Source organism: Neobacillus sp. DHD-1R (assembly GCF_057747995.1).
This window is the reverse complement of the sequence record NZ_CM173232.1, coordinates 3,105,318-3,336,003: the sequence shown is the minus strand read 5'-3', so window position 1 is coordinate 3,336,003 and position 230,686 is coordinate 3,105,318. Positions and strand designations below refer to the sequence as shown.

230 protein-coding genes, 15 tRNA genes, 3 rRNA genes, 2 pseudogenes, 1 riboswitch and 2 other annotated features (2 of these 253 only partly in view) are annotated in these 230,686 nt (G+C 37.2%); of the genes and pseudogenes, 175 read left to right on the top strand and 75 right to left on the bottom strand.

The window, feature by feature from the left end; all coding sequences use genetic code 11:
• Both AC3ANL_RS16260 and AC3ANL_RS16255 read left to right on the top strand, forming a co-directional pair.
• A protein-coding gene (locus tag AC3ANL_RS16260; RefSeq protein ID WP_488325455.1) for a DMSO/selenate family reductase complex B subunit crosses the window boundary here: on the top strand, positions 1 to 128 show its 3' portion. It extends 460 nt beyond the left edge of the window; only the last 128 of its 588 coding nucleotides appear in the window; its start codon lies off the left edge, out of view; it ends in the stop codon at positions 126 to 128.
• Positions 129 to 151: 23 nt separating this feature from the next.
• Entirely contained in the window at positions 152 to 1,057 is a 906-nt protein-coding gene (locus AC3ANL_RS16255) for a 4Fe-4S dicluster domain-containing protein (protein WP_488325454.1), read from the top strand.
• Between the two features lie 132 nt (positions 1,058 to 1,189).
• Here the strand turns inward: AC3ANL_RS16255 and AC3ANL_RS16250 are convergent.
• The 3 genes from AC3ANL_RS16250 to bcbE form a co-directional block, all read right to left on the bottom strand.
• Positions 1,190 to 1,281: transfer RNA gene (locus AC3ANL_RS16250), tRNA-Ser, on the bottom strand.
• A gap of 8 nt (positions 1,282 to 1,289) precedes the next feature.
• Positions 1,290 to 1,363: transfer RNA gene (locus tag AC3ANL_RS16245), tRNA-Gly, on the bottom strand.
• 193 nt (positions 1,364 to 1,556) lie between these two features.
• On the bottom strand, positions 1,557 to 2,834 hold the full coding sequence (gene bcbE / locus AC3ANL_RS16240; protein WP_488325453.1) for a bacillibactin exporter BcbE: 1,278 nt from the start codon (positions 2,832 to 2,834) through the stop codon (positions 1,557 to 1,559).
• Positions 2,835 to 3,091: 257 nt separating this feature from the next.
• Positions 3,092 to 3,341: a binding site (T-box leader), on the top strand.
• Positions 3,342 to 3,378: 37 nt separating this feature from the next.
• Positions 3,379 to 3,629 (top strand) — a binding site (T-box leader).
• 60 nt (positions 3,630 to 3,689) lie between these two features.
• Between bcbE and trpE the strand changes: the two genes are divergently transcribed.
• The 9 genes from trpE to mnmH all read left to right on the top strand — a co-directional run bounded on the left by trpE (position 3,690) and on the right by mnmH (position 12,187).
• Entirely contained in the window at positions 3,690 to 5,078 is a 1,389-nt protein-coding gene (gene trpE, locus AC3ANL_RS16235) for an anthranilate synthase component I (RefSeq protein ID WP_488325452.1), read from the top strand.
• The gene (locus AC3ANL_RS16230) at positions 5,075 to 5,686 is read left to right on the top strand and encodes an anthranilate synthase component II (RefSeq protein ID WP_488325451.1); all 612 of its coding nucleotides are present in this window, start codon (positions 5,075 to 5,077) and stop codon (positions 5,684 to 5,686) included. Before trpE ends, AC3ANL_RS16230 begins: the two co-directional genes overlap by 4 nt.
• Positions 5,658 to 6,683, top strand: a complete 1,026-nt coding sequence (trpD, locus tag AC3ANL_RS16225; protein ID WP_488325450.1) for an anthranilate phosphoribosyltransferase — start codon at positions 5,658 to 5,660, stop codon at positions 6,681 to 6,683. The genes AC3ANL_RS16230 and trpD overlap by 29 nt, the downstream gene beginning before the upstream one ends.
• Entirely contained in the window at positions 6,684 to 7,475 is a 792-nt protein-coding gene (gene trpC / locus AC3ANL_RS16220; RefSeq protein WP_488325449.1) for an indole-3-glycerol phosphate synthase TrpC, read from the top strand.
• A complete protein-coding gene (locus AC3ANL_RS16215; protein WP_488325448.1) occupies positions 7,472 to 8,116 on the top strand; it encodes a phosphoribosylanthranilate isomerase in 645 nt (214 codons plus the stop codon). Before trpC ends, AC3ANL_RS16215 begins: the two co-directional genes overlap by 4 nt.
• The gene (gene trpB / locus AC3ANL_RS16210; RefSeq protein WP_488325447.1) at positions 8,091 to 9,290 is read left to right on the top strand and encodes a tryptophan synthase subunit beta; all 1,200 of its coding nucleotides are present in this window, start codon (positions 8,091 to 8,093) and stop codon (positions 9,288 to 9,290) included. Before AC3ANL_RS16215 ends, trpB begins: the two co-directional genes overlap by 26 nt.
• Before the next feature lies 1 nt (position 9,291).
• On the top strand, positions 9,292 to 10,077 hold the full coding sequence (gene trpA / locus AC3ANL_RS16205; protein WP_488325446.1) for a tryptophan synthase subunit alpha: 786 nt from the start codon (positions 9,292 to 9,294) through the stop codon (positions 10,075 to 10,077).
• Between the two features lie 235 nt (positions 10,078 to 10,312).
• A complete protein-coding gene (locus AC3ANL_RS16200) occupies positions 10,313 to 10,894 on the top strand; it encodes a hypothetical protein (protein WP_488325445.1) in 582 nt (193 codons plus the stop codon).
• A gap of 216 nt (positions 10,895 to 11,110) precedes the next feature.
• The gene (gene mnmH / locus AC3ANL_RS16195; protein ID WP_488325444.1) at positions 11,111 to 12,187 is read left to right on the top strand and encodes a tRNA 2-selenouridine(34) synthase MnmH; all 1,077 of its coding nucleotides are present in this window, start codon (positions 11,111 to 11,113) and stop codon (positions 12,185 to 12,187) included.
• A 105-nt stretch (positions 12,188 to 12,292) separates the two neighbouring features.
• Here mnmH and AC3ANL_RS16190 read toward each other — a convergent pair whose 3' ends face one another.
• Positions 12,293 to 12,421 carry a sporulation histidine kinase inhibitor Sda gene (locus AC3ANL_RS16190; protein WP_488329748.1) on the bottom strand — a complete coding sequence of 43 codons (129 nt, stop codon included), beginning with the start codon at positions 12,419 to 12,421 and terminating at the stop codon, positions 12,293 to 12,295.
• Positions 12,422 to 12,644: 223 nt separating this feature from the next.
• Here AC3ANL_RS16190 and AC3ANL_RS16185 point away from each other — a divergent pair, with 223 nt between their 5' ends.
• The 3 genes from AC3ANL_RS16185 to crcB (AC3ANL_RS16175) all read left to right on the top strand — a co-directional run bounded on the left by AC3ANL_RS16185 (position 12,645) and on the right by crcB (AC3ANL_RS16175) (position 13,667).
• Positions 12,645 to 12,848: a DUF6501 family protein gene (locus tag AC3ANL_RS16185; protein WP_488325443.1), complete on the top strand. Its 204-nt coding sequence runs from the start codon at positions 12,645 to 12,647 to the stop codon at positions 12,846 to 12,848.
• A 67-nt stretch (positions 12,849 to 12,915) separates the two neighbouring features.
• A complete protein-coding gene (gene crcB, locus AC3ANL_RS16180; RefSeq protein ID WP_488325442.1) occupies positions 12,916 to 13,311 on the top strand; it encodes a fluoride efflux transporter CrcB in 396 nt (131 codons plus the stop codon).
• The gene (gene crcB, locus AC3ANL_RS16175; protein WP_488325441.1) at positions 13,308 to 13,667 is read left to right on the top strand and encodes a fluoride efflux transporter CrcB; all 360 of its coding nucleotides are present in this window, start codon (positions 13,308 to 13,310) and stop codon (positions 13,665 to 13,667) included. The genes crcB (AC3ANL_RS16180) and crcB (AC3ANL_RS16175) overlap by 4 nt, the downstream gene beginning before the upstream one ends.
• A 39-nt stretch (positions 13,668 to 13,706) precedes the next feature.
• On the opposite strand, the gene yidC is transcribed toward crcB (AC3ANL_RS16175), so the two are convergent.
• The 6 genes from yidC to AC3ANL_RS16145 form a co-directional block, all read right to left on the bottom strand.
• Positions 13,707 to 14,498: a membrane protein insertase YidC gene (gene yidC / locus AC3ANL_RS16170; RefSeq protein WP_488325440.1), complete on the bottom strand. Its 792-nt coding sequence runs from the start codon at positions 14,496 to 14,498 to the stop codon at positions 13,707 to 13,709.
• Positions 14,499 to 14,529: 31 nt separating this feature from the next.
• On the bottom strand, positions 14,530 to 14,820 hold the full coding sequence (locus AC3ANL_RS16165; protein WP_488325439.1) for a hypothetical protein: 291 nt from the start codon (positions 14,818 to 14,820) through the stop codon (positions 14,530 to 14,532).
• A gap of 110 nt (positions 14,821 to 14,930) precedes the next feature.
• Positions 14,931 to 15,662, bottom strand: coding sequence for an urease accessory protein UreH domain-containing protein (locus AC3ANL_RS16160; RefSeq protein ID WP_488325438.1), 732 nt, complete (start codon positions 15,660 to 15,662; stop codon positions 14,931 to 14,933).
• A 129-nt stretch (positions 15,663 to 15,791) separates the two neighbouring features.
• Entirely contained in the window at positions 15,792 to 16,544 is a 753-nt protein-coding gene (gene pflA / locus AC3ANL_RS16155) for a pyruvate formate-lyase-activating protein (RefSeq protein ID WP_488329747.1), read from the bottom strand.
• Between the two features lie 85 nt (positions 16,545 to 16,629).
• Entirely contained in the window at positions 16,630 to 18,855 is a 2,226-nt protein-coding gene (pflB, locus tag AC3ANL_RS16150) for a formate C-acetyltransferase (RefSeq protein WP_488325437.1), read from the bottom strand.
• 325 nt (positions 18,856 to 19,180) lie between these two features.
• Positions 19,181 to 19,633, bottom strand: a complete 453-nt coding sequence (locus AC3ANL_RS16145) for a cupredoxin domain-containing protein (RefSeq protein ID WP_488325436.1) — start codon at positions 19,631 to 19,633, stop codon at positions 19,181 to 19,183.
• A 269-nt stretch (positions 19,634 to 19,902) separates the two neighbouring features.
• On the opposite strand from AC3ANL_RS16145, the gene mprF reads away from it, so the two are divergent.
• Together mprF and AC3ANL_RS16135 are read left to right on the top strand one after the other, a co-directional pair.
• Positions 19,903 to 22,431, top strand: coding sequence for a bifunctional lysylphosphatidylglycerol flippase/synthetase MprF (mprF, locus tag AC3ANL_RS16140; RefSeq protein ID WP_488325435.1), 2,529 nt, complete (start codon positions 19,903 to 19,905; stop codon positions 22,429 to 22,431).
• Between the two features lie 125 nt (positions 22,432 to 22,556).
• Positions 22,557 to 23,741 carry a D-alanyl-D-alanine carboxypeptidase family protein gene (locus AC3ANL_RS16135; protein WP_488325434.1) on the top strand — a complete coding sequence of 395 codons (1,185 nt, stop codon included), beginning with the start codon at positions 22,557 to 22,559 and terminating at the stop codon, positions 23,739 to 23,741.
• Positions 23,742 to 23,806: 65 nt separating this feature from the next.
• Here the strand turns inward: AC3ANL_RS16135 and modB are convergent, their stop codons facing one another.
• Complete coding sequence (gene modB / locus AC3ANL_RS16130) at positions 23,807 to 24,472, bottom strand: molybdate ABC transporter permease subunit (RefSeq protein ID WP_488325433.1); 666 nt, start codon at positions 24,470 to 24,472, stop codon at positions 23,807 to 23,809.
• 215 nt (positions 24,473 to 24,687) lie between these two features.
• On the opposite strand from modB, the gene AC3ANL_RS16125 reads away from it, so the two are divergent.
• On the top strand, positions 24,688 to 25,170 hold the full coding sequence (locus AC3ANL_RS16125) for an Hsp20/alpha crystallin family protein (RefSeq protein WP_488329746.1): 483 nt from the start codon (positions 24,688 to 24,690) through the stop codon (positions 25,168 to 25,170).
• A gap of 79 nt (positions 25,171 to 25,249) precedes the next feature.
• Here AC3ANL_RS16125 and AC3ANL_RS16120 read toward each other — a convergent pair whose 3' ends face one another.
• Positions 25,250 to 25,492, bottom strand: a complete 243-nt coding sequence (locus AC3ANL_RS16120; protein ID WP_488325432.1) for a YkuS family protein — start codon at positions 25,490 to 25,492, stop codon at positions 25,250 to 25,252.
• 101 nt (positions 25,493 to 25,593) lie between these two features.
• Here AC3ANL_RS16120 and AC3ANL_RS16115 point away from each other — a divergent pair, with 101 nt between their 5' ends.
• Complete coding sequence (locus tag AC3ANL_RS16115; RefSeq protein ID WP_488325431.1) at positions 25,594 to 25,734, top strand: YuzL family protein; 141 nt, start codon at positions 25,594 to 25,596, stop codon at positions 25,732 to 25,734.
• Between the two features lie 46 nt (positions 25,735 to 25,780).
• Here AC3ANL_RS16115 and AC3ANL_RS16110 read toward each other — a convergent pair whose 3' ends face one another.
• Positions 25,781 to 27,400: an ABC-F family ATP-binding cassette domain-containing protein gene (locus AC3ANL_RS16110; RefSeq protein ID WP_488325430.1), complete on the bottom strand. Its 1,620-nt coding sequence runs from the start codon at positions 27,398 to 27,400 to the stop codon at positions 25,781 to 25,783.
• A gap of 181 nt (positions 27,401 to 27,581) precedes the next feature.
• On the opposite strand from AC3ANL_RS16110, the gene AC3ANL_RS16105 reads away from it, so the two are divergent.
• Positions 27,582 to 27,713 carry a hypothetical protein gene (locus AC3ANL_RS16105; RefSeq protein WP_488325429.1) on the top strand — a complete coding sequence of 44 codons (132 nt, stop codon included), beginning with the start codon at positions 27,582 to 27,584 and terminating at the stop codon, positions 27,711 to 27,713.
• Between the two features lie 114 nt (positions 27,714 to 27,827).
• Here the strand turns inward: AC3ANL_RS16105 and AC3ANL_RS16100 are convergent, their stop codons facing one another.
• Positions 27,828 to 28,430, bottom strand: a complete 603-nt coding sequence (locus AC3ANL_RS16100) for an SCO family protein (protein ID WP_488325428.1) — start codon at positions 28,428 to 28,430, stop codon at positions 27,828 to 27,830.
• Positions 28,431 to 28,590: 160 nt separating this feature from the next.
• Here AC3ANL_RS16100 and AC3ANL_RS16095 point away from each other — a divergent pair, with 160 nt between their 5' ends.
• From AC3ANL_RS16095 to AC3ANL_RS16085, 3 genes are all read left to right on the top strand, one after another.
• Positions 28,591 to 28,818, top strand: coding sequence for a hypothetical protein (locus AC3ANL_RS16095; RefSeq protein ID WP_488329850.1), 228 nt, complete (start codon positions 28,591 to 28,593; stop codon positions 28,816 to 28,818).
• Positions 28,782 to 28,964: an LrgB family protein gene (locus AC3ANL_RS16090; protein WP_488325427.1), complete on the top strand. Its 183-nt coding sequence runs from the start codon at positions 28,782 to 28,784 to the stop codon at positions 28,962 to 28,964. Before AC3ANL_RS16095 ends, AC3ANL_RS16090 begins: the two co-directional genes overlap by 37 nt.
• 376 nt (positions 28,965 to 29,340) lie before the next feature.
• Positions 29,341 to 31,281 (top strand): endonuclease MutS2, encoded by a 1,941-nt coding sequence (locus tag AC3ANL_RS16085; protein ID WP_488325426.1) that lies wholly within the window; start codon positions 29,341 to 29,343, stop codon positions 31,279 to 31,281.
• 98 nt (positions 31,282 to 31,379) lie between these two features.
• Here the strand turns inward: AC3ANL_RS16085 and AC3ANL_RS16080 are convergent, their stop codons facing one another.
• Positions 31,380 to 31,511 (bottom strand): hypothetical protein, encoded by a 132-nt coding sequence (locus AC3ANL_RS16080; RefSeq protein ID WP_488325425.1) that lies wholly within the window; start codon positions 31,509 to 31,511, stop codon positions 31,380 to 31,382.
• Positions 31,512 to 31,601: 90 nt separating this feature from the next.
• On the opposite strand from AC3ANL_RS16080, the gene AC3ANL_RS16075 reads away from it, so the two are divergent.
• Positions 31,602 to 31,787: a cold-inducible protein YdjO-related protein gene (locus tag AC3ANL_RS16075; RefSeq protein WP_488329745.1), complete on the top strand. Its 186-nt coding sequence runs from the start codon at positions 31,602 to 31,604 to the stop codon at positions 31,785 to 31,787.
• A 41-nt stretch (positions 31,788 to 31,828) separates the two neighbouring features.
• On the opposite strand, the gene AC3ANL_RS16070 is transcribed toward AC3ANL_RS16075, so the two are convergent.
• The 3 genes from AC3ANL_RS16070 to yhfH all read right to left on the bottom strand — a co-directional run bounded on the left by AC3ANL_RS16070 (position 31,829) and on the right by yhfH (position 32,520).
• Positions 31,829 to 32,080, bottom strand: a complete 252-nt coding sequence (locus tag AC3ANL_RS16070) for a transcriptional regulator SplA domain-containing protein (RefSeq protein WP_488325424.1) — start codon at positions 32,078 to 32,080, stop codon at positions 31,829 to 31,831.
• Positions 32,081 to 32,094: 14 nt separating this feature from the next.
• Positions 32,095 to 32,280: a hypothetical protein gene (locus AC3ANL_RS16065; RefSeq protein WP_488325423.1), complete on the bottom strand. Its 186-nt coding sequence runs from the start codon at positions 32,278 to 32,280 to the stop codon at positions 32,095 to 32,097.
• Between the two features lie 105 nt (positions 32,281 to 32,385).
• Positions 32,386 to 32,520, bottom strand: coding sequence for a protein YhfH (gene yhfH / locus AC3ANL_RS16060; RefSeq protein WP_488325422.1), 135 nt, complete (start codon positions 32,518 to 32,520; stop codon positions 32,386 to 32,388).
• Between the two features lie 286 nt (positions 32,521 to 32,806).
• On the opposite strand from yhfH, the gene AC3ANL_RS16055 reads away from it, so the two are divergent.
• From AC3ANL_RS16055 to AC3ANL_RS16040, 4 genes and pseudogenes are all read left to right on the top strand, one after another.
• A complete protein-coding gene (locus AC3ANL_RS16055; RefSeq protein WP_488325421.1) occupies positions 32,807 to 34,957 on the top strand; it encodes a PAS domain S-box protein in 2,151 nt (716 codons plus the stop codon).
• 135 nt (positions 34,958 to 35,092) lie between these two features.
• On the top strand, positions 35,093 to 37,153 hold the full coding sequence (fdhF, locus tag AC3ANL_RS16050; RefSeq protein ID WP_488325420.1) for a formate dehydrogenase subunit alpha: 2,061 nt from the start codon (positions 35,093 to 35,095) through the stop codon (positions 37,151 to 37,153).
• Positions 37,154 to 37,383: 230 nt separating this feature from the next.
• Positions 37,384 to 38,214 (top strand): 3D domain-containing protein, encoded by an 831-nt coding sequence (locus AC3ANL_RS16045; protein WP_488325419.1) that lies wholly within the window; start codon positions 37,384 to 37,386, stop codon positions 38,212 to 38,214.
• Between the two features lie 362 nt (positions 38,215 to 38,576).
• A pseudogene (locus AC3ANL_RS16040) lies at positions 38,577 to 39,305 on the top strand (transposase); the annotation flags it as partial.
• Positions 39,306 to 39,582: 277 nt separating this feature from the next.
• Here the strand turns inward: AC3ANL_RS16040 and AC3ANL_RS16035 are convergent.
• Together AC3ANL_RS16035 and AC3ANL_RS16030 are read right to left on the bottom strand one after the other, a co-directional pair.
• Positions 39,583 to 40,884, bottom strand: a complete 1,302-nt coding sequence (locus AC3ANL_RS16035) for a NarK family nitrate/nitrite MFS transporter (protein ID WP_488325418.1) — start codon at positions 40,882 to 40,884, stop codon at positions 39,583 to 39,585.
• A gap of 200 nt (positions 40,885 to 41,084) precedes the next feature.
• Complete coding sequence (locus tag AC3ANL_RS16030; protein ID WP_488325417.1) at positions 41,085 to 42,617, bottom strand: MFS transporter; 1,533 nt, start codon at positions 42,615 to 42,617, stop codon at positions 41,085 to 41,087.
• A 273-nt stretch (positions 42,618 to 42,890) separates the two neighbouring features.
• On the opposite strand from AC3ANL_RS16030, the gene AC3ANL_RS16025 reads away from it, so the two are divergent.
• Entirely contained in the window at positions 42,891 to 44,228 is a 1,338-nt protein-coding gene (locus AC3ANL_RS16025) for a TrkH family potassium uptake protein (protein WP_488325416.1), read from the top strand.
• Positions 44,229 to 44,413: 185 nt separating this feature from the next.
• Positions 44,414 to 45,565 carry an acyl-CoA dehydrogenase family protein gene (locus AC3ANL_RS16020; RefSeq protein ID WP_488325415.1) on the top strand — a complete coding sequence of 384 codons (1,152 nt, stop codon included), beginning with the start codon at positions 44,414 to 44,416 and terminating at the stop codon, positions 45,563 to 45,565.
• Positions 45,566 to 45,676: 111 nt separating this feature from the next.
• Here the strand turns inward: AC3ANL_RS16020 and AC3ANL_RS16015 are convergent, their stop codons facing one another.
• Together AC3ANL_RS16015 and AC3ANL_RS16010 are read right to left on the bottom strand one after the other, a co-directional pair.
• Positions 45,677 to 45,856, bottom strand: a complete 180-nt coding sequence (locus AC3ANL_RS16015; protein ID WP_488325414.1) for a small, acid-soluble spore protein, H family — start codon at positions 45,854 to 45,856, stop codon at positions 45,677 to 45,679.
• A gap of 101 nt (positions 45,857 to 45,957) precedes the next feature.
• Entirely contained in the window at positions 45,958 to 46,143 is a 186-nt protein-coding gene (locus AC3ANL_RS16010; RefSeq protein ID WP_488325413.1) for a hypothetical protein, read from the bottom strand.
• A 487-nt stretch (positions 46,144 to 46,630) separates the two neighbouring features.
• Between AC3ANL_RS16010 and ltaS the strand changes: the two genes are divergently transcribed.
• Both ltaS and AC3ANL_RS16000 read left to right on the top strand, forming a co-directional pair.
• Entirely contained in the window at positions 46,631 to 48,586 is a 1,956-nt protein-coding gene (ltaS, locus tag AC3ANL_RS16005; protein ID WP_488325412.1) for a lipoteichoic acid synthase, read from the top strand.
• A gap of 297 nt (positions 48,587 to 48,883) precedes the next feature.
• A complete protein-coding gene (locus AC3ANL_RS16000; RefSeq protein ID WP_488325411.1) occupies positions 48,884 to 49,396 on the top strand; it encodes an HD domain-containing protein in 513 nt (170 codons plus the stop codon).
• A 41-nt stretch (positions 49,397 to 49,437) separates the two neighbouring features.
• Here the strand turns inward: AC3ANL_RS16000 and AC3ANL_RS15995 are convergent, their stop codons facing one another.
• Positions 49,438 to 49,914: a hypothetical protein gene (locus AC3ANL_RS15995; protein ID WP_488325410.1), complete on the bottom strand. Its 477-nt coding sequence runs from the start codon at positions 49,912 to 49,914 to the stop codon at positions 49,438 to 49,440.
• A gap of 336 nt (positions 49,915 to 50,250) precedes the next feature.
• Here AC3ANL_RS15995 and AC3ANL_RS15990 point away from each other — a divergent pair, with 336 nt between their 5' ends.
• From AC3ANL_RS15990 to AC3ANL_RS15955, 8 genes are all read left to right on the top strand, one after another.
• Positions 50,251 to 53,712, top strand: coding sequence for a hypothetical protein (locus AC3ANL_RS15990; RefSeq protein ID WP_488325409.1), 3,462 nt, complete (start codon positions 50,251 to 50,253; stop codon positions 53,710 to 53,712).
• Positions 53,713 to 53,958: 246 nt separating this feature from the next.
• The gene (locus AC3ANL_RS15985; RefSeq protein WP_488325408.1) at positions 53,959 to 55,119 is read left to right on the top strand and encodes a cation:proton antiporter; all 1,161 of its coding nucleotides are present in this window, start codon (positions 53,959 to 53,961) and stop codon (positions 55,117 to 55,119) included.
• A 168-nt stretch (positions 55,120 to 55,287) separates the two neighbouring features.
• Positions 55,288 to 55,416: a hypothetical protein gene (locus AC3ANL_RS15980; RefSeq protein ID WP_488325407.1), complete on the top strand. Its 129-nt coding sequence runs from the start codon at positions 55,288 to 55,290 to the stop codon at positions 55,414 to 55,416.
• A 299-nt stretch (positions 55,417 to 55,715) separates the two neighbouring features.
• The gene (locus AC3ANL_RS15975) at positions 55,716 to 56,714 is read left to right on the top strand and encodes an ABC transporter substrate-binding protein (RefSeq protein ID WP_488325406.1); all 999 of its coding nucleotides are present in this window, start codon (positions 55,716 to 55,718) and stop codon (positions 56,712 to 56,714) included.
• Positions 56,715 to 56,836: 122 nt separating this feature from the next.
• Positions 56,837 to 57,868, top strand: a complete 1,032-nt coding sequence (locus AC3ANL_RS15970; protein ID WP_488325405.1) for an ABC transporter permease — start codon at positions 56,837 to 56,839, stop codon at positions 57,866 to 57,868.
• Positions 57,843 to 58,637, top strand: a complete 795-nt coding sequence (locus tag AC3ANL_RS15965) for an ABC transporter ATP-binding protein (protein WP_488325404.1) — start codon at positions 57,843 to 57,845, stop codon at positions 58,635 to 58,637. The genes AC3ANL_RS15970 and AC3ANL_RS15965 overlap by 26 nt, the downstream gene beginning before the upstream one ends.
• A 183-nt stretch (positions 58,638 to 58,820) precedes the next feature.
• A complete protein-coding gene (locus tag AC3ANL_RS15960; RefSeq protein ID WP_488325403.1) occupies positions 58,821 to 59,435 on the top strand; it encodes an NUDIX hydrolase in 615 nt (204 codons plus the stop codon).
• Positions 59,436 to 59,674: 239 nt separating this feature from the next.
• Complete coding sequence (locus AC3ANL_RS15955; RefSeq protein WP_488325402.1) at positions 59,675 to 61,036, top strand: aspartate kinase; 1,362 nt, start codon at positions 59,675 to 59,677, stop codon at positions 61,034 to 61,036.
• Positions 61,037 to 61,055: 19 nt separating this feature from the next.
• Here the strand turns inward: AC3ANL_RS15955 and AC3ANL_RS15950 are convergent, their stop codons facing one another.
• Together AC3ANL_RS15950 and AC3ANL_RS15945 are read right to left on the bottom strand one after the other, a co-directional pair.
• Positions 61,056 to 61,652 carry a DUF2238 domain-containing protein gene (locus AC3ANL_RS15950; protein ID WP_488325401.1) on the bottom strand — a complete coding sequence of 199 codons (597 nt, stop codon included), beginning with the start codon at positions 61,650 to 61,652 and terminating at the stop codon, positions 61,056 to 61,058.
• 15 nt (positions 61,653 to 61,667) lie between these two features.
• On the bottom strand, positions 61,668 to 62,234 hold the full coding sequence (locus tag AC3ANL_RS15945) for a DUF2238 domain-containing protein (protein WP_488325400.1): 567 nt from the start codon (positions 62,232 to 62,234) through the stop codon (positions 61,668 to 61,670).
• Positions 62,235 to 62,391: 157 nt separating this feature from the next.
• On the opposite strand from AC3ANL_RS15945, the gene AC3ANL_RS15940 reads away from it, so the two are divergent.
• The gene (locus AC3ANL_RS15940) at positions 62,392 to 63,009 is read left to right on the top strand and encodes a GntR family transcriptional regulator (RefSeq protein ID WP_488325399.1); all 618 of its coding nucleotides are present in this window, start codon (positions 62,392 to 62,394) and stop codon (positions 63,007 to 63,009) included.
• Between the two features lie 65 nt (positions 63,010 to 63,074).
• On the opposite strand, the gene AC3ANL_RS15935 is transcribed toward AC3ANL_RS15940, so the two are convergent.
• A complete protein-coding gene (locus AC3ANL_RS15935) occupies positions 63,075 to 64,631 on the bottom strand; it encodes an ABC transporter permease/substrate-binding protein (RefSeq protein WP_488325398.1) in 1,557 nt (518 codons plus the stop codon).
• Positions 64,631 to 65,755, bottom strand: coding sequence for an ABC transporter ATP-binding protein (locus AC3ANL_RS15930; protein ID WP_488325397.1), 1,125 nt, complete (start codon positions 65,753 to 65,755; stop codon positions 64,631 to 64,633). The genes AC3ANL_RS15935 and AC3ANL_RS15930 overlap by 1 nt, the downstream gene beginning before the upstream one ends.
• Positions 65,756 to 65,959: 204 nt before the next feature.
• On the opposite strand from AC3ANL_RS15930, the gene AC3ANL_RS15925 reads away from it, so the two are divergent.
• Positions 65,960 to 66,643 (top strand): M50 family metallopeptidase, encoded by a 684-nt coding sequence (locus AC3ANL_RS15925; protein WP_488325396.1) that lies wholly within the window; start codon positions 65,960 to 65,962, stop codon positions 66,641 to 66,643.
• A gap of 53 nt (positions 66,644 to 66,696) precedes the next feature.
• A complete protein-coding gene (locus AC3ANL_RS15920) occupies positions 66,697 to 67,182 on the top strand; it encodes a nitroreductase family protein (protein WP_488325395.1) in 486 nt (161 codons plus the stop codon).
• Between the two features lie 39 nt (positions 67,183 to 67,221).
• On the opposite strand, the gene AC3ANL_RS15915 is transcribed toward AC3ANL_RS15920, so the two are convergent.
• Complete coding sequence (locus tag AC3ANL_RS15915) at positions 67,222 to 68,229, bottom strand: NAD(P)H-dependent flavin oxidoreductase (RefSeq protein ID WP_488325394.1); 1,008 nt, start codon at positions 68,227 to 68,229, stop codon at positions 67,222 to 67,224.
• A gap of 271 nt (positions 68,230 to 68,500) precedes the next feature.
• Between AC3ANL_RS15915 and AC3ANL_RS15910 the strand changes: the two genes are divergently transcribed.
• Together AC3ANL_RS15910 and AC3ANL_RS15905 are read left to right on the top strand one after the other, a co-directional pair.
• Positions 68,501 to 69,751: a DHH family phosphoesterase gene (locus tag AC3ANL_RS15910; protein WP_488329744.1), complete on the top strand. Its 1,251-nt coding sequence runs from the start codon at positions 68,501 to 68,503 to the stop codon at positions 69,749 to 69,751.
• 286 nt (positions 69,752 to 70,037) lie between these two features.
• On the top strand, positions 70,038 to 71,024 hold the full coding sequence (locus tag AC3ANL_RS15905) for an acyltransferase family protein (RefSeq protein ID WP_488325393.1): 987 nt from the start codon (positions 70,038 to 70,040) through the stop codon (positions 71,022 to 71,024).
• Between the two features lie 61 nt (positions 71,025 to 71,085).
• On the opposite strand, the gene AC3ANL_RS15900 is transcribed toward AC3ANL_RS15905, so the two are convergent.
• Together AC3ANL_RS15900 and AC3ANL_RS15895 are read right to left on the bottom strand one after the other, a co-directional pair.
• Positions 71,086 to 71,607, bottom strand: a complete 522-nt coding sequence (locus AC3ANL_RS15900) for a MerR family transcriptional regulator (RefSeq protein WP_488325392.1) — start codon at positions 71,605 to 71,607, stop codon at positions 71,086 to 71,088.
• Between the two features lie 113 nt (positions 71,608 to 71,720).
• Complete coding sequence (locus AC3ANL_RS15895) at positions 71,721 to 72,596, bottom strand: MerR family transcriptional regulator (RefSeq protein ID WP_488325391.1); 876 nt, start codon at positions 72,594 to 72,596, stop codon at positions 71,721 to 71,723.
• Positions 72,597 to 72,978: 382 nt separating this feature from the next.
• On the opposite strand from AC3ANL_RS15895, the gene queC reads away from it, so the two are divergent.
• The 7 genes from queC to AC3ANL_RS15860 all read left to right on the top strand — a co-directional run bounded on the left by queC (position 72,979) and on the right by AC3ANL_RS15860 (position 78,470).
• Positions 72,979 to 73,638, top strand: a complete 660-nt coding sequence (queC, locus tag AC3ANL_RS15890) for a 7-cyano-7-deazaguanine synthase QueC (RefSeq protein WP_488325390.1) — start codon at positions 72,979 to 72,981, stop codon at positions 73,636 to 73,638.
• A 4-nt stretch (positions 73,639 to 73,642) separates the two neighbouring features.
• Entirely contained in the window at positions 73,643 to 74,125 is a 483-nt protein-coding gene (gene queD, locus AC3ANL_RS15885; RefSeq protein WP_488325389.1) for a 6-carboxytetrahydropterin synthase QueD, read from the top strand.
• Positions 74,118 to 74,846, top strand: coding sequence for a 7-carboxy-7-deazaguanine synthase QueE (queE, locus tag AC3ANL_RS15880; protein WP_488325388.1), 729 nt, complete (start codon positions 74,118 to 74,120; stop codon positions 74,844 to 74,846). The genes queD and queE overlap by 8 nt, the downstream gene beginning before the upstream one ends.
• A gap of 103 nt (positions 74,847 to 74,949) precedes the next feature.
• Positions 74,950 to 75,684: a polysaccharide deacetylase family protein gene (locus tag AC3ANL_RS15875; RefSeq protein WP_488325387.1), complete on the top strand. Its 735-nt coding sequence runs from the start codon at positions 74,950 to 74,952 to the stop codon at positions 75,682 to 75,684.
• 188 nt (positions 75,685 to 75,872) lie between these two features.
• Positions 75,873 to 76,220, top strand: coding sequence for a hypothetical protein (locus tag AC3ANL_RS15870; protein ID WP_488325386.1), 348 nt, complete (start codon positions 75,873 to 75,875; stop codon positions 76,218 to 76,220).
• Between the two features lie 127 nt (positions 76,221 to 76,347).
• Positions 76,348 to 77,850: an aminotransferase class V-fold PLP-dependent enzyme gene (locus AC3ANL_RS15865; RefSeq protein ID WP_488325385.1), complete on the top strand. Its 1,503-nt coding sequence runs from the start codon at positions 76,348 to 76,350 to the stop codon at positions 77,848 to 77,850.
• 131 nt (positions 77,851 to 77,981) lie between these two features.
• On the top strand, positions 77,982 to 78,470 hold the full coding sequence (locus tag AC3ANL_RS15860; protein WP_488325384.1) for a L,D-transpeptidase family protein: 489 nt from the start codon (positions 77,982 to 77,984) through the stop codon (positions 78,468 to 78,470).
• A gap of 109 nt (positions 78,471 to 78,579) precedes the next feature.
• On the opposite strand, the gene AC3ANL_RS15855 is transcribed toward AC3ANL_RS15860, so the two are convergent.
• A complete protein-coding gene (locus AC3ANL_RS15855) occupies positions 78,580 to 79,113 on the bottom strand; it encodes a YceI family protein (RefSeq protein ID WP_488325383.1) in 534 nt (177 codons plus the stop codon).
• Positions 79,114 to 79,285: 172 nt separating this feature from the next.
• Here AC3ANL_RS15855 and AC3ANL_RS15850 point away from each other — a divergent pair, with 172 nt between their 5' ends.
• On the top strand, positions 79,286 to 80,131 hold the full coding sequence (locus tag AC3ANL_RS15850; protein WP_488325382.1) for a hypothetical protein: 846 nt from the start codon (positions 79,286 to 79,288) through the stop codon (positions 80,129 to 80,131).
• Between the two features lie 190 nt (positions 80,132 to 80,321).
• Positions 80,322 to 82,643: an RNA polymerase recycling motor HelD gene (helD, locus tag AC3ANL_RS15845; RefSeq protein WP_488325381.1), complete on the top strand. Its 2,322-nt coding sequence runs from the start codon at positions 80,322 to 80,324 to the stop codon at positions 82,641 to 82,643.
• 50 nt (positions 82,644 to 82,693) lie between these two features.
• On the opposite strand, the gene AC3ANL_RS15840 is transcribed toward helD, so the two are convergent.
• Positions 82,694 to 82,828, bottom strand: coding sequence for a BA3454 family stress response protein (locus AC3ANL_RS15840; protein ID WP_488325380.1), 135 nt, complete (start codon positions 82,826 to 82,828; stop codon positions 82,694 to 82,696).
• A gap of 193 nt (positions 82,829 to 83,021) precedes the next feature.
• Here AC3ANL_RS15840 and AC3ANL_RS15835 point away from each other — a divergent pair, with 193 nt between their 5' ends.
• The gene (locus AC3ANL_RS15835) at positions 83,022 to 83,483 is read left to right on the top strand and encodes a GNAT family N-acetyltransferase (protein ID WP_488325379.1); all 462 of its coding nucleotides are present in this window, start codon (positions 83,022 to 83,024) and stop codon (positions 83,481 to 83,483) included.
• A 20-nt stretch (positions 83,484 to 83,503) separates the two neighbouring features.
• Here AC3ANL_RS15835 and AC3ANL_RS15830 read toward each other — a convergent pair whose 3' ends face one another.
• On the bottom strand, positions 83,504 to 83,734 hold the full coding sequence (locus AC3ANL_RS15830) for a hypothetical protein (protein WP_488325378.1): 231 nt from the start codon (positions 83,732 to 83,734) through the stop codon (positions 83,504 to 83,506).
• Positions 83,735 to 84,044: 310 nt separating this feature from the next.
• Here AC3ANL_RS15830 and asnS point away from each other — a divergent pair, with 310 nt between their 5' ends.
• The gene (asnS, locus tag AC3ANL_RS15825; protein WP_488325377.1) at positions 84,045 to 85,436 is read left to right on the top strand and encodes an asparagine--tRNA ligase; all 1,392 of its coding nucleotides are present in this window, start codon (positions 84,045 to 84,047) and stop codon (positions 85,434 to 85,436) included.
• 63 nt (positions 85,437 to 85,499) lie between these two features.
• Here asnS and AC3ANL_RS15820 read toward each other — a convergent pair whose 3' ends face one another.
• On the bottom strand, positions 85,500 to 85,673 hold the full coding sequence (locus tag AC3ANL_RS15820) for a hypothetical protein (RefSeq protein ID WP_488325376.1): 174 nt from the start codon (positions 85,671 to 85,673) through the stop codon (positions 85,500 to 85,502).
• Between the two features lie 217 nt (positions 85,674 to 85,890).
• Here AC3ANL_RS15820 and AC3ANL_RS15815 point away from each other — a divergent pair, with 217 nt between their 5' ends.
• Positions 85,891 to 86,052: a helix-turn-helix domain-containing protein gene (locus AC3ANL_RS15815; RefSeq protein ID WP_488329743.1), complete on the top strand. Its 162-nt coding sequence runs from the start codon at positions 85,891 to 85,893 to the stop codon at positions 86,050 to 86,052.
• An 82-nt stretch (positions 86,053 to 86,134) separates the two neighbouring features.
• Here the strand turns inward: AC3ANL_RS15815 and AC3ANL_RS15810 are convergent, their stop codons facing one another.
• A complete protein-coding gene (locus AC3ANL_RS15810; protein ID WP_488325375.1) occupies positions 86,135 to 87,613 on the bottom strand; it encodes an amino acid permease in 1,479 nt (492 codons plus the stop codon).
• Positions 87,614 to 87,724: 111 nt separating this feature from the next.
• Positions 87,725 to 87,915, bottom strand: a riboswitch (Lysine riboswitch).
• Positions 87,916 to 88,137: 222 nt separating this feature from the next.
• Here AC3ANL_RS15810 and AC3ANL_RS15805 point away from each other — a divergent pair.
• Together AC3ANL_RS15805 and AC3ANL_RS15800 are read left to right on the top strand one after the other, a co-directional pair.
• Positions 88,138 to 88,953: a YitT family protein gene (locus tag AC3ANL_RS15805; RefSeq protein ID WP_488325374.1), complete on the top strand. Its 816-nt coding sequence runs from the start codon at positions 88,138 to 88,140 to the stop codon at positions 88,951 to 88,953.
• 167 nt (positions 88,954 to 89,120) lie between these two features.
• The gene (locus AC3ANL_RS15800) at positions 89,121 to 89,753 is read left to right on the top strand and encodes a nitroreductase family protein (protein WP_488325373.1); all 633 of its coding nucleotides are present in this window, start codon (positions 89,121 to 89,123) and stop codon (positions 89,751 to 89,753) included.
• Between the two features lie 93 nt (positions 89,754 to 89,846).
• Here the strand turns inward: AC3ANL_RS15800 and AC3ANL_RS15795 are convergent, their stop codons facing one another.
• Positions 89,847 to 90,461 carry a PH domain-containing protein gene (locus AC3ANL_RS15795; RefSeq protein WP_488325372.1) on the bottom strand — a complete coding sequence of 205 codons (615 nt, stop codon included), beginning with the start codon at positions 90,459 to 90,461 and terminating at the stop codon, positions 89,847 to 89,849.
• Positions 90,462 to 90,729: 268 nt separating this feature from the next.
• On the opposite strand from AC3ANL_RS15795, the gene AC3ANL_RS15790 reads away from it, so the two are divergent.
• The 4 genes from AC3ANL_RS15790 (at position 90,730) to AC3ANL_RS15775 (ending at position 93,267) form a co-directional block, all read left to right on the top strand.
• Positions 90,730 to 91,128 carry a hypothetical protein gene (locus AC3ANL_RS15790; protein ID WP_488325371.1) on the top strand — a complete coding sequence of 133 codons (399 nt, stop codon included), beginning with the start codon at positions 90,730 to 90,732 and terminating at the stop codon, positions 91,126 to 91,128.
• A gap of 12 nt (positions 91,129 to 91,140) precedes the next feature.
• Positions 91,141 to 91,953: an MFS transporter gene (locus tag AC3ANL_RS15785; RefSeq protein ID WP_488325370.1), complete on the top strand. Its 813-nt coding sequence runs from the start codon at positions 91,141 to 91,143 to the stop codon at positions 91,951 to 91,953.
• A 130-nt stretch (positions 91,954 to 92,083) separates the two neighbouring features.
• Positions 92,084 to 92,287, top strand: a complete 204-nt coding sequence (locus AC3ANL_RS15780; protein WP_488325369.1) for a DUF2164 domain-containing protein — start codon at positions 92,084 to 92,086, stop codon at positions 92,285 to 92,287.
• 17 nt (positions 92,288 to 92,304) lie between these two features.
• A complete protein-coding gene (locus AC3ANL_RS15775; RefSeq protein ID WP_488325368.1) occupies positions 92,305 to 93,267 on the top strand; it encodes a DMT family transporter in 963 nt (320 codons plus the stop codon).
• 46 nt (positions 93,268 to 93,313) lie between these two features.
• Here the strand turns inward: AC3ANL_RS15775 and AC3ANL_RS15770 are convergent, their stop codons facing one another.
• The 3 genes from AC3ANL_RS15770 to AC3ANL_RS15760 all read right to left on the bottom strand — a co-directional run bounded on the left by AC3ANL_RS15770 (position 93,314) and on the right by AC3ANL_RS15760 (position 94,678).
• Complete coding sequence (locus AC3ANL_RS15770) at positions 93,314 to 94,174, bottom strand: DUF421 domain-containing protein (protein ID WP_488325367.1); 861 nt, start codon at positions 94,172 to 94,174, stop codon at positions 93,314 to 93,316.
• Between the two features lie 19 nt (positions 94,175 to 94,193).
• Positions 94,194 to 94,400: a DUF1657 domain-containing protein gene (locus tag AC3ANL_RS15765; protein WP_488325366.1), complete on the bottom strand. Its 207-nt coding sequence runs from the start codon at positions 94,398 to 94,400 to the stop codon at positions 94,194 to 94,196.
• A gap of 74 nt (positions 94,401 to 94,474) precedes the next feature.
• Positions 94,475 to 94,678: a DUF1657 domain-containing protein gene (locus tag AC3ANL_RS15760; RefSeq protein ID WP_488325365.1), complete on the bottom strand. Its 204-nt coding sequence runs from the start codon at positions 94,676 to 94,678 to the stop codon at positions 94,475 to 94,477.
• A 181-nt stretch (positions 94,679 to 94,859) separates the two neighbouring features.
• Between AC3ANL_RS15760 and AC3ANL_RS15755 the strand changes: the two genes are divergently transcribed.
• Positions 94,860 to 95,198 (top strand): YmaF family protein, encoded by a 339-nt coding sequence (locus tag AC3ANL_RS15755; RefSeq protein WP_488329742.1) that lies wholly within the window; start codon positions 94,860 to 94,862, stop codon positions 95,196 to 95,198.
• A gap of 63 nt (positions 95,199 to 95,261) precedes the next feature.
• On the opposite strand, the gene AC3ANL_RS15750 is transcribed toward AC3ANL_RS15755, so the two are convergent.
• On the bottom strand, positions 95,262 to 96,044 hold the full coding sequence (locus AC3ANL_RS15750; RefSeq protein ID WP_488325364.1) for a GNAT family N-acetyltransferase: 783 nt from the start codon (positions 96,042 to 96,044) through the stop codon (positions 95,262 to 95,264).
• A gap of 835 nt (positions 96,045 to 96,879) precedes the next feature.
• Between AC3ANL_RS15750 and AC3ANL_RS15745 the strand changes: the two genes are divergently transcribed.
• Both AC3ANL_RS15745 and AC3ANL_RS15740 read left to right on the top strand, forming a co-directional pair.
• Positions 96,880 to 97,023: a hypothetical protein gene (locus AC3ANL_RS15745; protein WP_488329849.1), complete on the top strand. Its 144-nt coding sequence runs from the start codon at positions 96,880 to 96,882 to the stop codon at positions 97,021 to 97,023.
• A 135-nt stretch (positions 97,024 to 97,158) separates the two neighbouring features.
• Positions 97,159 to 98,076 (top strand): YitT family protein, encoded by a 918-nt coding sequence (locus AC3ANL_RS15740; protein WP_488325363.1) that lies wholly within the window; start codon positions 97,159 to 97,161, stop codon positions 98,074 to 98,076.
• A 199-nt stretch (positions 98,077 to 98,275) separates the two neighbouring features.
• Here AC3ANL_RS15740 and AC3ANL_RS15735 read toward each other — a convergent pair whose 3' ends face one another.
• Positions 98,276 to 98,527 carry a sigma-G-dependent sporulation-specific acid-soluble spore protein CsgA gene (locus AC3ANL_RS15735; RefSeq protein ID WP_488325362.1) on the bottom strand — a complete coding sequence of 84 codons (252 nt, stop codon included), beginning with the start codon at positions 98,525 to 98,527 and terminating at the stop codon, positions 98,276 to 98,278.
• Between the two features lie 219 nt (positions 98,528 to 98,746).
• Positions 98,747 to 99,457: a class I SAM-dependent methyltransferase gene (locus AC3ANL_RS15730; protein ID WP_488325361.1), complete on the bottom strand. Its 711-nt coding sequence runs from the start codon at positions 99,455 to 99,457 to the stop codon at positions 98,747 to 98,749.
• Positions 99,458 to 99,691: 234 nt separating this feature from the next.
• On the opposite strand from AC3ANL_RS15730, the gene AC3ANL_RS15725 reads away from it, so the two are divergent.
• Positions 99,692 to 99,976, top strand: a complete 285-nt coding sequence (locus tag AC3ANL_RS15725; protein WP_488325360.1) for a hypothetical protein — start codon at positions 99,692 to 99,694, stop codon at positions 99,974 to 99,976.
• 72 nt (positions 99,977 to 100,048) lie between these two features.
• Here AC3ANL_RS15725 and AC3ANL_RS15720 read toward each other — a convergent pair whose 3' ends face one another.
• Positions 100,049 to 100,927: a VanW family protein gene (locus tag AC3ANL_RS15720; RefSeq protein ID WP_488325359.1), complete on the bottom strand. Its 879-nt coding sequence runs from the start codon at positions 100,925 to 100,927 to the stop codon at positions 100,049 to 100,051.
• 184 nt (positions 100,928 to 101,111) lie between these two features.
• Here AC3ANL_RS15720 and AC3ANL_RS15715 point away from each other — a divergent pair, with 184 nt between their 5' ends.
• The 11 genes from AC3ANL_RS15715 (at position 101,112) to AC3ANL_RS15665 (ending at position 110,485) form a co-directional block, all read left to right on the top strand.
• A complete protein-coding gene (locus AC3ANL_RS15715; protein WP_488325358.1) occupies positions 101,112 to 101,687 on the top strand; it encodes a helix-turn-helix domain-containing protein in 576 nt (191 codons plus the stop codon).
• Positions 101,674 to 102,654, top strand: coding sequence for an alpha/beta hydrolase (locus AC3ANL_RS15710; protein ID WP_488325357.1), 981 nt, complete (start codon positions 101,674 to 101,676; stop codon positions 102,652 to 102,654). Before AC3ANL_RS15715 ends, AC3ANL_RS15710 begins: the two co-directional genes overlap by 14 nt.
• A gap of 148 nt (positions 102,655 to 102,802) precedes the next feature.
• Complete coding sequence (locus AC3ANL_RS15705; protein WP_488325356.1) at positions 102,803 to 102,997, top strand: hypothetical protein; 195 nt, start codon at positions 102,803 to 102,805, stop codon at positions 102,995 to 102,997.
• A gap of 211 nt (positions 102,998 to 103,208) precedes the next feature.
• Positions 103,209 to 103,775, top strand: a complete 567-nt coding sequence (locus AC3ANL_RS15700; protein ID WP_488325355.1) for a TetR/AcrR family transcriptional regulator — start codon at positions 103,209 to 103,211, stop codon at positions 103,773 to 103,775.
• Positions 103,776 to 104,056: 281 nt separating this feature from the next.
• A complete protein-coding gene (locus tag AC3ANL_RS15695) occupies positions 104,057 to 104,758 on the top strand; it encodes a winged helix-turn-helix domain-containing protein (RefSeq protein ID WP_488325354.1) in 702 nt (233 codons plus the stop codon).
• Entirely contained in the window at positions 104,730 to 106,163 is a 1,434-nt protein-coding gene (locus AC3ANL_RS15690; RefSeq protein WP_488329741.1) for an ATP-binding protein, read from the top strand. The genes AC3ANL_RS15695 and AC3ANL_RS15690 overlap by 29 nt, the downstream gene beginning before the upstream one ends.
• A gap of 406 nt (positions 106,164 to 106,569) precedes the next feature.
• Entirely contained in the window at positions 106,570 to 107,745 is a 1,176-nt protein-coding gene (locus tag AC3ANL_RS15685; RefSeq protein ID WP_488329740.1) for a S1C family serine protease, read from the top strand.
• Between the two features lie 19 nt (positions 107,746 to 107,764).
• Entirely contained in the window at positions 107,765 to 108,652 is an 888-nt protein-coding gene (locus tag AC3ANL_RS15680) for a peptidylprolyl isomerase (RefSeq protein ID WP_488325353.1), read from the top strand.
• 31 nt (positions 108,653 to 108,683) lie between these two features.
• Positions 108,684 to 109,097 carry a hypothetical protein gene (locus AC3ANL_RS15675; RefSeq protein ID WP_488325352.1) on the top strand — a complete coding sequence of 138 codons (414 nt, stop codon included), beginning with the start codon at positions 108,684 to 108,686 and terminating at the stop codon, positions 109,095 to 109,097.
• A 234-nt stretch (positions 109,098 to 109,331) separates the two neighbouring features.
• On the top strand, positions 109,332 to 109,916 hold the full coding sequence (locus AC3ANL_RS15670) for a YitT family protein (protein WP_488325351.1): 585 nt from the start codon (positions 109,332 to 109,334) through the stop codon (positions 109,914 to 109,916).
• 47 nt (positions 109,917 to 109,963) lie between these two features.
• Positions 109,964 to 110,485, top strand: a complete 522-nt coding sequence (locus AC3ANL_RS15665) for a mismatch-specific DNA-glycosylase (protein ID WP_488325350.1) — start codon at positions 109,964 to 109,966, stop codon at positions 110,483 to 110,485.
• 22 nt (positions 110,486 to 110,507) lie between these two features.
• Here AC3ANL_RS15665 and shc read toward each other — a convergent pair whose 3' ends face one another.
• On the bottom strand, positions 110,508 to 112,376 hold the full coding sequence (gene shc / locus AC3ANL_RS15660; protein ID WP_488325349.1) for a squalene--hopene cyclase: 1,869 nt from the start codon (positions 112,374 to 112,376) through the stop codon (positions 110,508 to 110,510).
• Positions 112,377 to 112,575: 199 nt separating this feature from the next.
• Here shc and AC3ANL_RS15655 point away from each other — a divergent pair, with 199 nt between their 5' ends.
• From AC3ANL_RS15655 to AC3ANL_RS15630, 6 genes are all read left to right on the top strand, one after another.
• Positions 112,576 to 113,580, top strand: a complete 1,005-nt coding sequence (locus AC3ANL_RS15655; protein ID WP_488325348.1) for a DUF2515 family protein — start codon at positions 112,576 to 112,578, stop codon at positions 113,578 to 113,580.
• Positions 113,513 to 113,965, top strand: coding sequence for a CBO0543 family protein (locus AC3ANL_RS15650; protein ID WP_488325347.1), 453 nt, complete (start codon positions 113,513 to 113,515; stop codon positions 113,963 to 113,965). Before AC3ANL_RS15655 ends, AC3ANL_RS15650 begins: the two co-directional genes overlap by 68 nt.
• A 239-nt stretch (positions 113,966 to 114,204) precedes the next feature.
• Complete coding sequence (locus AC3ANL_RS15645) at positions 114,205 to 114,645, top strand: peptidylprolyl isomerase (RefSeq protein ID WP_488325346.1); 441 nt, start codon at positions 114,205 to 114,207, stop codon at positions 114,643 to 114,645.
• Between the two features lie 152 nt (positions 114,646 to 114,797).
• Positions 114,798 to 115,583 carry a divergent polysaccharide deacetylase family protein gene (locus AC3ANL_RS15640; protein WP_488325345.1) on the top strand — a complete coding sequence of 262 codons (786 nt, stop codon included), beginning with the start codon at positions 114,798 to 114,800 and terminating at the stop codon, positions 115,581 to 115,583.
• 114 nt (positions 115,584 to 115,697) lie between these two features.
• Positions 115,698 to 116,450, top strand: coding sequence for an exodeoxyribonuclease III (locus tag AC3ANL_RS15635; protein ID WP_488325344.1), 753 nt, complete (start codon positions 115,698 to 115,700; stop codon positions 116,448 to 116,450).
• A 110-nt stretch (positions 116,451 to 116,560) separates the two neighbouring features.
• A complete protein-coding gene (locus AC3ANL_RS15630) occupies positions 116,561 to 117,334 on the top strand; it encodes a class I SAM-dependent methyltransferase (protein WP_488325343.1) in 774 nt (257 codons plus the stop codon).
• A 54-nt stretch (positions 117,335 to 117,388) separates the two neighbouring features.
• Here the strand turns inward: AC3ANL_RS15630 and AC3ANL_RS15625 are convergent, their stop codons facing one another.
• On the bottom strand, positions 117,389 to 117,526 hold the full coding sequence (locus tag AC3ANL_RS15625) for a hypothetical protein (RefSeq protein ID WP_488325342.1): 138 nt from the start codon (positions 117,524 to 117,526) through the stop codon (positions 117,389 to 117,391).
• Between the two features lie 430 nt (positions 117,527 to 117,956).
• Between AC3ANL_RS15625 and AC3ANL_RS15620 the strand changes: the two genes are divergently transcribed.
• The 17 genes from AC3ANL_RS15620 (at position 117,957) to AC3ANL_RS15540 (ending at position 124,931) form a co-directional block, all read left to right on the top strand.
• A 16S ribosomal RNA gene (locus tag AC3ANL_RS15620) occupies positions 117,957 to 119,506 on the top strand.
• Positions 119,507 to 119,696: 190 nt separating this feature from the next.
• Positions 119,697 to 122,635: ribosomal RNA gene (locus AC3ANL_RS15615) — 23S ribosomal RNA — on the top strand.
• A 201-nt stretch (positions 122,636 to 122,836) separates the two neighbouring features.
• Positions 122,837 to 122,953, top strand: a 5S ribosomal RNA gene (gene rrf, locus AC3ANL_RS15610).
• Together the 16S, 23S and 5S rRNA genes with 13 tRNA genes alongside form the textbook arrangement of a ribosomal RNA operon.
• Before the next feature lie 10 nt (positions 122,954 to 122,963).
• A tRNA-Val gene (locus tag AC3ANL_RS15605) sits at positions 122,964 to 123,039 on the top strand.
• Between the two features lie 21 nt (positions 123,040 to 123,060).
• Positions 123,061 to 123,136 (top strand) — tRNA-Thr (locus AC3ANL_RS15600).
• Between the two features lie 22 nt (positions 123,137 to 123,158).
• Positions 123,159 to 123,243 (top strand) — tRNA-Leu (locus AC3ANL_RS15595).
• A 9-nt stretch (positions 123,244 to 123,252) separates the two neighbouring features.
• Positions 123,253 to 123,327: transfer RNA gene (locus tag AC3ANL_RS15590), tRNA-Gly, on the top strand.
• A 5-nt stretch (positions 123,328 to 123,332) separates the two neighbouring features.
• Positions 123,333 to 123,421 (top strand) — tRNA-Leu (locus AC3ANL_RS15585).
• Positions 123,422 to 123,438: 17 nt separating this feature from the next.
• Positions 123,439 to 123,512 (top strand) — tRNA-Arg (locus tag AC3ANL_RS15580).
• A gap of 6 nt (positions 123,513 to 123,518) precedes the next feature.
• A tRNA-Pro gene (locus tag AC3ANL_RS15575) sits at positions 123,519 to 123,595 on the top strand.
• An 18-nt stretch (positions 123,596 to 123,613) separates the two neighbouring features.
• Positions 123,614 to 123,689: transfer RNA gene (locus AC3ANL_RS15570), tRNA-Ala, on the top strand.
• A gap of 22 nt (positions 123,690 to 123,711) precedes the next feature.
• A tRNA-Met gene (locus AC3ANL_RS15565) sits at positions 123,712 to 123,785 on the top strand.
• Positions 123,786 to 123,814: 29 nt separating this feature from the next.
• A tRNA-Ser gene (locus AC3ANL_RS15560) sits at positions 123,815 to 123,907 on the top strand.
• A 22-nt stretch (positions 123,908 to 123,929) separates the two neighbouring features.
• A tRNA-Tyr gene (locus AC3ANL_RS15555) sits at positions 123,930 to 124,014 on the top strand.
• Between the two features lie 5 nt (positions 124,015 to 124,019).
• Positions 124,020 to 124,093: transfer RNA gene (locus tag AC3ANL_RS15550), tRNA-Trp, on the top strand.
• Positions 124,094 to 124,146: 53 nt separating this feature from the next.
• Positions 124,147 to 124,228, top strand: a tRNA-Leu gene (locus tag AC3ANL_RS15545).
• A gap of 271 nt (positions 124,229 to 124,499) precedes the next feature.
• The gene (locus AC3ANL_RS15540; RefSeq protein ID WP_488325341.1) at positions 124,500 to 124,931 is read left to right on the top strand and encodes a general stress protein; all 432 of its coding nucleotides are present in this window, start codon (positions 124,500 to 124,502) and stop codon (positions 124,929 to 124,931) included.
• Positions 124,932 to 125,261: 330 nt separating this feature from the next.
• On the opposite strand, the gene AC3ANL_RS15535 is transcribed toward AC3ANL_RS15540, so the two are convergent.
• Positions 125,262 to 125,765 (bottom strand): hemerythrin domain-containing protein, encoded by a 504-nt coding sequence (locus AC3ANL_RS15535; protein WP_488325340.1) that lies wholly within the window; start codon positions 125,763 to 125,765, stop codon positions 125,262 to 125,264.
• Positions 125,766 to 126,068: 303 nt separating this feature from the next.
• On the opposite strand from AC3ANL_RS15535, the gene ccpN reads away from it, so the two are divergent.
• The 9 genes from ccpN to AC3ANL_RS15490 all read left to right on the top strand — a co-directional run bounded on the left by ccpN (position 126,069) and on the right by AC3ANL_RS15490 (position 137,477).
• Entirely contained in the window at positions 126,069 to 126,710 is a 642-nt protein-coding gene (gene ccpN / locus AC3ANL_RS15530) for a transcriptional regulator CcpN (protein ID WP_488325339.1), read from the top strand.
• Positions 126,711 to 126,727: 17 nt separating this feature from the next.
• Complete coding sequence (locus AC3ANL_RS15525) at positions 126,728 to 127,543, top strand: pyruvate, water dikinase regulatory protein (RefSeq protein ID WP_488325338.1); 816 nt, start codon at positions 126,728 to 126,730, stop codon at positions 127,541 to 127,543.
• Positions 127,544 to 127,546: 3 nt separating this feature from the next.
• The gene (gene ppdK / locus AC3ANL_RS15520; RefSeq protein ID WP_488325337.1) at positions 127,547 to 130,216 is read left to right on the top strand and encodes a pyruvate, phosphate dikinase; all 2,670 of its coding nucleotides are present in this window, start codon (positions 127,547 to 127,549) and stop codon (positions 130,214 to 130,216) included.
• A 207-nt stretch (positions 130,217 to 130,423) separates the two neighbouring features.
• Positions 130,424 to 130,615, top strand: a complete 192-nt coding sequence (locus AC3ANL_RS15515) for a YbxH family protein (RefSeq protein WP_488325336.1) — start codon at positions 130,424 to 130,426, stop codon at positions 130,613 to 130,615.
• A gap of 97 nt (positions 130,616 to 130,712) precedes the next feature.
• Entirely contained in the window at positions 130,713 to 130,802 is a 90-nt protein-coding gene (locus AC3ANL_RS15510; protein ID WP_488325335.1) for a putative holin-like toxin, read from the top strand.
• 194 nt (positions 130,803 to 130,996) lie between these two features.
• The gene (locus tag AC3ANL_RS15505; RefSeq protein ID WP_488325334.1) at positions 130,997 to 133,579 is read left to right on the top strand and encodes a DEAD/DEAH box helicase; all 2,583 of its coding nucleotides are present in this window, start codon (positions 130,997 to 130,999) and stop codon (positions 133,577 to 133,579) included.
• A gap of 209 nt (positions 133,580 to 133,788) precedes the next feature.
• Complete coding sequence (locus tag AC3ANL_RS15500; RefSeq protein ID WP_488325333.1) at positions 133,789 to 135,051, top strand: LysM peptidoglycan-binding domain-containing protein; 1,263 nt, start codon at positions 133,789 to 133,791, stop codon at positions 135,049 to 135,051.
• An 89-nt stretch (positions 135,052 to 135,140) separates the two neighbouring features.
• Entirely contained in the window at positions 135,141 to 136,610 is a 1,470-nt protein-coding gene (gene dacB / locus AC3ANL_RS15495; protein WP_488325332.1) for a D-alanyl-D-alanine carboxypeptidase/D-alanyl-D-alanine endopeptidase, read from the top strand.
• Between the two features lie 138 nt (positions 136,611 to 136,748).
• Complete coding sequence (locus AC3ANL_RS15490; RefSeq protein WP_488325331.1) at positions 136,749 to 137,477, top strand: CBS domain-containing protein; 729 nt, start codon at positions 136,749 to 136,751, stop codon at positions 137,475 to 137,477.
• Positions 137,478 to 137,597: 120 nt separating this feature from the next.
• Here the strand turns inward: AC3ANL_RS15490 and AC3ANL_RS15485 are convergent, their stop codons facing one another.
• Positions 137,598 to 138,320, bottom strand: coding sequence for a hypothetical protein (locus tag AC3ANL_RS15485; protein WP_488325330.1), 723 nt, complete (start codon positions 138,318 to 138,320; stop codon positions 137,598 to 137,600).
• Between the two features lie 148 nt (positions 138,321 to 138,468).
• On the opposite strand from AC3ANL_RS15485, the gene AC3ANL_RS15480 reads away from it, so the two are divergent.
• Positions 138,469 to 139,188 carry a DsbA family oxidoreductase gene (locus AC3ANL_RS15480; protein ID WP_488325329.1) on the top strand — a complete coding sequence of 240 codons (720 nt, stop codon included), beginning with the start codon at positions 138,469 to 138,471 and terminating at the stop codon, positions 139,186 to 139,188.
• A gap of 78 nt (positions 139,189 to 139,266) precedes the next feature.
• Here the strand turns inward: AC3ANL_RS15480 and AC3ANL_RS15475 are convergent, their stop codons facing one another.
• On the bottom strand, positions 139,267 to 139,671 hold the full coding sequence (locus tag AC3ANL_RS15475; RefSeq protein ID WP_488325328.1) for a CotG/ExsB N-terminal domain-containing protein: 405 nt from the start codon (positions 139,669 to 139,671) through the stop codon (positions 139,267 to 139,269).
• A gap of 196 nt (positions 139,672 to 139,867) precedes the next feature.
• On the opposite strand from AC3ANL_RS15475, the gene AC3ANL_RS15470 reads away from it, so the two are divergent.
• Positions 139,868 to 140,959 (top strand): CotH kinase family protein, encoded by a 1,092-nt coding sequence (locus AC3ANL_RS15470; protein ID WP_488325327.1) that lies wholly within the window; start codon positions 139,868 to 139,870, stop codon positions 140,957 to 140,959.
• Positions 140,960 to 141,077: 118 nt separating this feature from the next.
• Here the strand turns inward: AC3ANL_RS15470 and AC3ANL_RS15465 are convergent, their stop codons facing one another.
• The 3 genes and pseudogenes from AC3ANL_RS15465 to AC3ANL_RS15455 all read right to left on the bottom strand — a co-directional run bounded on the left by AC3ANL_RS15465 (position 141,078) and on the right by AC3ANL_RS15455 (position 142,910).
• Positions 141,078 to 141,422, bottom strand: a complete 345-nt coding sequence (locus AC3ANL_RS15465) for a pentapeptide repeat-containing protein (RefSeq protein WP_488329739.1) — start codon at positions 141,420 to 141,422, stop codon at positions 141,078 to 141,080.
• Between the two features lie 721 nt (positions 141,423 to 142,143).
• Positions 142,144 to 142,194, bottom strand: a pseudogene (locus AC3ANL_RS15460) (hypothetical protein); the annotation flags it as partial.
• A 389-nt stretch (positions 142,195 to 142,583) separates the two neighbouring features.
• Positions 142,584 to 142,910, bottom strand: coding sequence for a hypothetical protein (locus AC3ANL_RS15455; protein WP_488325326.1), 327 nt, complete (start codon positions 142,908 to 142,910; stop codon positions 142,584 to 142,586).
• A 150-nt stretch (positions 142,911 to 143,060) separates the two neighbouring features.
• Between AC3ANL_RS15455 and AC3ANL_RS15450 the strand changes: the two genes are divergently transcribed.
• On the top strand, positions 143,061 to 144,653 hold the full coding sequence (locus AC3ANL_RS15450; RefSeq protein ID WP_488325325.1) for a long-chain-fatty-acid--CoA ligase: 1,593 nt from the start codon (positions 143,061 to 143,063) through the stop codon (positions 144,651 to 144,653).
• An 80-nt stretch (positions 144,654 to 144,733) separates the two neighbouring features.
• On the opposite strand, the gene AC3ANL_RS15445 is transcribed toward AC3ANL_RS15450, so the two are convergent.
• Entirely contained in the window at positions 144,734 to 145,711 is a 978-nt protein-coding gene (locus AC3ANL_RS15445) for a ring-cleaving dioxygenase (protein ID WP_488325324.1), read from the bottom strand.
• A gap of 436 nt (positions 145,712 to 146,147) precedes the next feature.
• Here AC3ANL_RS15445 and AC3ANL_RS15440 point away from each other — a divergent pair, with 436 nt between their 5' ends.
• The 6 genes from AC3ANL_RS15440 to AC3ANL_RS15415 all read left to right on the top strand — a co-directional run bounded on the left by AC3ANL_RS15440 (position 146,148) and on the right by AC3ANL_RS15415 (position 150,946).
• Positions 146,148 to 147,341, top strand: a complete 1,194-nt coding sequence (locus tag AC3ANL_RS15440) for a glucose-1-phosphate adenylyltransferase (protein WP_488329738.1) — start codon at positions 146,148 to 146,150, stop codon at positions 147,339 to 147,341.
• Between the two features lie 151 nt (positions 147,342 to 147,492).
• Positions 147,493 to 148,281 (top strand): HAD family hydrolase, encoded by a 789-nt coding sequence (locus tag AC3ANL_RS15435; protein ID WP_488325323.1) that lies wholly within the window; start codon positions 147,493 to 147,495, stop codon positions 148,279 to 148,281.
• Between the two features lie 242 nt (positions 148,282 to 148,523).
• A complete protein-coding gene (locus tag AC3ANL_RS15430; RefSeq protein WP_488325322.1) occupies positions 148,524 to 149,402 on the top strand; it encodes a LysR family transcriptional regulator in 879 nt (292 codons plus the stop codon).
• A 153-nt stretch (positions 149,403 to 149,555) separates the two neighbouring features.
• Entirely contained in the window at positions 149,556 to 149,924 is a 369-nt protein-coding gene (locus AC3ANL_RS15425; protein ID WP_488325321.1) for a CidA/LrgA family protein, read from the top strand.
• Positions 149,924 to 150,622, top strand: coding sequence for an LrgB family protein (locus AC3ANL_RS15420; protein WP_488329737.1), 699 nt, complete (start codon positions 149,924 to 149,926; stop codon positions 150,620 to 150,622). Before AC3ANL_RS15425 ends, AC3ANL_RS15420 begins: the two co-directional genes overlap by 1 nt.
• Positions 150,623 to 150,778: 156 nt before the next feature.
• Positions 150,779 to 150,946, top strand: a complete 168-nt coding sequence (locus tag AC3ANL_RS15415) for a hypothetical protein (protein ID WP_488325320.1) — start codon at positions 150,779 to 150,781, stop codon at positions 150,944 to 150,946.
• A gap of 213 nt (positions 150,947 to 151,159) precedes the next feature.
• Here the strand turns inward: AC3ANL_RS15415 and AC3ANL_RS15410 are convergent, their stop codons facing one another.
• Complete coding sequence (locus tag AC3ANL_RS15410) at positions 151,160 to 151,609, bottom strand: S1 domain-containing RNA-binding protein (protein WP_488325319.1); 450 nt, start codon at positions 151,607 to 151,609, stop codon at positions 151,160 to 151,162.
• Between the two features lie 322 nt (positions 151,610 to 151,931).
• Between AC3ANL_RS15410 and AC3ANL_RS15405 the strand changes: the two genes are divergently transcribed.
• From AC3ANL_RS15405 to AC3ANL_RS15395, 3 genes are all read left to right on the top strand, one after another.
• Positions 151,932 to 152,066, top strand: coding sequence for a hypothetical protein (locus AC3ANL_RS15405; protein WP_488325318.1), 135 nt, complete (start codon positions 151,932 to 151,934; stop codon positions 152,064 to 152,066).
• A gap of 56 nt (positions 152,067 to 152,122) precedes the next feature.
• Positions 152,123 to 152,266: a hypothetical protein gene (locus AC3ANL_RS15400; protein WP_488325317.1), complete on the top strand. Its 144-nt coding sequence runs from the start codon at positions 152,123 to 152,125 to the stop codon at positions 152,264 to 152,266.
• A gap of 212 nt (positions 152,267 to 152,478) precedes the next feature.
• Entirely contained in the window at positions 152,479 to 153,480 is a 1,002-nt protein-coding gene (locus AC3ANL_RS15395) for an LLM class flavin-dependent oxidoreductase (RefSeq protein WP_488325316.1), read from the top strand.
• A gap of 119 nt (positions 153,481 to 153,599) precedes the next feature.
• On the opposite strand, the gene AC3ANL_RS15390 is transcribed toward AC3ANL_RS15395, so the two are convergent.
• Entirely contained in the window at positions 153,600 to 153,782 is a 183-nt protein-coding gene (locus tag AC3ANL_RS15390) for a hypothetical protein (protein ID WP_488325315.1), read from the bottom strand.
• A gap of 233 nt (positions 153,783 to 154,015) precedes the next feature.
• Positions 154,016 to 155,113 (bottom strand): 3-phosphoserine/phosphohydroxythreonine transaminase, encoded by a 1,098-nt coding sequence (gene serC, locus AC3ANL_RS15385; protein ID WP_488325314.1) that lies wholly within the window; start codon positions 155,111 to 155,113, stop codon positions 154,016 to 154,018.
• 259 nt (positions 155,114 to 155,372) lie between these two features.
• On the opposite strand from serC, the gene AC3ANL_RS15380 reads away from it, so the two are divergent.
• The 7 genes from AC3ANL_RS15380 (at position 155,373) to AC3ANL_RS15350 (ending at position 161,790) form a co-directional block, all read left to right on the top strand.
• On the top strand, positions 155,373 to 156,473 hold the full coding sequence (locus AC3ANL_RS15380; protein ID WP_488325313.1) for an iron-containing alcohol dehydrogenase family protein: 1,101 nt from the start codon (positions 155,373 to 155,375) through the stop codon (positions 156,471 to 156,473).
• Positions 156,474 to 156,493: 20 nt separating this feature from the next.
• Positions 156,494 to 157,483: an ABC transporter substrate-binding protein gene (locus tag AC3ANL_RS15375; RefSeq protein WP_488325312.1), complete on the top strand. Its 990-nt coding sequence runs from the start codon at positions 156,494 to 156,496 to the stop codon at positions 157,481 to 157,483.
• A gap of 151 nt (positions 157,484 to 157,634) precedes the next feature.
• Positions 157,635 to 158,432 (top strand): ABC transporter permease, encoded by a 798-nt coding sequence (locus AC3ANL_RS15370; protein WP_488325311.1) that lies wholly within the window; start codon positions 157,635 to 157,637, stop codon positions 158,430 to 158,432.
• Positions 158,408 to 159,271, top strand: a complete 864-nt coding sequence (locus AC3ANL_RS15365) for an ABC transporter ATP-binding protein (protein WP_488325310.1) — start codon at positions 158,408 to 158,410, stop codon at positions 159,269 to 159,271. The genes AC3ANL_RS15370 and AC3ANL_RS15365 overlap by 25 nt, the downstream gene beginning before the upstream one ends.
• A gap of 169 nt (positions 159,272 to 159,440) precedes the next feature.
• Complete coding sequence (locus tag AC3ANL_RS15360) at positions 159,441 to 160,643, top strand: aminotransferase-like domain-containing protein (protein ID WP_488325309.1); 1,203 nt, start codon at positions 159,441 to 159,443, stop codon at positions 160,641 to 160,643.
• A gap of 177 nt (positions 160,644 to 160,820) precedes the next feature.
• Positions 160,821 to 161,414, top strand: a complete 594-nt coding sequence (locus tag AC3ANL_RS15355) for a class I SAM-dependent methyltransferase (protein ID WP_488325308.1) — start codon at positions 160,821 to 160,823, stop codon at positions 161,412 to 161,414.
• Between the two features lie 148 nt (positions 161,415 to 161,562).
• Complete coding sequence (locus tag AC3ANL_RS15350; RefSeq protein WP_488325307.1) at positions 161,563 to 161,790, top strand: hypothetical protein; 228 nt, start codon at positions 161,563 to 161,565, stop codon at positions 161,788 to 161,790.
• Between the two features lie 40 nt (positions 161,791 to 161,830).
• On the opposite strand, the gene AC3ANL_RS15345 is transcribed toward AC3ANL_RS15350, so the two are convergent.
• The gene (locus tag AC3ANL_RS15345) at positions 161,831 to 162,586 is read right to left on the bottom strand and encodes a YoaK family protein (RefSeq protein ID WP_488325306.1); all 756 of its coding nucleotides are present in this window, start codon (positions 162,584 to 162,586) and stop codon (positions 161,831 to 161,833) included.
• Positions 162,587 to 162,783: 197 nt separating this feature from the next.
• Complete coding sequence (locus AC3ANL_RS15340) at positions 162,784 to 163,101, bottom strand: hypothetical protein (protein WP_488325305.1); 318 nt, start codon at positions 163,099 to 163,101, stop codon at positions 162,784 to 162,786.
• A gap of 402 nt (positions 163,102 to 163,503) precedes the next feature.
• On the opposite strand from AC3ANL_RS15340, the gene AC3ANL_RS15335 reads away from it, so the two are divergent.
• Complete coding sequence (locus AC3ANL_RS15335; protein WP_488325304.1) at positions 163,504 to 166,542, top strand: efflux RND transporter permease subunit; 3,039 nt, start codon at positions 163,504 to 163,506, stop codon at positions 166,540 to 166,542.
• A 123-nt stretch (positions 166,543 to 166,665) separates the two neighbouring features.
• Positions 166,666 to 167,187 (top strand): hypothetical protein, encoded by a 522-nt coding sequence (locus AC3ANL_RS15330; RefSeq protein WP_488325303.1) that lies wholly within the window; start codon positions 166,666 to 166,668, stop codon positions 167,185 to 167,187.
• 125 nt (positions 167,188 to 167,312) lie between these two features.
• Here AC3ANL_RS15330 and AC3ANL_RS15325 read toward each other — a convergent pair whose 3' ends face one another.
• On the bottom strand, positions 167,313 to 167,936 hold the full coding sequence (locus tag AC3ANL_RS15325; RefSeq protein ID WP_488325302.1) for a cell wall hydrolase: 624 nt from the start codon (positions 167,934 to 167,936) through the stop codon (positions 167,313 to 167,315).
• A 261-nt stretch (positions 167,937 to 168,197) separates the two neighbouring features.
• Between AC3ANL_RS15325 and AC3ANL_RS15320 the strand changes: the two genes are divergently transcribed.
• Entirely contained in the window at positions 168,198 to 169,070 is an 873-nt protein-coding gene (locus AC3ANL_RS15320) for a mechanosensitive ion channel family protein (RefSeq protein WP_488325301.1), read from the top strand.
• Positions 169,071 to 169,337: 267 nt separating this feature from the next.
• Entirely contained in the window at positions 169,338 to 173,681 is a 4,344-nt protein-coding gene (locus tag AC3ANL_RS15315; RefSeq protein ID WP_488325300.1) for an alpha-amylase family glycosyl hydrolase, read from the top strand.
• A 184-nt stretch (positions 173,682 to 173,865) separates the two neighbouring features.
• On the opposite strand, the gene AC3ANL_RS15310 is transcribed toward AC3ANL_RS15315, so the two are convergent.
• A complete protein-coding gene (locus tag AC3ANL_RS15310; RefSeq protein WP_488325299.1) occupies positions 173,866 to 174,576 on the bottom strand; it encodes a DUF421 domain-containing protein in 711 nt (236 codons plus the stop codon).
• 69 nt (positions 174,577 to 174,645) lie between these two features.
• Positions 174,646 to 174,933 carry a hypothetical protein gene (locus tag AC3ANL_RS15305; RefSeq protein WP_488325298.1) on the bottom strand — a complete coding sequence of 96 codons (288 nt, stop codon included), beginning with the start codon at positions 174,931 to 174,933 and terminating at the stop codon, positions 174,646 to 174,648.
• A 203-nt stretch (positions 174,934 to 175,136) separates the two neighbouring features.
• On the opposite strand from AC3ANL_RS15305, the gene AC3ANL_RS15300 reads away from it, so the two are divergent.
• Positions 175,137 to 176,186 carry an LLM class flavin-dependent oxidoreductase gene (locus AC3ANL_RS15300; protein ID WP_488325297.1) on the top strand — a complete coding sequence of 350 codons (1,050 nt, stop codon included), beginning with the start codon at positions 175,137 to 175,139 and terminating at the stop codon, positions 176,184 to 176,186.
• A gap of 100 nt (positions 176,187 to 176,286) precedes the next feature.
• Here the strand turns inward: AC3ANL_RS15300 and AC3ANL_RS15295 are convergent, their stop codons facing one another.
• Positions 176,287 to 177,069, bottom strand: coding sequence for a Cof-type HAD-IIB family hydrolase (locus AC3ANL_RS15295; protein WP_488325296.1), 783 nt, complete (start codon positions 177,067 to 177,069; stop codon positions 176,287 to 176,289).
• Positions 177,070 to 177,343: 274 nt separating this feature from the next.
• Here AC3ANL_RS15295 and AC3ANL_RS15290 point away from each other — a divergent pair, with 274 nt between their 5' ends.
• The 6 genes from AC3ANL_RS15290 (at position 177,344) to AC3ANL_RS15265 (ending at position 182,463) form a co-directional block, all read left to right on the top strand.
• Positions 177,344 to 178,636 (top strand): ABC transporter substrate-binding protein, encoded by a 1,293-nt coding sequence (locus AC3ANL_RS15290; RefSeq protein ID WP_488325295.1) that lies wholly within the window; start codon positions 177,344 to 177,346, stop codon positions 178,634 to 178,636.
• Between the two features lie 74 nt (positions 178,637 to 178,710).
• A complete protein-coding gene (locus AC3ANL_RS15285; RefSeq protein ID WP_488325294.1) occupies positions 178,711 to 179,685 on the top strand; it encodes a carbohydrate ABC transporter permease in 975 nt (324 codons plus the stop codon).
• Complete coding sequence (locus AC3ANL_RS15280; protein ID WP_488325293.1) at positions 179,682 to 180,545, top strand: carbohydrate ABC transporter permease; 864 nt, start codon at positions 179,682 to 179,684, stop codon at positions 180,543 to 180,545. Before AC3ANL_RS15285 ends, AC3ANL_RS15280 begins: the two co-directional genes overlap by 4 nt.
• A 62-nt stretch (positions 180,546 to 180,607) precedes the next feature.
• Entirely contained in the window at positions 180,608 to 180,793 is a 186-nt protein-coding gene (locus AC3ANL_RS15275) for a DUF2187 family protein (protein WP_488325292.1), read from the top strand.
• A 200-nt stretch (positions 180,794 to 180,993) separates the two neighbouring features.
• A complete protein-coding gene (locus tag AC3ANL_RS15270) occupies positions 180,994 to 181,299 on the top strand; it encodes a BC1872 family protein (protein WP_488325291.1) in 306 nt (101 codons plus the stop codon).
• Between the two features lie 48 nt (positions 181,300 to 181,347).
• Entirely contained in the window at positions 181,348 to 182,463 is a 1,116-nt protein-coding gene (locus AC3ANL_RS15265; protein ID WP_488325290.1) for a cysteine desulfurase family protein, read from the top strand.
• A 52-nt stretch (positions 182,464 to 182,515) separates the two neighbouring features.
• Here AC3ANL_RS15265 and AC3ANL_RS15260 read toward each other — a convergent pair whose 3' ends face one another.
• On the bottom strand, positions 182,516 to 183,115 hold the full coding sequence (locus tag AC3ANL_RS15260; RefSeq protein WP_488325289.1) for an NADPH-dependent FMN reductase: 600 nt from the start codon (positions 183,113 to 183,115) through the stop codon (positions 182,516 to 182,518).
• Positions 183,116 to 183,355: 240 nt separating this feature from the next.
• Here AC3ANL_RS15260 and AC3ANL_RS15255 point away from each other — a divergent pair, with 240 nt between their 5' ends.
• The 8 genes from AC3ANL_RS15255 to AC3ANL_RS15220 all read left to right on the top strand — a co-directional run bounded on the left by AC3ANL_RS15255 (position 183,356) and on the right by AC3ANL_RS15220 (position 190,802).
• On the top strand, positions 183,356 to 183,724 hold the full coding sequence (locus AC3ANL_RS15255) for an ArsR/SmtB family transcription factor (RefSeq protein WP_488325288.1): 369 nt from the start codon (positions 183,356 to 183,358) through the stop codon (positions 183,722 to 183,724).
• Complete coding sequence (locus AC3ANL_RS15250; protein WP_488325287.1) at positions 183,717 to 185,849, top strand: heavy metal translocating P-type ATPase; 2,133 nt, start codon at positions 183,717 to 183,719, stop codon at positions 185,847 to 185,849. Before AC3ANL_RS15255 ends, AC3ANL_RS15250 begins: the two co-directional genes overlap by 8 nt.
• Before the next feature lie 133 nt (positions 185,850 to 185,982).
• Positions 185,983 to 186,735: a GTP cyclohydrolase II gene (locus AC3ANL_RS15245; protein WP_488325286.1), complete on the top strand. Its 753-nt coding sequence runs from the start codon at positions 185,983 to 185,985 to the stop codon at positions 186,733 to 186,735.
• Between the two features lie 123 nt (positions 186,736 to 186,858).
• Positions 186,859 to 187,275 carry a BlaI/MecI/CopY family transcriptional regulator gene (locus AC3ANL_RS15240; RefSeq protein ID WP_488325285.1) on the top strand — a complete coding sequence of 139 codons (417 nt, stop codon included), beginning with the start codon at positions 186,859 to 186,861 and terminating at the stop codon, positions 187,273 to 187,275.
• A gap of 1 nt (position 187,276) precedes the next feature.
• The gene (locus tag AC3ANL_RS15235) at positions 187,277 to 188,134 is read left to right on the top strand and encodes a M56 family metallopeptidase (RefSeq protein ID WP_488325284.1); all 858 of its coding nucleotides are present in this window, start codon (positions 187,277 to 187,279) and stop codon (positions 188,132 to 188,134) included.
• A gap of 167 nt (positions 188,135 to 188,301) precedes the next feature.
• Positions 188,302 to 188,982, top strand: a complete 681-nt coding sequence (locus AC3ANL_RS15230) for a DsbA family protein (RefSeq protein WP_488325283.1) — start codon at positions 188,302 to 188,304, stop codon at positions 188,980 to 188,982.
• 184 nt (positions 188,983 to 189,166) lie between these two features.
• Positions 189,167 to 189,724, top strand: coding sequence for a copper resistance CopC family protein (locus AC3ANL_RS15225; protein WP_488325282.1), 558 nt, complete (start codon positions 189,167 to 189,169; stop codon positions 189,722 to 189,724).
• Between the two features lies 1 nt (position 189,725).
• A complete protein-coding gene (locus AC3ANL_RS15220) occupies positions 189,726 to 190,802 on the top strand; it encodes a copper resistance D family protein (protein WP_488325281.1) in 1,077 nt (358 codons plus the stop codon).
• Positions 190,803 to 190,868: 66 nt separating this feature from the next.
• On the opposite strand, the gene AC3ANL_RS15215 is transcribed toward AC3ANL_RS15220, so the two are convergent.
• The 3 genes from AC3ANL_RS15215 to AC3ANL_RS15205 all read right to left on the bottom strand — a co-directional run bounded on the left by AC3ANL_RS15215 (position 190,869) and on the right by AC3ANL_RS15205 (position 192,474).
• Positions 190,869 to 191,411, bottom strand: coding sequence for a GNAT family N-acetyltransferase (locus AC3ANL_RS15215; RefSeq protein ID WP_488325280.1), 543 nt, complete (start codon positions 191,409 to 191,411; stop codon positions 190,869 to 190,871).
• Positions 191,412 to 191,522: 111 nt separating this feature from the next.
• Positions 191,523 to 191,726 (bottom strand): hypothetical protein, encoded by a 204-nt coding sequence (locus tag AC3ANL_RS15210; RefSeq protein WP_488325279.1) that lies wholly within the window; start codon positions 191,724 to 191,726, stop codon positions 191,523 to 191,525.
• 547 nt (positions 191,727 to 192,273) lie between these two features.
• Entirely contained in the window at positions 192,274 to 192,474 is a 201-nt protein-coding gene (locus tag AC3ANL_RS15205; RefSeq protein ID WP_488325278.1) for a hypothetical protein, read from the bottom strand.
• A 447-nt stretch (positions 192,475 to 192,921) separates the two neighbouring features.
• Here AC3ANL_RS15205 and AC3ANL_RS15200 point away from each other — a divergent pair, with 447 nt between their 5' ends.
• From AC3ANL_RS15200 to AC3ANL_RS15150, 11 genes are all read left to right on the top strand, one after another.
• Positions 192,922 to 193,245 carry a BC1872 family protein gene (locus AC3ANL_RS15200; protein ID WP_488325277.1) on the top strand — a complete coding sequence of 108 codons (324 nt, stop codon included), beginning with the start codon at positions 192,922 to 192,924 and terminating at the stop codon, positions 193,243 to 193,245.
• A gap of 291 nt (positions 193,246 to 193,536) precedes the next feature.
• On the top strand, positions 193,537 to 194,316 hold the full coding sequence (locus tag AC3ANL_RS15195) for a Cof-type HAD-IIB family hydrolase (protein WP_488325276.1): 780 nt from the start codon (positions 193,537 to 193,539) through the stop codon (positions 194,314 to 194,316).
• A gap of 114 nt (positions 194,317 to 194,430) precedes the next feature.
• Positions 194,431 to 195,012, top strand: coding sequence for a GNAT family N-acetyltransferase (locus AC3ANL_RS15190; RefSeq protein WP_488325275.1), 582 nt, complete (start codon positions 194,431 to 194,433; stop codon positions 195,010 to 195,012).
• 65 nt (positions 195,013 to 195,077) lie between these two features.
• Positions 195,078 to 195,503, top strand: a complete 426-nt coding sequence (locus AC3ANL_RS15185) for a hotdog family protein (protein ID WP_488325274.1) — start codon at positions 195,078 to 195,080, stop codon at positions 195,501 to 195,503.
• Between the two features lie 9 nt (positions 195,504 to 195,512).
• Positions 195,513 to 196,850 carry a sigma-54 interaction domain-containing protein gene (locus AC3ANL_RS15180; RefSeq protein WP_488325273.1) on the top strand — a complete coding sequence of 446 codons (1,338 nt, stop codon included), beginning with the start codon at positions 195,513 to 195,515 and terminating at the stop codon, positions 196,848 to 196,850.
• Positions 196,851 to 197,163: 313 nt separating this feature from the next.
• Positions 197,164 to 198,318, top strand: coding sequence for an acyl-CoA dehydrogenase family protein (locus AC3ANL_RS15175; protein WP_488325272.1), 1,155 nt, complete (start codon positions 197,164 to 197,166; stop codon positions 198,316 to 198,318).
• A 191-nt stretch (positions 198,319 to 198,509) separates the two neighbouring features.
• Positions 198,510 to 199,307, top strand: coding sequence for a 1,4-dihydroxy-2-naphthoyl-CoA synthase (menB, locus tag AC3ANL_RS15170; protein ID WP_488325271.1), 798 nt, complete (start codon positions 198,510 to 198,512; stop codon positions 199,305 to 199,307).
• Between the two features lie 34 nt (positions 199,308 to 199,341).
• Positions 199,342 to 200,979, top strand: a complete 1,638-nt coding sequence (locus AC3ANL_RS15165) for an AMP-binding protein (protein ID WP_488325270.1) — start codon at positions 199,342 to 199,344, stop codon at positions 200,977 to 200,979.
• A gap of 37 nt (positions 200,980 to 201,016) precedes the next feature.
• Positions 201,017 to 201,763, top strand: coding sequence for an SDR family NAD(P)-dependent oxidoreductase (locus AC3ANL_RS15160; RefSeq protein WP_488325269.1), 747 nt, complete (start codon positions 201,017 to 201,019; stop codon positions 201,761 to 201,763).
• Between the two features lie 104 nt (positions 201,764 to 201,867).
• Positions 201,868 to 203,019: an acyl-CoA dehydrogenase family protein gene (locus tag AC3ANL_RS15155; RefSeq protein ID WP_488325268.1), complete on the top strand. Its 1,152-nt coding sequence runs from the start codon at positions 201,868 to 201,870 to the stop codon at positions 203,017 to 203,019.
• A gap of 69 nt (positions 203,020 to 203,088) precedes the next feature.
• A complete protein-coding gene (locus AC3ANL_RS15150) occupies positions 203,089 to 204,294 on the top strand; it encodes an acyl-CoA dehydrogenase family protein (RefSeq protein WP_488329736.1) in 1,206 nt (401 codons plus the stop codon).
• Between the two features lie 511 nt (positions 204,295 to 204,805).
• Here AC3ANL_RS15150 and AC3ANL_RS15145 read toward each other — a convergent pair.
• Entirely contained in the window at positions 204,806 to 206,239 is a 1,434-nt protein-coding gene (locus tag AC3ANL_RS15145; protein WP_488325267.1) for a Na+/H+ antiporter NhaC family protein, read from the bottom strand.
• 265 nt (positions 206,240 to 206,504) lie between these two features.
• Between AC3ANL_RS15145 and AC3ANL_RS15140 the strand changes: the two genes are divergently transcribed.
• Positions 206,505 to 207,611 (top strand): Gfo/Idh/MocA family protein, encoded by a 1,107-nt coding sequence (locus tag AC3ANL_RS15140; RefSeq protein WP_488325266.1) that lies wholly within the window; start codon positions 206,505 to 206,507, stop codon positions 207,609 to 207,611.
• A gap of 205 nt (positions 207,612 to 207,816) precedes the next feature.
• Here the strand turns inward: AC3ANL_RS15140 and AC3ANL_RS15135 are convergent, their stop codons facing one another.
• The 4 genes from AC3ANL_RS15135 to AC3ANL_RS15120 all read right to left on the bottom strand — a co-directional run bounded on the left by AC3ANL_RS15135 (position 207,817) and on the right by AC3ANL_RS15120 (position 209,598).
• Entirely contained in the window at positions 207,817 to 208,047 is a 231-nt protein-coding gene (locus AC3ANL_RS15135; protein ID WP_488325265.1) for an ABC transporter, read from the bottom strand.
• A 139-nt stretch (positions 208,048 to 208,186) separates the two neighbouring features.
• The gene (locus AC3ANL_RS15130) at positions 208,187 to 208,669 is read right to left on the bottom strand and encodes a DUF2231 domain-containing protein (RefSeq protein ID WP_488325264.1); all 483 of its coding nucleotides are present in this window, start codon (positions 208,667 to 208,669) and stop codon (positions 208,187 to 208,189) included.
• Positions 208,670 to 209,001: 332 nt separating this feature from the next.
• A complete protein-coding gene (locus AC3ANL_RS15125) occupies positions 209,002 to 209,226 on the bottom strand; it encodes a hypothetical protein (RefSeq protein ID WP_488325263.1) in 225 nt (74 codons plus the stop codon).
• A 63-nt stretch (positions 209,227 to 209,289) separates the two neighbouring features.
• On the bottom strand, positions 209,290 to 209,598 hold the full coding sequence (locus AC3ANL_RS15120; RefSeq protein WP_488325262.1) for a hypothetical protein: 309 nt from the start codon (positions 209,596 to 209,598) through the stop codon (positions 209,290 to 209,292).
• A gap of 209 nt (positions 209,599 to 209,807) precedes the next feature.
• On the opposite strand from AC3ANL_RS15120, the gene AC3ANL_RS15115 reads away from it, so the two are divergent.
• Positions 209,808 to 210,167 carry a hydrolase gene (locus tag AC3ANL_RS15115; RefSeq protein ID WP_488325261.1) on the top strand — a complete coding sequence of 120 codons (360 nt, stop codon included), beginning with the start codon at positions 209,808 to 209,810 and terminating at the stop codon, positions 210,165 to 210,167.
• A 124-nt stretch (positions 210,168 to 210,291) separates the two neighbouring features.
• Here AC3ANL_RS15115 and AC3ANL_RS15110 read toward each other — a convergent pair whose 3' ends face one another.
• Positions 210,292 to 211,062 (bottom strand): YqcI/YcgG family protein, encoded by a 771-nt coding sequence (locus AC3ANL_RS15110; protein WP_488325260.1) that lies wholly within the window; start codon positions 211,060 to 211,062, stop codon positions 210,292 to 210,294.
• A 272-nt stretch (positions 211,063 to 211,334) separates the two neighbouring features.
• Here AC3ANL_RS15110 and AC3ANL_RS15105 point away from each other — a divergent pair, with 272 nt between their 5' ends.
• The 6 genes from AC3ANL_RS15105 to AC3ANL_RS15080 all read left to right on the top strand — a co-directional run bounded on the left by AC3ANL_RS15105 (position 211,335) and on the right by AC3ANL_RS15080 (position 217,487).
• Entirely contained in the window at positions 211,335 to 212,255 is a 921-nt protein-coding gene (locus AC3ANL_RS15105) for a ribose-phosphate diphosphokinase (RefSeq protein ID WP_488329735.1), read from the top strand.
• Between the two features lie 313 nt (positions 212,256 to 212,568).
• The gene (locus AC3ANL_RS15100; RefSeq protein ID WP_488325259.1) at positions 212,569 to 214,131 is read left to right on the top strand and encodes an acetate--CoA ligase; all 1,563 of its coding nucleotides are present in this window, start codon (positions 212,569 to 212,571) and stop codon (positions 214,129 to 214,131) included.
• Positions 214,132 to 214,288: 157 nt separating this feature from the next.
• The gene (locus AC3ANL_RS15095; RefSeq protein WP_488329734.1) at positions 214,289 to 214,651 is read left to right on the top strand and encodes a group I truncated hemoglobin; all 363 of its coding nucleotides are present in this window, start codon (positions 214,289 to 214,291) and stop codon (positions 214,649 to 214,651) included.
• Positions 214,652 to 214,944: 293 nt separating this feature from the next.
• Positions 214,945 to 216,027, top strand: coding sequence for a sulfate permease (gene cysP / locus AC3ANL_RS15090; protein ID WP_488325258.1), 1,083 nt, complete (start codon positions 214,945 to 214,947; stop codon positions 216,025 to 216,027).
• A 90-nt stretch (positions 216,028 to 216,117) separates the two neighbouring features.
• The gene (locus AC3ANL_RS15085; protein ID WP_488325257.1) at positions 216,118 to 216,933 is read left to right on the top strand and encodes a ZIP family metal transporter; all 816 of its coding nucleotides are present in this window, start codon (positions 216,118 to 216,120) and stop codon (positions 216,931 to 216,933) included.
• A 164-nt stretch (positions 216,934 to 217,097) separates the two neighbouring features.
• The gene (locus AC3ANL_RS15080; protein WP_488325256.1) at positions 217,098 to 217,487 is read left to right on the top strand and encodes an iron chaperone; all 390 of its coding nucleotides are present in this window, start codon (positions 217,098 to 217,100) and stop codon (positions 217,485 to 217,487) included.
• 86 nt (positions 217,488 to 217,573) lie between these two features.
• Here AC3ANL_RS15080 and AC3ANL_RS15075 read toward each other — a convergent pair whose 3' ends face one another.
• Complete coding sequence (locus AC3ANL_RS15075) at positions 217,574 to 217,942, bottom strand: SET domain-containing protein (protein ID WP_488325255.1); 369 nt, start codon at positions 217,940 to 217,942, stop codon at positions 217,574 to 217,576.
• A 237-nt stretch (positions 217,943 to 218,179) separates the two neighbouring features.
• Between AC3ANL_RS15075 and AC3ANL_RS15070 the strand changes: the two genes are divergently transcribed.
• Entirely contained in the window at positions 218,180 to 218,671 is a 492-nt protein-coding gene (locus tag AC3ANL_RS15070; RefSeq protein ID WP_488325254.1) for a hypothetical protein, read from the top strand.
• A 186-nt stretch (positions 218,672 to 218,857) separates the two neighbouring features.
• Here AC3ANL_RS15070 and AC3ANL_RS15065 read toward each other — a convergent pair whose 3' ends face one another.
• Entirely contained in the window at positions 218,858 to 219,202 is a 345-nt protein-coding gene (locus tag AC3ANL_RS15065; RefSeq protein ID WP_488325253.1) for a c-type cytochrome, read from the bottom strand.
• 70 nt (positions 219,203 to 219,272) lie between these two features.
• Entirely contained in the window at positions 219,273 to 219,545 is a 273-nt protein-coding gene (locus AC3ANL_RS15060; protein ID WP_488325252.1) for a hypothetical protein, read from the bottom strand.
• Positions 219,546 to 220,093: 548 nt separating this feature from the next.
• Between AC3ANL_RS15060 and ilvA the strand changes: the two genes are divergently transcribed.
• The 6 genes from ilvA to AC3ANL_RS15030 all read left to right on the top strand — a co-directional run bounded on the left by ilvA (position 220,094) and on the right by AC3ANL_RS15030 (position 227,135).
• Positions 220,094 to 221,305, top strand: a complete 1,212-nt coding sequence (gene ilvA / locus AC3ANL_RS15055) for a threonine ammonia-lyase (RefSeq protein ID WP_488325251.1) — start codon at positions 220,094 to 220,096, stop codon at positions 221,303 to 221,305.
• A 263-nt stretch (positions 221,306 to 221,568) separates the two neighbouring features.
• Complete coding sequence (locus AC3ANL_RS15050) at positions 221,569 to 222,066, top strand: TRAP transporter small permease (protein WP_488325250.1); 498 nt, start codon at positions 221,569 to 221,571, stop codon at positions 222,064 to 222,066.
• Between the two features lies 1 nt (position 222,067).
• Positions 222,068 to 223,363, top strand: a complete 1,296-nt coding sequence (locus AC3ANL_RS15045; RefSeq protein WP_488325249.1) for a TRAP transporter large permease — start codon at positions 222,068 to 222,070, stop codon at positions 223,361 to 223,363.
• A gap of 50 nt (positions 223,364 to 223,413) precedes the next feature.
• Complete coding sequence (locus AC3ANL_RS15040; protein WP_488325248.1) at positions 223,414 to 224,442, top strand: TRAP transporter substrate-binding protein; 1,029 nt, start codon at positions 223,414 to 223,416, stop codon at positions 224,440 to 224,442.
• 94 nt (positions 224,443 to 224,536) lie between these two features.
• A complete protein-coding gene (locus AC3ANL_RS15035; protein ID WP_488325247.1) occupies positions 224,537 to 226,405 on the top strand; it encodes a sensor histidine kinase in 1,869 nt (622 codons plus the stop codon).
• Positions 226,377 to 227,135 carry a response regulator transcription factor gene (locus AC3ANL_RS15030; RefSeq protein ID WP_488325246.1) on the top strand — a complete coding sequence of 253 codons (759 nt, stop codon included), beginning with the start codon at positions 226,377 to 226,379 and terminating at the stop codon, positions 227,133 to 227,135. Before AC3ANL_RS15035 ends, AC3ANL_RS15030 begins: the two co-directional genes overlap by 29 nt.
• 269 nt (positions 227,136 to 227,404) lie before the next feature.
• Here AC3ANL_RS15030 and AC3ANL_RS15025 read toward each other — a convergent pair whose 3' ends face one another.
• The gene (locus AC3ANL_RS15025; protein ID WP_488325245.1) at positions 227,405 to 228,202 is read right to left on the bottom strand and encodes a Cof-type HAD-IIB family hydrolase; all 798 of its coding nucleotides are present in this window, start codon (positions 228,200 to 228,202) and stop codon (positions 227,405 to 227,407) included.
• Positions 228,203 to 228,490: 288 nt separating this feature from the next.
• Here AC3ANL_RS15025 and AC3ANL_RS15020 point away from each other — a divergent pair, with 288 nt between their 5' ends.
• Both AC3ANL_RS15020 and AC3ANL_RS15015 read left to right on the top strand, forming a co-directional pair.
• Positions 228,491 to 229,747 (top strand): MFS transporter, encoded by a 1,257-nt coding sequence (locus AC3ANL_RS15020; RefSeq protein ID WP_488325244.1) that lies wholly within the window; start codon positions 228,491 to 228,493, stop codon positions 229,745 to 229,747.
• A 20-nt stretch (positions 229,748 to 229,767) separates the two neighbouring features.
• A protein-coding gene (locus AC3ANL_RS15015; protein WP_488325243.1) for an NAD(P)/FAD-dependent oxidoreductase crosses the window boundary here: on the top strand, positions 229,768 to 230,686 show its 5' portion. The gene runs 197 nt beyond the window's last position; only the first 919 of its 1,116 coding nucleotides appear in the window; its start codon is at positions 229,768 to 229,770; the stop codon falls past the right edge of the window.

Genomic DNA, 230,686 nt, shown 5'->3' with positions numbered 1-230,686 from the left:
GTCCAGTTGAAGAGCTGCGAAAAAAATATGGTAGTGTAAGTCAAATAAAGGGGATGCCCAGTAATTCGATTACGCATCCAAACCTCGTGATAACACCGCATAGAGATGCGAGATTATCCAGCAGTTAACAAATTCTCTGTAGGTGATCGATATGTCACTAATTGTCAATTGGCTTGAAAGTATGCACGTGGATGTAAACATAACGGATGAATGTTCAAGAAAAAAATATCGTTGCTCAACCTGCACCATTTGTTCTGATGTTTGTAAGAATGGAGCACTTTCTATTACGGCTCAATCAATTGAATTAAATTTAGAGCGATGTACTTCCTGCGGGAATTGTATGGTTGCCTGTCCCGTTTCTGCTATCGAAGGAATTACTAGTTCAAGAGAATTTGATAAAGACAGTTTAATTTATAATGATCGGTATACTCCATCTATTAAGGAATTGTTAATTTATAAACAGAGAGGATTAAACTCTATTAAAACAGAGGCCTCTCCTCTTAATTCTGATTGGGAAATGACTCTTAAGGAAGCCAATAGAATATTACCTCTCCTGGGACAAGATTCAATAGAGGTTGTTCAAAAGAACAAAGAAGAGAATTTATCGAGGAGAGCATTTTTCTCCTCCTTACAAAAAGAAGGTAAGCAATTCGTAAAAAACATGACACCTGCTTCATGGAAAATGGAAGCAAATGAATGGATACTAACAAAACATTATCCTGATTATCAATTTTACACAGTTGAAATAAACAAAGGGGACTGTACATTATGTCAAATGTGTTTTACTTTTTGTTCGCAAAATGTATTTACGATAAAGGAAACCGTTTTACAAATTTCCAATGAAAATTGCGTTAACTGTTCAGATTGTATGGATATGTGTTCAGAGAACGCCATTCAAATTAGTCCTGAAATCAAGGAAAAAAGTAAATCTTATTATAATTTGCATACAAAAAAGTGTCAGGAATGCGGACAAACATTTTATACCTTTAAACCTGAAATAGTGAAATGCACTGTATGTAATGATCGGGATCCGGAATGGCTAAGTCCATATAAATAAAGAGTGAACGGAAAAAGAGAATCTCTCAGAAGGTTACCAAGCCTTTTTTGCGATTCTTTTTAGTTGGTTTCAAAAATGCAAAACAAAAAACACTATTGCTAGTGTTTTAATTTATGTAATAGGAAAGTTGTATGGAGGAGAAGATGAGATTCGAACTCACGCAACGGTCGCCCGTCCTAGCGCATTTCGAGTGCGCCCCCTTATAACCACTTGGGTACTTCTCCATCAATTATGGAGCGGGTGAGGGGAATCGAACCCCCGCCGTCAGCTTGGGAAGCTGAAATTCTACCATTAAACCACACCCGCATAATCAATAAGAACACAATATATTATAGCATAGTAATAATATTTTTGGTATAAAAATTTTAATAGACATAAATTAATGAAGCATTTTATTCAACCGTGACCAGGGCGCTGGAGCTGGACAATTCTCGAAGCCAAAACGAATAAATTCTGATATGACAATAAAGAGTGCTGAGGCTATCCCCCTCAGCACTCTTTATGCTTCTGATTTTGGCTTAATGGCAATCATCGCAACAATTGCTGCGATGATGCTAAGGCTGCTTAGCGTAATGAATATCCAATAACTGGAATATTTCATCAAAAGAGCAATCAATGGAGGTCCAACGGCAACACCGATAAAACGCATTGAACTGTAAATGGAGGTAATCGTTCCACGCTCTTTTTTTTCAATACCTTCGGTAATTAATGCATCTAAACACGGAAGACTTAATCCGATCCCTATCCCGCTAATAAGAAACATGGTAAGTAAATACCATAGTTTAATTGAAAACCAAAGTGCTGCAATGGAAAGAGCTGCTGCTGCAATTCCACTAAAGGTAATCCATTTCATTAAAACCTTATTTTTTTTAATCACCTTGCCGCTGATAAACGAAGATAAACAAAGTGCTCCTAATGGCAGTGCTAAAAAGAAGCCCTTTTTGACATCCTTTATGTGATATTCTTTTTCAAAAATCTCCGAAAGGTAAAACAATATTCCAAACAGGACTAGCATAAGGATCCCACCAATAAAAAAGATGGCATATAGCCAACGTCCTTTTTCAGTAAAGGTTTTTTTAACATTTATAAAAAAATCTTTGAATGGGATGGGTTTATCGGTATTTTTGGGACATTTGACGAGAAAAATCATCAATAAAACAGAAATGGCACAAAATACTGGAAATGAAAAAAATGGTAAAAACCAAATAAATCCAGCAAGAAAGGCCCCTAATATTGGACTTAATACTTTTCCAAATGTATTGGCCGTTTCAATTAGACCCAAGCAACTACTTACATCATCATCGCTTTTAAACATATCTCCAACAAGCGGCATAACAATGGGGGCTGCTCCTGCTGCACCAACTCCCTGAAAGGCTCGACCAATTAAAATAAGCCAATAAGCATCATCTAACTTCCATGCCGCCCATCCGGAAATAAGTCCGCCTATACCGGCAATGATAAGGCTGGGGATTATCACTTTTTTCCTGCCGATATGATCAGATAAGTAGCCAGCAACTGGAATTAAAAAGATTGCAACAATCGAATAAACGGTAATGACCATGCTTGTTTGGAAGGATGAAATTGATAATTTTTTTTCCATAGAAGGTAATACAGGAATCAACATTGAATTACCTAATGTCATCACTAAAGGAATGGAAGACAGCGAGACGATCGCCCATTTTTGTTTCGAAACCTCACTGGTCTTCTTCTGTCCTGTTGCCGAGTCTTTCTTGTTGGCAGCCATTTTCTTTTGTTTTAATTGCTCAATATGTTCCATGAATCTTCTATCCCGCCTTCATTAATACTCTCACCTCAGCGCAAAAGAGCGCTTTTTGTTTTTTATATGTTATTGTTAATATCCGCTTATTATCTTGAAATAAACAAATTTAAGAAATCCTTTAAATGGAAGTAGACAATAAATTAACGGTAAGTATTTGTTACTAAAAAGTATTTTACATTTTTTGAATTATATAAAAATAAGTACTTGACATAAATGATGAAGTTAGATAGGATAATAATCAATAAAGTAAATCGGAATTGGCTATGACGAAGAGTAGTAACTGGTACGGATTGTTTAGAGAGCTGATGGTTGGTGCAAATCAGTGAAAACGTAACAGTGAATGGACTTCCGAGCTCCAAACCGAACCCCCTATTGGGTGAGTAGGCTTTGGCGAAGATCTCATCGTTACCTGAGACAGGTATTCAAGCGTATTGCTTTGATACCAGTTAAGTGAGCTGATTTTTTAGCTAATGAAGGTGGCACCACGGGTCTTCCGTCCTTTTTGGATGGAGGGCTCTTTTTGTTTTTATAATAAATTATATGTAAATCGCTGAGCAAGAGGAGTACACACATTTGGTTCTTTTCAGAGAGTCGGGGTAGGTGAGAGCCCGATAAGAATGAATTTGTGGAATGGACTTGCGAGAGGTGTCTTGAACTATAGTAGAGATGCACGGAATTCCACCGTTAAAAGGATAGGATATCGAAACCACTTAGTTTCTGTATCCGAAAGAGGAAGCAAGTTTTTAATTGCTTCAAAAGGAGGTGGCACCACGATCTAGAATCGTCCTCTATACGCACAAGGTAATTGCGCGTATAGAGGACGATTTTTTTATTTTGGAAAGGAGTTGTAATATGACTAAAACAAGTGGATATATTTTACAGGAAATTAAGGGTGATACTTTAACCCCAATCTCCATTTTGCAAAAGATTAGTGGAGCCAAAAAATTCTTATTAGAAAGTTCTCATAAGTACAATGACTCAGGGCGATATTCATTTATTAGTGCTGATCCGGCTTTTGAACTCATCTCTAGAGGAGAACACAATGAAATCATCAATCGTGATGGTGAAAAGCGAGTATTGAAAGGTAACCCGCTAGTTATTTTGAAGGAGCTTTTGCCGCAAACAACCCTTGAGGTGTTGGAATTTCCCTTCGTGGGTGGAGCTGTTGGGTATGTTGGCTATGACATCATCAGGAGGTCCGAAATCATTGGCGAGGAGTTTTCTAATGGCTTAGATATGCCTGATGTTCACTTAATGTTCTATGAGGAAATAATCGTGTTTGATCATCTTGAGGAGAAAGTAATGATTTGTGGATTGCCGCTTTCAGAAACAAGCAACACGGTAGAAATTGAAAATCGCGTAAGGCAAAGGATAGAAGAACTAAAACAACCAGATTATTATCGTGAGGAAGAGCCTTTTCATTTTTCCGGTTTTGACTCAGAGACAACAAAAGAAGCATTTATAAAAAGTGTTGAAGTGGCAAAAGAACATATTTTGGCGGGTGATATTTTTCAAGTGGTTTTATCGAGACGGATGAAATCAGCATTTCATGGGACCCCTTTATCACTTTATCGGAGACATAGGAGTAATAATCCAACTCCTTATATGTTTTATATCGATTTTGATGGATATACCGTGATTGGTTCGTCCCCGGAAAGCTTAATTAAAACTAGGGGAGATATGGTGATTTCGAATCCAATAGCCGGTACAAAACGAAGAGGAAAAACAAAAGACGAAGATCAGCAGATTGAAAAGGAACTTCTAAACGATGAAAAGGAACTAGCTGAACACCGAATGCTTGTTGATCTTGGCAGAAACGATCTTGGCAAGATTTGCAATTTTGGTTCTGTTCAACTGGATAAATATATGGCAGTGGAAAAATACCGTCATGTCATGCATCTAGTTTCTGAAGTCAGCGGTCACCTACAACCAGGAAAAACGGCTATTGATGCGCTGGCAGCTTGTCTTCCAGCTGGAACGGTTTCAGGTGCTCCTAAAGTTAGAGCAATGGAAATTATCAACTCCTTAGAAAAATCAAAACGCGGCCTTTATTCGGGAGCAGTCGGGTATGTATCAGCAAGTGGCGATATGGATTTTGCACTAGCGATTCGGACGATGATTATAAAGGACGGTACAGCAATTATTCAAGCAGGTGCAGGAATTGTTTATGACTCGAATCCAGGGTCTGAATATGAAGAAACATTAAACAAATTAAAATCCTTTTTGGAGGGCGGGCAATGATTTTACTGATAGATAATTTTGATTCGTTTACGTTTAATCTTTACCAGTATCTAGGAGAATTAGGGGAGGAAGTAATGGTCTATCGAAACAATCAGCTAAATATCGAGCAGATTAAAATGCTAAATCCTAAAGCCATTATTTTATCCCCTGGACCTGGAAGACCAGAGGATGCGGGGATATGTATTGAATTGATTCAAACGTTTTATCAAAGTATTCCTATTTTAGGAATTTGTCTTGGCCATCAGGCTATTGGGGCTGCCTTTGGAAGTGAAGTAAGAAGAGCCCGCTATATAAAACATGGCAAAACATCAATGATCACACATCCAAGCAATGAATTATTTTCTCACTTGTCATCACCGCTAGAAGTGATGCGGTATCACTCCTTAGCAATAGAAAAAAGCAGCCTGCCATCACAACTAGAGTGTATTGCCATTTCCGATGATGATGGGGAAGTAATGGCGATTAAGCATCAAAACTATCAAATTTATGGCCTGCAATTTCATCCAGAGTCCATTGGAACCCCATCTGGGAAACAAATTCTGAAAAATTTTTTAATTGAAATAGAAGGGAAGAAACCAAATGAAGAATTATTTACTCCAATTAGCTGAGCAGCAATCTTTTTCTGAAAGTCAAATGAAAGAAGCATTTGGCTTTATCCTAGGTGAAGAAATTTCTGAATCAGAAATTGCTGCCTTTATTATGGGCTTAAAATCAAAAGGTGAGACAGTGGAAGAAATCACCGGTATTGTAGGTGCGATGAAAGAGAATACTCTCTCGTTTAATCGTAAATTTCCGAATGTTCTTGATAATTGTGGAACTGGGGGTGATGGAACATCTAGCTTTAATATTAGTACTACTTCAGCCTTCGTGATTGCTGGAGCAGGTATTCCAGTTGCCAAGCATGGAAATAGAAGCATCTCTAGTAAGACCGGAAGTGCAGATGTCCTTGAGTACCTGGGTGTAAATCTAAATTTATCGGCTGAAAGATTAGAAGAAATTCTCCAAGAAATTGGTATCGCCTTTTTATTCGCACCCCATGTACATCCAAAATTGAGGAAGATTACAGCAGTCCGTAAACAATTAAAAATCCCAACTGTATTTAATTACATTGGTCCGTTAACAAACCCGATTGATTTGGACTATCAATTACTAGGTATTAATCGAAGAGATTTATTGAATGTGTTTGCAGAAGTCTTGAAAAATCTCGGCCGTAAAAGAGCGGTCGTGATTAATGGAGCAGGATATATGGATGAAGCCTCACTTCAAGGAGAAAACCATTACACATTATTAGAAGATGGATTAATTACAAATTATACCTTCCGCCCCGAGGATGTAAATCTTCCGCAATACGACAATAGTTCTATAAAGGGAGGAGATTCCAAAGAGAATGGGGAAATCTTAATTAAAGTGTTAAAAGGAGAAAAAGGCCCACATCGGGATACTGTATTACTTAACTCAGGTATTGGCATTTATACAGCTGGGAAGGCCAACTCGATAAAGGCTGGGATCGAAATCGCAAAAGAAATTATTGATACAGGTGCAGCATACGAAAAATTAATGGCTCTCATTGAAAAATCACAGACTGGCCAGAGAGAGGCGATATAAATGGAAACAATCTTAGATCGAATTATTGAGCAAAAAAAGAAAGAGGTTTTACTCCTTCAAGCAGGGCATCAAATCATTTATGACACAAAGGCACCAAAAAGGTCATTTCTGCAAAAACTGCAAGATGCAAGTGAACTTTCTGTCATTGCAGAGTATAAACGTGCTTCACCGTCAAAAGGTTTAATTAACAGTGGTGTAACACCGGCTCACCAAGCATCGATTTACGAAAGTTCTGGTGCTGCAGCCCTTTCGGTTTTAACTGATACAACCTTTTTTAAAGGATCATTCGCAGATTTGAAGACCGTTCGTGAAACGGTAAATCTCCCGATTCTTTGCAAGGATTTTATTATTGATCCTTTACAAATTGATTTAGCGGCATCACATGGGGCTGATTTGATTTTATTAATTGTTGCTGCATTAGATGAAGCTCGGTTAAAAGAACTATTTCAATACGCAAAGTCATTAGGTTTAGAGGTACTGGTCGAGGTTCATAATCAAAGCGAATTAGACAAAGCTCTTAAAACGGGTGCCATGTTAATTGGTGTAAACAACCGCGATTTGAAAACCTTCCAAGTATCACTCGAGATAACTGAAAAATTGGCATCACAAGTTAAAAAATCAGGAGCTTATCTCATTAGTGAGAGTGGAATCCATACGATCGAGGATGCTGAACGGGTGAGAAATGCAGGAGCAAATGGAATATTAGTGGGAGAGGCATTAATGGTTAGCCAAGATGTAAAAAAATCCTTTTTAGACCTTCGGCTGCCGCTTCAAGAAGGTGCAAACAGGTGAAAGTAAAAATATGTGGAATAATGGATGCCCACACTGCACTTACTACTGTTAAATATGGTGCTGATGCTATTGGCCTTGTGTTTGCTGAAAGCAAACGGAAGATTTCAATTGAAAGAGCAAGTGAAATTGTATTATCTTTACCAGTCGAGGTACAAAAAATTGGCGTCTTTGTGAATGAGTCCAAGGATGAGATTGAAAGGATTGCATCTATAGTTGGATTAACCCATATCCAATTACATGGCGATGAATCAGCAGCCTTTAGTAAGTCGCTTACGCTGCCGGTAATTAAAGCTATTAGTTTTTCAAGTAATGAAGGTTTACTAAATTTAACTGAATTTCCCTGTGACTTTATACTGCTCGATGGACCAAAAGGTAAATTCCACGGTGGAAATGGTAAAACATTTAATTGGAGTGAAGTAAATACTAACTCCATTAAAAAAAAGGTAATCCTTGCGGGTGGTTTACATGTCGGCAATGTAGAAGAGGCTGTTTCACAAATGAAACCTTATATGGTCGACGTTAGCTCTGGGGTTGAAACAAATGGAGTAAAAGATTTGGTGAAAATAAAAGAATTTATTGACAAGGTTAAAACTTTACCTTTAGGAGGGCAACCGGATGAACACCTATACATTACCGAATGAGAAAGGTCATTTCGGCATTTTTGGAGGAAGATTTGTACCAGAAACGTTAATGAAAGCCGTTATTGAATTAAATGACGCGTATGAAGAAGCAAAAAAGGATCCTAGTTTTCAAGCTGAGATTGACAGATTATTAAAAGAGTATGTTGGTAGGGAGACACCATTATATTTGGCTGAAAATTTAACAAAACATGCAGGTGGAGCGAATATCTATCTAAAAAGAGAAGATTTGAATCATACGGGCGCTCATAAAATAAATAATGCTATTGGCCAGGCCTTGCTGGCAGTCAGAATGGGAAAGCGAAGAATTGTAGCTGAAACTGGGGCAGGTCAACATGGAGTAGCAACTGCAACCGTCTGTGCCTTGTTAAATCTCGATTGTATTATTTTTATGGGGGAAGAGGACATTAAACGGCAAGCCTTAAATGTCTTTCGCATGGAGTTGCTCGGTGCTAAAGTTATCGGTGTGACGTCCGGCAGTGCAACCTTAAAGGATGCAGTTAACGAAGCACTAAGATATTGGGTAGCGAATGTGGATGATACTCATTATCTTTTAGGGTCGGTAATGGGGCCGCACCCGTTTCCCGTTATGGTAAGAGACTTCCAAAGTGTAATTGGAAAGGAAACAAAGGAACAATTTTACGCAAGGAATGGCGCCCTTCCTGATGCTGTAGTGGCATGTATTGGCGGAGGGAGCAATTCAATGGGGATGTTTTATCCTTTTATAGAAGACGAGGGAGTACGTTTATTTGGTGTTGAGGCTGCAGGTGCCGGCGTTGAAACCGCCTTTCATGCTGCATCACTCACAAAAGGAAGACCAGGGGTTTTGCATGGAGCCTTAATGTATGTATTACAAACGGAGGAAGGCCAAATACAAGAAGCTCATTCCATTTCGGCGGGACTTGATTATCCAGGTGTGGGACCAGAACATAGTTTTTTAAAGGATAGCGGTCGAGTTAACTACTTTTCTATTACAGATCAAGAGGCACTTGCTGCGTTTCTACTTTTATCCAAGCTTGAAGGGATTATCCCGGCGCTTGAAAGTGCCCATGCTGTTGCCTACGCCGTTAAACTTGCTGCTGAAATGGACCAATCACAAAATATTGTTGTTTGTTTATCAGGACGTGGTGACAAGGATGTAGATACGGTTAAAGCAAGGCTTGAGGAGGGAAAATAAAATGAATCGAATTGAAAAATCGTTTACTTTATTAAAAGAGAATAATAGAAAAGCTTTTATTCCTTACATAATGGCAGGGGATGGGGGATTAGAAGGTCTAGTTGACAAGCTTTTATTACTTGAAAAATTTGGTGCTACTGCCATTGAGATTGGAGTTCCATTTTCTGACCCTGTTGCGGATGGACCAACGATTCAACGTGCCGGCCTTAGGGCATTGGAAAATGGAACAACACTTCGAGGGATTATTGCTGAGCTAGAAAAAGCTCGAGACGCAGTTTCGATTCCTCTGCTCCTCATGACTTATTTAAATCCTATTTATTCATATGGAATAGAAGGCTTTGTACGAGATATTCAGAAGGCTGGGGTGGATGGCTGTATCATTCCCGATCTTCCAGTTGAAGAAGAGGATATTATTGCTCCACTTCTTGAAGCGGAACAGGTGGAATTAATTCGCCTTGTAACCTTGACAACACCACTAAAACGGATTAAAACCATCTCGAGTAAAGGGAAGGGATTTTTGTATACTGTGACTGTCAAAGGAATTACAGGAGTACGAAATGAATATGATGCAGAATTAAATCAATTTTTACAGGCAGTAAAAGAGATCAGTCCCCTTCCTGTTATGGCTGGATTCGGTATTTCAAGTAAAGAGCAAATTACAGAAATTACGAAGTATTGTGATGGAGTCATCGTGGGAAGTAAAATTGTTGATTTATTTGAACAAAATCGTTTAAGCGAAATGGAAGAGTTAATGTCCGCGTTTAAACAGGAAACAAGCATAATTTAGTATACGGCATTGTTAGATGATATTGCTGAATCCGCTATTTTAGCGGTAACCATTAACAGAGCCTAATTAGATAAGAGGATGTTCCTTTTGCTTGGAAACATCCTCTTTTTCACTAAAAAGTGTGATTTGTTACTGCAGGTTGTGTTCAACTTTACTATAATTTGAATTGATCATGTAGTTATTTAGATAGTTGACCTCTTTACCATCAACTAAAATGTTAAAGTAAGGATGAGGAATGATGAGGGTTTACGAAACAATACTTTCTATTTTAGAAGAAAAAGGACCGTTGCCTATTCCAGACATTTGTCAAGAAGTAAATCAGGTTCTTACCATTAATCGTGAAAGTCCAATCCTTCCTTCACATATCAAATCGATTGTTTCAAGAAAAAAAGATTTATTCTGGATAAACGGAGAAAAAATTTCTATCCATCCTAATAAATATCCCTTCACTTTGCTGGCAACCCTTGAAGGAACAAAAGGGATCTCTTATCAAGTAAGAGTCAATTTTTTGAAAAATAGGTTTGCTTTTTTAGAATGGAGAAATCAAGGGAAGTATCCGGCCTTTACAGATCCTTTAACGGCTAAGCCTGGAAATGTAGAGGCATTTAAAAGAGAACTGTACTTGTTAAATATTTGGGAATGGGAACCATCCTATTGTAAAGAAGCTGGGATTATCCTTGAAGGAAATTATTGGTCGGTTAAACTTAAAACAAAAGGAATAGTATATGAAAGCACGGGTACCGAATGTTTTCCTGCTAATTGGGAAAGGTTTTGCAGGGCAGTGGAAAAGTTAACGGGAACTCCATTTCGTTTTTAAGGAAAACGTTAAATCCTGATAAGATTTTTCAATTTCTTGATAGCAGCGGTTATCTTCTTTATAATAGATATGTATTCGTGATGAGAAATATTTTGGCAAAATGTTTTTCATGTATGAAATAATTCGTTAGAAACTTCCAGTAGTGGAAGTTTTGTTTGTTTTATATAGATAATTTATCAATCGGATTATCATTATTATTATAGGAGCGTAACATAGATGAAAGAAATAACTGTTGAAGATCTTTTTAACTTAAAGGAACGGGTCATAATTGATATACGATCAGCGATTGAGTTTAACGATGGTGCTATTCCTGGAGCAATTAATGTTCCATTATTTTCAGATGAAGAACGTCAAGTAGTGGGTACCATTTATAAACAAGAAGGGCAAGCAGCGGCCAAGTGGAAAGCAATGGAGTTTGTCTCACCCAAACTTCCTGACCTTTTACAGACAATAAAATCGTATCATACGAACGGAGAATTGATTATACATTGTTGGCGTGGCGGAACGCGCAGTAAAGCAATAGTGACCTTTTTGGAGTTTGCTGGTATTTATGCATGGCGTTTACTAGGTGGATATAAAGAATACCGTCATTATATTCTTGAGAGAATACCTAGTGCTATTCCTGATAAAGCAGTTGTCATTCATGGAATGACAGGTGTGGGGAAAACGGAAGCTTTGAAAATCTTGGAGGGGTATGGCTATCCTATTCTTGACCTTGAAGGAATGGCTGGCCATCGAGGATCCATATTTGGAACCATTGGTCTAAGTGACGGTCACAACCAAAAAACTTTTGATTCCCTTTTATATAAAGGTTTGCAGGACCTTAAGGGGAGCGATTATTTTCTAGTCGAGGCCGAAAGCAAAAGAATCGGTAAGTCGGTTCAACCAGAGAAATTAATGGATGTAAAATTTAATGGTATAAATATTTATGTACATTCGTCCATTGAACAAAGGGTAAATCATCTTGTCTCTGAGTATGTGTTGCCGTATCAGCATGAAAGTTGGTTTTTTGAAAAAATATCGTTAGGTATTGAAAGGGTATTAAAACGCGTTAAAGATGTAGAGATTAGAAAAAGTCTTCTACAATTCCTAGCTGAAAAAAATTATCGCGATATGATTTTTATTTTGCTTGAACACTACTATGACCCGCGTTATAACCATGCTAAGCAAGAGTATATCGGAGAGTTTATTGACATCTATGCAGATAACCCGGTTGATGCAGCAGAAAAAATTGCAAAAAAATTGCATGAATTATCCTTTTCACCTGTTTTGGAAACCCAAAAACACCTGTAGTTCTCTAATTCCTAAAAGTACACAATAGAGATGCTTTCGCTCTGGTATGGTATATTCAATAAAAAACCGCTGAATGTAAATTCAGCGGTTTCCTTTATCAACCAATTATTTTTTTAATGGTCTTAATCCTCGGCGTTGGATCTCATCCTTTAAAATCTTTATCCATTCCTTTTCCTTTTCCTCTCCAGACTTTAATGCATCCCGATACAATCCAACCAACTGTTCGTTACTCATAATTTTCAATTAAGAATGCCCTCCTTGGAAAGTGGATTGAATATTCAGTTTTTACTATTGTAATGGCTTACATCCGATTTGAGAACCCTTATTGAGAAAAAGTTGAAAAAGGTTCACAATATATTTATTTTCTTATATTAAGTAGTTGAGGGATTTTGTTGCGAATCAGCTGGGGAATTGTTTATACTAGAACATGGACAAAGACCGAAAGGACGTGGCAACAATGATACATTTATCATGGAAAGATCGCGAAACTGTAAAAAAAGTAAAATGTATTCATACGGATGCAAAAAAATATCTTGTGAATAACGCTTTAACAACTGGAAAAGTCTATGATGTAAAAAACGAAACCGAAGAGTTTTATTACATCATTGACAATACTGGAAAAGTGGGCGGATTTTACAAGGAATATTTTCAAGATGCATAAATCAACAAGAATGTGAGGCTAATTCCTCCAGTTTTTTTTTGAACGAGAGAGGAGAAGAGGGTTCAAATTGATCTATTTATTTGTAGGACTGGGTGGTATTGCAGGGAGTTTACTCCGCTATTTTTTATCTTTTTTTTCCGGTTTAATCTGGAGGGGAGACTTTCCATTCGGTACGCTTTTCATCAATCTAATGGGATGCTTCGTCTTAGGCTGGATTACATACCGATGGGTGATCCCTAAAAAACTAAACCCCAACCTGTTAACAGCATTAACGACAGGTGTGATTGGCTCTTTTACGACCTTTTCCACTTATTGCTATGAAACGGTTCATTTGTTTGAACTAAAAGCATACTTTTTTTGCTTCTTATATATGTCTATCAGTTTGTTTGGTGGTATTTTTTTTGTAAGAGCAGGGAAGAAAATAGGCGGATATAGGGATAGGAAAGAGAGTGGAGTCATATGAATGACGTTCTATTTGTTGCAGTCGGCGGATTCTTTGGAGCAATCATGAGATTTGCCCTTAGTAAAAGCATACAGAATCGAAATAGGACAAGCTTTCCTGCAGGAACATTTATAGTAAACTTAGCGGGTGCCTTTTTACTAGGAATAATAATTGGTATGCAAATAAATGGACATCTGTACGCCTTATTAGGAATCGGGTTTATGGGGGCATTTACAACCTTTTCCACGTTGATGCTAGAGTCCGAACAGCTTAAAGAGGCTAAAAAAAACAAATTATTGTATGGCTATCTTGGAATTAGTTACTTATTCGGAATCGTGCTCGCTCTTGGAGGCATTTGGGTAGGAAAAATGGTATAAAAAAGAAGCATTTTTGAAATGCTTCTTTTTTATACGAATTTATTTTTGTTGAACAGGAGTATTTGCATGTCTTTTTGATTGATACAGTCTCCGGCTAATCATGGATTGAAGCGTTAAGAAAGTTCCACCAACAACCCAGTAAAGCGGAAGTGCAGCAGGTGCATTAAAGGAAAACATGACAATCATAAGCGGTGACATTAATCCCATGAATTTCATTTGCTGCTGCTGCTCAGTTGGCATTGTAGATTGTGAAACCTTAAATTGAAAGTAATATACAAGACCAGCTATGATGGTAATGATGATATCTGGATGTCCTAAGTTAAACCATAAAAATTTATGAGTTGCAATTTCCTCAGAACCACGAATAGCATAATAAAAGGCGGTAAGTATGGGCATTTGAATAAGGATTGGCAAACAACCCATATTTAGCGGATTGACACCATGTTTTTTATAAAGACCCATCATTTCCGTTTGAAGTTCCTGTTTCTTTTTAGGATCCTTTTCTGTCTTCATTTTCTTTTGAATGGCATCCATTTCAGGTTTTAATCCATCCATTTTTTCTTTCATAGCCATTTGATTTTTGTATTGCTTTAGCATCAATGGCATTAACACAAGTCTGATCACCACAGTAACAATAATAATGGCTAACCCATAGTTCCCATTAAACAATTCAGCAGTAGCATGAATGATAGATGAAAATGGGTGAACAAAATAGGTTTGAAAAAACCCGCTATTATCTCCTTTTTGAGTCTGAGATGAGCAAGCTGTCAATAATAATGTAGGTACAATTAAAAGTGCTAACAGTAAAAGTGAAGATCGTTTCGTTTTCATATTTCCTCCTAAAAGTGTGTTGATTAATGGTTTAAGTAAAAAGGAAGGAAAATGGTTCCTCAGAATCTTCCTGAGAGCATTCTTTTCTACGAATATATTTAACAATTCTTTTCAGAATAAAACTTCCGTTTAAACTACTTCTTTTTCGGTAAAAAGCTAACGGTTGAATAATTTTTGTATTTGCAGGATCAGAAATAGAGCCGATAAATGAATCTTCCACACCCCACGCCCATAAATATTTTAACGTGATGCCTAAGAAAATACTGACATAAAGGGCGTTTAAAGCATCCATATCTGATAAATAAATTAGCAATTGAAACAAAAATTATCACCTCACTAAAATGTCAATGATATGAGTATATAGGAGAATCGAAAAAGAATCAATTTTATCGATGTTAAAATGTCATATCATCATGATATTTATAATAGTTTTTAAGACCAATATGTGATGGTATCCAACAACCCAATTAAAACGAGAAGGATTCCTGCTGATTTTTGGATGGCCATTCCAAATTTTCTGCTCTTTTTCATCAATGATCCATCTACTCCAAGGAACCAAATAATCAACAGGACAATAATGAGGGGCAGGGAAGTTCCGATGGCGAAAATAGTCGGTAGAAACGCTCCATAACTTGCACTTAACACAATGGGCATTAAAGTAAGAAAAAACAAGACAAACATTGTTGGACAAAAGGCAATTGAAAAGCTGATGCCCATTAAAAATGAACCCCAAATTCCGCCATTTTGACTTGTGGGTATACAAGAGAAAATTCTGTTGATCCAATTCAATTTAATTACATCAAGTAAAAACAATCCTAAAAGTAAAATAAGTGGTCCAATTATTTTTCGAAAAGCCACAAAGAAACCAGTGATGCCTGTTTGGAACTCACGTCCTATTAACCAAACGGCAAGTCCTAAACAAGAAAATACGACGATTTTGCCAAGAATAAACATGAGTGCTTCACTCCATTGTTTCTTGGTTTGCAGGCTTTTATTCCCATAGAAGGTGATGGCACTAATATTTCCTGTGAGTTGACAGGGGGCTAGTGCTCCAATGATTCCTAGTAAAAAGGCTGCAAGTAGTGGTACGTTTTTTGTTTCATTCATTAAGACGACAATGGGACTGCTTAAAAATCTACTAATAGAACTTAGTATTTCATACATATTTTTTCACCCTTCATTTCTCGAGCAATATGGGAGTCACGATACTAAGATACTATAAAATTATCAAGAAAATATGCAGATAAAAAGAGTTCACTATTTAGGAAGAAAAAACACTGATTCACTCATGAATCAGTGTTTAAAAGGGGTCTTCCAGTGGGCAGTCAGCATTTGATTGGCAAATGCTACTTTTGCTTCAGTAGGCGGCTCGACATCTTTTAAAGGATATTCATGTCCCAAGGCTTCCCACTTATAAACACCAAGTTTGTGGTAAGGGAGAATTTCTATCTTTTGAACATTTTTAAGTGTTCCAATAAATTCTCCTAGTTTTTGCAGGTCCTCTGGATCATCGGTCACTGTAGGAACAAGAACATGACGCACCCAAATCGGTACTTTTCGATTGGATAAAAATTGTGCAAATTCAAGAATGTGGTCATTTGCCATTCCAGTAAGCTCGATATGTTTTTTTCGATTGATATGCTTTAAATCTAGCAATATCAAGTCCGTATACTGTAATAATTCTTCAAGCTGGTCAATAAAGAGCTTAGAATGAGAGAAGCAGCCGCCAGATGAATCAATAGTGGTGTGAATGCCTTTCTTTTTACATTCTTTAAATAACTCCGTTAGAAATGGAATTTGCAGTAACGGTTCTCCGCCGCTCACTGTAATGCCGCCACCAGACGCTTGAATAAAAGGAAGATAGCTAATCAGATCATCCATGATTTCGGAAACAGTCATTTGTTTTCCTGTACCAATTTCCCAAGTGTCTGCATTATGGCAAAATTGGCATCGTAACAAGCAGCCTTGTGTAAAAATAACATAACGAATCCCTGGTCCGTCAACTGTCCCTAATGTTTCAATGGAATGAATATTTCCGTTCATGATGATGATCCCCCTTATTTTTAAGCAGTGGGTATTCCAACACAAAGAGTCAGACCCTTTGTGTTGGAATATCCTCAATTTAATCTATTTACAATGATTCATGGAAAGTTCGGTTAATAACATCAAGCTGCTGCTCTTTTGTTAGTTTAATAAAGTTTACTGCATATCCAGAAACACGAATGGTTAACTGTGGATATAGTTCAGGATGTTCCATCGCATCTAATAATGTTTCTTTATTAAAGACGTTAACATTTAGATGATGTCCTTCTTTGATAGAATAGCCATCAAGAATGGAAACTAAGTTGCGAATTTGACTGTCTTCTTCTTTACCTAAAGCCTTAGGAACGATCGAGAAAGTATTAGAAATTCCGTCCATTGCATATGCGTATGGAAGTTTAGCAACAGAAGAAAGTGATGCCAATGTTCCTTTTGTATCACGGCCATGCATTGGGTTAGCACCTGGTGCAAATGGTTCACCAGCACGGCGTCCGTCTGGGGTGTTACCTGTTTTCTTACCATAAACTACATTTGATGTAATCGTAAGTACTGACAAGGTATGAACAGATTCCCGGTAAGTAACGTGTTTCCGCAGTTTTTTCATAAAGGTTTTAACAATTTCAACAGCAATGTTGTCGACACGGTCATCATTGTTACCGTATTTAGGGAAATCACCTGTAATTTCAAAGTCTACTGCAAGCCCGTTTTCATCACGAAGGACTTTCACTTCGCCATACTTGATCGCACTTAAAGAGTCAGCTGCAACACTTAAACCAGCGATTCCAGTTGCCATTGTTCTTAGTATTTTGGTATCATGTAATGCCATTTCAATTCGTTCGTAACTGTATTTATCGTGCATATAGTGAATAACATTTAAGGTATTAATGTATAATCCAGCTAACCAATCCATCATTAAATCAAATTTTTCCATTACTTCATCATAATTTAACACATCAGAAGTAATTGGTCGATAAAGTGGACCAACTTGAATTTTTAATCTTTCATCAACGCCGCCGTTAATGGCGTATAATAGAGCCTTTGCAAGGTTAGCGCGAGCACCGAAGAACTGCATTTGTTTGCCAATTTCCATAGCAGATACACAGCAGGCAATTCCGTAATCGTCACCATATTCAGGTCGCATAATATCATCGTTTTCATATTGGATTGCACTAGTTTTGATCGAAACTTTAGCGCAATACTGTTTAAAGTTTTCAGGTAAACGAGAAGACCATAAAACTGTTAAGTTAGGTTCTGGTGCTGGTCCTAAGTTATCTAATGTATGAAGGAAACGGAAAGAGTTCTTCGTAACAAGTGAACGTTCATCGTTTGCCATACCACCAATGGATTCTGTTACCCATGTTGGGTCACCACTAAATAATTCATTATAATCTGGTGTGCGTGCGAATTTAACAAGACGAAGTTTCATGATGAAATGATCAACAATTTCCTGAACTTCCATTTCTGTTAATGTACCGTTTTGTAGGTCTCTTTCGACGTAAATATCTAAGAAAGTAGAAACACGGCCAAGGCTCATTGCTGCACCGTTTTGTTCTTTAACAGCCGCTAAATAACCGAAATATACCCATTGGAAAGCTTCTTGTGTATTTTGAGCCGGCTTGGAAATATCAAATCCATAGCTTTTAGCAAGTTGTTTTAATTCTTTTAATGCACGATATTGTTCTGAAAGTTCTTCGCGTAAACGCATCACATCTTCAGTCATAACACTGCTTGTATTAGCGAAATCTTTTTGTTTTTCTTTCATTAAGAAATCGACTCCATACAATGCAACCCGGCGATAGTCTCCAATAATACGTCCACGGCCATAAGCATCAGGAAGACCAGTGATAATAGCAGCCTTACGAGCAAGTCTCATTTCTTCTGTATAGGCATCAAAAACTCCTTGGTTATGGGTTTTACGATAATCAGTAAAAATCCTTTCCACTTCTGGGCTTAATTCATAACCATAAGATTCACAAGCTTGCTTTGCCATCCGAATACCACCAAAAGGCTGTAGGGAACGGTTAAACGGCTTATCAGTTTGAACACCAACTACTTTTTCAAGTTCTTCATCTAGGTAGCCAGGACCATGTGATGTAATGGTAGAAACGGTTTCAGTGTCCATCTCGAGGACACCGCCATTTTCTCGTTCTTGAGTAGTAAGGTCCATAACTTGATCCCATAGTTTTTTTGTCGCTTCAGTAGGGCCGGATAAGAAAGAGTCATTTCCTTGATATTCAGAGTAATTTTTTACGATAAAATCTCGAACATTAATTTCAGTTGACCATTTTCCTTTATTAAATCCTTGCCATTGTTCCATTATTTCTCACCTCTTAAGTTAGTAGAAAAAATATATAACAGATTAGCTATTTGAATCATGAGTAAAGTATAACAGCATAAATGCGATAAATATCACATTAATTGTTAAGAAATTGTGAAGGATTGAACAATAAGGGTTTTATGGGTATGAATTTGAAAATTCTATGAACAAATCTAGAAAAAACATAAAACTGTACTATAAAAAAATAACCAAAACTGAATTCTGTTATATAAGAATATACCAGCAATAGCAACGTAACAATAGTATAAAATTATGAAACAGACGCTATGATCAGATGAAAAAAGCAGGAGGGAGATTCCTGCTTTTAATCAACAACTATATATGCAATCATTGGCCCATTATGCGTTCTATCCGAGTGGATCTCGCAAATTAAACGGTACGTTCCTTCTTTATTAAATTGTAGTGGAACTACCGTCTCTTTCCCTTTTTTTACAACCCCTTTAATATTTGTTCCTTCTATATAATATGGATGGCTTTCACCATTAATTCCGTTAATTAATAGATTTACCTTTTCGCCTTTCTCAAGAATCACCGTACCAGGGTCCCAACGATATGCTTCTATTTCTTTCCCATTTTTTAATGTGGTCTTAAATTCCCCCGTCACCATGTGGATTTCACGAATTTCCTTATTTGATTGAGGATTAAAGACTGCGGTATCTCCGGATTTGAACATAAACCATGCCGAAAAACTAGCCAAAATGACTCCGATTGCTAAATAAAAAAGCAAGGTATCTTTTTTAAAAACTAAAAACTTCACGCTATACCTCCTTGATAATTTGTCCTATTTAATACATATGCTGAGTAGTCTGGAAAACTTGTCACTTTTCTATAAACTTTTATTTTTTAATATGCTTTTTTATTTAAGCTGTTAAATAGAGTGGGTGGGTTTTGGTTATTTGCGGTTGAAGACTCTATATTCTGTCAACAATAAAACTGACAATAATCCATTTTGGAATATATTTCTTTGTTTTTCCTGGTGAACAGTTTATATTAAAAACAGGAATGAAAAAATAGGTGGTAATCTTGTTGGGGATAAGAAGAGAAAAGATCTTAAAATATGCAAAATTTATTTTTCCTCTGCTCTTGTTGATTTTTGCCATAATAGAGATGAAAAAATTTACTGGAAATTTAAATAGTGAATTACTAAAAAATGAAATTAATCAATTGAATTTCTGGCTTTTATTATTTATCTTTGTGGTTACGCTAGCTGCGGTCTTACCAATGGTTTTATATGATGTCATTTTAGTAAGGATTTTAAAGGTAAAAGTCTCTAAAAGAGAACTTTTTGAACAATCGTTTATAGCAAATTCATTTTCAAACCTAATTGGGTTTGGGGGCTTGGTGGGTGCCATGCTTCGTACTTACTTTTTTCATAAGGTGGAAAAGGATAAGCGAAGACTAATTGGGGTTATTGCATCAGTTTCCCTATTTTACTTAACCGGTATTTCCGTACTATCTTGGATTGTTACGATCAGTTACCGCCATTTTCCGTTGTTTGCTGATACGAAGTGGCTCTATTTCGCTGTGTTTGGTGTGGGGTTGTATTTACCAGTTTTTCTCATTATACATATCGTTAAATCTAAAAAAGACAATCAGTCATTTATAAACCTTAATGTAAGCCTAAAACTGGTCATTGTATCAGTTATAGAATGGGTCGCTGTGTTTGTTGCTATTTATATTCTAACTAAGGTATTAGGAATCCCTATCTCATTAAAAAACCTTTTTCCCGTCTATATAGTTGCAGCATGTGCAGGCATTATCAGTATGATTCCAGGCGGACTAGGCTCATTTGATTTAGTTTTTATTTGGGGTATGCAGGATTTACAAATACCTCAGGAAAAGATCCTTGTTTTGCTCCTTTTTTACCGGATTGGGTATTACTTTATTCCCTTTTTGATTAGTTTAGGCTTGTTTGTAAAGCTTTATTGGGAAAGATGGAACAAATCCTGGAATTACTTGCCGAAAGCGATTATTCAAGGGTTTAGTCATGTTCTTTTAACAATGCTTGTATTTCTATCAGGGTTAATCCTGCTTCTTTCAGCTAGTGTACCAGGGATTATGTCAAGACTAAGGGTTGCTCAAGAACTGTTATCATTTCCGATTATTAATGTCTCACATCAACTTTCTGTAGCAGCTGGTTTTTTATTGCTAGGGTTATCACGAGGAATTGAGTATAATGTGAAAAGAACCTATGATTTGACCATGCTTGCACTGATTCTTGCTTCACTATTCTCTATTTTCAAAGGGATCGATTATGAAGAAGCTATTTTTTTAATTATTGTGGCCCTTTTACTAAGAATGTCTAAAGGACAATTTTATCGTGAAAGTTATGTTCTGACTTGGGGAAAAACCATCTTCGATGTGACAGTCATATTAATTATTACTTCAATGTATATTTTGATCGGGTATTTAAATTTACCAATCTCAAAAATATCCATGCCTGAGAAACTGTTGCCTTATGTGATTGTCGATTATCGTGATTTATTTTCAAGTGCCTTCATTGGATTGGTTATTGCGGTAGTCATCCTATCGGTGGGATATTTAATCAGTCTGCCAAAAAAGTGGAAATTAGAGAAATCAATTGGTCATGAGCAGGAGATTATTAATCATTTAACTGTGTATCAGGGAAAAGTGTTATCTCATTTAATATTTTTGCACGATAAATATGTCTTTTGGAATAAACAAAGGAATGTTTTAATTGCATTCCAAAAATATGCAGATAAGTTAGTTATCCTTGGCGATCCGATTGGAGACAAACAAGAATTATCAAACGCCATTGAGGAATTTCAAGAAATAGCCGATCTTTATGGCTTTACCCCTGTTTTTTATCAAGTAAGTGATGATATGCTGCCATATTTACATGGTCACGGTTTTGCCTTTTTTAAATTGGGAGAGGAAGCCTTTGTCGACCTTAGAAGCTTTTCACTTTTTGGAAATAAAATGAAGGGATTACGGACATTAAAAAATAAATTTAATCGTGAAAAATATAGTTTCGAATTGTTGCAGCCACCCTTTTCAACAAAATTACTGAAAGAATTAAGAGAGATTTCGGATGATTGGTTACAAGGGCGAAAAGAAAAAGGATTTTCGTTAGGTTTCTTTGATGAACATTATTTGAATAAAGCTCCCATTGCGATTGTAAGAAATGAAAATAAACAAATACAAGGGTTCATGAGCATCATGTATGTATACGACCATTACCGAACCCTTTCCGTAGACTTAATGAGAATGAGAACAAACTCACCAGCAGGCACGATCGACTTCCTTTTTCTATCGCTAATTGACTGGGCCAAGGAACAAGGGTATGAACGATTTAATATGGGCATGGCACCGTTAGCGAATGTTGGTCTTTCGAGATTTTCCTTTTTAAGTGAGAAAATTGCCGCACAAATTTTCTTGCACGGCCACTTTATTTATCACTTTAAAGGCTTACGGAAATTTAAAGAAAAATATACAAATATTTGGGAGCCTAAATATTTGGCATATCGAAAGAAATCTTCATTGCCCTTCATAATGGCTCAAATTACATTGTTAATTTCGAAAAAAAGAATATAAATTTTGACCAGTGGGTGCTCTCCCACTGGTTTTTTTATTGAAAAAGGTTTTTCCAAAGAGTATTTCATTAAATTTCCACTTTATTACTTTGAAAAATCTGATAAAATCTAATAGGAAATAACTGTATGAGTAAGGATGTGTGCTTACAATTGAAAAAAATTTTAACTTTGATTTTAACCGGATTACTCCTTTATACGAATCCATTATCATCTTTTGCTCAAGAAACAGAACCATTGGATTTAAAAAGTGAGGCTGCGGCGTTGTTAGATTCCGATACCGGTGCAATACTCTATTCAAAAAATGCTAATGAAAAAATGTATCCAGCAAGTCTAACAAAAATCGCAACGGCCATTTATGCCATTGAAAAAGGCAATTTAGACAGTCTTGCAACTGTTAGTGCGAATGCTGTACGACAAGATGGTACGCGGGTTTATTTAAATGAAGGGGAGCAGGTACCCTTAAAGAGACTCATTCAAGGGATGCTGATTAACTCGGGCAATGATGCTGCAATGGCAATCGCTGAACATTTAGATGGAAACGTTGAACAATTTGCTCAAAACCTTAATAATTTCCTAAAAACTAAGATTGGTGTGAGCAATACCCATTTCACAAATCCTAACGGCTTATTTGATGTGAACCATTATACAACGGCCATGGATTTAGCACTAATCACTAATTATGCCCTTAAAAATCCTGTATTTGCTGAAATCTTTGGAACAAAAGTGCTTGAATGGAAGGGACAGTCATGGGAGACGACGCTCTTCACACACCATAAAATGCTTAAGGGTGAGCTTCCATATCCAGGCATAACAGGTGGAAAGACAGGTTATACAACTGAAACAAAGCAAACATTAGCAACAACCGCTGATAATGGAAAAATGAGGTTGACAGCAATTGTGCTAAAGTCTGAATTAAAAAATGATAAATATAAAGATACAGCACTTTTGTTTGATTATGGGTTTAAGGGATATCGACATGCGACAATCAAACAGGGGGAATTTTTCATTAAGGATAATAAAGAATTTTATCCAGAACATGACACTGTGATAACAGAGAAAAGTGAGGGCTCTATAAAAAAGGTCAATAACATGGGAATGCTATCGATAGAGGATCAGAACGGTAAAGTTTTACAATCATTACAACTAAAATACAAAGAACCGCCAAAACCTAAGACCATAAAAGAAAAACACGAAAAACCAATGGATAAGCAACAATTACTTTTTCAAGTTAATGTTATTGTTGGCATGATGATGATGGTTTTGGTGGTTGTGTTGATCGGATTTAGAAAGAAATGGACGAGCAAATATTAAAAACTCGATGAATTGAAGAGGAAGTTTCAAACCAAAGGGTCAGACCCTTGATTTGAAACTTCCTCTTATTTGTTCGTCAAATTAGTGAGGAGCAGCATAACAAAAGATATTAATACCATTGACAGGACCAAGAGCCATGCTAATTGCATATTTCCTGATTCCATTGCAATATAAATGGCTGTGGGAGCTGTTTGTGTCTTGCCAGGGATATTGCCTGAGAACATAAAGGTGGCTCCAAATTCTCCAAGCGCTCTTGCAAAGCTCAGGATAACACCAGAAATAATGGAGCGAATTGACAATGGTAGTGTCACAAGTAAAAATACACTTATTTCATTAGCTCCATCTACTCTTGCTGCATCCTCAATATCTTTGTCGACAGCTTCAAAACCTATTTTTACGGTTTGATACATCAATGGAAAGGCGACAATGGTGGAAGCAATCACAGCAGACAATGGTGTGAACATTATGGAGCTGGAAAACAACTCTTCTATTAACGTTCCAACTGGACTATTTCTGCCAAAAAAGAATATTAATAAAAAACCAACAACCGTTGGCGGCAGCACAAGTGGAAGCAACAGGAGGGTTTCAATCAGCATTTTTCCTCTAAAGTTCCGTTTGGCTAATAATCTCCCCCAGATAATTCCGAAAACGAAGACGACAGCCACAGAAACTGACGCCACTTTTATAGATAATATAATGGGTGACAAAAATTCATTTTGTATCAAACTCATCAATCCAATACTTTATAACCATATTTTTAAAAAATTGTTCTTGCAATCATGCATTGTAAATAATCATAGAAGAGAGCTTAACGTCTTTTTATATGTATTCTTCAACCATTATATCGAAAGGTGTTCATTCCATAAAGGCGAAATCCAAAAAAAACTGCAAATAGATTGATATTCATGTTATGGCTAGTGAGCTAAAGGGGGGGATAAAGGTGGACATGGAGAAATTAAAGCAATGGATGGATATGGCCAAAAACATGCAGGGTGGTGAATTTTGGAACAACATTTTTGAACAAGATTTCACTAAGCAATTTATGAGCGATCAAGAACCACCACCTAAAGAATCAAGCACTGGTGGACCATCTGGTCGTGGTGAGAAGTCGTCTAGAGTATTCCCGGCATTCGATATATTAGAAGGGGAAAAGGACGTTATTGTGTTGATTGAACTACCCGGGGTGATGAAGGAAAACCTTGAATTAGGCCTCAATGGCAATATCCTAACCATTAAAGGCAGTGTTTTACCTATTCATCCACAATTAAAAATGACCCATTCAGAGAGGTTTTATGGTGATTTTCAGAGACAAATTTCCTTACCGGATTCTATCAGTTCTCCCCAATTGAATGCGAAATTTTGGCACGGATTATTATTTGTCAGTTATCAACGTACGATTGAAAAGGAAGAAATGATACCCATTGAATAGACATTTTCATCCTAAAGAAAAGGCATTATTCGGATATAAAAAAGACTAAAGCAAAAAGTCCTTTAGTCTTTAAATATTACTATTGCAGCTTGCTTTCTACCTGCTGACATACTTCATCAGCAGACATTCCGTTTGCATCAATGACAGAGCCTTTTATTGAGGTATCCTGCATACCCATAACATTTGAATCAAGACCTGTTACTACGCAGCAATCACAATTTTGTGCATCAGACTCCTGCTTTAATTCTACTACGTCATATCCTTTTTCCCTAAGTGCCTGTTGAATATTTGTAAGAGATTGTTCTACTCCAACTTTTGCCATACAAAACACCTCCTCCTGTAGATTATCTTGCCTCAGATTAAGGTAAATATTCCGTATAGGGATTGATAATGTTCCAAAAGATAATAGAGGAGGTGTTGTATATGGGAAAACGTAGTAAACGAAAAGCAGACCCGTCTACTATTGGTCTTAATTCACCACAAGTAGAGGGTCAAGGAACAACTACCACAGAAACAGGTTCAAGAGCTGAACCATCTTCAAGGAGAAAACAAAAAAGAAGCTAAAAAGAAGAGGATGGCTCAAGCTGTTGAGCCATCCTCGAATAATATTTTATTGATACATTTCTGCCACTTGCTTTTGGATCTCTTCGTTATCCAGATACTCATCATAATTCATTTGCTTATCCACTAAGCCCTTAGGCGTAAATTCAAAGATTCTGTTTGCAATCGTTTGAATGAACTGATGGTCATGTGAGGAAAATAGCATAGAGCCTTTAAAGTTTATTAAACCATTATTAAGAGCTGTAATGGATTCTAAGTCCAAATGGTTGGTTGGTTCATCAAGAAGAAGCACATTTGCTCCATTTAACATCATTTTAGAAAGCATACAACGAACCTTTTCTCCCCCGGACAGAACGCTTGCTTTTTTTAACACTTCTTCGCCAGAAAATAACATTCTTCCTAAAAATCCACGTAAGAAACTTTCACTATCATCTTTTGGGGAAAATTGACGAAGCCAATCCACCAGGTTTAGGTCGCTGTTCTCAAAATACTCCGAGTTATCTTTTGGAAAATAGGCTTGTGAAGTGGTGATTCCCCATTTAAATGTTCCACTATCTGCTTCCATTTCACCCATTAAAATTTTAAAAAGGGTTGTTTTTGCTACCTCATTTGTGCCAACAAGGGCGATTTTATCTCCTTTGTTCATAAAGAAGCTTATGTTATCAAGCACCTTGACGCCATCAATTGTTTTTGTCAACCCTTCGACACGTAACAAGTCATTCCCAATTTCACGTTCTGGTGTAAAACCAACAAAGGGATAACGACGAGAAGAAGGTCTGATGTCATCAAGGGTGATTTTATCTAATAGTTTTTTTCGAGACGTTGCTTGTTTTGATTTAGAGGCATTTGCACTAAACCGGGCAATAAAGGCTTGTAATTCCTTTATTTTTTCTTCTTTTTTCTTGTTAGCATCCGAGGTTAATTTCGAAGCTAATTGACTGGATTCATACCAGAAGTCATAGTTTCCAACATAGATCTGAATTTTACTAAAGTCCAAATCGGCAATATGTGTACAAACTTTATTTAAGAAATGACGATCATGGGATACCACAATAACAGTATTTTCAAAGTTAATTAAGAAATCCTCTAGCCATTGAATGGCTTTGATATCTAAGTGGTTTGTCGGCTCATCCAAAAGTAAAACATCTGGTCTGCCAAACAATGCCTGTGCTAACAAGACTTTAACCTTTTCAGAACCTGTTAAATCCGCCATCTTTTTATCATGAAGCTCTTCGCCAATTCCTAAACCTTTTAACAGAATAGCAGCTTCAGGTTCAGCTTCCCAACCGTTCAATTCAGCAAATTCACCTTCGAGTTCGGCAGCTTTCATCCCGTCCTCATCAGTGAAATTTTCTTTCATATAAATAGCGTCTTTTTCCTGCATGACTTCATACAATCTTGCGTGACCCATAATAACGGTTTTTAATACTTCAAATTCTTCGTATTCAAAATGGTTCTGTTTTAATACAGCCATCCGTTCGTTTGGTCCGAGTTGAACTGTTCCTGTTTGTGCTTCAATCTCACCAGATAAAATTTTTAAAAAAGTTGATTTACCAGCACCATTTGCTCCAATTAGTCCGTAGCAATTACCCGGTGTAAACTTGATATTTACATCTTCAAATAACTTACGGTCTCCATATCTTAAACTTACGTTACTTACTGTAATCATATTAGAAATCCTCCAGAACACAAAATATCTATTTATTATACCATTAAACAGAACGAAGAGCGAATTCTTTGAAGCGGAATAATATTTTATGAAAAATTTTCTAAAAAATTTCTTCCAAATTCACACTTTATTCATATTTTTGATGTAATATTGGTTTAAGAAGTTTAAAGAGGTGAGAAGTATGGCAAAAAAACAGCTTACTGAACTCGTCAATAAGCTAAAAAAAGCTGGAATCAAAGTAAGTTTAACAAAACCAAAGTCCAATTACCTTTTATCCTTGCAGAAAATTAAACAATTTCCATCCGTGAATTAAATATGAAAGTGAGTAGGGCATTGGCACTCCTCTAATCAATGGAATCATCTACATTTGAAATACGATCATTTATAGGGAAAAGCGTTTAATCCAGGGGACTAACCGCTTTTTTTATTATTCAATTTTATCTAAGATCTTATCATAAACATCTTGTTTATTAAATTCTTTTCCCATTGGAAACTTTGCAATAAATGTATTGTTTTTATCCACAAGGTAAGTAAACGTAGAATGGATGAATTGCCCATTTCCAGGGTCTTTATATTGGAATTGTAAGGCATCAGTAATTTTTCTTAGTTCTGTTTGCGCTTCTTTAATTTTTCGTTTTTCCCCGGTTAAAAAAACCCAATCCTCATCATCTTGGATTCCAAAACCTTGCTTGTATTCTTGTAAAATCTCCGGCGTGTCGCGATAGGGATCAATTGTTATTGTAACAAATTCAATGCCTTTTCCATAAACCCCTTTATTCATTAAGTCCTTTTTCAATTCAACCATCTTTTGAGTCGTGGTTGGACATACATCAGGACAATGAGTGTAAATGAATTCAATTAACTTTAATTTGGTCTTATCCTTGCCGAAAATATATGTATCACCATTTTGATCGACTAAAGTGGCATCTTTTGGAACTGCTGCATTTGCATCTCGAATAAGAAAAAAAGAAATTCCTCCGGCAATTCCTAACAAAATGGCAAGACCGCAAATAAGATAGATTTTTTTCATAATGATCCCTCCTATCAATAAGATAATGAAGTTTTTCGAAAAAAGATATGGATATTATGTGAACAAAAGAAGATGCAACCTATTCAGAATTCCTTTATACTGTATTATAATATTTATTTTGAAAAATCGGACTATTTGAGAGGAAGATTGGAGGCTAAGCATGGTAAAAAAAGTTTGGAGGTTTATTATTCAATTGCTCATTCTTTTTGCAATCTATCAGATAGGGAATTCTACGGCCCGTTTCTTTCATTTGCAAATTCTTAGCAATGTCTATCAGTTTGCTCGGTTTATTACCAAAAAAATATCCGTCACCATTAACCAGTCCTGTATTCCTCAGTACCATTTTAATACTTGTTCAAAATTGGTCATCCATTTGCACGCGGATTAGCAATTGGTACAATTTCTCATGCTATTGGTACGGTTGAGGCAGTAAAAGAAGGGGAGATCCAGGGCGCTGTTTCCGGAGCCGCTATGGGGGTTGCGGCGCTATTAACTTCGGTCATCATCCCGTACATAATTCATTTTATATTATAAGAAGGTTATTTTTTAGGTAATATGCCTGTTGACAAATAAAACCAATTACCTTATTCTTTAGAAGAATTTAATTTTTCTAATAAGGGAGTATGTTTTATGTTAGGTGTCGTTCTTAACTAATCCAATCAATTGGATAGTTTCATTCCATTAAACTCGTTCATTTTTACGAATGAAGGGCTTATTTAGTGATGGACTGAAGTTAAGAACAATGGGCACGCATAAGCATACATCATTTTCCAATGTAGCTGTGTACACTCGTGTAGACAGTTTTTATTTTGGGCATTTTTGTATGAAAATTGAGTAGAGTAGCTACTCATCACTTTTGGCCGCAATGACATTGTTCATTGCGGCTTATTTCATTTTAGGAGGAAATATCGTGAATCAACATACCTTTAACACACTGGATTTTGAGAAGATTAAGGAAGCTATTGTAGGGTTTGCTTTAACGAATGAAGGTAAAGGAAAAATTAGAGGCCTGACACCATCTATTAATAAGAAGCAAATTGAAGCCTGGCTTGACGAACTTTCAGAAGCTGTTGAGATCTTGAAAAAAAGTGCAAGTGTACCTGTTCATGGTCTTGATGGGTTGGAGGTTTTACTAAATAATTTAAATAAAGGTATAGCCTTAAGGGTCGATCAGCTCGGAAAACTAAATGATTTTTTAGAGTGCTGTGGGAAGATGCGGCGTTACATGAAGGACAAAGAATATTATGCCCCAAGGGTTTCCGCCTATGTGGTGGTAATTGATGAATTACCTGAACTTGCGTCGGAAATCAACCGTTGCATCCGTAATGGAAGGGTTGATGATTATGCAAGCAAGGAATTATTAAAAATTAGGAAACAAATCGCTATTCAAGAAGAGCGGTTGAAAGAAAAGACTATGCAGCTGATTCGTTCCAATAAGTATAAGACCTTCTTGCAAGAAAATGTAATAAGTCAACGAAATGGCAGATTTGTCATTCCTATCAAAAAAGAATATCGGAATAAAATAAAGGGAACAGTGCTTGATACATCTGCTTCAGGATCAACTCTTTTTATCGAGCCAGAGGAAATTGCCATCTACCAAGATCAGTTAACATGGTTTATCAATGATGAAGAGGTTGAAATACAAAAAATTCTAACCTATTTAACAGGGTTGGTAGAGGAAAAAGAGCAGCAAATCCGGCTGGCAGTTGAAACGATGGTCCATTATGATTTTTTATTTGCAAAAGCTAAGTATTGCCGATCAATTAATGCAGTCAAAGTAAGCATTAATGAAGCAAAGGAAATGAATTTAATTCAAGCTAGACACCCGCTTTTAGATGACAAAGCTGTTCCACTCTCCTTTAAAATGAGTAAACAAGAACAGGCATTAGTAATCACAGGTCCCAATACTGGTGGGAAAACGGTAACAATCAAAACGGTGGGTTTGTTAACATTAATGGTCCAATGTGGACTTCATATTCCTGCTTCCGAGGAAAGTAATTTAAGAATCTTTGATCGGATATTAGTTGATATAGGCGACGGGCAAAGCATCACAGAAAATTTAAGTACGTTTAGTTCTCGAATCGTTAATATAATCGAAATCCTGAAAGATACCAATGATCGCACATTAACTTTATTAGATGAACTCGGTTCAGGAACTGACCCAGGGGAAGGCATGGGCCTTGCGACAGCCATTCTCGAAACACTTTATGATAAGGGTGCAACCATTCTGGCAACGACACATTATAGTGAGATAAAGGAGTTTGCTGAAACACATCAAGGCTTTTTAAATGGCTCAATGGAATTTGATTTAACTACTTTAAGTCCGACATATCGTCTTATATTGGGCAGAGGGGGAGAAAGCCAAGCATTTGCTATCGCATTAAAGCTGGGAATGCACCCTAGGATCATTGAAAGGGCACATAAGATCACCTATAAAGAAGCGAAACAGTATCAAACCGAAATGACAGAAACATGGAGACTCAAAGAATTAGAAAAGCAAGTAATTATCAATAAATATCAAAATCGGAAAAAGTCTTTCCCGCCGAGTATTGACATTCCAAATTATCAACAAGGGGATAATGTAAAGGTCTCCCCTACAAATGAGTTGGGTATTGTTTATACTGGCCCAGATCAACTTGGAAATTATATTGTCCAAATAAAGGGAGAAAAATTGTCTGTCAATCATAAAAGAATCCAGTTATATATTGCCGCTAAAGAGCTTTATCCCGATGATTATGATTTTGAAATTATTTTTCAGTCAAAAGAAAATCGCAAGAAAAGTAAACTTCTATCAAAAGGACATCATGAAGATATTACAGTTGAATATAAAGAAGACAACAGATTACTCTAATAATGTGTGAATAACGTCTAGAGAAACTAAAAAGAGGATGATCTTAAAGGCAAATTGAGACATCCTCTTGTGAAAGCTTGTTTGAGTTGTAAAGAAATCTATTTTTTCTGATTTAAATATTGTTTAGCTAACAACATTTTTACTTCATTGTAGCTTAAACCAGACTGACTATTTAATCGTTTCACTTCTTTTATGTCTGTACCGACCCTAGTATATCGTTTGTTTGTCATATTTTTTAACACCTCCAATAGATAAAAGGAATATCCGGAAATGAAAAGTAACATTTTGGTGCATACTATGGATAAAAGGAGGCGGTACCCATCTTTTACGGTAAAAAAGCTAAGGAAGAAGAAATTGAAACCATTCTCGTCGATACCGAGATATACTCTTGCATGGATGACGCTTGTATTGGTTGGATGAGAAAGGATTTTGTCGCTGATGACTTGCTTTGTCCTATGTGTGGTAATGAAATGTCACAAGAAATACGAGAGCTTCCAAAAATCTAAATAGGATTGAACAAAAGACTGTCATTTTTCTTGACAGTCTTTTATTCTTCAACGAAATCAAAAAAGTGATCATCATAGGCTTTTTGAGCAGCTTCGGAAGAAGAAAATATTGCGTCATCATCTTCAATTACATGAAAAGTGTCATTAAGAAATAAGGCTAGGGAATTTGGGTCTTTTGGATGTTGAACTAATTCAGCTGCTTGAACATTCGCAACGGAGGGCACATGTGGATTGCGGTATATTACAAATACTTCATCGCCTGGTTGGGCATTTGATATATCAATGATACTCATTTATAAAACCACCTTTATAGATTTTCATTTTTCTGACGGATCTCATCCCCGCTGATAATGGTGTTAGCCTCTTCGAGAAACTCATGCTCATCAACGGAATCTCCCGGAACATTTTTTTGATTTGGAAAAACTGCGCCATTATTAATCGTTATTTGCTGTTTCTTTGCAGCAGGTGTTAAATAATCTTCCTTTCTAACCATTAGAATCAACTCCTTACCTAAAGGTTTTACCTAAAGAAAAGTGATTATGCCTGCCTTTTTCTGCAAAAAAAAGATGCCTCAAACCTTTGAGACATCTTTTTATTGCTATTCTTCTCTTTTTGCCAAACAACGATCGCATTCCATTAAGTAGCTTTCTGCTTGTTCATCCATGTGCTGGCCACACTCTGGGCATTCCTTTTTAGGTAAGCTGCGGAAAAATTCAACGGGACTCATTAACATTTTAAAACTCCTCCTTTATTAATACAGTTTATTAATAACTCTCTTGTTATAGTACAGTATAAACAAAAAATAAAAAAATGTGTAGACTTTTTTTAAAAAAATTTTCACTTTTAAAAAAATAAGTCTTTTATCCCAAAAACCATTTTGTGTTTGCAGTGTTTAATAACATGAAGATTGAAAGAGGTGAAATAAAAATCTTACCAAATTTAGTTCTTCCATAAGCCACTATTTTACATTACAATCATAGTAGAAATATATTGCGGGACTTAGGGGGGGATGAAAGGTAATGAATACAATGCTGGGAATTTCTCATCCTTTTTTTATTATTATTGCCATTGGTTTAACCATCATGGCATCTTATACAGCGCTAGATATGTTCACCTTGATAAGGTCATCAAATCGAAATAAAAGACTACTGTTTCTTGGTGGGACATTATCAATGGGAATTGGGATATGGGTAATGAATTTTATGGCCCTTATTTCAGCTGATACAAGTCGATTTGCTAGCTATCATATTCCACTTACGATACTTTCTATCTTTATTGGAATCGCTTTTACTGGGATGGCATTCCTTTGGTTTTTTGGCAATAAGATTAGCTTTTATCATTTGCTTTTTGGCAGCTTATTTTTAACCTTTGCAGTAATTGCTATTCAAGTAATTGGATTATATGCCATGAATGAAAGTATTGAATATAACGTGGGGCTTCTGATCTTTTCTGGATTATTAATTTTTGGTTCCTTTTTATTTTCATTATGGATCCTTTTTTCTTCCAGTTACTCGAAGGGGCATCAAGTATGGTTAAAACCAATAAGTGCGATTATTATTTCTTCAGCAATAGCAGAAGGCCATTTTCTTTTAAAAAGAGCTGCTGTTACAACAAGTACTACAATAAATGGTACAGCGACAGATAGTCCTTTCTTTATTTATTTAGTCTTATTTGTATCCGTTCTTATAATTGGGGGACTAATTATTTCAAGTACCTTAATTAGTAGGCAATTAGCGACTACAGACACAAACCTGAAGGATATCACGGCTGCCCTTGATGCCTCAACTATAGTTGCGATTACAGACCCACACGGCACGATCATATTTGTAAATGATAAATTTGAGGAGATTTCAAAGTATCATAAGGAAGAAATTATTGGGAAAAATCATCGAATTCTTAATTCGGGATACCATTCAAAAGAGTTTTTTAAAGATTTATGGAAAACCATTCAATCTGGGCAGATTTGGCGTGGGGAAATTCGTAATAAAGCGAAAGATGGATCATTTTATTGGGTAGATACGACCATTGTTCCTTTCTTAAATAAGAAAGGAAGACCCGTACAGTATATTGCGATACGATCTGATATTTCAAATAGAAAAAAGGCTGAAGAGCATCTTAAAGAAATGATTAAAGAAAATAATGATATTAAATTTGCTTTAGACCAATCCTCAATCGTCGCGTTTACGGATGCAAGTGGAAAAATAACAAGCGTAAATGCTAAGTTTTGTGAAATATCTAAGTATAGTCGAGAAGAATTAATTGGAAAAGACCATCGTATTCTAAATTCGAAGTACCACTCTAAGGGATTTTTTAAAGAGCTTTGGAAAACCATTGGTTCTGGGGATGTGTGGAAGGGTGAACTGCGGAATAGAGCTAAGGATGGAACTTATTATTGGGTGGATACCACGATTGTTCCATTTTTAAACGAACATGGGAAGCCATATCAATACCTTGCTATTCGTAATGATATAACGGAACGGAAAAAGACGGAAGAGGTCCTTCATCGGCAAGATAAGCTTGCTGCAGTAGGACAACTGGCTGCCGGCGTGGCACATGAAATTCGTAATCCACTAACCTCTATGAAGGGATATGCAGAATTCTTGCAATTGGATGAAACTGATCCAGAACGAATGGAGTTTCTTAATATTATTCTTGATGAAATTGATCGGGTCAATGGTATTGTTGAGGATTTTATGGTGTTAGCAAAACCAAAGGCTGTTGAATTAGAAGAAAAGAATGTGGTGCCAGTAATTAGGGATGTTGTTTCCCTTTTGGAATTTGAAGCGAGGAAAAAGAATGTTCGCTTGTCATTTGATTGTAATCACGAAATTATCCAAATAGAATGTGACGAAAATCGGTTAAAACAAGTTTTTCTAAACTTTATTAAGAATGGAATAGAAGCCATGCCCAACGGTGGAGATTTACATGTTAAAACGATTATTCATGATAATAATGTACAAATTTCCATACAGGATTCAGGTGTAGGGATCCCTAAAGAAAAATTAAAAAAGCTGGGGGAGCCATTTTATACAACGAAGAAGAATGGTAATGGATTAGGTCTAATGGTAAGCTTCAAAATAATTGAAAGTCATAATGGCAAGGTGTTTGTTGAAAGTGAACCCAATAAAGGAACTACTTTTAATATTTTATTACCTGCAAAAATCGCTTAAAACGGGAGTACTTTCCCGTTTTTTTATTTTGTTGTTAAAAATAAACAAATTTTTCAAAAAAACATAACTATAATTGTAATTAATAGATTAATATGATGGTATAGGTATAAAAGTTAAAAATGGGGAGTGAAAAAAATGGGTGAACCAAATTTTGTGAAAACAATATGCGGCTACTGTGGTACTGGGTGTGGACTAGTCTTGGAAGTTCAGGATAACAAAATTAAGAAAATCCGCGGCGATAAAGAAGCACCAGTTAATAAAGGACAAACCTGTGTAAAAGGTGCATTTGCCTATGAATATGTCCATGCAAAAAATAGATTGACATCACCGCTTATTCGCAAAGCTGGTCAGTTAGTAGAGGCGACATGGGAAGAAGCTTATCAATTTATTGCGAAAAATTTATCGGAAATTAAAAATACTTGGGGCCCTAATGCAATTAGTATGTTTGCATGTGCCAGAAGTACAAATGAGTCAAATTTTATAACTCAAAAATTTATGAGGACAGTCATCCACAGCAACAATATTGATGGCTGTAACCGTACGTGACACGCACCGAGCGTTGCCGGTCTGGCAACTGTTTTTGGAAGCGGTTTCCCTACAAACACACTTGAAGATTTTGATAAGGCTGAAGTGCTGCTGCTGATGGGCTCAAATACGACAGAGGCACATCCAATTATCGCAAATAGAATGAAAAAGGCAGTTAAATCAGGACTTAAGATCATTGTAATTGACCCAAGGAAAATTGATATGGTAAAAGTAGCTCATCGCCATTTACAAATCAATGTGGGTTCAGATATTGCTCTAATTAATGCATTTATTCATGTCATCTTAAAAGAAGGTTTGTACAACCCAGAATTCATTGAGCAATTTACGATTGATTTTGATCGCTTAGTAAAACAAGTTGAGCTTTATACACCAGAGTTTGCAGCAAAAATTACTGGTCTGAAAGCAGAAGATATTATCGCCACTGCAAGAGAGTATGCAAAATCAAGCGGCTCAATGATTGCTTATACACTTGGAATAACTGAGCATCATTGCGGCGTAAACAATGTTTTTGATATCGCGAATTTAGCCTTATTAACTGGAAATATTGGGAAATCAGGTACTGGAATCATGCCGCTCCGAGGACAAAATAATGTCCAAGGTGCTGGGGACATGGGCTGTTTGCCGAACCAGTTGGCTGGAGCAATGAGCCTAGCAAACGAGGAGTATAGAGCCCGTTATGAAAAGGAATGGAAGGTGGAGTTAAATCCCCAAGCAGGAGATACCCAAACTCGGACCTTTGATCGATTGGAGATGGGAGAATTAAAAGCCCTTTATGTAATTGGTGAAAATCCACTGCTTGCAGACGTGAATATGAACCATACGAAAACATTGTTTGACAAACTGGATTTATTAATTGTCCAAGACATTTTTCTAACCGATACCGCCAAAATCGCTGATGTAGTATTGCCAGCTCGTTCTTGGGGGGAAGTGGATGGAACATATACGAATACAGACCGAAGAGTTCAACGAGTTAGAAAAGCGATTGAGGGTCACCCTAATACGAAAGAAGACTGGGAAATTCTTTGTGAGCTGTCGACACTAATGGGCTATCCAATGCACTATAACAGCAGTGAAGAAATTTGGGATGAAGTTAGAAAGCTTGCTTGGGAGATGTATGGTGGTATTTCTTATGCGCGCCTAGAAACTGAATACAGCATCCATTACCCATGCCCAGATGAAAATCACCCTGGAACATTGATTATGCATGAAAGGTTCCATAATCAGCAGCCAGTCGTGAAAAAGTCTCCTTTTGTACCAGTTGATTATACAGAACCATTAGAATTGCCTGATGCAGAGTATCCTTTTACATTAACCACTGGTCGGCGCTATGAGTCATATAATACACATTCCCAGACACGTCATTATGCGGCAGGAGTGAAAGTGAAACAAACAGAGGAAACGGTTGATATTCACCCTACAGATGCCCTTGCACTTGGTATAGATGATGGTGAAGTGGTTCAGGTTCGTTCTCGTCGAGGTGAGCTTCTTGTGAAAGCGAAAGTAACCGAACAAGTAGTTCCAGGTCTTGTTTTTATGAGTTTTCACTGGAGTGAAACACCGACAAATGTGTTGACATTAAATGAATATGACCCAATCTCAGGAACTGCTGAATATAAAGCCTGTGCAGTTACAATTTCGAAGGTTGGATAAACATAGTGTTAAGAATAGTGCAGAATAACCACTGCACTTTTTTTGTTTAAAAAAACATCTCTCATAAACGATAAGCTTGTTTATAGATTGAATTTTCAGTTGCTTAGAAATATTATCGTAATATAATTGCCATGCTTGTAAACGAATTAACATACCCCTGTTCTTTGTTTCAAAAAAATCCATGTTATCATTGGTACAGTTAGCTGCGAAAGAACATGGGAGGTTAGAAAATGATCAAAAAAATTAAAGCATTCATTTTAGTAGCTGCACTCTCAGGAACTGTAGGTGCTAATGTCCATGCGGCAGAGTTAACCGTGAAAAATGGTGACACTCTTTGGGATATATCAAAAGAAAATAATATATCTGTAGAAGATATTCAAAAATGGAATCATCTTTCCACTGATCTCATCCATCCAGGAGATGTAATAACAATTGCAACAGAAAAACATTATACTGTTGTACAAGATGATACACTTTGGGATGTTGCGGTAAAATTTCAAGTCTCCGTTAATCAATTAAAAGAATGGAATAAATTAAATACAGATCTTATTCATCCTGGGTTAAATCTTGTTATTTATGATGAACTAACAGATAATGTTAGAAATACAGAATCAAGAACGGTATCCCAAAATACTAATGCTGATAAAAACACGAATGTTTCTCTTGAAACCTCTTCAAAATCTGAAACGACGCAAAAGGAAATGAACATTTCAAAAGTAAATGAAGCTGCTAACAATGCTGTCGTCGAAACAGGAAATGAAGCAGATCAACCAAAAGAAATAACCGTAAAGGCGACTGCTTATACTGCTTCATGTGAAGGATGTTCTGGCACAACCGCTATTGGTGTGAACTTACATGCTAACCCAGATGCAAAGGTTATTGCTGTGGATCCGTCAGTCATTCCACTTGGAAGTAAAGTATATGTGGAAGGATATGGTGAAGCAATTGCTGCTGATACAGGTGGAGCAATTAAAGGAAATCGAATTGATGTATTTATCCCAGCTGAAAAAGATGCCCTTAATTGGGGTAACAAACAAGTGAATGTGAAAATATTAAATTAATAAAAAAACTGCCTATTGTAAGGCAGTAAGGCTGTCGAGAAACTCTCGACAGCCTTTATTTTATTTAGAATCTTTAACAATTCACCGCGTTAATTTGTTATATTATTATTAAATAGACTATTCGACATGTCTGTTGATTGGCGCTCCAGGCACTTCGCTTTCCGCGGGCGTGCCGGGGAGCCTCCTCGGCGCAAGCGCCTGTGGGGTCTCCCCCTGCCCCGTACTCCCGCAGGAGTCTTCGTGCCTTCCGCGCCAATCAACAGGTGTTATTATTAAGACGAGCAGTTCAACCAATTATTTATAAAAATAAGTGGTGATATCAATGTTTAAACCAAAGAGTTTAGCCAAAGTGAATATAAATTAATAAGCAGGAAATGTTCTGTTATCTTGATCATCGGACTACAGACATGAAGTTCAATATTATTACTGATGTCTATGTTACTCCCGGTAATGTTCAAGATTCCGTGCCTTACCTGAATCGATTGGACCGTCAGGTCCAACGGTTTGGTTTTAAGGTAGAAGCTGTTGCGTTAGATTCGGGCTATCTCACTAATCCTATTTGTAAAGGACTTTTTGATCGTAATATATTTATATTTGGAGTTATTGCCCATAGAAGATTCCATCCTACTACCGGCCTATTCTCTGAATGAAAATTTACATATGACAAAGAACGGGATTTTTACATTTGCCCTAATAACCAAGAATTACCCTACAAGACAACAACCCGAGAGGGTTATAGAGAATACAAATCTGATTCTAAAAAATGTGAAAGCTGTCCACTTTTATCCCCATGCACATGTTCAAAAAATAAGGATAAAGGTGTTACACGCCATGTATGGGCGGAGTACAAGGAAAAGGTAAGAGTAAATCGCTTATCTAAATCAGGAAAAGAGCTATATAAATTTAGAAAGGAAAAAATTGAGCGAAGCTTCGCAGACTCAAAAGAGCTGCACGGCCTTCGCTAATGCCGGTTACGGGGTATAAAATAAACAAATGAGCAGGCTCTTCTTACCGCAGCTTGCCAGAACATGAAAAAGATTGCGACACACTTATTCAGACTGGAAAAGGTGTGTGGTAATCCTTTTGGTTGATTAATCTCATTTTAATTGGAGCGGAAGGTGCGAAGACTCCTGCGGGAGTACGGGACAGGGGAGATCCCGCAGGCGTGGAACGCGCCGAGGAGGCTTCCCGAACCGCCCGCGGAAAGCGAATCACCTGGAGCGGAAATCAACAGGCCCCTTAGCAGGGGCAATTTTTAATAATATCGGCAATTCAAATTCTAATAAAATAAGAAAATTGCCGAGGAATATACCCTCGACAATCTGACTGCCTAATTGTAAGGCAGTTTTTTATGTTGAAATAATGAGATTAACTAGCTTGTTTTACCAAATCTCTTGAAACAACTGCTTTTCTTTGATAGAAAAACCAGTTAAGACCAAGTGAGATTATATAGAAACCAATAAAGAAGTAGAATGCTGTAACAGGCGTACCAGTTGCTTTAACAGACCAACCAAAAAGCTTTGGAATGAAGAAAGAACCATAGGCTGCGAAAGCCGCTGAAAATCCGATGACTGGTGCTGCTTCTTTAGGGATAAATAGATTAGGAATCATTTGGAATGTGGATCCAGAGCCAATTCCTGATGCTAGAAAAAGAACTAAGAATGAAATTAAGAATCCTGAAAATTGTCTATCAGTTAAGAAGTAGATTACTCCTGATGCACCAATTCCCATTATGATTAATACATAGGCAGTTACTTTTGCGCCGCCAAGTTTATCGGCCATCCAACCGCCTACTGGCCTTGCAGCAGCGGCCACTAATGCACCAAGGAAAGCCAGGGATAGATGTTCAGGAAATTGCGATTTTAATAATAGCGGGAAAGCCGCTGAGTATCCAATAAAAGAGCCGAAAGTTGCAACATATAGTACTGTCATAATCCATGTATGCTTGCGTTTTACGATCACAAATTGATCTGCTATAGACTGCTTTGCACCTGGAACATTATCCATTTTAAATAATGCTAGTAGTGTCATAATAACAATAGGGATAACCCATATAAAGGCTGCATTTTGTAACCAAACTGATTGACCATTAGATAATACTTGTTTATCGCCAACTAACGCGAAAGTGCCGGATGTGATGATTAATGGAGTCACAAACTGTACTACGGAAACTCCCATGTTTCCTAATCCGCCATTAATTCCAAGTGCTGTTCCTTTTTCTTTTTTTGGAAAGAAAAAGCTTATATTTGCTGAAGACGATGAAAAGTTACCACCGCCAAGACCACAAAGTGCTGCTAATAAAAGCATAATTGAAAATGGGGTTTCAGGGTTTTGAACAGCAAATCCTATCCCAATTGCAGGAATTGCCAAGATTGCTGTGGAAATAACGGTCCAGTTCTTTCCGCCCATCGCCCCCACTGCGAAGGTATAAACAAATCTTAATGTTGCTCCGACAAGACCTGGGATAGCGGCAAGTGTAAATAGTTGTTCTTCTGTAAAATGGAAGCCTATGTCGTTAAGTCTTACGGCAACCACAGACCAAATTTGCCAAACGATAAATGCTAGCATAAGTGATGGTACGGAGATCCATAAATTCCTACGTGCATGTTTTTTTCCTTCTGCATTCCAGAATTTTTCATCTTCTGGGTTCCAGTAATTAAGTCGAGACATGATTTTTTCCCCCTCTGTTTCCTATTTGAATTTTATTAAATCAGGATTTTTTTGAATGTGTTCCTTGTGTGATTACTATAAAACACATGCAAACATTATTTTTGTGACGTACGTCACAAAAATAGTGAAGGAAATGTGAACTCTGTTGCTTAGACAAAAAGTTGTAATAATTATCACAGGTAATCACAAAAAAGAGACCTTCATGTATGAAGGTCCCTGGTTTGCATGGTATTTTTCTTTGCATATTTTCTTTCTTCGTAGAAAATGCCTACATAGTTTTTCGTTTCTCCTGTATCATCTTTAATAACGGTAATGGTTAACCATTCTTTATAAATCTCATTATTTTTCCTTTTGTTCCAAATGTAACCTTCCCAAAATCCTTTCGTTAAAATGCTATGCCACATTTTTTTATAAAATTCATTATCATGCTCACCTGATTGAAGAACACTAGGAGTCTTTCCAACTACATCGTCGAGGTTGTAACCAGTAATTTTAGTAAAGGCAGGATTAACGTTTTGTATAATTCCATTTGTATCTGTTACACAAATTCCGTCTATAACTATATTAACAATCTTTGCGGAAATTTCGAGCTTATCTTGGTAATATAGCCAAACAACAAGAACCAGACTTGCAAGGGAAAATTCAGATAAGGTCATGAAACCAATTGTATAATGTCCTGTCCAATTAAACAAAATCGTTAAAATAATGGGCGGGAAAAAACCACCAAGACCTCCCAGTGCTGCAACAATCCCATTGACAATACCTGCTTGTTTCGAAAAATATAAAGGAACAAGCTTAAAGACAGCTCCATTACCTATCCCAGCAAAAATGGCAACTATTAAACAGCCAAAAGAGTATATCGGCAGAGAAGGTGTAAAAGATAAGAGAAAGCCTGCAAAGGTTAAACTAAAAAAGACTATCATTAAGATTAGGTAGGGATTAATTTTGTCGCTAATCCATCCCCCGATTGGTCTAAAAAAGGTAGCAAGCGCGATAAAACCTGCTGTCCGTAAACCGGCATCAACCTTATCCAGTTCAAAATGATTTACTAAAAATGACGGTAAATAGATGGTAAAGGCAACAAATGCACCAAAGGTGATGAAATAAAATAAACTAAAAAACCAGAGCTTAGGTTTCTTATATACTTCTTTAATTTGATCTGACAACGAATGGCTGATCTTTTCTTCTTTTTTATCTCCTAAAAAAAGATTAATTATCGCAAAAATCAGCATAATAATAAGAAAAATCCTTACAGTAGTTCTCCAACCCAATTCATTTGCTAATACAGGCGCAGAAAAGGAGGTTAGGGCTGTTCCAATATTACCTGCTCCATAAATTCCATTAATAAATCCATGCTTTGCTTTTTGAAAATATTTTGGCAGGGAAGTAACCCCAATAGAAAAAACAGCTCCGCCAATACCTAGTAAAAGTCCCCCGATGATTAGCATGAACAAAGTATTTGCGTAGCTTATGATAGCAATTGGGAGCAGTAATAAAGTAAAGCTAATAGAAAATAAAATTCGAGCCCCAAACCTGTTGGTCCAATAGCCAATCGGTACTCTTAATATGGATCCAAGGATAACTGGCACAGCTGTAGCCCAGGCAATTTCCGTAGAAGATAAAGAGATATCATCCTTAATAAAAGGCATAAGTGAAGAAATAAGCACCCAAACCATAAAACCTGCCACAAGGCTTCCGGATTGAATAATAAGTTGTTTTGTTCCAAGTTTCATTTTTCATCCCCCATGTATCCACTTTTTCCTCATTATTTTTCTTTAATCAACTATAATATATTTAGATGGTGAATCCAGTCATACAGAAAAATTTTCATTAGTATTATAGAACACTTTTCACTTTAAAACAGTGAGGTAAGACACAAGAAAAAGAAACTATTTACATATTTTAAACGGAGTAGTATATTTTTCCTTTAATAAGTATTTTATCATTCCATAATTTATATATAGAAAAAATTCTTGCTAATAAAAAATAAGTTAGGATGGAAAAATATGCGGCTAAAAAAGAAAATACTTGATCCCCCAAAGATACTTGTTATCGGATTTGCTTCTATTATTATTATAGGTGCTATTTTATTAACCCTGCCTCTTTCAACAACAAATGGTCAAGGGTTGTCATTTTTGAATGCACTCTTTACAGCTACATCTGCCACTTGTGTAACAGGGCTGGTTGTTGTGGATACTGGGACTACATTTACGTTATTTGGACAATTAGTTATTTTAATAATGATTCAAGTTGGAGGACTTGGATTTATGACATTTGCAACTCTATTTGCATTTTTATTAGGAAAAAAGATATCTCTGAAAGAAAGAATATTGTTACAAGAATCCCTTAATAATCTTTCAATGGAAGGGATTGTCAGATTAGCAAAACGAATTTTAATCTTTACTTTTGTTATCGAATTTGTTGGTGCATTGTTTTTGTCAATCCGTTTTTCCTTTGATATGGCCCTTGGTAAGGCCGTTTATTATGGTATCTTTCATTCTATATCTAATTTTAACAATGCAGGTTTTGATTTAATGGGTGAATTTCATAGTTTAACAAGCTATGTCGACGATCCGACCGTGACGCTAACGATCTGTTCGTTAATTATCTTAGGCGGAATTGGCTTTATTGTTATGAATGAACTTTATGAATATCGAAACTCTAAACGTTTATCGTTGCATACAAAAATTGTCTTAGTGACAAGTGCAATCTTAGTGGCAGTCGGAACGATTGGTATTTTTGCCTTAGAATATTCAAATAGCCTGACACTAAAACCACTAACAATCTCAGGTAAAATCCTTAGCTCATTATTTCAATCGGTCACTGCCAGAACAGCAGGGGCTAATACAGTAAATATTGGGGATTTAACTCAATCTTCCTTATTACTAATTATTCTTCTTATGTTTGTAGGTGCTTCTCCTGGTTCAACTGGAGGCGGGATTAAAACTACTACTTTTTCAACTCTGTTAGGGGCGGTATGGTCACAGATAAGGGGAAAAGAGGATGTCATATTTTATCGTCAGCGGATTGAATATGAGACAATTTATAAGGCGTTAACCGTAACTTTTAGTGGATTGTTTCTCGTCATGTTCATAACCCTAGTCTTAACGATTTCAGAACATGGGCAAGATTTTTTAACCATTTTATTTGAGGCGACATCAGCTTTTGCAACTGTCGGTCTGTCGATGGGTTTGACACCTGAATTAACTCCCTTTGGCAAGTCATTAATTATTTTTACAATGTTTGCGGGAAGGGTTGGACCGTTAACTATTGCATTTGCTGTAACAATGCGAAGAAATCCTGATGCATTCCGATATCCAAAAGGAAAAATTATGATTGGGTAGTTTATTCTTGAATAATAATACATCCATAAAAAACTCTCCGGCGATGTTTGACCGAGAGTTTTTTATATAATCGGGGAGCTAAAAGTAGATTGAGTCTGTTTTTAGAAGCTTAACAGCACTATTGTGGTATGGTTAACGTAAAGAAATTACTATATCTGTTAGGAAAAATGATAGGAGTGGAATAAATGAATTTTTCAGAGCTGGAAACATTTGAAGAAAAGTTAGAGCTAATGAGGACTCTGTCAAAACAGTTCTTATTGAGGGCTCATCAAGTGGATATAGAAGGAGGCTTTCCCTTTAGTAATATTCAAGACCTTAAAAATACAGGCTATACTTCCTTAACTGTACCTGCAAAATTTGGAGGGCAGCAAATCTCACTTTATCAATTGATTCGACTCCAAGAAATGATTGCAGAAGGTGATGGCGCCACCGCTCTGTCAATAGGATGGCATATGGGGATTATTATGAATCTTCATGAGAAACAAAGCTGGAACGAGTCCCTTTATCAGTTCCTATGCCAACAGGTAAGAAAAGGCTCGTTGATAAATAGTGCGCAAACAGAGCCAAGAACTGGAAGTCCTACTCGGGGAGGAAGACCCGAAACTTCAACTAAAAAAAGAGGCCAAGACTGGTTGATTAATGGAAGGAAAACATTTACGACCATGGCACCGGTACTCGATTATATTATTGTGAGTGCCACTATCGATGAAACCAATGAAGCAGCAAATTTTTTGATTCCACGCGAAACAAAGGGAATACAAATAGTAGAAACATGGGATAGCATTGCCTTAAGAGGAACAGGAAGTCATGATTTAATTCTTGAAAATGTGGTTGTCCCTGATGAGTATCTTGTGGAAAGACTTAATGCCGTTGGCAAGAAAGCAAATGGATGGCTCCTTCACATTCCAGCCTGCTACCTAGGAATTGCCAAAGCTGCACAAAGATATGCCATTCAATTTGCAAAGGAATATTCTCCTAATAGTATTCAGGGGACAATTATTGATTTGCCAAATGTAACACAAAAAATTGGGGAAATGGAATTGCAATTAATCCAGGCAGAATATTTATTGTATGGGGCTGCAAAAGAATGGGATGATTCCAATGAGAATGATAGAGAAAAAATGGCACATGTTTTAGGAGCAGTTAAGTTAACTGTAACCAATACCGCAATTTCTGTTGTTGATTTGGCAATGAGAATTGTCGGCGCTAAAAGCCTGTCGTTACAGAACCCATTACAACGATATTATCGCGATGTGCGAGCTGGTCTGCATAACCCTCCAATGGATGATATGACCATTCAACTTTTGGCAAAGAAAAGTATAGCAGAAAATAAATAAATCAAAATTATAATAAACAAGAGAAAATATAATTAAAGGCAGGAATCTTTCCTGCCTTTAATTATGGGGCAGAAAATAACCATCTCTTCATTAAAAAGATGGTTTAACTAATTAATCTTCTGCAAGTTCATTAATTTCAACAATGGTTCGTTCTTCCAACGGGCCGCGCAAATGAACGGTTGCCGTTCTTCCATCTTCGTTTAACTGATCAATCCATACCGAAGTCCCATTGTATTTCACTTCTATATCTGCTGATGAGGATAATATTTGTTTTACACGGTTAACATCCATTTTTTTCACTCCTAAGAAATTTATTAAAGATAAACATTTTCAAAGATATCCACTCTAATTGCTGAAATGCTTTTCTTCTATAATTATTTATATTTGACTAATTAATCCGGATAAAAATGAATTTGTACACCATTAATAGTTCCCGGTTCGTTTAAATCTTCAAGATTTTGAAGGTAATTCGCCAGTTCCATTTGCATCTCCACTGGTGCCCCCTCTTTTAAATGCCAATTTCCAGGTTCCTCCACAAAAAAAGGACTCTTCGTAAAATCAGGTCTAATTCTGGGCATGAGATCACCTCCCTATTCAATTATTTCTCTTTCCAATGTGGTTAGGCTGTCCAATTATCTATTAATTATTCGGAACCAAATCAGGAAAAGATAAGTCTAAATTCATATTGCATGGCACCTTATTCAGGTTTAAGATATGTAAAATAACAAACCAGTTAGTTGACAATATAGGCATTGATACCGGTTGTCCTCATGCGATGAAAAAATTTATGAAACTAATTCATACCCCAATCCGTCTTATATATTTGAGGTGTGAAATAGTCATGTCCCATAAATACCTGACATAAAATAGAAGGTGTATTTTTGATAATTGATCAGGTCAAATTGTTACGGGATTTGACGAATTTTATAAAATAATGACGTAAATTATTGCTGGAGATCCAACCTAAAAAGGCATATTTATGTTTTTATTTTTAAAAGAAATGTGATATAGTAATTGAGGTTCGTTTACCGAGGCTTAATTGGTAAGTGAGAGGAGAATTTAGAAATGAATAAATTTAGACTACCTAAAAAATTAAACAATAGTCATATTACATTCTTCGTAATTGCCGTTGTATTATTCTGGATTAAAACATATGCGGCATATCAAATTGAATTCAATCTTGGAATAGATAATAACTTACAGAAATTTTTGTTACTGATAAATCCATTAAGTTCTGCACTATTCTTTTTTGGATTGGCGTTACTTTTTAAGAAACGGACAAAGTTAGCTATCATTATCATAAATTTCCTATTATCATTCTTATTGTATGCCAATATTGCGTATTATCGCTTTTTTAATGACTTTATTACAGTACCCGTGTTAATGCAGACAAAAACAAACGCTGGACAGTTGGGCGACAGTGCTCTTTCTTTAATGTCCCCATTTGATATTTTTTATTTTGTCGATATGTTTATTTTGATTGCTCTTGCATTAACTGTTTTTAAACAAGTTAAGGTAACGAACAAGAAGGCATTTAAAATTGTCTTATTGTTTTCTATTACAACATTTTTATTTAACCTTGGTTTAGCCGAAAAGGATCGTCCACAATTACTATCACGTTCCTTTGACCGAAATTATCTCGTTAAATATCTCGGGGCGTATAACTTTACCATTTATGATGTCATTCAAAACATAAAATCATCTAGTCAGCGAGCATTGGCTGATTCAAGTGATATCACAGAGGTAGAGAATTACCGTAAAGCAAATTATGCAGCACCAAATAAAGATTACTTTGGTAAAGCCAAAGGCATGAATGTCATTTACATCTCAATGGAATCATTACAAAACTTTATAATTAATTATAAAATGCCTAATGGCCAAGAAGTTACACCATTTTTAAATTCGTTGGCGCGTGATAATAATACATTCTATTTTGATAATTTCTACCATCAGACAGGGCAGGGGAAAACATCTGATGCTGAATTTTTAATGGAAAATTCTTTATATCCGATGGCACAAGGTGCAGTGTTTGTAAATAAAGCACAAAACACGTATCATGCCATGCCTTCTGTTTTAAAAGGTCAAGGATATAGTTCTGCCGTGTTACATGGTAACTATAAAACGTTCTGGAACAGGAACGTGATCTATAAAGCGTTTGGCTACGATCAATTTTTTGATGCAGAATACTATAACATGTCTGATGAAAATACAAAAAACTATGGGATGAAGGATAAACCATTCTTTAAAGAATCCATTCCTTTACTCGAAAGTTTAAAACAACCATTTTATACAAAGTTTATTTCATTGTCCAATCATTTTCCATTTGAGATGGACCCTCAGGATACAGATTTTCCAGCAGGGGATTATGGGGATACGGTTGTGAATCAATATTTTCAATCAGCACACTATATGGACCAGGCTTTTGAACAGTTCTTTAATGATTTAAAAGCGAATGGTATGTATGACAATACGATCATTGTCATGTATGGTGACCATTACGGTATTTCGGAAAACCATAACGAAGCAATGGCCAAGGTATTAGGGGTAGAGGAAATCACACCTGCGATCAATGCTAAGCTGCAGCGTGTCCCATTATTTATCCACGTACCAGGCGTAAAAGGTGGAATACAGCATCAAGTTGGCGGGGAAGTGGACGTTCGTCCAACCGTGCTTCACCTTCTAGGTATTGATACAAAGGATTACATGGAATTTGGTTCTGATCTATTATCACAACAACATCGTAATTGGGCTTTATTTAGAAATGGTGATTTTGTATCGTCTGATGTTATTCAAATAAAAGATAAATGCTACTCCGATGCCACAGGCGAGTTAATGGGAAATACAGAAGCATGTAAGGCAATTTCAGAGAAAGTTAACACGGAATTGCAAATGTCTGATGAAATAGTTTATAAAGACTTATTACGTTTCTATAAGCCGGCAGGATATACCCCAATTAATCCTAACAACTATGATTATTTGGGCCCAAAAGCTACCCAGACAAAAACATCTGAAAATAATTAACCAAGAGAGAAGATCATTTCTTCTCTCTTTTTTTATAATATAAGAATTTATAAGTTTTTACTTCGAGAAATGTCCAGCTCCAGCGCCCTAGCGGCTAGTGTCCTTCGCTCTCCGCCCTACGATAAGTCAACATCGAATCGCCTCCGGCTCTTCCGTGTTTCCTTTATCTCAGTTGGAGCTCTCCAGGCCATACGCCGCTGACCAGGGCGCTTCCGCTTTTCTTCGGAATAGCCAATCTGGACAGGTTAGCATATAATAAATGAAATATATTTCATTTTATGTTAGGAGAGGGACCCCATGAGAGACGTAACCTTACTAGATATATTTGAACATCATATTGCCCAAAAATATTTGAACCGTTCCGGTCTTGCCCATGCGATTGCAGTTGCGTATCATGCCTTTCATTTAGGAAAAGAACATCAATTGGATGTGGATATTGCTGCGAAAGCTGGATTACTTCACGACATGGGTCACTATACATGGTATAAAAATGGAAAATGGGATTACGACTTGTACAAGAGAAATGATATTCATCCAATAAAAGGGGCGGAGCGTGCCCACAAACTCTTAATTAGACTTGGTGAAAATCCTATTAAAGCAAAGACGATTGCTCTTGCCATACTATTTCATACGGACTCCTTTTTGCCTACGAATGATATTGAGAGGACACCTTTACAGCAAATAGTGAAATGGGCAGATGAAAAAGATGAAGAAGAGGGTGGAATGCATCATTATCGGACCATCGATTATGAACGGGCAAAGCAAAGTATTATTCGCTTGGATGAATGGATTGAGAAGGAAAATGTTTAGTAAAGTAAAAGGGCTGTGCTTAATTAGCACAGCCCTTTTCTTTATTCTCGTTTAAAGCCTTCTTCTCTTAAAAACTCTTCTGCTTCTCCGTATGTATCAAAGCTTGCATCAAGGTTTAACCCAAAATATATATTCCAGGCGTCGTTTTCATTAACTAAGATTAGATGATTGTTCTCACTATCAACCCACCGCTCTTCGTTCGAATCTCCAATAATGGCATCCTCAAACTCTGTTTTTTCTATAGGAGATAAGGATTGAATAGCTTCTTTTAATAATCCACGTAATTGATTGGCGGAAAAATCGCGGATATTGACCATCCCTTTTTCGTCTGTTTCATAATTTTCTAAATGTCCTGCGTAAACAAAGCCGTTTCCATTTGGGTGTAAATGATAAACAATATTTTTCTTATCGGATATACTTTCAAGGAACTGGAAATTAATACGTCCGAGGGAAACATTTTTTCTTTCTAATTCTGGAAAAGCTTCGATTATAGCTAGTTTTTCATCAAATGTAAGCATAGGATCCTCCAATTGTTCTCACTAGAAAGCGAGTTTTCGTATAATATCAGAATGTATAAGTTTTGTCTTCGAGAATTGTCTAGCTTCAGCGCCCTAGCGGCTAATGTCCTTCGCTCTCCGCCCTACGATAAGTCAACATCGAATCGCTAACGCTCTTCGTGTTTCCTTTATCTCAGTTGGAGCGCTCCAGGCCATTCGCCGCTGACCAGGGCGCTTGCGCTTTTCTTTATCATACATATATTTATCCTAAAGGTAAAATAGATTATTTATTGTGCCAATAATAAGTATTGAAAATTCGATAAATTAGTGTAAAATTACACCATAGGAGAAAATTGGATGAAGCTAATAAAGGTTAAAAAATCCTTAATACGGAGGAGAAGTATGATGGAACCTCACATAAGGGAAACAAAAAGGAGAATTTTCAGGGAGGAGCTTTATACATTACGAGAAAAAGGGTATTTAGCGGATGCAATTGTTGAAACAGTGGCTAAAGCACACCATCAATATCACTTAGATTTAATAGAAGGGGAGACAGCAGTTCCAGAGCCAATTGAAGCCTTGTCTCATATTTCAAAACCTGTACCAGCCAAACCACCAAAAGTGAAGAAAACACTTACGGTTGAACAAGTTCGTGAGAGGAACATTACTTGGTCCTTAAATATTGGAGTAATCTTCTTATTAATTGGGGGATTATTTGTAGCTACAAGTAATTGGGAATCCATGACAAGCATAATGAAAAGTGGTTCGATTGCAATTGTATCCTTACTATTTTACGGTATAGCCTTACTAACGAAAAAAGTACTACATATCGATAAAACTGCCTTTGCTTTTACGGTATTAGGAAGCCTATTTCTGCCTATTTTTATTCTTTCACTAGGATGGTTTGGACTTTTAGGGGATTATTTATCAATTTCTGGAAAAGGTCGATATTTTCTAGGGATGATGGGGAGCTTTCTTCCGCTTATTATTTATTTCCTGTTTGCTAGTAAATTAAGCTCAAGACTTTTTGTTTGGTTTATTTATGTGTCACTTTCTGCTGGAGCGGCCTTTTTCTTGGCGGGCATTAACCTAAAAATTGATTTCTTTTACTCGGGTATGGTGGTATTTAATACATTACTCATTTGGGGATATCAACGGGTAAAGAGTAGGGACTCATTCAAATTGTTTACAAGAGAATTTGTTCCCTTTATCCAAGTAAACCTCGTTTTATCTACACTTTTTATGCTTTTTATTTATGACAACGAGCTTCTATACAGTGTTAACCTCTTGTTGACTGCTGTCATTTATTTAGCGATGATGTATGTAAGCGGAAGAAAAGAATATCATTTTGTCTTTACGCTAATGCTTGTTTATGGAGCCTACCAACTGATCGAGCATAGCTTTCTCGAGTATTTTGCTGAAATTGTCTACGTATTAATAGCATTTGGGCTCCTTTTCGTGCCCAAAACATTGGACGATAGATTTTCTTTAAATAAAGTTTTTCAATATACCAGCGCAGTGATATCAGGCTTCGCTTTTATCTATATTAGTCTAGAAGGAATAATGGTGCGGGCCGGAAATCCCTCAATCGTGTTACTGATCGCCTATTTTATCATTGCAGCCAATTTTATTTACTTATCCTATAGGGGTCCAAGACGATTATTTCCGTATTTAAGTTCACTATTTCTAGCATCAGGAATATACGAGGCAATCGCTTTAATTAATCTCCTATTTGAGGAAAATAATTTTTCATTAACGTTATCCATTACAGGTTTTATCCTGGTTAGTTTCTTTGGCTATTCTCACTTTATAAAGTATCTTAAAATTATTCAAACTGCAGCTAAGAACCTTGGATTAGCTATAATGGGGCTTGCTATAATGGGAGCACTTGTGTTTTCTTCGTGGTGGGAATTAGGTGTCATGTTTTTGCTGGCAGCTGTAGCAGCTTATATAATGCATAAGCTGGAAGAGCGAATTCTATTAAAGGAATTAGCTTTATGGATTTTACCACCTGCACTTGGCCTTGCAGTAGTGGCCTTTGGTGAAGAGATAAATGCTAATTCACTTTCATATTATTTGGATTATGGTAATACCATTAATTTTGCAGCTGGGGCAGCTTTTGTTTTATTATCCAGTTTTGGTTGGAAAAAGGCAGCTGAAAAGGAATTTGCCAGAATTTCTTTGTATACCTCACAAATCCTTTATACGCTTTCCATTATCCAAGCATTGCTAAGCTCGTCTAATCTACTTTTGGTTCAACCCATCATTTTGGTCATTGGAATAGGGATGTATTACTATTTGTATAATAAGATTGGAACAAAGTGGGTGCCATTTTTTATTAGTATCACAGTAGTCATTACTTATTTTTCCATCATTCATACAATTGGTCAGGAATATCCTTTTAATGGTTTCGTGAATTCATTTATCGCTCCTGCATGCACTGTCATGCTGCTAATCATTGCGTATATTTTCAGAAATAGGGATTCGAACTTATCAGCGGCATTTGCCTGGGTAGGACATACCATCTTCCCCATTTCGCTTGCCTATACGTTCTTAGCTTTTAATCACATATATGCTATCTATAGCTTCAGCTTGGCCATCTTGATTTACGCATTAAGCACCCACTTTGTTGAGGAAGAATGGAAAATAAAAGTATTTCTTTACGGTTGTTTTACTTCTTTATTTTTTGTGGTGTCAACAGGTGTGGAGACGATCAGTGTTCAAAAGATTGAATCCTATAACTTTCCGATTACTAGTGGGTTAATTCTAATTTTTGCTCTCCTTGCTAAAGAAGATTTTAAAAAACGAACAGCCTATTATTTAGTGCCATTTTCAATGATTGGATTAGCATCTTTTCTCATGATTTACCCATTTGGCTGGGCACAATATATTATCACTTGGGCCTACACGATAGGAATCTTGAGCTATTTGTTAAAGATTAAATGGGATGTCCTGGGCATTATTCCATTATTGTTAGCTTTCTTAGCAACAGTGGAATTCTCTTATTTAAGCGAGTTGACAGGTATTGAAAAAATGATTTTATCTGGTTGTATAGGGTTTGTCCTGCTTATGATTGGACAGAGGGCATACAAAAAGTTGATCGACCAGGGAAAAAGGCTTCAAGAAATAAAACTTGACGGATATACAGTAGTATCCTTTATGTACTTTTTCTTTATGTACTTTCTTGAAACTCAACAGCTTTGGACACACGTTCTGCCAGGTACACTGATTGCCGTTTCCTTGTGGCTGCAAAGAAAAAGAGTGCCAAGCAATGCCTCCGTCTTTATTTCAATTGTAGGAGGGGCTTATCTTTTGGAGCCCTATTTTTCCACTGTAAACGAATTAAATATTCCAACATTATGGGAGAGGGAAGTGCAGGTACTTCCATTTATCGTATTGGTTATTTTCCTCCGTTTAAGTTTAAAAGAACGATATACAGATATTACGAGAGCCATACAATGGGGAGTATTAATAATTGTATCACTGATGTTAATACAAGATGGATTGGCGAGCAATACCATTTATGATGCTATTATTTTAGGCTCACTCTCGCTAGTGTCCATGATGGCGGGGATGTTCTTCCAAATAAAATCATACTTTTTTGTAGGGGCAGGTATATTGTTATTAAATGTATTTTTGCAAACTAGACCCTATTGGGGGAACATGCCTTGGTGGGTATATTTATTAATTGCAGGGCTCATTTTAATAACAGTTGCAAGCTTTAATGAATGGAATAAGCAAAAAGTGCAAAAGGGTGAAACCACCTTTCTGGGAGTCTTTAAAGTAAAATTAATCGAAAAATTAAAGAAGTGGGATTAACTCATGATGTACATCATAAAATCCGGACCAAGTTTTAACTTTCTATAAACCGGCTTAAACCTTAACATATTGTAAAATATCATAAAGTCTGTTATAATAGTGTTAACTTAATAATTTGTGTTTTTGGAGGAGCCTGTCACCAAGGGAGTAGTATACCCTTTGGTAACAGGCTTTTTTGTTTTTTGCAAAGAGTCTGTTTATAAGAAAACAGACTCTTTTTATTTTTACTAAAGGACAGGTGATTAGATGGAATTAATTTTTGAGTTAGCCATTATTTTATTTGCCTCTAAAATTGCAGGGGACATTAGTGTAAAGTTGGGCCAGCCCGCGGTTCTTGGGAAACTGCTGGTTGGAATTATTTTAGGACCGGCAGTATTTGGGCTCGTCTCCGAAACACAGACATTGGAAGACCTAAGCCAAATTGGTGTCATTTTGTTAATGTTTATTGCTGGTTTGGAAACTGATGTAGATGAATTTAAACGCTCTTGGAAAGCTTCAACCTTTGTGGGTGTTAGTGGAATTATCGTTCCGCTATTGGTAGGTTATATAGCAGGCATCATGATGAGTATGTCCACTTTTGAAGCCATTTTTTTAGGATTATTATTATCAGCAACTAGTGTAAGTATTTCTGTTCAAGCCCTTAAAGAATTGAATAAACTGCAATCCAAAGAGGGAACAGCCATCTTAGGAGCGGCTGTTATTGATGATGTCCTTGTCATTATTGCCTTAGCCTTTTTAATGAGTATGGCAGGTGGAGATGTAAACTTAGGTATGGTCTTAATTAAGAAGGTAGTCTTTTTCGGAGGTGCTATTTTAGCAGCTTGGAAGCTAGTACCATGGATGTTGAAGAAGTTTGCTCCTCTAAAGGTAACAGAATCGATTATAACGGGCGCATTAATCATTTGCTTTCTATTTGCCTACGCGGCTGAGTTAACGGGTGTTGCTGCTATTATTGGGGCTTACATTGCTGGTATTGCCATTAGTTTAACGAATTTTAAACATGAAGTAACTAAAAAGGTAGAAACAATTGGATATACACTGTTCGTACCAGTTTTCTTTACTTCAATCGGTCTCAAGGTCAGCTTTGAAGGTATTTCAGATCATTTAGTTCTAATTTTGGGCCTTAGTATCCTAGCTATTTTAACAAAATTAGTGGGAGCAGCTGGCGGCGCTAAATTAGCGAATTTTCCTTGGAGAAATTCCCTCGGAATTGGAGCTGCGATGGTTTCAAGAGGAGAGGTAGCTTTAATTATTGCCAGCATTGGTTTAGAGGCCAAGTTAATCACACAAACATTATTCGCTATATTAGTAATAGTTGTACTTGTCACGACGATTGTTACACCGCCTTTGATGAAATATTTTTTTACAGAAAGCAATAAACAGAAAAAAATGAAACATACTGCATAATAAAATTTGAATTAAGACGGTTTCCCTGGATACCTATATCAGATCAGATTGACAGACCGGCGGCGTATATCCAAATTTAAAATTTATCTAAATGACCCCCATGATTTCCTAACGTTAGTCGAATCATTTTGTAACAAATAAATTTCGATTCTTTTTAGGAGGTTAGAGATGGGAAACGTACTAATTGATATCGACAAATTACTAGAAGCCACTTCAGATCTAACATCTGAGAAAAACAACTACAAAGTAAAAAAAGTAGAGATTGACTTGTTACTTGAAGATACCCGTAATTGGTAAGACATATATGTGTTTCATCCACACGTAATTTAATATATTTATGCTTAAATGTCTTCTAACAAATTAGAAGGCATTTTTTCTTGGTCTAAATGAAAATTAAAATTGCAAATACACCATTCTCAATGTCCTTTCTATCAGTCCTAAAAAAATTATTTTCGTATCGAAAATTATGCTGCTTTAAAGCGAAAAAATATTTTTGGTTTTTCTATTGCTTTTACGTAAAAAAGATACTAGAATAATTTTTAATATAAAAAATTATTTGAAATTTCACAAAAGGGATAACAAGGGGGATTTATGTTATGAAAAGAAAGGTACAAGCTCTTTCAGTTGCATTAGCAGGTATGTTGCTGCTAGCAGGTTGTGGCAGCAAAGAATCTGCAGGAGGTTCAGAAAAAGGTGGAGCAGATAAGGAATTCAAGGTTGGTATTACACAGTTTGCTCCGCACCCATCCTTGGATGCAGCTACAGAAGGCTTTAAAAAGGCATTAAAGGACAAGGGCATTAAAGTCAAATACGATGAACAAAATGCTCAGGCAGATATGAATAACACCCAAACGATTGCTAATAATTTTGTTGGTGACAAGGTGGATTTAATTTTTGCCAATGCTACGCCAAGCGCAACAGCTGCCTTGAATGCAACAAAGGAAATTCCAATTATCTTTACATCCGTAACAGACCCAGTGGGAGCTGGATTTGTTGAAGCCTTTGATAAACCTGGGAAAAATATTACCGGAACAACCGATAACCATCCGGAAGCAACGAAAAAAACGATTAGCTTTATTACGGACGAAGTGAAAGCGAAAAATATCGGTGTCATCTATAATTCTGGTGAACAAAATTCAGTTGTTCAAGTTCAAGAAGTGAAGAAAATCGCTGAAGAGAAAGGTGCTAAGCTTGTAGAGGTTTCCGTATCAACTACTGCTGAAGTAAAGCAAGCTGCTGAGTCATTAGTGGGACGTGTTGATGCAATCTATATCCCAACTGACAATACAGTTGTTACAGCCCTTGATTCAGTTATTTCTGTTGCAAACAGCAAAAAAATCCCACTTTTTGTTGGAGAATTGGATTCAATGAAAAAAGGGGCAGTAGCCGCAAGTGGTTTTAGTTATTTTGATTTAGGCTATCAATCTGGATTAATGGCTGCCGATATATTAAGTGGAAAGAAAAAGACATCAGACATCCCAGTTGAGCTTCCAAACAGTTTAAAGCTTGTCATTAATACGAAGGCGGCAGAGGCTCAGGGATTAAAAGTAAATGAGGATTGGAAGAAGCTTGGAGAATTTTATGAAGAAAAATAATAACTGACAACTAAGGAGGAGACCTTTTTAAAGGTTAACTCCTTCATTCTTACATACATTTATAAGTAAGACTATGTGTGTTTTTAAAGTATGCCAAATGACATTAAGAAAGGATGATCTCAATGTTTACAGCCATATTTGGATCATTTGAAGCAGGTATCATCTATGCGATTATGGCTCTGGGTGTGTACCTTTCCTTTCGTATTCTGGATTTCCCGGATTTAACGGTAGATGGAAGTTTTGTTACAGGAGCAGCCATTTCGGCAGTTATGATAGCGAATGGAGTAAACCCGTTTTTTGCTACGGTTGTGGCCTTATTTGCCGGTTTTGCGGCCGGATGTATGACAGGACTTCTTCATACATTTGGAAAAATTAACAACTTACTCTCTGGAATCTTAATGATGATTGCTCTTTATTCTATTAATTTAAGAATTATGGGACGTTCAAATATTCCCTTATTAAATACTGATACTGCCTTTACAAAAATCAGTGACATTTTTGAAAAAAGCGGAATTGACGCATTTTTTAATAACATCTTGTCGATGGTTGGACTCGGTGATAGTCTGCCGGAAACATGGGGTATTCTTATTTTTATGATTTTTATTACTTTTGTGATTAAGTTTCTTACCGACTTATTTTTACAAACGGAAATTGGGCTTGCAGTTAGAGCAACTGGGGATAATAAGCGGATGATTCGCAGCCTTTCGGCCAATACAAACCTCCTTGTCGTTCTTGGCCTGGGCCTATCTAATGCTTTGGTCGCATTCTCTGGCGCTCTTATTGCTCAGCAGGGTGGATTTGCAGATGTAGGAATGGGAATAGGTATGATCGTAATAGGCTTAGCCTCTGTCATTATTGGTGAAGCCCTTTTTGGTACAAAAACGATTGCTAGAACAACACTTGCCGTTATTGGCGGTTCGATTATCTACAGAATTGTGGTTACCTTAGCTCTTCGGGTTGAATTTCTGGATCCAGGTGATATGAAGTTAATTACAGCCATTATTGTTATTGCAGCACTCACAGCACCAAAAATCATCGATGGCTCGAAGGAGAAAAAACGAAAGGCCAGAAGAAGAGTTGAAAGAATGAATATAAACCAAGCATCTGCCCAGGGGAAGGGGGATCATCATGCTGCACTTAAATCAGATTCATAAAATTTTTAATGAGGGGACACCTGATGAAAAAATTGCGATTGACCATGTGAACCTCGTTCTTAAACCTGGGGATTTTGTAACAGTGATCGGTAGTAACGGGGCTGGAAAATCGACATTAATGAATATCATTTCAGGTGTATTAATTCCTGATGTAGGAAATGTTCAGATTGGTGGAAAAGATGTTACCACTATGTCAGAGTTTAATCGGTCAAAAATGATTGGACGCGTTTTCCAGGATCCGATGGCAGGTACTGCTCCAAGTATGACAATTGAGGAAAATCTCGCGATGGCTTATTCTCGGAACAGAACGAGGACACTAAGGAAGGGTGTAACTAAAAAGAGGCGAGAATATTTCCGTGAAGTACTGGAAACATTGCATCTCGGCTTAGAAAACCGACTCAGTGCAAAGGTGGGCTTACTATCTGGTGGGGAACGCCAAGCCCTATCATTGTTAATGGCTACTTTTACGGAACCTTCTATTCTTCTCCTTGATGAACATACCGCTGCTTTAGACCCTTCTAGGGCAGAGCTAATTACGAATTTGACAAAAGAAATTGTCAGTAAATATAACCTTACCACATTAATGGTTACCCATAATATGCAACAAGCGATTGATCTTGGTAATCGATTAATTATGATGGATAAGGGTCAAGTCATTTTAGAGGTAAACGAGGAAAATAAACAAAACCTAACGATTGAAAGCTTATTAAGTGAATTTAAAAGAATTCGTGGTGTTCAGATGGCGAGTGACAGAGCTATTCTGTCATAAACGCAAAGACATGGAGGATCCGATCCTGCCTATATGTATTCATGGCATGTGAGGAGGGAGTAAGGGATAAATTGTAGGACAATTCAGCTGATACAGTTGGGTTGTTTTTTTCATTCATTTCATAAAAAGTGGTATTGTAGTAGTAAGTAACATAATAATGTGAAAACAGAGTGAGGTGAAATCATGGAACTAGACAAGGTTTTAGTAAAATTGAAAAGCCATACACCCAAGATATTAGGCAGTGAAAGCTTTTCAAAATATGCGGTCCTGTTACCATTGATACAGAAGGATGATGGGATCCATGTGTTATTTGAAGTACGTTCACTTGATTTAAGAAGGCAGCCCGGGGAAATTTGTTTTCCAGGAGGAAAAATTGATGCAGGAGATTTAGATGAAAAGGCCGCCGCTATCCGCGAGACCATGGAGGAATTAGGAATAACCAAAGAACATATTTCAGGAGTTTACCCTCTGGATTATATGATTTCACCTTTTGGAATGATTCTTTATCCCTATGTAGGGTATATAAACAGGCCAGAAAGAATACAGCCAAGTCCTGCAGAAGTTGGTGAGATTTTTACCGTACCATTAGCTTTTTTTATAGACAACAATCCAGAAATTTATCGTATCCAGTTAAAAGCAGAGCCAGAGGAAAATTTCCCGTTTGATTTAATTGATGGTGGTGAAAATTACAATTGGCGGACCCGAGGGGTAGACGAATATTTTTACCGTTATGGGGATAAAGCAATTTGGGGCCTAACTGCTAGGATTCTTGCTCATTTTATAGAAATAATACGTTGATTTTTATAAACTAAAAAACGTCTCTTTTTTAACTTAATTATATAAATTTTTCCAATTGGAAATAAATTACCGATACGCTGATTTTCTCAATACCGATGAAATCCACTTTTTTAATGATATTAAAATGTTTGTCCTCTTGGTAAAAACAAATGTACATATATGGTGGAAAAAACACTTGAATATTCTCGGAATTGTAATAAAATTAAGATTATATTTTTTATAGATTAGGGGATGTATTCATGAAAGTCGTAAAGTTTGGCGGTTCTTCTTTGGCATCAGGAAAACAGCTGGAGAAGGTATTTCAAATTGTCATATCTGATGTTGAACGAAAAGTTGTCGTCGTATCAGCTCCAGGAAAGAGGTATGCAGCGGATACCAAGGTAACAGATTTATTAATAGAATGCGCTGAACAATGTTTACAACATAAAGACCCTCAAGAAAAGCTTGAAGAAGTTCTTGAAAGGTATTCAGCAATTGCAGAGGAATTAATGCTGCCGGAAAAAATTATAAAGGAAATTTCTGATGATTTATTAAAAAGATTTGCAAGTGATAAAAGTAAACCCGATCGGTTTATGGATTTGATTAAGGCAAGCGGGGAAGATAATAACGCAAAATTGGTAGCGGCCTATTTCCAAGCTCAAGGAGTAGAAGCTTATTACGTTAATCCAAAGGAAGCAGGTTTACTCGTAAGTGATGAGCCAGGAAATGCCCAAGCATTACCAGAATCCTATGAACAATTATTTTCGTTGCGTTATCGACCAGGTATCTTAATTTTTCCGGGATTCTTTGGTTATAGCACCAAAGGAGAGGTATTTACCTTTTCTCGCAGTGGTTCCGATATTACAGGTTCCATTCTTGCAAATGCCGTTAAGGCAGATTTATATGAAAATTTTACAGATGTAGACGCTGTCTATTCTGTAAATCCTAATATTGTGAACAAACCTAAAGAGGTTAAGGAGTTAACCTATCGTGAAATGCGTGAGCTTTCCTATGCGGGATTTACAGTGCTGCATGATGAAGCCCTTGTTCCGGCATTTAGAGCAGGAATTCCGGTCCACATTAAGAATACCAACAACCCTGCTGCACGAGGGACGAGAATTGTAAATGCACGGGATAACACGAATGGTCCAGTTGTTGGTATTGCCAGCGATAAGGGGTTCTGTAGCATCTATGTAAGCAAATACTTAATGAATAGGGAAATTGGCTTTGGTCGCAAGCTTTTAGGGATTTTAGAGGATTTCGGTCTTTCATATGAACATACTCCATCAGGAATTGATGATGTGTCAGTGATTTTAAGAGAAGACCAATTTGATGAAGTTGTAGCAGCAGATGTGATCAATCGGATTGAGACGGAATTACATGCTGATGAAGTGAAAATTGAACCTAGTCTTGCATTAATAATGGTGGTAGGAGAGGGCATGCGTCATAATGTAGGTACGATGGCAAGGGCCTCAAAGGCATTGGCAAAAGCGCGTGTCAATATTGAAATGATTAACCAAGGCTCATCAGAGGTTAGTATGATGTTTGGTGTAAAAGAAGTAGATGAAAAACGAGCAGTTCAGGCCCTTTATGATGAGTTCTATGCAGCAGTAACCGTGTAAGTAGGCAGCAAAAGGTACACTACGGTGTACCTTTGTGCTTAGGTCCTTTATTTACTTTTACTTTTGTACGAATTCCCGCCCATACTGCGATGACAAAGCCGCCCACCGTATCGGAGACTAAATCTGTCATTGTGTCTTTATTTCCACCGCCCTGTAAAGTCATTCCAAAAAATTGGTCACAGCTAAATTCATACACTTCCCATAAAACACCACCCAATGCAGCAAATGAAACAGTGAACAGGAAAACAAACCAAGGGGAGATTTCTTCCCCTGCATTTCTGTGGATCAATCTTTCATATAAAGCAATACCGGAAAATGCAAGAATCCCACCACTGATGAAATGCATGAAGGTGTCCCACCAGCCAAGACCATACCAGCCTAATATTGAACCCAAATATTGTGAACCAATTAAGAAAATTAAATAAGAAATGACGATTGGCAAATTAAATTGTAGTTTGGTAAACAATGCTAATATAAGTGGTACCGCTCCACAAACAATCCCCCCAATTGCCACCATTGATTTAAACGATCCACCATTTTTATGAAAATAAATTGCTAAAATCGCCATGAAAATGACGTACAATGCACTTAATAGGATAACAAGCTTGCGGTTCAATTACATCACCTCTACTTAAACTTTCTGTTTTCTTATCCAGGAATAGCATGCAACCAGGAGGCCGCCTACTGTACCAAATAGTAAATCATACATGGTGTCCTTATTTCCACCTCTTTGCATGGTCTTTGTAAAAGTTAAATCACCAACAAATTCATAAATTTCCCAAAGAACACTCGCAAAAACCGCTAGTGATAACACGAAAAGAAACAGAATCCATGCTGAGATATCATTTCGGACTTTTTCTGGAATGAATCTTTTATAGAGGCTGATTCCTATAAAACCTATAAGGATCGCCTTGTAAAAGTGAATGGTAGAATCCCACCATTTGTAATGTAAATAAAAGCTTGAGATGGATCCTAAAAATAACGAACAAAATAAAAATAAATAAAAGCCTAAAATGATTGGAATGTTAAATGGATTATTTTTCATCCGTAACAACACAAGCGGGAGCGAACTAGCTAAAATACCACCAACTGCTACCTGCCATCTCGAGGTGTCACTTTTAATAAGGTAAAAAATAAATAATCCTGCCATAAAAAGGATAAACAATACACTTAAAATAATAATGACCTTCCGTTTCACTTTTCCTCACCTCAAGTTCAAATACTCACTACCATTATGTCCAATATTGTAAAAACCTAAAGATGTTATAGGTTGTGCTCGCAAACAATTGGTAAAAGCGGTATAGTGGATAGGAATAAACATCCATTTATTGAATGAATCTTGATGGAGGGTTCTCATGCAAAAGGCACAAATACCAACTTACGAGCGAATTGCGATTGATTTAGCCAATCGAATCTATGATGGAAAGTTTAAAGTAGGAGAAAAGATCCATGGAAGATCGACTTTGGCAAGTGAATATAAGGTTTCTCCTGAAACTGTTCGCAGAGCAATCAAGATCTTAGAAGATGTAGAGATTGTTCAATCCACAAAGGGTAGTGGAATTTTGATTTCTTCCCGAGAAAATGCTTATAAATATATTCAACGTTTTTCCAATATAGCGAGTATTAAGGATTTAGAAAAACAAATGAACTCACTTATTTTGGAGAGAGACAAACTTGATGAAGAATTGTTTACTACCCTAAGAAAGATATTGGATTATTCAGGGAAACTGCGTCATACAAATCCATTAGCGCCGATTGAAATTGAAATATTTTCAGGCTGCATACATATAGGAAGAACGATATCAGAGGTAAAGTTTTGGCAAAATACAGGGGGAACTGTAATAGGAATGAAGCGGCACGGTGAATTAATTATCTCGCCAGGACCATACGCGTTAATCCAAGAAGGGGATGTTTTACTCGTAATTGGTGATGACAAAACCTATGATAGGGTGCAACACTTTTTGGAAGATTGAAATACAAAGAAAGAAGCCGGTCTCATATGAGCCGGCTTCTTTTAAATAGAACTTGCACTTGTTTCTTAGTCTAATAATCCTTCTTCTTCTAAAAATTCTTTTGCAACCTTTTCCGGTGACTGTTTAAGGCTATCAACCTTATAGTTCAATTCGCGCATTTTATCATCGGTAATCTTACCGGATAAAGAATTAATTGCTTTTTTCAGTTCAGGATGTTCTTTTAATGTTTCAGCTTTTATTATTGGTACGGCATAATACGGAGGGAAGAAATTTTGATCATCCTTTAATACCTTCAAATTAAATGCTTCAATTAATCCATCAGTAGAAAAGGCATCGATGACATCGCTCTTATGGTTTTCAAGTGCTGTATAGCGTAAACCGCCATCGATGGCTTTGACATCTTTGAATTCCATATTATATGTTTTTGTAAGGCCAATTAAACCATCTTCACGATTTGGAAATTCGATTGTAGGTCCCATAATTAAATTTCCACTTATTTTAGCTAAATCTGATATGGTATTCAAACCATGTTCTTTTGCTGTGTCTTGACGTACAGCCAAGGCATAGGTGTTATTAAATCCAAGTGGTTTTAACAAATTAATATTATATTTCTGTTTAAACTCTTTTTGAACATAATTATAGACTTTTTCTGGGTTGCTTTCTGGAGGCTGGTTTAAGATATTGACCAAACCAGTCCCCGTATATTCAACATATAAATCAATATTTCCACTTTGAATGGCATTAAAAGCAACTTGAGTACCACCAAGGTTAAGTTTTCGCTCTACTTGAATATCAGTCTTATTTTCAATTAATTCAGCAAGCATATTTCCTAATATTAATGATTCACTGAAGTTCTTGGAACCAATAACAATTTTATCTTCAGCATTTGCTGTTGAATAAACCTTTAAGCCGCCAGCCACAATTAATATAATCGAAGCGAGGCTAATCATCCATCTTTTTGCTTTCTTTCCTGACTTTGATGGAACCTTCTTCTTGGTTGTATAAGAAAAGGAAGTTTCCAGCTTGCCCACGACAAAGTCAATAAGAAGAGCTAAAATACACGCTGGAATCGCTCCTGCTAATATCATATAATTATCCACTGTCTGTACACCTGAAAATACGAGGTAACCAAGTCCGCCTGCTCCAACGAAAGCAGCAATTGTCATCAAACCAACTGCAGTAACCGCTGAAATTCTGATCCCCGCCATAATCATCGGGAAGGCTAGTGGTAACTGAACCTTTTTCATTGTTTGACTCTTAGTCAAACCGATGCCTTTGGCAGCTTCCAGAATGTCTCCATCAATATTAGTCAATCCTGTATATGTGTTCTTGACTATTGGGAGAAGGGAATAGAGAACAACCATTACAATTGCGGGTGCACTGCCAATTCCTATAAACGGAATGAGAAATCCCAGTAATGCTAAACTTGGAATGGCTTGGATAACATTTGTTGTCCCGATAATTGGTTTAGCTAGCTTTGGTTCGTTTGAAATTAATATACCTAACGGAATCCCGATTATAATAGCAATAAATACGGAAACAATACTTAAATATAAATGCTCTCCCAATAAACTCAATATTTGTTGGTAGTTTACTGTTAGATAATTCCAAAATTGACCCATTAGAATGCCACCTCCAAGTCAATTAATTGGCTGCTTAAGGCAGATAAAATACTACTCCTTGTAATAAGTCCTGTTAATTGATTCGAATTATTCACAACAGGAAGATAACCAATTTTATGTTCATTCATGGTTGCCAAAACAGAAATTAAGTTCGCATCCTGTGAAACGGAAAGGACGTTTTGTTCCATAATTTTTTCGATTGTGGTATTTCGATTAAGCAATTGAATGCTTTTTAAAGTAACGAGACCCCTAAGGACATTATGTTTGTCGGTAACGAGTAAGCTGTCGACCTTATTGTCTTTCATTATTTCAATAGCTTGTAATACATTCCGCATCCCGGTGATTTTTACTGGACTATAGATCATTATGTCCTCTGCTAATAGTAATTCAGGGTTGTTCCAAACTCTTCTTTTACCAATGAAGTTTTCAACAAAATGATTAGCAGGATTTTTAAGGATATTTTCCGGAGTATCGTATTGGAGGATATCACCATCTTTTAAAATACAAATCTTATCTGCTATTTTTATAGCTTCATCCATGTCATGAGTGACAAAGATTATTGTTTTGTTTAATTCCTTTTGCATTTGGAACAATTCATCTTGAAGGGAACTTCTTGTAACAGGGTCTAAGGCACTGAAGGGTTCATCCATTAGGATAATATCGGAGTTTGTAGAAAATGCCCTGGCTACGCCGATTCTTTGTTGCTGACCGCCACTCAATTCTTTTGGATAGCGGTGTAGATATTCTTTTGGATCTAAACCAACCAGTTCGAGCAATTCTCCAGTCTTCTTCTCAATAGCGGCTGGATCCTCGCCTTTAAGTTTTGGGATTAACTCTAAGTTTTCTTTAATAGACATATGTGGAAAAAGACCAGTATTTTGAATCACATATCCGATGTTTCTTCGTAATTCAATCGGATTCATGGTAGATATATCAATTCCATTTACGAATATTTCTCCTGATGTAGGTTGAATTAGTTTATTAATCATTTTTAGCAAAGTGGTTTTTCCACATCCGCTTGGACCGATAAAAACAACTAATTGGCCAGCATCAATATCTAACGAAAAAGAATTAATAATTGTTTTCGTTCGATATTTTTTAACAATGTTCTTAAATTCTATCAAGTTCATTCCTCCTTAAATCTTCTTTTACCCTGTTAGTAACAACTTAAACATAACATATAAGTTGTTAGTTTGTCTAATCGACTGTAGAATGCAACTAGGAATATTCTTGATAGGTCATGTTATTTTTTTTGTGGGAAAATTTGCAATATTAGTAATGAAAAATGGTAAAATGGAGGTAAAGTTATTAAAAAGAGGAGAATTCATGTGAGCTTTGTTCGTGACAAATTAAGTGCGAAGTTTTTTCTTTTCCTCGTGTTTGCGTTCTTGTTAATTCATGTGCCAATCATCGGTAATTATGTAAAAGTTATAAATACACTAATTCATGAATCTGGCCATGCCTTTTTTGCTCTTTTGGGTGGTAATGTTGAAACTATTTCCTTATTCATGAACTCTGAAGGGGCAACTCTAAGCAGACAGACGACATGGGTTGGAAGTTTTTTCACTAGCCTTGCAGGGTATACCTTTGCCTCGTTTATGGCTTTTCTGGCGTTTTTCCTGTTAGGTAAAAAAAAGGAAACCTTATTAATCGATATATTATTAGGGTTTATTTTTTTAAATCTTATATTTTGGGTGCGTAATCCTTATGGAATCTTTTGGCTCTGTTCATTTGCGGTTGCTTTTCTAATCTTACTAATAAAGGGCAGTCAAAGTTTAAGGAATCATCTATTACTATTAATTGCTGCCATTCTGTTAGTGGATTCTGTTCAAAGTGCTTATGAAATACTATATATAAGTCTCTTTCAACCCCACGCTGCAGGGGATGCAGCCAATCTTGCACAGTTAAGCGGCTTTATACCTGCGCCGTTCTGGGGGCTTTTCTTCTTCTTGCAGGCAATTTGGTTTTGTTATTTTGGATTAAAAAGAGGGTATTATAAGCTAGGCAATTAACTGAAAAAGTATCATATAATAAAGGATGAAAAACCAATTTAAGGAGAGATTCTGTGAAGATATTAGATGTACTTAATTCAAGACGTACGATAAAAAATTTTAAATCTGATCATATTGATGAAGAATTAATTCAATCATGGCTTCAGGCTGCAGCAATGGCGCCAAATCATCGAATGACTGAACCTTGGGAGATTTATTTTATTGGAAAGGAAACTAGAGATAAACTAAACCATAAAACAAATTTTGGCAATGCTCCTTTATTAATGGCTATTCTATCGAGACATGGGGCTACAGAAGTAGAAACATCAGAAAATGCAATCGCAACGGCATGCTTTATTCAGAATTTTAACTTAGCCGCATGGGCTGAGGGTGTGGGCACATTTTGGTCATCGGTGGGGATAACTCAGAAAAATAGGGAAATTCTCGGGGTTCCTGATGACTATGATATCATAGGTGTGCTAGCTGTGGGCTATCCAGAGGTAATCCCTGATCCAAAACCACGGACGCCAATTACACAAAAAATAAAACATTTACCATAGCTAGAAAAGCCAACCTAATGATGGTTGGCTTTTTGGCATTTATGAATTAAAAAGTAAAGGCTCATTGGAACTTGTTTTGGACGCCTCATGATACTCCAATGTCAGCTTATCGATGATTTTTTGGACGGGGAGAATATCTTTGATTTCATCCACTCTTGCTCCAGCAAAGACAAGTCCATTATCGACATCTCCATTTACAGATGTAAATAATGAATCGAGTGTACAAAAACGGTAGGAACAATTCTTTAAACAATCTTGACATTTATCTATTTTCACTCTATCTGGGCCACTTACTAATTTCGTGAAATTATTCCGAATGGCTCTGCCTTGCAATCCAACTGTAGTTTTCAGTAAAACAAGATCTTCTTTCTCAGCATTCACATATTTCTGTTTAAAGGCTAACGGGGCATCACATTCTTCGCTGGCGACAAACCGGGTTCCGATTTGAACACCTGAAGCACCTATGGAAAGTGCTTTTGCTATATCATAACCTGTCATAATTCCACCCGCCGCAATCACAGGGATTGAAACGGCTTCTACAACCTCTGGCAGAATATCGAACATTGGTCGATCTGTTCCTAAGTGTCCTCCGGCTTCGAAACCTTCGACAACAACTGCAGCAGCACCAAGCCGTTCCGAAATCCTTGCTAATTTAGCTGAGGAAACAATTGAGAGGACTGGAATTCCAGCTTGCTTTCCCCATCCATACATATCTCTTGAGATACCAGCACCAGATATTATAAAATCTACTTTTTCTTCAAGGGCAGCTTTCATCTTTTCGGCAAAGTCATTCATCGCAAATAAAACATTGACCCCAATATATCCTGCACCATTTATTAGCTCTTTGGCGCGTCTTATATGCGAGCGCATTTCATCCACTGATATGCCGGTCCCAGATATAATTCCGATTCCTCCGGCATTCGCAACTGCTGAAGCAAGCTTGCTAAGTGAGATACCAACACCCATCCCTCCTTGCAAGATTGGAACCTTTGGCATCATTTGACCTATTTTGAGTTGTGGAAAGTTCAATTTATAACCCCGTTTCAATTGATAAAATAAGGAACTTCCTATGAATCATACCATTGAAAACTGTATATGTAAGTGACTATTGTTACCTGGTCATATAAGTAAGTTTTATTTGCTTGTGTTATTTCTAAGAAATAAGTGCCTTTTATGTGATTTAATCGGTCATTTAGTATATATTTAGCGAATAGAAACGAAATGAATTGACTTATATGATGGCGAGCTTAGCTTGTATAAGAATTGTTTCTCAAAACCAAACTATACGTTATGGATAGAAGAATGGATGGTGTTAAATGTGGTAAAACTTTTTACAGATATAGACTTAGATGGTCTAGGATGTGGATTGATTGCAAAAATGGCATTCGGTGAAAAAGCAAATGTATTTTATTGTTCTTATCGGAATTTAAATCAAAGAGTCGAGTCGTTTATTGCTCATCCTGGTAATAACCACGAAGAAGTTTATATTACTGATTTAGCAGTTAATGAAATTGTCGAGAAAAAACTGGAGGAACGATATCAACAAGGTAGACATATTCAAATGATTGATCATCATGTTACAGCCATGCATTTTAATGAATATAAATGGGGAGAAGTTAAACCAGAGTATGACGATGGTAAAAAGACTTGTGCGACCTCTCTTTTTTATGATTATTTAATCGAGCATAAAGTGATGGAGCGAAATCAAGCACTTGAGGAATTTATTGATCTAGTACGTCAATATGATACCTGGGAGTGGGATGAAAATAATAATGTAACGGCAAAGCGATTAAATGATTTATTTTACATAATGAACAGAGAACAGTTTGAAGAAGTGATGCTAAAAAGGTTAACGGAAAATACAGAATCGTTTAGATTAACGGAAACTGAAAATATGATACTTGATATTGAAGATCAAAAAATTAATCGTTATATCCATTCAAAAAGCAGGCAAACTGTACAAACCTTTGTCGGTGATTATTGTGTTGGACTTGTTCATGCAGAACAGTATTTGTCAGAACTAGGCAATGCCCTAAATAATATATATCCCCATTTGGATATGATTATTTTATTGAATGTGAGTGGAAAGAAAATGGGATTTCGAACGATTCATGATGAAGTGAATGTTGCAGAGTTTGCCCAAAGGTATGGAGGTGGGGGACATCCGAAAGCATCGGGATCAGAGTTAACCAGAGAAGCATTTGAAACATTTATCGTTAAGGTTTTCGCAGTTTCGCCGCTTAAACCTGATACAGACCGAAATGAATTTAATGTAAAAGAATCAGCTTTTGGAACGAGTTATCAAAATCAATTGAATGAAATTTCTTTTATCGTACCCACGGGTGATGGAACTTATTATATTACACATAACGGTGAAAAGTTGGAACCAGTATTTTCGAATTTTCACGATGCAGAACGTTATTTAAAAAGACATTACTCCTCGTGGCTTCGACAGGATCAAGAGTTTCTGAAACAGCTTTCAGTTTCACTGCAGGTTCCACTCGATGAATTAAAGGAAAACTACAACGAAATAATCAGTAACCACTTTGTAGATATAATAAATGGTTAAATGAGAGCTTGGGATGCCCCCAAGCTCTTTCTTACTTTTTTCAATAACAATTTATTTAAGTTTCAATTAAGGAAAATGTGGTAAATTAATAATAGGTCAATGGCATTGTTATTTTGAAATTGTAATTTATATGCAATAGAAAGTAAAATCAATAACATATTTCTGTAATGTAAATAGTGTAAAATTACCATATAGATATGTGTATACTTTTTAAATGCATCTAGATAATAATTTTTATGCTATTATAGAAAAATAATTTGTTGGGTAAAAAACTCGAGGTGAAAAGATGACTTCAACTACAAAAAGGAGTAAGTTTTTCGATAATGCCAAATTTATTTTAATATTCCTTGTCGTTTTTGGGCATACGATTAGTCCTTTAAAGGAACAAGATGGAATTCTTTTTACGTTATATACAGTTATATTCTTATTCCATATGCCGGCATTCATCTTAATCTCTGGATATTTTGCGAAAGGTTATAAGAAGAAGGGGTATTTGAAAAAATCTGTAAAGAAAATATTAATCCCTTATTTTATCTTTCAAATTATTTATTCGGTGTATTACTATATAATTGGGCAGGAAGAGAATTTAGCAATTGATTTTTTACATCCGCATTGGTCATTATGGTTCTTATTGAGTCTATTCTTTTGGAATTTGTTGTTATATGCATTCGCAAAATTACGCTGGGCAGGATTTGCAGCAGCGGTATTAATGGGAATTGCCATTGGCTATATAGATCATGTGGGTAGTTTTTTAAGCATATCAAGAACTTTTGTTTTCTTCCCTTATTTTTTATTAGGCTTTTTACTTAATGGTAATCAGCTAAGGAGTATTATTCGAACTAAATATTCAATGCCTATTGGTATCTTAATTATTCTAACGACTTTCTTATTCTTTGGGATGAGTTTCCCAAATGATGCGGTACCATGGCTTTTAGGTGATACTTCTTATGCGAATATGGGAGGAAGGGAATTTTTCGATGGGCTTGTTCGAGGACTACAATACGCACTAACATTAATCGTTGTTTTTGGGTTCTTAGCGTTAATCCCTTCCACTCAATATAAAATAACCAGAATTGGTGAACGAACACTTTATGTTTATTTGTTCCATGGGTTTATTATTAAATCAATTCAAGCAATAGTTCCAGGTGAAAGGTTAACTTTCTTTTCAGATAATTACCTTTTCCTTATGATCTTTTCTTTTATGGTCTGTATATTGCTAGGCAGTTATTTTATAAAAAAATATACCCAGCCACTTGTTGAACTTAAGGTCTAGCGGCTAAAAAAGCAGAGCGTGCCATACCACGTTCTGCTTTTTCTTTGTTTCATGCAGTAGGTTAAAAACCAAATATAGAACTAACAAAATTTTTCTTTTTTCTATTTATCTTGCCTTGATTAAATACAATAGGTTGTTCAAGATGTGAAGGGCTGTTTAGCTCGTTTAGCTGATTTTGAAGTAGTTCCACTTGTTGAGTTAATTTCTTTATATGACCTTGTAATTCTTCTATTTCACGACGATGCTGCAGTAGTTGATAGGAAGCAACAGAATCTGCCTTAGCATTGAGACTTAGCTCTAATTCACTCACCTTAGCAAACAGTTTTGCGAATGCCTGGTCATTTTCAACAGGTTTAACTACGCCTTTACGGACCCCTTTTTTCTCATTCACCGGGGCTATTTCATGGAGGAGCGTACCGTTTTGCAGTTTTTCATGAATATCCTTAAATAAATTAATGTCTTCATTATTAAAATGATAATGTCCACGCTCATTTTTTTCCATTGGCAATCCGAGTTGCTTCACCCAACGCTGAATCGTACTTGCAGAAACCCCTAATAATTTTGCTACTTCACTTGTATTCATGTCCAATCCCCCTATTTATAAAATAAGTCCTAACCATGAGCGACGATAGATGGAAGTAAAACTCACAACAATTAAAGGAGCTTTTTTGAAATTAACTATGATTTAAAATGCAACTAAGACCAGAATTTCCACCATTTCTTATCTTTTGTGGCTGCAACATCGCGAAAGCTAGTTAACATTTGTTGAAATGCTAATTCTCTTTGTGAAACCTCGTGTCGGTATTGATGGCGTTCTTCTAGTAGAATTTCCCGCTCTTTAATAATGGCTTCTGATAAATGAGTGATTTCGTTATTTGTAACATCTACATAATGGGTGAGTTCTTCGGTTGTTTCAGATATTTGTTTGGATAGTGTGAAAATTTCTTCTGAGGTTTCAAGTGAATGATTTGTTATATTATTAGCTAAGTACTGCAAGGAGTCAGCTGTGATCTCGGACGATTTTTCCATTGTCTCTGATAACTCTTGAAGCTCAGCTTTGGTATGTTCTGTTGATTTATAAATGGAGTCTGTAATGGATTTCACTGTGATCAAAGAACCTTTTGCTATTTCTTTTTTAACTTCTTCTAGTACTTCTTTGCGGACCACGCTTCGGATTTCATCTTTCACTTCATTTAAAAAAGTCGTCTTATAGGTTTCCATTGCCTCGAAGAAGAGCTCTGTATTTTTCATTGTGCTTTCTTCAATTGAGATTGTAGAAAAATCATCTTCAGAAATGATTTCTAGGGATACCTCTGGTAAAGGTGAGAGTACTTCACTTTCAGGCTCCTGTTCCTTTTGCAGCCCGTTTCGGATCATTTCTTTACTAACCTTCATGTCAGCCATTTGTTTAATTTCTAATAACAGGTCTATTTCTAAATCAGTGTAAATTCTGGCTCCCTGTTTTGTCCGTGAAATTTCAAGTAAATCATCAAAATCTTTTTCCCATTGTCTTAATGTTCCGGGAGATACATTTATTTTTTTAGAAACTTCTTTTAAGGTATAAGTCTTCATAGTTTCCATTCCTCTCTCTATTTATATATAGGAAATATTTGTTCTTTAATATGTTATTCACCATCAGGTAGTTATTTTTCCTGCCACTTGACAAAAGCTATCAAAACAAGACTGAAATCACGAAATACCAACATATTCTTGCAAAATGAGCGGAATACCCGAGAAATTTAAAAAGCACAGAAATTTTCCAAGGGAATTCTATTTAAATCAAGTAGGATCAATTTTTGCTATGAAAATATCAACTTTATGGTATAGTTATTATCGGAAATAAATATATGCCGCCAGGCGGTAGAGGTTCTAGCACCCCTCTCAAAAAAAACTAAGAGAAACAGTACTACTTTCTTAGTGGTACTGTTTTTCTATTTTAAGGAGAATGAAGGATATGAAAAACAGCAAAGCATTAGTTGTGTTTAGCGGTGGTCAAGATAGCACGACATGTCTTTTTTGGGCATTAAAAAAATTCGAAGAAGTTGAAGTCGTGACCTTTAACTATAATCAACGACACAGTCTTGAAATTGAGTGTGCTAAAAATATCGCCACTGAACTTGGTGTTAGGCACCATATTCTCGATATGGCACTATTAAACCAATTAGCCCCTAGTGCATTAACTCGGGATGATATTGAGGTGAAGGATGGAGAAGACGGTGGACTGCCATCTTCATTTGTTCCGGGCAGAAATTTAGTCTTTTTAACGTTTGCAGGGATATTAGCAAGCCAAATTGGTGCCAAGCATCTTGTTACTGGTGTGTGTGAAACTGATTTTAGCGGCTATCCTGATTGTCGAGATATTTTTGTGAAGTCGTTAAATGTAACACTTAATTTATCAATGGACTCACAATTTATAATTCATACACCACTTATGTGGATCGATAAAGCAGAAACCTGGAAATTAGCAGATGAGCTTGGAGCATTGGAATTTGTCAGGGAAAAAACATTAACCTGCTATAATGGCATCATTGCTGATGGCTGTGGTGAATGCCCAGCCTGCAAGCTAAGACAAAAAGGTTTGGATGAATATTTAAAAGTACGGAAGGAGTTTTAACATCATGTACGGCTTTCGAATTGTCGATAAACTCCAAAAGCTAGATGAAGATATTCAAAAAGACCAGCTAAAATATCATACAAAGCGTGTGCTGGTAAGTAAGGAATTCACTTTTGATGCGGCTCATCATTTGCATCAGTATGATGGAAAATGCAAGAATTTACATGGACACACTTATAAAGTAATCTTTGGCTTGAGTGGTTTTGTCGATTCCCGTGGTTTAATGATCGATTTTGGCGATATCAAAGAAATTTGGAAAAATGAGATTGAGATATTCCTTGACCATAAATATTTAAATGAAACACTCCCACCCATGAATACAACAGCCGAAAATATGGTTGTTTGGATCTATGAAAAAATGGCTGAAGCACTACTTCAAGAAGAAAGACAGGAACAATATCAAGGCGCTAAGGTCGAATTTGTTCGTTTGTATGAAACACCTACCAGCTATGCTGAAGCTAGAAGGGAGTGGATGGAAGTTGAGTAAAATACCAGTGATGGAAATTTTTGGACCAACCATCCAAGGAGAGGGCATGGTAGTCGGTCAGAAAACCATGTTTGTAAGAACGGCAGGTTGTGATTATTCCTGTAGTTGGTGTGATTCCGCCTTTACATGGGACGGAACTGGAAAAAATGACATAAAGATGATGCAGGCTGAAGAGATTTGGAATGAATTAACGAAACTTGGCGGCACTGGTTTTTCCCATGTTACTATTTCAGGAGGTAATCCTGCATTATTAAAAAATTTAGACCGCTTTATAGGGCTTCTAAAGGAAAAGAATATTAAGATATGCTTAGAAACTCAGGGTAGCAAGTGGCAGGATTGGTTCTTGGAAATTGATGAATTAACGATTTCACCCAAGCCGCCTAGTTCAAAAATGATAACTGACTTTTCGATACTTGATACGATTTTAATGAATCTAAATGGTAACGACATGTCAAAGCATGTTAGTTTAAAAGTGGTTATATTCGACGACCGTGATTATGAATATGCCAAAGGTATTTATCTAAGATATCCCAATATACCGTTCTTTTTACAGGTAGGAAATGATGATAGTAGGACAATAAATAATCAAGAATTAATTAGCCGACTATTAAGTAAATATGATTGGCTGATTACCAAGGTCATGGAGGATCATGAATTTACGAATGTAAAGATCTTACCGCAATTACACACCTACTTATGGGGAAATAAAAGAGGGGTTTAAATATGTAAAGCTGCCTGCTATTTGGCAGTTTTTTTTATAGAAATTTTCGCGTGAGGAATACTAATTGTGATTTGCATCTAAAAAGAATAAAGCGAGGAATTTTATGAAAAAGGTCTTAATTCTACTCTTAAGTCTTTATCTGTTAAGTCAATCAGAACAAGCAGCAGCAGAGGATAAAGTACCAATATTAGTTTATCATTCTATTGCTGATTACAATGGTCAGGGATCAAGGGAGCTGTATGTAACACCAGAGAATTTTGAGAAACAGATGAAGTATTTGAAAGATCAGGGGTATACATTATTAACATTCGAGCGCTGGCAAGATAGAAAAAAAGTAAACAAGCCGATTTTTATTACTTTTGACGATGGCTACAAAAATAATTTAAACGCCTTCGCTGTTTTTCAAAAACTGAGAACGCTGCAATTTACGCCCACTGCTACCATTTTTATTATTTCAGATTTTATCGATCGTCCCAATCGTTTATCAAAAACAGATATAAAAATGCTAGCAGATTCAGGGTTAATCTCCATCCAGTCACATACAGCTACCCACCCTGATTTGACAAAAGTAGAAAACCTAAAATATGAATTAAAAAACTCAAAAGAAAAAATACAAAATTTATCGAAAAAACCAGTTGTTGCTATAGCTTATCCATATGGAAATACAAATGAACGAGTGGTGGAGGAAACGAAGAAATACTATTTATACGGTCTGACCACTACTCCTGGTGCCTTTACCAATACAGGTTTAAAAAATGAGCAATATTTATTGCCACGGATTTATGTAAAGTATTCAACAACAATCGAAGAATTTACAGAACTAGTGAAGGTGGATTAGGCGGACTACAACTGAAAGTCACCATTATTTATTAAGATCATTTAGTAATCGTTAAAAACTATGCAGCCCTTAGGGGGTGCACAGTTTTTAAATGAAAAGACATTGTAAACTAGTGGAAACCTATATGTAATCAAAACTCGCTATAATAGTATACACATAGTTTAGACTCTAATTTGGCGGGTGTTTATATGGAAGAAACCATTACAAAATCGTACTTACAGAAATCACTAGATGAGTGGAAGGACGATATTTCGTTAGTTCTGGCTGAGATTGATAAAGAATATGACGAAGTAGCGCAAGAATTAAAAGTGTACTCCTATAAATATGGGATTACTAAGCAAGTAATACAATCAACTGTTAATGAAGAAATCATTGAAAAAATACGCGAAATGTATCATAAGCCCTTTGAAGAAAGTTATAATCAACTCAAAGAATACATAAAGGATTTAGAGGAAAAAAGAAGGGTTTTTCAAATGTTTATCCAAAAAATAGATGAAGTGACAAAAAAAGAAACGGCAAAGATAACTACATATTAATCAGAAAAGAAGCTTTGGAGCAGCCATTAAAAGTTGGTTGCTCTTTTTTTAGGAAAGAAAGGCGAAACGGTGATAAAGATGTTTGCATATATTGATAAGTAGAAGAAAATTGTGAGGTGTGAAACCAATGATTACCGCCCAAATAGGCAGTAAAACCTATCAAATGCCCGATAATCTTGAGGAATATTTTCATCCGTTTCGCTCACATGTGATTGGATTGAACCAAGAATTTGATTCACCTTATGGAAAAAAGAAAATAATCTATGCAGACTGGACAGCAAGCGGACGTTTGTACAGGCCAATTGAACAAAAAATCACCGATGTTTTCGGGCCTTTTATGGCGAATACTCATACAGAATCAAACGTAACTAGTTTAATGATGACAGGAATATATAAACAATCTCGAACCATTATTAAGGAACATGTAAATGCAGACCAGCATGACGTTGTGATCCTGGATGGTTTCGGAATGACTTCTGTTATTAATAAACTGCAGCGAATCTTAGGATTAAGAGTACCAGAAAAATGGAGAAATCGCCTCGAAATTCAGAATAGTGAAAGACCGATCATTTTCTTAACTCATATGGAGCATCATTCGAATCAAACATCTTGGCTCGAGACAATTGCAGATGTTGTGATAATAAATCCAGATGCGAATGGTAGGGTGGATATAAATCACTTAAAACAACTGCTTAAAATTTATAAGGAGCGACCTTTAAAAATAGGTTCATTTACAGCCTGTTCTAATGTAACAGGCATTCAACCCCCCTATCACCAACTAGCGAAAATCATGCATCAACACGGAGGTTTTTGTTTAGTTGATTTTGCTGCATCGGCACCATATGTAAAAATAAATATGCACCCGGAAGATCAGCTTGAAAAATTGGATGCTATCTTTTTCTCGCCTCATAAGTTTTTAGGGGGACCTGGTTCAAGCGGGGTATTAGTATTTGATTCAAGATTATATAAAAACCAGATTCCTGACCATCCAGGAGGAGGAACGGTGACCTGGACCAATCCTTGGGGCGAGCATCATTATTATGAAGAAATTGAACTTCGAGAAGATGGTGGCACGCCTGGGATTTTACAAGCGATTCGGACCGCATTATGCCTGAATTTGAAGGAGAAAATGGGTGTTGATAATATATTAAACAGAGAAAAGGAGCAGCTAAGCCTGTTATTTTCGGGAATGGAACAGATTCCAGGTCTTCATGTACTTGATGGTCAAAAGAACAATCGGATTGGGATTGTATCTTTTTACATCGAAAACATTCATTACAATTTAATCGTCCGCTTACTCAATGATCGTTTCGGAATTCAAGTAAGGGGTGGATGTTCATGTGCGGGGACGTATGGACACTATCTTTATCAAATCGATAAAGATGCCTCTAAGCAGATTATGACAAAAGTAAATGAGGGTGATTTGTCGTTAAAGCCTGGCTGGGTACGTTTTTCATTACATCCTGTCATGAAAAATGATGAAATCATCCTTTTTGTAAAAGCCTTGAAGGAAATTGTCAAAAATATTGAGGAGTGGAAAAGAGATTATTTATACGATCCACCAAGTAATGATTATTTTTATATTAACCATATTAGAGAAGACATGTCTTCATTCTTTCGGTTTGAATGAAAATGGGTCATTTAGGACCATTTTTGGAGTTTTTATTTTAAACTATTTGAAGGTATTTATAAGAACCAATTCTATCTCAGTCAACCGCAAACTTGTATGGGCATATGCTATCAGAAGAAAGGGGTGAGAGCATGATTCATATAGTAAAACCCGGTGAAACCATGAGTATCCTATCAGCGAACTATCGTGTTAGCCTTCAACGCCTATATACCGCAAATCCTGGAGTCGGACAATTACATGTGGGTCAAAAAATCCAAATTCCTGGTCTGCCTGAGCCTAGTACTATTCCATATACCATTCAAATATCGGTAGGAAAACGAAGACTCACATTATATCAAAGTGGAAAGTCAGTGAAAATTTTTCCAATTGCAGTTGGAAAAATGCTAACTAACACCCCAACAGGGGATTTTGTTATTGTTAACCGGCAATATAATCCCGGCGGTCCATTTGGTGTTTTGTGGCTTTCCTTATCGAAACAGGGCTACGGCATTCATGGTACAAACGATCCAAGTTCGATTGGAAAAGCGGTCTCTCATGGATGTGTTAGGATGTATAACCGAGATGTATTGCAGCTTTCTGACATGGTCCCCAATGGAACACGGGTTATTATTCGTCCCTAAGCTTTTAAATCTGAAATTTATAAATAAAGGAATTAGCAAAAAGAGGATGTCTCAAAAGGGTCTTTACCCATTATTTTGAGACATCCTCTTTCATATTATTATTTTATAATTATTCAGCTTTTGCTGCTTGGATTTGTAGGTTGATCTTAACTTTGTCTCCAACAAGAACTCCGCCAGTTTCAAGGCCTGCATTCCAAACTAACCCATAGTCAGAACGGTTTAATGTACCTTGTGCACTGAATCCAACCTTTTCATTACCCCATGGATCTTTTCCTTGACCTTCAAAAGTAACTGCAAATGTTTCTTGTTTTGTTACACCACGAAGAGTCAAATCACCAGTCACATTGTATTCACCTTCGTCAGTTTTTTCAATGCTCGTTGATTTAAAAGTCATATTAGGATGATTTTCAACATCGAAGAAATCTCCAGATACCAAGTGTGCATCACGATCCTTACTGCGGGTGTCTATACTTGATGTTTCAACTGAGAATTCAATGTTTGCAGATGTTAAATCAGTTGGGTCTGCTTCAATTGTTGCAGTAAAGCTGTTGAAAGTACCTTTAACGTTAGCAATCATCATGTGACGAACAGAAAAATCTACACTGCTGTGTGCCGGGTCAAGAGCCCATTTAGTTTTTGTCATTTTCATTTTCCTCCATTTTGTTTTGAATTACTTTATCTCGAATTAAAAATAACTAACTTCAAGATAAATTATATGTTGATTGGCACTATATTGTCAAATGTTTTTTTATTAATTTTTTTTTGGTTTTTTTCTAATACTATTTTAATAAGGAATCCTAAGGAGGGTGATTTTCTTGAGGATAATAAAAAGAAATAGCATACCTTTTTTAATATTACTTTTAATTCATACCTTCCTATTTGGTTTAACCTTTTATAAGGGGAAGAATAAAAAAAATATTATTATTTTACTCTTGTCGAACATGGGATTAGCGTATTTATTTGAGTTTTTTGTTCTAAACTTATTCAAGGCTTACAAGTATAAACCTAAAATAATAAAAAATTATTCTTTAGATAATATATTTGGTGCTTTTTTATCCCAATCGATATTTGTACCGTTTACAGCAGTCTACTTTACGATTTCGAAATCAGGATGGCCCGCTAAGATATTCGGAGGTATTTACTTTTCAATAATTGAGTTACTATTTTTAAGGTTAGGGGTATACAAACATAATTGGTGGAAAACCGTATTTACCTTATTTCTACTTCCCTTATATTTTAAATGGAGTGATTTCTGGTATAAATGCATAGTAAACAAAAATGAAATCGTTCGTTTTATTTCCTTTTTTTTAATGATCATGGTTTCAGAAACAGATTTATTTTTAATTTTAGCCTATCTTCGTAAAATTCGTTTTGGTTTAGGGAAGTATCATGCGTGGACGGAACATTTTATTATATCTCCTTTATATTCCATATCCCTATCGCTATATACTGCTTTTACTCTGAAAAAGCAAAATAATAGGAGGGCGAAGTTAAAAACTATTCTGTTTGCGGCATGCTTATATCAATTTTTTGTAAGGATAAAGTTATTAAAGAATGACCTTAAATTTATCGAATATATTATAGTTAGAATTCTAATGATTCTTTTGTATGGGCGATATAGTGAGTGGGTATTTACAACTGGAGTGAAAAAAAGGAAGTAAAAAAACGCCTTATAGGCGTTTCTGTATGTTTATAAAATGTTCCTCTTGAAAAACGGGTTAGGACATGATAAAATGACATTTGCACAAAATGTTAATGTTAAAAACATTTATAAAATTTCTATTATAACATTAACATATATATTTAGTGTTGTCAAGCAAAGGTATCTAATTTAATCTGGAGAGTGGTTGAATGAGCGATTTACAAAAGGACTGGATAATGGAGCAAGAACGAGTTCGTTCAGTTGTAAAAGTAATTAACCTTAAGGAAAATAACGTAAAGCAAAATACTGGGGTAATACGCTCAGATGTACTCGAAATTAGAAAAACCTTTTGGGAAGATGTAACGGTAAATACCGATGAACCGGATGATATGATTGAAACGGCTGCAAGTATAAAACAGCAAGCGGAATTACTATCGGAACGTGAGCGTACACATAAACATTTGGATCAACATCTTAAAACCCTTGCACGGTTAAAATACTCCCCATATTTCGGGCGAATTGATTTTTTTGAAGAAGGGGAAAAATCCTCTGATCACGTCTATTTGGGCATTGCTTCTTTAATGGATGAACACGACGAACAATTCCTTATCTATGATTGGCGTGCACCTATCTCTAGTTTATATTATGACTATTCACCAGGACCAGCTCACTATAATACCCCTGAAGGGATCATCGAAGGGGAAATGACATTAAAACGTCAATTTATAATCAGGGGTTCAGAAATTAAAGGAATGTTTGATACAGGAGTAACGATTGGGGATGAAATGCTTCAGGAAGTCCTCGGAAACAATGCCAGTACACAAATGAAAAGCATTGTGGCTACCATTCAGCGTGAGCAAAACGAAATTATTCGTAATGAGCGAGGTAAATTCCTTATCGTCCAAGGAGTGGCAGGAAGCGGCAAGACTTCTGCTGCCTTGCAGCGGGTAGCGTATTTACTCTATCGGTATAGGGGCACGTTGAACGCTGAAAATATCATGCTTTTTTCGCCAAATCCACTTTTTAATAGTTATGTAGCGACAGTGCTTCCTGAACTAGGTGAAGAAAATATGCAGCAATCCACTTTTCAGGAATACTTAAATCACCGGCTGGGAAAACCGTATGATGTAGAGGATCCATTTGCACAAATGGAGTTTTTACTTAATGAGGAAGTTGTGGCGGATTATGAAACAAGAGTAGAGGGAATACGTTTCAAGGCTAGTTTGGATTTTAAAGCCATTATCGACCAATATGTGTCCGATTTATCCCGAAAAGGCTTAATCTTTAAGGATCTAATTTTTCGAGGGGATATCATAATTTCGAAAAAAGAAATTCATGACTACTTTTATTCTTTGGAAGGAAGCGATTCTATTCCAAATCGTGTTCAGCTGGTTAAAGATTGGTTGTTAAAAGAACTAAAGCGAGCCGTGAAACGAGAACGTTCAAGAAGCTGGGTAGAGGAAGAAGTACAATTTCTCGATAAAGAAGACTATATGGAAGCATATAAGAAGCTTCAAGAAAAAAATAGATTTACCGATAATACTTTCGATGATTTTGAGCGAGAACAAAGACTCCTTGCGGAAATGGTTGTAAAAGAAAAATTCAAGCCATTATTTAAAAGAGTAAAGAATTTAAAATTCATTAATATGACTCAGATTTACCTGCAACTATTTAATCAAGTTGATATATTTAATGAATGCCTTCCATCTGACTGGAGGATGATTAGCAAACAGACCTTGGAGAAATTTAATAATAGGGTGATTCCCTATGAAGATGCGACGCCATATGTTTACTTACAGGATTTAATTGAAGGTAGAAAATCCAACACAGCGATTCGCCATATCTTTATTGATGAAGCCCAAGATTATTCTCCATTTCAGTTTGCCTTTATTCAACGGTTGTTTCCTTACAGTAAAATGACGCTGCTCGGTGACTACAATCAAGCGATCTTTTCAGGGGCAACCGGCTCAGCAACAGTTCTCACAGATTTGAACATTAGCAGTGAGGATATTGAAACATATGTTTTAACAAAAACCTATCGTTCCACAAGAGAAATAGTCGAATTTACAAGCGGATTAATTGATGGGGGCGAAAAAATAGAACCATTTAATCGTAAAGGAAAAAAACCGGTCGTTGAACGGGTGAGGCATGACAGGATTAATACTGCAATACTTGAAAAAATAAGTAAATGGAAGAATGAGGGCCATCATACCATAGCGATAATTTGTAGGAATGCTGCTGAAAGTAAAAAGGTTTATGAGGAACTTAAAAATGATATTCCGCTCCATTTAATTGAAAAAGGGACTGTTTCCTATGAACAAGGGAATATTGTCATCCCATCCTATCTTGCAAAAGGGATAGAATTTGACGCAGTCATTCTTTATAATTGTTCACAATATAAAAGCGAAAGGGAGCGGAAATTATTCTACACTGTATGTACCCGTGCGATGCATGAGCTGTACATGTTTACAACTGAAGGAATAAGTCCACTCATGAATTCAGTACCAATGGAAACTTACGATTTAATCTAGGTAAGTAAAAAGCTGCTGATCATAGACCTGCAGCTTTTACTGAATTTGATTTATTTTTTCCATTGTTTTTCGACTTGTTCAAAGGCAAGTCGAAAAATTTCATCATCAGATGTGTCCCGATGAGTAATAACATTTGTCAAATAGCTTTTACCTTCTAGCTTTATTGTTACTTCCACTTGTACCATAAAAAATCACCTTTCTTTTAAAAAATATATAGTTCGTTTGTTTTACACATGTACTTTTTAATAGCACAATGTTCCAAAATATTAAGCTAACACCATATGTATGACAAAAATCGTTCGACATTTGTCATAGAACGAGGCTGGTCTGTTATAATGGTGGATAATGATAAGATCCAATGGGAGTGTAATAATACCAATGAATTTCGAAAATATAGAAAAGGAAACGTTGTATATAGCTCTTGAAATAATCAATTCGAATCCAGAATACAATTTGTTGGAAAATGGAAAGGAAGCAAGAACACTTGCTGAAATGGAAGAAGAGTTTTTAAATCCGAACACCATTAGTGCTTTTATAAAGCTAGATGATACATATATAGGAGTCATTGATTACATGCTAGAGAATCCGAAAGATCATATACCATGGCTTGGGCTATTAATGATTCATAGTGATTATCAAGGCTATGGTTTTGGTGCACAGGCCTATGCACTTTATGAACAAGAGATGCGAAATCGAGGTTTGGCTAAACTTCGAATGGGTGTTCTGAGTGGAAATTCAAAAGAACACCAATTTTGGGAATCTTTAGGTTTTAACTATTATAAAACATCTTCTGAACAATATGGAGGTGGTATATTATGTTACCAAAAAATATTAGTGTAGAGTACTCTCGAAACTAAACTTTAAACCTCAATCACCATAAATTCTTCGGCAAAGAGTTGAACCTGATTTTTATCTATTCTGTTCTTTTTTAATGAGGATTCGGCAATCAATAAGTATGCTTGAATCGTTCCATTCTTTTTTAAATCACGAATTGATACTTCGCCATTTAATAATTGAATGGCTTTTTCTTGAATGTCTTGATTCTTAGAAGTTTTGTAAAGTAGGTAGGCAATACAAGTAATCTTGTCCACAAAGATCCCTCCGCTTAAGAATCGATTATTTCTTAATTAATTCGACTACAATTTAACTATTTCCTGCTAATTTTCAGAAAATTTTAATTAAAAGTGAAATTAACGGGAAAATTTGTTGGTTATTGCTTATTTGGTATAATATTTTATATAATATTGTAGGGATAAAAGAAGAACGATGATAGTCTGAGGAATTTTACCTTTCGTCCCGATTGGGATGAAGGTTTTTTTATTTAGCAACAATAAACTTAAGCTTAAAAAAGAGAAAGACTATCAGCGAAAACCTTATACATATAAATTAGGAGGAAATTTAATGAAACAGACCTTAATTAAGGATTTGTACAGAAATACAGAAAGTTACTTGGATCAAAAAGTACAACTATCAGGCTGGATTCGTACTATTCGCGATTCTAAAACATTTGGGTTTATTGAATTGAATGACGGCAGCTTTTTTAAAGGGGTGCAGATTGTATTTGATGAGCAATTGAACAACTTTAAGGACATTACAAAGCTTCCAATTAGTTCATCTATCAAGGTAGAGGGAGATTTTATTTATACACCTCAGGCAAAGCAGCCATTTGAAATAAAAGCAACAGAAATTTCCATCGAGGGTACATCGAATGTTGATTATCCATTACAGAAGAAAAAGCATTCATTCGAATATTTAAGAACCATTGCCCATTTACGTCCAAGGACTAATACTTTTGCGGCAGTTTTTCGGATTAGATCTTTAGCATCATATGCGATTCATAAATTTTTCCAAGATAAAGGTTTTGTTTATGTCCACTCGCCAATTATTACTGGCAGTGATACAGAAGGTGCAGGCGAAATGTTCCGAGTAACAACACTTGATATGGACAATCTTCCTAAAAATGAAGAAGGTAAAACGGATGTATCCAAGGACTTCTTTAATAAAGAAACGAATCTTACCGTTAGCGGCCAGCTTTCTGCTGAGGCATTTGCGTTGGCATTCCGTAATGTCTATACTTTTGGTCCAACGTTTAGAGCAGAAAATTCTAACACGGCAAGACATGCTGCTGAATTTTGGATGATTGAACCTGAACTTGCATTTGCTGAGCTTCCAGATATCATGGATCTAGCAGAAGAGATGGTGAAATATGTAATTGGATATATTTTAGAACAAGCTCCCGAAGAAATGAACTTCTTTAATAGCTTTATTGAAAAAGGCTTGTTAGATCGTTTAAATAATGCCCATACAGCAAACTTTGGACGTGTAACGTATACAGAAGCAATTGAGTTATTGAAGGAATCCGGCGAAACCTTTGCGTATCCAGTGGAGTGGGGACTTGACCTGCAAACAGAGCATGAACGCTATTTGTGCGAAAAAGTATTCAAACGCCCTGTATTTGTAACAGACTATCCAAAAGAAATTAAAGCGTTCTACATGCGCTTAAATGAAGACGATAAAACAGTTGCTGCAACAGACTTACTTGTACCAGGTATCGGTGAATTGATTGGCGGAAGTCAGCGTGAAGAGAGAGAAGAAATTCTTGCTGGTAAAATTAAAGATCTTGGTATGAATGAGGCAGATTATTGGTGGTACCTTGAATTGAGAAAATACGGTGGTACGAAACATTCAGGCTATGGCCTAGGGTTTGAAAGGTTAATTATGTACTTAACTGGAATGACTAATATTAGAGACGTGATCCCATTCCCAAGAACAACAGGCAATGCTGAATTTTAAAAAGAGAAACAAAAAGAAGACCTATTCGCTGAATGGGTCTTCTTTCATGTGAACAATTTCGGTTTAAAAAACTTGGAGTTCTTCTTCGAAAAAAAATGTACCAGGATGTTCTTTAACGATATAAGAATATCTTTTCATATTTTTTACATACTGCCATTTTAAGATTGTAACAACCTCACCAGTTTCGATAATGTTCACAGTTTGACCATTATTGTATCGATTATTTGAGTTCTTCAATTTTAACACCCCTTTAAAATTACATCTTAATTATAACACAAAAATATGGGGCACGTTTTGTTCGTGAATTAGTATTTGTTAAGCAAATGAAAGACAGGGACCTATTAACCTTTCCATTATAATGTAATTATGGTATGCTTTACAAAAGCGAGGTGTCATTTTGACCAATTATAAAGCTAAAAAAAGTAACCTCAAAGATTTATTATCAAAAAGTGGAATGGATCTAGATAATTTGGAAAGGAATACAAATATTCCTAGGAGTCAACTCGACGACTACTTGTCAAAGAAGGTAATGAACCTAAACACGGCAATGACTATTTCCAAAGAATTAAATTGCAAGATTGAAGATCTATACGTTTGGACTGCAAAGGAAAGTTAATACTACCCTAGCTATGCAAAAAAGCAGACCCATTGAGGATCTGCTTTTATTATGCACATTTTTATCTAATTTATCGAGGTAATTAAACAGTTAAATCGCATTTCTCTAAGGGAATAACCTTAGTCTTTTTCAAGAATTTATACCCTAGCCATAAAATTAGGAAAAGTGGTAAGCCAATATAAGAAACCAACACACCATTCCAATCAATGTGGTCACCCATAAAAGCGGAATAATTTTGACCTAAAACGACAAATGCACAAACGGCAAAAGCGAAAATCGGGCCAAATGGGAATAATTTAGATTTATAAGGTAATAAATTTAGATCTTTTCCTTGTGCAACAAAAGCTTTGCGGAATCGATAGTGACAAATGGCGATTCCGAGCCATGCGATAAAGCCAGACATACCAGAAGCATTCAAAAGCCATACATAGACAACACCATCCCCAAAGAAAGAAGCTAGAAAGGCAAGTGTTCCTACTAAAGTTGTAGCAATTAATGCATTTACAGGGACACCATTTTTATTAAGCTTACCTAAAAATTTTGGTGCTTTACCTTGTCGAGCTAAATCCCAAAGCATCCGTGTAGAAGCATACATTCCAGAATTACCGGCCGATAATACTGCTGTTAAGATAACAGCATTCATGACAGAAGCGGCAAAGGCAATTCCTGCTTTTTGAAATACAAGGGTAAATGGGCTTACGGTTATATCTCCATTTGCCAAATTTCCATTTGTATAAGGAATGAGCAGGCCGATAACAAAAATAGCTAATACATAAAATAAAAGAATCCGCCAAAATACTGATCGTACTGCCCGTGGTATTGATTTTTTGGGGTCGTCTGTTTCTCCCGCAGCGACTCCTAAAAGCTCAGTTCCTTGGAATGAGAAGCCAGCGGCCATAAAGATGCCAAGCATGGACATAAAGCCGCCATGAAAGGGAGCATCACCAATTGTGAAGTTTTTAAAGCCAATGGCATGATCTCCCATAATACCAAAAATCATCAATGTCCCAGTAATAATAAAAATGATGACCGTTATGACTTTAATAAGCGAGAACCAGTATTCAGCTTCTCCAAACCCTTTTACGGATAGATAATTTAACAAGAACATAATGACTAAAAAGAGACTGCTCCATACTAATGATGGGGTGTTCGGAAACCAGTATTTCATAATCATTGTTACAGCAGCTAATTCTGCTGCAATGGTAATGGCCCAGTTATACCAGTAATTCCAACCGAGCGCAAAACCAAAGGCAGGATCAACAAATTTAGTTGCATACGTACTAAAGCTTCCGGCCACTGGCATGTAAGTACCCATTTCGGCTAAGCCTTGCATTAAGAAGTAAACCATTACACCAATAACAAGATAGGAAAGGATAGCTCCACCCGGTCCGGCCGAATGAATCGCACCACCGCTTGCCAGGAATAGTCCGGTTCCAATCGTTCCCCCTAACGAAATCATTGTAAGGTGACGTGATTTTAAACTCCGTTTTAGTTCCGTAGTTTCCGCATGGTTACCTGTATATACTTGTTTATCAAGATTTCTTGCTGTTTGTGATTGCATATCAATACTCCTTTATCTTTTTCTTATTTCTTTCATTAGAAGGAGTTTTGGAATAAAAAAATGCCATCGAAGTAGAATCGATGGCATCGTAAATACCCCGCATCATACCTTCCGAAAGATAGCTCAACACGCATGACTGGTAGGGCCAAGCGTGACAGTTCTGTTCCTATTCGGAGACAGACCCAGCATGCTTTTTATAGAGATAAAAGCAAACTTCGGCAGCTTTTCCTTTCAAACGGAGTCAAGGATGTCTCTACATCTCGTCCACTTTACTAATAAAAACCGCGACCTCTACCTCATCGGTTTGATGAGGATTTAACTATAAAGTTATTATATTAATAAAGTATAATTATTATTTTAAAAATGTCAATCTATTTTATTTAAATAGGTTTAAGGAAAAAAATTTATTCTGTTAGTAGACAGATAATTGGTTCAATTTAAAAAAAACTGTTAAGTTTATTTAGATTAGAGAATTTAGTATGATTTTAAAATAGAAAATGCAGGTATTAGGAGGGTTTTTTACCATGCAAATTGTCGGAATCATTGTGGGTTCTCTTATCGTGGTAGGGGCATTTAATTTTTTCTTAATTCCCCATGAGGTGTTAAGTAGTGGTTTGAGCGGGATATCGATGTTATTAGGAATGATTACACCGCTTAATACTGGTTTGGCTAACTTCCTTTTGAATTTACCGATGATTATAATTGGATATAAAATTCTTGGCAAAAAGTTTGTCATGAATACCATTTTTTCAGTGTTGATCATTTCTGTAGGTCTTTATGTGGTGCCTATCATACCCTTTGCGAATGACACTATGCTTTCATCGATCTTCGGCGGTGCGCTCGCAGGTCTTGGGGTTGGAATTGTATTCCGTTCATCAGGATCAACGGGGGGCTTTGATATTATTGGCATGATCGTTTCAAGGAAAAAGGACTTTCCTATCGGGGTGTTACTTTCTGGTATGAATGGTGTTGTTATTATATTTAATGGATTCCTATTTAATTGGGACGCGGCTCTTAATACGTTAGTATCTATATATGTCACAGGTAAAGTAGTGGATGCCATTTATACAGATCATGCTAAATTAACCTTGATGATTATTACGGGAAAAGGTGAGGAAATGCGGGAACATTTGCTGACCAATTTGTACAGGGGACTTACCATAATGGATGGAGTTGGTGGGTATTCTAACGACAAACGGAATGTTTTAATGACAGTCATTTCTAGATATGAATTAAACGAGGTTAAAAATCTCATTTCCGAGGTGGACCCAAGTGCATTTGTTAATATCACAGAAACCATTGAGGTAATGGGGTTATTTCATCGACAGAGCCCTTCCTAGTTCATAAAAAGAGTTGCACTTTGCCTAAGTGCAACTCTTTTTTATTTGGATAATCGATTATGAATTTTCTCGATTTTTCATCCATTCTTGACGGTAGAAGCTTTTTAAAAGTAAGATGTTAAAAGAAACTTATTATTTGTAAGTGCAAGATTTAAGGAGGAAACTTTATGCAAACAAAAGTAAAGAAAAGTTTTACTGATGTGATGAAAGACCGTCACTCCGTAAGAAAATATGATCCAAGCTATCAAATTTCTAAACAAGAAATTAAAGATATAATAAAAGAAGCGACATCAGCACCATCATCAAGTAATCTTCAACCATGGCGCTTTATGGTGTTCCAAGACCAAGAAATTAAAAAAGACCTTAGAGTTATTGCATACAATCAAGAACAGGTGGAAACAGCATCGGCTGTAATTGCTGTACTAGGTGACAAGGAAATGTATAAGAGTATTGAGAAGGTATATCACAGTGCCCATGAAGCTGGTTTTATGGATGAAGCAAACATGGAGCGATTAATCGCCAGTGCCAATAATACGTATCCTAATGCACCTGAAGATATTCGAAAAAATATTGCTATGTTTGATGCAGGACTTGTGTCAATGCAATTAATGCTTATAGCTAAGGAAAGAGGGTATGATACTGTCCCCATGGGTGGATTTGATAAACAACAATTCATAGAAAAATTTAATGTTTCAGAACGTTTTTTCCCAATTGTATTAATTCCACTTGGTAAGGCGGCTGCCCCTGCATTTGGTTCAACACGGTTACCATTAGATGATGTATTGATCGAGTATAAATAATTAAAAAGAGGATGGCTCAAGGAAGGCAGACCCCACATTTAACACTCAATAGATTGTGGGGTTTAATCCTTTGGTTTGAGCTATCCTCTTTTTTTAATTGTTAATATATTTTTCAAATACAGTTCCAAAATCTTTAACTGAATATTGCTTTTTACTTTCTTCCAGCCATTGGAAGGCTGCCTGATTTAGCATTTTAAATTGAACAACCAGGTTGCTATCTGGACTTGTTACACGGCCAAGTGTAGTGGAGGCAATCTCCAAACTTTGTTTGGCAAATTGAAGACTGATTTCATTTTCATGTGAAATCTCCGAAATTTTAATAAGTGCTTTGTATAAATCCTTTATTTCCTCAATATGCTTTTTGTGGACATCAATCGAGAAAGGCGCTGAGCCAATTTTGAATTTTATCTCGACATCAATGTCGACCGTACCAGCTGTTTCAAGTTTTACATCGGAAATTCGATTTGTTGCATAACTATATCGGTGCAACATTCGTTTTTTACTTGTCGCACTTGTGCCATCCAAATGGATTAGGGCATTATTGGTAAAGCAGTATTCATCAGATTTTGATTTAATTAAAAAATAAATCTTTTCATTGTCTTCATGCATGACATAATCGTCTGCATCGACCTTATCGTAATCTTGCGGCTTAATAACAGAACCAACATCACTTAAACCTAAAATATCAGCGGCTACTTTTCCAAACATGGTACCAACCTCACTTTACTTTTTACTTTCTACTCCTATGTACGAATAAAGGAAACTAAAGTTTCAACGTTTGACCAACATCTCAACGACAAAATATTCTATGCTCCGATTGAAAGTTGATTCCTGTATTTTATTAGATATTAACATACAATTCAGAAATCTGATATACTTAAACAAATAAACCCAGTTGTAATTGTAGTTGGAGGATGTCCAATGTAAATAAACCTTACTTTTTATATTAAGAATTGAATAAAAGTGAGGGTGTGCAATGTCCATTTTTGTCGGAAAAAGAGCCTCTTTCCGGTTTCTTTGGGTTGGGCAAATGTTTGCCAATTTAGGCGATATTTTATATGTAGTTTGTTTAATAAAATTGATCTTTGATGCAACAGGTTCCGTGACCTATATGTCACTTGTTCCGTTCTTTAACACCATTTCTGGATTAATCAGTGGCTTATTAGTACCATTGGTCATAAACAAATACAAGCTAAAATCTATATTGTTTTTTTCACAAAGTGGAAAAACATTGTTGTTATTGGTATTGTGCTTAACTCCTTCAGTATTTAAAGATAGTTGGTTGTTTTGGATTTTTTTGCTACTTAGTTTAATAGCTTTTTTAGATGGCTGGGCAACTCCCGCTCGAAATGCCCTGGTTCCCAGTCTCGTTTAAGAAAGTAAACTTGTGAAAACCAATAGTTTACTCTCCATTAGCGATCAAATTGTTCAGCTAATTGCCTGGCCAATTGGAAGTATTATGCTAGTCATTCTTGGATCTGGGAAATTACTATGGTTACCATTTTGCTTATATCTTATTTCAACCATGTTTATGGGGTTCATAGTGCATATTGTTCATCAAACAGTTCAGGAAAACATGTCTCGTTTGGATGCCTTAAAAGAGGGATGGGGAATTATCTGGAATTCAAAACAGCTGAGAACGATTAGTTTAATGAATGCCCTTGAAACCTTTGCTAATGCGGTTTGGATAGCAGCTATCCTTTTTGTTTTCGTTTCCGAAGCTTTAAATAAAGGGGAGAATTGGTGGGGATTCATTAACGGTTACTTTTTTGCTGGAATGCTTGTTGAAGGATTGTTAATTTATCGTTTTTCACCCATTTTAGAAAGAAATTTAGGGAAGACCATTCTTTGGTCGACCTGTTGCTTAATTGCGATTACTTTTTTGTTTGGTACTACGTCAACTCCATGGTTTGCTCTAGTGTGTTCCTTTTTGTTTGGTCTTCCGCAAATGGCCCGTAATGTTGGGGAGAATACTATTATTCAAAATAGTGCTCGTGAGCAACTCCTCGCTAAAGTATATTCAGCTAGAGGTACATTGATTTTTGGCGCATTTGGACTTTCATCGCTTGTAATGGGATGGATAACTGAAGAAATTGGTGTAAGAGCAACATTCCTTGTGGCTGCGACCCTTTTTCTTTGCTCTTTTTTATTGGCATTAATAAGTAGAGAGTTTCTTTTTATGAGAACTAAAGGACGATAGGATTAAACACAAAATTAATTTTGGGAAATCACTTGATGGTTTCCCTTTTTTAGTAGAAAATACACTATATCTATATTGAAAAGGAGCGGTTACCCTGTTAATTCAATTCACAAAACAACAAAAAGATCAAATGATTTCTGAAATCCAGCGATTTTTTTATGAAGAAAGAAATGAAGAAATTGGTGTTATTGCAGCAGAAAATGCATTTGATTTTTTTAAAAATGAATTAGGACCTTACTTTTATAATGCAGCTGTCAAGGATGCCCGGCAATTAGTAGAACAAAGAATGTCTGTAATCGAAGAGGATTTGTTCTCACTGGAGAAAAAACTGTAAAAAAAGGAGACTGAAACATGCGGCCCATCATTATAGGCATATTGGCTGCCTTCTTTTTTGCATTTACCTTTATTTTGAACAGATCAATGGAATTGGCAGGAGGGAGCTGGATATGGAGTGCATCCTTAAGGTATTTTTTTATGATTCCTTTCCTTATCCTGATCGTAATTGCTAGAAAGAATTTAAAACCCTTGTATGTAGAAATGAAACAGCGGCCTGGTGCCTGGCTGCTCTGGAGTACGATTGGCTTTGGTTTGTTTTATGCACCCATTTGTTTTTCAGCTGCATTTGCCCCAGGCTGGTTAATTGCAGCAACCTGGCAAATTACGATTATCTCAGGGTCTTTGCTGGCACCACTTTTTTATGAAACTGTAAAAACAGGAACGTGCACCATTCAAATGAAGGGGATAATTCCGTTCAAGGGCTTAGGAATGTCATTAATTATTTTACTTGGTATTAGTTTAATGCAAATAGAACAAGTCAATCATTTGTCTATACTTTCTTTCGTATTAGGCGTAATACCTGTTGTTGTGGCATCATTTGCCTACCCATTAGGCAATAGAAAAATGATGGAGGTATGTGAAGGGCGTCTCGATGTTTTTCAGCGTGTATTAGGAATGACGCTCGCCAGCTTGCCCTTTTGGCTTGTTTTATCTGTTTATGGTTTAATTAAAGAGGGACCGCCAAGCTTGGGGCAAACCACCCAATCAGGACTTGTTGCCATATCCTCTGGCGTGATTGCGACAGTTCTATTTTTTCATGCAACTGACCTTGTTAGAGGAAACATGCAAAAGCTGGCAGCCGTTGAAGCTACACAATCTATGGAAGTATTATTCGCTGTAATAGGTGAATTGTTACTCTTACATTCGGTCATACCAACAGCGCTTTCATGGAGCGGGATGGCATTGGTAATGTTAGGAATGATCCTGCATAGCTACATATCAAATAAAATGGTAACGAGTAGGAATGTTAATGTATAGAGCAGCGAATCCTTATCAACTCAGATGATAAGGATTTTTTTATTCATTAATATTTCAGGTATGGTGATAGTTTATCAATTGATTCTTGAAGCAGTGCAGCATTTTTCTTATACATTGCTTTAGATGCATCGCTATTTGTCTCAAGAGAAAAGATTTCTAAATCTGCCTGTACCTTTTTTAAAGTCGCCAACAGTAAAGGACGTTGAGCGGGTTCAGGTACTTGTATTTTATCATCATATAAATCAACGGTGAGTTCACCAAACGAATCAACTTGACCTAGGAACACATTATCGAGAGTCACTCCTAGTTTGTCTAACTCGGTAATTAGCCAGCCTCTGCCTTTTCCTGCACATCGTAAGGACTCATCGATGACATTCCCATCCATAATAATTGTTTGGGGTTCTTTTTCATTGGGCATTTTCATTTGTAAATCCTTTGGTGTCAAAGGACGATTTTCTCTTTTTAATAAGGCACTTAAATTTCCACGTGGTTCTAAGACTGCAAATTCTACATCTGCGAACTTAAAAATATTCTTTTGCCGTAACAGCGCAGAAAGTTCATCAATTGTATACTTTTCTTTTTTTAAATTTTCTTCTAAAATTTTTCCATCTTGAATTACAACGGTACCTTTTCCTTCTGCCCAATCACTGAATTTTTTACTTTTAATGGATAAAAAATCCACTAAAAATGTTACTAAACCAAATACAGCAACAGCGAGAATACCGTGGTACATATTTGCTTCTAGTCCTGTAACCACCTCACCAGCAATACTTCCTATGGTAATACCGGCAACGTATTCAAAAAATGACAGCTCAGAAATTTGTTTCTTGCCAAGTACTTTTGTGGTAATAAATAAAAGCAACAAGAAAAGTAACGATCGACCAATAATAAAAGTCCAACCAGGCATAAATTTTCACCTCAAAATTTCAAGAACCTTTGTATTGTGGTTCATTTCGTTCAAGTTCTAAAATGCGATATTGCAGGTCCTTTTTTATATTTCCAATAGTTAAACTTGTTTCATGGAAAATAGCTTGAGCTTCCTTTTCAAGTGAATTTAATGCTAAAGAAGACAGCTGCGCTTCAATTCCTTTAATGGTAAAAAGACATTGCTTAACATTTGAAGCAATGGTCATAAGTAAAACTTCCTCTCATTGGATATGGAAAAAATGAAAAAGGGGCTGGCAGAACTGCCAACCGATCTTCCCTTTTATTGATTGTACTGCGGTTCTTCAGCTATAATTTCTTGCAAGCGTGGTTCCAAGCTATCAAGAACGGATTGAGTTTGCTGGGCCGCTTGTTGATAAAGCTGTTTGGCATTTTTGTTTTCGGTTGCTAATGCAAAAGTTTCAAAACTTGCCTGTGCACTTTTTAAACCTGCCAACGCTTGCTTAACTTGTACTCCTACTGTCATCAATAGTCCTTCTTTCGTAATAAAATTGAAATACAAAAATAGTATGCGGAGAATTTGGCTGCCTATGTATGGGAAGCAGAATATAGAGAGAGAAAAAATATTCCAATTTAACTTTTTACTTTTTTTTAGGTTAGCAGCATATAGTTATAACATCTTAACGTTATTAAATGAGGTGATTAAAATTAGAAAAATCGGAAAGGATGACTTTGCCCAAGGATTTGTTCCTCAGCATAATCATGGTTCAGTAGATTACACGGGAGTAAGTTCAGGTCACGTCCACCAATGCTTGGATATTACATCTCCACCAATACCGACCCAAGACGGCGGGCATATACATTATACTGAAGGATATGTGTTATTTGAGAATGGCCATACACATCACTATCGTGCCTACTCAGGACCAGCTATACCTGTTGGGAATGGAATGCATGTCCATTATTATGACTTCCAAACCACAGAAGATGATGGTCATAGCCACCACGTAAAAGGCGTAGATCAGCCGGCACCAGGGTCAAAATAACTAAAAAAACCAATCTTGTTAAAGGTTGGTTTTTTAAATGGAATTGAAACACTTACAGACCTGTTAGCGATGCATGGTCCACAAACCGATATCTTTAAATCCAAGCTTTTTATAAATTCTTCCTGCTTCGGGATTATCATAAAAAAGGCAGAGAATTTTCCCATCATTTAAAATATCCTGAAAAAGCTTATGCATAATAGCGGTTGCAAGACCCTTACGGCGATAATCTTTTCTTGTACAAACTCCTACAATCATTGCTGACATCGAATTTTCAGCGGTTGTTGACACACAGGATGTCATCACACCGCTTTCCTGAGTATAATAAGTCCTTGAGGTATTTGTTTCTATTGATTTTAGCAACATTTCTTTAGCGTCAGAACTTACATGAAATTCTTCGATGGTACTGCGAAGTTCGATAATTTGGTCTACATCTTCTACACGAGCCTGATAAATTTCTATATTCGTTTTTTCAAGTAGTTGATCGGTTCGGCATTCTGCAAAAAAGGTTACTTGCTTTTTTCCTAGCATTAGTTCATCAAACTGCTCAAACTTTTCAACTAGTTCAGATTTTCCAGAAAGAAAAAGGGGCTGCTTATAATTTTTTATTATAGATACAAACCCGTTTACATCAAATTCCCCTTTTGCATATGGAATAAACGATTGGTAAAAACGGAGAAGGACTGCTTTTAATTCTCCATTGTGATTGAATTCTCCCCAAATATCTTGAAAATCCGATTCATAACCAAATGCTTCTAAATCGCCAATAATAAATAAATTTAATGAAGGGTCTTCCTTCAAGAAGGCAAGCACTTGCCTATGATCTTTTTCTTTTAGTTTTCTAATCATGAATATCTCCCCCTCGCATCCTTTAGAATAATCAAACAATACTGAAATTTCAACATTTTTTCAAGAGTATACTTCAGGTCCAATGAATATAACTTGAAAAAATCCTAAAAATTCACAGGATTGCCACAAATTTTTGATTAATTCTAAAAATTCGGTGATATACTATAAGTGTAAAAGATAATATAAGTTAACATCTTAGGAGACTCAACCATACGTGTTCGTTCCGTTAGTGAACGAGTAGTAAGGCTATTCCAAACAAACATTTGGTAGGTGGAGCGATTAAAATCCGATTGAAAGGTTTAAATCCAAAACAAACACCTTTCATAATGATCTATGAATTTCATAGAGACCATATCAAAGGAAAATGTTAAGGATTTATAGGTTAATGCATCAATAAAAAAGAATCAGTTTACTGATGTATCCATAACTGAAACCTTATCAAAGGGTATATTGCCAAGAAACTGATGATCCAAATGAAGGAATAATGAGTTTCAATCGGTGTCAATTCGTAATTTGTTTCTTTTTAGGAATTTGAATTCCATTAAATCACATGTGAATTAATTCCTTCAACGGAACAAACACACATCGGCTAAGCTTTCAATAGTTTCCATTTAGCTTGAACCATAACTAAAAGGAAATGATTCGTTGGAAATATTGGCTGATGTCATGGTTGGGTCCCCTAAGGTGTTAATCATGATTAAGAAGTTACTTCAAAAAATGAAGTAGCTTCTTTTTTTGGATTTATACCAAAAAACGGGGCGGCTATTTATATCCATAAATTTGTATATTTGCTCAGAAATGACGGAAAATATCTTTGGAAAAGGAGCTGACAAATTTGTTGAAGAAAAAAGAACCAACACTTGCGCCAGGAATAGATGACCAGGAAGAATTAGACCAATGTGCCACAGAAAATGAAGTAGAGAATGGAGAATATACGAGTGTGACAACTCTTTCTTTTGACGAAGTAGACCCAAGTTAACAATAAAATGCTGCCTATATTTAGGCAGTTTTTTTGTTAGAAAAATCCATTGTTAGGAAAGTAAGCATTTTAATATAAATAGGAGCAGAAATTCGTTATACTGTTACTAAAATACAGCTTGAAAGGGGCAAGATAATGGCAGGAATTCAAGATCTTAGTTTAACCGAACAGCAGGAAGCGATCATAACAAAAACGCATCACCGTGGATTGACTAAGGGGAAGATTTTCCAACGAATATTGTTGATCACACTAGGTGCTATATTAATGTCCGTGGGGCTTGAAATCTTTCTCGTTCCCAATAATGTTATTGATGGTGGAATTACAGGGATTTCGATCATGTTATCTTTTATAACAGGTTGGAAAATAGGGATTTTTCTTTTTCTTCTTAACATACCTTTTTTCTTTATTGGCTACAAACAAATTGGTAAGACCTTCGCTTTATCCACTCTTTATGGAATTATTATACTTTCAATTGGTACCACTTTACTTCATCCTGTTCCAGCATTTACTCAAGATATCCTGCTTGCGACTGTTTTTGGCGGAATTGTTCTCGGCGTAGGCGTAGGTTTGGTTATTCGGTACGGGGGTTCATTAGATGGTACCGAAATTCTTGCCATTCTCTTTAATAACAAACTTCCTTTTTCGGTTGGGGAAATTATTATGTTTTTTAATCTTTTCATCCTTGGAAGTGCTGGTTTCGTATTTTCTTGGGATCGGGCAATGTATTCCTTAATTGCTTATTTTGTTGCGTACAAAACGATTGATATCACCATTACTGGCCTTGATGAATCTAAATCTGTTTGGATTATTAGTGATAATGCTAAACAAATTGGTGATGCTATACTAAATCGGCTAGGTCGTGGTGTTACTTACCTTAACGGAGAGGGAGCGTACTCGGGGGATGATAAAAAAGTTATTTTTTGTATTATCAATCGACTTGAAGAAGCAAAATTGAAGGAAATTGTAACCGAAAATGACGATAGTGCCTTCTTAGCAGTAGCGGATATTGCCGAAGTTCGAGGGGGAAGATTTAAGAAAAGAGAAATTCATTAAAAAATGAATGGTGTCGATTTGGGGGAATTTATGATGGGGTATTGTAAATTTCCGATGATTTATGTCAAAAGGTGGGGAAAATCCATCTTTGCAAAGATCAAGTTTTGTCATATCATGCGCTTACCTAGGAAATAGTGCCCGCGAAATATGAAATATTTCCAAAAAAGATGACAGATAATTCTGCCATCCTTTTTAATTTTTAAAATAATAGCTCATATACTTCATTTAATTGGTAAGCCCTTTTTTCATCTTGTTCCGCTTTGGCATAATTAATCTCTTCAGGAAGGATATGATTTAAAAAATTTATTTCTTTTTGATTTAAATCTCGAACAAAAGTGCTTTCTGAAGAATAAGCACCATTTGTTAACTTTTTATATAGTTGCCTCCCCTCTGTATGGTTGTCTGTATAGTTTGATAATATTTCCTTTAAGTACCCCAATGTCTTATCCATAATCCTGCTTCATCCTTTCATGGTCCTTATCTGAGTAGTGTAGAAACTTTAATGGTAGTCTCGTCTTATTTTTCGATGTGTAAGTCATAATATACGCTTATTGCCAGTGTGAAAATTTAAATATACAGGGAATAGTAGACAAAGACCATGGTGGTTCATTTTGGATGACTAATAAAACACCCCAATTTTTCAAAAGAGAACCAAGGGGTGGAGTTTTCTTTATTTAGTAGCCGTAATAATACGGTAGCTTAAAATATTATGATATTTTAAAACAATATTTCCATGCTCATTGAGAATTTGAAATAACTCAGGTTCAAAGTTCTTTGAAAAGTTAAATTCAGGCGAATGATTTCCATTGCTAAGTGATTGGTTTTGTGCTTCTAATTCAACATTGTGAAAACCAGCCTCTTGTAAAAATCGGTGCCAATCACTCTCAAATAATAATGAATCAAGTGCATAAAACTTCATGATTTTACTTTCTTCTTGTTGACTAATCCTTTTGTTCATTGTCATTTCATTTGCAATTAAACGTCCGCCTTTCTTTAACACTCGGTAAAATTCCTTCAGGGCTTTTGGTTTATCCACGAAAGCTAAAACAGACTCAGAAAGGATAAAATCAAAGGTATGATCAGCAAATGGAATTTCTTCAATGGATCCTTGAATTAATGAGATGGGGAGTTGTTGTGCCTGAAAGCGGGACTTCGCTTTTTCAATCATTATAGGATTAATATCCATACCAGAGACTATTGCTTTATATTGCTGGTACATAAACGCTGCTGTTTGTCCTGTGCCGCAGCCTGCATCTAAAACGAAGGAGCTTTCGGTAATATTTTCTTTGGCAAGAATATTTTGTGTCAATTGGATCCCACCAGGATGGGCTCCTCCAACACCAAACTTCGCTAAGAAATCAAAATAAGTTAAGCCTCCCATAGACACCACCTAATAATCTTTTCTGCATTGTATGATAAAAAGCAGAGAGTGGTTCTTTGCTAAAAAATGCTTATTTTTGATTCCTATTGATAGAAAAAATTTAGTCTCTATACATCCCAGTTTATAACAAAGCAAACACCGTTTTTCAAACATATTATTCATTAAAAAAGAACAAATTAAACAATGGAGGGGAAACATATAAACTTCCATTACAATGAAGAAGGAGTGCTGTAAATGAGGGATCTAAGAAGGCTGTCGTTTTTCAATGTGTTTACACCTAAACGAAAAAGCAGAGGGCCGTTATGGGCATCTCTCATCGGCCTTGGATTAAGTGCTGCAGTATTTGGAGTAACAAAAGGAAAGCGAAAGGACTTTGGACTTCCTTTGCAGAATGTGGTGAGAAATTTTGCAAAAAAACCCAACCTTAATATGATGAATAATGTTGCTCTAACCGAATTCTCTGAGGAATTATTGGAAAGTGCTTTGAACAATAATCGTAAAAATACGGATGAGTTTTAAACACTTACACAAAAGTGGATATTTTAAAAGGGGTCAGACCTAACTATGATGGGTCTGACCCCTTTGCTTTTTTTATGGCGCTGTTGGGATTTTTTTTGGTATGTAATTTATAGTATCTGATGAATAGATTTGGATGATTAACAAATTTCCAAGTGTTCTAGCACGTATTAAAACAGGTTGGTTATATACATTTTTAAATTCGAAATCTGGTCCATACCAACTTACTGTTGCATCGCGTCCAGGTGGTATATAAGGAACTTTCCGAGAGTGAGAAAAACGTTGAACAATTTTGAGTCCCGCATTATCCACCGCGTTAAATAAAGTAGATGAAACTTGGCAAATACCTCCTCCAATGTCTTCTGAAAACTCCCCTCTAACAATAACAGGAGCACGTAAATAACCCTTGGAAGCTGTACGTTTTCCGACGACTTTGTTAAAAGAAAACTTTTCACCTGGAAAAACTACATAATTGTTGATAGCCTCTGTAGCTAACTCAATGTTGGTGGAGCGTTTGTGATTACGTGAATTAAATGAAGTAACATAGCGTCCGATTCGCATACTTCGAATATCTGCGAGTAACTCACTATCCACCTTTGGATAAACAGACAACATAGGGATTTCCAGGCTTCCTGGTTTATGCGAGAAAAAATAAGCATAAAATTGTTGTGTAAAGACTTGACGGTGAACTTTTGAACCAATTTTCTCCTCAACAATATTTCCATTTGAATCTAATAAGGCATTATTAGGTTCTATGGAAAACTGTTTATCTAATTGGTCTAGAAATTGATTATATTTATTAGAATCTAAAATCGGTAAATCTGTATACGGATAGGAGAAATCCATGCGATTGATGATGGTTACATTGTTACCGTCTTTTGTTATTGATAAAGTTTCAGGTGCAGTTAATGGTTGAACCGTTAATAAAATGCTAAATATCCATGGGAAAATCATGATTGCACGCCTCCTCATTTTAATATAAGGAGAAAATGGCTATTTCATGTAGGGAAAATGACGATAAATTTATTAAAATAAAAATTCAATTGATAATTTCCAAAAAAAGGCTTTACAGAAATCATTACTTATAATATTATCATTATTGATAATAATAATATTAGTTCAAGGAGCTTCCATTAAAATGACAAAAGAATCAACAGTTGATTTAATCTTACATCCGATACGAATGAGAATCATTCAGTCCTTACTAAACCAGCAAATTACAGCCCAACAAATAAAGGAATTACTCCCAGATATCCCACAAGCAACCCTATATCGTCATATCAAAAAACTTGTAGAGGCAGAGGTCATTCATATTGTAGATGAAATTCCTAACCGAGGTACAGTTGAAAAAGTGTATTCTATCCAAGATCCTAAGAAGGTTGTTTTTGGTCCCAATGAATTAAACAATATCTCAAAAGATGAACATATGGGTTTATTTATTAAATTCATGGCCAATTTAATGGGCGAATACGAAAGATACTTAGGTCAAGATAAAATCGACTTAGTCGGTGACGGAGTGGCATTTAGGCAAACATCTTTGTACTTAAGTGATGAGGAGTTTCTTGAGTTTATTAAGGACTTAACCGGCTTATATATGAAAGTAACCGAAAAGAAGCCCCAAAAGGGCAGGAGAAAGAGAACGTTAGCAACCATTATTATTCCAGACCAAAATATTGAAAATCGACAGGGGGATTTGAACCATGAGGATGATTGAAAAAGAAGTTACAATAAAAAGTAAAGTTGCGCTTAGGGGGACACTAAGTTTACCAGAAATTCATGACACAAAAAAGCCGGCGATCTTAATTATATCAGGGTCAGGAAAATTAGACCGTAACGGAAAAGTAAATGAAAAGCTCGACTTGAAGCTATACCGCCAGTTAGCCGAATGTTTATCCGCGATTGGATTAATTAATTTGCGTTATGACAAGCGTGGCGTTGCCGCAAGTGAAGGAGACTATTTAACGACGGGACTATGGGACTTGGTTGATGATGCCCAAGCCGCAATCCAATTTTTAAAAAGCCTTCCCGAAGTGGATCCTGAAAAAGTGATTGTATTAGGACATAGTGAAGGATGCACCATTGGAACCGCAGTTGCCGCAAGAGAAGAACTGGGAGGTTTAATTTTATTATCCGGGGCTGTAGAGAGATTGAGCGAGGCACTTAATCGTCAAAGGGATCTTGCCACCCAAGATATTTTGACTGCCAAGGGATTTCAAGGTTTTTTACTACGTTTATTTGGAGCACATAACAAGGTGGAAAAACAAGCACAAAAATATATAGAAAAGGTACTAAATTCAGCCAAGGATGTCATGAAGGTGACATTTGTTAAAATAAATGCAAAGTGGATTCGCGAACATTTTGCTTATGATGTGAGGGAAGATTTAGCTAAAATTACTTGTCCGATTTTGGCGATTACTGGTGCCCGCGATATCCAGGCAAATCCTGCAGCTCTAAAAGATTTGTCAAAATATGCAAAAGGGGATGCGCAGTACCAAGTTATCAATAATATGGGTCATTCTTGTAAATTAGTTACATCGACTTCCACTATGTTTACGGTAAAAAAAGATATTATTGCAGAGGGTGGCCTACCCATTCATCCGGAATTGGAAAAGCTGCTTGAGACATGGCTTCAAAGCCACTTTATCGAACCTTCATTAGTGCAGACTGCAAGTATCAATTAAAATGATTCATAATTTCAATAGATTTGGCTATCATTATGATAGCCATTTTTTAATGAAAAAAATGGAGAAATATAGTATAGTAGCATGTGATAACTAATGAATAGAAAAATGCTAGCAAAGTGCTAATATATTGACAGGAGTGTATAAGATGACAGAAAGTGAAAGAATTCAATTAAATGTTAGAATTGCGAAAGAAACATCTGCAAAACTGGATGAAATTGTCCAGTATTATCAACAGGGATTAAAGCTTGGCAGAATTTATAAGGGAGATGTCCTAACAGATATAATCGAAAAATCATATGAGGTAATGAACAAACAAAAAAAATCCTTCAAGCGATACTAATAAATAAGGTCGAGATTGAGTCCATGTTTCTCGGCCATTATCATTTCATTTTTAGTTATTTTCGGAAAAGGAGGAGTTATAAAAAACGAAGTAATTTATTAGAATATTTAGAAAAATTTAATATTTATTAATCACTGTTATTATTGTAAAAATAACATACTAACTGGTTAGTATAGTTGAAATAATAAACGAAGATTGAGAGGTCAGAGCGGTGAAAGAAAAGATAACCGAACAAAGCATCCGCTTATTTGAAAAAAAAGGATTTAGCGAAACATCGATTCAAGATATTGTTGACTCAATCGGAGTTACTAAAGGTACGTTTTATTATTACTTTTCAAGTAAAGAAGAATTACTAATGGATATTCACTTGGGATATATCGATGAATTACTTATTCAACAAGAGCGGATTTTTACAGATGAAACAAAGAACTGTAAAGAAAAATTATTTGAAATTGTTTGTATGCTCCTTTCGGATATAAAAACCCGTGGTTCCGCTGCAAAAATCTTCTTTAGGGAATTAAAAAATTTGAGTGAGGAGCGGTTAGCGCTAATAATCCCAAAGCGTGACCAATTCCGCTTAAATATTGAGCGATTAATTATGGCTGGCATGGAAAATGGTGATTTCCGTCCAGAATTACACCCCTCAATTATTACCTTTGGAATTTTGGGGATTATAAACTGGAGTTACAACTGGTTTAATCCAAATGGAAATTATTCGGATCGGGAAGTAGCAGAGATTTTTGTTGAAATGATATTAAAGGGAATTCAAGTATTTTGATAGAGAGGGGCTTATTTTTTGTGGTATTAGGGAAATTTAAAACCGGAAATAGAAGGCTCTGTGAGGTCTCACTGATTCCCTCATCAACCCTATTGTTTATCAGAGCCAAATGGGATAAAAAGAAAGGCCTTGAAACTTTAAAGGTCTTTCTTTACGTTAATTATTAATAAACTATGAACAAAGTATTAATTAGTAGGGAAGATTGGGGCAGAAGGTTTGATATGGTGGAAAATTCGTTTAAACTATAGGGAGGAATAGTTTTCGCTGGGAGATGACTTATATTGAACATATTAGTGATTGAAGATAATAAAAGTGTCTGTAGCATGATTGAAATGTTTTTTGCTAAAGAAGGGATTGACGGTGTATTTGTTAATGATGGTTTAGAGGGTTATAACCGATTTAAAAGTGGTCCTTGGGATGCCCTCATTATCGATTGGATGCTGCCTGGAATGGATGGGGTCTCCATTTGCCGGAAAATTAGAGAAGAAAAGTTTACTGTTCCGATTATTATGTTAACTGCGAAGGATAGTGAATCTGATCAAGTGCTGGGATTGGAAATGGGGGCAGATGATTATGTCACCAAGCCGTTTAGTCCCCTTACTCTTATGGCCAGAATTAAAGCGGTAACCCGGAGAGTTCAGACACAAGTACATAAAGAAGACGAAACTTTGTTAAAAACGGATCACTTTAAGGTGAATAAAGTTACGAGAGAAGTTTTTGTGGATGAAACGCAGGTTACCAATTTAACCCCGAAAGAGTTTGACTTACTCTACTATATGGCGGAACATCCCCGCCAAGTATTTTCACGAGAGCAATTGCTCGAAAGGGTTTGGGGGTACCAGTTTTATGGTGATGAACGAACGGTTGATGTCCATATCAAGCGATTACGAAAAAAAGTAGAAACAGCCTCGCAGCCATTCTTTCATACTGTGTGGGGAGTAGGTTATAAGTTTGATGACTCAAACAAAGCCGATGAAATTTAAGTACATGTACCAACAGTTCTTTAGTCATATCAGTATTATTATCGTGGCATTCTTATTGTTAAGCATCTTGTTTACACATTATGTAGAAAATTTAATTTATGAAAACAAAGCCGACGAACTCATTTCATATGGGAGGGCCATTTTATCAGATTTGAAAGATTCGCCTACTTCGTTTGCTTACGATGAAACAATTAATCAATACAGCAATGTATTAGATGCGAGAACAATGAGCTTTAGTATGTTTGATCAGAACGGCAACCTGTATTTGGTTAACAAAAAAGGGCCAGCTATCAAGAACTTGTCTGAAAAACAATGGGATTTAGTTACAAAGGGGCAAACGTTAATTATCCCAATTGATTACAAAAGATTTGGACAGGAAGGTGTCACTTTTGTAGTTCTTCCTTACATTGAAAACGGAAGATTTTTCGGTGGTGTGTTGTTAACATCACCTATCAGTGGTTCAAGTAAAATGATCAATCAAATTAACAAATTTTTATTGTATACCATCCTTATTGCCTTTCTAGTTTCCTTTTTACAAAGCTGGTTTCTTTCAAGGATACACGTTCATCGTATAAAGCGACTACGTGAAGCCACATCACAAGTATCTGAGGGGAATTATCATGTAAAAGTAAACTCGTCTAATTTTGATGAGATTGGTGAACTTGCCAATGACTTTAACCACATGGTTGATAAAATTAATACATCCATGTTAGAAATCGAGAGTCTTGAAAATAGACGCCGGCAATTTATGGCTGATGTCTCACATGAAATGCGGACACCATTAACCACCATAAGTGGCGTGATTGAAGGCTTAAAAAATGATATGATTCCCGAGGATGACAAAGAGCGCGGGATCAACCTAGTAAGTCAAGAAGCAAAAAGGCTTATTCGACTTGTTAATGAAAACCTTGACTATGAAAAAATCCGTTCGAATCAAATCAAGCTACTTAAGGAAAATATTCAGCTTATCGAAGTGCTTGAAATTATTCAAGAGCAATTAAGCATGCAGGCAGAGGAGAAAAATAATCATATTCTTGTAGAGGCAGACGCAGACATTGTTGTCAATGCCGATTATGACCGACTGGTGCAAATTTTAATTAATATTACTAAGAATAGTATTCAATTCACTGCGGATGGAACGATTTGGCTCCGAGGAAGAACAGAGCAAAATATGGCCATTATTGAAGTGGAGGACACAGGAATTGGCATCGATGCGAAAGAAATCGAGAACATTTGGCGTCGCTTTTATAAAGCGGATATTTCAAGAACCAGTACCCCATATGGCGAATTTGGGCTAGGGTTGTCGATTGTTAAGCAATTAGTTTTACTTCATAATGGAGAGATTGAAGTGTTTAGTGAAGAAGGAAAGGGAACCAAATTTGTCATTCGACTAATGAAGGAATAATTACGAAAAGCTGCGGGATGTCCTGCAGCTTTTTTAATATTTCTAGATAATTTCTTATTCTCGTTAAAGTTTGTTAATACTTTCTTAAGATTTGTAAGCTAAAGTAAAGTCAAGTTAAGAAACAAAGCAAAGGAGATCGATTAAGATGGAATTTAAAAATGACAATGAATTCGAAAAAAATCTGCCAAATTCATCAGAGATGACTGAACATACAAATACTGAAGACCATTTAATTGAAGAGCATAGCGAAAATGCTGTGGATGCCACTTTCACAATTGGATCTAACGAACCGGAAGAACCAGGAGAACCAAAGGAAAGTGTCGAAACACCCGATACAATAGGTACAGTTCCTCCCCTAGTGGGTGAACAAACCCGTTCGTCCAGTCCATCCAAACCTAAAAAACGAATGGGTAGAGGATTTTTATCGACCGTTGCTGCGGGAGTCATTGGTTCTGTTTTGACCTTAGCTGTCTTGCCTCATACGGATTACATGAAAAACCTTAATTCTAGTGGAGAAGATCCACAAGTAAGCAGCTTAGCGAATACTACCTCAGCTGTAAAACCAGTAACTGCTCAACCAACTGCTGCGTCCAAAAATTCCATTGCTGATACCGTTGAAAAAATTTCTAAAGCAATAGTCGGGATTGTAAACTATCAACAAATGCAAAATAGTGATCCATGGGGAAATTCAAATTCAAAATCAAATTCAAATGCTTCTCAAAGCGTTGAGAGTGGTTCCGGATCAGGGGTTATTTTTCAAAAAAATAATGGTACTGCCTATATTGTAACTAATAACCACGTAGTCGAAGGGGCTTCAAAACTTGAAATCTCCTTATTTGATGGCCAAAAGACAACGGCTGAAGTGGTTGGTACAGATGCGTTAACAGATTTGGCAGTATTAAAAATTGATGCCAAATATGTCACGACTACTGCTGCTTTTGGGGATTCGTCGACACTAAGACCTGGTGACCAAGTATATGCGATTGGGAATCCACTTGGCCTTGATTTATCAAGAACGGTTACACAAGGAATTGTCAGTGCTATCGACCGAAGCATTTCGATGTCAACATCCGCAGGAAATTGGGACACAAACGTCATTCAAACAGACGCGGCCATTAATCCAGGAAACAGTGGTGGGGCCTTAATCAACCCTCAAGGTCAAGTAATTGGTATCAATAGCTTGAAAATTTCTGAGAGCGGGGTAGAAGGATTAGGTTTCGCAATCCCAAGTAATGATCTAATTCCAATTGTTAATCAATTAATAAAGAGTGGAAAAGTGGACCGTCCCTATCTTGGAGTTGGCCTTGCTGATTTAGACGAAGTTCCACAAATGTACTGGCAAAACCTGCCTGAGAATGTCAATAAAGGCGTTTTGGTCATGAACGTTGATCCGAATTCTGCAGCTGCCCGGGCCGGATTCGCTCCGAAAGATTTGATCGTATCCATGAATGGTACGGAGATTGCAAATTCAACTGAGTTAAGAAAATATTTATATTCAAAAGTAAAAACTGGTGACAGCATTAAATTCGAAGTATATCGCGATGGAAAGAAAACCAATTTAAATGTCAAGCTAGCGGAATAGAAGAGGAGAATGTACAGGAATGACATTATTGAAGCAAAATAAAAAGATAGTGGTAATTCTATTGATATTCATTGTGGCAGCTGGAATTTTGCTAAGCATTACCTTAAAGAAGGATAATGCTATAGCCAAATTTAATGGTGAGTCGATTAGTAAGGATGAATTATACGATAAAATGGTCGAACTTTATGGCAGGGCCACTGTTGATCAAATCCTCGCAGATAAGATTGTTGCTGCAGAGGCAAAAAAACAAAAAATTAAAATTTCCGATAGCGTTGTGAATAAAGAAATAGAAAAGCTGCAAGAATCATATGGAGGTAAAGAAGTATTTAATCAAACTCTTGAGAGTAATAATACAACCCTTGCAATGGTTAAGAAGGATTTAAAAAGTTATTTAACCATTAAGAAATTAATAGGACCCGAAATTGCGATTACCGATGAGGAAATAAAAACTTACTTTGAACAAAACAAAGATTCGTATGCAGAAGCAGAACAGGTAAAAGCTAGTCATATTCTTGTTGCAGATGAGAAAACGGCAAAAGAAGTGAAACAAAAGCTTACAGATGGTGGAGATTTTGCTGATTTAGCGAAAGAATATTCCACAGACGCTGGGACAAAGGATTTAGGCGGGGAGCTCGGCTATTTTCCAAAAGGGACAATGGTAACCGGATTTGAGGAGGTTGCTTTTTCATTGCCGGTGAATCAAATAAGCGATCCTGTCAAGACTGATTATGGCTACCATATTATTAAAGTTGAGGCTAAAAAGGAAGCAAAAGAAGCAAACTATGATGAGAGTAAGAGTGAAATTAAAGAAACATTGCTGGATCAAAAAATTGATTCTGAGTATACAACATGGCTAGAGAAGAAGAAAAAGGATTATGATATTGAAAATTCACTAGAAGAAGCATAACTCAACAATCAAGAATCAAGAGGTGAACAAAGTGAATCGGGTAGGCAAATACGCAGCCAACAGTCAAGGAGATGATATTGAACTGATGAATATGGTTTTTGAGCTATCTGAGAAGGATAAAATGGCCATGTGGTCTGAAGGCTATATCGATCAAGTTCTTGGCAAATTACCAGTGTATGCCCGTGATATTTTGGAGGGACGAAAAGTAAAGTGGGAAGATACAAAGGCATATTATGAGGAACAATTGAATGAAATTGTCGAACAAGACGATTTTAAGATGAAATTGAAGGACGAACGTAAAGAGTTCGCCCTTTTCGTCCTAGAGCAGTATCCGGAACTTCAGTCATTATTATTTTTGATTTATGATGGGAACTTGAAAGATAATGACCTAAGGAAATTTGTCTACCGAAGACGGTTCACAGCTCGGAAAAAGTATCTTCACTAAAGAGGCTGGCAGATCGGGATCATCAACTCCGAGGAGTATTTATTTTCAACTTGTATAAATTGCTTCTATAAATCTACTGGTGAGGAATGTTTTAATGTTTATAACACTTTTTTAGAAAATGGAGCCTAACTTGGCTCTATTTTTCATTTCTAGGTCATTCCATTTCCTAATGGAATGAAGTTTTAGTTCGTTTCATATAAGTGATTATAAAGAACTTGGACAAGGGCTGATTTTTTGCTGAAAAAATTGGCCATAATTGGATTCGGCAGTACAATGATTAGTGTTGGTATAAACGGTTTTATACTTCCCTTTCATTTGATTAATGGGGGGTTTTTTGGTATAAGCCTCTTGTTAAAATATTTATGGGGAGTTAAGGCAGGCATTGCCTTTATTATGCTAAATATACCCGTTTACCTAATGGCTTATAAATCAGATCGCTCCCTTTTCAAAAACGGTTTAATGGGAGTCATCATTTCTGGAATCATGGTGGAATTGTTAATACCCTTAAATGGAATTATCAGTTTGCCGATTTTCAGCAGCATTATTTTAGGTGCAATCATTATTGGTGTTGGGGTAGGGGTCATGCTTAGAAACGAAATAAGTCCTGGAGGCATGGATTTACTTGCCTTATTAGTGGCCAGATGGACCAAGATAAATGTAGGAGTAATCATGGTTGTAATCGATGCGGTCATCATCTTAACCGGTCTAGTGCTTCTTAAGGATCCTAGATTACTATTCTCATTGCTAATTATCTCGATTATCGGTCTGCTTGCAACACTTATTACTTCTATACAAGATCCACATGGATTTACAAAATAATATTTGAATTGGTACAGTAGAATTATTAGAAAATGAGGAGACTTATTATGAATCCCATTAGTGATCATTTAAAAAATGATTTAAGCATTTTATTTGTAGGTTTCAATCCAAGTATTCGCTCAAGTGAACTAGGGCACCATTATGCCAATCCTAACAATCGGTTTTGGAAGATTTTATATGAAGCAGGATTGACGCCGCGAAAATATGATGCAAGAGAGGATTACCACCTCTTAGACTTAGGGTACGGTTTTACTAATATCGTAGCAAGACCAACAAAGGCAGCGGATGAAATAACCAAGGAAGAATACAAAGAGGGCAGAGAAATTTTAAAGCGGAAAATTGAACACTATAAACCCAAGGTGGTTTGTTTTGTGGGAAAAGGTGTCTACCAGCAATACAGTGGCAAAAAAGTGGCTCCGTGGGGAACGCAACCTGAGTCGGTAGTGCCAGGGGTTTCCGATTTTGTTGGCCCGTCCTCAAGCGGTCTAGTGAGAATGAAAATGGATGATATTGTTGAAATCTATAAACAGCTTGCTGAATTTATTTCAAAAGAGACACATCGGCGGTAAATTTAACCACCGATGTGTCTCTTTATGATCCAAACTTTTTCTGATAATGGGACAGTGCTAATAGAGGGAAGATATAGCGGTAACTGTGATAGTGAATATAAAAGCCTCCTGCCATGCCTTGACCTTTTGGATAGGCGGTGGTCCAATCCTCTTTTTCAAGAGAGTCAAGTAAATGAGTGATTCCCTTTTGAATCTCAGGAGTTGGTTTTTCTGAAATCGACACCAGTGCATCCAGTGCCCAGGCTGTGTGTGTTAATGTGCTGGTATTTAAGGGGACAAACGTTTTCCTGCTATCACTATGACAGGATTCTCCCCAGCCCCCATCCTTATTTTGAATTTCAACTAACCACTTAACAGCTTTTTGAATGGAAGAATGATTAGCCGGTACCCCAACTGCAGGAAGACCGGTGAGAGCTGCCCAAGTCCCATATATATAACATATTCCCCATCTCCCATACCAAGAGCCATCCTTTTCCTGATTTTTCATAAGCCAATGAATCCCTTTTTTTATAGCTGTGTGATCCCTTGGTAAATTGGTATAGTTGCCAAGAAATTCAAGTGAACGACCCGTAAGATCTGCGCTAGAGGGGTCAGCAAGTATAAATTCTCCTTTCTCAATAGGAAGAAACTGTAATAGTTTGGAATTGGTGTTTTTTTCAAAAGCCGGCCAGCCGCCATCATCATTTTGCATAGAAAGCAGCCATGTGATTCCACGGTCCCATGCTTGCAGCTGCGTCGGTACCACTCGTGAAATAGAGCGAAGGACAGCTGTCGTATCATCGACATCTGGCACCATTGTATTCACATGGGAAAAGCCCCAGCCGCCTGACAGCGTTTTTGGATTATGAATCACCCAATCTCCAAACCTATGCTGCTGCCGCCTGAGCAGATAATGGTTGGCCTGAACGACCATAGGATCATCCTGTGAAACTCCAGCAGCTTGCAAACTAAAGCCAACCAATGACGAGTTCCACACATTGGCAGTCGTATATTGCATATGGGGCAAGCCATCGATTTCACACATCATCGATTTAATACCGTCTACAGCCTTTGTTATGATAGGATCGTTTTTTTTATATCCAAGTGATAAAAGGGCAAATATCATTAAAAAAGTACAACTATAGTAGCTATAAAAGGTTCCATCCGCCTCAATTCGGTCGAGCATATAATTTTTAGCTCGTTCGATTGCTATTTGGTGCAGTTGTTCAGGCATGCCTAGTAAATTTTCAACCCCATCCTTTAAAAATGAATGCAATGAACGGAATTCTGGGGAGCGTAACCATGGTTGGTCCTTTTCATTTCGATGTAAATGTAAATGTGACAAGTCCGGGCTCTTTGATGTCTTTATTGTGAATTTCTTATCAGCCAAAATCATGATTGGGGTTAAGTTTGCGCGACCGAATACAGAAAATGAATAAAAGTTAATGGGGAAATGCAGTGGCAGTAGCACGATTTCGATTGGCAGCGGGGAAAATGCCGGCCATTGATATTGCCCTGTTATAGAGAGCATGACCTTTGTAAACATACTAACTTCCTCTAATCCGCCCTTAGCTAAGATGAATTTTTTTGCTGCCCGTAAACGTTGATCCTCTTTCTGATAGTAACCTGAATACAGCAAAGCATAATAGGCTTCCACTGTCGCAGTTAGATTTCCCTCGCCTTCATCATAAAAAAGATTCCATGCTCCATTTTTCTCCTGTTTAGTTACAATCCTTTTTGTAAGCCCTTGAATTAATTCTTCATCATGTAATTCCAATGTCCGTAATAAAATGATCATATAAGCATCTGTGGAAATGCCTGTTTCAAATGGATAGTCCCATGAACCATCGGGAGATTGGTCTTTTCGAAGTTTATCAATAATCCAATCGATGTCTTTTTTTGTATCAATCATCTTAATTCCACGTTCCTCTCCCTAAAAATATTCTCATCTATACATATTCTCATGATGTCTAGAGAATTCGTAAGGGAGGTCATGTGCCATTTTTTTTACGAGAAATCGCGAGAACTCACCACTACAAAGTATTACAGAAGAATTAAAGAAAAAAAGTAAAATACCGCCCACTTCCCAGTCGTTAACAAAGACAGAAGCCATGCTGCTAGAGACCATTAACCGGACTACACAGGAACTGAATCTCAATAATGTCACAAGAACTAAGGCCTATCTTGACTACTATCTACGCTTTCCAGAAATCCAGTGGGCTTTTTTAGGACATATGGTTTCACGAAATGGCGGATGGAACATGACTGATCTAATGGGTGAATTCTTACCTCGATTGATGATAAAAAAAGATCGGAAGTTATTTTTCAAGTTTTTAGAACGGGGGAATTGGCTGATTTTTCAAGACATATATCCACAATTCTTGCTTTATGAGGAAAGTAGGAGGCAAAGGAAACCGTTATTTCACTTATTTTCTTCTTTAAACATTTCAACCTTTATGGAAACCATTTGGAATCAGTTTTGGCTAACGAGGGACACCTATGTTCTGTCCATTGCTATGGTCATTAATGAACAAAGCTATCTTGAAAAAAGAGTCGTTCAAAATCCACAATACCAAAACGAGGTATTAAACAAATTTGAATTTATGCTTCAAGATTGGCTATCGTTTAACCATCTTCTCTTTCCGTATGGAAAAAAGAAGATAGCAGGACAAACCCTTCACCAGTTTGAGTCCTTAGAGGAACGAATCTTACTTGGAAAAAGACTCTATAGCATCCTTTTTAAAAATAAGGAAATTCACAATCTGACGGTAGAGTGGGCGAAAAGCCATCCGCACACGGGTTCTAGAAAGGATTATTGGCCCGATATTTTTAATAGTGTGAATGAAGGGACGCCAGGCTTTCCCTATCAGCTTCGCATGAAATCCTGCCAGCTAAGGCCTGAGGCAAGGAAACTCTATAGCCCAGCCTTAGAAAATGCTTGGAAAAATGTAAACCATGTTGAAGCAGAAAAAGGAGATTGGTTTAAAGATTGGCGTATTGTTGATTATTTAAGCGACGACGATGAGATAATTAATGGGGAGATTGAAGATGAATACTGTAAAACACTTGAACGACTCGAACTTGCCACTCTCGCCAAAAAAGCGATTACCTTTTAGCTTTAAATTTTATGCTGGAAGTATGATATTAGCTTCCTTGCTTGGCACGTATCTAGATTTATATTTTGTCGGGAAACAAATTTATCACTTTCCAATTAGGCCATTATCTGCGATATTCTCAATAAACATTGCTTTTACATTAATTGGGCTCCCCATAATTGTATTTATATTTTTGCGCTTCATATCGCAAATCAATAAATGGGGCAAACTAGGAGTCATATTCTTAGTAAGTCTTTTAATGCCGATTTTTGAAAAATTAGCAGAGGAAATGGGCTGGTTTGTTCACACAGCAAAATGGGAGCATATTTTTACATTTTTTGGTTATTTTTTATTCTTAACCATCATTACTTTGTTTTATGAATGGATGGCCAAGCCGAATAGCTAATCATAAAAAGCCGAGACAAGGGTCTCGGCTTTCTTGATGCCAACAATGGCACCAGCCCCTTCCGTCCGTACATGGTTAAGTGTCCCGCAACAAGCGAATGTTCGGAAGGGGTATTCATATAATACCACAAATATAATGGAAATATGAATGGTTGAAGAAAGTTTTTAAGTGTCTAAACTTTCTTTTCTGTTTCGAACAGTGTATGATAAAAATGATTTTTACATAAAGGAGTGTTTTCAATGGCTAAAAAAGGATACATACTGATGGAAAATGGAGAAAAAATTGAGTTTGACTTGTTCCCTAACGAAGCCCCTGGAACAGTGGCTAATTTTGAAAAATTGGCTAATGAGGGCTTTTATGATGGAGTTATCTTTCACAGGGTAATCCCAGGCTTTGTAAGTCAAGGTGGAGACCCTACTGGAACTGGAATGGGCGGCCCTGGCTATACAATCAATTGTGAAACAGAAGGAAATCCACATAAACATGTTCCGGGCTCCTTATCAATGGCACATGCAGGAAGAAATACTGGGGGAAGTCAGTTCTTCATCGTTCATGAATCACAACCACATTTAAACGGTGTTCATACTGTTTTCGGCCAAGTAACTTCTGGACTTGAAACTGCTAAAGCAATGCGTAATGGTGATAAAATGGTTGAAGTTAAGGTATATGATGAAGAATAGGTAATGAGTGAGAGAGAGCTGAATCAGCTCTCTTTTTTTATGAAGAAGGGATCTTCTATATTAAATTAAGACTGTTAAAAAGATAACTTTTGTAAAGAATGATAAATCCTTCATAGGGTAAATTAACTACAAAATTCTCTATGGAGGTTATGATGAAAAAACTGGTCCTACTTATCCTATTGGTATTTTTATCTTTCCAAAACTCAGCATTGGCTGAAGTTAATCCAACGAAGCAACTGAAAGCAGCCATCATTATCGATGATTTCGGAGGCGGAACGGGTGGTGTTCAGGATTTTTTAGAAGGAGAAATCCCCATTACTGCAGCGGTTATGCCTTTTACAGAAAACTCTAAAAAACATGCTGAATGGGCCCATAAAAATGGGTTTGAGGTTATGATCCATTTACCAATGGAACCGAAAAGAGGGAAAAGATCTTGGCTTGGACCGAAGCCGATCACGGTTGATCTGACACCAAAGGAAGTTAGGCAGCGTGTAGAAGAGGCTGTAGCTAGTGTTCCATATGCGGTGGGACTTAACAACCACATGGGATCCTTAGCCGTTGAAAAAGAAGAAATTGTTCGAGCTATTGTAGAAGTGGCTAAAGAAAGAAAGCTGTTTATAATCGACAGTGGAACAAGCCCAGGTACGAAATTCCCGGAAATCGCAAAAGAAATGGGCGTCCCTCTGCTCAAAAGAGATGTATTTCTTGATGACATCTCATCGTCAGCGCATGTGAGGAAACAAATGAGTAGACTAGCAAAGGTCACTGAAATCAAAGGTAAAGGAATCGCAATCGGCCATGTAGGCGTGACAGGTAAGGTTTGTTCTGTAGGGGTATTTCAATCAATGGAGGAATTTAACAAACGTAATATAAAAATTGTACCTGTCTCCGAGCTTTTTTTCGGACAACTTCAAGATAAAAATTTCCCTCCCTATTAAATGCTTACAAAAAGCCAGAACCCGCATTCTGGCTTTTTTCTTGCCAATTTACAGAGATTCAGACAAAATAAAAAAATAAACAAAAGTGAGCAACAAGGGAGAAGGATTCGTAAAATGAAACTAGTATCTTGGAATGTAAATGGCCTAAGGGCTTGCGTTAAAAAAGGGTTTTTGGATTATTTTCAAGAAGTGGATGCGGATATTTTTTGTGTACAGGAAACGAAACTTCAGGAAGGTCAAATTAGTCTTGATTTAGCTGGGTACCATCAATACTGGAATTATGCCTTAAAGAAAGGGTATTCCGGTACAGCAGTGTTTACGAAGCATAAACCGCTTTCTGTTAGATATGGAGTTGGCTCAGATGAGAGTGAAGGGGAAGGACGCATTCTTACATTAGAGTTTGAGGATTTTTTCTTAGTCAATGTCTATACGCCAAATTCTCAAAGAGATTTGGCGAGACTTGGTTATCGTTTGGAATGGGAGGATAGAATATTTCAACATTTAAATGAATTGAATGAAATTAAACCACTTATTCTTTGTGGCGACATGAATGTTGCACATCAAGAGATTGATTTAAGAAATCCTAAAACTAATATCGGCAACTCGGGTTTTACAGATGAAGAGAGAGGGAAAATGACTTCTTTACTTGCATCAGGTTTTGTAGACAGCTATCGTTATTTTTATCCAGATCAAGATGGTGCGTATACCTGGTGGTCGTACATGAATAAAGTACGGGAACGGAATATCGGTTGGCGGATTGATTACTTTATTGTTTCTAAAGCACTGTGTGATCGACTTAAGCTTGCTGACATTCACTGCAATGTAATGGGTAGTGATCACTGTCCAGTGATCCTTGAACTTCAATGATGATTAGTTCAATAAGAAATTCTTATTGAAAAAGATAAAATACCCGTCATTTCCTTTATAACATAGCTGATCTATAGTTATTGTATAAAGAATTAGTGGGGGGATTATATATGGATGTTAAACGAGATGTACAACAACAATTTGGAAAAAGTGCAGAAGCCTATGTAAGTAGTGCCATCCACAAGGATGGAGAGGATTTACAGAAGTTAGTGGATATGGCGGCGATTACGGGAGAAGAAGTGCTGCTTGATATTGCGACTGGCGGCGGCCATACCGCCAATGCCTTTGCCCCTCTTGTAAAAAAGGTTACCGCAATAGATTTGACACTAGAAATGTTAGTAGCCGCGGAAACGTTTATCACAGGGAATGGTCATCAAAATGTAGAGTTCCAAATAGGGGATGCAGAAACACTTCCCTTTTTAGACCAATCATTTGATATAGTGACTTGTAGGATTGCATCACACCATTTTCCTAATATTAATAAGTTTGTTAAAGAGGCCTATCGCGTCCTTAAACCAAATGGTCAATTTTTACTGGATGATAATGTCGTGCCTGAAAATGATGAGTTTGACCATTTTTATAATACGATTGAAAAATGGCGGGATTACAGTCATTTTCGGGCATGGAAGAAGAGTGAATGGGTTCGAATGCTGGAAATGAACGGTTTCGAAATTTATGAATGGCACCGGTTTGATAAAACGTTTCGTTTTGAGGCATGGTGTAATCGAATGAATTTACGTCAAGAAGAAAAGGAAAAATTGACTCAGTTTATATTTAATGCTCCTCAACGAGTGAAAAATAAATTTAGCGTTAGGATGGAAGTAGATCAAGTGATCTCCTTCCAGGGGGAAGCTATTGTTTTAAGAGCAATTAAAAAGGAATAACAAAAGAAACCTTTACAACCAAAGGAATATTGTGTTGTAAAGGTTTCTTTATGATTAAATATCATTAAGAGCAGTTCCGTATTCATCAAACTCCGGTGTTTTCTCGGTTTGATTCAAATTTTCGAATGGGCTTTGGTCGGGTGGAGTACTTAAATCTTTATTCTCTTCTTTTTTATACGAGTAAAAACTCACTTTGGCAACAGCTCCTTTAAGAATGAAGTACTCCTGTATTTTTTCCAATATAAAAATGATCTAAACCATTGTTAATTTCTTTCTAGAATAACTTTTATAAGATAATAGATTAAATGAAAGAAAGACATTTTCGTATTCTTAAAAAGTTAGTAAAAACTAGTTGACGAATATGCTCATGGATAGTATTATTATCAATGTCGCTTCTGAGTTTTAAGATGTATTTACAAATTTACTCATTAAAAATATTCAAAAAGAAGTTGACGTTGGACATTTATTATGGTAATATAATAAATGTCGCTAATTGCTAGATTGGTAGATGGAAAATTAATTTGTTCTTTGAAAACTAAACAAACAAAAGCGTCAACAAACAATAAATTATTAGTTTCTTTTTGAAACTAAGCCAACGTAACATTTATGAGCTATATCAACTTTCTTGGAGAGTTTGATCCTGGCTCAGGACGAACGCTGGCGGCGTGCCTAATACATGCAAGTCGAGCGGATCAATAGGAGCTTGCTCCTATTGATTAGCGGCGGACGGGTGAGTAACACGTGGGCAACCTGCCTGTAAGACTGGGATAACACCGGGAAACCGGTGCTAATACCGGATAATCTTTTTCCTCACATGAGGAAAAACTGAAAGTCGGTTTCGGCTGACACTTACAGATGGGCCCGCGGCGCATTAGCTAGTTGGTGAGGTAACGGCTCACCAAGGCGACGATGCGTAGCCGACCTGAGAGGGTGATCGGCCACACTGGGACTGAGACACGGCCCAGACTCCTACGGGAGGCAGCAGTAGGGAATCTTCCACAATGGACGAAAGTCTGATGGAGCAACGCCGCGTGAGCGATGAAGGCCTTCGGGTCGTAAAGCTCTGTTGTTAGGGAAGAACAAGTATCGGAGTAACTGCCGGTACCTTGACGGTACCTAACCAGAAAGCCACGGCTAACTACGTGCCAGCAGCCGCGGTAATACGTAGGTGGCAAGCGTTGTCCGGAATTATTGGGCGTAAAGCGCGCGCAGGCGGTCCTTTAAGTCTGATGTGAAAGCCCACGGCTCAACCGTGGAGGGTCATTGGAAACTGGGGGACTTGAGTGCAGAAGAGGAAAGCGGAATTCCACGTGTAGCGGTGAAATGCGTAGAGATGTGGAGGAACACCAGTGGCGAAGGCGGCTTTCTGGTCTGTAACTGACGCTGAGGCGCGAAAGCGTGGGGAGCAAACAGGATTAGATACCCTGGTAGTCCACGCCGTAAACGATGAGTGCTAAGTGTTAGGGGGTTTCCGCCCCTTAGTGCTGCAGCTAACGCATTAAGCACTCCGCCTGGGGAGTACGGCCGCAAGGCTGAAACTCAAAGGAATTGACGGGGGCCCGCACAAGCGGTGGAGCATGTGGTTTAATTCGAAGCAACGCGAAGAACCTTACCAGGTCTTGACATCCTCTGACACTCCTAGAGATAGGACGTTCCCCTTCGGGGGACAGAGTGACAGGTGGTGCATGGTTGTCGTCAGCTCGTGTCGTGAGATGTTGGGTTAAGTCCCGCAACGAGCGCAACCCTTGTTCTTAGTTGCCAGCATTCAGTTGGGCACTCTAAGGAGACTGCCGGTGACAAACCGGAGGAAGGTGGGGATGACGTCAAATCATCATGCCCCTTATGACCTGGGCTACACACGTGCTACAATGGATGGTACAAAGGGCAGCAAAGCCGCGAGGCCTAGCCAATCCCATAAAACCATTCTCAGTTCGGATTGTAGGCTGCAACTCGCCTACATGAAGCCGGAATCGCTAGTAATCGCGGATCAGCATGCCGCGGTGAATACGTTCCCGGGCCTTGTACACACCGCCCGTCACACCACGAGAGTTTGTAACACCCGAAGTCGGTGGGGTAACCGTAAGGAGCCAGCCGCCTAAGGTGGGACAGATGATTGGGGTGAAGTCGTAACAAGGTAGCCGTATCGGAAGGTGCGGCTGGATCACCTCCTTTCTAAGGATAATGCAGTCCTTACGGACTGATAAGAAGTTGACCGCTTTTTGTTTGTTTAGTTTTGAGAGTACAATCTCTCAAAAACATTCGTTCTTTGAAAACTAGATAATCGTAAGAAGAAGCAAGTGAAACATCGAGTAATCGCCATTTTAGTTTTCTCTCTTATTTAATAAGAGAAACAAACCTTTTAGGTTAAGTTAGAAAGGGCGCACGGTGAATGCCTTGGCACTAGGAGCCGATGAAGGACGGGACTAACACCGATATGCTTCGGGGAGCTGTAAGTAAGCTTTGATCCGGAGATTTCCGAATGGGGAAACCCACTGCTCGTAATGGAGTAGTATCTTTACCTGAATACATAGGGTATGGATGGCATACCCGGGGAACTGAAACATCTAAGTACCCGGAGGAAGAGAAAGCAAACGCGATTCCCTGAGTAGCGGCGAGCGAAACGGGACATAGCCCAAACCAAGAGGCTTGCCTCTTGGGGTTGTAGGACACTCAACATGGAGTTACAAAGGAACGGGGTAGATGAAGCGATCTGGAAAGGTCCGTCATAGAAGGTAAAAACCCTGTAGTTGAAACTTCGTTCCCTCCTGAGTGGATCCTGAGTACGGCCGGACACGAGAAATCCGGTCGGAAGCAGGGAGGACCATCTCCCAAGGCTAAATACTCCCTAGTGACCGATAGTGAACCAGTACCGTGAGGGAAAGGTGAAAAGCACCCCGGAAGGGGAGTGAAATAGTTCCTGAAACCGTGTGCCTACAAGTAGTCAGAGCCCGTTCATGGGTGATGGCGTGCCTTTTGTAGAATGAACCGGCGAGTTACGATCCCATGCAAGGTTAAGTTGAAAAGACGGAGCCGCAGCGAAAGCGAGTCTGAATAGGGCGAATGAGTATGTGGTCGTAGACCCGAAACCAGGTGATCTACCCATGTCCAGGGTGAAGTCCAGGTAACACTGGATGGAGGCCCGAACCCACGCACGTTGAAAAGTGCGGGGATGAGGTGTGGGTAGCGGAGAAATTCCAATCGAACTTGGAGATAGCTGGTTCTCTCCGAAATAGCTTTAGGGCTAGCCTCACGTAGTAAGAGTCTTGGAGGTAGAGCACTGTTTGGACTAGGGGCCCTCATCGGGTTACCGAATTCAGACAAACTCCGAATGCCAAAGACTTATCCGTGGGAGTCAGACTGCGAGTGATAAGATCCGTAGTCAAAAGGGAAACAGCCCAGACCACCAGCTAAGGTCCCAAAGTATACGTTAAGTGGAAAAGGATGTGGAGTTGCTTAGACAACCAGGATGTTGGCTTAGAAGCAGCCACCATTTAAAGAGTGCGTAATAGCTCACTGGTCGAGTGACTCTGCGCCGAAAATGTACCGGGGCTAAACGTATCACCGAAGCTGTGGATTGACATCAACGATGTCAGTGGTAGGAGAGCGTTCTAAGGGCGTTGAAGCTAGACCGTAAGGACTGGTGGAGCGCTTAGAAGTGAGAATGCCGGTATGAGTAGCGAAAGATGAGTGAGAATCTCATCCACCGAATGCCTAAGGTTTCCTGAGGAAGGCTCGTCCGCTCAGGGTTAGTCGGGACCTAAGCCGAGGCCGAAAGGCGTAGGCGATGGACAACAGGTTGATATTCCTGTACCACCTCTTTATCGTTTGAGTGATGGGGGGACGCAGGAGGATAGGGTAAGCGCGCTGTTGGATATGCGCGTCTAAGCAGTTAGGCTGGTAAGTAGGAAAATCCGCTTACCGTGAAGGCTGAGCTGTGACAGCGAGGGAAATTTAGTACCGAAGTTCCTGATTCCACACTGCCAAGAAAAGCCTCTAGCGAGATAAAAGGTGCCCGTACCGCAAACCGACACAGGTAGGCGAGGAGAGAATCCTAAGGTGAGCGAGAGAACTCTCGTTAAGGAACTCGGCAAAATGACCCCGTAACTTCGGGAGAAGGGGTGCTCTTTGGGGTGAATAGCCTCGAAGAGCCGCAGTGAATAGGCCCAGGCGACTGTTTAGCAAAAACACAGGTCTCTGCGAAGCCGCAAGGCGAAGTATAGGGGCTGACGCCTGCCCGGTGCTGGAAGGTTAAGAGGAGGGGTTAGCCTTAAAAGCGAAGCTCTGAATCGAAGCCCCAGTAAACGGCGGCCGTAACTATAACGGTCCTAAGGTAGCGAAATTCCTTGTCGGGTAAGTTCCGACCCGCACGAAAGGCGTAACGATCTGGGCACTGTCTCAACGAGAGACTCGGTGAAATTATAGTACCTGTGAAGATGCAGGTTACCCGCGACAGGACGGAAAGACCCCGTGGAGCTTTACTGTAGCCTGATATTGAATTTTGGTACAGCTTGTACAGGATAGGTAGGAGCCTGAGAAGCCGGAGCGCTAGCTTCGGTGGAGGCGTCGGTGGGATACTACCCTGGCTGTATTGAAATTCTAACCCGCACCCCTGATCGGGGTGGGAGACAGTGTCAGGTGGGCAGTTTGACTGGGGCGGTCGCCTCCTAAAGAGTAACGGAGGCGCCCAAAGGTTCCCTCAGAATGGTTGGAAATCATTCGTAGAGTGTAAAGGCACAAGGGAGCTTGACTGCGAGACCTACAAGTCGAGCAGGGACGAAAGTCGGGCTTAGTGATCCGGTGGTTCCGCATGGAAGGGCCATCGCTCAACGGATAAAAGCTACCCCGGGGATAACAGGCTTATCTCCCCCAAGAGTCCACATCGACGGGGAGGTTTGGCACCTCGATGTCGGCTCATCGCATCCTGGGGCTGTAGTCGGTCCCAAGGGTTGGGCTGTTCGCCCATTAAAGCGGTACGCGAGCTGGGTTCAGAACGTCGTGAGACAGTTCGGTCCCTATCCGTCGTGGGCGCAGGAAATTTGAGAGGAGCTGTCCTTAGTACGAGAGGACCGGGATGGACGCACCGCTGGTGTACCAGTTGTCTTGCCAAAGGCATCGCTGGGTAGCTATGTGCGGACGGGATAAGTGCTGAAAGCATCTAAGCATGAAGCCCCCCTCAAGATGAGATTTCCCATAGCGTCAAGCTAGTAAGAACCCTGAAAGATGATCAGGTTGATAGGTCAGAGGTGGAAGCGTGGCGACATGTGGAGCTGACTGATACTAATCGTTCGAGGACTTAACCAAATAGAAAAGCGGAGGCGACTGGTCAACTTCGACAGACGTTGGAGAGCCGGCACTGCAAATCCTGATTTTGGATTTGAAGGGACGGATCGAAACGGCCGAGAAGTTAGGAGCCGCAGCTGGACAATTTTTAAAGCGAACTTAAGTTTTACCACTTCTTCTGAATTATCTAGTTTTGAGAGAACGATCTCTCTAATTTTATAGTCTGGTAATTAAGGCGAGAAGGTCACACCCGTTCCCATACCGAACACGGAAGTTAAGCTTCTCAGCGCCGATGGTAGTTGGGACACGCGTCCCTGTGAGAGTAGGACGTTGCCAGGCTGTTATTTATGGAGGATTAGCTCAGCTGGGAGAGCATCTGCCTTACAAGCAGAGGGTCGGCGGTTCGATCCCGTCATCCTCCACCATACTATATTTTCAATCAATATGCCGGGGTAGCTCAATTGGTAGAGCAACTGACTTGTAATCAGTAGGTTGGGGGTTCAAGTCCTCTCGCCGGCACCATGCTTTTTACTTAATTGAATATGCGGGTGTGGCGGAATTGGCAGACGCACCAGACTTAGGATCTGGCGCCGCAAGGCGTGGGGGTTCGACTCCCTTCACCCGCACCAAAGTTTTTTGCGGAAGTAGTTCAGTGGTAGAACATCACCTTGCCAAGGTGGGGGTCGCGGGTTCGAATCCCGTCTTCCGCTCCAATAGTGCCGGGGTGGCGGAACTGGCAGACGCACAGGACTTAAAATCCTGCGGTAGGTGACTACCGTACCGGTTCGATTCCGGTCCTCGGCACCATTACAATAAATTTATATGCGCCCTTAGCTCAGCTGGATAGAGTGTTTGACTACGAATCAAAAGGTCGGGAGTTCGAATCTCTCAGGGCGCATTTTTACGGGAAGTAGCTCAGCTTGGTAGAGCACTTGGTTTGGGACCAAGGGGTCGCAGGTTCGAATCCTGTCTTCCCGACCATTCAATTCATGCCATTATGGGGTCTTAGCTCAGCTGGGAGAGCGCCTGCTTTGCACGCAGGAGGTCAGGGGTTCGATCCCCCTAGACTCCACCAAACATTTTAAAATTTATTTTATGGCGGTGTAGCTCAGCTGGCTAGAGCGTACGGTTCATACCCGTAAGGTCGGGGGTTCGATCCCCTCCGCCGCTACTTAAACACAATTAACCTTTTTATAAAATGGAGGAATACCCAAGTCTGGCTGAAGGGATCGGTCTTGAAAACCGACAGGCGGGTCATACCGCGCGGGGGTTCGAATCCCTCTTCCTCCTCCAGTTTTAATTCTCTTTTATATGTGGAGGGGTAGCGAAGTGGCTAAACGCGGCGGACTGTAAATCCGCTCCCTCCGGGTTCGGCGGTTCGAATCCGTCCCCCTCCACCACAAATAGGGGCATAGTTTAAAGGTAGAACAAAGGTCTCCAAAACCTTTGGTGTGGGTTCGATTCCTGCTGCCCCTGCCAAATTTTTTCTTCATAAATTCCTGATTGTACTATGGGATTTTTATTTAATATTTGCCGATGTGGCGGAATTGGCAGACGCGCACGACTCAAAATCGTGTTCCGTGAGGAGTGTCGGTTCGACCCCGACCATCGGTATCAAATAATTCGAAATAGAAAACAGACTTTAACTATTATGTTGGAGTCTGTTTTATTTTTATATGCCCGATGAGTGGTGCAAAAGTATACATTTCCCCAAGAATGTATCAGTACGAGTTGAAGTGAATATTATCAATTAGCTGATCCTCTCTGCGATAAGCTGGAAGTTGACTAAATTAAAGATTAATGATCATTTTCTAGAATTTTGCATGATTGAAATTTTCCTGAGAGGGAATTTAATTAGTACATCATGTAAAGGAGATAATCGCTCATGGAAAAACGAATCATAGGTGTTTATGAAACTGAAAAACAGGCACAGACAGCGGTAGAGGATTTACATAGGAAGGGCTACAACTTTGAGCAGATCTCTATTCTAGCAAAAAATATCGAAGGATTGGAATCGAATGGTGACCAAGTGAAACTTAAAGAAACGGAAGGAATCATTGCAGGGGCAACGGCTGGTGGAATAATCGGATTGGCTGGTTTTTTCGTAGGAATGAGTGCCCTAGCACTTCCTGGCATCGGTCCAATAATAGCGGCAGGTCCGTTATTATTAACCCTGGGTGGAGCTGTATCTGGTGCTGCTGCCAAAGCCGGCGGTTTAACCGGGGCCTTACAGGAGATTGGATTGGATGAAGAAGAAGCTCGCCAATATGAAGAAGATGTGAAAAAAGGGAAAATTCTCATCGTAGTCGCAGAATAATTCCGAAATAAAGGATGCTTAGTCATTTATACGTTTGGTAATAAAACAATAATTATTATAAGAAGTTCAATAAATTGTTCTCTCTGATGGATTCAATACATTATTCTAAATAATTGTGTTAACTATTGATGTTTTAATATTTTTAAAAATATCAGATTTTAAAATATCCTGTTCCTTGAGGAGTGTCGGTTCGACCCCGGCCACCGGTATCAGGGAATTGTTACAAAAAGGCTTTCAACTAATATGTTGAAGGCCTTTTTGTTTTTTTTAAGTCGCCTTCGCTTGAAGGAAAAGGCCCAACCTATCGTAGTTTGGGCTTGGAATAAATTGCTATTCTGAAACCTTTTGGAAAACAATTTCTTTTTCAGCTTCCGTAAACATCCGCTCTGCCATTGGGTAAAGGACCTGTTCTTCTTTCATGAAATGCTGTAAAAGAATATTGACCGCATTATTAATAAGATTTGCATTTTTAATCATGTCATCTATTGAACTTTCTTTAGGGGTTTTAGTATTTATAAAAAATTCATTGATCAATTCTCTTGCCTGTTCGTGTTCAGCTTCCATTACAGCTATTGGACCTCCATGTTGGCCAATGTATTTTTCCATCATCCGAAATAAGATATCTTCTTCACGGACTGAATGAAACTCTAGGTTTCTGAAAAACTCTTTTACTTCCTGAATTAATTGTTCAAAAGCAGTACCTTGCTCGTCCTCAACTTTATTACATAAGGAAATTAAAAGTTCCATATTGTTTCTTAATGGGTGATGTTCACTTATTAATTTATTTAAGCCCTCGGAAAGGGCAGTTGGACCCTTACCAAATAATCCTTGCATATCAAAATCTCCTCTCGAATTTTACTCTTTTAAGTATATAAAAAAGATGGAATTTATATTGTGATTCAAATCACTATAAAATTTAAACATAATTTTTATAAAAGAAACAAAATCCCGTCTCATGCAACGGGATTTTGTTTGTTTATATAATTCAGAATATTAAAATTTTAATTAATTGTGATGTTTTATTCAAATTATTGTACCGATTTAATATTAAATGTTATATACTATATACAAATAAGTATAACACATTTATAATAAATACATAGAATATAACATATTAAGGTGATTAAGGGGGTGGTAATGATTAAACTTACCAAGCGTCAGGACGAAATCCTGGATATTGTTAAAGAAAATGGACCGATAACGGGGAAAGAGATTGCAGAAAAGCTTTCACTATCACGAGCAGCGTTAAGACCTGATCTTGCCATCTTAACTATGTCAGGAAATTTAGATGCGAGACCAAGAGTAGGATATTTTTATAATGAAAAATTTCCTAATAAGCATCAAGCGGAAAAATACCTTCATCAGAAGGTCAATGATTATAAGGCCCTTCCAATTGTGGTGGGAAAATCAACCTCGGTTTATGATGCAATTGTTCAGTTATTTTTAGAGGATGTTGGAACACTTTACGCTGTTGATGCTGACGGCCATTTAACAGGGGTGATTTCTAGAAAGGATTTGCTCAGAGCATCACTAGGAAATCAAAATCTTCATGATCTGCCTGTAAGTGTCATAATGACGAGAATGCCGAATATCATCACGATTAATCCAGAAGAAACTTTGCTTGAAGCTGCAAAAAAAATGATTCACAACCACATTGACTCTTTACCGGTTGTAAAGAATGTGGACGGGCAAACAAATACATATTTGCTAGTGGGTCGCATTACGAAAACAACGATAACACGAGCATATTTAGAAATTATGGATGAAAAATCAAACTAAGAGGAGTGGCTGAAATTTTGGTAAAGAAAGAAGTTGTCTATGTGGTATCTGACTCAGTAGGGGAAACGGCTGAGTTTGTTGTAAAAGCAGTGGCAACACAATTTAATGGCGGCCATGTTGATATTCGCCGTAATTCTTATGTGGATGACCTTGAAGATATTGAAGATGTCATCTTGTTAGCCAAAGACGCTCATTCGATTATTGCTTATACGATTGTTATTCCAGCATTAAAAGAATATCTAGATCGAAGAGCTGCTGAAGAAGGAATTTTGGCAGTAGATTTACTAAGTCCGTTGATGAATGCTTTTACCACTAAATTTAATAAGGTGCCCCATCACCAACCTGGTTTGATGCGAAAACTGGATGAAGAATACTTCCGAAAAATTGAAGCGATTGAATTTGCCGTTAAATATGATGATGGACGCGACCCAAGAGGAATTACCAAGGCTGACATCGTTTTAATTGGTGTATCTCGGACCTCGAAGACACCACTATCGATGTACTTAGCCCATAAACGCTTTAAGGTAGCCAATGTTCCTTTAGTTCCTGAGGTACAGCCGCCAGACGAATTGTTTCAAATACCAAGAAAGAATTGCATTGGATTAATCATTTCTCCTGATAAATTAAATGAAATTCGTAAGGAGCGTCTGAAAGCATTGGGGCTAGCTTCACAGGCCAATTATGCCAGCTTTGAGCGGATTTTAAAAGAATTAGATCATGCTGAAAAAATTATGAAAAGAGTTGGCTGTCCTGTCATTGATGTATCAAATAAGGCAGTAGAAGAAACGGCCGGCTTAATTTTAGAAGTGTTAAAAAAAGAGAGGAGCTTTTAAACTATGGATAAATTTGTGTACTTATTTCATGAGGGTAATAGTAATATGAGAGATTTACTTGGAGGAAAAGGGGCAAATCTAGCAGAAATGACACGTATCGGTCTGCCAGTCCCATATGGATTCACCATCACTACCCAAGCTTGCAATGCTTACTATGAAACTAGTAAAACCATTCCAGCCATAGTAGAAAAACAAACCTTAGAAGCCCTGACCCGTTTAGAAGAAAAGATGGGTAAAAAATTAGGCGATCCGCAAAATCCATTGCTGGTTTCCGTTCGTTCCGGTTCCGTTTTTTCCATGCCTGGTATGATGGATACCATTTTGAACCTAGGAATGAATGATGAAACAGTTGTGGGTATGGCTAAATTAACGAATAATCCTCGGTTCTCTTATGATTCTTACCGCCGTTTTATTCAAATGTTTAGTAATGTGGTCCTTGAAATTGATACCTACTATTTTGAACAATTTTTAGAAGAAACTCGCGAACATAAGGGTTATTCCTCTGACCCTGAAATGACATCAGAAGACTGGAAGGAAGTTATAGTTGGTTATAAAGGAATTGTTAAAAAACATACAAGAAAAGATTTTCCACAAGATCCAAAAGAACAGCTGTTCCTTGCTATAAATGCTGTATTCAATTCTTGGAACAATCAACGTGCAATCGTTTACCGCCGGCTTAATAAAATTCCTGATCACTTAGGGACTGCCGTTAATATTCAAAGTATGGTCTTCGGTAATATGGGAAATGATTCTGGTACGGGTGTAGCCTTCACTAGAAATCCTTCAACAGGTGAGCATGTCCTTTATGGGGAATATTTAATCAATGCCCAAGGGGAAGATGTGGTTGCGGGAATTCGCACTCCGCAGCCGATTGCTACTTTGAAGGACGAAATGCCAAGTGTTTACAAACAATTTTCTGATACATGCAAACGACTTGAGCAGCATTATAAAGAGATGCAGGATATTGAGTTCACCGTAGAACGTGGAAAGCTTTTTATCCTTCAAACACGAAATGGGAAGCGCACGGCACAAGCAGCTATTCGAATTGCTGTTGAAATGGTGGAAGAGGGAATTATTGATAAGAAGACCGCATTATTGCGTGTCGATCCAGATCAATTGAATCAATTATTGCATCGCCGTATTGATGATAAATTTACAAAGAAAATTTTAGCTAAAGGCCTGCCAGCATCACCAGGGGCGGCAACCGGTCAGGTTGTTTTTGATGCAGATGAAGCCGAAAGTTTAAGCAATGATGGTAAAAAAGTAATCCTTGTAAGACCGGAGACAACTCCAGACGATATTCATGGTATTGTCGCATCGGAAGCGATTTTAACAAGCCGAGGCGGAATGACCAGCCATGCTGCCGTTGTTGCACGCGGTATGGGTAAAGCCTGTATATGTGGGTGTGAAGCCCTCAAAATCGATGTGAAGGCGAAACAATTTACCGTTGGCGGAACCCTCGTAAACTACGGTGATGTTATTACCATTGATGGATCCACAGGTGAAATTATGCTGGGAGAAATTCCCATGATTGACCCAGAACTTTCCGATGAGTTCCAACTTTTGCTTGCATGGGCCGACCAAGAACGGAAAATTGGCGTTCGTGCCAATGCGGATAACCCAGAGGATGCAAAGAAATCATTTGAGTTTGGTGCCGGTGGAATTGGCTTATGCCGGACTGAACATATGTTTATGGATCTGAAACGGATTCCAATCGTGCAAAAAATGATCTTAGCTGAAAATTTTGAGGAGAGAATGGACGCTCTTAGTCAGCTTTTACCCATGCAGCAAGGAGATTTTGAAGGTATTTTCGAGGCGATGCAAGGATTCCCTGTTACGATCCGGTTATTAGACCCGCCGTTACATGAATTTTTACCAGATAAAGAGGAGCTGCTAGTAGAAGTAACCAAGCTTCAAATAACGGATCCACAATCTGCTGAATTAAAGAAAAAAGAGCAGTTACTTAAAAAGGTCCGGCAATTAGACGAGTTTAATCCGATGCTTGGCCACCGCGGCTGCCGTTTAGGGATGATTTATCCAGAAATTTATGAAATGCAAGCAACAGCCATCTTCCATGCTGCAGCCAAACTTGCTGAAAAAGGCATGGAGGTTCAGCCTGAAATCATGATTCCATTGGTGGGCCATGTGAATGAATTAAAGCAAATGAGACGATTGGTCATTGATGCCGCTATCAAAGTACAAGCAGAAACAGGTAGAAATTTTAATTATACGATTGGAACCATGATTGAAATTCCACGGGCTGCCTTAACGGCTGATCAAATTGCAGAGGAAGCGGATTTCTTCTCATTCGGAACCAATGATTTAACACAGACCACATTCGGTTACAGCCGTGATGATGCTGAAGGCAAATTCTTGCAAGCATATATTGAAAATAAAGTGCTGCCAGAAAATCCATTTGCTGTCCTTGACCAGGACGGTGTTGGTAAATTGGTTGAAATAGGCGTGAAATTAGGCCGTGCGACTAAGCCTTCGTTAAAAACAGGTATCTGCGGAGAGCATGGAGGAGAGAAAAGCTCGATCGATTTCTGCTACAGAACAGGTTTAGATTATGTGAGCTGCTCCCCATACCGCGTTCCACTTGCACGGTTGGCAGCTGCACAAGCAACCATTCGTCATGAGTTAAATAAGGAAGAAGTTTATACAACAGCATAAAAATTTGTACTAGAGGCCGGCTCCTTTTAATGGAGTAGGCCTCTTAATTTTTGCTAAGGTAGATTCGCAAATAAAAGGTTCAGATTCGCAAAAAAATTGATTGAATTCGCAAATAAAAACTATTTTTGAGCTATTAAACAAGATCTAGTGTGGGTTTAGCCTTAATATTTCTGCTTATACTATAAAAAAATGAAAAGGGGACTATGTATGGGGGCTATTGAGCGCAGCAACTATCGATTTATACCTGAATTTAGCGTCATTCATCAAAATGGTGCAATCCATGTATATAATAATGAGAATTTTATCGAAGAAATTAAATTTCAGTTTTCAGGAAAGTTTCCTGAATTTGATCAAATCGAAGAATTGGTTGATCAATATTGTCAAACACATAATATATAAAGAACACTTGTTCGGTATTTTGATTAATGCTATAATGAAAATGCAATAGAATCGTTTTCTCAAGGGTGGACGGCACATCTCCGATTGAAAGGGGGTGATGCTATTGACAGTATTTCAAGCATTGATGTTAGCTTTATCATTTGCTAGTCTTATTGTCACGGTTCTGTCTTTCCACAAAAAAAAATAATCCACCCTTGAGCCGGCAAGCATAAGAGGTGGATTATTGCTCTATTCGCCGATCCCCGTCAGGGAACCAACTATTGCATGACCGAGCTTCTTTGTCGCCATGCTCGGTCTTTTTTACTATATGTTCATCTATACTCACATTATACATAAATTTAATGAAAAAGGAAATTCAAAAATAATTGAGGAGGGATCAAGATGACTAAATTAACCATCATTTATCCCCAAGCAATCGAACAAACCAAAACGAAGGTATATGAAGATATAGACCGGTTTTTAGAAACGAAAGAAAATCTGCCATTATTTGAACAATACCTAATGGACCGCGGCCCTTATTTAGAACAAATTTGGATTAATGTTTGGTTGAACAAATCAACTAATGATGTTCCGAAAAATGAAAAGAAACAATTTTTAAGCGATAAAGGGTTTGAAGTACAAGGAATCGATCGAAAACTCTTGAACAAACTATTTCGTGATGAAATGAGAACTTACTATCCTTTTTCCACAATGGCCTGGATAAAAAACGAACTCAGTGGAATGGAAGATTTGTGGGCTCAACGTTATCAGAATGCAAAGATTAACTTTATAAAGCAAAAAGAACAAAAACAACTGGAAGAAAAGAAACAATCAATTAGGAATGAAATTGAGGATATTGCAGTAGGGATTTTAGAAGAACAATATGATCGATTCTATTTAAATGCCCGTCACTTTGTTGCAAAACAACTCGCTGCAGATTTAAAAAATAATGTAAAGTTTCAATCTGTCGATACCTTCGCACTTGAGGAAAAGCTAGTGGACCAAGGTTCCTTTAATCCATCGACCTATAGAACGGTAGCGGCATTTTTTGAGGAGTTAACGGGTGATATACATAAAACACAACACTGGGGGCGGAGCCTATATGAATATCAAACGTATTTCTTCGTTTATGAGAGTTTGATTTCCGATTTTGTATCCGAGTTTGTTCCCCAACAAGTGTTAGAACAATTGCCTGCTAAGTTGAAGGACGATTTTTATGAAACTTTTCATGAGCCATTATCAACTTCGTTCGTAAAAGGCAGTATGGCGGAACCATTATATGATGTTGAAGGTTATATTATTGAAGATATTCAAGCGGAGTACTTGGTTGACTTAATAAGTTTAGCAGAAGTTCCGTTTGATCTTAAGAAACACAAGGATATCTTTGAACGGGATTTTCAGAAGCGGGAACAAAGATTGAAAGAAGAGCAGGAAGAACTCCAGCGAAAAAAAGATGCAGAAGAACGGATGATGAAAGAGATATTTGCAGCGGAATACGACCCTTTTTTACAACGTCAAGTCCGTTACGTGCTTCATATTGGTGAAACCAATACAGGGAAAACCCATCATGCGCTTGAAAGAATGAAAGAGGCAGGCAGTGGGTTATATTTAGCACCGCTCCGGCTTTTAGCACTAGAGGTCTATGATAAGTTGAATAACGAGGGGACATCGTGCTCTTTAAAAACCGGTGAGGAAGAAAAAATTAACCCAGATGCAAGCCACATTTCTTGTACAGTTGAAATGTTCCATGAAAAAGAGTATTACGAAGTTGTTGTTATCGATGAAGCGCAAATGATTACTGACAAAGACCGTGGTTTCTCTTGGTATAAAGCTATTACGAAAGCAAATGCTGAAGAAGTCCATATCATTGGGAGCAGAAATTCGCAATCGATGCTGTTACAATTGCTAGGTGATGCAGACATTACCATTTATGAATATAGTCGTGATACCCCGCTCGAGGTTGAAGCGAAAGAATTTCATATTAAACATATCAAAAAAGGAGATGCTCTGATCTGTTTTTCAAGAAGGCGGGTTCTCGAAACTGCTTCCCGTCTGCAAAATGACGGCCATTCAGTCAGCATGATTTATGGCAGTATGCCTCCTGAAACAAGAAAAAAACAGATTGAGCAATTTAACGAGGGAAAAACAAAAGTCATTGTGGCAACAGATGCGATCGGAATGGGTTTAAACTTGCCAATTCGGCGAATTGTTTTTTTAGAAAATGAAAAATTTGATGGGACACGAAGGCGCCTCTTAACTTCACAAGAGGTGAAGCAAATTGCCGGCCGTGCAGGTCGTAAAGGAATCTATAATATCGGTAAAGTTGCTTTTACAAATGATATAAAAAAAATGAGGAATTTACTGATGCAAGAGGATGAACCTGTTCATACCTTTGCCATCGCTCCAACGAATTCTGTCTTTGAACGGTTCCAACACTACTATCATGACCTAGGTACATTTTTTGAGTTATGGGGAAAATTTGAAAGTCCTAAAGGGACCAAAAAGGCCTCCCTTTCTGAGGAAAAGTCGCTATATCAAATCATTGCAGGAACCGAAATTGAAGCTCGACTCTCCTTAATGGATCTTTACGGGTTTTTACACTTGCCTTTTTCAAAAAATGAGCCTTTGTTAACCAAACAGTGGGAAGAAACAATGTACGCTCTCATTCAAGGAAGGGAATTGCCTGAACCGCTTGTTAAAGAGAGAAGCTTGGAGGAATTAGAATTAAGTTATAAGGCAATTGGTCTACATCTCTTGTTTTTGTATCGATTGGGCGAACGTACAGAAGCTATCTATTGGGAACGGTTACGGGAAGAAGTTAGTGATCGGGTACAAGATCGGCTTAAAACGGATATTAAAAAATTCGTTAAGAAATGCAAAACCTGTGGAAAAAAACTTCCCTGGGATCATTCCTTTCCGACCTGTGATTCCTGCCATGCCGCAAAATATAGGAAATATCGATATGGTGATGATTACCAATCATAACTACATATCGATATATAACTTTTCTGTTTAAATCACAGATCTAAATCAGCTTATTCCACAGATAAACCTGGATTCCCAAAAACTCGGGTTTATTTGTGGATGACCATGAATAGGAGATATTGTTCTGCAGTAATCACGTTTTTTCGAATTTAAAAAGTATATTCAGCTATTAAGCCCATATCATGAATATAAAGGAGTGTGAAAGGCTTATGGCGGTTCATATAGTAAAGATGGGTGAAAACTTGTGGTCAATTTCCAATATGTACGGAGTTCCTATACAAACAATTGTAGAGAATAATGGGTTGTCATCCACCAGTATCGTCCCCGGACTTGCATTATATCTTCCAGACAAACGCTCAACACTCCGTTCTTATCAAATAAAAGCAGGCGATCATATTTGGCAGTTAGCCAAACGGTTTAATACGGACATTCCTACAATTTTAACAGCTAATCCTGGCATTAACCCGAATCAACTTAACATAGGTCAAATCATTCATATTCCAACTACATTCAAATTAGAAATAGCTACACTTGGATTTTTGGTGCCTTCTTCAGAAAGTGCCAATCTTGCCATCCTTGAAGAACTTGCGGGACAATTGACCTATTTAGCAGTGGTAGCTTATCAATTTACGGAAGCAGGATTCGTTTATAATGTTACCAAGGATGCGGAAATTGTGAAAAAATGTAAAGAATTGAACATTTCGCCGTTATTGATGGTACGAAATTATACCGGCACTGCGTTTAGTGCAGAACTAGTTGGGAAGGTACTTGAAAATCCAACATTTCGCAGAAACTTAATAGCAAGTATTGTGAATTTAATTTTACAAAGAGGCTTTAGCGGGGTCAGCATTGATTTTGAATTTATTCCACCAGCACGTCGCAAGGATTTCAATACATTTTTAATAGAGTTAAAACAAGCGTTAGGTGAACTTATTTTACATGTTAATGTACACGCCAAAACAGCAGACTTTCCAACTAACCAGATTGTTGGTGCTCATGATTATGCAGTGATCGGAAAAATTGCTGATATTGTTGCAGTGATGACAATTGATTATGGATATCCAGGTGGACCTCCTGATCCTATTGCCCCGATTCCATGGATGGAAAAAGTGCTAGAATACTCCATTACGCAAATTAATCCACGAAAATTACAAATCGCAATGTCTCTTTACGGGTATGACAAGGTTGTTCATACAAATGCAACCCGCGCATTATCGGTTTTAGCCGCTCAAAATCAAGCGATATCTACTGGTTCACCAATAAAATTTGATACCATTAATAAATCCCCTTGGTACCATTACTGGACAGATGCACAAGAGCATACTGTATGGTTTGAAGATATACGTAGTTATATCGAAAAGTATCGCTTAATTGATCTTTATCAGTTAGCAGGGACCACCTATTGGCAAATAAGCCTTCCTGCGCCGCAGAATTGGGCATATTTAAGAAACAATATAACAGTAGTAAAATGAATCTTTATTTTAAAATTCATTATTTCCAATTAACATATAACATTGAAATTTTGGACAAACTCTTGGAAAAAAGGAAGGCTGGATCATGATTGAATAACAAGGCTAAATATTTGCTGCTTGGACTTTTCATTTCACTAACTGTTTTAGTACCTAACACACATGTGTATGCAATAAATAGTAATGAGTACATAGCACAGCAGCTTAATCAACTAATTATGAAAGAAACAGCTCTCCAAGGGGCAATTGCAGGAATTAGTATAAGATCCGCAACAAATGGTGCCATCCTTTATGAATATCAAGGCAATGTTCGCTTACGTCCAGCCTCTAACATGAAACTATTAACAGCAGCTGCTGCTCTAAATGTTTTAGGTGAGGACTATACTTTCGGGACTGAAGTCCTCACAGATAGTCCAATTAAAAACAAAGTCCTATTAGGTAGTCTCTATTTAAAAGGAAAGGGAGATCCCACCTTATTGAAAACAGATTTTGAGCAGATGGCCTCTGACCTAGTGCAGCATGGGATCAAAAGGATTAAAGGGAATTTGGTCGGAGATGATTCGCGCTATGATGATATCCGGTACTCGCTGGATTTGCCATGGAGTGATGAAACAACTTATTATGGGGCACAGATATCTGCTTTAACAGCTTCACCGTCGAAAGATTATGATTCAGGTTCTATTCAAATCAAGGTAAGGCCCGGATTAAAAAGTGGAGACAAACCAAATGTAGCAATAACACCGAAAACGAGGTATGTGAAGATCATCAATCAAGCTGTAACAGTTGGAGCCGATGAAAAAAGGAAAATTACGATCGTGCGGGAACATGCAAAGAACATTGTCATCATCAAAGGTACAATTCCAGTAAAGGCTAGGGAAAGTAAAGAGTGGATTGGCGTGTGGAATCCGACTCTTTTTGCCACAACCCTTTTTAAACAATCATTAGCAAAACATGGAATAACCATTTCCGGTAAAGTTACAACAGGAAGGGTACCTGATACTGCCAGGCTGATAACGAGTCATCAATCAATGGCATTATCCGAGTTACTAGTTCCTTTTATGAAGTTAAGCAATAATGTCCATGCAGAAACACTAATAAAGGAAATCGGCAAGGTGGAAAAAGGGGAAGGCAGTTGGGAACAAGGTTTAACGGTCTTGAGGACGGAAATGTCTAAATTTGGGGTTAATACAAAAACTTTAGTTATCAGAGATGGATCAGGAATATCACATGTAAATCTCATCCCAGCCAATCAACTCTCGCAGCTTTTATTTGCGGTTCAAAAGGAAAAGTGGTTTCCTAATTATTTAAGTTCGCTTCCTGTGGCTGGTTGTCGAGACAAAATGGTGGGTGGTTCCCTAAGAAATCGCTTAAAGAATCCAAACACTATTGGTAAGGTGAGAGCAAAAACTGGAACGATTTCTACTGTCAGTTCTTTATCAGGCTATGTGAATACGAAAAGCGGCCAAACGTTAATTTTTTCAATCCTTTTAAATAATCTGTTGGATGAAACACAAGGGAAAAGGATTGAGGATGAGATTGTTAATATTTTAGCCGACCAATAACAAAGATATTATGTTCTCCTATATTTGAGAAGTCATTACATTAAAATTCTAAATAAATTCTTGAAAATTTCAAAAATTGATTTTACTATTAAAATGATTACTACATACTAGAAGTTTCGCAAATGGGAGAGCGGGAAAATGAATGTTTATAAAAAGCAAGGACAACTACTTTCGGAGCGTTTTGAAGTGGCCTTTAATCAAGTTCATGACGCTCTTAGGGATATAGTTCAAATTAATGATGAGAGATTTGTAGTGTTGGTAAAAATTGGGGCAAAAAAATATCAAATTATTGAAACATTTAAGAAAGATTTAGAGCAATATGCCAGGTTAAGAAATGCTATTGTGCACGAAAAAATGGAGGTTGGCTTTTATATTGCCGAACCGAATGCAAAGGTAGTAAATCATATTGAAAAAATTGCCAATGTATTAAGCCGGCCAAATTACGCATTGTCTATTGCTTCAAAAAATGTGGTTTATTTTGATATGCAAGAAAGTATCTTAAATGTGACTGCAGCAATTAAGGAGTACGGTTATTCTAAATTCCCTATTTATCAAAACAAAAAATGTATTGGACTCTTGACTGCAGGATCGATTATGAAATGGATGGCCCAAAGTATGGACAGCGGGATGGTAAATCTTTCAGAAGTTTATGTTTCTGATATAATGATATACGAAAAGGAACATCCTATAGAGATTGTTGCTAAGGATATTAATATTTTTGAAGTTGAAAATATCTTTGAAAAAGCCCACAAAAAGAAACGGAAAATTGAAGGAGTTATCATAACTGAAAATGGAAAAACAGATGAGGCACCACTGGGTATGATTACTGCGTGGGATTTAATAGAAATTGATTATAATGTTGAGTAATAGGTATTAGAAAAAGATTAATTAAAAAACCCCCTTGAGTTGGATCTATTGTCCAACTCAAGGGGGTCACTTCACCTTCCATGCGTTTTGCTCTAAGTGAAGAATATTTTTCCATTTTTATCAAGGCATATCATCAAAATCAAACTCACTTAACTGATCCATGTGGCTAGCAATCATCGCGATAATGGTGGACGCTTCTTCTTTGCTAAAAATAAAATGGGACTCATCCTTTATTAATTCATCATCGGTTGTCCAAATTCGGTTAATGCGTTTTAAGATGCCGTCACCTGTTTCTGGCACCACGCCAAATTGATAGGTGACCTCAACTTCATCCTCATGTTTGAAGGCTGTCACTTCAGGGGTGGACCAGTCGACATCAATTTCTTCTAAAATATCATCAGAGCTGATTTGTTCTGCTTCGTAATACTCATCTACAATGTCATCTGTTACACATTCATCTACATCAAATTCTTGTTCAGTTTGCAGATAGACCCCATCATCCGTGTAATGATTATCGCCATTGATATAGTCATGAAGACTTGCGTGAACCTCCTCTATAATCTCCTCAATGTCTGAAAGAATGATTTTAGCCGTGTGACCACTGTCCACATCGAAGGAATCGATGTAAAATTCTTCATTCTGCGGATCAAAGAAGAGAGAGCAGAAATAATCACGGTCAAGTTCTTTCGTATCCACATCTGCTGTATCAACGAAAAACTCAATTCTTGGATGTTTAGAGGCTCTTTCAATGGTCATTTGACCAACTTGATTATATTCATCACAAATTGATTCCAAGTGCCCCTGTAATTCAGCACATACTCTGTCAAACCATTCTAACGACATCAAACATCCCATCCTCTCATTGTTATCGGGGTTATTATTTCCAATGGTAAAATAATTATGTTCGAAACCATCCTATGAGCACATAGGATTAGTTTTTAAACGCTGTATGTTACTATATTACTTAACTAAAGAAAAAAGAGGTGTTGACATGAAAATTGAAGTTTGGTCAGATTATGTATGTCCGTTTTGTTATATTGGGAAACGCCGGTTAGAAGAGGCGTTAAATCATTTTCCACATAAAGATCAGGTAGAGGTTGAATTTAAAAGTTTTGAGCTTGATCCAACTTCTCCGAAAAATAGCGGTGAAAATATTCACGAGATGTTAGCTAAAAAATATGGGATGAGTATTGAACAGGCTAAACAGGCAAACCAAGGTGTTGGTCAACAAGCTGCGACCGTTGGGTTAACATTTAATTTCGATGAAATGAAACCTACGAATACGTTTGATGCGCACCGATTGGCAAAATTTGCAAAGATACAAGGGAAGGAACCTGTATTATCCGAGAAGCTTTTGCATGCCTATTTTACTGATTCGAAGAACATCGGAGACTTTGATACGTTAGCAGACCTTGCGGAAGCATCTGGTTTGAACCGCCAAGAAGTGATAGATGTACTTAATGATAAAACCGCGTATGCTTATGAAGTTCGTGAAGACGAGGGAATTGCTCAACAATATGGAATTGGCGGGGTGCCATATTTTATAATTAATTCAAAATATGCTATCTCAGGTGCACAGCCAATTGAAACGTTCAAAGGTGCCTTACAAAAAGTTTGGGAGGAAGAATCTCCGGCTCCTATTCTGCAGGATCTCTCCACAGAAAATAATGTAAGCTGTGAGGATGGCAGCTGTATCATTCCAGAGAAATAGAATGTTAGGCCTTAATAAAATAATAAATGGGAAAAGGTCTATTTGGATCTTTTCCCATTTTTATTTATAATAGGACAATTACTTGCGTCTTCTAATCCATAATTCCCACATATTTCCGTTTTCCCAGCAATATTTCGTTTGCGTATTTCCATTGACTGAGTTTCGCCATCCAGAACAATTGCTACATCTTTTATGCTTTCGTCTGGAAGTTACACGTCTTGAAGTTACACGTCTTGAAGTTACACGTCTTGAAGTTACGCGTCTTGAAGTTACACGTCTTGAAGTATTTCTTCGTGTTGTGTTGCGATTTCTGGAAGTTTGCCGTCGAGACGTGTTTCTCCGGGATGTCATCCTTTTTCTTGTTGTTCTTCTCCGTGACGTGCCGCGATTGCGACCTGGATCTCGGAACATAAAGTCCCCAAAACCACCTCGGCTTACTTCATCTGCTGCCCTTTGAATATCCTCTGATGAAAATTCACTCATATTTTGCACCTCCTTTACATCTAGAAAAGGGAGTACGAATACCAAAATTTGTTCATTGAAACTCACTCTTCTTTTAATAATTTACGTTTATAAGGTTGTCCTTGTTTGGGACAAAAGCCTATGAAGAGAAAAATTGCTAATGTAGTGTGACCGCTATCCGTTTTTATTCATACGAATAAAAGAAGGAGGAATAAAAATGGACGAGGTTATACAGATTCCGCAATATAAGCTTTTTATTAACCCCAAGGACCTTAGGGAACTCAAAAGAGACATTTGGATTGATGATCCGATTCCTGCTCAATTAACGATTGAAGGTAGACGACTTGATATTGATTTAAGCTATCGCGGCTCCCATATTCGTGACTTTGTAAAAAAATCCTATCAAATAGCCTTTTATAAACCATCCATCTTTAAAGGCTCTAAACTAGTACATCTCAATGCGGAATATAAGGATCCCTCTCTTATACGGAATAAACTGTCCTTTGATTTCTTTTCAGAAATTGGCATATTATCACCAAAGTCTAGCCATATTTTTTTAACTCAAAACGGTAAAGCGGAAGGGGTTTATTTGGAAATCGAATCGGTAGATGAGAATTTTTTAAGTAGAAGGAACCGTTCAACCGGAAGCATTTTTTATGCAGTCGATGGGGATGCAAATTTCTCACTTATGAGTGATTTAGACAAAGAAACAAAAAAGTCGTTAGAGCTGGGCTATGAAAGAAAGTATGGAGATGTTACAGAAGACTACTATTTAGAGGAACTTATTTTTAAAATTAATACGATCCCTCGGAGTAATTTTGAAAAGGAAATTTCTAGATATATCGATGTCGATAAATACCTCCGTTGGATTGCTGGGATTATTTTTACATCAAATTATGATGGATTCGTTCATAATTATGCAGTCTATCGTAATGGAGATACCGGATTATTTGAAGTCATACCGTGGGATTATGATGCAACTTGGGGAAGAGATGTAAACGGAAAAATAATGGAAGCAAATTATGTCCCAATTGATGGTTTTAATACATTAACTGCAAGGATGTTAGACATCGATCAAATTAGAAAACAATATCGTTATTTATTGCAACAAATAATGAAACATCAATTTACGATTGAATATATGATGCCGAAGGTAGAAAAACTCCTCCATATAATTCGACCATATGTGTTAAAGGATCCCTATATTAGGGGAAATATTGATGACTTTGATAAAGAATTTGACGTGATTTCAACTTATATAAAAGAAAGAAGTAAGTACTTGCAAAGAAAACTTCCTTCGTTGGAATAGTATAGTCTAATCAGAATAAAAAAAGATGCCAAGGGCATCTTTTGAATTTTAAAGTTATTTTTTCGAGAGAATTATCACCGATTAGGTCTCCAAAGGTTTCTTTCCAAAGTATATCCTTTCACTTTAAAATTATCGTATGGTGTTGCACTCCAGCCAAAATTATCTTGTCCATTGTTGCAACCGCGTACTCCATTATGTCCCGAGTACCTTCTTCTTGAAGTATTGCGTCTTGAAGTATTGCGTCTTGAAGTATTGCGTCTTGAAGTATTGCGTCTTGAAGTATTACGTCTTGAAGTATTGCGTCTTGAAGTATTGCGTCTTGAAGTATTGCGTCTTGAAGTATTGCGTCTTGAAGTATTGCGTCTTGAAGTATTGCGTCTTGAAGTATTGCGTCTTGAAGTATTGCGTCTTGAAGTATTGCGTCTTGAAGTATTGCGTCTTGAAGTAATACGTCTTGAAGTATTGCGTCTTGAAGTAATACGTCTTGAAGTAATACGTCTTGAAGTATTGCGACGAGAAGTCACCATAACGGAAGTAGGGCGATTTCGGGAAGTATTGCGACGAGAAGTCACCATAACGGAAGTAGGGCGATTTCGGGAAGTATTGCGACGAGAAGTCACCATAACGGAAGTAGGGCGATTTCGGGAAGTATTGCGACGAGAAGTTACCATAACGGAAGTAGGGCGATTTCGGGAAGTATTGCGACGAGAAGTTACCATAACGGAAGTAGGGCGATTTCGGGAAGTATTGCGACGAGAAGTCACCATAACGAAAATAGGGCGATTTCGGGAAGTATTGCGACGAGAAGTCACCATAACAGAAGTAGGACGATTTCGGGAAGTATTGCGACGAGAAGTCACCATAACAGAAGTAGGGCGATTTCGGGAAGTGTTGCGACGAGAAGTCACCATAACAGAAGTAGAACGATTTTGGGAAGTATTGCGACGAGAAGTCACCATGACAGAAGTAGGACGATTTCGGGAAGTGTTGCGTCTTGAAGTCACCATGACAGAAGTTTGGCGGTTTCTCGAAGTGTTTCTGCCTCGTGTATTTTGTTTTCTTAATGAAGTTCTTTTTTGGGAAGTCCTTCGACCTTTTGGGTGCTTTCGTCTACCAGGCTTTTTGTGAAGTGTTCTCTTTTTTGTTCCAGGGTCATTAAACATGTGCTTCCCATGCCCAGTTTTTATAACATCCTCTGCTGCCCTTTGAATTTCATCTGAAGAAAAGTGTTTCATTTTTTCACCTCTTATAAATTAATATCGAAAAAGAGGACAGAATTCTGGTAATCAGCAAGTTTCGCTGCTTGTCTCCTATTCTCTTACTAATTTACGTAGAAGCTGGACTATTGGTATAGGGTAATTGCTTAATTATAAAAAAGATTTTCCTTTCTGGCAGAGCAAGACGGTAAATCATTAAAGAAAATAAGATTACTGTTTTTTGTTAGAGAAGATTTTTGTCCAAAAATTGGATAAAAGTTGTTACATTAAAACCCGGAAAATTGAGTCCGACCCATATTAATGAAATAAAGGAGAGGAAATTCTCCTTTATTCCAATTATGAATAGTAAAAAAAAGTGATCAACAGAAAAGATGGAATAATAATAATCTTAAAATTAGTTAGCTGCTTTAAAAGGATAAATTTTTCACTCGTTTAAGCACCATTTCTTCAAAATCAGGATGATTAATATCCAGCCCGATAATTTCATTTCTAAAGGACTTAAATCGACCATTCTCTACTTCCAATGTAAAATAACCTCTATCACTTAAAAGGTTAATGTCTCCAATAATATTTTTTCTCTGAACAGGATCAAACAAGTTTATTAATTTAGGATTACTTGGATGTGGTTTGAACCTACATCCACGCTCCACACAAACTCGGACAATGTTCCGTACTTTTGGATGAGTGATACTGTCTATTTTTTTGGTTACATCGGCACCAACCATAATAATCATTCTCCTTTCCCATCGTAAAACATTATTCAGAAGGGGGAAAAGATATTCATATTTTTATTTTTTAAATAGTAAGTTAATTTGAAGGAATATTCAAATCAGTGGTGAATTCATTATATGAAATTCCAAATAAAAAATTAGGAGTTGATTCGAATGTTTTCTCCACTAACACCCCTTGACTGGAAACGGAGAGCGGTGAAGTATTATTCACAAAAAACTGCTGTAATTGATGGTGAGAAGGAATTTACATATCAAGAGTTTGGACAACGTATTGACCAACTATCTGCTGCTTTACACCATGCAGGAATAGGAGAAGGTGATCATGTCGCAGTAATGCTGCCAAATACGCATTATATGTTGGAGTGCTTTTATGGAATATGTCAACTTGGTGCTGTCATGGTGCCGTTGAATTACCGATTATCTGCAGGTGACTTAGAATTCATTATCAAGCATAGTGATGCAAAAATGTTAATTGTGGATGAGGAATTTACCACACCGATTGAAGAAATCGAGGACCATCTTGATTTGGAACAAATCATTATCGTGTCAGTACCTGGTCAGGAAACCGTCTTAACAGGGGTGGATTATGAGGATTTCCTTTTGCATGCACCAAAAGATAGGCATTTACCAAAAGTGAACATAGATGAGAATCAGCTCCTTACATTAAATTATACTAGTGGAACAACATCAAATCCAAAAGGTGTCATGTTGACCCATCGGGGAAATTACTTAAATGCAGCCAATTTTTTATATCATTTGAATGTAAAACATGATGATGTCTATCTGCATACCCTGCCGATGTTCCATGCAAATGGGTGGGGGGGTGTTTGGGCAATAACAGCTGCTGGAGGTACGCATGTGTGTTTGCGAAAGGTTGATCCACCGCTAATCCTTGAGTTGTTTGAAAGTAAACAGATTTCATTACTTTGTGGAGCACCCACAGTAGTGAATATGCTGGTGAATGATCCAAAAGCAAAGGAAATAGACATCAAAACACATCCGCGTATGGCGACTGCCGGTGCTCCTCCCGCAGCTGCTCTGATCCAAAAAGCACAAGAAATTCTTGGATTAAATATGATTCATGTTTATGGTTTGACAGAAACTTCACCATTCATTCTGTACTGTGAATGGAAAAAGGAATTTGATGAGAAATCTTCAGATGAGCAAGCAGCTATTAAAGCTAGACAAGGGATTGAACTCGCTTTTAATGGGGAAACAAAGGTAGTTCACCAAGACGGTGCAGAAGTGGCTTGGAATGGGAGAGAATTGGGCGAAATCGTGACGCACGGCAATGTTGTGATGGCGGGATATTATAAGGATCCACAAACAACGGCGGCTGCCATTCGAGATGGCTGGTTCCACACTGGTGATTTGGCCGTCACACATCCGGATGGCTTTATTGAAATTCAGGATCGTGCAAAGGATTTAATTATTTCTGGGGGAGAAAATATTTCTTCAACTGAAGTAGAAGGTGTGTTGTATAAGCATGCAGCTGTTTTAGAAACCGCAGTTATTGCTATTCCAAATGAAAAATGGGGTGAGGTACCGAAGGCGATTATTGTGCTGCAACCGGGGGCAAAGGTGACGGAAGAGGAGATTATTTATTTCTGCCGAGAAAATATGGCACATTTTAAAGCCCCAAAAGCGGTGGAGTTCGTTGAAGCATTGCCTAAAACAGCTACTGGGAAACTGCAAAAATATCGTTTGCGAGAAATGTATTGGAGTGGACCGAAGAAAGTAAATTAAAAGTTGGTAAATAAAAAGGCAATAATTTTTAAAAAAATCATTGCCTTTTTTAGATATTTAAAGTTGAAGCGTCGTTGCGACTATTCTTTTATGAATTCTTTCGTGCTTCTAACCGTATCAATAGGACGTACATATTGTTCAATTTGTTCACGTTTTGGTTCTAAAAATGGGGGTAATGATAATTTTTCCCCAAGGGTTTCATATGGTTCATCACCCATAAATCCTGGTCCATCTGTAGCAAATTCAAATAAAATTTGCGGAGCAACGCCAACATAAAGAGAACCGAAAAAGAAGCGATCCACAAAACCAGATGTTTGGAAACCGAAACCTTCCATCCGGCTAATCCATTCTTCCAATACAGACCGATCTTCTACACGGAATGCAGCATGGTGTACTGTCCCAAAACCTTGTTGTGCGGGTGGTAGGATCGCATTATATTCAACAACTACCTGCGCACCATTACCTCCTTCCCCTACTTCAAACAAATGAAAGGATCCTTCGTGGCCAATTTCCTTAAACATGAGGACTTTTTCCATCAATGCTTTAAAATAATCAATGTTTGAAACACGAACAAAGATCGGGCCTAACCCAGTGATGGCATATTCTAATGGAATAGGTCCTTTCTGCCACGGTGTGCCTGCAACAACTCCATAATTGTTTTCATCGGAAATCAATTGATATTGTTGGTCATCAAAATCAACAAATGACAGGGTCTTTTTACCAAACTGCACTTTAATGCCTGTATGTTTTATTTTTAATCGGTTAAACCGGTTAACCCAATATTCTATTGCAGCATCATTTGGAACTCGAAAAGAAGTTTTCGAAATCTCGTTTGTTCCATGAACTCCTTTTGGAATGCCATGAAAGTCAAAAAACGTCATATCGGTACCTGGACTACCACTATCGTCAGCAAAAAATAAGTGGTATGTTTGAATATCATCTTGATTGACTGTCTTCTTAACTAACCGCATCCCTAATACATAAGTAAAAAACTCGTAATTTTTCTCGGCACTACTCGTAATAGCTGTTACATGATGGATTCCCTTTAATGAAGTCATTAGTAATTCTCCTCAAATTATTTATTTCAGTCTATTTCTATTATTCCTTATCTAGACTGATACACTCTTTAGAGATTGTGATGGATAGATGATTTAATATAAAAAAACATTTAATTACAATATCTTTAATTCGAGATAAATATAACATGTATAAAAATGATTGTCAAATAGTCATGAACCTGCCTTACACAAAGATTTTAATCGTTAAAGTGTAGGTTTTTTTATTAAAATAAGCAGCAGTTTAATATCCGACAATATCAGTCAATTCTACTGTGTAGTTAATTTTTCTGTCGATGAAAAGGCAGGACATATTCACAAAGCTGTAACAGGTAAACCGAAAAAATGGAAAAAATCGGTGATAATAAGAGTATAAGAGTTCTATTCAAAATAGGTTTGAACGAACAGGTTGAAAAAAATTTTTAAGAGGAGGAAGATGATGAAAAAGGAAAAATGGATTGCTTTGTTGCTGGCTGGCGGGAAGGGAACAAGATTAAACCTGCTTACTAAAACATTGGTTAAGCCGGCTGTGCCATTCGGAGGAAAATACCGGATTATTGATTTCGCATTAAGTAATTGTAAAAATTCGGGAATTGAAACGGTGGGTATTTTAACGCAATATAGGCCATATATGTTGCATGCGCATTTGGGCCTTTGCAGTTACTGGAACGATTACAATCGTTATGGTGGACTAACCATTCTTCCGCCCTATCAGCGGAGTGATTCGGGAATAGAATGGTATGAAGGAACCTCTCATGCTGTATTTCAAAACATTGAATTTGTTGACCAATATAACCCTGAGTATGTCCTTATTCTATCGGCCGACCAAATTTATAAAATGGATTATTCATTGATGCTTGAACAGCATATTGAAACAAAGGCGGATTGTACGATTGCAGTCGTAGAGGTTCCATGGGAAGATGCGAGTCGTTTTGGTCTCATTAAAATTGATCGAACATCATTTAAAATAATTGATTTTGAAGAAAAACCTAAATCCCCGACCTCTAACCTTGCTTCAATGGGTATCTATATTTTTAAATGGCAAATTCTTAAAGAATACTTGATTAAAGAAGAACAAAATGAACTTACTAATAGGGATTTTGGTAAGGATATTATTCCTTCAATGATGAGAGATCAATTACAGCTTTATGCGCATTATTTTGATAAGTATTGGAAGGATGTTGGCACTGTCCATAGTTATTGGGAAGCAAATCTAGATCTATTATACAGTGAGAAAAATATTTTTCTACAAGATCCAGATTGGCAGATTCATACCGCAGAACAGCATGAACCGCCATTATATTTTGATGAAAAGGCAAAGATGCATCAAAGTATTGTGAGCGAAGGTTGTGAAATTTACGGTACTATTGAAAATTCAGTTGTATTTAGTGGAGTCAAAGTAGGGAGGGGAGCTAGGCTGAAAAATGCAGTCATTCTTCCCCAGACAATTGTGGAAGAAAACGTATGGATAGAGAATGCAGTCGTGGGGAGCCATTCGTGGATCAAGAGTGGTGTCATTATTGTTTCAAAAAATCCAAGCAAGCATTTAATGGTGGTTGGTAATAATGAAACAGTTGATCCAGCTTTTCATGATTATTCAGTAAAAAATAATGTAATATCAGTCCTGTCGTAGTTCAAATGAAAGCGAGTTGAAGACATAAAAAGTGTGTGAAATCTGCCGTTCATACACTTTTTATATTATTCCCATAATTCATAAAATAATTTGTTTTCAAGAATTAAAATGGTAAACTATAAAAAATACATAATAATAGGGGATGCTCAATATGATAAAAGCTATTTTTTTTGATTTAGACGATACACTGCTTTGGGATCAAAAGAGTGTAAAGGAAGCTTTTGCAGCTACGTGTAGAGTAGCGGAAGAACGGTATGGAATCAATGCTGATAGACTTGAAGATGCAGTCCGCGAAGCGGCTAGAAATATTTACTCTACCTATGAATTTTATCCCTTTACACAAATGATTGGGATTAATCCATTTGAGGGGTTATGGGGTAATTTTACAGATGAAACTCATGGTGACTTTAAAAAAATGAAAGAAACCGTTCCAAACTATCGAAAGAATGCATGGACATCAGGATTAAGAAATATGGGCGTAGATGACCCGGATTTTGGGTATGAATTGGCGGAACGATTTCCCCAGGAACGTAGAAAGTTACCATTTGTATATGAAGAAACCTTTAAAATACTTGATAAGTTAAAAGGTTCTTATCAACTCCTTCTGTTGACAAATGGCTCTCCAGAACTACAAAAAACAAAATTAGAGATTACACCGGAATTGGTTCCGTATTTTGATCATATTGTAATCTCAGGTGATTTTGGAAAGGGAAAGCCAGATCCTTCTATTTTTGAACATTCATTATCCCTAAATTCACTACAGAAAGATGAAGTGATTATGGTTGGGGATAATCTGATGACAGACATTCTTGGAGCAAATCGTGCCGGAATAAAAACGGTTTGGATTAACCGCCATAACAAAGAGAGAAATGAAGTCATTCCCACCTATGAAATTAAACATTTGGAAGAACTTAATAATATTTTACTTGAGCTCAAATAAATACGAAGTCATTATGAAGCCCTTATCAAAACAATAAATTGACAAGGGCTTTTTGATTCCTTTTAGGCAAACATATATACATTTTGACATTCATTAGTTGATTATAATTATATTATGTAAACTAATAATACCTTAATAATTAAAATTAAAAAAATATCCCCACTTGATTACTAGAGGAAATGGAAGGATTTATACGATATAATCTTTTGTATTCTGTACTCCATTAAATTGAGGTGTTTGGATTGGAATTAAGACAATTAAAATTATTTATGGAAGTCGCTAAACATAAAAGTATAACAAAAGCAGCTGAGAACATGCATCTATCCCAGCCAGCTTTAAGCAAATCGATTAGGGCTCTAGAGGAAGAATTAGGTATGATCTTGATTATTAGGACCAATAAAACAAGCGACTTAACAGATGCAGGGAAGGTTGTCTTGGATTATGCACAAAAGATGAATGTCGTGCTGGATGAAATGAAAACGACCTTAAATGACATAACCAATTTGACAATGGGCCAGATCAACATAGGACTTCCCCCTTTTATCGGCAGTTTATTTTTTCCAAGGGTAATGGCTAAATTTCATCACGCTTATCCTAATATTGAGCTGAATATAACAGAATATGGCGGTGCGAGAGTCGTCAAAAGTGTGGAGGAAGGGGAATTCGAACTTGGAGTTGCAGTTATGCCTCTTGATGAGCAACAATTTAACATTTACCCGATCGTGAAAGAGGAAATGAAGCTGTTGGTCCATAAGAATCATCGATTAGCCTCACAACAAGTCGTGGATGTCGTGGAATTAAAGGATGAAGAGTTTATTTTTTACCATGAAGAATTTGCTTTGAACCAAATCATGAAAAACCATTTTATCGCAGCAGGTTTTGAACCTAAAATCTTATTTAAGAGCTCACAATGGGATCTCATGGCGGAAATGGTCGCTGCAAATTTAGGGGTCACGATTCTACCACATTCCATCTGTAATCGGGTTTTTAACACTGATATTAAGGTTATCAATTTGAAGCAAGATATCTTGTGGCGACTGGCCGTTCTAACAAAGAAAGACCGCTATATTTCCAATGCCGGGAGAACTTTTATTGATTTCATTCTAAAAGATCCATTATAACTTTTAGTTATGAAAATCATTCTGAATATGTATTTTACGAATAACAAAAATGAGCGTAGGATTACTCTATAGTTAATCTTAAAACGAGGATGTCCTGAAATTAAGGGTTAGAAAACCTTTTGAGACATCCTCATTTAGAGAGGGTCCTTTACGATGAAATTTGGAGTAATCATTTTACAAGTAATATTTTTACATGTGTTTTTATTTTTAGGAGCTGGTTTAAAGGAGATCTTACCACTTCCTATTCCCGCTTCAATGTTCGGATTGTTCCTTTTATTTCTAGCTCTTTGCTTAAAAATTATCAAGCTGGAGTGGGTGGAAAAAGGGGCAAATTGGCTGTTAGCGGAATTGTTGCTTTTTTTCATACCTTCAGCAGTTGGTATTGTAAATTATGATGAAATACTTAGCATACAGGGAGCCGAAATTGTCGTGTTGATTGGACTCAGTACCATTATTGTCATGGGCATGACGGCCTTAATAGCGGATAAAATAATGAGTTTGAAGAGGAGTGAGCAGCATTGATGATGATTCTATTTACAATCGTAACATTTTTCATGTACCGTTTTTCAAAAATGGCCTATGCAAAATGGAGTAATCCACTGCTTCATCCATTGTTGCTTGCACCCATACTATTAATTTTACTCATCTCAGGAACAAATGTTTCTGCTGATCAATATCTAATCGACACCAAATGGCTGACACACCTACTTGGACCAGCGACAGTTGCCTTTGCTATACCAATCTATAAGAACCTTGGGATGATAAAAAAATACTTAGGTACCATTATCATTAGTATTACCTCTGGTACGCTTGTGGCGATTTTTTCAACCTTTGGTTTATCGAAAATCCTGCACTTAAAATATGACTACATTATTTCTATCCTGCCTAGATCGATTACCACTCCAATAGCAATTGAGGTATCGAAAGAAATCGGCGGTCTGCCCACGTTAACAACAGTTTTTGTCATTATTACAGGAGTGGTAGGAGGCATAGTGGGCCCATCAGTGATGAAATGGTTATCTATTAAAACTCCAATTGCCAAAGGTCTTGCTCTTGGAATGGGGGCTCACGGTGTAGGGACAAACAAAGCACTGGAATATGGAAAACAGGAAGCCACTTTTTCATCACTAGCGATGATTTTTGCTGCGTTAATTACATTAATCTGGGGTACGGTTTTAATTCCATCCTTAATGAATTTGAATATCCATCATATCTTTTAGAAAAAATGATTATTATTTATGTAATCATTTTTTCTTTTTTTATAGTGAGGGTACCATAGCTCCCAGGATAATGAATGATAAAGGAATAATAGCCAGATAAATGAGATACAGTTATAATGAATTTACTGATTACTTTTTAAATCAGGAGGGGAACCGATGCTTAGAAATGTAATTGTGGTGAGGGATAATGAAGACAGTGTTAAACAGGCATTGAGGGAGATTTTAAGATCCAAACATAAGGGTCATGAAGTTGCCTTAGATTTAACTAGGATAGAAGATAAAAACCGAAAAAAAGAGATTATGAAACTTTTAACAAGGTATTAACAGAGAGGAGCAATGGCTGCTTCTTTTTTTCATTTTGTGATATGAGAGAAATCAAAAAAATAAAAAGAAGAACGAGTCGCTTTTTTGCCACTTATTCTCCTAATACGTCTTTTATATTACGGATAATGGTGTCAGACACCAATTTTTTAGGCAAGCCCGTTAGACGAGCTTGCCCTTTTATCTATATAGATTTAGTCAATTACGCGAATGGGATTACCCGCGTCTTCCGCCTCGGCCGCCACGTTTGGTTTCTGTGCTCCGTTTGAGGCTAGATAAGTTCTCTTCGCTTGACTTTAAGAACTTAGCCATTTTATCTTCAAAACTTTCCTTTGGTTTGAAATTACCTTTTGAACGGAAGTCTTTAGAACGGCTATCAGTTCTTCCCTGCCTTGGTGGGCGTTGTGAATAGGAAGAAGTTTGTCCTTCAGGTTTATCGATTGCTTTTTTGATGGATAAGGCAGTTTTTCCGTCTTTCTCACTAATTACTTTAACTTCAATTACATCACCTATTTTTAGATGATCATTAACATCTTTTACATAGCTATCCGCTACCTCACTAATATGCACAAGACCTGTTGTGCCGCCGGGTAATTCAACGAATGCTCCAAAATTAGTGATACCTGTTACTTTACCTTGTACTTTACTGCCTACTTCAACTGACATAAAAATATAGTTCCCCCTCAATAATGTTAAAGACACTTTATTATAACAAATAATTGCTGAAAATAATATCTAGACAATTTCACCTGTTTTTACCATTCATATGGCTTACTTATCTAATAGTAAAAAAATATAAATTCGGTTATCCTTCCTTCATCCTTTAAATTATTCCTCATTTTTAAAAATGCTCCTAATTTCCGAATTTTAAACATTGGACTGCACAATTTTCCTCAGACTGCTACTCTTCTTTATTATAGGTACGAATTAGAAAAGAATGAACACTTAGATTCAGTCCATACTAAATAACAAAAAGGAGGCATGTTGGATGGAGCAAAAGTACAATACAGCCAAGGATACCAGTATGGAATTGAAGAAAGCGTTGAGTAAAAGTCCTGCCCCTAATAACCCAAATATGAGTGAAGCAGAGTATAAAATGAAATTTCAAGGGAAGAAAAGCTAGCTGAAATGGTAAAGTCAAGGCTGCTAGATCTAACATATTTGGAGGTGAAAAAACAAATGCCAGAAAAAAATCCAATCGAGTACACAGGAAAAGTTCTAGATCAAAGAAACAATCTTACTGGTCCTGAATCAGGTAAGGCCATCTATCCGGAGCGACCTCAACACGTTCCGATTCAGGAGTCGAATAAAAAAGTTAATTGAAAAAATTTATATACTTAATATGGTGAAGGACTGTCAAACCGGCAGTCTTTTCTATTGTTTTTCTTTTATTTCATAAACCTTTGTGTGGCCACATGTTTAATTCATTTGTGCCATGATATAGAAGAAAGAGACTTGTTGAGCATTAAAATTTGTTTCTTATATACACATTGTTACTATAATAGTATATCTAATTAATGAAAGGAAAATGATAAATGGCAACTATTCATATACCTGTTTCTGTCTTAAATCTAGCCCCCATTCGTGAGGGCCAGGGTCCAAAACAAGCTATTGATTCAATGGTAGAGCTTGCGCAAGCAGTTGAAAAAATGGGCTATCAAAGATATTGGATCGCTGAGCATCATAATACGTCCACACTTGTCAGTTCTGCGACGTCCATTTTAATTAACCATACATTAGAACACACCAATCACATTCGGGTTGGGTCTGGCGGTATCATGCTGCCAAACCATTCTCCGCTTGTGGTGGCCGAACAATTTGGAACCATGGCAACAATTTACCCAGACCGTGTTGACTTAGGTCTTGGTCGCGCTCCGGGAACCGATATGATGACTGCCAGTGCCTTAAGACGCTCGAAAAATGATTCTGTTTATACTTTTCCAAATGATGTACAGTCCTTGCTTACTTATTTTGGACCTCTAGAGCAGCAAAGTTATGTAAAAGCTTATCCTGGTGTGGACACGAAAATTCCGATTTATATTCTCGGTTCATCAACAGATTCTGCTTATTTAGCCGCACAGTTGGGTCTGCCGTATGTATTTGCCGCCCACTTTGCACCAAGATATATGGAAGAAGCAATTTCGATATATCGAAGCCGCTTTCAGCCCTCGGAATACTTGGATAAACCTTATATGATAGTGTGTTTAAATGTCATTGCAGCGGAAACCGACGAGGAAGCGAAATGGTTGTCTACAACGATGGAGCAATTTTTCCTCAATGTGGTTCGTGGCTCACAAAATAAGTTACAGCCACCTGTAGAAAACCTAGATGAGATTTGGAGGTCAGGGGAAAAAGAAATGGCTGGTTCCATGTCGAGAGTAACATTTTTAGGAAGCAAAGAAACAATTCGTGAACAATTGACGAGTTATCAAGAAAAATATAACGTAAATGAAATAATGGCTGTGTCCTATATATATGACCCTGAAAAACAAAAACGTTCGTATGAAATTTTGAAAGAAGTAGTTGATGGGGAATAATTGGTCTCAAGACGTATAATTTCGAAGTATAAGAACAAGATTAAACCATTTCCACCGCACATAAAAACAAGACGAACCTTGAGCCGTCTTGTTTTTTTATGTGCACTCATGCAATTGTTTTATTGACCGGATTCACTAGAAGTATCGTCAGTTTGGGAACCATCGTCAGTTTGGGAACCATCATCAGTTTGTTCAGTTTTAGTATCTTCATTTTCCGACGTAGTATTTGAGCATGCAGTTGCTGCTCCAAGTAACATTAATGCTGACATCAAAGCAAAAAACCATTTTTTATAAGATTTCATTTTTACTCCTCCTTGATTGCTTGCATTTTTTATTACAGTCTTATCATACAAGCATTCATGGAAAAAAAGAGCCGTTTTTCCATTTCTTAACACTAATTAACCGTATCTTCAATTCTATGTAATATTTCTAATGATTTATTAACTGATTCTTTATGCAATTTACAAGAGGGAAATTTAAAAAAAACATTCTAAAAGTCAAAAAAATCACCCTCTAGGTTGAGGGCGATTTGTTACTAACTATTTTTTGTTTGGAACTTAATCATAAACTCACTGAATGCCTTGCATGCTTCTAATGGAACAGCATTGTAGGCTGAGACGCGGCATCCGCCGATGGAGCGATGACCGTTTACTCCAACAAAGCCTTCTTGTTTTGCTTCCTCTAAAAATCTCTTTTCTAATTCATCTGTTTTTAGGTTGAAAGTAATGTTCATTAGTGAGCGACTGTCTGTTTCAGCATGGCCTTTGTAGAAACCATTACTAGTGTCAATGGCATCATACACTAGTTTAGCTTTAGTTTCATTTAGTTCAGAAATAGCAGTTAGTCCACCTAAATCACGCACCCAGTTTAGAACCTCTCCGAGCATGTAAATGCCAAAGGTTGGCGGTGTGTTATACAATGAATTATTCTTCGCATGTGTGCTGTACTTTAACATGGTAGGAATTGCTGAATTTGCTTGTTCAAGAAATTCTTTACGGATAATCACTACGGTCACACCTGAAGGACCGAGGTTTTTCTGGGCACCCGCATATATAAGGGAAAATTTATTAACATCAATTGGTTTTGAAAGAATATCGCTTGACATGTCTGCGATTAGTGGCACTTCACCCGTGTCGGGAAAGTCCACCCATTGTGTACCATAGATCGTATTGTTGCTGGTTAGATGTAAAAAAGCGTCTGTTGCATTGTACTGTAATTGATCAACCTTTGGAATGCTGCAATAATTACCTTCTTTTGTAGATGCAGCATGGTAAACATCACCAAACAGTTTTGCTTCTGAGAATGCCTTTTCAGACCAAGAACCTGTCATTACATAACCGGCTTTTTTGTCTGGTTGTAAAAAGTTCATTGGAATCATCGAAAATTGAAGGCTTGCTCCACCTTGCAAAAAGAGAACTTCATATGTATCAGGTATAGAAAGAAGCTCCTTTAAGCTGCTAATCGCCTGATTATGGACGTCTTCATAGGCACGGCTTCTGTGGCTAAGTTCCATAACGGACATTCCTGTTCCTCGAAAATCAATCAATTCCTGCTGAGCTTTCTCTAAAACTGAAATAGGTAACGCGGAAGGACCTGCATTGAAATTATAGGTGCGCTGAACTTGTAGTTTCATTTTTATCACTCCAATTTTTATTTACTTGAATATATCATATTTTTATAAAATTGCGATAATAATTTTCACGATAATTTAATATTCAGTCACAAAAGTTGGAAAATATATTAAAAAAGTAAAATAGTGAAAAATAATTAAGACAAATCTAATTAATATAAGGTTTTAGAAAATTTTAATAATATATTGACACAAAAATGACAAACGCTTATATTAATAGAATAATATTTATAATTATGCAAAAAAAAGAGGAGAATTGTGTATGAATGTTACTGTCGGCCCAGGACAATATCTTAGAAATGCAGGTTTATTATCCGATGCTGGATTATACATAAAAAAATTCGGAAAGACGGCAGTCCTGGTTGGAGGAAAAACAAGTGTTGGAATTGTCGAAGGTCCTTTACGAGAGAGTTTAGCAGAGCAGGAGATGACACTGAAAGAATCTCTTTGGTTTGGAGGAGAATCATCTCAATCGAATATTGATCGACTTGTAGATCAATTAAAATTAGAAACCTTTGATGTTCTTATTGCAGCGGGCGGAGGCAAGGCAATCGATACTGTGAAAGCATTAGCCTATCGTCTTAATAAACCTCTCGTGGCTGTTCCTACCATCGCTGCAACTTGTGCAGCGGCCACACCCATTTGTATTCTTTACAGTGATGAAGGTGAATTTATTGCGATTGGCCGCGATTCAAAGGCACCTGACTTAGTTTTGGTGGATTCTAATGTGATTTTGAATGCACCAGTTCGTTTTTTGATTGCTGGTATAGGTGATACATTGGCTAAATGGTTTGAAACAAAATGTTCCATTAAAAATGCAGTGCCCAATGCCATAAACCAGACAGCGATTGCAATTGCTGGCCAGTTATATCAAACATTGCTAAAGATGGGGGACCAAGCGGTTACTTCTATACAAGAGCGTACATTGACAAAAGAATTTGAGAATATAGTCGATGCGATTATTTTAGTAAGTGGTAGTGTGAGCGGATACGGTGGTGATGATTGCCGGACAGCTGCAGCCCATGCAATCTACTCAGGTTTAACAATTTTCCCAGAAATTCATCACACTTATCATGGTGAAATTGTCGCCTTTGGTATTTTAGCCCAACTCTGTATGGAAGGTGTAGAAGAACAGGAAGTAACAACCTTAATCTCCTATTATCAAGAAGTTGGTTTACCGTTTACATTAGGGCAGATGGGAATTAAAGGCCTAACTGGTGATCAATGGGAAAAACTAGGTGACATTACGGTTACCATTGAGGATATGGCCAATATGCCATTTGAGGTAACACCAGATATGGTCGTCAACGCAGTTCAGCAGGCAGATGAAATCGGAAGGAAAATGTTAGTAGGTTCGAAGTAAATATAAAGGGGGAAATATTTATGAAAAAATGGTTAGTTATGTTGTGTTCGATTTTATTAATAGTGGCGTTAGGTGCATGTGGAAAAGAGGAAGCATCTACTAATGGAAATGGTAAAAAGTCGTCCGAGCCTTTAAGGGTTACATTGCCTACATGGACAGGATATGGGCCGTTATTTTTAGCAAAAGAAAAAGGATTCTTTAAAAAAAATGGAATCGATGTAGACCTGTCAATAGTGGAGGGGCTTGCAGAACGGAAGCAAGCGTTAGCGAGTGGGAAAATCGACGGGATGGCAACAGCATTGGATGTACAAGTAACGCTGGCTGCCTCTAAAATACCGGTGCAGGTTGTTTGGATATTGGATGATTCAAATGGGGGCGACGGAATTCTTGTCAAAAATGACATTAATGATGTGAAGGATTTAAAAGGCAAAAAAGTGGCCTTTGAAGTAGGTTCTACTAGCCATATGCTGGCATTAACCGCGTTGAAGCAAGGCGGCTTAACTGAAAAAGATGTGGAAGTAGTTCAAATGTCTGCCGGAGACGCTGGAGCAGCGTTTGCAGCAGGGAAAGTCGATGCTGCTGTGACGTGGGAACCATGGTTATCTAAAGGTTCACAAGCAAACGGTAAAATATTATTGAGCACAAAAGATTTACCAGGAATTATTGTTGATACCATTAGCTTTAAAGAAGATGTTATTAAAAATCGCCCTGAAGATGTAAAAGCCTTTGTAAAGGCAATGGGTGAAGCGATGGACTATTGGAAAGAAAATAAAGAAGAAGCCGACCAGATTATGGCAAAGGGTTTAAAAATTGATACAAAAGAATTTGTTGCAACCGAAGAAGGCCTTAAGTTTTTCACAAAAGAGGAAAACAAAGACTTATTTGGAACAGAAAGCAGCAAAGGATCCATTTATGAATCAACTGAAAATGCGGTTAAGTTCTACAAAGAGCAGAAAATCATTGATAACGAACCAAAAGTCAAAGATATTATTAACCCAACTTTTCAATAGAGAATTCTTACGAATGGTGTTGAAATTCAAATCGTTTCGTTTTAGTATCGTTAGTCCTTGATAGTAGAGTTTGAGCGCCTAATATATGAGACAGTTTCCATCTCTCATGTATTAGGCCTTTTTAAGAGATTGAAAGAATTGGGTGAATTTGATGCTAGCAAAATTGTTAACTCCTAATAAGGAGATATCAAAAAAACTTTATCGTACTGCTGGGTTGGTAACTTTTCTAATATTTTTAGCTATATGGGCTGTCCTGACTTACGGCGGAATTGTTAATCCGCTTTTTTTACCGACTCCGACTGCGGTGTTGGCAACCGGTGTTGATTTATTCGTCAATGGAGAGCTTCTTTCAAATATTGGCATTAGCTTTACAAGGGTGCTGGTAGGATTTATTATCGCCGCCCTCATTGGCATTCCATTAGGAATATTAATGGGTTCGTTAAAAATCATGGAAGGGGCGTTTGAGCCGATCATTGGATTCATTCGCTATATGCCTGCTTCTGCATTTATTCCCTTATTAATATTATGGATCGGACTAGGCGAGCCAGAGAAAATGGGTGTCATTTTCTTGGGGACATTTTTTCAGTTAACATTAATGATTATGGATGTAACGAAGAATGTTCAAAATGACTTAATTGAAGTTTCTTATACATTAGGTGCAAAAAAAGTTCAGTTGTTTACAAAAGTAATTTTGCCTGCTGCTTTGCCGGGAATTGTCGATACGCTTAGAATTACATTTGGCTGGGCATGGACATATTTAGTAGTGGCTGAAATTGTTGGTGCTTCAAGTGGATTGGGGTATATGATCATGCAGGCATCCCGCTTTTTACAACCCGATAAAATTATCGTCGGCATTCTAATTATTGGGTTACTTGGTCTTTTGACAGATATGGTCTTTAAAGCCATTTATCGAGCTTCATTTTCATGGATGAGAAAGGATGGTTTGTAAAGATGGTCACACCGGTAGTAAAAGAAGTGGAAACGAATAAAAAAGAAACTATTTCTCTGGTTAGAACACCAAAGTTAGAAATTAGTGAGGTCGGTAAAATCTTCAAAACAAAAAGCGGGGAAACAACTGCATTGGAAAAAACCTCGTTTACAGTAAGCGAAGGGGAGTTTGTTACCATATTAGGACCTTCTGGATGCGGTAAATCCACTGTTTTACGGATTGTGGCCGGATTGGAGGAAGCCACATCTGGACAGGTATTGATTGATGGTCAGAAAATAGAGGGACCAGGTCCTGATCGTGGGATGGTTTTTCAATCGTACACATTATATCCATGGTTAACAGTAAAAGAAAATATAACCTTTGGCTTAAAATTAAAAGGGATTTCACAAAAAGAACGTGACGATGTGGCCCGTTATTATCTTCAATTGATTGGTTTGGAAGGATTTGAAAAACATTATCCGATTCAATTATCAGGCGGCATGAAACAACGGGTGGCGATTGCGCGGGCTTTGGCAAATGACCCTAAGATTCTATTAATGGATGAACCTTTTGGTGCATTGGATGCTCAAACAAGAAATATTATGCAAGAAGTGCTGCTAAAAGCATGGGATGAGTCAAAGAAGACCATTTTATTTATTACCCATGATGTAGAAGAATCCATTTTCTTAGCAGACTCAGTCTATGTGATGACCTCAAGGCCTGGACGCTTAAAGAAAAAGGTACCGATTGCATTGGAGCGGCCAAGAGATTTCAGTGTAAAAGGGTCTGTCGAATTTGCGAAATATAAGGAAGAATTATTGTCGCTCATCAGGGAAGAAAGTTTAAAAGCGATTAACTAAGGTTTTTACAATGATAGTAGATTAATTCTACAAAATGATTTAGTGATTCAACAAAATGCAGAGCGAATTCTACAAAATAATATAGGTATTCTACGAAAATTGGATATTTTTACAAAATTATTCATCGAAATATTATTGATGAAGATAGATGGAAAGGTGTTTGGTTAATGTGAAGGTTGAATCTTTTTTTCCTGACAACATAAAAGCGGCACTTAAGAATGATCCGCCGGGTGAATGGATGCCTGATCTTCCCGAAAAGTGTATCCGCTTGAGTTCAGGTTATCCCGCTCCTTCCCTTGTTCCTAGTGAACAAATAAAGGCTGCTGTTGCTCGTCTAATTGATGAGGAACAAGATTTACCATTGCATTACCTTGGAAGCCCGCGAATCATAAAATTAAAACAGCAAATTCAAAACCGATTATCGAAACGGGGTATAAAAGTTCAGGAAGAAGAACTTTTGATCACGTCAGGAGCATGCCAAGCCATTGATTTAATTGCCCGCGTATTGCTTGATGAAAAAGCTGTTGTTGCCGTTGAATCTCCTACATATATGGAGGCTCTGGAAATTTTTAAGAATTATACCAATCAGATTTTTAGTGTACCGGTGGATGATTCCGGACTCCAAACTGATGTATTGGCAGCGATACTGAAAGAAAGGAAACGGACAGGCCTTACACTTCCGCGATTTTTATATACCATTCCTACCTTTCAAAATCCAACGGGGACAACTTTAACACTTGAACGCAGAAGGCATCTATTGAAATTATCCGCGGAGTTTGATTTTCTCATTTTAGAGGACGATGCATACGGAGAATTATCATTTGGTGAAAGTCCACAAGCATTAAAAGCTCTCGATATGGATGGCAGAGTTTTTCATGTTGGTTCATTGTCCAAGATTGTCGCTCCTGGGATGCGGGTTGGATGGATAGCGGGTGCCCGCTCATTCATTTCTGCTTTTGCATGGTTCAAAAAAGATTTAGACCAACCTTTTGCTCAGGCCACAATGGCTGCCTTTTTAGAAAACGTTGATCTTGAGAAACGGCTCAGCTCATTAACAAAAGTATACGGAAGTAAGTGTGATGTGATGATCCGCACTTTGGAGGAGTGCTTTCCCAAATCTGTAACCTGGTATGTACCAGAAGGGGGTTACTTTGTCTGGGTGAAAATCCCGGGGATAGATACTTCAGACCTGCTAGAGCAAGCATTAGCTGATGGCGTTTCCTTTATCCCAGGGCATTTCTTTTTCTTGAATCAAGAGGAAGGAACCGAGTTTCTTCGGCTCTCGTTTAGTTACGCGGAAGAAGATGAAATGATTAAAGGGGTCCAAAGGCTTGGCCAACTTGTAACGTCCTACCTTAAAAATCGTTCTTAATGAGCATGAGACTGAATAATACTCTTTTGGTACCATCCTTGTTTTTTAATTTGTTGAGAACCTGTTTAGAAATTTTTCTATACAGGTTTTTTTATTAGTACATATTCATCATATTGAATAAAAAAGTAAAATGGACTATATTAAGATCATTTCATCATTGGTTTGGAGTTGGACAGTATGAGTAGATGGTTTGCTAAAGGATATGATTTTTTTATGAGTCCTCTAGAAAAAAAGAAGTTTAAAAGGATTCGAAAGGAACTTTTGTCGAAGGCAACTGGTCAGATTCTGGAAATAGGGGCTGGAACAGGCATTAATTTTCCTCTATATAAGGAGGTTGAAAAAGTAGTTGCGATTGAACCAAGTCCATTCATGATTGAACGGTCTCAACTTAAAAATCAACAATCTTCTGTACCTATTGAGTTGGTACAGGCAAATGCCGAAGATCTTCCTTTCTCAGAGAATACCTTTGATACAGTGGTTGCAACTCTCGTTTTTTGCACCATTCCCAACCCAGAAAAGGCATTCGACGAAATGATTCGCGTTTGCAAACCAAATGGGAAAATTCTCTTATTTGAACATGTCAAAATGGAAAATCGTTTTCTCGCTGCTTTACAGGAATGGTTGACTCCAACATGGAAAAAAATCTGTGACGGATGCTGCTTGAATAGGGATACACTCGGTCTATTTAAGGAACATAATCTCGTAATTAATGAGTTGAAAAATTATTATAAGGGTTTATTTCTTTTTGTGGAGGCCGTAAATAAAAAATAAATAAAACATGCGAAATTTTTTAATCCTAATCATTTAAGTCATTTTGGGATGGTTAATTTTCTTTAATTTTGCCTTTAATGAAAATGAATAAACAAAGGTAATAAGCTAACGCTATCATTATCTAGGATTTTTAAAAGGAGACATCACTGTGAAGTCGTATGAAATTACAAGCATGATTATTGATGATGATTTTGCCGTTGAAGAATACGTAACAGCGGATTTTACTCACAATCAGAAAAATTTTAGGGTTACTTTTAAAAAAGCAGACCTTGAAATTATTAATACATGGGCGTTCGAAGATGGTACCTCAATCCCCACAAAATTATCAGATGCAATAATTGAGTCGATAAGAGATGATGTGAAAAAAAGAATCTAGTGCGTGCCGCTAGATTCTTTTTTGAGTTTATATGGTGAAATTACCCTTTATCCAGCAATGTTTTTGGGCTTGAGTTTAAGACAAGTAAGGCACATAAGAGAATGCCAGAAGCAATCCAAATGGCTTTAGTTCCCCAATGAATCGTCGACCACGTCCCCATCAATGCCCCTATTAAGAATGAAACAATGACTACAGTAAAATCCAAAAATTGAAGAATACCATTCCGGTCGTGTAAGATAAGAGCATTATAGGCAGCTTGTGCTGCTGTCCGCAGATTGCCTGTTACCATTGCTGAATTATATGGCCATTTAACTAAAGTACGAAAGGATGAAATTTGAACCGATGCTACAAAGGCAATCGTTATGGTCACAATCATATTTGGTACTTGGACGGGCCAAGTACCGACAATAATCAGAACAATACTCTCCAAAAGTAGAACGGTGTGGGCTGGAAAGGGGAAAGTCCTAGTAATTTGGGGATGTTTCAAACCCTCTGCAACGGCAACACCCATCACAAATGCCAAGATAGGTGGAATATGCCGTAACCCCTGTTCCCAATTCCCTTGTGCTGCTTCTACTCCTAACAAAACAAGATTCCCTGTTTGAGAAGTGGCAAAAACACCGTCTCTGCTTAAAAAGGTATAAGCATCCAAGAACCCGCCTACTAATGCCAGTAAAATACCTAATCCTACTGATTCCGCTGTGATTTTATGAAACTTTTCCTTGCTTTTATGTAAATAATTACCTAAATCTGATCCTCTAATTTTCTGATAAATTATATCAGGTATTTTTTCCATAAAATATCTCCCGAAAATCTTGTCATAAATTTCCTGTTAGTTAACTTATTCATTAAAGTTTAGGTTCCCCTTTGAGATGATAAATTTGCATGTTTTGCAAACTTTTTGGTGGTAAAAATACTGTGTTTAAGGATGACAATAAAAAAAGTTGTTAGATTTGTTAATTTTAATCTAACAACCTTTCCCCTTTAATTAACTTAGATAAACATTGTTCCGGCAACCATAAAACTGATGAGTGAACCAAGGATTAAACCAACAGCTGCAAAAAACATTAAAATGATGCCGTGTACCTTACTCCTATCATGATAAGTGAAAAAACCCATCAGCAATGCTCCGGCACCGAAAAATAAGGGGAGAAAAAGCACTGATATGGCGAAGAAAATCCAACCCAATACAGGAAAAATAATAGCTTGTTTTTTGTTTAAAACATGGCCCTCATGTTTTGTAGTAAAACCACCGCAATGTTGACAAACATTCGTGCTCGCAGCTTCAAAAGATCCGCTTTCAGAATACATTTAATCAACTCCATTTTCATTTTTTTTTTTAAAAGCATCAGTAAAAATTTGTACGAGAATTTTCTAAGGAACATTTGAACTAAAAGTACAGATACGATAGATTATTCTAAATTTACAGAAAATTATAAATTTCACTCATATACTAACATAATATTTAAAAAATTCAAGTAAAGAACATAACTATTTTTGGGTTTATTTGCTAAATTTTTGTAAAGTTACCAAAAATTAATTTACTTCTTAATAGAGAACATGTATAATTCATTTTGGTTTAGGTGATTCCTTTGTCCTAGTTATTCCATCCGATGTACTTTTCTTCTTTCATTCTCCATTGACCATCAACTAAACTTTCAACTACATAGTAAGATAGCATGCAATATTAATTTTAAAGGGGGAAAATTGAATATGACATGGTTTACAAAGTGGGCTTTTCGAAATAAGGCTGGGGTAATCCTTTCGACGATACTGGTCCTAGTAATGGGGATCGTCAGTTATTTTACACTACCAATGGAGTTCTTGCCGACGGCTGATAATCCACAGGTGACTGTGGTTGTTCTTGGTCAAGGTACAGATGTCGAGACAATGGCTGAAATGATCACAACTCCCATTGAGCGTTCTGTATCATCTGTAAAGGGAAAGCGTGAAGTATTCTCAACAACAGGAGACGGATTTTCCAAGGTAGATATCTTCTTTGAAGCAGAGACAGATATGAAGAAAGCAGCTGCCGATGTCCAAGAATCAATCGACAATGTGCAGCTGCCTGAGGGAACAAATAAACCGATCGTGGTACAACTAAATACAGATATGATTCCAATTGCTGATATTTCCGTGACCTTTGATGATGGAATAACGAAAGAAAATATTACACTGGCCGATGAAAAAATATTCCCCGCTCTCAAAGAAATAAAAGGTGTCGGTAGTGTCGCCATGTACGGTAGAGGTGTGAATGAAGTTTCTATTCAGCTCGACCAAGAAAAACTTCAGCAATTGAATCTACCTGCTCAAGCCGTACTTGTAGCATTGCAAGGTCAAAATATAGCGGCTGCCGTAGGTCAAAAAACAATCGATGGAAAAACAAGTAATATTAAAGTAGTAAGTACGCTCGATAGTCTTGATGACCTCAAGAAATTACCTATTGTTTCAGGAGTAAAACTTGGAGATATTGCCTCAATTGAAAAGGCTGATCAGGCAGGAAACATTACCCGTGTGGATGGGGAAGAAGCATTACTTGCCATTGTAACAAAGGATAGCAATTCGAGTGCAGTGTCCATCGTCAAAGAAGTAAGAAAGCAAACTGATGAACTCTCAAGAAAATATAAAAATGCAAACGTAAGTGTGTTTTTTTCTACCGCTGATATGGTTGTTAATTCAGTAACCAGCATGGTAAAAGAAGTACTTTTAGGTGCATTATTTGCGACCATTGTGATTATGTTTTTTTTACGAAATATTCGTTCTACATTCATCACGATTGTTTCGATTCCGTTATCTTTATGTTTTACTTTATTTTTACTGTCACGATCAGGCATTACCTTAAATATCCTAACAATCGGTGGTGTTGCGGTTGCTGTTGGTCGTTTAGTTGATGATAGTATTGTAGTCATTGAGAATATTTTCAGAAAAATGCAGAATGAAAAGTTCTCTATCCAACTTGTGATTGATGCAACGAAAGAAGTGGCTTCGGCCATTACCTCTTCAACACTTACAACAGTTGCAGTATTTCTGCCGCTCGGATTAGTTGGGGCCGGGTTAAAGGATTTCTTATTGCCGTTTGCATTGACGGTGACATACTCCTTACTTTCATCCTTACTTGTAGCCTTAACAGTTGTCCCATTAATGAGTGCTGGCCTCTTGAAAAAAGCCAAGCTGCCAAAACATCAGACGCCAAAGCGATATGTTTCTATGCTTCGCTGGTCATTAAATCATAAATGGGTCATTTTACTGATGTCTGCATTGCTGTTTATAGGTTCAATTGGTGCCTATTTTGTGATGCCTAAGGGTGCAGTGGATAACTCAGATGCTGAACTCGTCATGGTTTCATTAGATTACCCCAATGAAACGCCAATCGAAACAGTTCGGAAAAATACATTAAAATTAGAAGAATTTTTATTAGCACAAGCAGAACCTAAAGCCTTGTATACACAATTAGGGAATAGTCCCGATGCGGCTCAATATGGGGAAGTTCAATCTCCAACAAAAGCTTCCTTTACGATTGTCATGAAAAAAGATGTAAATGCTGATCGTTTTATTGAGAAGGTTAATGGACAAAAAAATGAGTATCCTAATGCCGAATTAACGGCTGGGTCAGGTTCGCTGACCGGTGGAAGTTCTACGTCCATTACGATTGATGTTGTAGGCGAAAAAATGAAAGATATTGAGTTAACTGCAGCCAAAATAGAAAAGGAAATAAATGCTATTAAAGGCCTTGAGAAGGTTGAGACAAATCAAGAAGAGAAGAAACCTGTTTACACCTTTACAGTGGATTCCGTAGCAGCAAAACCTGGCGAAGTGACCCAACAGCTTGGTATGATGCTTAATCGGATGCCAGTAGGAAGTGTTAAACTTGATGGAACAAATACACCGGTCTTTTTAGAACCAGTTTTAAATCCTACATCAACAAAAGACTTAGAGGGCATTATGATTACTTCGCAGCAGAAGTTAGTACCAATTACATCTGTTGCAAAGCTTAATGTAGAAGATAAATCTACACAAATCCTTCACAAAGAGGGGGAACCGTATTTACGAGTCACAGCAACCGTTGACCCGAAACAACTTTCGACCGTGTCAAATGAAATTAATTTAAAAATCAATGGAGCCAAGTCAGGAGAAGGATTGGATATACCTGATAATGTAGAGGTGTTTGTTGGCGGTGCATCTGTACAACAAGCAGATGACTTCACAGATTTATTTTTGACCATGTGTGCTTCGATTGGAATCGTATACCTGATTATGGTCATTACCTTCAAAACGTTACGAGCGCCGCTTGCCATATTATTCTCATTGCCACTCGCTGCTATTGGTGCGATTGTTGGATTGTTAGTAAGTCGAATTCCTGTTGATATCACAGCATTGCTAGGTGCCTTAATGCTAATCGGTATCGTTGTAACAAACGCAATTGTATTAATTGACCGGGTTAAACAAAACGAAGAAAAGATGATTATGCGGGATGCGATTTTGGAAGCAGCTAGTACGCGAATCCGTCCAATTTTAATGACTGCGATTGCCACCATCTGTGCGATGCTGCCACTATTATTTAAAAAGGCAGAAATGGGAAGTCTTGTTTCACAGAGTTTAGCAATTGTTGTTATTGGTGGATTAGCCGTTTCCACTTTATTAACATTAGTAGTGATACCGGTCATATACGAATTGTTCCACTTTAAAAAGTCTAAGAAGCAGCGGATTGCGCAAAGAAATGCTATTTCGGGTGAAGAACATATTTCCGGTTAATGTTTAAATGATATTATAGGAAGCATATACGGTATGCGTAATTGTTGGAAACCATAGGAATAGTACAAAAGAATTAACACATCTTAAAAAGTCACCTCATAGGATAGAAGCGGGGGTGTTGATGTGAAGAAATGGTTAAAAGCAGTGATATTGACATATCTCTCTGTGTTGTTTTTTGCGAGCTTTTTAGCGATAGGCATGTTGTGGACAGGTGCCATTGAAAAATCGCTGCCATTCCTTTCAGAAATCAAAATCTTTTTGTATTATTTTTTTGCTGGTGCGATCGGCGGTTCATTACGGCATCTCTATATGTTTTGTTCTCACTATATGGAGGATGAATTAAACGATTATCGTAAGTGGATTATGTATATTTTTTATCCTATCTTTGCAACTGGGACTGCTGTCGTAGCAGTTACATTAATACAAAGCGGAATATTATTGATTGAGTTTACCGACTATAATGATACCCCATATGCACCCATTAGCATTGCCTTCTTTGTTGGATTTGGTTTTAATCGATTCGTCAATCTGCTTAACTCTATTTCAAAGAATTTGTTTCAATCAAGCAACAAGAAAAAGAACAGCTCTGAACAAAAAAATGTGCAAGCGGAAAGCCCTGGCAATCGTACCTACTACGGTCCTTAGAATCAAAAATAAAAGAGATTGATTCAGCATTAGTTAACTTGTAAAGCAGCACATAGAAATGTGACTGCTTTTTTTAATCTATTAAATTGGAAAAAGTTGCTTGAACATCACAAAATGTGTTGAAGTCATTCCTTAAATACATGATGTCCAATAACAAGTGTTGTCGCTCTGGAATCGAGCCAACGACTAGTAGCAATTGCAGGATTATAGAAGTATAACGAATCAGCAGCAATATTCCGGTTCTCATTCAACACTTCGTGTACGGCTTTAATAGATTCTTCATCAGCAGGTTTATTGATTTCTCCGTTGCGGACGGGTTGAAATTGTCCTTTTTGATAAATGACCGCTTTAATAGTATTAGGGAAGGCAGGGCTTTTAACTCTATTAAGAACAACACAGGCTACCGCAATCTTTCCTTGATAAGGTTCACTTTCAGCTTCTGCTCTTACCAATCTAGCAAGAAGGTCTAATTCGTATTTTGAGTAGCCAACTATTACCTCAGGTTTAGTTGTTTTTTCCACTTGATTATTTATATGATCCTCTGGTTTATTCGTTTGAATAGTTTGTCCCACATAGATCAAATCAAGATTTTGCACCTGAGGATTAAGTCTCGAGAGCTCTTGTAATGTAATATTATGGTCTCTTGCAATCATTGTCATTGTGTCCCCATTTTTAACCGTATAGGCAAATGCCGGGGAAGCAAATAAGAGTGAGGCTACTACCGTTAGTAACCCAATTAGTTTTTTCATCGTTTCTATTCCCTCCTAGTGATTAAGATCTTTCACGATTCACTTATAGTTTCTATTTCTATGATAGAAAGAATAGAATAGTATTACAGTTTAATTACATAGAGAGAATTTACTGAACGCAATCATTTCTTCGATCGAAACAAGAATCAATGCAAGAGAAGTTGATTTTTAAAAAGTTTTTTTAATTTTTTCATTACGAAAATATTAATAAAAAAACAGGTCAAGCTATTTATAGACTCGATGAGATAAGGATGTGAATGGATGCATCTTTTAGCCTACCCGGAAATGGTTTTAAACTACATAAAGGATTTTTTAATTCTAAGACTTGTTGCTATGGTAGTCGTATTAACGGTTCTATCGTATGTGATAAATCGGAGTGTAGACTGGTTTTTTAGAAAATCTAACATGTTGGAGGAAGAGGTAGAGCAAACGATTCAAGGGGTGGTCCGATCTGCCTTAAAATATACGACTGGGACAATTTTAATTATCTATTTGATCGGCCAGTTCATGAATCTAAAAGGGTTACTTGCTGGAGCTGGAATTGTCGGGGTGATTGTTGGTCTTGCTGCCCAACAGGTCTTAAAGGATATATTATTAGGCCTGGTTCGGCTTTCTGATCGTGAGTTCCGTGTTGGAAATTATATTACTTTTAATGGGAATCATTCAGGGACAATTGAGGAGATTGGCATTCGATTTGTACAAATTCGTGAATGGTCTGGAAAACTTTTAACCATACCACATGGAGATATTAAGACCATTCAAAATTTTAATAAAGGAAAAATGCGAGTAATTGAACGAATGACTGTTAGCTATAAGGAAGACCCACAATTGATGAAGAAATTGATGGAACAAGTTTGTAAAAATTGTAACGAAAAATATGCTCAAAGCCTTCTAAAATTGGAGGATGGTTGTCCAGAACAGGAATTTCAATTTATTGGGATCACTGATTTAAATCCAAATCAAAGATATGTGGGCTATGAGCTCTGTATGGTTGGTCTTGTGCAGCCTGAAGATTATTTTGAAGTATCTCGACATGTTCGATTTGAATTAATCAAGGTATTTCATGAAAACCAAGTCGATACGCCAGGTATGCATCTTTACAGTCAACCTATAATAAGTCCAAATCACTCATAGAAAGTTCATTTAACTAAATTAAGCAGGGACATCACCCGGACTCAGGGGATGTCCTTTTTATATCCCCTGGATAAGCGTTTTGTTTGCGATTAAAATTGAATAGTTTGAAAAAAACAGTAACTTGGTAATATGTCAAGAAGGAATAAACAGGCATAAAGTCCTATTTTTATAAAAATATGGATGATAGATAATAGCATTAAGTAAGCGTTTTCTATATAAAAACGTGCAAACGTTTGCCTAAAAATATTTAATAGGGGAGGAAAATGCATGAGGGGAAAATCACGTAAGTTAATCTGTTACCTTGCACTTATTATGTTATTCGTGCAAACGATTGCAGGAACGACTCTTTTTCATCCAAAGCTTACCAAAGCGGATGGGCGGGTTGTGACACTTGTAGGTAACCTTCAAAATGAATTAGGGGGGAAAGGGGAATGGAATCCTGCTGAAGTAGCTACACAAATGAAGCAGCTGGAGAGTGGGACGTACATACTGACCGGGACACTGCCAGCAGGAAACTATGAATATAAAATTGCCATAAACAGTTCATGGGATGAAAACTATGGTGTGAACGGTGTCCCAGGAGGAGATAATTATAAGCTGTCTCTGGATAAAGCACAACAGGTTACGTTTCTTTATGATGATCGTACACATCGGGTAACGGTACCAATTGAACTGCCGGATGACCAAAAGCCGAGAATTGTCGGTGATATTCAACCAGAGCTTAACGCAGGACAAGAATGGACCCCAGGAGAATCGACAGCCATTTTACAGGATGAGGACCACGACAATTTATATACGTTTACCGCTCATGTTCCTAAAGGAAAGCATGAATTTAAGATTGTCCTCGGAAACAACTGGGATGCACCTGCTTATCCAGCCAATAACTTCGTATTAAATGTCTTAAAAGATGCAACGGTTACGTTCTTTTATAACCATGACACAAAAGAAGTCTCCACAGATTATGATCCAGGATTACCAAACGGAAACATTCAAGGAGATCAACTATACCACGATACGTGGGATTTGGCATATCGTTCACCGTTTGGGGCTGTAAAAGCAGGGGACGTTGTGAAGCTCCGCCTTCAAGCAAAGAAAGGCGATCTAACAGGGGCAAAGGTTCAGTTGAAAAACTACAACACGGGTAATACCGCAACTGTAGATATGGAATACGCAGGCTGGCTGCAGCAAAAGGGAGCGCAAATTGAATTATGGGAAGCAGACGTTAAGCTAGATGAGAAGGGGGTTTATGGGTATAAATTTATTGCACGAGACGGAGAAGGTCAGAAGGAGTACGGGGAAGACGTCCAAGAAGGTGGAAAAGGAGCGGCTTATGCATCAAATGCTTCCTTATTTCAGCTAACTGTGTATGATCCCGCGTATAAAACACCAGATTGGATGAAAGAAGCGGTTGTGTATCAAATTTTTCCTGATCGCTTTAACAATGGAAATAAAAAGAACGATCTTGCAAAAAAAAATGCTCGCGGCGATGAGCCCATCGAGCATAAGGATTGGAATCAATTGCCTGACAATCCTCGTTTGGAAGGCACGGAAGGATATGATGGCGATGGGATTTTCTCTAATGATTTCTTTGGAGGCGATATTGCTGGAATTCAGAAAAAATTAGATTATATTCAATCATTAGGTGTTAACACGCTCTATTTAAATCCAATTGCTGAAGCGGCATCAAACCATAAGTATGATGCAGCAGACTACAAAAACGTGGACCCAATGTTTGGTTCACCTGAGGAATTTCAAGCATTTGCAAAGGAATTAAAGAAGCGCAAAATGCATCTAATCTTAGACGGTGTGTTTAACCATGTTGGGGATGATTCCATCTACTTTGACCGATATGGAAAATACCCAACGGTTGGTGCTTATGAGTACTGGGCAGCTTTTTATGACCTTGTTAATCAAGGAGTGGCAGGAGACCAAGCGAAAAAACAAGTAAAGGACAAGTTCATAGCAGAAGGACAAACTTTTAGCCCGTATGGCTTTGAAAACTGGTTTAACATTCAAAATGAAAAGGTGGACGGAGTCTATAAATACCAGTGCTGGTGGGGCTATGATTCGCTCCCGGAAATAAAATCCGTGCCTGGTGAAACGGTGAATTATCCATCAGAGCTAAATAATAAATCTTTTGCCAACTATATTATGTATGATGACGATTCAGTCGCAAAATCATGGCTAAAAAAAGGCTCATCAGGCTGGCGTTTAGATGTTGCCAACGAAGTTGATCCTGAGTTTTGGCGGGAGTTCCGCCAAGAGCTGAAAACTGGAAAGAAAGACGAACCATTAATTCTTGGTGAAATCTGGGATGATGCTTCTGAATATTTCCTTGGCGACTTATATGATTCCGTCATGAATTATCGATTCCGTGGTGCGATGATAGATTATTTGAAATCCGGTAATGCCGAAGGAGCCGAAAATCAGCTAAATGCTGTTTATGAAGACTATCCAAAGGAAGCTTTTTATGCCCTAATGAACTTAATGGGCTCTCATGATACAGCACGAGCAGCGTTTGTTTTAGGAAATGGAACGGATTCGTTCGAAAGGGCAGAGCTTGATAAAAATTATAATCCTAAACTAGGGATTCAACGCTTAAAGCTTGCAGCTATCCTGCAAATGGGTTATGCAGGAGCCCCAACAATTTATTACGGTGATGAAGCAGGTGTTACTGGTTCCAAAGACCCAGACGATCGCCGGACCTATCCATGGGGTAACGAGGATAAGGATCTAATTAAACATTATCAAACAATTGGAAAAGTAAGAAGTGATTATCAGGATTTGTTTAGTAATGGGGATTTGAACCATCTCTATGCAAAAGGCGATGTACTTGCTTTTTCTCGTTCAGACAAAAAGAATGTAGGGGTTGTACTTACAAACCGTGGAACTGATGAGAAAACAGTTGAACTTAGTGTTGAAGACTTATTGATTAATGGAATCAAGTTCACTGACCAGCTTGATAAAAAGTATACAGCTGTATCTAAGGATGGCAAGCTGAAAGTTACCGTTCCGGCAATGAGCGGGCGCATGCTTGTGTCGGATAAAGGTCAAAACTTAAAACGTCCGTCAGTAGTGACAGATTTAAACGTTTCCGAAGGAAGCCATACGGCAACGTTAAGGTGGGAGGGCGATGCGAATAAGTATGCGATTTACCAAACGACAATATCTGGAGCCTTTTATCAAAAAGTAAAAGAAACTTCTAGTAAGTCTATAACAATTGACAGTTTAGACAATGGCCGAAAATATTATTTTGCAGTTGTGGCACTAGATAAAAACGGGAATGGCTCTGAAAAGGCAGAAACCAAATCCGCCGTTATTCCACATGTAGAGTTAACACAAGAAAATTACAAGATTGATTATGTTACGGCCCTTGAAAACAACATTATCGACCTTTCCAAACCGGAAACGGTCACTGCAAATATTTATATTAAAGGTGAAACAGAATCGGAGCAAATGGAAGGTTTACAGGCAAAGCTTGAAGTAAAACAGCCTGGAAGTGATCTTTGGACCCCATATAAGGCAAGTTATGTAAATCAAAAGGATTCATCAAATGTATTTAGCGCTAATTTCCTTCCTTTTAAAGAAGGCACTTATGAGTATCGTTTTGTTTTCTCTAATGATCTGGAACGCAGCTGGGTAACAAGTGAAACACAGGATGTACGTTATACAAAAGGAGAAGATACGACAGCACCTGCTCAGAAAGTAACCCTTGAACAGCCGCAACAGGAGTCGGGCCAGGTTAATCTTTCCTGGACGGTAGAAGGTGCAACCGACCCTTATATGGCGGCCATTGTTCGCGACGGCGCGATAATTGATCAGTTGTTGGATCTTTCGAAACTATCGTATCGGGATATCAATGTAACAAACGGAAAACCATATACCTACGAAGTACATCTGTATGACAAAGCAGGAAATATGGTGAAATCGAATGCTGTAACTGTCACACCAGAACTAGTTACCGTAAAAGTCACATTCAAAGTAAACGCTCCTGCCTATACACCTCAAGGTATTTACGTTACAATGCCTGGAAGTAAAAACGGCTGGAACACGGGTGCATGGCAGATGACACGTGCGGGAGCAGTCACCAATGATTATGAATATACAACTGAGGCTCAGGAAGGTGAAGTGCTAACGTACAAATATGTAAAAAATGGCAGTTGGGATCAAGAGGCTTTACCTGACCATACAACAGCAAATCCTAATGATGATGACGTCAGCTATTATGGCTATGGAGCACAAGGAACAGACCTTTCAGTAGTCGTCACTAACCAAGGAGGCAATCAAATGGTTGTTCAAGATAAAATTCTCCGTTGGATTGATATGCCGGTAGTCGTGACATCTCATAGTGATGGGCAGACGGTTTCTTCTGACAGCATCACACTGCAGGGGAATGCTATTAAAGACGGGGTACTTACCATTAATGGTGCGCCTGTCATAATCAATAGTGATATGGCCTTTTCCCATACGATCAAGCTAAATACGGGTGAAAATAAACTAGCCATTCACATCGAACCATCTGAAACTAGTAAAGCAACCTATTTTAAAAATGATGGCGGTGCTATTGCGAAAGCTACTAAGACATTTGATTTTACAATCATTAAGAAATAAAAGCGGAGCCTCTTTCCTAGCAGCTGATACAAATGAAACACATCTTATCCATATGGAGGATATTTTAACCGATGCAATTGTAAAGCAGTTTCCGAATAAATTTAAGTAAGCTAAAATGGCAATTCAAAAACAAAAAGGAGATCATCGTAAGTGGATGATCTCCTTTTTGCTTTTAATCGACTTACTACTCAAGGTCAATTGCCGAGTTTAAATGGTCATGATATAAATCAATAAATAAATAACCAGAAGTTGAAATAACGGCATATTGAACATCTTTTATCTCTAATTTTCTTTGATTTAATTGGTCAAGGAGCCATGCACTTGTATATTTGCTATTAAAGTTCTTTTCGATAATTTTTCCATTCATGATCAGTTCTTTCGGCACAATAACATCTTGATTTTGAATGGCAGGATGTAAATCTTGTTTGGTCGTAGGTTGATATTTGGTTTTCTTCATGGCAGATAACTTTCCACTTACTTCTAAGATGGCAAACTCTACTTCAATCAAATCAAATATTCCTAATTCTCTAAGCTGTTGATTTAAATCATCAAGGGTATATCTTATTTTTCTCATATTACTATCTAAGATTTTCCCCTTTTCGATAATGACAGTGGGTCGACCTGATAACCATTTACGAAATCCCCTTTTTTTTGATGATATAAAAGAAAAAGTAAAATAGATGAAAATAAGTGTTAAAAAGGCAGCGAGCATTGGAAAAAATTTTAAATTGATATCAAATCCAATATTGGCAATAAATGAGCCAATTGTGATGGATAAGGCAAAATTATAAAGGTTAATATGTGCGTTGATTTGTTTTCCAAACCATAAAGAACAAACCATTAAGATAAAAATTGAGACGATTGTACGCAGTATCGAAAAATATATATCATCCATTACCATACATCCTTATTTTTTATTCATAAGTACCTTAGAAAACATAATCATTCCTTATGAGAAATTTGATTAACTCTTTTTACTTTGCTTATTTCTATAAGCAATCATATTTGTTTTTAATGAAGCGTATGTACCGATTGCAGCATATCCATAAAACCAACCCATAAATAATCCTCCAATAATGTTGTGCTTGTGACTGATAAAAACTGAAATTCCCATGCCAAATAAAAGAGCAATTGTAGGGACAAACCATTTTGGTATTTTGAAAAAAACTTTGATAAATTGAGTTAATAATATAATAATTGGTATCGCAAAAATGGCATCCCAAAAATTCGTTTTAACTGTCGGAAAATCCACAAACAACACACCTTTTTTAATATATTATGTGCTAATAGCTATTAATTTATTTTGTATTCAATGATTTGACGTATAATAAAATCAATCAAGTTTTTAGGAAATACTTTAGTTGGTAATATAATTGCTCAGCCTTGGAATTTGATTAGAAAAAAACTTACATAGTAGTTAGTAATCAATGTAGATAAAATAGGAGGAATAATTAAGTGGAAATCGGCATTAGTACGTTTGTAGAAACAACACCCGACGTTCGAACCGGCGAAGTGATCAGTCATGCACAGCGATTGCGTGAAGTCGTGGAAGAAATAGTCCTTGCAGATCAAGTCGGTTTGGATATCTTTGGAGTAGGGGAACATCATCGCAAAGATTATGCCGCCTCCTCTCCTGCAGTCTTATTGGCTGCGGCGGCACCACAGACTAAGCACATACGGTTGACTAGTGCGGTTACAGTTTTATCTTCAGCTGATCCGGTTCGAGTATTTGAAGAATTCGCTACGCTTGACGGTATATCGAACGGACGAGCAGAAATTATGGCCGGACGGGGTTCTTTTATCGAATCCTTTCCACTGTTTGGGTATGATTTAAACGATTATGATGAGCTGTTTGATGAAAAATTGGAATTGTTAATGAAATTACGTGAGTCTGAGATAGTAACGTGGACTGGCAAGCATAGGCCGGCAATCAATAATCTAGGTATCTACCCAAGGCCGGTCCAAAATCCTTTGCCTATTTGGATTGGAAGTGGTGGTACACCGAAATCCGTAGTTCGAGCAGGTGTGTTAGGATTGCCGCTTGTTCTAGCCATTATTGGAGGTCGCCCGCTGCAATTTGCGCCGCTTGTCCAGCTCTATAAAAAAGCTGCAGCACAGGCAGGACATGATATCTCAAAGCTAGCGGTTGCGTCACATTCACATGGTTTTATTGCGAAAGATATTCAAACGGCTGCAGACAAATTTTTCCCATCCACTCAGCAAGCGATGAACGTGCTTGGGAGGGAAAGAGGATGGGGGCATTACGACAGGTCCAGCTTTGATGCGGCAAGAAGCCTTGAAGGAGCCTTGTATGTAGGTGACCCGGAAACGGTTGCTCAAAAAATCATTCATCTTCGAAAAAACGTGGGGATCACACGTTTTATGCTGCATGTACCAGTTGGCAGCATGCCGCATGAAGATGTAATGACCGCGATTGAACTATTGGGAACAGTGGTTGCCCCTCGCGTTCGAGAAGAAGTTCGCAAATGGGAAGAAAAGCAGTAACTACAATATAGGAATCATATACAAATAATAAAATTTGAAAAGCTTGTAGAAAAGTCCCATTGGATCGCTTCTACAAGCTTATTTTATTAAAGTATATTTATTATATTAACCCAAGTCGCTTCAAACCGTAATGTACTCCGTCTTCTTCAGCAGAAAGGGTGACCATATTTGCTGCTTGTTTCACTTCATCACGGGCAGACCCCATGGCGACGCCCATTCCGACCAATGAAAGCATTTCAATATCATTTAATCCATCCCCAAAGGCGACGGCTTCATCAGGAGAGATGCCGAGCTTTTCCAAAAGTTTTGTAAGACCAACAGCTTTATTGGAATTAGACAAATTCACATCACATGTTCTTGCACCTATTGATGTCCATCTTCTGAAGTCTAATTCCGGAATCTCTGTTTGATATGATAATTCTTCCTCTCGATCACAATGGAGAAATAACTGATAAATATCTTGATCCATCCAAAATTTTGGTGGTGCGAGTTCAGGCTTCCATGGATCATTTAGAAATGCTTCCACCACAAAGGGATGGCTTAGATCAGTAACTTTAAAACTCGCCCCTCCTAAAAAAGTGAGCGGATGTTGATAATTATGAGATAAATAATCTACTTTTTTCAAAATATTTTTGTCAATCGTACTTTGGAAAACTTCTTTACCTTCGTGGTAAACATAAGCGCCATTAAAAAAGACCATAGAGTCAACCCCTGTTTCCTCCACAATCGACGTAGAAAAATAAGGAGCTCTTCCAGTTGCAATAACAACTTTCATATTTTTTTCTCTCAATTGTTCGATTGCATGCTTTGTGGCCCAACTTAATGCCCTCCCATGAGGGACGATTGTTCCGTCGATATCTAAGATGACAAGCTTGTAATTCATAAAACACACTCCTATTTATACTTCCTTTTATATATTATGCCATTATACCCATAGAACCGTATACATGCTAGAAAAATAGCTAAGTTGCCTGAATGATTGTTACCATTTTTCTGCCTAAACAATTTCTTCTAAAATTAATCTTCCCTACGACTTTCAGCCTATTTTGACAAAAAACATGTTTATTTGACAAGTTCTTGGGTATATCATTTTTAGATTTGGGGTCTGCTTCTTTGTTACTCTAAATAATTTATAAAACATATTAGGAGGTTTGGCCATGAAAAAAATGGTTAGTAGTTTGTCTTTAGCAATTATTCTTATTTTGTCTACCGTTCTTACTGGCTGTTCCAGTAAAAGCGCTGAAGCAGATGCAAAAGGCAAAGTTGTAGTGAATTTTTGGAGCTTTTGGGGCTCTGAAACAAGACGGCCCGTGATTGAAAAAATTGTCGATGATTTTAATAAATCCCAGGATAAAATAATTGTCAAACATACTTTTATCCCATGGGGAGATATTTGGACAAAAAATCTAGCCGCTGTGGCAGCAGGAAATCCTGCCGATGTTGTCATCAATGATATTAATAGTGTTTCACAGCGTGCTGAAAACAATCAAGCAGAAGATTTATCATTATACATAAATGCGGATACTTTTAAAAAACAATTTTACCCAAATCTCTGGGATACAGTTTTATATAAAGGAAAGCCATATGCAGTTCCATTTACGACTGATACCAGATTGCTTTTTTACAATAAAGATGCATTTAAAGAGGCTGGCTTAGATCCGAATAAACCGCCAACCACTTGGAATGAACTAGAAGAAGCAGCTAAGAAGCTTGATATTAAGCAAGGTGAAAAATATTCTCGAATCGGATATTATCCTTTGTTTGGAGGATTTGGTGCACCAAGTTGGTTAAAGAATGCGGATAACGGTCAAGGCTTTATCGAAAAGGGAAAGCTGAAAATTGACACCCCAAATAAAGTAAAAGCATTAGAATGGTTAGCGGATTGGCAAAAATATTACGGAGAAAAAACGATCCAAACCTATCAGGCTGATTTTAGTAATGGACAAACTAATCCATTTATTGCAGGAAAAGTAGCCATGTATACAGATGTAGCAACATTTTATACGCAAATCCGCGACTCAGGAACAAAGATGAACTTCGGTGTAACATCAATCCCTGCGTTTGATCAAAATAGTAAGCCTTGGAGTGATGGTGGAGGATTTGTGGCAGAGGTTCCAAAGGGATCAAAACATCCGAAAGAAGCAATGGAATTTATTAAATATTTAACAGGTGAAAAAGCGCAAAAATACTGGGCAGAGAAGAACTATGATAATGTCGCTAATAAAAAGGCAGCTGAAAGTGTAATGAAAGATTTAACAGGTGATTCGAAAATGGTATATGAAGTAGCAGTGAATTCGTTGAAATACACTACTCTATCACCAGTTCCGAATGACTATCCTGATTATCAAAATCGTATTAATCCATTAATTGAAGCAGCAATCAACGGAAAAATGACTCCAAAAGAAGCCTTAACAAAGGCTGAGAAAGATGTAGAGAAAGTAAAAAAATAACTTACGAGAAAGAGAAGCCATTAGTGCTTCTCTTCCTTCAGTAGAAAGGAATGTAAATGGTGGAAAAAGGGACTGTGGAACAAATAGAAAAATCAATTCCAGAAATTTCAATCAAAAAAAACAAATCGAAATTAGCGTCCCGGTCAGTTCCTTTTCTAAGGTGGAAAAAGAATATTACGGGATACCTCTTCATTTTACCATGGCTCGTTGGTTTTGTCGGCTTGACAGCGGGACCTTTGTTTTTCTCTTTATTTGCTAGTTTTACGGATTATAACATCACGTCTAAAATGAATTATATTGGTCTAGATAACTACAAGAAAATGTTTACTATAGATGATATGTTCTGGACATCCCTTTGGAATACGCTCTACTATGTCATTTTTTCTGTTCCATTAACGACCGTTGGAGCAATTTTTGTCGCTGTTCTTTTAAATCAAAGGGTAAAAGGAATGAGAATTTTCAGGACGATTTTTTATCTGCCCGCCATTCTATCCGGTGTTGCCGTTTACTTTTTATGGATGCAGTTATTAAGTCCCTCAACAGGATTGGTTAATCAATTTTTACGTATTTTTGGAATTGAAGGCCCTTCGTGGCTGTTTGATCCAAACTGGACAAAACCAGCACTCATTCTGATGAAAATGTGGAGTGTCGGGGGAGGGATGCTATTATATCTTGGTAGAATGCAAGGTATTTCGCCCTCTTTATATGAAGCAGCTTCTTTAGATGGAGCCAATAATGGACAAAAGTTTTTTCACATCACCCTTCCGTTGATTACACCAATTATATTCTTTGATTTGATTACAAGTACAATCGGCTCCTTTCAAATTTTCCAAGAGGCTTATGTAATGACCCAAAATGGTACGGGTGGACCATCCAATTCATTGCTTTTCTATAATCTTCATATGTGGAATAATGCCTTTAAATCATTTGATATGGGATATGCTTCAGCGATGGGATGGTTCTTATTTATTATTATTATGGTGCTAACTCTTATTAATTTGAAGGTAGGAAAGAAATGGGTTTACTATGAAGGAGGGGACGGAAAGTGAAAACAACCGAAGCAATACCGCCAAAAAAACCATTTAAATTTGAGACTAAAAATATCTTCGTCTTTATCATCCTTCTCATAGGTAGTGCCGTTTTATTGACTCCATTGTGGTGGATGATATCCACTTCACTGAAATCTCCTCAAGAGATTTTGCAATATCCACCCTCCTTTTTTCCAAAGGAGTTCCATTTCTCCAATTACATTGAGGCCTGGAAAACTGGAGCTTTTACAAGATGGAGCCTAAATACCTTATTTATTGCAGTTGTAAGTACGATAGGAAATGTTCTTGTCAATTCGTTTGTAGCTTATGGATTTGCTAAAATCCGGTTTAAAGGTCGAAATGCTCTTTTTATACTGGTTCTCTCGACCATGCTTTTACCCGGTTTTGTTACGATGGTACCACAATACGTACTATTTTCTAAATTAGGCTGGGTCAATACTTATTTACCGTTAATTGTCCCTGCCTTCTTGGGGAGTGCCTTCAATATCTTCCTGATTAGGCAGTTTATGCTGTCGATCCCTGATGACCTCATCGAGGCAGCAATCATGGACGGCGCCAGCCATTTTCGTATTTGGTGGTCGATTACCATGCCGTTGATTAAACCTGCTCTAGTAACGGTCGCAATCTTCACTTTTACAGGGGCATGGAATGATCTATTAGGACCATTATTGTATTTAAGCGATGAAAATTTATATACGCTTCAACTGGGACTTCAAACATTTAAAGGAAGTGTTCAGACCCAATGGAATTATTTAATGGCCATGTCTGTCATGGTATTGATCCCTACTGTTTTAATTTTCTTCTTGTTCCAACGGTACTTTATTGAAGGCTCCAATTTATCTGCTGGAATGAAAGGATAAATCTTCATTGTGTAAAGAATTTGTTTAGTTTTTTTTGGACATTATAAGGGCGAGGTGATGGAATGGCTAATGCAAAAATTGGCGATGTTATTTCCTTTAAACGTGAAGGAGAAGAGTTTGAAGGTATGGTTACAGGGATTAGGGAAAATTCAGTGATAGTCCAATATGGCTTCTCAAAAACAAAAGATGAACCACTAACAACCATTGTCAATCACAAAAATTACAAAATTAATAAATCAAAAAGTTAATTGCATGCCTGTCCTTTCAACTATATTAAGCAATTGTTGGGACAGGCATTATTTTTAAACCATGGTTCTTTTGGTGTAGACTGTCAGCATGATGGTCTTATTTTTTGTGTCAAAAATAAAAAAATAGATATTGATATATAGGACCTAAACGCTGAAAATGGTAAAATTAAAAAACTAGAGAAAAAAGGAGTCAATAGGATATGACTAAAGTTGAAATCATTGCACGTAGAATTCTAGGCTGGAAGTTAAATAGATGGGATCGCTGGTATGATTTTGAAACTGGTCATTTCATTCAAGTTTCTGATTTTCAACCCGAACAAAATCTAGTTCATGCCATGCTAATTGTAGAAAAGTTAGAATCACTCGGTTTCAAATATACATCGAATGGAGATACAGAGGTTTGTATTAATGACATTTGCGAAACAGGTGATACATTAGCACAAGCCATTACGAATGCTGCGTATTCAATTGCAGATAATAGCTCTATTGATGAGGCTTGGCTATAGGGACGAAATGAATATTGTGTTAAATGACTGAAAGGTGCGAATAGGAATATGAAAAAAATTTATCTTGATTACAATGCCAGCACACCAATGGCTCCTGAAGTGGTTGAGGCCATGAAACCATTGCTGCAAGATTTTTATGGGAATCCATCTGCGTTACATTGGGCGGGGCAACCAGTTAAAGAATTATTACATAAAGCAAGACAACAGGTGGCCGCATTAATTGGCTGTTCATCTAGAGAAATAATCTTTACCAGTGGTGGAAGTGAAGCCAATAACCTTGCTTTAAAAGGTTTTTATTTTAAAAATCGGAATAAAGGCAACCATATTATTACTTCTAAAATTGAACACCCTGCAATTATGAATCCTTGTAAGTTCTTAGAACAAGTGGGAGCAAAGGTTACTTATGTAGGGGTTGATCAGTATGGGCGCGTCTCTCCTGAAGAAATCAAAAAGGCAATTACGAAGGAAACGATACTGATTTCGATTATGCACTCAAATAATGAAGTGGGAACATTACAACCAATTAAAGAAATTGGGGAAATGGCAGAAAGGTATGGAATTGCGTTTCATACTGATGCATCTCAATCCGTTGGAAAAGTTCCAGTCAATGTTAATGATTTAAAGGTAGACATGCTAACGATAGCTGGTCATAAACTATATGCTCCGAAAGGAATTGGCGTACTATATTTAAGAGAGGGAATTCAACTCGAGCCACTCATTCATGGAGCAGGGCATGAGTTTGGAATGCGAGCAGGGACGGAAAATACTTTGTTGGCAGTGGGATTAGGAAAAGCATGCGAAATCGCAAATCAACAGTTAGTAAATAGTAAAATAATGGATTTGCGTGACTATTTTTGGAGGCAATTAAAGGATAGGTTTGGAGAAAAGGTCGTATTAAATGGACATCCTGAGGACCGATTACCGAACACATTGAATGTTTGTTTTGTTCGAAAAATAGGTCAAGACATATTAGCTGCCATTCCATATTTAGCTGCCTCAACTGGATCTGCATGTCATGCAGGAAGTGTTGAGTTATCACCAGTATTAAAGGAAATGAAAGTTCCTGAAGAGGTTGGAATGGGTGCAATCAGGTTTAGTTTAGGCAGGAATACAACCATCGATGAAATTGATCAGGTAATATTATCGTTAAAAGAAATAATATAAGAGATGAAAATACCCAGCCGTTTGGCTGGGTATTTTTATAAACAGAAGAAAGTTATCTTACTGTTTTTAATGCACCACTCCAAGCAAGCACTTGGTCAAGCATTGCATTGACATTATCTAAGTGTAAAGCAGCTGGTTTGAAATCCGTTCCGTTTTCGAAATCTGTAAATAAGGATAAGGTTGGATGGACTCTAACATCTGCAATTGCTAATTCTGCACAGATACCACGTAAATGTTCTGCAGCACGAGCGCCACCTGTTGAACCGTAGCTGACAATTCCTGCGGCTTTATTATTCCATTCTTCACGAGCGGTATCCAAGGCATTTTTTAAAGCACCCGTTATACTGTGATTATATTCTTGCACAATGAATACGAATCCATCTAAACTAGTTAGTTTTTCCGACCAAGCTTTTAATCCAGGTTCATCTCCAGCTGTTGTAAATACGAAAGGTAAGTTAAAGTCGGCAATATCGACAATTTCATAGTCTGCATCTCCACGTTTATCTGCAATTTCTTTTACCCACTTGCCAACTTGAGGACTTACCCGACCTTGGCGTGTACTACCTAAAATAATTCCAATTTTTAATTTTTCATTTGGCATTGTTTTTTCCTCCTTCATTGATTTTCCAAATAGCCTGTCAAAAAAACCCATTGCTTGCACCACCTTAGGCATTAATCAAATTAATATGTAAAAATTTCTCTCCTTCTCTTCTTTTTAATATGCACTAATAAATATAATATCTGCTAATAAATTTGACTTTATTCCTAGACAAATGAACTTTTTTAAATCCGCCCTATTTTTTGTTTTTATTCAAATGTTGGCTTGAATGTTCATAGGATAATGGGATACACTTTAACCAAATAAGTACTTGAATGAGAATGGAGTGAGACAATGAGTCAAAAAGATACCTGTGAGATTTATTGTTACGATGAAGAAAAAGTAAATCGAATCCAAGCTGAAATACATTCAGTTGATCTTTCTAGTGTTGCCCAATTATTTAAAGCAATTGCTGATGAAAACAGAGCAAAAATTACCTATGCATTATGTAAGGATGAAGAGCTCTGTGTTTGTGATATAGCTAATATTATTGGTTCAACGGTTGCGAATGCATCTCATCACCTACGATCACTTCATAAGCAAGGTGTGGTCAAGTTCCGTAAAGAAGGAAAGTTGGCGTTTTATTCGCTAGATGATGATCATATTAAGCGGTTAATCGATATTGCGTTAACACATAAAAGAGAGGTGACAGTGAATGTCTGAACAAAAAGTTAAAATGGCCATACAAGAAGAAAAAACTTACCGAGTTCAGGGACTGTCCTGAGCAAACTGTGCAAAAACGTTCGAAACGAACGTAAAACACCTGGATGGTGTTTTGGATGCAAGAGTAAACTTTGGTGCCTCTAAAATAACGGTTACAGGAAATACGACAATCGAAGCATTAGAAAAGGCAGGAGCTTTTGAAAACTTAAAAGTACGTGACGAAAATGAAAAAAAAGTAGAACGAATACCATTTTGGAAACAAAAAGAAGCCTTTAAAGTTTATCTATCAGGGATATTGCTTGTGATTAGCTGGTATTTGGGCGAGCAAATTGGAGAAGAACTTATTTCAACATTTGGATACGCTCTATCGATCATTATCGGAGGATATTCGTTATTCTTAAAAGGGTTTAAAAACTTAACGCGACTAAATTTCGATATGAGCACCTTAATGACTATTGCCATTATAGGAGCAGCTCTAATAGGTGAATGGGGTGAGGGTGCAACCGTTGTAATCTTATTTGCCATTAGTGAGGTCCTAGAACGTTATTCGCTGGATAAAGCCCGTCATTCGATCGAATCATTGCTCGATATTGCTCCAAAAGAAGCGTTAATTCGTCGTGAAAAAAAAGAAATGATGGTTCACGTTGAGGATATTCAAGTGGGAGATATTATGATTGTTAAACCGGGTCAAAAACTTGCGATGGATGGAACTGTCATAAAGGGGATCTCTACAATAAATCAAGCAGCTATTACGGGGGAAAGTGTTCCAGTAACCAAAACGGTTAAGGATGAGGTCTTTGCGGGAACCTTGAATGAGGAAGGGCTCCTCGAAATAAAAGTAACCAAAAAAATAGAGGATACAACTTTAGCGAAAATCATTCATTTAGTTGAAGAAGCCCAGGCAGAGCGGGCACCATCTCAGGCATTTGTTGATAAATTTGCAAAATATTATACACCGGCTATTATTGTTTTGGCTGTATTGATCGCGATTATTCCACCGTTATTATTTGGAGGGGCTTGGGATGAATGGGTTTATCAGGGATTGGCTGCATTAGTGGTTGGCTGTCCCTGCGCATTAGTTGTTTCAACTCCGGTTGCTGTTGTAACGGCAATAGGAAATGCTGCGAGGAATGGTGTCCTAATCAAAGGTGGAGTTCACCTTGAAGAAGCAGGTATACTAAAAGTTATTGCTTTTGATAAAACAGGAACGTTAACGAAAGGTGTTCCAACAGTAACCGACATATTGACATATGATGGAAATGAAAATGATTGGTTGACGATTACTGCAGCGATTGAAAAAGGGTCACAACATCCACTTGGTTCAGCCATAATGAGAAAGGCGGAAGAAATGGGTTTACTTTTTCATGATGTTCCTGTAGAGGAGTTTCAATCCATTACAGGTAAAGGTGTAAAAGCAAGTGTTAATAATTGCATGTATTATGTTGGAAGTCCTGCTCTATTTGAAGAGCTTCATGGAAGGATTGAAAACACCCGTAAACAAAAGATGGTTGAATTGCAGATGCAAGGTAAAACCGTGATGGTGTTAGGAACAGCAAAAGAAATTTTATCCTTTATTGCTGTTGCAGATGAAATACGAGCATCTTCCAAATCTGTTATTCATAAACTTCATCAAGCAGGAATTGAAAAAACGGTAATGCTAACAGGTGATAATCAACGAACAGCTGCAGCGATTGGAACAGAAGTAGGGGTTTCGGAGATTAAAGCGGATTTACTTCCTGAAGATAAGCTGAAATATATTAAAGAGCTTCGAGCCAACTATCAAAAGGTTGCAATGGTTGGAGATGGTGTAAACGACGCACCTGCCCTCGCTGCATCAAACGTTGGTGTAGCGATGGGTGGTGCAGGGACAGATACAGCATTAGAAACAGCCGATATTGCTTTAATGTCTGATGATTTGAGTAAATTACCATATACGATAAAATTAAGTCGGAAAGCTTTAAGAATCATTAAGCAAAACATTTCCTTTTCATTAGCGATTAAGTTATTAGCCTTACTGTTAATTATCCCTGGTTGGTTAACACTATGGATTGCAATATTTGCTGATATGGGAGCAACTTTACTCGTGACACTTAACAGTTTAAGGCTATTGCGGGTTAAAGAATAAGAGGCTAACATTTGTAAGAGGAGCATAATACAAGCATAAAAGGCAATGTTATACCTAATACAAAAGGTAGAGTATTTCTAAAGCGGAATGCTCTTTCTTTATATTTTTAACTATATAAAAAGGGGTTCATGGAATGAAACCAGCTCTTGATTCTAAAGTTATTACTGTATTAGAGGATAAAATTCAATTAATAAAAACAGAAAAAGGGGCGATCTATTTAGTTGGTCCGATTCGACTTCCCGTTAATTTATACGGTGAAACAGTCGTTTTTAAATGGTATTGTTGGCTGAACTGTGATGAGGTAACGGAGGACTTTGAAAAAATTATACTCAAATTATCTTCCGTTAATTTGGCAGAATTTCAACAGTCTAGCGTCTTAGTATATGGAGACTTTGGATATGGGGATGATGCCATCATTCGATTTCATTCCATTTGTCACACCGGAGATATATTCGGAAGTAAGCGATGTGATTGTGGCTTCCAATTAAAAAAATCAATGAAGATGATTTCAGACCATGGAACTGGAGCATTATTCTATTTGGCGAATCATGAAGGAAGAGGAATTGGTTTATTTAGTAAGGCAATGGCATATTTACTTCAAGAAAACGGCTATGACACAGTGGAAGCAAATGCGGGACTTGGTTTTGTAGATGATTCGAGAAATTATGGAGATGCAATCCTAGTACTTAAAGCATTACGCTCTAAACCTGTTACACTTATTACAAATAATCCGAAAAAACTCATGGCATTAAAAAATGCCGGGTTAGTGGTTTCTGGAAGAGAACCCTTATGGGGGGATATTTCTGAATACAACGAGAAGTATTTACAAACAAAAATTAATAAGTCTGGTCATATTGAGGATGATGGAATTTGTCTAAATGACTAAACATAAATGCTAAATGAAAAGCGGATGTTCCATAAGGGGTCTGACCCCTTATGGGACATCCGCTTTGTTCTATTGAAAAACAAAAATATATACACTACAATGTGTAATGGAAGGGTGAATGATATGACCATAAATAATTTTCGTTTTGACCAAGAGGGACTTAACCGCTTTTTTGGTCCACTAGAGTCAAAGATTATGAACATTCTTTGGAATAGCTGCGAAAAAAGTATCAAAGAAGTTCAACACCTATTAGAAAACGAGAAACCTATAAACTTTAATACGGTTATGACCGTAATGAATCGTCTGGTCGAGAAAAATATACTTACGAAAAGAGTAGAAGGAAGAACATCATTTTTTAAACCTGTATTGACAAAAGAGGAATTTATAACTAATCAATCAAAAAAATTAACAGAAAACCTGTTAGATGAATTTGGTGGATTAGTCGTCAATCATATGCTAGATTCTTTAACAGAAGTGGACGATCGGTTAATTCAAAAGTTGGAACAAAAAATAGAGCAATTAAAAAAGGATAGAAGTTAATATGAGATTGAAACAAAAATCCATTGCCGTTTTTGGACTAGCTCTTTTTTTTGCTATCATTTTGTTTATTCAAATGACAATGTATCTAGTAAATATTTTCATTGGACCATTCGAACCTTATAATATTTTTAATTTTTGCGTAAGTTTGTTTAAAAAAGGTACTATTGCCTATTTAGTTATGTTCCTGCTCGTGAACTCTTTTATTTTTTATTCTTTATTTATCATTTGTAACAGGGTTCTTAAGCAAGTTTACCTTTTAAAGTCGTTTCAACATCAAATTCAACAACTGCTTAATAAAAGTAAGACTCAAGAAGTAAATCAATTTTTCTACCGAAAAAATAATGATATTGTGGTTATTAATAATTCGGAACTGTTGGCCTTTACATTTGGATTTTGGAAACCAGTCATTGTTCTGTCCAACACACTAATTGAAATGCTGGATTTGAAGGAATTAGAAGCGGTCATATTCCACGAAACTTCGCATCAAAAGCATTCGGATGGAATTAAGGTTTTTATTTTACAAATTATTTCTGAAGTTATGTGGTATATCCCCCTAACTAGATGGTCCTATCAAAATTATAGGATCATGATTGAACTTATTGCAGATGAGTTTGCGATAAATCGTATGGGCTCAGAAATTGGATTAGGAAGTGCCTTAATTAAGCTAATAAAGAAACAACATAAAATGGATTTCAATTTAGTTCCAGCTTTGGTGAAATTCACAGATGGCACAGTCGATTACAGGCTTCAACAATTAATAAGTCCACAACAATCCATTCCTGTAAAAATACAGATGATGTCTATCGTCATTTCTTTTAACGTCTTTATTTTAATATTATTCATGTTGGTAATGGCATAATCATGATAGTTTATAATTATCCAAGTGTGTTAAAGGGTTGGTGTTTTCCAATCCTTTAACCATTTGGCTGAATTAATAATTTTAATTTCTTGACCGTCTATGTCTTTTTACACTACAATGTGTAGTGTAAAAACTTGCATAAAAATAACATTTTAGAAGGTGGAAAAATGGCTAAAAGTACTAAGAAAGCAAAGGATCAATCATCTAAATTTATGTTCTGGATTATTGGTTTAATAGCGGTTTGTCTTGTGGGGTTAATTTTTTTAACGAATTCAACCGAGAAAAAAGCTATTGATTATGAAGGACAACCTGTTTTAGGAAACGAGTCTGCCCCCGTAAAAATTGTAGAGTTTGGTGATTATAAATGTCCTTATTGTAAAAATTTTAATGATACACTTTTCCTAAATATTGAGAAGGATTTTATTGAGACAGGAAAAGCTTCATTCTACTTTATGAATTATTCATTTATCAATGTAGATTCTACCCGTTCTGCTAAATTTGCAGAAGCTGTTTTGAAAGAATTGGGCAATGATACATTTTGGAAGTTCCATGAACTTTTATATGGAAAAATGCCTGAGGATACAAAAGCTGAACAAATGGATATATATACAGAGTCCTTTCTTGAGGATACTTTGAGCGAAATTGCCTCAGAAGATGAAGTGAAAAAAGTGGTTACTGCCATTAAAAATAATCAATCAGAAGAGGAATGGAATAAAGATATGAATGCTGCTGGAAAGCTAGGGATTACCAGTACCCCAACAATCTTTATTAATGGTATAAAATTTGAGGGAAATACCTATAACGATTTTAAAGAGCAGGTAAACAAAGCAGCAAAAGAGGAAGAATAACGTTATTGACGAATCTTAATTTGCCAGCTGTTCCATCAGTTGGTTTTTTTGATACATACGCGTTAAGTCAATCGGAAAAAAGAATGGAATGGCAGAAATATTGCTTGAAAATCAAGTAGTTATCCTTCAAGATTAAGATTGATGGAATTTATTATATAAGTATTTAGAAAAAGGGGTAACGAAATTGAAAAAACTACTTTTATTTTTTATTGGAATTTTTGTGATGCTTCCGTCCATTGCTAGTGCACATACTGAACTACTATCCTCCAATCCAGCGCCAGGACAAGTTGTAAAAGAAGACCGAAAAGAACTTGTTCTCACGTTTGAAGGTAAAATTGAATCTTTGAGTACGATGAAATTAATGAAGGATGGTCAAGAGATTCCATTTGCTAGTGTTGGACCAAATGATAAACAACTAATTGGAAATTTATCTGAGCCACTGGAAGACGGGGCTTTTACACTTAATTGGAGTATCGCTGGTGAAGATGGTCATACGATATCGGGTGAAATTCCATTCACTGTTCAAAAAGAAGTGAAATCAGCTCCACCAACAGATACAAAAGATTCTGGAACTGTGACAAAAGAAGAACCGAAAAAAGAAGAACCGAAAAAGCAAACCACAAAAGTGGAAAATACCAAAAATGAAAACACTGATTCTTCATCAAATTCAACAATTGTAATTATTGTTGTCTTATTAGTTATAGTGATCGGGTCACTAGTTTTATTTAGAAAGAAGAGATAATATGAACTATTTCATACCGATTGCTGAATTTGGAAATTATTTTTTGTTTTCCATTTTAGTCGGGCATGTTGCCCTTCAATTTGTACCTGAGGCAAATAAGCCTAACATAATTATTGCCAAACCGTTTTTACTGCTTTCAACTCTCGGAATTATCATATTTTCATTAGCCCCTATTGTCCAAACGATTAACTATTTTATTGGTGGTATGGGTCTCAGTGTAGCTATACAGGCAGTTTTATTGGATTTTCAAGTGGGGAAGGCCTGGTTATTTATCGGCTTTATGGCAACCTTCTTATGGATTACCCTCATGGTAAACGGTTCAAAATATATTCAAGCCCTTTGGCTTATTCTGATGATTTTAGCAGTTGGCTACTCCAGTCATGTGGCATCACTGTCATTTTGGGCGGGATTAATTTCTCATAGCCTCCATTTTTTAATGGTCACATTGTGGGTAGGGGTTTTAATTCATCTTACTTGGTTTACTAAGGAGCTGCCGAATTGGTCAAAAGTATTACGGTGGTTTACGCCAATGGCATTGATTTGTTTTATCTTTACTATTATAAGTGGATTCATCCTTATGTTTTATGTAGTAGAGCCAAAAAACTACGTTAAGGCGTGGGCATTACCATATGGTCAAATGTTGCTGTTAAAACATATATCTATCATTCCTGTTTTAGTCTTTGCTTTCATAAATGGTATTCTTGCAAGAAAATCCCTAAAACATTCAGATTTTAATCCTCGTCCTTGGTTAAAAGGAGAGAGTATTTTCTTATTTGTCATTTTTTATATAACCGGTGTACTAGGGACATTATCACCTCCACATGATGTTGATTTTACTGTTAAAACTGAGGGCGCATCTAAATGGGTAGAAACGTTGTTAGATATGGATATTGTTTCAACCTTACAAACCCATTTTGCCCTATCTCTACAATCGGGATTATTAATCCTATGTTCGATTATTTTTTTAATGATGATTTTCATGAGTTTTAATAAGACTAGACCAAAATTATCTGTAGCATTTGGAATCTGTTTTATTGCTGTATTATACCTGGGTTTAATGTATTCATTTAAAATTTGAATAAAGGGCTAACTAATACAGTTAGTCCTTTTAGAGTTATAGGATGGCAGCTATAAAACTTCTAACTTATTTTAATAATTGTTTTTGGCTTCGTAGAACGGTAATAAAACCATCCATTATATCATGACTAACAGTAAATCCTTTATGGTTGTAAAATTCCAAGGCGTCAATATTGCCATTCGAGACAAAGATAAAATAATCTTCAACATCTTCAAATTGTTTCAACCATTTCATCGACATATTGAAAAGGGTTGAGCCGATCCCGTATCGTCTGTACTCTTCTTTAATATAAAAATTGGATAAACATCCCACATTGTTTTTCCTAACAGATGAAAGGTCAAAAAAAGTGGCGAAGTCATTTGAATAGGCTTCTTTAGGAGAAATATTAGAGTATACATAACCGACTATTTTCTCATCATCTTTTACTACCACAGTATAATTATGTAGTGCACTATTTAGGGAAGGAATCATTCGCGTCTCAAAATTCATGCTGTCAAACAATTCAGGTGTTATGTATGCTTTTGATTTTTGAAAGGCCATGAGTTCATTGCACAAATCTCGACAGTACTCTATTTTCTCGTCAGGGATTACTTCATAATATATGTTCATGTTTTCACTCCTTTTCCTTTTTCATTGTACTCGGAAATTTGAATTCTGTCATAAGAATCAAATATAGAAAAGAGCCTTTTTTATGCCAATATGCACAAAAAAGGCTCATTTTTATTTTTTAATTGGTGGATTGTTGATGTCTACGTGAAAGGGAAGTGAATGGTCCGCTTGGTTACTTCCATAAAACTGTTCTTGGATTTGATGATTGGCCGTTTCTGCTTCAGAATCTCCTGAAAAACTCCTAGACCCAGCTTCATTAAATAGATTATCCATCTTTTGATTTGCTTCAACGGCATCATTTTTCATGTTTTTCATTCTACACAGCCCTCCGAACTACTTCAATATTCTGACGAAAAAATGTAAACAGTACATATTGTTACTATTTCCAACGATTTATAGATGCATGCAATTGTTTATAAAATAGACGATGAGTACCGCAGATTTGCTATAGGTGAGATTAGATAATTTTTATGAGTTGTGTTTTTTCGTTATGAAAGCGCATACATTAATATTAGATACTGGAGGTGACACAAATGATATTTCCTTACGGTAAAGATTACATCAAATACTTAAATGATGAAGGTTCTTTTCGGATAACGTACGATCAATGGATAAGTAAGAATGGAAAACAACACACTGGAAAATGTGTTCAATGTGGACATGGTAAAGACCATTTTCAGGCTTGTCCAAAGTGTAATTATTATTAAAAATTATAAAAAATAAAAAACCGCTACCCTGCCCCATAAAAAAACTCCTAAAAAGGATAAAAATGGTCGGTGCGGCTCAACTATCATATAATATTTATACCATTCTTGATTTGGGGGAAAGGCTCCCTAGAAGGGCAGTTGATAAGAAAAGAGGGTTATGAACTCTTTTTGAACTTCATGCCAAATGTTAGGATTTCATTACTATTCTTGAGAATGAAACCGTAATTTTTGTTATGATCAATGATAATATCTCCCTCTAGATATTGTTTAACAGTTGGGTTAATTAGGACGCTAACTTCCTCGATTGGATATACTTCATCATCTTCTACTTGCTCATCCTGAGCAAGTTCAAACATAACAGTTGCACCTCAACCGGTAGTTCGAATTGCGTTAATTCTCACCATATGCTTTTCTTGTAAGAGCGTAACAAGTTGATTATACGCTTCTTTTGTCAGGTCAACTCTCATTTTTTTCACCCCTTTGTAGATTATTTCCCTATCCTTAAAAGAACTAATCGTTTGTCAGTAAATCTTTTATTTCTGATGGAAAAAGAATAGTGAATACAAGTATAGTCTATTGTGTTTAAATTGTGAAAGTTTATGATTTTGAGATGAGTTAACCGTAATAGCTCAATCTATTCTGATTGAGCTTCTTTCAATTAACATTTAGACACATTTAGATTGAATAAATGTTTTTTTTTGGGAATTTTCTAATATATACTAGAAATAAAATGAAGTCTGTTATATAATTATGATTAAATAAAAGAACTGTTATATAACATAATTAAAAAGGGGAAATGGTAAATGATCAAAATTGACTCGATCGCTCGTAGAATACTAGGTTGGAAATTAAATAGATGGGATCGATGGTATGATTATGAAAAGGGAATTTTCATCCACGAGTCTGAGTTTCAACCTGAGCAAAACATTGAGCATGCTATGGTGATTGTTGGAAAATTAAAAGAGTTAGGGTTTACGTATAAAATGACAGGTGCCGCAAAGGTATGCTTTAATGAAATTTGTGCGACAGGGGATACGTTGGCACAAGCGATTACAAATGCTGCTTACTCAATCATTGAACAAAGTTCTGTGCCTGATAGCAATAGAATGTGGCAAAAAATGTGCTAAAACTGAAGCGAATAGTTTAAACAGGCTGTCAGGATTTCCTTGACAGTCTTTATTTTTTTATCTTCCCGAAAGTAATCGAATAGTAATTAAAGTAAAGATGAATATTAATATTAACCCTAGACGAATTGAGAAGGTTATCTACCCATAAATTCTGATAAAAAACCTAAAGTTGTCATTTTTTATATTACAGATAAACCATCCAATTAATAGAAAAATCTTTAACTTTCGAGTTGACATGAAACGGGTTTCATAAATTAAACTATTATTAATACATCGAAAGTGGGAACAAGAATGACAAATCAAAGTGTTATTTTTTTTGATATAGATGGAACCTTACTTACACATGATAAGGAACTACCTAAATCCACCAAGGACGCAATTTTTACATTAAAGGAACAAGGACATGAAGTAGCAATAGCCACCGGACGTGCCCCTTTTATGTTTGAAGAATTGCGAAAGGAATTAGATATTAATACTTATGTAAGTTATAACGGACAATATGTTGTGTTAGATGGGGACGTTCTATATACCAATCCTTTAAAGATTACTTCCCTAGAAAAATTAGCAGAAGCAGCCCTACATAATAACCATCCCGTGGTGTTTATGGACCATGAAGATATGAAAGCGAATGTTCCGGAGCATGCTTACATTAAGGAAAGCATTGATACATTAAAAATCAACAGGTTTCCAACCCATGACCCGTATTATTACAAAGGTCGTGAGTTGTATCAAACACTTCTTTTTTGTCATGTTGGGGAAGAGAGACAATACGAAAAGGAATTTCAGGACTTTGATTTTGTGAGATGGCATCCTGTTTCGGTCGATGTACTTCCCAGAGGAGGGTCAAAAGCCAAAGGTATTGAGAGGATAGTTGAAAAACTGGGCTATCCTGCAGAACGACAATTTGCCTTTGGAGATGGTCTGAATGATATGGAAATGCTCTCATCTGTTAAGAATAGTGTAGCAATGGGGAATGCTGTTGAGCAGGTAAAGGAAGTTGCCAAATATGTAACCAAATCGGTTGAAGAAAATGGGATATTCCATGGCCTTAAGATGGTTGGACTGTTATAGTTAAAAAGTTGATAGGGATTTTAACGGCTGTCGAGGTTTTTTAATCGACAGCTTTTTCTCTGGAGAAGTTTGCTTTATGTTGTGAAATAAACCACATGCTTGGAGGGCTTTGTAATGAGAGTTAGCCTAAAAGAATTTAAAAAAAATGATTTACATTATATTGTCAGATCTGCATTAGCGCAGGATGCGAAAAGTTTGTCGGAAGTACGATTGCAAATTGATGGTGAAACAGAAAATTTAGATAGAGAAAAAGGCGAAGCGTACATTGATGAAGCAGGTTTTAAACAGATCATTAAAGAGGATACAGAAAGTAGTCGTAACCTCTTTTTAGTAGCTGAGGTAAATGAAAGTATTGTAGGTTTTTCGAGATGTGAAGGGAACAAATTGAAAAGAATGGCTCATAAAGTAGAATTTGGCGTCTGTGTATTAAAAGAATATTGGGGATATGGGATAGGTCAAAACTTTTTAAAAGAATCAATTCATTGGGCAGACTCAAATGAAATTAAAAAAATAACTTTGACTGTACTCGAAACCAATCATAAAGCTATAAAGCTTTACCAAAAATATGGTTTTGAAGTAGAAGGGATATTAAAAAAAGACAAACTGCTATCTGACGAGAATTACTATAATACCATCATGATGGGGCGGATCGCTGACAGCATAGTCGATGTCGACATTGCTTTCAAGAGAAGTTAAAGGTATAGTTGAAGGTATAAATGTAATATTCACAATATTTTAATTAATTATAGGAGAATAAATGCATGAGTTTAATCATTGATAAATTGTTTATAGGACAAATTGGGCGACTCAAACGGACATTTAATGATAGTGATGTAAGGTTATGTAATGAGTTAACAAAAGATTTTAGTCCTGTTTATCAAAAAATTGAAGATGATTGGATAACTTTTTACAGTAAACCGATAGTTCCCGGGTTACTAACGGAAGGCTTAATCACTCAGGTAATCAGCCAAAAGCTGCCTGGAAGTGCGTGTGTGCTACTTCAAAAGGAATTAGTCTTTTATTATCCCGTACATATAGGGGATGAGATTACTGCCGAACTAGAAATTATTGATATAAACCATGAGCGCAATTGGGTAACACTAAAGGTTAATTGTTATAACCAAAATCGAAATGAAGTGGTTAAAGGACAGGCCGTCATCCTAGTCTTACCGAGTCACATTTCTTAGGTGGGGAACATGGAAAATATAACAAATTTGCAAAACCATGTAGGGCAATGGGGTTTTATTGTAGTTGATGAAAATGGTTTTGTCAGTGACGCTAGTCCTGATTTTTTTCATCATTTTCCTTTTACCATGTCGGAATTGCTTGGTGTCTCTTTAGGTCAAGTGATAGAAGGTAATTCAAAAAAATTAACTCCTGCTACTCAACAACAAAACGTGATTTTCGGCGTAATAAAGAACCAGTCCTGTTTAATTCGAGTCGATAAACTAAGCAATCAAACTGTTTATTCGATTATTTTAAGAAAAGATGAGATCAGCATTTATGAATTAAACTCTTTTATGAAAACAATAGAGAAACCGAGAATAAAGAACATAATAAATAACAATATTCGGTATAGTTTCGAGGATATAATTGGGGAAAGCCCATCGATGAACCAAATCAAAGAGTTGGCTGCAAGAATCGGTGCGAGTAACTCCACTGTGTTACTTACAGGGGCAAGTGGAACGGGGAAGGAACTTTTTGCCCAAGCAATCCACGGTCTCAGTTCAAGGAAGAATCAGCCCTTTATAGCGGTTAACTGTGCTGCCATCCCCGATGAATTATTTGAATCCGAGGTTTTTGGATATGAAGCAGGTGCATTCAGCGGTGCAAAAAAAGAAGGGAAGCCAGGCAAAATTGAATTAGCGCAAAATGGAACGCTTTTTTTAGACGAAATATCTGAACTTCCTTATCAAGCCCAGGGAAAACTGCTTCGGGTATTGCAGGAACGTGAGGTAGAAAGGCTTGGGGGAACAGGGAGTATAAATGTCGATATCCGAATCATTGCCGCAACGAATCGGGATTTAAAAATGCTTGTACAGGAAGGAAAGTTCAGACAGGATTTATTTTACAGATTGTATGTATTTGAATTGAAAATTCCTTCTCTTCGTCAAAGAAAAGAGGACATTCTGCCATTGGCATATCATTTTATCGATGAATTAAATGAGAAATTAGTTCAAAATGTAAGATATTTAGCGCCTGAGTTACAGGAATGGCTCATAAGTTATGAGTGGCCTGGAAATGTGAGAGAATTAAAAGCCTTTATTGAACGTGGAATGAATATGATCGAGGGTGATACGCTTACAATGGAAGGTTCATTTATTTTATCACCTTATGAAATGACTGAACATATAAATGAGGCAGAAGGAATCACAATGGCAATGAGTTTAGAAGATGCGGTCTCTAAGGCTGAAATTGCTGCTATTCAGCAAGCTTTAAAAGTATCTAATGGCGATCGGACAAAGGCAGCCCAAATTTTAAAAATTCATATAGCTAGTCTTTATCGAAAGATTGCTAAATATAACTTGAAATGAAAGGGAGAACACACGGTATAGTGTGTTTTTTTTTCCATCCTAGTTCTTTTTCATAGGTGGTGCTAATCAATAGGTAGAAATCAACTTTAACCTCTGAAAGTCATATGATTATACATACATAATATGTTAATAATAGAAGATTTAAATTCACTTCAGTCTAAAAGGTTCTTGTAAAAAAGGATTTCGCAAGAATGTTTCGCAGAAACGCGAAAAAATAGTGGAATTGCAAACTATTGAATTTATAAAGCCATAAGAATAGCAAAAACAATGTTGGCATGGAATTTGCAATATTAATGGGTAAGGAGGGGTTCGCTTGTTAAATTTTTCATTTAGTAAAGAACAGGATTATTTTCGAGCGATGCTAAGGGATTTTTCCATAAAAGAACTACTTCCACAATACACAAAATGGGATCGTGAAAAACTACATCCAAGGCATTTATGGAAAAAGCTTGGGGAACTTGGCGTGAATGGCATGAGAATACCAGAAGAATATGGTGGAAGCGGAGCAGAATGTGTTACAGCCGGAATAGCCGCAGAAGAAATTGGCAGAGGAGATTTTAATCTAACTTATGCTGTCATGCTGAACGCATTGGCTTCCGAAATCATTGCCAATCATGCAACAGAGCAATTAAAAAAAATATGGCTTCCTCACATTTCCAGTGGTGAAAAAATTGTCGGTGTGGCGATAACGGAACCTTCGGCAGGAACAGATGCAGCAGGAATTCGCTCGACTGCTGTACATATGGGGGATCGCTATATTTTAAATGGGGAAAAATCTGGCATCAGCGCAGCAACATTTGGGGATGCATTTATTGTATTTGCGAAAACAGATCCAAATTCGGGTAGTAAGGGGATCAGTGCATTCATTGTCCCGTCGGACTTACGAGGTGTGGAATGTAAAGGCTATGAGGATATGGGAAATATCCCGATTGGAAGAGGCTCTATTTATTTAACTGATGTAGAGGTACCAGTGGAAAATATAATTGGGTTAGAGAATAACGGCTTTTTTCAGGTAATGAATGGGTTTGACTTGAGCCGGCTCCTGATCGGACTTCAATGTGTAGGGGCGGCCACGCAAAGCATCGATGAAACCATTGAACATGTTAAAACAAGGCATTCCTTTGGAAAACCATTGGCGAAATTTCAAGGTGTTTCCTTTCCAATCGTCACCCATTCCACACAATTAGAATTAATCAAGTGGCAAGCTTATCGCGGACTTTGGCTCCGTGACCAGGGCAAGAAGCATACAAAAGAGGCCTCGACTGTAAAATGGCTAGGTCCAAAATACAGTCAAGAAGCCATTCATGAATGTATGTTACTCAATGGGCATTATGCCTATACGAAAGAACTGCCGCTTGAACAAAGGCTACGAGATGTCATTGGCTTGGAAATTGGAGATGGCACGGCCCAGGCTAATCAAATGGTTATTGCGAAAGAATTAATTGGCAGAGAATTTCGTCCCTATTAAAGAAGAAAGTTTTAATATATTTACATCCTGTCCAGATCGGCGAAACGATAACAGTCTAGATCGAAACTATTGATTACAATAGACATAGTAATTAATTACAGAAAAAGTGATATGCATCAATAGTTTTGGAATATAAGTAGGAAAAGGACAACTCATTTTGAAGATGATAAAAGAACAGGAGGCATGAAAATATGGAACTACAAGACGTAATCTACAAAAAAAGGGATGGAATTGCCATAATTACGATTAACCGACCTGAAGTGTACAATGCATTTCGGGCCCAGACGGTACAAGAATTAATCTTTTCTTTTCGGGATGCCTGGGATGATAACACAATTGGTGCTGTTATTTTAACAGGTGCTGGCGAAAAGGCATTTTGTACTGGCGGTGATCAAAAGAATAAAGGCGATAGTGGCTATGACAGCACCGGAGGTCTAGGCGGGGGCATCGGTTTAGAAATTGAAGCGCTTCACCGGACTATTCGTGCCCTTCCCAAGCCTGTAATTGCGGCCGTTAATGGCTTTGCGATTGGTGGAGGTCATGTTCTGCATGTCGTCTGCGATTTAACAATTGCTTCGGAAACGGCCATTTTCGGTCAAAGTGGTCCTAAGGTAGGAAGCTACGACGCTGGCTTAGGCTCTGCCTATTTGGCAAGGATTGTTGGTGAAAAGAAAGCAAGGGAAATTTGGTATTTATGTGAAAAATACACAGCACAAGATGCCAAGGAAATGGGATTGGTAAATAAGATTGTCCCTCAAGGTGAACTGATGGCTGCGGCTGAAGAATGGGCAGCGAAAATAGTTGAAAAAAGCCCAACAGCGATAAAAATGCTGAAATATTCCTTTAATGCAGATTCGGCTAATATAGAAGGTATTTCACAGCTCTCAATGGCAAGTCTAGCGATGTTTTACAAAACGGATGAATCAGCAGAAGGTAGAAATGCCTTTGTAGAAAAACGGCCGGTTGATTTCAAGAAATTTCGGGTGTAACCAAATGTTCTTATTTTAAGGGGGAAATCATGCTATGAGTTTTGAAACGATTTTAACCGAAGAACTTTGTAAAAAGTACGAATCGGGTTGGTCAAATAAAACCATCCTCGATTATTTAAAACAAGCGATTGAACAGAACCCTGAAAAAACTGCCATTATTGATAGAAACAGCCGCTATACGTTCAAAGAGGTTGGTAAGCTAGTAGACCGTGTCGCTCTTGGATTGCTAGAGACAGGATTGAAAAAGGGAGATGTTATCTCATTTCAATTACCTAATTGGAATGAATTTGTCATTCTGCACCTTGCAGTTACAAGAATTGGGGCTATCAGTAATCCGTTGATCCCTATTTACCGCGATCGGGAAATTAGTTTTATGGTCAAACTTGCAGAATCAAAGATGATTGTTGTCCCTGATGAGTTCCGTGGATTCAATTATCCGGAAATGATCGAGAGACTATTACCAGAATGGCCTGCAATGGAGCATATCTATGTGATTGGGAAAAATGTGCCGACTGAAATGAAACCGTTTTCAAACCTTATTGATGTCCCATGGGAGGAACGAAGAGATCCATCTGAGTTAGATAGGATACCTATTGACCCCAATGAAATTACTGAAATTATTTTTACTTCTGGGACCACGGGGGAGCCAAAAGGAGTTATGCATACCCATAATACGGTCACCTATTCCTCCGAGCTTTGGCCAGATCACTTGAAATTAACGTCAAACGATGTCATTTTCATGGCCTCGACATTTGCCCATCAGACGGGTTTCCTTTATGGCGTTCGCTTACCATTTATTTATGGAGGTACTGCGGTTTATCAGGATATTTGGAATCCGAAAGAATTTATCGAATTAATAGAAAAGGAGAAAATCACCTTTACCACAGCTGCGACACCTTTTTTACAAGATACGATTCAAGTCAAGGAGATTGAATCATATGATTTAAGTTCACTCCGATACTTTGCAGCGATTGGCGCACCGATACCAAGAACGCTTGTAAAACAGGCAGCACAAAAGCTGCCGTGTCGGATTCTCTCAGGCTGGGGTCAAACTGAAAATGGTTTAGTGACACTTACGCTGGCAAATGATACAGAAGATAAGCTAACCAGCACGGATGGAACCCCATTTCCAGGAATGGCTGTGAAGGTAGTTGACCCCAATGGACAAAAGCTCCCGCCAAATGTAGAGGGTGATTTACTGGTCAGTGGGCCTGCATTATTTGTTGGTTATTTAAAACGTTTGGAGCTGACGAAGTCTGAGTTTGAGGGGGATTGGTTTATAACAGGAGACCGGGCAGTCAAGGATGAGGACGGTTACATTCGAATCACAGGCCGCAACAAAGATATTATCATTCGCGGCGGTGAAAACATCCCTGTAGCCTATGTTGAAAATATTTTATACGAACATCCCGACATCTCGATTGTACAAATTGTTGCAATGCCTGATGCCCGACTTCAAGAGCGAGCCTGTGCCTTTATTAGTATGAAGGAGGGGAAAGCTCTACTTACGATGGAGGCCATGCAAGCTTATTTAACCGATAAAGGAGTATCAAAGCACTATTGGCCCGAACATTTAGAGGTGATTGAGGATTTCCCAAGAACACCTAGTGGCAAAATTCAAAAGTTTCGATTACGGGCAATCATTCAGGAAAAATTAACGGATCGAGTATAAGCTGCTAGACCAATTAGGAAAAATGGAGGGATTCATCATGGGACAACGTGTAGCGTTTGTGACAGGAGGAGGAAGCGGAATTGGAAGAGAAATTGCAAGATTACTAGCTTCCCGTTCCTTAAAAATAATTGTAGCCGATATCAATACCGGAGGGGCGGAAGAAACGGTTTCTATTATTAAAGAAAAAAATGGTGAAGCTATAGCGGTCTATTGTGATGTTACGGACTTAGAAAGTGTTAAAAACTCTGTCCAAGAATCAGTGAATTATTTTCAAACAATAGATGTGTTAATCAACAATGCAGGCTGGGATAAGGTAGAGCCTTTTCTCAAAAGCGAGCCAAATACATGGAAGAAAATAATTGATATTAACTTAATGGGTCAGATTCATACATGTAAAGAAATTTTACCGATTATGATTGAAAACAGTTACGGGAAGGTCGTGAATATTGCCTCTGATGCCGCAAGAGTAGGCTCAAGTGGCGAAGCAGTCTATTCAGCTGCCAAGGGAGGGGTGGTTGCTTTGACAAAAACGCTGGCCCGGGAAATGGCCCGCCATAAGATCAACATAAATTGTGTTGCACCAGGTCCAAGTAACACACCGCTATTTCAAGAAATCGGATCATACAATGAAGGTCTAACAGGGGCATTAGAAAAAGCGATTCCATTCCGGCGCTTAGCACAGCCGGAGGATATTGCGGGGGCGGTAGCATACTTCGTGTCGGATGATGCAGGTTACGTAACAGGGCAAACCCTGTCGGTCAGCGGGGGGTTAACGATGCTTTGATCAAACGCCAGTATGGGGGACGTGTTTCCCTATACTGGATTCCTGTTTTTAATGCCTGAAAAGTTTTATACACCTATAACCATTAAGAAGGGATGTGGGAACATATGGATTTTAGATTGTCGGACGATATTGTGTCGCTTAAACAAGGGATTCGAGAATTTGTCGACCATGAAGTCGAACCGTATGCGAAGGAAATTGAAGAAACGGATGAAATCCCTGGAACACTCTTAGAAATGTCCAAAGAAATGGGCCTGTTTGGTTTAAGCATCCCGGAGGTGTACGACGGTTTAGGCATAGGCATGGTGGGAAAATGTGCGGCGTATGAGGAATTAGGCCGCACCCATAATGGCTATACCACTGTTATTGGCGGGCACACGGGAATCGGTTCGGTTGGAATTGTCGAAATGGGCAATGAAGATCAAAAGAGAAAATATTTACCGGAAATGGCAAAAGGAAATCGCATCGGAGCCTTTGCGTTAACAGAACCAAGTGCAGGCTCGCACGCTACTAATCTAAAAACAACAGCTGTCAAAAAAGGCAATAAATATATCCTAAATGGAAGCAAACACTACATTACCAATGCATTTCTAGCCGATGTATTCACCGTCATGGCTGTAACCGATCCCTCTAAGGGTGCCAAAGGGATTACCTCCTTCATTGTTGAGAAGGACTTTCCTGGCTTTAAAATTGGAAAAAAGGAAAAGAAAATGGGCCTGCATGGGTCCCATTCTGCAGAAATTTTCTTTGAGGACTGCGAGGTTCCTGCAGAAAATGTTTTGGGTGAAGAAGGTCAAGGGTATGTGAATGCTCTAAAAATTCTTGCCAATGGCCGTGCAGGTCTCGCGGCAAGAAATCTCGGATCATGTGATAAATTACTGGAAATGTCACTCGATTATGCTCACACAAGAATTCAATTTGGCAAACCGATTTTTGAACAGCAGATTATCCAGCATTATTTAGCAGAAATGGCGATGGAAACTGAATCACTAAGAGCAATGACCTATCGGGTCGCGTGGATGGTTGATCAAAATATGAAAGTGATCAAAGAAGCAGCAATGGTGAAATTACTAGGTTCTGAAATTTATAACAGAGTGGCCGACAAAGCCGTGCAAATTCACGGAGGTCTGGGTTATATAGCCGAATACCCAATTGAACGATTTTACCGTGACGCCAGGATAACGAGGATTTATGAAGGGACATCGGAAATCCAGAAAAACATTATCGCGGCACAGCTTCATGCCAAATATTCCAATTAAGTGCTGTCCTTTAACGGTGGACATAGCATGATCGAATAACACATAACAAAATAAGGAGGAAGATCGGTGCTGAATTTTCATTTAACCGAAGAACAAGAAAACGTTCAGAAAACGGTACGTAAATTTGTAGATAAAGAAATTATTCCTTATATTCAGGAATGGGACCGGAACCATCATTTTGAGCCACGTATTTTAAAGAGATTGGCTGAACTACAGTTGATGGGGGTGTGTATACCTGAAGAATACGGCGGCGTCGGGATGGATTATAACACCTTAGCAATTGTTTGTGAAGAGCTGGAACGTGGGGATACTGCCTATCGTACAGCTGTTTCCGTCCACACCGGCTTAAATAGTATGACATTATTGCAATGGGGAACCGAAGAGCAAAAGCAAAAGTACCTAGTGCCGCAAGCTAAAGGAGAAAAAATTGGTGCGTTTGGATTAACAGAGCCGAATGCAGGATCCGATGTAGCAGCGTTGAATACGACAGCGATTAGGGATGGTGATACGTACGTCCTAAACGGGTCAAAAACGTGGATCTCCCTTTGTGATGTAGCGGACCATTTCCTTATTTTTGCTAAAACAGATGCCACTCTCGGTTCAAGAGGGATTTCAGCCTTCATCGTCGAACGGACCTTTGAGGGAGTAACGACAAAAGCAATTAAAGGGAAATTAGGAATTCGTGCCGGAAATACAGGAGAAGTCTTTTTAAGTGGGGTAACTGTCCCTGCTGCGAACAGAATTGGAGAAGAGGGAGAAGGCTTTAAAATTGCCATGGCTGCACTAGATAACGGGCGCTTCACCGTAGCAGCTGGTGCATGTGGGTTGATTAATGCCAGTCTAGAAGCTAGCTTAAAGTACTGTCACGAAAGAAAAACATTTGGCAAGGAAATTGGCAAACACCAGCTTGTTCAACAAATGATTGCAAAAATGAGCGCGAATTTGGAAATTTCTCGTCTACTCGTCTACAAAGCAGGGACATTAAAAAATGAAGGCAAACGCAATACAAGAGAAACATCGCTAGCCAAATGGATTTCTTGTGATGCTGCCTTTGATGCAGCCAATGATGCTGTCCAAATACATGGTGCCTATGGCTATTCGGATGAATATCCGGTGGAGCGTTTCTTAAGGAATTCAAAGGCTCCAGTTATTTATGAAGGAACACGTGAAATTCACACGATAATGCAGGGAGAATATGCCCTGGGTTATCGTGAGGATAAACAGGTCCGCAAACCACTTCCCTCATGGCCTTTTGAGTCTGTTCCAGTAAAGTAAGTTTAGAATATAGTTAATAAAAAACTACCTATTAGATTTAAACATAGAAATAGGTAAAGGTAAGTTGGGGAATGTAATATAGTACTATTAGAATTAAAAGAGCTTGGATTCCAAGCTCTTTGTTTGTGAACGAATATGCGTTTAATACGTTATAACAACTGCGAAATTCCCTATACACAGAATATGGAAGCATATTATATGCTCTGTTTATATTTAAGGCTTGTCAAGATTTTTCTATTTCTCTATCGTCTTCAATTTTTGAATAAACAAAATCAAATAGAATGGTTAGTACTAAACTTCCAAGAAATGCCCAAAAGAGTACCATGTTGTCTTTTCTCCTTGTTGATAATTGATTTTATAATAGATTTTTAATATTAATGAGACCAATATATCACATAATTAAGGTCAAAATTATTATTTTAGTAAAATGGTTGAAAAAGATACAAAGATGAAAACATTTTAACAAGCTTTTGTCCAAAACGGTTGTGCTGGCTGAGAAGAGGAACTGAGTTTAGTTAAAAAATAGAAAAGCGCTAACAAAATATAAAATAATCGCAATGGCTGCTCCAACCACAGATATCTTCAATTTATAACGGGCATAATCGACAAGCGGCATATCGAGAATCGAAGCTGTCGTAATAGTTGTATCACCTAATGGAGAGGTTAAGGCACCAAAAGCTCCACTTGCAAATACAGCACCGACGGTTAACGGGATAGACGCCCCTGTTGAAACAGCTAAGGACATACCTAATGGCATAAACAATCCCCAGGTTCCCCAGGAGGAACCAATAAAATAACCGATCAAAGAACCGAGCACAAAAATGGTGACAGGAGTTAAAAATGCTGGTAAGAACGCCCCTAATGTAGAACTAATAAATTTTGAAAAACCAAGATCCTCTGCCGCAAGTGTCAATGACCAAATGAGGACTAGCAGACTGATGGCCTCCATCATTTGATTACCGCCATCATAAAAATGGTACAAAATTTCATGTAATTTTTGCCTTCTGATAATGTAAAAAATAAAGGATAAGACAAGTGTGATAAAAACAGCTAAAAGCATGACAAAGGTGGCATCCGCAATGGAAAATGCTTCAAATACTGTTTTAGCCCCTTTAGCTGTACCATTTTGCCATAAAAGAAATAAGGACAAACTCAAGAGCAAGAAAACTGGGAAAATTAAATTCCACGGTTGAGCCTTCACTAAGGATAATTCTTTTTGTATTCCCATGCGGTGGAATTCATTTTCTTCCGCATCTAGCAGGTCTTGATCGAGTTTATTCCTTGATTGATTTTTTTTTGCCACAGGATTCCAAAAGGTAAGGATAATGCCTATAACCAACATCACAATCGCAAAAAAATCAAACAAAATACTGAGTAAAAATACATGATAAGCAGACATGTCTATTTGAAGCTTTCTAATGCTTCCTTCTACTAAAGAGACCATGAATCCCACAAAGGCAGTAGCCACTGGCAAAAGGACAATGACTGATTCTGTTGAAATATCCATCATTAGGCCGATCCTTTGCTTGGACACATTCATTTTATTAATCAATGATTTAACGACAGGACCAATCATCATAATCCGAAACATCGGCATCATAAACGTAAAAGGGAGAGTGAGCCAGATCAGTCCAAGCAACCCGCGCTCTGTCTTAATTTTTGTCCCAATCCATTCCGAAAAACCTTTAACGCCGCCAGAAATGTTCATCATTCCAACCAATCCGCCAAATAAATAAAGAAACCCAATGATTTTAATATTATCCGCTTCAGACAAGGTGGTGACGATATAGGATACTGATTGATAGGTTCCTGTTAATAAATCAATTTTCACAATCAGAGAACCCACCAGCAGCCCTGCGACAAGACCTGGCAGAATATTTTTAAGCCAGATTGACATGGAAATTACAATAAGAAACGGTATCAAAGAAAGCCATGAATGTTCCAAAATTTCTTCCCCCAAAAAACTGATATCGGTAGTTCAATTAACTATTTGGTTATTTTGCCAAAAGGAGATGTACATTATTTATACAAATTGAAAACTTAGGAAATGAGTAGATTAAGATTAGAATCGGTTATAACAAAGAACCCATGAAATTTTTATCAATAAATCAGGATGTTTATTTGAAATTCTGATAAAATGCATTTAAGGATAAAATTTAATAAAGATGAACTATAAACGTTAAGAGCGTTTAGGAAAAGGTGGTTATAACTTGAAAAAAATTAAAGTTGGCATAATTGGTATTGGAGTAATGGGGAAATCCTATGTACTTCAATTGGATCAAGGACAAATCAATAACGCCACCTTAACAGCTGTCTGTGGCCGGAATGAAAGTCAACAAGAATGGGTGAAAAATAATACCTCAGGTGAAGTGCAATTTTTTCAAGACGAAGATGCCTTTTTCAATGAATCTGGTATTGAGGCAGTCATCATTGCTACACCGCACTATAGTCACTCTGAATTAGCACAAAAGGCTTTTTCTAAAGATATTCATGTACTTGTGGAAAAACCGGCGGGTGTACATACAAAACAAGTGATAGAAATGAACGAAGCCGCGGCATCAAGTGGCAAAGTTTTTGGAATTATGTTTAATCAACGGACCAATCCACTATTTCAGAAATTACGTGAATTGATTCAATCTGGTGAACTAGGTGAAATTAGACGTATCAATTGGATCATAACAGACTGGTATCGTTCCCAATCTTATTATGATTTAAGTAAATGGAGAGCAACATGGCAAGGTGAAGGTGGCGGTGTTTTATTAAATCAAGCCCCGCACCAATTAGACTTACTTCAGTGGACGACCGGTTTGACACCCAAAAGTGTGCATGCTTTCTGTCATAATGGAAAATATCACGAGATTGAAGTTGAAGATGATGTCACCGCTTTTATTGAATATGAGAATGGTGCTACAGGGGTTTTTATAGCATCAACCGGTGAAGCGCCTGGAACGAATCGTTTAGAAATTGTGGGTGATCGTGGGAAAATGGTAGTTGAAAATGATGATCTTATTTTTTATCGTCTAACTGAATCTGAACGATATTTTAATGCAACCTTTACAGGCGGTTTCGGGCAGCCTGAATGCTGGAAAATTGATATACCTATCAAAGGCAAAAACCCAGGTCATTTGGGAATCATTCAAAATTGGATTAATGCCATTGTAAACGGTACTCCCTTACTCGCTCCAGGTGAAGAAGGATTAAAGGGAGTAGAATTAGCCAACGCCATTTATCTATCATCCTGGTTAAACCGAACCATTGAATTTCCGATGGATGCCGATCTTTATTACGAAAAACTGCAAGAAAAAATCAATCATTAAACCTTATCAGGATCATTTAACAAGAATGTTCAGACCTTACCAAATTAACTTGGTGAGGGTCATTTTTCGTGGGCAGAATGAAATTAGGGATGAATAAAAAAATCTCAATTATGTATGTTTATAAAAAAGGAAAAGCGGGTCAGGGTTGTTAACAATTCTTTTGTCAGCAACCTTTTCCCGCTTTTATAATTATATTTTCCTATATTCACTTGCACCAATGCCAAGCTTTCTTAAATACATATAATCCAAAGAGAAGAAATGCAAGAAAGCCAATTACTGCAATAATAAGGTTTAAAATATTGCCAAGAACTCCTAGGCCGATTAGTCCAAAAAATTTAGAAATGAAACCCAATAACGAGAGTAACAACCAGATTACACCTGTAAAAAAGCCGAGGAAAATTCCGAAAATGCTCCAGGAAGAATGATTAGAACTCATAAAAATTCACCTCCTGTCATTAGTTGATCAATATTATTGTATGCGCATACACCAGATCTTGTTTTTAAAATACAAAAAAGAGGCTCAAAAAAAGCTTGGATTGATGAAACATCCAAGCTTTTTTTATGAATGAAGTTGATTAATCATCGTGGTGAAAAGTTTCCGTTTTTGGAGGATTGACAAATTTGCCATCCATTTTGACTCCCACACCTTGATCATAGACCATTTTTCCACCAAAATAACCCACCGAAAGGATGCTAGCAGAACAGATTAAAGTAAGCAGGCAATAGGTCACCAGTGAAAACCTGAGGAATTCTTTCTTTTTAAAAATAAAGAAAGCGCGGAAAGCAACAACTAGAAAAGCCAGGATGGTGGCAATATCCGCCAGGCTTTCATGGTATTCAAATACATTTGTGTTTCCTCTAGCATCATGCTCGGGTCCTGTACCTACTGCAATCCAAGCACTAATAAACGCAACCGCCCACAGCCAAAAACCCTGCTTCGGTGAAAACTTTCGCTTTGTTATAATCCAAAATAAATCATAACACGTAGCGATAATGATTAGTGCAATTGGAAAATGCACTATAATGGGGTGAGCATGAGTCAATACTTCTTCAAACATCGCTTTTCCTCCTCATTTAAGAGATGATCGATGATTTTATTATATTGCAGGACTACCTAAATTTTACTATATAATGATAAAAATTACCTGGAAATTGTCACTCCACAAAATGGAAGTGAGTAAAGAATATAAAAAATCAATGGAGGGCAATCTTTTATATAGAGAAATTAGAGGTTTAAATTAGAGGAAATCAAGCAGAGGATAAGATTTTTATATGGTTCAAATCCATGGGAATTGTAGGATAACATCCAAACTGTTGAATAAAAGCCCTCCGCCTAAAAACGTATTATTTAGTTTAGAAATGTAACTAGCACTTTATGCTATTTATTCTTTTATATTTTAACTAGTAACCTTTCGTTAATGATCTTTACATACCGTACTAAATAAGTATTTATCATATAATTTCCTTGATTACTCTTCACAATAAAATATTTATTACGATCCATTTTTTTTAATACTTCTTTTTGAACATCTTCTTTTTGAACATCTAAATTTTTTATGATTTTTTCGATTATGATATTATTATCAAGCGTATAACAAACTGTAAATTCCTTCAATCTATTTCTCCTTTCAATTATTATTAAGTAAGGATAAGCAAGCTAAGGACAAACCTTTTGATTTTATTTCTTTTCTACTTTTACTAATCCTTTACCTAAATTATTCTTTTCAAAATAGCATATGACTTGATCGTTAACTTGTATTTTAGCATCTGAGATAATGTTTTCAGCAGTAAAAATAATCTCATTCCCGTTTTCACTTTTACCGTAGTATTGATTACCTTTTATATTGTTAATTTTGTATTCTATCTTAGTGTACTTTGAAGAACCATTGCTTTTGATACTTGTGTTGTTACCAGAATATGTATGGAATCTAACTAAAACTAACAAAATTGATGTAAGTACCACAAGGATGATTACTCTTTTAATCATGTTACTCAACCTCCTTCTATGTATTTTAAGAGATGGAAGAGGAAAGTAAATCCTTCTTTTATCCTTAGTCTTTGGACCTATATTAGATCCCTGCCATTATTTCTGAATAAAATCACGAAACATAGAAGGGAATTGAAAGTTATATACTCCTATACGTTTTTCATTATCAGAGTTGTGGTAAATATGTAAAAAGGATAGGAGATGATCTAATGGATGAGCAAAAACACAGTTATTACATTAACATTCAATCTCATGAGATTTTCAGAGATTCTAATCAAGCAGAATGGAATTTTAAAATTGAAGCAACGGAAAGTCAAGTGGCTATCCTAGAACGAATGTTTGATAATAACGAAGAGACAGACTGGGAAAGCTATTTACGATCCCATATACCTTTTCGTGAATATCATCATCAGCCTCAAAATAAAGAATATGACCACCGAATGGTAATGATCTATACCTTGCTATATTATTGGGGTGATGAAAAAGCACGTGCTCATATTCGTAAAATGGGAATATTAAATGAAGACATAGTAAATCAAACTGCACTAAAGGAGCACCAAGAATTTTAAACCCGAACAGGAAAGCGATTTGATAGAGTCAGTGATTTAGTGACTTAAAGCTTTAACGTACCGGGGGTCTGACCCCAAGAAGAAGCGCAAGATTTTCTTGCGCTTCTTCGTTTAGAATTGATATCTAATCGATTCTCTTTTTCATTAATTGGTGAAATGGACATTTAGATAAGGAGGTATCATCATCACGTAAAAAATACTGCCGCCATTCAAAATTGTCCTCCATCCCATAGCTGTTTAAATCAGGATGAATAGGGATGGTATCATAGTTTTCAAGTCTTGTTCGCACTTTTGATTTTATACTGTCTGCAAAAGTCTTGTTCTTGTTAAATTCTTGTAATACCCATCTAGGGGTGATTGCCAACATGAAATTGGGGAAGTGTCTACTCTTTCTATTCTGATGGGCGGGTGTTGCACAATACATAAAATACTTTTCACCATTGAAACAGAACTCCCAAATCGGATTATGTGGGTCATGAGGAATTTGCTTTGGCCATTCCATTCCGTCCTTTTCACTTAAACCACTTAATTGTTCCCAGAACAATTGCTCAAACATTTCAACTGTATAAGTGTTATTCATCTCTTTTGGTGTTTCATAAAAAATAATTAGCGAGGTGAATTTCCCGTAATTTTTGGATGTTTTTGTGTATTCACCTAAAAGCATAGCAACCTCATCAATAGAAGAAGGAAGCCTAGGATCACCTGTAAACCCGTACCGTAGTTGATTTGTTGAAAATCCAATTTTAGCGGGTATGCACGGAAATGGATGTTCTTTATCCTTCATCTTTGTTTCAAACTTTTCTAAAGCTGTTCTTTCCCATTGTTGGAGTTGGTGTCGAGTCGAGGGGGCATCTTGGAATAGTTTGTTAATATTAATCACCTCCAAATCGCTCATACAGTATATTCAACTTTGGATTAGATAGGTGAAAGTCTAATTCAAAATGGGCTGTGGGGTCTGACCCCCAACGAAGAAAAGCTTTAAGTATAGTGGGACTGATTACGTTGATGGCTTAGGACACAATTTATTTGGTATTTATTCATGGTTACGATATTTCCTATCAATGAAGGGTTTGATATAGTAAAATAAGATGAATCGACAAGAATTTACTAGGAATTCATTTGTTTGGAGGATATAAAGTGACCTATCAACAAAATAAACGGTTTAAAATGTTTGCATTGAATTCAAATAAAAAGTTAGCAAATGAGATGGCAGAACTGTTGGGTTGTCAATTAGGAAAATGTTCTGTCAATCAATTTAGTGACGGAGAGATTCAAATTCATATTGAGGAAAGTGTTCGGGGCAGTGAAGTTTATATTGTTCAATCTACCTCCTATCCGGTTAATGAAAATATTTTGGAACTCCTTATTATGGTTGATGCATTGAAAAGAGCTTCTGCTAGCAAAATTAATGTTGTCATTCCATATTATGGGTATGCACGACAAGATCGAAAGGCACGATCTCGGGAGCCAATTACGGCGAAACTAATAGCGAACCTTTTAGAAGCTGCTGGTGCAACGAGAGTTTTAACAATGGATCTCCATACTTCACAAATTCAAGGTTTTTTTGATATTCCAGTTGAACATTTATTTGGTGTTCCAATCCTTTCAGAGTATTTTGAGAAAAAGGGATTGGAGGATATGGTTATTGTAGCCCCGCATAATGGCAGTATCGGAAGAGCTAGAAAGATGGCTAATTTTTTACATGCTCCCATTGCTCTTATTGATAGGAGAAGGGATGAAGAAAACGATACCGAAATCTATAGTGTGGTTGGTAACATTGAAGGCAAAAATGCCATTATTATTGATGATTTAATTGATACAGGTGCAACCATTACTTTTGCTGCTAAGGCATTAGCAGAAAACGGTGCAAAATCGATTTATGCTGGCTGTACACATCCTGTTTTTACCGAGCAAGCAATTGAAAAAATTGAATCATCACCGATTAAAGAATTAATGGTGACGAATACCATCGAGTTACCAGATGAGAAAACAAGTAAAAAAATTAAAACGATCTCAGTAGCACCGTTACTTGTAGAGGCAATTGACCGGATTCATAATGAAAAAGCAGTAAGTCCTTTATTTGAATAAAATTTTATTTAAGCTAGCTAACTAATAAAGGTGTAAGACATTATCGACTAGATAGTGTCTTCTTTTTATTTTAAAGAATTATACCTTATGACTAGGTGATAAAACCAAGTGATATAAAATAGTCTTAATTTAAATGGTTTACAATCAAATTTAAAGTGATATTATTGTAATAGTATATATATTTTTAATAGCTTGTATTATTACCAGGCATTAAAAAGGTTAGAATCTTTATACTGGCAGAGTTTTTAGGGAACCCTTAATAACTAAGCAGATTATTTTTATTTAATACTAACAAGAATGGAGATTGACTACTGTGGAATTGAAATCATTGATTGCACCAGATCACTTTAACCTGGCAAGTGAAATCTCAAAGCATGTTTCAGACAAAATTGCATTGAGATGGGAAAATGAATCGGGAGAATCTAAATCTGTTACATATGCTGAACTGAATTCAAAGGCAAATAAACTTGCTAATGGTCTAACTAAATTAGGACTAAGTAAAGGCGACCGTGTTGTCGTGATGACCACTCGTCTTATCGAGTCTTATGTGATCTATTTAGCCTGTTTAAAAGCAGGGATTGTAATTAGTCCTTCTTCTGAATTGCTTCGTGCAAAGGATTTAGTTTATCGCTTAAATCATTCAGAAGCCAAAGCAGTTATTTCCTTTAGCAATTTGGTGAAGGAATTTGAAAATATTAAAGAAGAAACCCCCTTTTTACAATATAAGATTGCCTTTGGTCAGAAGGTCCCAAATTGGATCTCCATGGAAGCATTAATGGAAACAGAATCTGATATGTTCACCGATGCGGACACATTGAGTGATGACTATGCCTTTTTAGCATATACATCTGGAACTACAGGGCAGCCTAAAGGAGTTGTCCATAGCCATGGTTGGGGCTATGCACATATAAGAACCGCCGCTTCAAAATGGTTGAATATCAGTGAACAGGATCTCGTTTGGGCAACAGCTGCACCAGGGTGGCAAAAATGGGTTTGGAGTCCATTTTTATCGATATTAGGTTCTGGAGCAACAGGTTATGTCTATTATGGAAGATTTGCTCCGCATAAATACTTACAGCTTATGCAAGATAATAAAATCAATGTTTTATGCTGTACACCAACTGAATATAGAATGATGGCAAAACTTGATGATCTTTCAACATTTGATCTCTCACAGTTACATACCGCTGTGTCTGCCGGTGAGGCACTAAATCGTGAAGTTATAGATATCTTTAAAAATCAATTTAATATCATGATTCGTGACGGGTACGGCCAGACTGAAAGTACCTTGTTAATTGCCAATTTAAATACAGATGAAAATAAATTGGGTTCCATGGGGCAGCCGCTTTTACCTGAATTTATTGAAGTGGTAGATGAAGATGGCCAACCAGCACCTGTAAACGAAGTCGGAACGATTGCAATAAGAAAAGATTTTCCTGCTTTATTTCAACATTACTATAAAAATCCTGAATCTACTGCAGCTTCCTACCTTGGTCAATATTTTTTGACGGGTGACCGAGCCTATAAAGATATGGAAAACTATTATTGGTTCCAAGGAAGAAAAGATGATGTAATCATCAGTTCTGGCTATACAATTGGACCATTTGAAGTAGAAGATGCACTTATGAAACATAAATCCGTGAAAGAGTGCGCTGTTGTCGCTTCACCAGACCCGATTAGAGGAAATGTTGTTAAGGCATGTATTGTTTTAAAAGAGGGCATTTCTGGTACTGATGAATTGACTAAAGAATTACAGGGCTTTGTTAAAGATTTAACAGCACCATATAAGTATCCACGGGTGATTGAATATTTGGAGGCACTCCCTAAAACAGATTCAGGTAAAATTCGCCGAATAGAATTGCGTAATAAAAGATAACGACAAGAAAGAAAAAAGGGGTCAGTCCCCCAGCGTGCTAAAGCTTTAGTGCAGCGGGGGACTGACCCCTTTTTATTTTCTTTTTAATTAATTATGGAATATTTACTCGGATTTTGTGGAAAATACCTTTGTATGAAAATAGAAGGGAGTGTTATTTATAGAACAAAATCTTTATGACAAAATAGGTGGAGAAGAAGCGGTTACGAAAGTTGTCGACTATTTTTATAATGAACTGGTTTTGAAGGATGAAACTGTTAATCAATTTTTTGAACATACAGAAATGGAAAAGCAGCGCCGTCATCAAGCAAAATTTATCAGTTTTGCATTGGGTGGACCTAATCAATATTCCGGAAAATCAATGGCTAAAGCACATGAAGGAATGAATTTACAGCCTGTCCATTTTGATGCAATTGTCCATCATTTACATGATGCCCTTGCCCACTTTGGAGTAAGTGAAGCGGACATTGATTCGGCATTAACAAAAGTAGCTTCTCTTAAAGATGATATTTTATATCAGTAAACCTTTTTTAAGGGTGCCTTGTACTCTTTTTATTACTCGGACCGACCATGACCTCAGCATGTTCGGCCGTTTTTATTTTATGGTCTTATTACTTTTAGTTTCAATTTAACCATTAAATTGGGGTAATCTTTAAAAAATTCAGTGATAAAAGGATTGTTTGTTGATTATTCTGATAAGTGATTGTATAATTTAAAATTATTCCTACCTGATTAGTGTGATTTATGTTGGATGTTTTGTAAGGTTTTATTCTGCTATTCTGCTAGATAAATAGAGGGGCAAAAGGGGAGATGGGAATGTTTTGGACGTATATGGCTTTTATCATTGCTTTCTTCTTTGCCATGAACATAGGGGCAAGTGGAACTGCAGCTTCCATGGGGTCGGCCTACGGTGCTGATGCAATAAAGAGCAAATGGCGGGCTATGATGTTAGTGGCATTCGCTGCTTTTTTCGGGGCTGTTCTAGGTGGCGGAGAAGTCGTAAAAACGATTGGAAATGGTATTATTCCATCTAAGTTACTTAGTATTGAGATTGTTGTACTGATTCTTGCCGGTGCCACATTAACATTATTTATTGCGAATATGATGGGCATTCCATTGTCAACAAGTGAGGTCACTGTTGGGTCGATTGTTGGGGCTGGAATTGCTTTTAAACATTTGTACATTGATAGCCTCTTAGTTATTGTTTTATTTTGGGTGATTGTTCCAGTTATTTCCTTCTTCATTACATATGGTTTCGGTAAACTGATTGCAGTAGCTGAAAGGCGCTGGTCCGGATTAACTAAACAAGATCAATGGAGAAAGTGGCTGGCGAGATTACTTGTTGTTGGCGGCTGTTTTGAAGCCTTTTCTGCTGGAATGAATAATGTGGCCAATGCGGTTGGACCACTTGTTGGAGCAGGAATGATTTCTGCTACTAAGGGAATCTGGATTGGAGGTCTATTTGTAGCTATTGGTGCGATCATACTAGGAGGTAAGGTAATCGAAACAAATGGGAAGAAAATCACTAAACTTTCTTTATTAGAAGGAAGTGCCGTTTCGTTTACTGGAGGCGCCCTCGTTACAGTTGCATCGTTGTTTGGTTTGCCAATACCCCTTACACAAGTAACTACTTGCGGTATTTTAGGGATTGGTGCATCACAAAAAGGGATAAATTTTTGGCAAAAAGCCGTGATCAGAAAGATTTTTAAAGTCTGGCTGATTTCTCCTCTAGCCTCACTTGTTATCACCTATACTCTTATCAATCTCTTTATCGATAAAAATATTTATAATATTATTGTCATTTTGAGTACTTTAATTGCCGCAGTTGGTACATTAAGTCTTTCAGCAAATACCCGAAAAGAGAAAAGTACGATTCATGATGAGGGCGGCGGTATTTGAAGTAGAAAGAATTGGCAAAAACCTCTATATTATGTTAGTTTTATAAAAACAACATGAGTATTAATCAGCATGTTTTATGGAGGTAATATAATGTTGGACTGGTTTCAAAGTCTTCCCGCTGTCACACAGGCAACTTTAGGTACGTTATTTACATGGGGAATGACTGCACTGGGTGCTGCGTTGGTTTTTACAACTAAAAAAGTAAATCAAAAATTTTTAGATAGTATGCTTGGGTTTGCTGGAGGGGTCATGATTGCCGCTAGCTTTTGGTCACTACTATTACCTGCGCTAGAAATGGCAGAGAATAGCTCACTTCCAAAATGGCTGCCAGCAGCAATCGGTTTTCTTTTGGGGGGGTCTTTTTTATTAATAGTTGATAAACTATTGCCTCATTTGCATCCTGAGAAACCTATGGATAAGGCAGAAGGAATTCATCCCTCAAATAAAAAGAGAAGTACATTATTAGTTCTCGCAATTACGTTACATAACATTCCTGAAGGTTTAGCAGTAGGGGTAGCTTTTGGTGCAGTCGCCGCCGGGTTTCCATCCGCCACTTTATCAGGTGCTGTAGCATTGGCTATTGGAATCGGCATTCAAAACTTTCCAGAGGGTCTAGCTGTGTCAATGCCATTAAGAAGAGATGGAATGTCCCGTTCGAGAAGTTTTATGTATGGTCAAGCTTCAGGATTAGTTGAGCCCATTGCTGCTATCGTAGGAGCTGTATCAGTAGTATTTATCGAACCACTCCTTCCATATGCCCTTAGCTTTGCGGCAGGTGCAATGATATTTGTAGTCGCGGAGGAAGTAATACCTGGATCACAAGAAAATGGAAATACGGATCTTGCGTCCATCAGTTTAATGATCGGATTTGTCATTATGATGATTCTGGATGTTGCTTTAGGATAGTTTTTAAATTCCACAAAGGAATTTATTTAAATCTATTAAGGAGAGGTTCCTTATTTTTTGAGGAACCTCTCTTTAATTTTTTGGTTTTCTTTTTCCTGTTTAAGCTATGGTAAAATAAACTTATCTTTTTATATATTTGTCTGATTTTAATGAAAGGAGTTATCATGGAAGAAAATAAAAGGACTTTTCTCACAATTGATGAATACATATTACAATTTCCACTTGAAGTTCAAGAAATTCTTAGAACAATAAGACGAGTAATAAAAGAGGCGGCACCCGATGCAACCGAAAAAATAAGTTATCAAATGCCTACTTTTTTCTTAAATGGAAATCTGGTATACTTCGCTGCCTTTAAAAAACATATTGGTTTCTATCCAACTGCGAGTGGGATTAACGCTTTTAAACAAGCGTTATCGGATTATAAATGGTCAAAAGGTACGGTGCAATTCCCGTTTGATAGGCCATTACCGTATGAGCTTATAAGTGAGATTGTGAAATTTAGAGTTGCTGAGAATATGCAGCGAGCAGTGAGTAAATCAAAAAAGACCAATTAATTGAAACCGATAAAAAGGAAATAATATAAAAAAATGCTCCAGCTTGATAGTTGGAGCATTTTTTAGGGAGTGTCTCCATGGTTTATTTAAAGAACATCAAACCAAACTTTCGTAGCGTCATCTGGATCACCATTGTAATTTATCCGAATTTCTTCACCAGCTTTTATGTTAGTAATGGCAAAAAAGTCAATCGTATTATTTGGTAAATTAAGTTCGAATATAGCATTAGGTGTGTAGGAATGGTTAAATAGTGAACCATATCCTAATGCTAATGCACAGTCATTACGGTCTTCTCCCCACCAAAACACATATTCCATCATTGTCGTCTTCTTTAGATATTTGTATTCATCTTTCGGTGATACAATGACCGGAGCCTCATGAATTAATTCTCCTTGCAGAATATCACGAGTAGCAAATATCCCTCTGCCAAATTTGCATTTCTGTACCTCAATCATTCAAACCCACCACCCATTCAATAAAAACTTATTCATCAGTGTAACAAAGACACATTCTTCTCCAGTTTATGCAAAAAACAGGAAATTTGTTTTGAGTAGTTAAAGTCTGTATAAATTAATGAGCTCTATATGATCGTAAAAAATCCCCAAAATGGCGAGTTAATGGTAAAATCATAAGTAAAATCCTATTAAACGTTTTTTTTAAGAATCGTTGAACAGCGGTATGGGGGAACGGGAATGGTAGTTGTAAAATCAGTAAACCTTGATGGTGAGAGTATTCATGTTTTTAATAGTGCCATATATATATTTGAATCAAGTTTGGGCTTCACTTTAGAATTGGATTTAATTGTTACGGAAGTCATAATTAAAAAGTATAAAAAGTTGGAAAACCTCATTGTAGAGATAGAATTAGAGGATGGGAGAATCCTAAATTCGATTATGCATGTAAAAATATTGGCAGGTGGGTTGCCACAGCTGAATTTGTTTTGTGAAATTGATGACATAGAAGACTATCATGATTTCGATAAAGTAAACGAAAACGATGCTTGGTTTCCTAATATAGAAAAAGGCCTCACAATTGAAGAGATTAGAAAAGTGGAAATGCCTATTGAAGATATTAGCTTAAAATTAAAACTGCCTATTGATCAGGTTGAATGGTTAAAGAATCAAAAAAAGTCAGATATAAATAAACTTTTCAAAGAATTTATTTATGAATATTGGAAAAAGTAAGGTCAGAAAATGGCTGGATGTATTTTTAGGGCCTTTTAATGGATGATTCTAGGACGAAATGGAAATATCCATCCACTAAAAATTGCAGTCCAAAGAATTGTTTTGAAATTTGCAGATTGAAAAACCCCTTTATGTAGAAAATAAACTTGAGTGACCGCAAACGATTTTTTGCCAGAAAGCTTAATTTTACTTTTTCTGGGATAACCAATCTGATACTACTTTCGCTTCTTCAGGTGATATGACCCCAGCTGGCATACCACCTCTACCATGATTAATAATATTTTCTATTTCACTTTGAGAATATTTTGCACCAATTTTTCTTAAATCAGGACCAGTTCCACCTTGGAGATTTTCGCCGTGACAGGTAATACAATTAGTTCCTACAATTTCATCTGCCTTACCAGCGGAAGTGGTTCCTTTACCATCCGTAGCTTTCTCTGTTTGCTTGGGTCCAGTATAAAAGAAAAGTAAAAATACCAGACATACTGCTAGGATAATATTTATTCCCATTGTACCCCATACTTTTTTCATCGTTACAACCTCCTGCGTTTATCCGTTTACCAACAATTCAACAGACCATTAGCTAACTCTTTAATTCGATTTATTCAAATACCTTTAGTAATGAGGACCAACTAAAAACGATTGACCAAACTATCCCATTTATTAGAAGTCCCACGATAAACATCATCCATCGATGTTTTTTCTGCTCCCAGCAAGCAACCATAAGAGCAAGACCTGCTGTAATGCCAATAAAGGCTAACCCTGGAAAAGTATGAAAGGACTTTAAACAATATATTGCTCCAGAAGCGGTTAATAATATCGATAATAAGAGCTCACTTAGTAAGGATAATTCGGATTTCATATAAGTACTCATTATTATTTTCCTCCTGTTGAATTTTTATTATTACATATCGCCTCTGGTCCTATTAAAAAAGATACGGAGAACAATGTCAGTAACATCGTTCATTTCCATTTGTTTTAAACTTTCTTACACCTCTATTCATAAAATTAATGTACTGTTAATATGTGATTTAAGCGAAAAGTTAGTCTTAAACTGTCCAAGTAAATTTTGTTAAAATTGGGTCATTCTTAATAACGGCATACCGTATGCATCTTTATAGGTAGGATCTTAATCAAGATAATTTTGACAGTGGGGCATACTTGCTCCTTCTGACTTTACTCGGAGGACGCTATTGGCATATTTATGCATATAGATTGAACTTTCGGTCATTATAGTAAAGTGCTGAATAGCACGAACTGACTTGGTAACAATAATTTTTACCAATGACTCCTGCACCAGTTGTTGGATTATAAATGTAGTTTTTGACCTTTTTAAGCAGGTGTTCATATCAGTAACAGAGCATAGTTTACTCGTTCCGGAGCATCCTAAAATAAAAAATAAGGGGTGTAGGAGGTAGTAGAATGGTTACCATAGATGATGTCATCCTTGCTCGGGAAAAAATGAAAGGGATTGTCCATACAACTCCGCTTGATTTTTCCCAAACGTTTAGTGATATTTCAGCTAATAATCAAGTGTATTTAAAGCTTGAGAACTTACAGAAGACCGGTTCCTTTAAAGTAAGGGGATCTTATAATAAGTTAATTTCATTGTCGGAGGAAGAACTACACAAAGGCGTTGTAGCAGCCTCTGCGGGAAATCATGCCCAGGGTGTTGCCTATTCTAGCCACATGCTTGGAATTCCCTGTACAATTGTTATGCCAAAAGGTGCTCCCCTAAGTAAGGTGTCTGCGACAAGACAATATGGAGCAGTAGTGGAATTACAAGGGAATACATTCGACGATGCACTGGCATATGCATTAAAACTAAAGGAAGAGATAGGAGCTACCTTTGTACATGCTTTTGATGACGAGTCGGTCATTGCGGGGCAGGGTACAGTCGGCTTAGAAATATTGGAACAACTTCCCGATGTCGAAGCAATCATCTGTCCAATTGGGGGTGGCGGGCTCATTGGCGGGTTAGCTTTAGCTGTAAAAGAGAAAAACCCGAATATACGTGTGTATGGAGTTGAAGCCCTTGCTTGCCCAAGTATGAAACAATCACTAATGGAAAAAAAGCCAATTATGGTAGACTCTACCCCTACGATGGCTGATGGGATTGCTGTCAAGAAACCAGGAGATAAGACTTTTGAGCTAGTTCAAAAGTATGTCGATGATATTTATTGTGTAGATGAAATGGAAATTGCAAGGACAATGCTGTTGCTATTAGAACGGAACAAACTTTTAGTGGAAGGATCTGGTGCAGTTTCTTTAGCGTCTCTCCTTTATCAAAAGGTGAATATTAAACAGAAAAAAGTAGCAGCGGTTATTAGTGGTGGTAACGTTGATGTGAGTTTTATTTCACGGATTATTGAACGTGGTATGGTAGAATCTGGACGGTATGCGAATTTTTCCATGATCTTAAAAGACAAACCGGGTGAGTTGCAAAGCGTGTTGAGTTCAATTACTGAATTAGATGCTAACATCCAGTCTGTTAACCTCCAACATGCCGGTAAGGATATTTATCCAGGCTATACTCAACTAGAACTTTCTTTGGAAACGAAGAATCATGATCATATTAAGTCTTTAATTAGAGTTTTGAAAAACAGGGGATATGATGTGAAAGATTACGTCTAACTATTTTGCAAGTTCATGATAAGAGGTTTTCTTTTTGCAAGAAAGCCTCTTTTTCCTTGGTTGATGGAATAGATCAAACATGATAAGTTTAAACCATATAAATTTGTTTATTTACAAAAGTATACTAGTACACTTCAATAAATTAAAAATTCAAAAGATACCTAAAAAAAACACAAAATTTCCTAAAAAAAGAGCATTCAAAAGAATGCGTAAGGTTCGTAAAATGAAAGATAAGAAAACGTTTTCATTTTGGGGGAAATCATATGAATATAATCAAAAAAGTGGGTCTTGTCATCGATTCTATTTTTGAAAAATTCACTCTCTTATCGTTACTTGCCTTAATTTTGGTTGTAACCACACAAGTTATGACTAGAAAATTATTTAATTTTGTTTTCTTTTGGTCTGAGGAAATCACGCTTTTACTACTAGCATGGTTTGCGTTTATGGCAATCGCAATTGGATTCCGAGAGTACATTCATCTAGGAATTGATTCGTTCACCAATTTATTCCCTAAAATTTTTAATAAAGTCCTCGATAAAATAATCAGTGCCTCTATTTTTGCCTTTGGTTTATATCTGGTAATCCAAGGCTGGGACTTTACGGTTTTGATGATGGATTCAACTCTTCCAGCTACCAAACTACCAAGTAGTATCACCTATGCTGTCATGCCTGTTACAGGAATTATGATTTGTTTTTATTCACTTTTACAATTTTTTAATATTAATACCACCCGACACAAAGAGATAGAGGAGGGGATGTAACATGGACAGCAATACAATTGGAATTATAATCTTGCTTTCTAGCTTTGTTATTTTAATCTTACTTCGGTTTCCGATTGCCCTTACACTCATTGCATCATCATTATTAACGGTTATTTACCTGAAAGTCCCTCTTCCGGTCATTGGACAGCAAATGATCCAGGGAATGAATTCCTTTTCTTTACTTGCGATACCATTCTTTATATTGACAGGTCAAATAATGAGTGAAGGTGGTCTTGCCACACGTATTGTGAATCTTGCGAGTTTAATGGTCGGTAGAATCCGCGGGGGACTCGCCATGGTTAATAGTGTAGCGGCCTTGTTTTTTGGCAATATTTCAGGTTCTGCTGTAGCCGATGTTTCTTCCGTTGGGTCTGTTATGATTCCAATGATGAAAAAGAAAGGATACGAAGCCGACTACGCGGTTGGGGTAACGATCGCTTCAGCAATCCAAGGAGTTGTCGTCCCGCCGAGTCATAATCTTGTTTTATATTCCTTAGCAGCAGGTGGGGTATCGATCGCCAGTTTATTTATGGCAGGCATTGTTCCAGGATTTATTATGCTCATTTCATTAATGATTACCGGTTATATTATTGCGAGGAAACGGGGCTATCAAAAAGCCGATCCTGTCCCTAAATCAGAAATTGGCGGTATACTGCTCCATGGGCTTTTATCCTTAAGCCCAGCGGTCATCATTTTGGGCGGAATCATGTCGGGTTGGTTTACTGCTACGGAGTCTGGTGCATTAGCTTGCTTATATTCTTTTATCCTAGCATTTGTTGTTTATAGAGACGCAAAATTTACAAACATATGGAAAATATTAACTAGGACAATGAGAACAGTGTCGATGGTGTTCTTTTTAATCGCAGCTTCTGCATCCTTTGGTTGGATACTAGCATACTTGAAAATCCCTGCAATGGTAACAGACCTATTTTTAAGTGTATCTGATAATCCAATTATTATTCTATTAATCATTAATATTTTGTTGCTGCTCCTTGGTGCACCGATGGACATGGCACCAATGATTCTCATTATGACACCGATTCTCCTTCCGGTTGTCACGAGCTTTGGGATGGATCCCGTTCATTTCGGTATTGTCCTCATTCTAAATGCTGGGATTGGTTTATTGACGCCGCCGGTTGGAACCGTTTTATTCGTCGGATGTGCGATTGGGAAGGTCTCGATCCAAGAAGGAACAAAAGCGATGATGCCGTTTTTCTATGCTTTATTAATAGTCCTCTTAGTTATTACCTATATACCTGAGGTCGTCATGTGGCTTCCAAATATGTTAGTCAAATAACCTCAGGATAGGTGAAAATATATTAAAAATAATAAAGGTGGGGTAAAAGAATGAAAAGAAAAAAGATTACTGGCATTCTTGCAGCAACATTGTTAATGGGGACCATCCTGGCAGCCTGTGGCAAAGAGGAAGCATCTACTACTTCAAAAGACGGGGGAACTAAAGTAGAAGAACCTAAGTACACGTTCCGTTTGGCAGATAATCAGCCGCCAGATTATCCAACCGTCGTTGGGGACAAAAAGTTTGCAGAATTAGTAGAGCAAAGAACTGATGGCCGAATTAAAATTGAAGTATTTCCATCCGCACAATTAGGGGATGAAAAATCTGTACTCGAACAAGTTCAACTTGGGGCGATTGAGTTTACAAGAATAAATTCCAGTCCGCTGGCCGAGTTCAACAACCAGTTTACAGCACTTGGTCTCCCATATGTATTTGAAAGTGAAGAACATTTATGGAATTTCCTAAATGGGGAAATGGGAACAAAATTGTTAGATGGGTTAGAGCAGTCAAAAATGAAAGGTCTTGCTTATTATGATTCTGGGTCACGTAGTTTCTATTCTACTAAACCATTAAAGAGCGTAAAAGACTTAAAAGGGCAAAAGATCCGTGTTCAACAAAGTAAAATCAATATTGATTTCATGGAAGCTCTTGGAGCCAGTGCGACGCCTATGCCATATGGTGAAGTATTCAGTGCCCTGCAAACGGGTATCATTGATGGCGCCGAAAATAACATTCCAAGCTTAGATTCTTCTAACCATTATCAAGAAGCGAAAAACTTTATCTTAGATCATCACCAACGAATTCCTGAAGTACTGCTTATTAGTAAAGCATCATGGGATAAACTTTCTGAAAAAGACCAAAAAATTATAAAACAAGCCGCGCTTGATTCTGTTAAAACGCAAAGAGAAGAGTGGGATAAATGGGAAGAACGTTCCACAAAGAAATTAAAAGAGGCTGGGGTTATCTTTACTGAAGTTGATGATATTACTCCTTGGAAAGAGGCCGTTAAATCCATGGTGGATAAATACTCGAAAGATTATAAAGAAGTTATGGATGCAATTGAAAAAGCACGTCCATAATCTTCAATAGGCGGCAAGCCTAGCTGGTAAATGTATCCATTTATCAGCTGGGTCTTTTCTGTTTTAAAAAAATGAGTGGTAAGGACTGAAATTTATGAAGAAATATTGGAGTAAACTAGCTGAATTTATTGAACGGTACATTCTATTAAAAAATCAATCACTCATGATTAAGCTTGGCGTTTTCTCCAGTTTTCTGGTTATATTTCCAGTCCTTTCATTGGGGTTTATTTCATACAATCGATCATCAGCTGAGTTAGAAAATCAACTTAATCAATCGAGCAGTCAAATAATCGATCAAGTCGAAGCACACATTGAATATTATGTACAAGATTTTGAGATTGCCAGTCTAAAAATTATCAATTCTCCTGAAATTTCAAGTCTATTGAAATCGCAATCGACAGTAACTGAATCTAAAGCGAAATTAATAGAATCAACTCGTAATACATTAAAAACAGCAGAGTACTCAAGAGCAGATATTTCCAATATCACCATTTTATTCGATAAGGATCAGGTTATTGATACGCTGGGAATGAGAAATTATTATTCTGCATCAAAAATTAAAGAAGAATATTGGTATTCATCAGTCCCGCTAAACGGGATGAGTATGCTTGTTACGAGAAAACTAAGATTGGCTAATAATGAGCAGCCAGTTATTTCACTAGTTAGACGGTTATATAATCCTCGTACACTGCTGCCAGTAGGCATGCTTATTATTGATATTAATTTTAGGCGAATTGAAGAAATATCAAATATGGTAACAATCAGCAAAAATGGTTACTTTTTCATTTTGGATGCTAACGGACATTATGTATACCATCCTGATTATTCAAAACTTGGGAAAAAGATTGAATTTAAACAATTAGCAAACCTGAAAACAGAAGGTAGCAGCACAGAAATTTTAGAGAATAAGCGAAAAGATTTTGTTACCTATACCTTCTCTCGAAATCTCGGCTGGATGTTTTTAACGGCTGTCCCATACCGAGATGTGACAGGAGGAATCATTCAAATTGAGAATACTATATCCATAACGATTATAGTCTCTTTAATCCTTGCTTATTTGATCGGTTTCGGTTTCGCCACAAGTATTATACGGCCCATTCGCCGCCTGCAGCATTTTATGAAGGAAGTTGAAATTGGACATCTGGATGGAAGAGTAAAAGTGGTTTCAAACGATGAAATCGGACAATTGAGTGCTGGTTTTAATAATACAGTTGAAAAACTTGCTAATTTACTTGAAGAAGTATATATCTCTAAGTTAAAAGAAGTAGAAATGTCACTTAAACAAAAAGAAGTGGAATTAAAAATGCTCCAATCGCAAATGAATCCCCATTTTTTATACAATTCTCTTGAAACCATTAGGGGGATGGCATTAGAAGAAAATCAAGAAAACATTGCAACCATGTCGTTCTCACTTGGAAAACTCCTTCGGTATAACTTGAATAACCATTCCTCAACCGTGAGTCTTCGAGAAGAAATAAATTTTTGTGAAATGTATTTCAAGATTCAAAAGTTTCGTTTCGAAGATCGTTTTGAGTATACGTTGGATATACCAGAATGGGCAATGGAACTAAAGGTCATAAAGTTTTCACTCCAACCCTTGGTGGAGAATTGTTTTGTTCACGGTTTTGGTTCGAATATTAGAAAAATAAAAATTAACATATCGGTTTACCGTAATTCTGAATCTTCGTTTGTCATTCGGATTTGCGATAATGGAAAAGGAATACCGGAAAGTTTATTAGAGGAAATCCAAAATAAAATGGATTTCATTACGAATACTAGTGATGGTCAAAATATTGGCATTTTAAATGTACACCAAAGGATTCATTATTTATTTGGCGAAGAATATGGAATCACGATTCAAAGTAAATATGGTTCTGGAACAGAGGTATTGATCTTTTTACCAGTTTTAAAAGATCATCCGGAGGGGAGAGATAATGAAGAAAACAATCTTGCTGGTGGATGATGAGAGATGGGTTCGTACAGCACTTAAATGGACCATAAATAAGTTAAATCTTCCACTTCTGGTGGTACATGAATGTGAAAACGGATTAGAAGCACTCGACTGGATTAAACAACATGAAATAGACCTTGTCATAACAGATATTCGAATGCCTATTATGGATGGACTTACATTGGTGAAAGAATTAAGTCAGTTAAAAAAGGAACAGGATGTCATAGTAATTAGTGTTCATGATGAGTTTCAATTTGTACAAAAGGCCCTTCGAACTGGAGTAGAAGATTACCTTTTAAAACCAGTCGAGGAGAGTGAGTTAAAAGGGTGTCTTGAAAAGTGGCTGGATAGAAAATTAGAAAAAATGATAAAAGTGAAGGTTGCTGTTCATGGGGATGAAAACCTTCCATCTTCAACCATTGAGAAGGTTTTGCGATATTTAGAAAAAACACCCCTGGACCAGATTACCCTTAAAGATGCGGCAGAGAGTGTACATATGAATCCTAGTTACCTCAGTCAATTGTTTAAACAACAATTGAATAAAAAGTTTGTGGATTATATTACGGAGCTTCGAATTGAGGAAAGTAAGCGGCTATTACTTAATACAAGCTTAAGAATGTCTGAAATTGCAGAAAGGGTAGGATATTCTGATTTAGCCTACTTTAGTAATAATTTTAAGAGGATTACGGGCTGCTCACCTTCAGAATTTCGAAAGTCATCAATCCAAAACGTAGCGGAGTAAAAAAAGAAGCCAAAGTTGGCTTCTTTTGCAAGAAATGAAAAGAAACCATTCAAGCATATGATCAATCAATTACCATCACAGAGGTAAGAGATATCCCAGGATATGTAGAGATCCTTCATATATTTATAAAAATAAAAATGGAGATGGCTATAGATTTGATTTTGGTTTAAGTTATAAATAAAATTTTATGAGAGGCAGGGATTCCATCTCTGCTTCTTTTTGTGTTTTAACTATACTTATGAACTATTATTAGCTTCGCTTGCGAACAGTTAAATGTTTAAAAGCTGTCGAACAGCATAGGCAAACCCATCTTCATCATTTGTTTTGGTGACCATATCAGCCTCTTGCTGAATATGAAAAGGGGCATTGCCCATTGCCACCGATGTAGTTGCCACTCTAAATTGTTCTAGATCATTCCCACCATCGCCGAATGCAAAAATTTCATCAAACTGAAGCTTCGAGATTTGTTGGTAACGTTGTAGGGCTGTTCCTTTATTGGCTTCGATGGATGTAAACTCGACATTATTAGGATGCGAAGAAGCCATGTACAATTCTAATTTTCCCTCGGTGGCCAGTTTAGCTTGATTGATTTTTTCTAGTTGATCCTTGCGTGACACAGCCATGATCTTATAGATTTTGAGAGCGTCTTTTTTGAGAATCTGATCGTAATCATAATCCTGAAAAATTGGTTCAATCTCATCATCACTTTTGTCTTGAATCTCTGGATTTCTACATGGAAAGCCGCCCTGATTTGTATAGACCATAATCCATAAACCAATTTCCTTGAGGATCGGCAATAACTTTTTATAGATAGAAATCGGTACCGATGCTTCATATAATACTTCTCTTGTTGGAGCGTATAGAACAGTCCCATTAATACTTATTATCGGTGTTTCAAGCTGTTGCAAAGCATTAAATTTAATAACATCTTCAAATGCTCTGCCTGTGTTAATAATGATGTGGTGACCTTGAGCACGCAGGGACTGTAATACATTAAAATTTTCTGGGGATATTTCATGATTTGAGTTTAATAATGTGCCATCTAAATCAATTGAAAAACATTTCATTCTTTTTCGTTCCCTTCTTTATGGTTCATAATGCCTACTATAACAGAAAAATTAATAAATATATATATTGCAACACACAAATAGAACTCTCTCATTATTTTGAGTAAAATTGAGTAGAACCTCCACCGCATTAGTAAAGAGATGTTACTTACTGTTTCTATATTTAGAATTGACTGAATACTAATATCGTATTAAAATAGTTCTTTGCTTGAAACTACATTAAGAATTACAAAAATTTCAGTTCCTATCCAATCAATAAAGAGTTGGAACAGTGCAAGGGGGATATGTGTGGGTTCGCTGCCATCAAATCAAGTCGTTCGTGAGATTTTTTACGTTCAACTATTTAAGAAATCTAGCCATTTCACAGTATTACTGTTTGGGCAAATTTTTTCATTATTAGGAAGTTCGATTACTAATGTGGTTCTCCCAATCGTTGTACTCAAAATCACAAATTCTACTGCTATGATGGGGACTGTCATGGCGATCTATATGGCTCCATTCGTCATTCTTCTTCCTTTTTCAGGTATCTTTGTAGATAAAATGAACAAAGTCACCATTATGTTTTTTGTTGATCTTGTCCGTTTTATACTCATGCTGATATTATCGATCATAGCTTTTATGGATCAACTTAATATGACGTTTCTATTTGTTTTCATGTTTTTTATGGGGACAATGGACAGTTTTTTTCAGCCGGCCTATTCTGCAGTAAGGGCAAAAATATTCACACCAGATATCCGGAATGCCGCCAATTCTTTAAGTCAGGTGAGTGTCCATGGATTAAGGATTTTTGGACCGATTATCGGAGGTATAATAGTTTCTACATTTTCAGCTGCATGGGGATTTGGCATCAATGCTGCTACATACATTATCTCGCTATTTTTCATTCTTGGTCTAAGAACACTAACTTTTCAAAAACATAATGTCGATCAGAAAGAAAAAAATTCGATTAAACAAGATTTTATGGAAGGAGTCAACGTCCTCAAAGAGCAGTCCTGGCTTTGGATTACTATTCTTGCTTTTTCCATGCTGAATATTTTTTCTGGTGGGATTATTCGCATTATCATCCCATGGCTAATTAATAGTTATTATGAATATGAACCTGTCGTCTACGGACTTGTTCTTGCTGCTTCCGGGGCCGGGGCCATTGTTTGCGGGATTATTTTCGGTTTACGGCCAGAATGGAAAAAGAGAGGATTACTTGCTTATGGAGGAGTAACTTTAAGTGGAGTAGCACTCCTTCTAATGGCATTTACCTCGAATGTCCCCTTTTTAATGGCCTGGATGTTTTTAGAGGGTGCCGGGATCATGTTATTTGGTTTGATTTGGGAAACAGGTCTTCAAGAATTGGTGCCTGAAGAGAAATTTGGCAGGGTTGCCAGCTTAGATATGCTTGGTTCCTTCGCCTTGCTGCCGGTTGGTTATCTAATTACTGGTTGGCTTGCCGAGGGGATTGGAGAAATATTTACTTTAATTGTCTTTAGTATGGTGATTGTGTTAATCTCAGGATTGGCAATGATGAGTAAGGGAATTAGAGATTTTAATTAAGGATTCAAGTGGGGTGTACGATGCAGAAAGTTATTGTAATCGGAGCGGGTATTTTGGGAGCCTCAACCGCGTATCATCTAGCTAAATTAGGTGTTGAAGTAACGCTAATCGATCGTCATGACAAAGGCCAAGCGACAGATGCTGCGGCAGGCATTGTTTGTCCATGGCTTTCACAACGAAGAAACAAGGCCTGGTATCAGTTAGCTAAAGGCGGGGCAGCGTACTATCCAAGTTTAATTGCTCAATTGGAAGCAGATGGAGAAAAAGAAACCGGATATAAACGGGTAGGAGCGATCAGTCTTCATACTGATCCTGGTAAACTCGAACAGATGGCAGAACGAGCCCGCAAGCGAAGGGACGATGCCCCTGAAATCGGTGAGATCACCATTTTGACACCCTCGGAAACAAAGGCACTATTTCCTCCTTTGGCAGATGGAATTGGCTCTGTTCATGTAAGTGGAGGAGCTAGGGTGAATGGCAGGGCTATTCGTGACGCTTTGATTAGCGGTGCACAAAAATACGGAACTACTATTTTGAGTGGAAATGCCTCAATTGTGCATAAAGACAACCGAGTTATCGGGATAAAATTAGAGGAAACGAGTATGTTTGCGGATCAGGTCATTGTTACCGCAGGTGCTTGGTCAAAAGAGCTCTTACAACCATTAGGGGTTGAATTCTTAGTTAAACCACAAAAGGCACAAATAGTTCATCTTGAAATCCCCGGCACGGATACGAATTCTTGGCCGGTTGTGATGCCTCTCCATAACCAATACATTCTTACCTTTGATAATGGCCGTGTGGTTGTCGGCTCTACACATGAAAATGAAGCGGGTTTTGACAGTCGAGTAACTGCGGGTGGTATACATGAAATTTTAACGAAGGCCCTAGAGATAGCACCAGGACTCTTGAATAGCAGCTTCCTTGAAACAAGGGTGGGAT

Bases quoted from the DNA above. Each gene is read 5' to 3' on its own strand.
- AC3ANL_RS16255 (WP_488325454.1), top strand. From the start codon at position 152: ATGTCACTAATTGTCAATTGGCTTGAAAGTATGCACGTGGATGTAAAC.
- bcbE (WP_488325453.1), bottom strand. From the start codon at position 2,834: ATGGAACATATTGAGCAATTAAAACAAAAGAAAATGGCTGCCAACAAG.
- trpE (WP_488325452.1), top strand. From the start codon at position 3,690: ATGACTAAAACAAGTGGATATATTTTACAGGAAATTAAGGGTGATACT.
- AC3ANL_RS16230 (WP_488325451.1), top strand. From the start codon at position 5,075: ATGATTTTACTGATAGATAATTTTGATTCGTTTACGTTTAATCTTTAC.
- trpD (WP_488325450.1), top strand. From the start codon at position 5,658: ATGAAGAATTATTTACTCCAATTAGCTGAGCAGCAATCTTTTTCTGAA.
- trpC (WP_488325449.1), top strand. From the start codon at position 6,684: ATGGAAACAATCTTAGATCGAATTATTGAGCAAAAAAAGAAAGAGGTT.
- trpB (WP_488325447.1), top strand. From the start codon at position 8,091: ATGAACACCTATACATTACCGAATGAGAAAGGTCATTTCGGCATTTTT.
- trpA (WP_488325446.1), top strand. From the start codon at position 9,292: ATGAATCGAATTGAAAAATCGTTTACTTTATTAAAAGAGAATAATAGA.
- AC3ANL_RS16200 (WP_488325445.1), top strand. From the start codon at position 10,313: ATGATGAGGGTTTACGAAACAATACTTTCTATTTTAGAAGAAAAAGGA.
- mnmH (WP_488325444.1), top strand. From the start codon at position 11,111: ATGAAAGAAATAACTGTTGAAGATCTTTTTAACTTAAAGGAACGGGTC.
- AC3ANL_RS16190 (WP_488329748.1), bottom strand. From the start codon at position 12,421: ATGAGTAACGAACAGTTGGTTGGATTGTATCGGGATGCATTAAAGTCT.
- AC3ANL_RS16185 (WP_488325443.1), top strand. From the start codon at position 12,645: ATGATACATTTATCATGGAAAGATCGCGAAACTGTAAAAAAAGTAAAA.
- crcB (WP_488325441.1), top strand. From the start codon at position 13,308: ATGAATGACGTTCTATTTGTTGCAGTCGGCGGATTCTTTGGAGCAATC.
- yidC (WP_488325440.1), bottom strand. From the start codon at position 14,498: ATGAAAACGAAACGATCTTCACTTTTACTGTTAGCACTTTTAATTGTA.
- AC3ANL_RS16160 (WP_488325438.1), bottom strand. From the start codon at position 15,662: ATGTATGAAATACTAAGTTCTATTAGTAGATTTTTAAGCAGTCCCATT.
- pflB (WP_488325437.1), bottom strand. From the start codon at position 18,855: ATGGAACAATGGCAAGGATTTAATAAAGGAAAATGGTCAACTGAAATT.
- AC3ANL_RS16135 (WP_488325434.1), top strand. From the start codon at position 22,557: ATGAGTAAGGATGTGTGCTTACAATTGAAAAAAATTTTAACTTTGATT.
- modB (WP_488325433.1), bottom strand. From the start codon at position 24,472: ATGAGTTTGATACAAAATGAATTTTTGTCACCCATTATATTATCTATA.
- AC3ANL_RS16125 (WP_488329746.1), top strand. From the start codon at position 24,688: ATGGAGAAATTAAAGCAATGGATGGATATGGCCAAAAACATGCAGGGT.
- AC3ANL_RS16120 (WP_488325432.1), bottom strand. From the start codon at position 25,492: ATGGCAAAAGTTGGAGTAGAACAATCTCTTACAAATATTCAACAGGCA.
- AC3ANL_RS16115 (WP_488325431.1), top strand. From the start codon at position 25,594: ATGGGAAAACGTAGTAAACGAAAAGCAGACCCGTCTACTATTGGTCTT.
- AC3ANL_RS16110 (WP_488325430.1), bottom strand. From the start codon at position 27,400: ATGATTACAGTAAGTAACGTAAGTTTAAGATATGGAGACCGTAAGTTA.
- AC3ANL_RS16105 (WP_488325429.1), top strand. From the start codon at position 27,582: ATGGCAAAAAAACAGCTTACTGAACTCGTCAATAAGCTAAAAAAAGCT.
- AC3ANL_RS16100 (WP_488325428.1), bottom strand. From the start codon at position 28,430: ATGAAAAAAATCTATCTTATTTGCGGTCTTGCCATTTTGTTAGGAATT.
- AC3ANL_RS16095 (WP_488329850.1), top strand. From the start codon at position 28,591: ATGGTAAAAAAAGTTTGGAGGTTTATTATTCAATTGCTCATTCTTTTT.
- AC3ANL_RS16080 (WP_488325425.1), bottom strand. From the start codon at position 31,511: ATGACAAACAAACGATATACTAGGGTCGGTACAGACATAAAAGAAGTG.
- AC3ANL_RS16070 (WP_488325424.1), bottom strand. From the start codon at position 32,080: ATGAGTATCATTGATATATCAAATGCCCAACCAGGCGATGAAGTATTT.
- AC3ANL_RS16065 (WP_488325423.1), bottom strand. From the start codon at position 32,280: ATGGTTAGAAAGGAAGATTATTTAACACCTGCTGCAAAGAAACAGCAA.
- yhfH (WP_488325422.1), bottom strand. From the start codon at position 32,520: ATGTTAATGAGTCCCGTTGAATTTTTCCGCAGCTTACCTAAAAAGGAA.
- AC3ANL_RS16055 (WP_488325421.1), top strand. From the start codon at position 32,807: ATGAATACAATGCTGGGAATTTCTCATCCTTTTTTTATTATTATTGCC.
- AC3ANL_RS16045 (WP_488325419.1), top strand. From the start codon at position 37,384: ATGATCAAAAAAATTAAAGCATTCATTTTAGTAGCTGCACTCTCAGGA.
- AC3ANL_RS16035 (WP_488325418.1), bottom strand. From the start codon at position 40,884: ATGTCTCGACTTAATTACTGGAACCCAGAAGATGAAAAATTCTGGAAT.
- AC3ANL_RS16030 (WP_488325417.1), bottom strand. From the start codon at position 42,617: ATGAAACTTGGAACAAAACAACTTATTATTCAATCCGGAAGCCTTGTG.
- AC3ANL_RS16025 (WP_488325416.1), top strand. From the start codon at position 42,891: ATGCGGCTAAAAAAGAAAATACTTGATCCCCCAAAGATACTTGTTATC.
- AC3ANL_RS16020 (WP_488325415.1), top strand. From the start codon at position 44,414: ATGAATTTTTCAGAGCTGGAAACATTTGAAGAAAAGTTAGAGCTAATG.
- AC3ANL_RS16015 (WP_488325414.1), bottom strand. From the start codon at position 45,856: ATGGATGTTAACCGTGTAAAACAAATATTATCCTCATCAGCAGATATA.
- AC3ANL_RS16010 (WP_488325413.1), bottom strand. From the start codon at position 46,143: ATGCCCAGAATTAGACCTGATTTTACGAAGAGTCCTTTTTTTGTGGAG.
- ltaS (WP_488325412.1), top strand. From the start codon at position 46,631: ATGAATAAATTTAGACTACCTAAAAAATTAAACAATAGTCATATTACA.
- AC3ANL_RS16000 (WP_488325411.1), top strand. From the start codon at position 48,884: ATGAGAGACGTAACCTTACTAGATATATTTGAACATCATATTGCCCAA.
- AC3ANL_RS15995 (WP_488325410.1), bottom strand. From the start codon at position 49,914: ATGCTTACATTTGATGAAAAACTAGCTATAATCGAAGCTTTTCCAGAA.
- AC3ANL_RS15990 (WP_488325409.1), top strand. From the start codon at position 50,251: ATGAAGCTAATAAAGGTTAAAAAATCCTTAATACGGAGGAGAAGTATG.
- AC3ANL_RS15985 (WP_488325408.1), top strand. From the start codon at position 53,959: ATGGAATTAATTTTTGAGTTAGCCATTATTTTATTTGCCTCTAAAATT.
- AC3ANL_RS15980 (WP_488325407.1), top strand. From the start codon at position 55,288: ATGGGAAACGTACTAATTGATATCGACAAATTACTAGAAGCCACTTCA.
- AC3ANL_RS15975 (WP_488325406.1), top strand. From the start codon at position 55,716: ATGAAAAGAAAGGTACAAGCTCTTTCAGTTGCATTAGCAGGTATGTTG.
- AC3ANL_RS15970 (WP_488325405.1), top strand. From the start codon at position 56,837: ATGTTTACAGCCATATTTGGATCATTTGAAGCAGGTATCATCTATGCG.
- AC3ANL_RS15965 (WP_488325404.1), top strand. From the start codon at position 57,843: ATGCTGCACTTAAATCAGATTCATAAAATTTTTAATGAGGGGACACCT.
- AC3ANL_RS15960 (WP_488325403.1), top strand. From the start codon at position 58,821: ATGGAACTAGACAAGGTTTTAGTAAAATTGAAAAGCCATACACCCAAG.
- AC3ANL_RS15955 (WP_488325402.1), top strand. From the start codon at position 59,675: ATGAAAGTCGTAAAGTTTGGCGGTTCTTCTTTGGCATCAGGAAAACAG.
- AC3ANL_RS15940 (WP_488325399.1), top strand. From the start codon at position 62,392: ATGCAAAAGGCACAAATACCAACTTACGAGCGAATTGCGATTGATTTA.
- AC3ANL_RS15935 (WP_488325398.1), bottom strand. From the start codon at position 64,631: ATGGGTCAATTTTGGAATTATCTAACAGTAAACTACCAACAAATATTG.
- AC3ANL_RS15905 (WP_488325393.1), top strand. From the start codon at position 70,038: ATGACTTCAACTACAAAAAGGAGTAAGTTTTTCGATAATGCCAAATTT.
- AC3ANL_RS15900 (WP_488325392.1), bottom strand. From the start codon at position 71,607: ATGAATACAAGTGAAGTAGCAAAATTATTAGGGGTTTCTGCAAGTACG.
- AC3ANL_RS15895 (WP_488325391.1), bottom strand. From the start codon at position 72,596: ATGAAGACTTATACCTTAAAAGAAGTTTCTAAAAAAATAAATGTATCT.
- queC (WP_488325390.1), top strand. From the start codon at position 72,979: ATGAAAAACAGCAAAGCATTAGTTGTGTTTAGCGGTGGTCAAGATAGC.
- queD (WP_488325389.1), top strand. From the start codon at position 73,643: ATGTACGGCTTTCGAATTGTCGATAAACTCCAAAAGCTAGATGAAGAT.
- AC3ANL_RS15875 (WP_488325387.1), top strand. From the start codon at position 74,950: ATGAAAAAGGTCTTAATTCTACTCTTAAGTCTTTATCTGTTAAGTCAA.
- AC3ANL_RS15870 (WP_488325386.1), top strand. From the start codon at position 75,873: ATGGAAGAAACCATTACAAAATCGTACTTACAGAAATCACTAGATGAG.
- AC3ANL_RS15865 (WP_488325385.1), top strand. From the start codon at position 76,348: ATGATTACCGCCCAAATAGGCAGTAAAACCTATCAAATGCCCGATAAT.
- AC3ANL_RS15860 (WP_488325384.1), top strand. From the start codon at position 77,982: ATGATTCATATAGTAAAACCCGGTGAAACCATGAGTATCCTATCAGCG.
- AC3ANL_RS15855 (WP_488325383.1), bottom strand. From the start codon at position 79,113: ATGACAAAAACTAAATGGGCTCTTGACCCGGCACACAGCAGTGTAGAT.
- helD (WP_488325381.1), top strand. From the start codon at position 80,322: ATGAGCGATTTACAAAAGGACTGGATAATGGAGCAAGAACGAGTTCGT.
- AC3ANL_RS15840 (WP_488325380.1), bottom strand. From the start codon at position 82,828: ATGGTACAAGTGGAAGTAACAATAAAGCTAGAAGGTAAAAGCTATTTG.
- AC3ANL_RS15835 (WP_488325379.1), top strand. From the start codon at position 83,022: ATGAATTTCGAAAATATAGAAAAGGAAACGTTGTATATAGCTCTTGAA.
- asnS (WP_488325377.1), top strand. From the start codon at position 84,045: ATGAAACAGACCTTAATTAAGGATTTGTACAGAAATACAGAAAGTTAC.
- AC3ANL_RS15815 (WP_488329743.1), top strand. From the start codon at position 85,891: ATGGATCTAGATAATTTGGAAAGGAATACAAATATTCCTAGGAGTCAA.
- AC3ANL_RS15810 (WP_488325375.1), bottom strand. From the start codon at position 87,613: ATGCAATCACAAACAGCAAGAAATCTTGATAAACAAGTATATACAGGT.
- AC3ANL_RS15805 (WP_488325374.1), top strand. From the start codon at position 88,138: ATGCAAATTGTCGGAATCATTGTGGGTTCTCTTATCGTGGTAGGGGCA.
- AC3ANL_RS15800 (WP_488325373.1), top strand. From the start codon at position 89,121: ATGCAAACAAAAGTAAAGAAAAGTTTTACTGATGTGATGAAAGACCGT.
- AC3ANL_RS15795 (WP_488325372.1), bottom strand. From the start codon at position 90,461: ATGTTTGGAAAAGTAGCCGCTGATATTTTAGGTTTAAGTGATGTTGGT.
- AC3ANL_RS15790 (WP_488325371.1), top strand. From the start codon at position 90,730: ATGTCCATTTTTGTCGGAAAAAGAGCCTCTTTCCGGTTTCTTTGGGTT.
- AC3ANL_RS15780 (WP_488325369.1), top strand. From the start codon at position 92,084: ATGATTTCTGAAATCCAGCGATTTTTTTATGAAGAAAGAAATGAAGAA.
- AC3ANL_RS15775 (WP_488325368.1), top strand. From the start codon at position 92,305: ATGCGGCCCATCATTATAGGCATATTGGCTGCCTTCTTTTTTGCATTT.
- AC3ANL_RS15770 (WP_488325367.1), bottom strand. From the start codon at position 94,174: ATGCCTGGTTGGACTTTTATTATTGGTCGATCGTTACTTTTCTTGTTG.
- AC3ANL_RS15765 (WP_488325366.1), bottom strand. From the start codon at position 94,400: ATGACCATTGCTTCAAATGTTAAGCAATGTCTTTTTACCATTAAAGGA.
- AC3ANL_RS15760 (WP_488325365.1), bottom strand. From the start codon at position 94,678: ATGACAGTAGGAGTACAAGTTAAGCAAGCGTTGGCAGGTTTAAAAAGT.
- AC3ANL_RS15750 (WP_488325364.1), bottom strand. From the start codon at position 96,044: ATGATTAGAAAACTAAAAGAAAAAGATCATAGGCAAGTGCTTGCCTTC.
- AC3ANL_RS15740 (WP_488325363.1), top strand. From the start codon at position 97,159: ATGGCAGGAATTCAAGATCTTAGTTTAACCGAACAGCAGGAAGCGATC.
- AC3ANL_RS15735 (WP_488325362.1), bottom strand. From the start codon at position 98,527: ATGGATAAGACATTGGGGTACTTAAAGGAAATATTATCAAACTATACA.
- AC3ANL_RS15730 (WP_488325361.1), bottom strand. From the start codon at position 99,457: ATGGGAGGCTTAACTTATTTTGATTTCTTAGCGAAGTTTGGTGTTGGA.
- AC3ANL_RS15725 (WP_488325360.1), top strand. From the start codon at position 99,692: ATGAGGGATCTAAGAAGGCTGTCGTTTTTCAATGTGTTTACACCTAAA.
- AC3ANL_RS15720 (WP_488325359.1), bottom strand. From the start codon at position 100,927: ATGATTTTCCCATGGATATTTAGCATTTTATTAACGGTTCAACCATTA.
- AC3ANL_RS15715 (WP_488325358.1), top strand. From the start codon at position 101,112: ATGACAAAAGAATCAACAGTTGATTTAATCTTACATCCGATACGAATG.
- AC3ANL_RS15710 (WP_488325357.1), top strand. From the start codon at position 101,674: ATGAGGATGATTGAAAAAGAAGTTACAATAAAAAGTAAAGTTGCGCTT.
- AC3ANL_RS15705 (WP_488325356.1), top strand. From the start codon at position 102,803: ATGACAGAAAGTGAAAGAATTCAATTAAATGTTAGAATTGCGAAAGAA.
- AC3ANL_RS15690 (WP_488329741.1), top strand. From the start codon at position 104,730: ATGACTCAAACAAAGCCGATGAAATTTAAGTACATGTACCAACAGTTC.
- AC3ANL_RS15685 (WP_488329740.1), top strand. From the start codon at position 106,570: ATGGGTAGAGGATTTTTATCGACCGTTGCTGCGGGAGTCATTGGTTCT.
- AC3ANL_RS15680 (WP_488325353.1), top strand. From the start codon at position 107,765: ATGACATTATTGAAGCAAAATAAAAAGATAGTGGTAATTCTATTGATA.
- AC3ANL_RS15665 (WP_488325350.1), top strand. From the start codon at position 109,964: ATGAATCCCATTAGTGATCATTTAAAAAATGATTTAAGCATTTTATTT.
- shc (WP_488325349.1), bottom strand. From the start codon at position 112,376: ATGATTGATACAAAAAAAGACATCGATTGGATTATTGATAAACTTCGA.
- AC3ANL_RS15655 (WP_488325348.1), top strand. From the start codon at position 112,576: ATGCTGCTAGAGACCATTAACCGGACTACACAGGAACTGAATCTCAAT.
- AC3ANL_RS15650 (WP_488325347.1), top strand. From the start codon at position 113,513: ATGAATACTGTAAAACACTTGAACGACTCGAACTTGCCACTCTCGCCA.
- AC3ANL_RS15645 (WP_488325346.1), top strand. From the start codon at position 114,205: ATGGCTAAAAAAGGATACATACTGATGGAAAATGGAGAAAAAATTGAG.
- AC3ANL_RS15640 (WP_488325345.1), top strand. From the start codon at position 114,798: ATGAAAAAACTGGTCCTACTTATCCTATTGGTATTTTTATCTTTCCAA.
- AC3ANL_RS15635 (WP_488325344.1), top strand. From the start codon at position 115,698: ATGAAACTAGTATCTTGGAATGTAAATGGCCTAAGGGCTTGCGTTAAA.
- AC3ANL_RS15630 (WP_488325343.1), top strand. From the start codon at position 116,561: ATGGATGTTAAACGAGATGTACAACAACAATTTGGAAAAAGTGCAGAA.
- AC3ANL_RS15540 (WP_488325341.1), top strand. From the start codon at position 124,500: ATGGAAAAACGAATCATAGGTGTTTATGAAACTGAAAAACAGGCACAG.
- AC3ANL_RS15535 (WP_488325340.1), bottom strand. From the start codon at position 125,765: ATGCAAGGATTATTTGGTAAGGGTCCAACTGCCCTTTCCGAGGGCTTA.
- ccpN (WP_488325339.1), top strand. From the start codon at position 126,069: ATGATTAAACTTACCAAGCGTCAGGACGAAATCCTGGATATTGTTAAA.
- ppdK (WP_488325337.1), top strand. From the start codon at position 127,547: ATGGATAAATTTGTGTACTTATTTCATGAGGGTAATAGTAATATGAGA.
- AC3ANL_RS15515 (WP_488325336.1), top strand. From the start codon at position 130,424: ATGGGGGCTATTGAGCGCAGCAACTATCGATTTATACCTGAATTTAGC.
- AC3ANL_RS15510 (WP_488325335.1), top strand. From the start codon at position 130,713: ATGCTATTGACAGTATTTCAAGCATTGATGTTAGCTTTATCATTTGCT.
- AC3ANL_RS15505 (WP_488325334.1), top strand. From the start codon at position 130,997: ATGACTAAATTAACCATCATTTATCCCCAAGCAATCGAACAAACCAAA.
- AC3ANL_RS15500 (WP_488325333.1), top strand. From the start codon at position 133,789: ATGGCGGTTCATATAGTAAAGATGGGTGAAAACTTGTGGTCAATTTCC.
- AC3ANL_RS15490 (WP_488325331.1), top strand. From the start codon at position 136,749: ATGAATGTTTATAAAAAGCAAGGACAACTACTTTCGGAGCGTTTTGAA.
- AC3ANL_RS15485 (WP_488325330.1), bottom strand. From the start codon at position 138,320: ATGTCGTTAGAATGGTTTGACAGAGTATGTGCTGAATTACAGGGGCAC.
- AC3ANL_RS15480 (WP_488325329.1), top strand. From the start codon at position 138,469: ATGAAAATTGAAGTTTGGTCAGATTATGTATGTCCGTTTTGTTATATT.
- AC3ANL_RS15475 (WP_488325328.1), bottom strand. From the start codon at position 139,671: ATGAGTGAATTTTCATCAGAGGATATTCAAAGGGCAGCAGATGAAGTA.
- AC3ANL_RS15470 (WP_488325327.1), top strand. From the start codon at position 139,868: ATGGACGAGGTTATACAGATTCCGCAATATAAGCTTTTTATTAACCCC.
- AC3ANL_RS15455 (WP_488325326.1), bottom strand. From the start codon at position 142,910: ATGATTATTATGGTTGGTGCCGATGTAACCAAAAAAATAGACAGTATC.
- AC3ANL_RS15450 (WP_488325325.1), top strand. From the start codon at position 143,061: ATGTTTTCTCCACTAACACCCCTTGACTGGAAACGGAGAGCGGTGAAG.
- AC3ANL_RS15445 (WP_488325324.1), bottom strand. From the start codon at position 145,711: ATGACTTCATTAAAGGGAATCCATCATGTAACAGCTATTACGAGTAGT.
- AC3ANL_RS15440 (WP_488329738.1), top strand. From the start codon at position 146,148: ATGAAAAAGGAAAAATGGATTGCTTTGTTGCTGGCTGGCGGGAAGGGA.
- AC3ANL_RS15435 (WP_488325323.1), top strand. From the start codon at position 147,493: ATGATAAAAGCTATTTTTTTTGATTTAGACGATACACTGCTTTGGGAT.
- AC3ANL_RS15425 (WP_488325321.1), top strand. From the start codon at position 149,556: ATGAAATTTGGAGTAATCATTTTACAAGTAATATTTTTACATGTGTTT.
- AC3ANL_RS15420 (WP_488329737.1), top strand. From the start codon at position 149,924: ATGATGATTCTATTTACAATCGTAACATTTTTCATGTACCGTTTTTCA.
- AC3ANL_RS15415 (WP_488325320.1), top strand. From the start codon at position 150,779: ATGCTTAGAAATGTAATTGTGGTGAGGGATAATGAAGACAGTGTTAAA.
- AC3ANL_RS15410 (WP_488325319.1), bottom strand. From the start codon at position 151,609: ATGTCAGTTGAAGTAGGCAGTAAAGTACAAGGTAAAGTAACAGGTATC.
- AC3ANL_RS15405 (WP_488325318.1), top strand. From the start codon at position 151,932: ATGGAGCAAAAGTACAATACAGCCAAGGATACCAGTATGGAATTGAAG.
- AC3ANL_RS15400 (WP_488325317.1), top strand. From the start codon at position 152,123: ATGCCAGAAAAAAATCCAATCGAGTACACAGGAAAAGTTCTAGATCAA.
- AC3ANL_RS15395 (WP_488325316.1), top strand. From the start codon at position 152,479: ATGGCAACTATTCATATACCTGTTTCTGTCTTAAATCTAGCCCCCATT.
- AC3ANL_RS15390 (WP_488325315.1), bottom strand. From the start codon at position 153,782: ATGAAATCTTATAAAAAATGGTTTTTTGCTTTGATGTCAGCATTAATG.
- serC (WP_488325314.1), bottom strand. From the start codon at position 155,113: ATGAAACTACAAGTTCAGCGCACCTATAATTTCAATGCAGGTCCTTCC.
- AC3ANL_RS15380 (WP_488325313.1), top strand. From the start codon at position 155,373: ATGAATGTTACTGTCGGCCCAGGACAATATCTTAGAAATGCAGGTTTA.
- AC3ANL_RS15375 (WP_488325312.1), top strand. From the start codon at position 156,494: ATGAAAAAATGGTTAGTTATGTTGTGTTCGATTTTATTAATAGTGGCG.
- AC3ANL_RS15370 (WP_488325311.1), top strand. From the start codon at position 157,635: ATGCTAGCAAAATTGTTAACTCCTAATAAGGAGATATCAAAAAAACTT.
- AC3ANL_RS15365 (WP_488325310.1), top strand. From the start codon at position 158,408: ATGGATGAGAAAGGATGGTTTGTAAAGATGGTCACACCGGTAGTAAAA.
- AC3ANL_RS15355 (WP_488325308.1), top strand. From the start codon at position 160,821: ATGAGTAGATGGTTTGCTAAAGGATATGATTTTTTTATGAGTCCTCTA.
- AC3ANL_RS15345 (WP_488325306.1), bottom strand. From the start codon at position 162,586: ATGGAAAAAATACCTGATATAATTTATCAGAAAATTAGAGGATCAGAT.
- AC3ANL_RS15340 (WP_488325305.1), bottom strand. From the start codon at position 163,101: ATGTATTCTGAAAGCGGATCTTTTGAAGCTGCGAGCACGAATGTTTGT.
- AC3ANL_RS15335 (WP_488325304.1), top strand. From the start codon at position 163,504: ATGACATGGTTTACAAAGTGGGCTTTTCGAAATAAGGCTGGGGTAATC.
- AC3ANL_RS15325 (WP_488325302.1), bottom strand. From the start codon at position 167,936: ATGAAAAAACTAATTGGGTTACTAACGGTAGTAGCCTCACTCTTATTT.
- AC3ANL_RS15320 (WP_488325301.1), top strand. From the start codon at position 168,198: ATGCATCTTTTAGCCTACCCGGAAATGGTTTTAAACTACATAAAGGAT.
- AC3ANL_RS15315 (WP_488325300.1), top strand. From the start codon at position 169,338: ATGAGGGGAAAATCACGTAAGTTAATCTGTTACCTTGCACTTATTATG.
- AC3ANL_RS15310 (WP_488325299.1), bottom strand. From the start codon at position 174,576: ATGGATGATATATATTTTTCGATACTGCGTACAATCGTCTCAATTTTT.
- AC3ANL_RS15295 (WP_488325296.1), bottom strand. From the start codon at position 177,069: ATGAATTACAAGCTTGTCATCTTAGATATCGACGGAACAATCGTCCCT.
- AC3ANL_RS15290 (WP_488325295.1), top strand. From the start codon at position 177,344: ATGAAAAAAATGGTTAGTAGTTTGTCTTTAGCAATTATTCTTATTTTG.
- AC3ANL_RS15275 (WP_488325292.1), top strand. From the start codon at position 180,608: ATGGCTAATGCAAAAATTGGCGATGTTATTTCCTTTAAACGTGAAGGA.
- AC3ANL_RS15270 (WP_488325291.1), top strand. From the start codon at position 180,994: ATGACTAAAGTTGAAATCATTGCACGTAGAATTCTAGGCTGGAAGTTA.
- AC3ANL_RS15265 (WP_488325290.1), top strand. From the start codon at position 181,348: ATGAAAAAAATTTATCTTGATTACAATGCCAGCACACCAATGGCTCCT.
- AC3ANL_RS15260 (WP_488325289.1), bottom strand. From the start codon at position 183,115: ATGGGTTTTTTTGACAGGCTATTTGGAAAATCAATGAAGGAGGAAAAA.
- AC3ANL_RS15255 (WP_488325288.1), top strand. From the start codon at position 183,356: ATGAGTCAAAAAGATACCTGTGAGATTTATTGTTACGATGAAGAAAAA.
- AC3ANL_RS15245 (WP_488325286.1), top strand. From the start codon at position 185,983: ATGAAACCAGCTCTTGATTCTAAAGTTATTACTGTATTAGAGGATAAA.
- AC3ANL_RS15240 (WP_488325285.1), top strand. From the start codon at position 186,859: ATGACCATAAATAATTTTCGTTTTGACCAAGAGGGACTTAACCGCTTT.
- AC3ANL_RS15235 (WP_488325284.1), top strand. From the start codon at position 187,277: ATGAGATTGAAACAAAAATCCATTGCCGTTTTTGGACTAGCTCTTTTT.
- AC3ANL_RS15230 (WP_488325283.1), top strand. From the start codon at position 188,302: ATGGCTAAAAGTACTAAGAAAGCAAAGGATCAATCATCTAAATTTATG.
- AC3ANL_RS15220 (WP_488325281.1), top strand. From the start codon at position 189,726: ATGAACTATTTCATACCGATTGCTGAATTTGGAAATTATTTTTTGTTT.
- AC3ANL_RS15215 (WP_488325280.1), bottom strand. From the start codon at position 191,411: ATGAACATATATTATGAAGTAATCCCTGACGAGAAAATAGAGTACTGT.
- AC3ANL_RS15210 (WP_488325279.1), bottom strand. From the start codon at position 191,726: ATGAAAAACATGAAAAATGATGCCGTTGAAGCAAATCAAAAGATGGAT.
- AC3ANL_RS15205 (WP_488325278.1), bottom strand. From the start codon at position 192,474: ATGTTTGAACTTGCTCAGGATGAGCAAGTAGAAGATGATGAAGTATAT.
- AC3ANL_RS15200 (WP_488325277.1), top strand. From the start codon at position 192,922: ATGATCAAAATTGACTCGATCGCTCGTAGAATACTAGGTTGGAAATTA.
- AC3ANL_RS15195 (WP_488325276.1), top strand. From the start codon at position 193,537: ATGACAAATCAAAGTGTTATTTTTTTTGATATAGATGGAACCTTACTT.
- AC3ANL_RS15190 (WP_488325275.1), top strand. From the start codon at position 194,431: ATGAGAGTTAGCCTAAAAGAATTTAAAAAAAATGATTTACATTATATT.
- AC3ANL_RS15185 (WP_488325274.1), top strand. From the start codon at position 195,078: ATGAGTTTAATCATTGATAAATTGTTTATAGGACAAATTGGGCGACTC.
- AC3ANL_RS15180 (WP_488325273.1), top strand. From the start codon at position 195,513: ATGGAAAATATAACAAATTTGCAAAACCATGTAGGGCAATGGGGTTTT.
- menB (WP_488325271.1), top strand. From the start codon at position 198,510: ATGGAACTACAAGACGTAATCTACAAAAAAAGGGATGGAATTGCCATA.
- AC3ANL_RS15165 (WP_488325270.1), top strand. From the start codon at position 199,342: ATGAGTTTTGAAACGATTTTAACCGAAGAACTTTGTAAAAAGTACGAA.
- AC3ANL_RS15160 (WP_488325269.1), top strand. From the start codon at position 201,017: ATGGGACAACGTGTAGCGTTTGTGACAGGAGGAGGAAGCGGAATTGGA.
- AC3ANL_RS15155 (WP_488325268.1), top strand. From the start codon at position 201,868: ATGGATTTTAGATTGTCGGACGATATTGTGTCGCTTAAACAAGGGATT.
- AC3ANL_RS15135 (WP_488325265.1), bottom strand. From the start codon at position 208,047: ATGAGTTCTAATCATTCTTCCTGGAGCATTTTCGGAATTTTCCTCGGC.
- AC3ANL_RS15130 (WP_488325264.1), bottom strand. From the start codon at position 208,669: ATGTTTGAAGAAGTATTGACTCATGCTCACCCCATTATAGTGCATTTT.
- AC3ANL_RS15120 (WP_488325262.1), bottom strand. From the start codon at position 209,598: ATGATTAAAAGAGTAATCATCCTTGTGGTACTTACATCAATTTTGTTA.
- AC3ANL_RS15115 (WP_488325261.1), top strand. From the start codon at position 209,808: ATGGATGAGCAAAAACACAGTTATTACATTAACATTCAATCTCATGAG.
- AC3ANL_RS15110 (WP_488325260.1), bottom strand. From the start codon at position 211,062: ATGAGCGATTTGGAGGTGATTAATATTAACAAACTATTCCAAGATGCC.
- AC3ANL_RS15105 (WP_488329735.1), top strand. From the start codon at position 211,335: ATGTTTGCATTGAATTCAAATAAAAAGTTAGCAAATGAGATGGCAGAA.
- cysP (WP_488325258.1), top strand. From the start codon at position 214,945: ATGTTTTGGACGTATATGGCTTTTATCATTGCTTTCTTCTTTGCCATG.
- AC3ANL_RS15085 (WP_488325257.1), top strand. From the start codon at position 216,118: ATGTTGGACTGGTTTCAAAGTCTTCCCGCTGTCACACAGGCAACTTTA.
- AC3ANL_RS15080 (WP_488325256.1), top strand. From the start codon at position 217,098: ATGGAAGAAAATAAAAGGACTTTTCTCACAATTGATGAATACATATTA.
- AC3ANL_RS15075 (WP_488325255.1), bottom strand. From the start codon at position 217,942: ATGATTGAGGTACAGAAATGCAAATTTGGCAGAGGGATATTTGCTACT.
- AC3ANL_RS15070 (WP_488325254.1), top strand. From the start codon at position 218,180: ATGGTAGTTGTAAAATCAGTAAACCTTGATGGTGAGAGTATTCATGTT.
- AC3ANL_RS15065 (WP_488325253.1), bottom strand. From the start codon at position 219,202: ATGAAAAAAGTATGGGGTACAATGGGAATAAATATTATCCTAGCAGTA.
- AC3ANL_RS15060 (WP_488325252.1), bottom strand. From the start codon at position 219,545: ATGAGTACTTATATGAAATCCGAATTATCCTTACTAAGTGAGCTCTTA.
- ilvA (WP_488325251.1), top strand. From the start codon at position 220,094: ATGGTTACCATAGATGATGTCATCCTTGCTCGGGAAAAAATGAAAGGG.
- AC3ANL_RS15050 (WP_488325250.1), top strand. From the start codon at position 221,569: ATGAATATAATCAAAAAAGTGGGTCTTGTCATCGATTCTATTTTTGAA.
- AC3ANL_RS15045 (WP_488325249.1), top strand. From the start codon at position 222,068: ATGGACAGCAATACAATTGGAATTATAATCTTGCTTTCTAGCTTTGTT.
- AC3ANL_RS15040 (WP_488325248.1), top strand. From the start codon at position 223,414: ATGAAAAGAAAAAAGATTACTGGCATTCTTGCAGCAACATTGTTAATG.
- AC3ANL_RS15035 (WP_488325247.1), top strand. From the start codon at position 224,537: ATGAAGAAATATTGGAGTAAACTAGCTGAATTTATTGAACGGTACATT.
- AC3ANL_RS15030 (WP_488325246.1), top strand. From the start codon at position 226,377: ATGAAGAAAACAATCTTGCTGGTGGATGATGAGAGATGGGTTCGTACA.
- AC3ANL_RS15025 (WP_488325245.1), bottom strand. From the start codon at position 228,202: ATGAAATGTTTTTCAATTGATTTAGATGGCACATTATTAAACTCAAAT.